Consider the following 230,686-nt stretch of genomic DNA (forward strand, 5'->3'; position numbering starts at 1 on the left):
GATAATGCCTGGGAACTGCATCAGAACTGGCCGAACAGTGAATTGCAGGTGATCCGTGACGCTGGCCATGCCGCTTCCGAGCCTGGCATTACCGATGCGCTGGTACGTGCCGCCGATCTGATGGCCCGACGCCTGCTCGATCTGGCGCCTGAAGAAGCATGAAGGCTCTGCTGCAGCGCGTGCGAGGCGCGCGAGTCGAGGTAGCGGGGGAGGTGGTTGGCGCAGTGGACCAGGGTTTGCTGGTACTGGTGGCCGTCGAGCCAGAGGATACTCGAACCAGTGCCGACAAACTTCTGCATAAGCTGCTTAACTATCGAGTATTCAGCGATGCCGAGGGCAAGATGAATCTGTCCCTGGCGGATGTCGACGGCGGGCTGCTGCTGGTCTCTCAGTTCACCCTGGCCGCCGATACCCGAAGCGGGTTGCGCCCGGGCTTTTCGACCGCTGCCCCCCCGGCCTTGGGAGAGGAGCTTTTCGACTATCTTTTAGACAAGGCAAAACAGGTGCATGGCACTGTGGCATCAGGTAGATTCGGCGCGGATATGCAGGTGCACCTGGTCAACGATGGCCCGGTCACCTTTCTGTTACAGACCTGAAAGCGCTTGAAACATGTTTTTGAGCTCTTTTCGACTGAAAGCAGGGGGTTTTCGCGAGAAATACTGGGTTGCCCCTGATGTGTTGTAACGCGGCATACTAGATAATCGCGCGTTACGGGGATCAGCGTTCGTTGGCCCATTTTGACTTAGGTAGAGACTTGTCCGGGACCTGTTGGGGAATCATTTAGCCCCAGAGGAGTCGGAACAATGCTCGCCAACTTGGCAAGAGTGGTTCGCAGGGTCGGTTTTTTACACCGCACACCGTGCTGGCGCTTTAACTGGCCGTTGGTTTTTTGATCTGTTTTCGGCGAGGGTTGCTCGTGATTGTTAGTCCCTGTAATGCTCCAAAATTGTCTGCCAAACGGTTACGAAGTGCTCTGGTAGCGGGCTCTGCACTGCTCTGCCTGCTCAGCGCCGGCCAGCTTTGGGCATTCAATCTGGATGATGTATCGGTCAAGGCGAAAGAGCTGGCCGGGCAGAAATACGAAGCCCCGCGCAGTAACCTGCCGAACGAATTCCGCGAAATGAAATTCGCGGACTATCAGAAAATTCGATTCCGCACCGAGAAAGCCGAGTGGGCCGAACAGAAAACTCCGTTCAAGCTGTCGTTCTATCACCAGGGCATGCACTTCGATACTCCGGTGAAAATCAACGAAATCACGGCTAACACCGTCGAAAAGATCAAATACGATCCTGAGCGGTTTGATTTTGGCGACGTCAAGTTCGACCCTAAAGCCACCGAACAACTGGGTTATGCCGGTTTCCGTGTGCTGTACCCGATCAACAAGGCCGACAAGCAAGACGAGATCATGACGATGCTCGGTGCGAGCTACTTCCGCGTGGTCGGCAAGGGGCACACCTATGGCTTGTCCGCCCGCGGCATGGCCATCGATACCGCGTTGCCGTCCGGCGAAGAGTTCCCGCGTTTCACTGAGTTCTGGATTCAGCAGCCAAGACCGGGTGACAAGCACCTGGTGATCTTCGCCCTGCTGGATTCGCCACGTGCCACCGGTGCGTACCGCCTGACCCTGCGTCCGGGCAGCGATACCGTGGTCGACGTCAAGGCCAAAATGTTCCTGCGTGACAAGGTCACCAAGCTTGGCGTTGCGCCTTTGACCAGCATGTTCCTGTTCGGCGCCAACCAGCCGTCGAAAGTGCTGAACTACCGTCGCGAGCTGCATGATTCCAGCGGCCTGTCGATCCATGCCGGCAACGGCGAGTGGATCTGGCGCCCACTGAACAACCCGAAACACCTGGCTGTCAGCAACTTCTCCATCGAGAACCCGCGTGGTTTCGGCCTGCTGCAACGTGGCCGTGACTTCAGCCACTATGAAGACCTCGACGACCGCTACGACAAGCGCCCGAGTGCCTGGATCGAACCGAAAGGCGATTGGGGCAAGGGCTCTGTAGACCTGGTCGAAATTCCTACCGCCGACGAAACCAACGACAACATCGTGGCTTTCTGGAGTCCGGAAAAACTGCCTGAACCTGGCCAGCCGCTCGACGTCGCCTACCGCATGCACTGGACCATCGACGAAGCCGCGCTGCATGCGCCGGACAGCGCCTGGGTACAGCAGACCCTGCGTTCCACCGGTGACGTGAAACAGTCCAACCTGATTCGTCAGCCGGATGGCAGCGTTGCCTACCTGGTGGACTTCGAAGGCCCGTCCCTTATGGCATTGCCGGCAGATACCGAGGTTCGCAGTCAGGTCAGCGTTGGCGAGAATGCCGAGCTGGTCGAGAACAGCGTGCGCTACAACCCTGAAACCAAGGGCTGGCGCCTGACCCTGCGCATGAAGATCAAGGACCCGAGCAAGGCGACGGAAATGCGTGCCGCACTGGTCAAGAACATCGTGACTGCCGACCTGGCCAAGGCCGTACCCGCCTCCAACTCTTCCGTTGCCAAGGCCGACAAGATCGCCGCCAGGCAGCAGGAGAAGCTGGACAAGGAAGCCAAGGACGCCAAGCAAGCTGAAGCCAAACAGGCCGAAGCCAAGCCTGTCGCAGATTCCAAGGATCAGGACAACAAAGACGCCAAGCAGCCTGCCGCTGCCGACGCGGCCCCAGCCACACCGGAATCGGCGCCGACTGAAGAAGTCCTGACCGAGACCTGGAGCTACCAGTTGCCTGCCGATGAGTAATTCTCAAGTACAGCCAGAGACGCTTGCCGAGTATCTGGCGCATCTACCGATGACCGATGAGCAGCGCGCGGAACTCGCGGGCTGTCAGTCCTTCAGCGAATTGCACGAACGCCTGTCGTCTTCGACGTTCGACGCACCGACCGAGGCTGCCCAAGCCTCGGTGGGTCGTCGCCTGACCCTGAACACCGCTGAAGAACTGGCGGACGCCGAAATGCTGATGCTCGACGCCAGCGGTCGGGTCTGCCTGCGGGCGACCCCGCCGATTCGTCGGACCAAAGTCGTGCCGGAGCCGTGGCGCACCAACATTCTGGTGCGTGGCTGGCGTCGCCTGACCGGCCGCACCAACCCGCCGAAGCCGCCGAAAGACGAAAACGTGCTGCCGGCGGCTCGCTGGCGCACCGTAGGTTCGATCCGGCGCTACATTCTGTTGGTACTGATGCTCGGTCAGACCATCGTCGCCGGCTGGTACATGAAAGGCATCATGCCGTACCAGGGCTGGTCGTTCGTCGACCTGGATGAAGTCCTGCACCAGCCGTTCCTGCAAACCGTCACGCAAGTGCTGCCGTATGCGCTGCAAACCAGCATCCTGATACTGTTCGGGATTCTGTTCTGCTGGGTGTCGGCCGGTTTCTGGACCGCATTGATGGGCTTCCTCGAGTTGCTCACCGGCCATGACAAATACCGGATTTCCGGTAAGAGCGCCGGTAACGAACCGATCCCCAAGGACGCGCGCACCGCACTGGTCATGCCGATCTGCAACGAAGACGTGCCGCGGGTATTCGCCGGTTTGCGAGCGACGTTCGAGTCGGTCGCAGCCACGGGTAACCTTGATCGCTTCGACTTCTTCGTGCTCAGCGACAGTAACGAAGCCGACATCTGCGTGGCCGAGCAGCAGGCCTGGCTGGATGTCTGTCGCGAAGCCAAGGGCTTTGGCAAGATCTTCTATCGCCGCCGTCGTCGTCGCGTAAAACGCAAGAGCGGCAACCTCGACGACTTCTGCCGTCGCTGGGGTGGTGACTACAAGTACATGGTCGTGCTCGACGCTGACTCGGTGATGAGCGGCGAATGCCTGACCAGTCTGGTGCGCTTGATGGAAGCCACGCCGGACGCCGGGATCATCCAGACCGCGCCGCGCGCGTCGGGCATGGATACGCTGTATGCGCGCATGCAGCAGTTCGCGACCCGTGTATACGGTCCATTGTTTACCGCCGGTCTGCACTTCTGGCAGCTGGGCGAATCCCATTACTGGGGTCACAACGCGATCATCCGCATGAAGCCGTTCATCGAGCACTGCGCCCTGGCGCCGTTGCCCGGTAAAGGTGCGTTCGCCGGTGCGATTCTGTCTCACGACTTCGTCGAAGCCGCGCTGATGCGCCGTGCCGGCTGGGGCGTGTGGATTGCCTATGACTTGCCGGGCAGCTACGAAGAGCTGCCGCCGAACCTGCTGGACGAACTCAAGCGTGACCGTCGCTGGTGCCACGGCAACCTGATGAACTTCCGCCTGTTCCTGGTCAAGGGTATGCACCCGGTGCACCGGGCGGTATTCCTGACCGGCGTGATGTCGTACCTGTCGGCGCCGTTGTGGTTCTTCTTCCTTGTATTGTCGACGGCGCTGCTGGCGGTCAACACGCTGATGGAGCCCCAATATTTCCTCGAACCTCGCCAGCTCTATCCGCTGTGGCCTCAATGGCACCCGGACAAGGCGATTGCGCTGTTTTCGACGACCATCGTGCTGCTGTTCCTGCCGAAGTTGCTGAGCATCATCCTGATCTGGGCCAAGGGCGCGAAAGAGTTCGGTGGCAAGTTCAAGGTGACGTTGTCGATGCTGCTGGAGATGTTGTTCTCCATGCTGCTGGCGCCGGTGCGGATGATTTTCCACACCCGTTTCGTACTCGCCGCGTTCCTCGGTTGGGCCGCGACCTGGAACTCGCCGCAACGTGACGATGACTCGACACCCTGGAGCGAGGCAGTAAAACGCCACGGTCCGCAAACCTTGCTGGGCTTCTTCTGGGCGCTGTTGGTGATCTGGCTGAACCCAAGCTTCCTCTGGTGGCTGGTGCCGATCGTCGGTTCGTTGATGCTGTCGATCCCGGTGTCGGTGATCTCCAGTCGTGTCGGTCTGGGCCTCAAGTCCCGTGACGAAAGCCTGTTCCTGATCCCTGAGGAATACAATCCGCCACAGGCGTTGCTGGCAACCGATCAGTACACCCACGAAAACCGTTGGCATGCGCTGAACGACGGCTTTGTCCGGGCCGTGGTCGATCCACAGCAGAATGCCTTGGCGTGCTCGCTGGCGACTTCGCGTCACCGTCAGGCCGAGCCGATCGAATGGCTGCGGATCGAACGGGTTCGCCATGCAATGAAAGTCGGCCCAGCCGGGCTAACCAACAAAGAGCGTGTGGAGTTGCTGAGTGACCCGGTGGCCTTGGGTCGCTTGCATGAGCAGATCTGGGACGAAAGTCACCCGCAATGGCTGCAAGCCTGGCGTCAATCGGTGAAGGCCGATCCCCACGCGCCGTTGCTGCCGCTCAAGCCGCTGAGCGCGCAGCCTCAGTTGGCGTGATGAAAAACCCCGCGAAAGCGGGGTTTTTTTTGCTGATGATCGTTCCCACGCTCTGCGTGGGAATGCCTCAACGGACGCTCTGCGTCCGCTCTTGGGACGCGGAGCGTGCCGGGCTGCATTCCCACGCGGAGCGTGGGAACGATCAAAATCCTGTGTAAAACCCTTGTGCAAACGGCCGAGTGCGTTAGCATCCGTCCCCGAATTGGTGCGCCCTGACAACTTCTGTCCGTATCTGCCGGTTTCTCACGGGAAACCCGCGGTTTGCGCGCCTCACAACGCAATGGTTTTGAGGACTTTATGATGAAGAAGTATCTCTCGATGCTGCTGGTAGGCGTCACGGCACTGGTTGCATTCAGCGCGGCGCAGGCCGGTGCCATCGACGACGCGGTCAAGCGCGGCACATTGAAAGTCGGCATGGACCCGACCTACATGCCGTTCGAAATGACCAACAAACGCGGCGAGATCATCGGTTTCGAAGTCGATATCCTCAAAGCCATGACCAAAGCCATGGGCGTCAAGCTGGAACTGGTGTCCACCGGCTACGACGGCATCATCCCGGCGTTGCTCACCGACAAGTTCGACATGATCGGCAGCGGCATGACCCTGACCCAGGAGCGCAACCTGCGCCTGAACTTCAGCGAACCCTTCATCGTGGTCGGCCAGACCCTGCTGATCCGCAAGGAGCTGGAAGGCACCATCAAGTCGTACAAAGACCTGAACACCGCCGACTACCGCATCACCTCCAAGCTTGGCACCACCGGCGAGATGGTCGCCCGCAAGCTGATCTCGAAAGCTCAATACCACGGCTACGATAACGAGCAGGAAGCCGTGCTCGACGTGGTCAACGGCAAGGCCGACGCCTTCATCTACGACGCGCCCTACAACGTTGTCGCGGTCAACAAGGTCGGCAACGGCAAGCTGGTGTTCCTCGACAAGCCATTCACCTACGAGCCGCTGGCCTTTGGGTTGAAGAAGGGTGACTACGACAGCATCAACTTCATCAACAACTTCCTGCACCAGATCCACGAAGACGGCACCTACGATCGCATCCATGACAAGTGGTTTAAAGACACCGCTTGGCTCAAGGACATGGAGTGAGGGCTCCCGCCGCGGTGTTTCAGTAACACTGCGTCGCTGCAATCGCGAGCAAGCTCGCTCCCACATTCGACCGCGTACGAGCTAACACCTCGGTCAATTGTGGGAGCGAGCTTGCTCGCGATGGGGCCCTATCTGGCGACACAAATTTCGGAATCTGCTTACAGATGAAACATAAAAAAGCCCAATGGCCCTGGCACGTATTGACCGTGCTGGTGCTCATCGGCCTGGCTGGCGCCTTGTACTACGCCACCTCGCTGATGTCCTACGAATGGCGCTGGAACCGCGTACCGCAATACTTCGCCTACCACGCCGAAGAATCCCAGCGCGCCGCCGACATCTCCACCGTCAGTGAACTGGTGCGCAAGGGCGACAAGGCTGAAGTCACCCTGCGCAACGATGCTGGCGACGAGCAACGCCTGATCGTCGACGACAACAGCCTGCAAGTCGCCCGGGGCGATGATGTAGCTGAAGGCGACGTGGTTGGTGTGACTCGACATTGGGCCGCAGGACCGCTGCTCTGGGGTCTTTGGACCACCTTGTGGTTGTCCGTGGTGTCCGGCGTGCTCGGCCTCCTGATCGGCCTCGCCACCGGCCTGTGCCGTCTGTCGAACAACCCGACCCTGCGCGACCTCTCGACCATTTACGTCGAACTGGTGCGAGGCACGCCGCTGCTGGTGCAGATCTTCATTTTCTACTTCTTCATCGGTACCGTGATGAACCTGTCCCGGGAATTCGCCGGGATCGCTGCACTGTCGCTGTTTACCGGCGCCTACGTGGCGGAGATCATCCGTTCCGGTGTGCAGTCGATCGCCCGTGGCCAGAACGAAGCGGCGCGCTCCCTGGGTCTGAGCGCTGGCCAGTCGATGCGTCATGTCGTGCTACCGCAAGCCTTCAAGCGGGTATTGCCACCGCTGGCCGGACAATTCATCAGTCTGGTCAAGGACACCTCGCTGGTGTCGGTGATCGCGATTACCGAGCTGCTGAAAAGCGGTCGCGAAGTCATCACCACCTCGTTCTCGCCGTTCGAAATCCTGTTCTGCGTGGCCGGGCTGTACCTGTTGATCAACCTGCCGCTGTCGAAAATCGCCAGCCGGCTTGAGCGGAGGCTCGCGCAAAGTGATTGAAGTCCGCGATCTGGTAAAAGTCTTCGACACCCGCGGCCAAGTGGTTCGCGCGGTGGATAACGTCTCGACGCAAGTGGCGAAAGGCGAAGTGCTGGTGGTGATCGGCCCGTCCGGTTCCGGCAAGTCGACCTTCCTGCGCTGCCTCAATGGCCTGGAAGAATTCGACTCGGGCTCGGTCAGCATCGACGGCCTGCAACTGGCCGACCCGAAAACCGACGTCAACGCCTACCGCCGCGAAGTCGGCATGGTGTTCCAGCACTTCAACCTGTTCCCGCACATGACCGTGCTGGAAAACCTCTGCCTGGCGCAGAAGGTCGTACGCAAGCGCGGCAAGAAAGAGCGTGAGGCCAAGGCGCTGGCGTTGCTGGAGAAGGTCGGCATTGCGCAAAAGGCCAACGAATTTCCATCGCGTCTTTCCGGCGGTCAGCAGCAGCGGGTGGCGATTGCTCGTGCGTTGGCGATGGATCCGAAGGTCATGCTGTTCGATGAACCGACTTCGGCGCTCGACCCGGAAATGGTCGGTGAGGTGTTGGACGTGATGAAAACCCTGGCTCTGGAAGGCATGACCATGGTCTGCGTGACCCACGAAATGGGCTTCGCGCGGGAAGTGGCGGATCGGGTGTTGTTCTTCGATCACGGGAAACTGCTGGAAGATGCCTCGCCGGCGGAATTCTTCGATGCGCCGAAGGATCCGCGGGCACAGGCCTTCTTGCGCCAGGTTCTCTAAGATTCAGCGCCCTCCCGGCCGCTATCGCGAGCAAGCTCGCTCCCACAGGATCTGTTGACGACATAAATCCCTGTGGGAGCGAGCTTGCTCGCGATGGCGTCACCTCGGTCCTGTGCGAACCGAGATTACTGCATCACCTCAAACCTTGAACCTGCCCACCAGCATCTGAAGATGCGTCCCCAGCCGCGCCAGCTCCACGCTGGAGGCCGCGGTCTCTTCACTGGCGGCCGAAGTCTGTTCGGACACATCGCGCACGTTCAGCACGCTACGATTGATCTCTTCAGCCACTGCGCTTTGCTGCTCGGCCGCAGCGGCAATTTGCTGGTTCATCGACTGGATCGCCGACACGGTGCGGGTGATGTTGGTCAGCGAGCCACCGGCGCGTCGGGTCAGTTCCACGCTGCTGTCGGTCAGGCTGCGGCTGTTATCCATGATGTTCGCCACTTGCTGGGTCCCGGCTTGCAGGCCGACGATCAGCTCTTCGATTTCTTCAGTGGATTTTTGTGTGCGCTGGGCAAGGCTGCGGACTTCGTCAGCGACGACTGCAAAACCGCGTCCGGCTTCACCCGCGCGGGCGGCTTCAATCGCCGCGTTGAGGGCCAGCAGGTTGGTCTGCTGGGCGACGGACTTGATCACGTCGAGCACGCTGCCGATCTTGTCGCTTTCGCGCTTGAGATGACCCATGGCTTCGGTTGAGTGACCTACTTCGATGGCCAGGCGCTCGATCTGGGCGATGGCTTCGCCGACCACTTTGTCACCTTCGCGGGCTTGCTGGTCGGCGGCGACGGCGGCTTCCGACGCTTCTTCAGCGTTGCGCGCGACCTCCTGAACCGTGGCGGTCATTTCGTTCATGGCGGTCGCAACCTGGTCGGTTTCGACCTTCTGGCTGTTGACCCCGGCGCTGGTCTGCTCAGTGACGGCCGACAACTCTTCGGCGGCGCTGGCGATTTGCGTGACGCCATCGCTGATGCCGCCGATCAACTCGCGCAGACCCAGCGTCATGCTCTGCATGGCGCGCTGCAATTGACCGAGTTCGTCCTGGCGCTGGGAAATGAGATTGTGCGTCAGGTCACCCGCGGCGATATGCTCGGCCACTTTGAGTGTCTGGTTGAGGGGAATCACGATCTGACGGGTGATGACCCAAGCCGCGAGCAAGCCAAAAGCCAAGGCCAGCAGGGCTGCCAGCATCAGCATGTTTTTGGCGTGCGCGGCATCGGTGTCGCGCACCACAGTCTGCGACGCTGTCAGCTTTTTGCTCAGGTCGATCAGGATGTCGCCTTGTACAGCCATATGTTTCAGGGCGGTGGCGTTCGCCACCTGCGAGTCACGGAACTGGCTGACGGCAGCGCGATACCCTTTCAGCGACTCGCTGGCTTGTTGCAGGTTGGCGAGGTGCTGTGCCGGCACCTTGGACGGCAGGTTCTCCAGGCTTTGCAGGGCCGTTTCGATAGCGTCCAATGCCGGTTGTTCAGCGTCGGCCTTGCCGCTATAGGTGTAGCCGCGAACCTGATAACGCGCTTGTTGGAGCAGCTTGCTCAGCTCAATCACGTTGCTGTAGTCGGCAACGCTTTCGCCTTGCAGCAGGGATTTTTCCACAGCGGCGACCTGGGCCATGGCGTTGTCGGCGGTCGCCCCGAGTTTGCTGCGGGCGTCTTCGCGAGTAACGGTGGCCTGGGTCATGTCGACGAAGGCACGCCTGTACTCAGCGACGGCAGCCAGTTGCTGGTCGACCATGGCTGCGTCGGCGGGTTGTTCGATCATCCTGCGGGCGGTCTTCAAGCCGGTATCGAGCTGGCCAAGCAGATCATTGACCGCGCCCGGGCCCTGTTCGCCGCGACGCATGTCGTAGTCGAGGCGGGCAATGCGCAGGTCTTTGGTCAGCTCATTGAGGCTGGAAATGTACCCGAGTTTGTCGCCACGGTTTGTCACCTCGCTCAGGCCGGTCCAGCCGGTGAAGGTGATCAACAATGTCAGCAGGAGCACCAGACCGAAGCCGACACCCAGTTTGCGATTGACGCTGACGTTTCCCAGTTTCTCGGCTAGCCATCGGTACATGCTGCAACTCCCTCGAACCATATATTGGTTTTATCAGGGGTATATCGGCTGGCGGGCGGGAATCTGTAGGCGTACAGGTTGGCCGGGATGATGAATTTTCCTGTGGGAGCGAGCTTGCTCGCGATGGCGGACTGCCAGTTAACGCATGTGTTGACTGATCCACCGCCATCGCGAGCAAGCTCGCTCCCACAGGTTTTGTGTCTAGAGTGGAGTGCAGTATTAGAACAGGCGAGCGAGCAGCGCGGTGACGGCGGTTTCGACCCGCAGGATGCGCTCTCCGAGCTGCACCGGTTGCAGGCCGGCCTTGCCCAGCAGGTCGATTTCGTAAGGGATCCAGCCACCTTCGGGGCCGATGGCCAGGGTCACCGGCTCGTCCAGACCCCGGGGGCAGGGCGGGTAGTTGCCGGGATGACCGACCAGGCCGAGGGTGCCTTCGGTCATCGCTGGCAGACGGTCTTCGACAAATGGCTTGAAGCGCTTTTCGATGACAATCTCCGGCAATACGCTGTCCCGTGCCTGCTCGAGGCCGAGGATCAACTGCTCGCGAATGGCTTCGGGCTCCAGAAAGGGTGTTTGCCAGAAGCTCTTCTCGACGCGGTAGCTGTTCACCAGCACGATGCGTGGCACACCCATGGCCGCCACTGTCTGGAACACCCTGCGCAGCATTTTCGGGCGTGGCAGGGCCAGTATCAGGGTCAATGGCAGCTTGGCTGGCGGGGGTAGGTCGAGAGTAACGCGCAACTCCGCTTCATCGGCGTCCAGGCGCAGCAATTCGGCCGAGCCCATCAACCCGCCGATACGCCCGACCCGCAGGCTGTCGCCCACGACCGAACGATGGACTTCCTGCATGTGAGTTAACCGGCGATCACGCAGGATCGCGCGGTCCGCCGCAATGAAGTCGGCCTCTTCGAGTAGCAGCAGGTTCACGGCTGGGTCGCTGGCGGCTGGTCGTTGTGATCGTCAACCGGTTGATTGTCCGGCTGATCGTCTGGATGGTCGCCGCGCTTGCTGATCAGGCTGCCGAAGATGATGCCGATCTCAAATAACAGCCACATCGGAACGGCCAATAGTGTCTGCGAGAAGATGTCTGGCGGTGTGAGGATCATGCCGACCACGAAGCAGCCAATAATCACGTACGGACGGATCTTCTTCAGGTAGGCGACGTTGACCACGCCGATCCACACCAGCAGCACTACGGCTACCGGGATTTCGAACGCCACGCCAAAGGCGAAGAACAGCGTCATGACAAAATCGAGGTAGCTGCTGATGTCGGTCATCATTTCCACGCCGGCCGGGGTGGCGGCGGCGAAGAATTTGAAGATCAGCGGGAACACCAGGTAATAGGCGAACGCCATGCCGGTGTAGAACAACATTATGCTCGATACCAGCAACGGCACCGCGATGCGCTTCTCATGCTTGTACAGCCCCGGCGCGATGAAGCCCCAGATCTGATGCAGGATCACCGGGATCGCCAGGAACAGCGACACCATCATGGTCAGCTTCAGCGGCGTCAGGAACGGCGAGGACACGTCAGTGGCGATCATCGTCGCGCCGACCGGCAGGTACTGGCGCAGCGGCGTGGAGACGAAGGTGTAGATCTGCTGGGTGAAGGCGAACAACCCGGCGAAGATGATGAAAATCGCCGCTACACAGCGCAGCAGGCGGGTACGCAACTCGGTGAGGTGCGAAACCAGCGGCATGTGCTGGTCGTTTTCAGGAAGATCGCTCATGGGGCTCGCGGCGGCAATGTGGGGTCATGAGGGGCCGGCGCAACAGGCGCAGCCGCAGGTGTAACGGGTTCAATCGCAGGTGCTGCAACCACGGGTGCAGGTTCGGCAGCCGCTACAACAGGTGCAGGTTCAGTAGCAGCTGGAGCATGAATCGGCTGCTCCGCCACCGGTTCAACCGGCTGAACCGGCGTCGGCTCCTGCTGCGTCGGCGTGAAAATCTTCCGCGCCTCCTGCTCAAGCGACAGAATGTGCTCGTTGTGCAGTTGTCGACGAATCTCGTCGGCACCGATTTCTCGTTCAACTTCCTGTTTGATCGCGTTGAAGCTGCGCTTCAGGCGCCCGACCCACAGGCCGGCGGTGCGCGCAGCACCCGGCAGACGCTCGGGGCCCAGCACCAACAGGGCCACGAGGCCGACGAGCAGCAGTTCAGAGAAGCTGATACCAAACATTAGTCAGTGCTCACACGTCTTTGCGGATCGGCTCTTCGACTTTTTGCGCCTGCACGTCGATGGTATGCGGCGGGTTCACGGACTGTGTGGTCTGTGGTTGAGCAGGTGGAACCGGTTGTTGCGGGGTCACCGTCGGGTCAGCCGGCTTGTCTTCATCGTTCATGGCTTTGCGAAAGCCCTTGATCGACTCGCCCACGTCAGTGCCGAGGTTTTTCAGTTTCTTGGTGCCGAACACCAGCACAACGACAACCAGGATGACGACCCAGTGTTTCCAGTCAAAAATGCCCATGGTGCTGCTCCTCTCAAATAGTTGTTCAGGCGGACGGGCGCGAGGCTTTCTCGGCGTGTCCGGACAGACCGAAGCGACGGTCCAGTTCATCGAGTACAGCCTGTGGATGTTGCCCCAGTTGGGCGAGCATGACCATGCTGTGGAACCACAAATCGGCGGTCTCGTAGATCACATCGCTGCAGTCACCGCTGATGGCGGCATCCTTGGCGGCAATGATGGTTTCGACCGACTCTTCGCCGACTTTTTCCAGAATCTTGTTCAAGCCCTTGTGGTACAGGCTGGCGACATACGAGCTGTCGGCGGCGGCGCCTTTGCGCTCTTCCAGTACCTGGGCCAGACGGGTCAACGTATCACTCATGGGTGTGTCCTGCGCTGTAGATGGCGTGCGGGTCTTTCAGGACCGGGTCGACGGTTTTCCAGTCGCCGTTCTCGAAGACACGATAGAAACAGCTCTGGCGTCCGGTATGGCAAGCGATGTCGCCGATCTGCTCGACCATCAGGATGATCACGTCGGCATCACAGTCCAGACGCATTTCATGCAGTGTTTGCACGTGCCCGGATTCTTCGCCCTTGCGCCACAACTTGCCACGGGAGCGTGACCAGTAAATGGCGCGGTTCTCGGCAGCGCTCAGTTCCAGCGCTTCCCGGTTCATCCAGGCCATCATCAGGACGCGTCCGGTCTTGTGATCCTGGGCAATTGCCGGCACCAGGCCATCGGCGTCCCACTTGATCTCGTCCAGCCAGTTTTTCATCATCGACTCCGACAGCGGGCCCGACACTTCATTAGTCGGGCACAGGCGTTGAAACAGTGTGCCAGCGTGCGGGGGCGCTGGCTATCGGCGAACGACCAGATACAAGCCGACGGCCACCATGATGCCGGCCGGCCAATGGCCCATTTCGTTCAATGGCCCACCCGCGGCGAGTATCGCGCCGCCGGCCAAATGCGCACAACCGAGCAGGCGCAAGAGCCAGTCGTCCTTGCGTCGATGCCACGGCGGTGGAGGATCATTGGCGTGGGGCTGGGACATGCGCTCGAGCAGATCGCGGGCCATGTTCGCCAGGTGCGGCAACTGTTCGAACTGGCTCTGCACATTGCCGAGCAAGGCTTTGGGGCTGACCCGCTCGCGCATCCAGCGTTCGAGGAACGGCTGGGCGGTGTTCCACAGATCAAGGTCAGGGTATAGCTGACGGCCCAGGCCTTCGATGTTCAGCAGGGTTTTCTGCAGCAGCACGAGCTGCGGCTGCACTTCCATGTTGAAGCGTCGAGCGGTCTCGAACAGGCGCATCAGCACCTGGCCGAAGGAAATATCTTTTAACGGTTTTTCGAAGATCGGCTCGCACACAGTGCGGATCGCCGCTTCGAATTCGTTGAGTTTGGTTTCCGCCGGCACCCAGCCCGAATCGATGTGCAATTGCGCCACGCGACGATAATCGCGCTTGAAGAACGCGAACAGGTTGCGCGCCAGATAGTCCTGATCTTCCGGGGTCAGGCTGCCGACGATGCCGCAGTCGATCGCAATGTATTGCGGGCTCCACGGATTGACCGTGCTGACGAAGATGTTGCCCGGGTGCATGTCGGCGTGGAAGAAGCTGTCACGGAACACCTGGGTGAAGAAAATCTCCACGCCGCGCTCGGCGAGCATTTTCATGTCGGTGCGCTGGTCGGCCAGGGTGGCGAGGTCAGTGACCTGGATCCCGTAGATGCGCTCCATCACCAGCACTTTCGGCCGGCACCAGTCCCAATAGACTTGCGGCACGTACAGCAGCGGCGAGCCGTCGAAGTTGCGCTTCAACTGGCTGGCGTTGGCCGCTTCGCGTAACAGGTCGAGTTCGTCGTAGATGGTTTTTTCGTAATCCAGAACCACGTCCACCGGGTGCAGCAGGCGCGCGTCGGCCGAGAGCTTTTCGGCGGCGCGGGCGAGGATGAACAGCCACGCCAGGTCCTGGGCAATGATCGGTTTCAGGCCCGGGCGGATCACTTTGACGACCACTTCTTCGCCGGTTTTCAGTTGCGCGGCATGCACCTGCGCCACCGAGGCCGAGGCCAGCGGTTCGACGTCGAAGCGGCTGAACACTTCACTGATCTTTTTGCCGAGCTGCTCTTCGATCAGATTGACCGACACTTGCGAGTCGAACGGCGGCACCCGGTCCTGCAGCTTCATCAGCTCATCGGCGATGTCTTCCGGCAGCAGGTCGCGGCGAGTGGAGAGAATCTGCCCGAACTTGATGAAAATCGGTCCCAGGTCCTGCAGCGCCAGACGCAATCGCGCGCCGCGGCTCAAGTCCAGGGTCTTGCGCGGGAACCAGCGCCACGGCAAGGCATAGCGCAGCGCCAGCAGAAACCAGGGCAGCGGCAGGGCGAACAGCAGGTCATCGAGGCGGTAGCGGATCACAACGCGCTGGATGCGCAACAAACGGCGGACGGCAAGCAGCTTCATGCGTTATCGCTTGGGTCGAGGGATCGGGAAAGGCGCTCGAAGCGCGCCTCGAGACGTTCCAGATCGAGTTTGATCTGGTCCAGTTCACTGAAGCGGGCTTCGGCTTCGCGCTGACCGACGAGGGTGCGCGATTCTTCGGCCAGGTATTCGCCCAGGTTCTGATTCAGGCTGGCGAACCCTTGCTGATACCAGCGTGCGCGGCTGCGCAGATGACCACCGACCAATTGCGTAGCGACCGGGCCCAGCACGCGTGCGAGTTCGTACTCCCAGTCCAGTTCCAGGTCCTGGAGGATTACCGCCAGTTCCAGCAGTACGCCGCTGTCGCCGTGGAGCTCGACTTCAGGACCATGCAGGACCGACGACTTGTCCTTGCTCATCGCCAGTTTCAACAGGCTCGAGGCCGGTGCACGCAAGGTGCAGTCGGCGCCGGTTTCCCACCGGGAAGCCAGCATCAGGCCTTCATCGCTGGGCAGGATGAACAGTTGCAGCGTCGGACTGCGGCAATCGACAGCGATCACCTTGCCACTCAAATGCGCCAGCCGCGGCAGCGCCGTGCTATCGAGCCGCAGCACCCGGTTCAGACCGAGTTCAACGCTGGCGAGCAGACCGGCCAGCAACATCAGGGTTTGATGCCACGGTGCAGGGCGACGATGCCTGCGGTCATGTTGTGGTAGGTCACGCGGTCGAAACCGGCCTCGACCATCATCGACTTCAGGGTTTCCTGATTCGGGTGCATGCGGATCGATTCGGCCAGGTAGCGATAGCTTTCCGAGTCGTTGGTGATCAGCTTGCCCATCAGCGGCATGAAGGCGAACGAGTAGGCGTCGTAGGCTTTGGACATCAGCGCGTTAGTAGGTTTGGAGAATTCCAGCACCAGCAGACGGCCGCCCGGTTTCAGCACGCGCAGCATCGAGCGCAGGGCGTCTTCCTTATGGGTGACGTTGCGCAGGCCGAAGGCAATGGTCACGCAGTCGAAATGGTTATCCGGGAACGGCAGCTTTTCGGCGTCGGCCTGGACGAATTCGACGTTGCCGGCCACACCCAGATCCAGCAGGCGGTCACGACCGACCTTGAGCATGGATTCGTTGATGTCGGCCAGCACGACCTGGCCGGTCGGGCCCACGAGGTGCGAAAATTTCTTGGTCAGGTCGCCGGTACCGCCGGCGATGTCCAGCACTCGGTTGCCGGTGCGAACGCCCGACAGTTCGATCGCAAAACGCTTCCACAAGCGGTGCATGCCGCCCGACAGGAGGTCGTTCATCAAGTCGTACTTGGCGGCTACCGAGTGGAAAACCTCAGCGACTTTTTCCGCTTTCTGGCTTTCCGGGACGTTTTTGAAGCCGAAGTGAGTGGTGGGTTCGGCATCGCTGCCTTTGCGCTGATCAGTCATATCGCTGTCACCAAAAGAGAATGCGGGACATTCTAATCCCGGTGGCCTGCTTTGTCTTGGCAAGGCTGAAGGTAAGATGGGCAACCGCCGGGACGTTTTGCCGCAGCAGCGGTCAAGATGCTTCAGGAAAGTATCCATAAAGCAGGAGTCATTCGATGGCCCGTATTAGTGTTGAGCGTGCCCACGGCCTGGGCAAGGAAGCGGCCCGCGAGAAGGCCGACAAGTTGGCGCAGAGGCTGTCCGAGCAATATGGCCTGGAGCCGCAGTGGTCCGGCGATACGCTGAACCTCAAACGTTCAGGTGTGAACGGGGTGGTGTATGTGGGCGAGAATTCGATCAAGGTCGATGTCGAGTTGGGCCTGCTGATGTCGGCCATGAGCGGCACGATCAAATCGGAAATCGAGAAGGCGCTCGATAAAGCGTTGGCTTGACCGGCAATAGATTTGCGAGTGCATTCCCTGTGGGAGCGAGCTTGCTCGCGATTGCGGTGTGTCAGACAACATGTATGTCGACTGACACTCCCTCATCGCGAGCAAGCTCGCTCCCACATTTGTTTGTGGAGTACCCAAGATTTGTGTCGGTTGTTAGGGTGCCGTTTCTAATTATTCTCACTACTTTGTGCCTGAGCCCGACGCTTTCGCGGGCAGTTCCTCAAACCTTCTGCGCGTGAGGTGCACCATGGCCAAAGTTATTTTGAAGAAAAAAATCGACGCTTCGACAACCGCTCTGAGCGACGTCAAATCCTATGCTCGCAAGATCTGGCTGGCAGGCCTGGGGGCTTACGCCAGGGTCGGCCAAGAGGGTAGCGAGTACTTTCAAGAGTTGATCGTAGCCGGTCAAGCTGTTGAAAAGAAAGGCAAAGAAGCCGTTGCCGAGAAGCTTGAAGCGGCTAATGCCGAGATCGATGAAGCCAAGACTGAAGTCAGCTCTTTCAAAGGCAAGGTCGAAGTTCAGCTCGACAAAGTAGAGAAGGCTTTTGACTCGCGTGTCGCAAGTACCTTGAATCGTATCGGCATTCCGTCTAAACATGACGTGGAGACACTCTCTGCCAAGCTCGATGAGCTGACGGCATTGCTCGAACGCGTCGCGCATAAATCTTAAGGAGAACGGGATGGCTGGTAAAAAGAACACCGATAAAGAAGGCAGCTCGTGGATCGGGAAAGTCGAAGACTACTCCCGCAAAATCTGGCTGGCTGGTTTGGGCGTGTACTCGAAGATCGACACTGACGGCAGCAAGCTCTTCGATGCATTGGTTAAAGATGGCGAGAAAGCCGAGAAGCTCACCAAGAGCGCTGTCGATAAGAAAGTCGATGCCGCCAAGGACTCCGCTTCGTCGGCCAAGTCGCGTATCAGCGGCGTGAAAGATCGTGCAATGGGCAAGTGGGATGAGCTGGAAGGGGCTTTTGACAAGCGTCTGAACAGCGCCATTTCGCGCCTGGGCGTACCAAGCCGCAATGAGGTCAAGGCACTGCACAGCAAGGTCGATACCCTGACCAAGCAAATCGAAAAACTCACGGGTGCCAAGGTTGCGCCTGTTGCGGCTAAAACCGCAGCAGCGAAACCGGCTGCCAAGCCGCTGGCCAAGGCTGCCGCTAAACCGGCCGCCAAGACAGCCGCCGCTAAACCTGCAGCAGCCAAACCGGCGGCCAAACCGGTCGCCGCCAAAGCTGCGGCTAAACCAGCAGCCAAAACCGCAGCAGCCAAACCGGCAACCAAGCCAGCGGCAAAACCTGCCGCCGCGAAGAAGCCGGCAGTGAAAAAACCGGCAGCGCCGAAAGCCGCTGCACCAAAACCGGCAGTGGCTGCCGCCACCCCGGCAACCCCGGTCAGCACATCGAACTCCGCTGCTGCACCGACCTCTGCTGCAACCCCGACTGCCGCGCCAGCTCCATCGACGCCAACCAGTCAGTCCTGATGATCGTTCCCACGCTCTGCGTGGGAATGCCTCACCGGACGCTCCGCGTCCATTGCGGCAGTGACGCGGAGCGTCACCGGCTGCATTCCCACGCGGAGCATGGGAACGATCACGCCCGGCCTGCAAAGGTCGGGCGTTTTGTTTTGACGATTGAGTCGTCAGTCAAAAGATCGCAGCCTTCGGCAGCTCCTACAGGGAATCGCGTACACCTGTAGGAGCTGCCGAAGGCTGCGATCTTTTGATCTTAATGCTCTTCCAGGTACTGCAACGCCATTTGCTCGGTTGCCACCTTGATCGGCGGCAACAGATGCGGCGCCACCAGCATCATGATCTGATACACCACCAGCCTCACCTCACCCCCACGATCAAGAATCCGTTGATAGTCCAGCGAGAACAGCAGTGTCATGGTGATCTGCTCCACCAGCTGTCCCAGTGCCTGGGTGTCGCTGACCAACTGCCCCTGAGCCTTCAACTGCGCCAGCAATGAAGCCAGCGTGCGCTTGAGCGCGTTGAGCAGGTTGCGGATGCCCTTGGCCAGCTTCGGCAGGCGCCCGGCCAGGTTCGACAGGTCCTGGAACAAAAAACGGTAGTGCGCCAGGCGCTCGACGATCAGGTGCAGGAACAGCCAGTAATCTTCGGGGGCCAGTTCGACATCGGCCGGCGGATCGAGCAGTGGCGCAAGCTCGTTCTGGAAGCGCTCGAACAAGCCGAGTATCAGCGGTTCCTTGCCGTGGAAGTGGTAGTAGAGATTACCCGGGCTAATGCCCATTTCATTGGCAACTTCCATGGTGGAGACGTTCGGTTCGCCCTTCTGATTGAACAACTGCAGGGCACATTCGAGGATCCGGTCGCGGGTTTTCATCCAGTCTTCTTATTGATCGAGTCATGCCACGGCCAACGCCGGCCGTGGCTCATTGAGCGTCAGCGCACGCGCACGTAGGTGCCGGGCGCTGCCTCCATCGGTGGATAGTTCTGGTTGCCCAGCGTCATCCGGGTTTCTTTCAGTGCACCGGAACGCTCCTGAATCCAGCCCAGCCACGGAGTCCACCAGCTGCCGTCGACTTGCTTGGCGTCGTAATACCAGGCCCGTGGGTCGCCGCTCAGCTTCGTGCTTTCGACGAAATTGGCTTTCGGGTTGGAGGGCGGGTTGAGAATGCTCTGCACATGCCCGCTGTTGGAGAGTATGAAGCGCCGCTCGCCACCCAGCAGCAGGGTGGAGCGATACACCGCATCCCAGGGGGTGATGTGGTCATTGATGCCGGCCACGCTGAAGCTGTCGACCGTGACTTTCTGCAAGTCGATCGGCGTACCGCACACTTCAAGGCCGCCCGGATGACTCAGCGGATTGTGCTTGAAGAAGTCCAGCAGGTCGCCATGGAGGGCCGCTGGCAGGCGCGTGCTGTCGTTGTTCCAGTAGAGAATGTCGAACGCCGGCGGTTCCTTGCCCAACAGGTAGTTGTTGACGAAGTAACTCCAGATCAAGTCGTTGGGACGCATCCAGGCAAAGACCTTGGCCATGTCTCGACCGTCCAGCACGCCTTTCTGATAGGACCGGCGCTTGGCCGCCTCGAGGGTTTGCTCATCGGCGAACAGGGTCGCGGGCGTGTCCATCTGACTGTCGAGCAGGCTCACCAGGTACGTCGCGCTGGATACCCTGCGCAGTTGTCGCTTGGCCTGCAAATGCCCTTGCAGGGCGGCGATGGTCAGGCCGCCGGCGCAGGCGCCCATCAGGTTGACCTCGCGGGCACCGGTGATCGCCCGGCAAACGTTCATCGCTTCTTCTACGGCTTCAACGTAGGTCGACAGTCCCCATTCGCGATGGCGCACATCAGGATTGCGCCAACTGATCATGAAGGTTTGCAGGCCGTTCTTCAGCGCAAACTGGACAAAGCTGTTGTGGGGGCTCAGGTCGAAAATGTAGTACTTGTTGATCTGCGGCGGCACCACCAGCAAGGGTTTGGAATACTGCTTTTCGCTCATCGGCTTGTACTGGATAAGCTCCAGCAACTCATTGCGAAACACCACAGAGCCGGTGGTGGTGGCGACCGTTTTGCCCACTTCGAAAGCTTGTTTGGTGACCTGCCTGGGCAGGCCGTCGTTGTGCAGGAAGTCGTCGACCAGGTGACTGATACCGCGCACCAGGCTGTTGCCGCCGGAGTTGAAGATCTCCTTGATCGCCAGCGGATTGAGCAGGCTATTGGACGGGGCCAGGGCGTCGTTGAGCAACGCGAACGCGAAGTGGGCGCGGGCGCGATCGTCCGGGCTCATGTTGCTGTCGTCGATCCAGTTTTTGACTTGCTTCTGCCAGCTCAGATAAGCCTGCAAGCTGCGGCGATAAAAAGGGTTGAGACTCCATGCGGGGTCGGCAAAGCGATTGTCCTGCGGATTGGTCGGGTGCAGGGTTTCGCCCAGCAGCACTCGACCCAACTGGCCGCCCAGCTTCAAGGCGTGTCGGGCGGTGTGCACCGGGTTGCGCAAACCATGGGCGGCAACGCTGCGCAGGGTCGAAAAGAGATCCCGACCACGCAGGCCGGTAATCGCACTCTGTGCGTTGATGAACGCGGCGGGAGTCGGTAAAAAATCCCTCGCTGGTTTGTCGCGCATGACTCAACACTCCTTGGTCTTCAGGCCTAAAACAAACACGTCGAACCAGAACACCATAGACGCTGTTACGGGTTGTTGCGCGCAGCGGCGTCCTGCCGACCGACAATGGGCCGGTTAACCGCCCAATGGCGCCGGATGCGGATGCATGACTGCGCGCTGTCTTTCTTCCTCAAGGAATTTCATGATGATCGGTGCCACTGCTTCGGCCCGGGTGATCAGGAACAGATGCCCGTCATCGATGATGTGCAGCTGAGCATTGGGAATCCGCCACGCCAGAACGCGCATGTTGATCAGCGGTATCAGTGGATCGTCGTCGCCGGCCAGCACCAGGGTTGGCTGATGGATCTTGTGCAGCCAGTGAATGCTGGTCCAGCCGAGGCCGGCGAACAACTGCCAGTAGTAACCGAGCTTGCCCGCGGAACGCACCTTGGCGGCGTGGCTGGCGGCGAGGGTTGGATCGCGCCGGAACGCACCGCCGTAAATCATCGGCGCAATACGGATCACATGAGACGGCTGGATGTAGCGCCGTGGGCTGGCCATCAGCCATAGCACTTTTGGCTTGCCCGGCACCATCACCGTGCCAGCCGCCGTGGCCGCCAGAACGAGTTTCTTGCACCGCTCGGGATAGTCGAAAGCGAACTGCTGGGCGAGGGCGCCACCCCAGGACACGCCGATCACGTTGACCTTTCCATAGTCGAGATAGTCGAGCATCCGCGCCGTGAGTTTCGCAAGGCCCGGAAAACGATACGGTCGGTTTGGCGTCGACGAGCCGCCGACACCCGGTACATCGAAGGCGATGACTTCCAGGTCCGGGTCCAGCGCCGCGATGAACGGAAACACCAGCTCCAGGTTGGCGCCGATGCCGTTGAAAATCAGCAAGGGCGTCAAGTGAGGCTTGCCGGGGCGTACCGCCGTGCGGAGGGTCTGGCCATCCAGGTCGACGGTACGAAAGATGAACTGTTGCGGCATGCTTCAGGCCCTGTAGAAGGATCGTTGTCCCTGGCTCTGTAGGAGCCGGCTTGCTGGCGATTGCATCACCGCGGTGAAGCTGGGAAACCGCGGTGCTCGCATCGCCAGCAAGCCGGCTCCTACAGGTATAGGGTCATCTAGCGTTCGTGTACGTAAGTGCCTGGTGCCGCCTCGCCTGCCGGATACGCCTTGTTGCCCAGTTTCGCCGGGGCCTTTTTCAGGTTGCCGGAACGCTCGGCCTGCCAGGCCTGCCAATGCAGCCACCAGGAGTCAGTGTGCTTGGTGGAGTTTTCTTGCCATTCCTCAGCCTTGACCGGCATCTCGGTGCTGGTCATGTAGCGCGATTTCGGATTGCCCGGTGGGTTCAGAATGCTCTGGATATGCCCGCTGCTGGACAGCACGAATTCCACCTTGCCGCCGAACAGTTGCGCCGACTTGTAGCAGGACTTCCACGGCGTAATGTGGTCGTTGGTCCCGGCCAGGGAAAAGATATCGACAGTGACCTGTTTCAGATCGATCGGCGTACCGCACACTTCCAGTGCATCGGCGCGGATCAACGGGTTGCTTTTGAACAATTCGATCAGGTCGCCGTGGAAGGCCGCAGGCAACCGTGTGGTGTCGTTGTTCCAGAACAGGATGTCGAACACGGGTGGCTCGTTGCCCAGCAGGTAGTTGTTGACCCAGTAGTTCCAGATCAGATCATTGGGGCGCATCCAGGCGAAGACTTTGGCCATGTCGCGGCCTTCCAGCACACCGGCCTGATAAGAGTGGCGCTTGGCGCTTTCGAGGGTTTGTTCATTGACGAATAGCGCTACGTCGCTGTCCAGGGTGGTATCCAGCACACTGACCAGCAAGGTGAGGGCGTTGACCTTTTTCTCGCCAATTGCCGCGTAGTGGCCCAGCAGAGCCGTGCAGGTGATGCCGCCGGAGCAGGCGCCGAGCATGTTCACGTCTTTGCTGCCAGTGATCGCGGTGACCACGTCGACCGCTTCCTTGAGCGCTTCGATGTAGGTCGACAGCCCCCACTCGCGCTGCTCCTTGGTCGGGTTGCGCCAGCTGACGATAAAGGTCTGCACGTTATTGCGCAGGCAGAACCGCGCCAGGCTCTTGTCCGGGCTCAGGTCGAACACATAGAACTTGTTGATCTGCGGCGGTACCACCAGCAAAGGACGCTCGTGCACCTGCTCGGTGGTCGGCCGGTACTGGATCAACTCCAGCACGTCGTTGCGGAAGACGACAGCGCCTTCGGTAACGCCCAGGCTTTTGCCGACTTCAAATGCGCCCATGTTGACCTGGCTCGGCATGCCGCCGTTGTGCACCAGATCCTTGGCCAGATGCGAGAGGCCGTCGAGCAGGCTTTTGCCGCCGGTTTCGAAGAAGCGTTTGACCGCCGCCGGGTTGGCCGCGCTGTTGGTCGGCGCCATGGCTTCGGTCATGAGGTTGATCACGAAATGCCCGCGACTGGCATCATTGGGCGACAGATTGCTGTGGTCGATCCAGTCGTGGAGCTCCTTGCGCCACGCCAGATAAGTTTGCAAATAACGTTTGTAGAGCGGGTTCTGGCTCCAGGCCGGATCCGCGAAGCGACGGTCATCGCTTGTCGGTTGCAACCCGGACTTGCCGAGCAGCACGTGCGTGAGTTCGCGACCGAAGTGGGCGACATGCTTGGCACTGTGAATCGGTTGTTTGATGGCTTGCCTGAGCACCATTCGAGCAGAGGCCAGCAGATCTTTTCCACGCAACCCAACGACAGGATTCAGCCCCAAGGTGTTTTCCGAGGCCTGATACTTCAAGTCATCGTTATTCTTGTTACTCATCTACGACGCTCCATTGTCCCGACGAATACCCGGGCCGGCTGCGCAGTCTCACAGCCAATGCCAGGTACTACTGCTCGGGTGACCGTTAATTCCGCATCGCTGCTTTTCAGTTCAGCGAGCACTGCAGGGACCTTGCCAGTTCCATTGGTTACCCGAGTTTAATTTTTTTCGCAAGCAGGCCAATCGTCGGCCTGTAAGCCGAGCATTCAAACAGATGAAATTAGAAAATGCCCTCTAAAGAGCAAGAGGCCCGACCTAGAGCATCAGCTTGACGATGGATTCGCTCGGGTCGCGGGTTTTTCCAGCCGCTTTGAGTTCGGCAAGATAGTCGTTCCAGAGATCTTCTTGGCGCATGCCCAGCTGGTACAGATATTCCCAGGTGAACAGGCCGCTGTCGTGGCCGTCGTCGAAGGTCAATTTCAGTGCGTACTGACCGGCGGGTTCGACCTTGGCCAGGCCTACGCCGATCTTGCCAAATTGCAGGATAGGTTTGCCGTGGCCCTGGACCTCGGCGGAGGGGGAGTGCACGCGAAGGAATTCGGCGGGCAGGTGAAATTCCTCGCCGGACGCGTATTTCAGCGACAGGGTTTTCGAGGCTTTGTGCAGTTTGATGTCGGTGGGAATTTGAGTGGTCATGGAGGAGGGCTTCTGGGCTTGAAGCTACAAGCTACAAGCTGCAAGACAGTGATGTCCAGCTTGCAGCTTGTAGCTAGAAGCTTGCCGCTCTACAGAATGTAGCGCGACAGGTCTTCGTTCTGCGCCAATTCGCCCAGATGGTTGTTGACGTAGTCGGCGTCGATCAGGATCGCCTTCTCATCGTGGGCGCTGGCCAGGTCGCCAGCGCTGAACGACACCTCTTCGAGCAGGCGCTCCAGCAGGGTGTGCAGGCGACGAGCGCCGATGTTCTCGGTCTTCTCGTTGACCTGCCAGGCGATCTCGGCGATGCGCTTGATGCCGTCCGGCTGGAATTCGATGACCAGTCCTTCGGTTTTCAGCAGGGCGCAATACTGCTCGGTGAGCGACGCGTGCGGCTCGCTGAGAATGCGTTCGAAGTCTTCAGGCGTCAGCGCCTTCAGCTCAACGCGAATCGGCAGGCGACCTTGCAGCTCCGGCACCAGATCGCTCGGCTTGCTCAGGTGGAACGCACCGGAGGCGATGAACAGGATGTGGTCGGTCTTGACCATGCCCAGTTTGGTGTTGACGGTGCAGCCTTCGATCAGTGGCAGCAAGTCGCGCTGCACGCCTTCACGGGACACGTCGACGCCACCGGAATTGCCGCGCTTGGCGACCTTGTCGATCTCGTCGATGAACACGATGCCGTGCTGCTCGACCGCTTCCAGGGCCTTGGCCTTCAACTCTTCTTCGTTGACCAGGCGACCGGCTTCTTCGTCACGCACCAGTTTCAGCGCTTCCTTGACCTTGATCTTGCGGCTCTTGCGCTTGCCCTTGCCCATGTTGGCGAACAGGCTTTGCAACTGGTTGGTCATTTCTTCCATGCCCGGCGGCGCGGAGATATCGACGCCGACTACTTCGGCGACTTCGATTTCGATCTCCTTGTCGTCCAGCTGACCTTCGCGCAGGCGCTTGCGGAACAGCTGGCGGGTATTGGAGTCGGCCGACGGTGCGGCGTCATCGTTGGTGAAACCCATGCGTGCCGGTGGCAACAGGGCGTCGAGAATGCGCTCTTCGGCGGCGTCTTCGGCGCGATGGCGAACCTTGGTTATTTCCTGTTCGCGCAGCAGTTTGATGGCCGCGTCAGCCAGGTCACGAATGATCGATTCTACGTCGCGACCGACATAACCGACTTCGGTGAACTTGGTCGCTTCGACTTTGATGAACGGCGCGTTGGCCAGTTTGGCCAGGCGACGGGCGATCTCGGTTTTACCGACGCCGGTCGGGCCGATCATCAGGATGTTCTTGGGGGTCACTTCAACGCGCAGCTCTTCAGGCAGCTGCATCCGGCGCCAGCGGTTACGCAGCGCAATGGCGACGGCGCGCTTGGCATCGTCCTGGCCGATGATATGGCGATTGAGTTCGTGGACGATTTCACGGGGAGTCATGGACATAGTATTTGGCGGACCTCAAGCAAGAATGAGCCGTGGCACAAAGGCCTGAACAGGCTTATTCGGCGCAGTCCTGCTCCTCAATGGTCTGGGTGTGGTTGGTGAATACACAGATGTCGCCGGCAATACCGAGTGCGGTTTCGACAATTTCCCGGGCCGACAGATCGGTTTTCTTCAGCAGCGCGCTGGCGGCGGCCTGGGCATAACCACCCCCGGAACCCATGGCGATCAGGCCTTCTTCGGGTTCGACCACGTCGCCGTTGCCGGTAATGATCAGGGACGCGTCTTTGTTGGCGACCGCGAGCATGGCTTCGAGGCGGCTGAGGGTGCGGTCGGTGCGCCACTCTTTGGCGAGTTCGACGGCGGCGCGAACCAGATGACCCTGGTGTTTCTCGAGCTGGCCTTCGAAACGCTCAAAAAGGGTGAAGGCGTCAGCAGTGGCGCCGGCAAAGCCGGCGATCACCTGGCCGTGGTACAGGCGGCGAACTTTCTTCGCGTTGCCTTTCATCACGGTATTGCCCAGAGAAACCTGGCCGTCGCCGCCCATGACGACTTTGCCGTGGCGGCGAACTGAAACGATGGTGGTCAAGGGAGAGTCTCCACGCAGTGGGGCGAAAATGCCTTATGCCAACTCATATGGGGGTGGTGACGCGTATTTCAACTGTAGGGAGGGAGAGGGGACGAGCGGTGTTCTGCGTGATCGTTCCCGCGCTCCGCGTGGGAATGCCTCTAGGGACGCTCCGCGTCCAGTGACGCGGAGCGTCACGGGCTGCACTCCCACGCGGAGCGTGGGAACGATCAGTGGAGGGTCAGCGGCTCTGGCGTTGCTGTAACAGCAAATTGCTGAAACCGCTGCCGGCCAGTTGTTTCTGGGCGGTGGTCAGTTGCTCGCGGTTGCTGAACGGTCCAACCAGCACCCGATACCAAGTCTCATCCTTCACCGTGCCGGATTCAACCGCCACGGCCTGGCCCAACAGAATGATCTGCGCCCGAACCTTGTCCGCGTCAGCCTCTTTGCGGAACGAACCGGCCTGCAGGAAGAACTTGGTCACCGGCGCCGCTTTGGAAACCGGCGGCGCTGGCGGCGGAGTAATCCCGGCCAGTGCGGCCTGAGCTCGCGCGGTGTCGATCTTGGCCGCTTGCTCTGGCGTCACCGGCGTAGTCGGAATGGCCGGCACTTGCGGCGTCGGCAGCGTTTTCTCCGGCACCGCATCCGGCGGCACGATCACTTCCGATTCCGGCAGCAAGGTATAGAAGTCGTACTTCGGCTTAACCGGTTGTGTCGGGCTCGGCGGGGTCTTGTTGGCCTCGGCGATCCTGGTGGCTTTTTGCTGCTCGATTTTCTCGCGCTTGACGCTCTCGCTGCCCTTGCCCGGTTCCAGCTTCATCAGGAACACGATAAACGCGCCGACCGTCAGGCCGATGGCCATCCACAGCCAACCCGGGATCGGTTGCTTTGCAGGTGCTTGGTAACGGCTGGCGCCACGCTTGGGTGCAGGTTTTTTCTTGGCAGCCAACTTACATACGCTCCAGAGTTTCCAGACCCAAGAGTTCCAGGCCTTGCTTGAGTGTGCGGCCGGTCAGCGCGGCGAGGCGCAGACGGCTCTGCATTTGTGCCGGGGTGTCGGCGCCGAGGATCGGGCAGTTCTCGTAGAAACTGGAGAACAGGCCGGCAACATCGTACAGGTAGGTGCACAGGATGTGCGGCGTGCCCTTGTCGGAAACGTTGTTCAACACTTCGCCGAACTGCGCCAGTTTCGCTGCCAGTTCGTGTTCATGTGCGGCTTCGAGGACGATCTGCCCTTCCACTTCGCTGAAGTCTTTGCCGAGCTTGCGGAACACTCCGGCCACGCGGGTGTAGGCGTACAGCAGATACGGTGCGGTGTTGCCTTCGAAGTTCAGCATCAGGTCGAAGTTGAAGCTGTAGTCGCTGGTGCGATGCTTGGACAGGTCGGCGTATTTCACTGCGCCGATACCCACGACCCTGGCAATGTTGCGCAACTCGACCTCGGCCAGCTCCGGGTTTTTGTCCTTCACCAGGGTGTAGGCGCGTTCCTGGGCTTCGGTCAGCAGGTCGATCAGTTTCACTGTGCCGCCGTCACGGGTCTTGAACGGACGGCCATCGGCGCCGTTCATGGTGCCGAAGCCCATGTGTTCCATCTCCATCGGATGGGTCACGAAACCGGCCTTGCGTGCCACGGCGAACACTTGCTGAAAGTGCAGGGCCTGACGCTGATCGACAAAATACAGTGCGCGATCGGCCTTGAGCTTGCCGCTGCGGTAACGCACCGCCGCCAGGTCGGTGGTGGCATACAGGTAGCCGCCGTCGGCCTTGACGATGATCACCGGCAGCGGGTCGCCGTCGGCGTTCTTGAATTCGTCGAGGAATACGCACTGGGCGCCGTTACTCTCGACCAGCATGCCGGCGGCCTTGAGGTCGTTCACCACGTTGATCAGGTCGTCGTTGTAGGCGCTTTCGCCCATCACGTCGGCCATGGTCAGTTTGACGTTCAGCAGTTCGTAGATTTTCTGGCAGTGCGACAGCGAGATGTCTTTGAACTTGGTCCACAGCGCCAGGCAGTCCGGGTCGCCGGCTTGCAGCTTGACCACCAGACCACGGGCGCGATCTGCGAACTCTTCGGATTCGTCGAAGCGTTGTTTGGCCGCGCGGTAGAAGTTTTCCAGGTCCGACAGCTCGTCGCTGGTGATCGGGTTTTCCTGAAGGTAAGCCATCAGCATGCCGAACTGGGTGCCCCAGTCGCCGACGTGGTTCTGACGGATCACTTCGTCGCCGAGGAACTCCAGCACCCGCGCCACGCCGTCGCCGATGATGGTCGAGCGCAAGTGGCCGACGTGCATCTCTTTGGCCAGGTTCGGTGCCGACAGATCAACCACGGTGCGCTGCACCGGGCCGGCCTTGCGCACGCCAATGTGATCGTCGGCCAGGGCGGCATCCAGGCGAGTGGCCAGGGCTTGGGTGTTCTGGAAGAAATTCAGGAAGCCCGGGCCGGCGATTTCGGCTTTGGAGACGTTTTCGTCAGCCGGCAGCGCGGCGATGATTTTCTCGGCCAGGTCGCGCGGCTTCATGCCGGCCGGTTTGGCCAGCATCATTGCGATGTTGCTGGCGAAATCGCCGTGAGTCTTGTCACGGGAGTTTTCCACCTGAATCGCCGGCGACAGGCCTTCAGGCAACACACCTTCGTTGACGAGTTGGGTGATGGCTTGTTGGATCAGCTGGCGAATGGTGTCTTTCATGGTCTTCTCTTTCGACCGCAAGCGCGGCGGCGCTTCGATGCGCTGGTGGAAAAACTGGGCATTATCCGTTGCGAAGGCGGGCTTGCCAACTATAGCGGGCAGGTTGTGGATATGTGGTGACTATTCGGGCCCCTTCGCTGCGGTGCGGCGGTCCGACAAGCCAGCTCCTACAATGATCTCGGTTGCTCACACATTATGTGCCCACCACAAACCCCTGTAGGAGCTGGCTTGCCGGCGAAGGCGATCTTTAGATCAATACAAATCCACCGGATCCACATCCAAAGACCAACGCACCGCCCGCCCACTCGGCATCTGCTCCAGCACCAGCAGCCAGCTGCTTAACAGTCGATGCAGCGGCGCCCGAGCCGTCGCCTGCAACAACAACTGCGCACGATAGCGCCCGGCCCGCCGTTCCATCGGTGCCGGCACCGGCCCCAGCAGTTCGATCCCGGTCAGGTGCTGCTCTGCCAGCAAGCGCTCGGCCTCGCTGCACGCCTCGTCGAGAAAACCTTCGGCCTGCCCGGGCTTGTGCGCTTCGGCGCGTAGTAATGCCAAATGCGCAAAGGGTGGCAATCCCGCCGAGCGACGTTCGCTCAAGGCCTGTTCGGCAAAAGCGAAATAACCCTGTTCGGTCAATTGCACCAGCAGCGGATGGTCTGCAAGGTGGGTTTGAATGATCACCTTGCCCGGCTCTTCAGCCCGGCCCGCGCGGCCTGCGACCTGGACAATCAGCTGCGCCATGCGTTCGCTGGCGCGAAAGTCGCCGGAGAACAGCCCGCCATCGGCATCGAGTATCGACACCAGGGTCACCCGTGGGAAGTGGTGCCCTTTGGCAAGCATCTGCGTGCCCACCAGAATGCATGGATGGCCTTTCTGGATAGTGGCGAACAGCTGATTCATCGCGTCCTTGCGTGAAGTGCTGTCGCGGTCGACCCGCAGCACCGGGACGTCGGGGAACAAAATCCCCAGCCGTTCCTCGGCGCGCTCAGTGCCGGCACCTACCGGGCGCAGGTCAACTTTCCCGCACTTGGGGCAATGCCGGGGCACGCGTTCGACGTAGCCGCAATGGTGGCAGCGCAGTTCGCCGGAGCGCTGGTGCACGGTCATCCGTGCATCACAGCGTTGGCACTCGGACATCCAGCCGCAGTCGTGACACAGCAGCGTCGGCGCAAAACCGCGGCGGTTGAGAAAAACCAACACCTGCTGACCCGCCGCCAGCGTCTGACCGATGGCCTGCTGCATCGGCCCGGAAATGCCGCTGTCCAGTGGGCGACTTTTCACGTCAAGGCGCAGAAAGCGCGGTTGCTTGGCGCCACCGGCGCGTTCATTCAGGCGTAGGAGTCCGTACCGACCGGTGTAGGCGTTGTGCAGGCTTTCCAGTGACGGCGTGGCGGAGCCGAGGACGATCGGAATGTTTTCCTGCCGTGCACGCACCAACGCCAGGTCGCGAGCGTGATAGCGCAGGCCCTCCTGCTGTTTATAGGAGCCGTCGTGCTCTTCATCAATGATGATCAGGCCGGGGTTCTTCATCGGGGTGAACAGTGCCGAACGGGTACCGATAATGATGTCGGCCTCGCCGTCCCGCGCGGCAAGCCAGGCGTCCAGGCGCTCACGATCATTGACCGCCGAGTGGATCAGTGCGATGCGTGCATTGAAACGCTGCTCGAAGCGCGCCAGGGTCTGCGGGCCGAGGTTGATCTCCGGGATCAGCACCAGTGCCTGCTTGCCCGCTTCGAGGGTTTCGCGAATAAGTTGCAAATACACTTCGGTCTTGCCGCTGCCGGTGACGCCGGCCAGCAAAAACGCGTGATAACTGTCGAAACCGGCGCGAATCGCTTCATAAGCCGCACGCTGCTCGGGATTGAGCGGCAGCTCCGGTTGCGCCAGCCAGTGTTCGTGGCGCGCGCCGGGGGCGTGCCTGCGGATTTCCACCTGTACCAGGTCTTTAGCCAGCAACAGGTCGAGGCTGTCCTTGCTCAACATCAGTTTGCTCAGCAACTGATGGGCGACGCCGTGGGGATGCTGGGCCAGGGTCGCCAGGGCCTCACGCTGACGCGGGGCGCGGGCGATGCGTGGGTCGTCAAGGCTGGCGCCCGGCGCTGCGGACCAGAAGCGCTCCTGACGCGCTTCGGCCAGTTCGCCCTGGCGCAGCAACACCGGTAGCGCCCAACTCAAGGTATCGCCGAGGCTGTGTTGATAATACTGGGAGGTCCACAGGCACAGCTTGAACAGCGCTGGCGGCAATGGCGGCGTCGCGTCGAGAAGGGCCAGGGCCGGCTTGAGCTTTTCCACCGGGACTTCGCTGGTGTCAGTGATCTCCACCAGAATCCCGATCATCTCCCGTCGGCCGAATGGCACCCGCAGGCGCATGCCCGGATGCAACTGGGCGCGCAGGACACCGGCCGGGGCACGGTAATCGAACAGGCGGCGCAGGGGCGAAGGCAGGGCGAGGCGCAGTATGGCGTCGGGCACGCGGAGGGATCTCGATCAACAGGCTATAAAAGCGGGGTCGTACATCCCTTGTGGGAGCGAGCTTGCTCGCGATGACGGCGTGTCAGTCAACATTTACATCGTCTGGCACACCGCTATCGAAAGCAAGCTCGCTCCCACAAGGGATCGCGTATTGGGTCGGGAGCCTAGCAGACGGTCGGTGTAAGCGACAGCTTGCGTGATTGGCATTGTCTGGTAGAATCCGCGGCCTAATTATGTGCGGTATTCAACAATAGTGTTGAGTGGCGGCACACTAGCCTGAGGAATACACCATGAAAGCCGATATCCATCCAGCATACGAAACCATCGAAGTAACTTGCAGCTGCGGCAACAAGTTCGAAACTCGTTCGAACCTGTGCAAGCCACTGGGTACTGACGTATGCAACGAGTGCCACCCGTTCTACACCGGTAAGCAGAAGACTCTGGATACTGGCGGCCGTGTACAGCGCTTCGCAGACCGTTTCGGTGCTTTCGGCAAGAAAGCTCCTGCTGCTGCAGAGTAAGGTTGCAAAGCCCCATGGGCTTTACCTTGCTGATAAAAAAGGCGTCCCTCGCGGGCGCCTTTTTTGTGTCTGCGATTTGGCTTTCCGGTGCCCAGGCTTTCTGCCCGGCGCCGAGCGGGCTGACATCCGTTGTGGTGCAACGGGTGGTGGACGGTGACACGCTGCGCCTGAGCGATGGCCGCAGCGTGCGCATGATCGGTTTGAATACGCCGGAACTGGGCAAGAAAGGCCGTACCGACGAGCCGTTCGCGGTGGCGGCACGCAATCGCCTGGAAGCTCTGGTTGCGGCCAGCGACGGACGGCTCGTTTTGCTGCCCGGCAAAGAAAGCAAGGATAACTACGGCCGTACCCTGGCTCATCTCTACAGCACGGATGGCGCCAATCTCGAAGCGCAAATGCTCGCTGAAGGCCTGGGGTTCCAAGTGGCCGTCGCGCCGAATGTCGATCTGGTCGCCTGCCAGCAAGCCGCGGAACGCAGTGCCCGTCAGGCCGGGCTTGGCGTGTGGCGACAATCACCTGTACTGAAAGCGGAGCAGATCAACACGTCCGGTTTTGCCGTGCTCAGCGGTCGTGTGAGCAAGGTTCAGCGCAATCGCGGCGGGGTTTGGATCGAGTTGCAGGATTCAGTTGTATTGCGCGTTGCACCCAATGTGCTTGGGCAGTTCGATGTCGCGGCGCTTGAGCGGCTCGAGGGCAAGCGGATCGAGGCGCGTGGCTGGGTGGTGGATCGTTCGCGCCGTGGTGGAGGCAAAGACGGGCAGGCACGCTGGTTATTGCCGTTGACCCACCCGGTGATGCTGCACGCGGTACCCTGATAAAAAATTGTAGACATTTTTCATGTCGATTGTGGACAGTCTATCCCTTGTGTTCCGTGGCTCTTGGCCCAAAGTCGTAGGGCAGGCCGCTTGACAGGGGTGACTGGTCAGTCTTGTGGGGACTTTGCGACACGAGTATCCTCGGCGATCCGTCTGTCCAACAGTAAAAGCGGAATGCCCACATGTCTGATCTGAAAACTGCCGCTCTCGAATATCACGCCCATCCTCGTCCAGGGAAGCTGAGTGTCGAGCTCACCAAGGCCACCGCTACCGCCCGCGACCTGTCGCTGGCCTACAGCCCCGGCGTAGCCGAACCAGTACGCGAAATCGCCCGCGATCCTGAACTGGCCTACAAATACACCGGCAAGGGCAACCTGGTTGCAGTCATTTCCGATGGCACCGCGATTCTCGGCCTGGGTAACCTTGGCCCATTGGCTTCCAAGCCAGTGATGGAAGGTAAAGGCGTGCTGTTCAAGCGCTTCGCCGGTATCGACGTTTTCGACATCGAAGTCGACTCCGAAAGCCCGCAAGCCTTCATCGACACCGTCAAGCGCATCTCCATCACCTTCGGTGGCATCAACCTGGAAGACATCAAGGCACCGGAGTGCTTTGAGATCGAGCGCGCCCTGATCGAACAGTGCGACATTCCGGTATTCCACGATGACCAGCACGGCACCGCGATCGTTACCGCGGCCGGCATGATCAACGCCCTGGAAATCGCTGGCAAAACCCTGGCTGATGCCAAGATCGTCTGCCTGGGCGCCGGTGCTGCCGCCATCTCCTGCATGAAATTGCTGGTGAGCATGGGCGCCAACATCGAAAACATCTACATGGTTGACCGCACTGGCGTGATCCATTCCGGCCGTGACGACCTGAACCAGTACAAGGCGGTCTTCGCTCACGCGACCGAGAAACGCACCCTGGCTGACGCGCTGGAAGGCGCTGACGTGTTCGTTGGTTTGTCCGGTCCGAACCTGCTGAGCGCAGAAGGCCTGAAATCCATGGCGGCCAACCCGATCGTGTTCGCCTGCTCGAACCCGGATCCGGAAATCTCCCCGGAACTGGCGCATGCCACCCGTGACGACGTGATCATGGCGACCGGCCGTTCGGACTACCCGAACCAGGTCAACAACGTACTGGGCTTCCCGTTCATCTTCCGCGGTGCCCTGGACGTTCGCGCCAAGCGCATCAACGAAGAAATGAAAGTGGCTGCGGCCAACGCCCTGCGTGAACTGGCCAAACTGCCAGTGCCTCAGGAAGTGTGCGACGCCTATGGCGGCATCAAGCTGGAATTCGGTCGTGAGTACATCATTCCGAAACCAATGGATGCTCGCCTGATCACCCTGATCTCCGATGCTGTGGCCAAGGCTGCGATCGAGACCGGTGTGGCGACCCTGCCGTATCCGAAGAACTACCCGCTCAAAAGCGTGGATGATGTGTTCAACGGCTAAGCCGTTGTAGCGCTTCAACCAAAGGCCCCGGCTCTTATTGAGTCGGGGCTTTTTTGTATCTGGGAGTTTTGCAGTGGTAGTAATGGCCTCATCGCGAGCAAGCTCGCTCCCACAGTTGGCCGGTGTAAACACTAAGCCTGAGTACACCCTGTATCCCTGTGGGAGCGAGCTTGCTCGCGATGAGGCAATCACTGGCGAGTAGTTTTCAGGCTGTACAGAAATTGCAGATACAAAAAAGCCCCGCGCTTCTCTCGAAGGCGGGGCTTCTTGATGGGGCTGTGCGATCAGAACAAATCGATCGGCGCCCCTTCATCCGCTGGCAGCGGGCTGCCCGGCGCATTGCCGTTGCCCAGCTCGTTGCCCGACGGTGGCGTGTCCTCGGCCTTGAACAGTTCGAAGTAGGCGCCTGGGGTGCCTGGGGTGGCTGCACGGCCACTGATCGGGTCGACTCGCAGGCTGAGGATGCCTTCCGGCTCTCGCTGCGTATGGGGCGGCTTGTCTTTGAGCGCGGCGCCCATGTAGCTCATCCAGATCGGCAGCGCGACAGTGCCGCCGAACTCCCGGCGACCAAGACTTTCAGGCTGGTCGAAGCCGGTCCAGACGGTAGTCACGTAGTCAGCGTTGTAGCCGGAGAACCAGGCGTCCTTTGATTCGTTGGTCGTGCCGGTCTTGCCCGCAATGTCACTGCGCCCCAATGCCAGGGCGCGGCGGCCGGTGCCGCGTTTGATCACGTCCTCAAGCATGCTATTGAGGATGAACGTGGTGCGGCCATCGACAATGCGTTCGGCCACGGCCGGTGTTGGTGGCACTGGCTGGGCAGTCAGGGTGTCGCCTGGCGTTGCGCTGACGGTGAAAGCGTCGGCAGCCGGGACCGGGGCCGCGATGCCGTCGCTGACCACGTCGCCTTTCGGAACGCTTGGCGGGTTGGCGACGAACAGCGTGTCGCCGTTGCGGCTTTCGATCTTGTCGATAATGTACGGGGTGATCTTGTAGCCGCCGTTGGCGAAGGTGCTCCAGCCGGTGGCGATTTCCATGGGCGTCAGGGTGGCGGTGCCCAGGGCCAGGGACAGGTTGCGCGGCAGGTCCTGTTTGTTGAAACCGAACTTGCTGATGTAGTCGATGGTGCGGTCCACGCCCAGCGCTTGCAGCAGACGGATCGACACCAGGTTGCGCGACTTGTAGAGCGCCTCACGCATGCGGATCGGACCGAGGAAGGTGTTGGTGTCGTTCTTTGGGCGCCAAACCTTATCCAGGTATTCGTCGACAAACACGATAGGGGCGTCGTTCACCAGGCTGGCGGCGGTGTAACCGTTATCCAGCGCGGCGCTATAGACGAACGGCTTGAAGCTCGAACCCGGTTGGCGCTTGGCCTGCAGCGCGCGGTTGTAGTTGCTCTGCTCGAACGCAAAGCCGCCGACCAGCGAGCGAATGGCGCCGTTCTGCGGGTCGAGGGACACCAGTGCGCCCTGGGCTTGCGGGATCTGGCTGAACTTCAGTGAGTTGTCTGGCTGGCGCTGGACGCGAACCAGATCGCCGACCTGAGCCACATCCGACGGCTGCTTCGGATTGGCGCCCATGCTGTTGGTGTTCAGGAACGGACGCGCCCATTTCATGGTGTCCCAGCTGACGTGTTCTTCTCCGGTGCGGGTCAGCACTTGCAGGCCGGTCTTGTCGACCTGAATGACGATGGCCGGCTCAAGGCTGCTGATGGTGCGCTGTTTGGTCAGTTCGGTCGCCCAGGCCTCGCGGGTCTTGCCCGGCAGGCGTGACTCGGGGCCACGATAGCCATGACGCTGATCGTAGGTCATCAAACCTTCGTGGACCGCGGTGTTGGCCATTTCCTGCAGGTTGCTCGGCACCGTGGTGGTGACGCGGAAGCCTTCGGTATAGGCATCGCTGCCATAGCGCCCGACCATTTCGGCGCGGGCCATTTCAGCGATGTACGGCGCATTCACTTCCGGAGTCGGTACGTGATAACTGGCGTTGAGCGGCTCGTTGATCGCCGTGGTGTACTCGGCTTCGGTGATTTTGCCCAGCTTGTACATGCGCCCCAGGATCCAGTCACGACGCTCCTTGCTGCGGGCGGGGTTGGCCAGCGGGTTGAAGCGCGACGGCGCCTTGGGCAGACCGGCGATCATCGCCATTTGTGCCAGGCTGACGTCTCGAATCGACTTGCCATAATAGACTTGCGCCGCCGCCTCGATGCCGTAGGCGCGGTTGCCCAGATAGATTTTGTTCACGTACAGCTCAAGGATTTCATCCTTGGTCAGTTGTCGTTCGATCTGCAGGGCCAGGAGGATTTCGGTGGTCTTGCGCGAGAAGCTGCGTTCGCTGGTGAGGAAAAAATTCTTCGCAACCTGCATAGTGATGGTGCTGCCGCCGGACTGGATGTGTCCGCTCTTGATCAGCTGAGTGGCGGCACGCATCAGGCTGCCGGGATCGACGCCATAGTGGTTGGCGAAATTGTCGTCTTCGGCGCTGAGCAAGGCATTGATGAAATTGGGGGGGATGTCGGCGAAACGGATCGGCGTGCGGCGCATTTCGCCAAATTCCGCGATCAGTTTGTCGTCGCTGCTATACACCCGCAATGGAATCTGCAACTGAATGCTTCTCAGTGCCTCCACGGATGGCAATCCGGGGCTAAGGTATAAAAACGCGCCGCTCAGACCAAGGAGCAGTCCGCAGAAGACGGCGACGATGGACCACCCGAAAAATTTCAGCAGACGAATCAAGGCTTTTGGATATCCAGGGTAAAGAATGAATTAGGCTCAGGGTTCAGGTAAACAGGGAACGACCCGCGCTTGAAGTAAATATGGAAAAAAACGCTGGGCATTATAAGCATTTTTCCGTCGAGGGCGTCATTTGCGCTGCTGTCAAGACGGGTGGTTTGAACGCAATGCGTATTATGGAGTCCGTAACTCACGGAAAGTCATAGGGAATTGGTAGTGCTAGGACTCTTCAATAAAAAGGCGAATACGCTGCTGGGGATCGACATCAGTTCCACGTCGGTAAAGCTTCTGGAACTAAGCCGCCAGGGCGATCGCTACCGGGTCGAGGCCTATGCGGTTGAACCGCTACCCTCCAGCGCGGTGGTCGAGAAAAATATCGCCGAGCTCGAAGGCGTGGGTCAGGCCCTCTCACGCGTGCTGCTCAAGGCCAAAACCAGCCTCAGGAACGTCGCCGTGGCCGTGGCCGGTTCGGCAGTGATCACCAAGACCATCGAGATGGATGCCGGTCTTTCCGACGACGAGATGGAAAACCAGCTGAAGATCGAGGCCGATCAATACATCCCTTATCCATTGGACGAAGTCGCTATCGACTTTGAAGTCCAGGGCGTGTCGGCGCGCAGCCCCGAGCGGGTCAATGTGCTGCTGGCGGCTTGTCGCAAGGAGAACGTCGAAGTCCGTGAAGCAGCCTTGGCTCTGGCTGGCCTGACAGCTCGGGTAGTCGACGTCGAGGCCTACGCGCTGGAGCGATCGTATGGCCTGCTGACGCGTCATCTGGCGGCCTCTCAGGAGGGGCTGACGGTGGCGGTGGTCGACATCGGCGCCACCATGACCACCCTGAGCGTGCTGCACAACGGGCGCATTATCTATACCCGCGAGCAATTGTTCGGCGGTCGTCAGCTGACGGAAGAAATCCAGCGGCGTTATGGGCTGACGCTCGAGCAGGCGGGGCTGGCGAAGAAACAGGGCGGTCTGCCGGACGATTACGTCAGTGAGGTCCTGCAGCCATTTCGCGAGGCGCTGGTGCAGCAGGTGTCCCGCTCACTGCAGTTTTTTTTCGCCTCCGGTCAGTACAACTCGGTCGATCACATTCTGCTGGCAGGCGGTACCGCTTCGGTTTCGGGGCTGGACCGGTTGATCGAGCAGCGACTGGGCACACCTACGCAAGTGGCCAACCCCTTCTCCGATATGAGCCTGAGCAGCAAGGTCAACGCCGGTGCCCTGGCCAGTGATGCCCCGGCATTGATGATTGCCTGCGGGCTGGCCCTCAGGAGTTTCGACTGATGGCGCGGATCAATCTTTTACCCTGGCGCGAGGAGCTGCGAGAAGCGCGTCGCAAGCGCTTTTTGCTGGCACTGGTCGGTGTGCTGGTGGGTTCGGTGGGGGCGGTGCTGATTGCGGACCAGGTCATCAAAGGCGCCATCGATCGACAAATCGCCCGTAACGACTACATCGGCAAGCAGATTGCCGTGGTCGATGAGCGGATCAAGCAGATCAGCGACCTCAAGGCCCGTCGCCAGCAACTGGTTGAGCGCATGCGCATCATCCAGGATCTGCAAGGCAATCGTCCCATCAGCGGGCGCATCTTCGATCAGCTGGCGCGTACCTTGCCGGATGGCGTTTACTTCACCGAAGTGAAAATGGCCGGCAAAACCCTGTCCATTGCAGGCGCGGCAGAATCCAACAATCGAGTTTCAGACCTGATGCGCAATCTGGATGCGTCCGACTGGTTCGATGCGCCCAACCTCACGGAAGTCAAAGCGACCACCGCCGGTCAGCTGGATCAGGCCAATGTTTTTCAATTGACTGTTCGTCAGACTCAGCCGGCCGTGGAGAGCGCCAAATGACGCTGTCCGAATGGTTCGAAGGCTTGCGCAAGGTCGATATCAACGACCTGGATACCAACAACATGGGCTCCTGGCCGCCGACGATCAAGGCATTGGTGGGTGTCCTGCTGATGGTATTGGTGCTGGCGCTGGGGTACAGCTTTTACATCAGCGATCAGGAGGATCACCTCGACCTCAAGCGCGAGGAAGAGTCGACCCTCAAGGAGCAATTCACCACCAAAGCCCACATGGCGGCGAATCTGGAGCTGTATACCCAGCAGATGAAGGAAATGGAGAGCTCTTTCGGCGTGCTGCTGCGGCAATTGCCCAGTGACACCGAAGTGCCCGGCTTGCTGGAGGACATCACGCGGACTGGCCTGGGCAGTGGCCTGGAGTTCGAAGAGATCAAGTTATTGCCGGAGGCCTCCCAGCAGTTCTACATCGAACTGCCGATCCAGATCACCGTCACCGGTGCCTACCATGACCTGGCCACCTTCGTCAGTGGCGTAGCGGGACTGCCACGCATTGTCACCCTGCATGACTTCGATATTGCGCCGGCCAACCCTGAGGGCGGACCGAGGTTGCGCATGAGCATCCTGGCCAAGACTTACCGCTACAACGACAAGGGGTTGCAAAAATGAACCCGATTCGTTGTGTATCGATGATGGTATTCATTGCCGGCCTGACCGGTTGTGGCAGCGGCAATGACGTCAGTGATCTCGATGCCTACATGAACGAAGTGCGCCTGCGACCGCCGGGCAAAATTGAACCAACCCCGAAATTCCGGTCTTACCCGACATTCACCTACAGCGCCGCCAACTTGAGAAGCCCGTTTTCCAGGCAGGTCAGAGTCGATCTGGCGGGTCAGAAACACGGCTCGCGCAACGTCAAGCCCGACCCGGGTCGGGTCAAGCAATACCTCGAAGGTTTCAACATCGAGCAGTTTGAAATGGTCGGCACCCTCTCCAATGCGACGGGTTCCTTTGCGCTGCTGCGCGGAGCGGGCGGCGTGCATCGGCTGAAAGTCGGCGATTACCTGGGACGTAACGATGGACGGATCGTCGCCATCAGCGGCTCGCAGGTCGATGTGGTCGAAATCGTTCCGGACGGCCAAGGCGCCTGGCTGGAGCGGCCGCGGACCATCCCTTTGAAAGAGCACTCATAGTGGAACTCGAACAATGAACAGGATTTTCTCCACCCTCGGTATTTCGCTATGGATAGCGCTGCTGTCGCCGATGGTACTAGCGGCCAACCTCAAGACGCTGGATGTCGCGGCGTTACCGGGAGATCGCGTCGAGTTGAAGTTGTCTTTCGATGGACCGCCCCCGACGCCCCGTGGCTACACGACCGAATCGCCGGCACGGATTGCGCTGGATCTGCCCGGGGTGGTCAGTCAACTGAAGAGCAAGAATCGTGAACTGGGGGGAGGCAATGCCCGCAGCGCCACGGTAGTCGAGGCCAAGGACCGCACGCGGCTGATCATCAATCTGACTCAGTTGACCCCGTATGATGCGCGGGTCGAAGGCAACACGCTGTTCGTGGTCGTCGGGCAAGGCGCCGCGAAGGCCGCGCCCCGGCCCGCCAATACGCCTCGCGCGGCCACTGCAACGCCAGCCCCGGCCAGGACCTATGCGCCGGTGGGCAAGGCCATCCGGGGCGTGGATTTCCAGCGCGGCACCCAAGGCGAAGGCAATGTGGTCATCGATCTGTCGGACCCCTCCATCGCCCCGGATATCCAGGAGCGTGACGGCAAGATCATTCTCGGTTTCGCCAGGACACAACTGCCCGAGCCATTGCGGGTGCGCCTGGACGTCAAGGACTTCGCCACGCCGGTACAGTTCGTCAATGCCAGCGCCACAGGCGATCGGGCCACCATCAGCATCGAGCCCACCGGTGCTTTTGACTATTCGACCTATCAGACCGACAACAAGCTCACGGTCAGCATCCGGCCGATGACCGTCGACGACCTGCAAAAACGCAACGCCGAGCGTTTCGCCTACACCGGTGAAAAGCTCTCGCTGAATTTCCAGGACATCGATGTGCGCTCGGTGCTGCAACTGATCGCCGATTTCACCAACCTCAACCTGGTGGCCAGCGACACCGTGCAGGGCGGCATCACCCTGCGTTTGCAGAACGTGCCGTGGGATCAGGCGCTGGACCTGGTGCTGAAAACCAAAGGCCTGGATAAACGCAAGATCGGCAACGTGCTGCTGGTAGCCCCCGCCGATGAGATTGCCGCGCGTGAACGCCAGGAACTCGAGTCGCAAAAGCAGATTGCCGAACTGGCGCCTTTGCGTCGCGAGCTGCTGCAGGTCAACTATGCCAAGGCTGCGGATATCGCCAAGCTGTTCCAGTCGGTGACCAGTGCCGAGGCAAAAATCGACGAACGGGGCTCGATCACGGTCGATGAGCGGACCAACAACATCATTGCCTACCAGACCCAGGACCGCCTTGACGAGCTTCGCCGTATCGTTGCGCAACTGGATATTCCGGTACGCCAGGTGATGATCGAGGCGCGAATCGTCGAAGCCAACGTCGATTACGACAAAAGCCTCGGCGTGCGCTGGGGCGGTTCGGTGCAGAAAGGTAACTGGAACGGCTCCGGGGTCAACGGCTCTTCGACCACCATTGGTACGCCGGGCAGCACCAGCACCAACTCGCCGTTTGTCGACATGGGCACCGCCGGCAATACCTCGGGGCTGGGCATCGCGTTCATCACCGACAATGTGTTGCTCGACCTTGAACTGACTGCGATGGAGAAGACCGGCAACGGCGAAATCGTCTCGCAGCCCAAGGTGGTCACGTCCGACAAGGAGACTGCGAAAATCCTCAAGGGCACTGAAATTCCCTATCAGGAAGCCAGTTCCAGCGGCGCCACGTCGGTGTCGTTCAAGGAGGCCTCGCTGTCGCTGGAAGTGACGCCGCAAATCACCCCGGACAACCGGATCATCATGGAGGTCAAGGTCACCAAGGATGAGCCGGATTACTTGAACAAGGTCCAGGATGTGCCGCCGATCAAGAAAAACGAGGTCAATGCCAAGGTGCTGGTCAATGACGGCGAGACCATCGTGATCGGCGGGGTTTTCTCAAATACTCAGAGCAAGGTTGTAGATAAGGTGCCATTTCTCGGCGATGTGCCGTATCTTGGCCGCCTTTTCCGGCGTGACGTGGTTTCGGAGAAAAAATCCGAGCTGCTGGTATTTCTCACTCCGCGTATCATGAACAATCAGGCGATTGCTGTGAGTCATTGATTCTGTGCGAAATTTGATTCTTGTTGGACCGATGGGGGCTGGAAAAAGCACCATCGGCCGTTTGCTGGCCAAAGAGCTGCGCCTGCCGTTCAAGGATTCCGATAAGGAAATTGAATTGCGCACGGGCGCCAATATCCCGTGGATTTTCGATAAGGAAGGCGAGCCGGGCTTTCGTGACCGCGAGCAGGCGATGATCGCCGAGCTGTGCGGCTGCGATGGCGTGGTGCTGGCGACCGGTGGCGGCGCGGTGATGCGCGAAGCCAATCGTCGGGCGCTGCATGCCGGTGGTCGGGTGGTTTATCTGCACGCGTCCGTCGAGCAGCAAGTCGGTCGCACCTCGCGTGACCGCAATCGACCCCTGCTGCGTACTGCCGATCCGGCCAAGACCCTTCGGGACCTGTTGGCGATTCGCGATCCGCTTTATAGGGAAATCGCCGATCTGGTGGTGGAAACCGATGAGCGACCACCGCGAATGGTGGTGCTTGATATTCTCGAGCGCTTGCAACAGCTGCCTCCCCGTTAAAGCGCAGCGCGAAATGCGCTATCCTCGGGCGCTGTCATGGCCGCTCAAGGTTGTGGCGGATGGCTACCGAACGGCGTCACACCAGCAGGCGCCGTAGACATTGGTTAACTCAAGGCAGGACGCCTGATTCCATCTTTACTGTGGGGACACATGCAGACACTCAAGGTCGATCTAGGCGAGCGCAGCTACCCGATTCATATTGGCGAAGGTTTGTTGGATCAGCCTGAGCTACTGGCCCCGCATATCCGCGGACGGCAAGTGGCAATCATCTCCAACGAGACCGTTGCGCCGCTCTATCTCGAGCGTCTGACCCGCAGCCTCGCGAAGTTCTCGGTGATTTCCGTGGTACTGCCCGACGGCGAAGCCTTCAAGACCTGGGAAACGCTGCAGCTTATATTCGACGGCCTGCTGACCGCGCGCCACGACCGTCGCACCACGGTGATTGCCCTCGGTGGCGGCGTCATTGGTGACATGGCAGGTTTTGCTGCCGCCTGCTACCAACGCGGCGTCGATTTCATCCAGGTCCCGACCACGTTGCTGTCGCAAGTCGACTCGTCGGTGGGCGGCAAGACCGGGATCAATCATCCGCTGGGCAAGAACATGGTCGGCGCCTTCTATCAGCCGAACGTGGTGCTGATCGATACCGCCACTCTCAATACCCTGCCGGCCCGCGAGCTGTCTGCCGGGCTTGCTGAAGTCATCAAGTACGGGCTGATCTGCGACGAGCCGTTCCTGACCTGGCTCGAAGAAAACGTCGATCGCCTGCGAACCCTGGATCAGGTCGCCCTGACCTACGCCATCGAGCGTTCCTGCGCGGCCAAGGCGGCGGTAGTCGGTGCCGATGAAAAGGAAACTGGCGTTCGTGCCACGTTGAACCTGGGCCACACCTTCGGCCACGCCATCGAAACCCATATGGGCTATGGTGTCTGGCTGCATGGTGAGGCGGTCGCTGCTGGCACCGTAATGGCTTTGCAGATGTCCGCACTGCTGGGCTGGATCAGCGAGCAGGAGCGCGATCGCGGCATCCGCCTGTTCCAGCGTGCCGGCTTGCCGGTCATCCCGCCTGAAGAGATGACTGAAGCCGATTTTCTCGAACACATGGCAATAGACAAGAAAGTGATCGACGGCCGTTTACGCCTGGTGCTGCTGCGCCACATGGGCGAAGCGGTGGTGACCGACGATTATCCGAAAGAGGTTTTACAGGCCACGCTGGGAGCGGATTACCGCGCCCTGGCTCAGCTTAAAGGTTAATAGATCCCGATGACTAGTTTGCATGCCGACGAGGCTTTCCTCGGCCATTACCAGTTGAGCCATGACCCTTTTGCTCCGCGGGTGCCTGGCTTCAAATTTTTCCCTGCGCAGCGCAAACCGGTGCTGGGGCAGCTGCATCACCTTGCACGTTATAGCCAGATGCTGCTGGTGGTCACCGGCCCGCAAGGCAGTGGCAAGACCTTGTTGCGTCAGGCCCTGGTGGCCAGTACCAACAAGCAGACGGTGCAGAGTGTGGTGGTTTCCGCCCGGGGTGCCGGTGATGCAACCGGCGTGCTGCAGCAGGTGGCTCAGGCGTTGAACGTTGCGCAGCCCGAGATCGGTGCGATTCTGGCTCAAGTGGTGCAATTGGCGCTCACAGGGCAGGAAGTCTACCTGCTGGTGGATGATGCCGAACAACTCGACGAGTCCGCGCTGGACGCCTTGATGGCCTTGGCGACGGGTGCGCCGGAAGGTCGTCCGCATGTGTTCCTGTTCGGCGAGTCCTCGCTGATTGCGCAGCTGGATGCGTTGAGCCTTGAGGAAGAGCGTTTCCACGTCATCGAGTTGCAGCCTTACAGCGAAGAGGAAACCCGGGAATATCTGGACCAGCGGCTCGAGGGCGCGGGTCGTGGTATCGAACTTTTCACCGCAAAACAGATCTCTGATATTCACGAAAGCTCCGACGGTTGGCCTGGCACCATCAACCAGGTTGCCCGCGATGCAATGATCGAAGCCATGATTGCCAGCCGCTCAGCGGTCAAGCGTCCAAGTATGGGGTTCAATATGCCGAAGAAACACGTATTGGCGATATCCGCCGTCGTCGTGGTCGCGGTAGCCGCCGCCTGGTTGATGCCGGGTCGCAGCAAAGCACCGACCACTGGCGCACCTGCCAACGAGCAGGCGCAACTGCCGCCGGGTCAGGGCGCGCCGCAACCTGACGGCAGCGGTGCTCCGGCCATGGAGTTCAACGGTAATTCGCAACCGATGCCGTTGCCGCTGGTCGGTAACTCGCAGCCGGTCATGCGCGGCCCCCTGGCCGAAGCGGCCGGCGGCATCACCGAAGGCGACGACGGCGTGCCGGTAGAGGGTTCCAGCGCTACGCCTCCGACCGTGACCACGACTGCGCCGCCTGCCGGCATCCAGCCAGGTCCGGCGCCGACAACGGCGGCCAAGCCCGCGCCTGCGCCGACTCAAGTTGCGACGGCCAAGCCTGCGCCGGCACCTGCTGCGAAACCGGCCCCAGCGCCCGCCAAGCCAGCTACTGCGCCCGCCAAGCCTGCCGACAAGCCAGTCACCGTGGCCAAAGCCGCCGGAGGCACCTGGTACGCCGGGCAAGCACCGACCAACTACGTGGTGCAGATCCTCGGCACCAGTTCGGAAGCGTCCGCGCAAAACTTCGTGAAAGAGCAGGGCGGCGAGTACCGTTATTTCAAGAAAGTGCTCAACGGCAAGCCGCTTTACGTCATCACCTATGGTAGCTTCGCCAATCGCGATGCAGCCCTTAGCGCCATCAAGGCCTTGCCAGCGAAGGTTCAGGCTGGTAAACCTTGGCCTCGCACTGTCGCCAGCGTCCAACAGGAACTGGCAGCAACTCGCTGAAGATTCGGCGGCCTTACCCAGGCCGCCACTCCAGGCACCTCAAAATTTCCGCAAGTGCGCGCTGCCCTCCAGGCCGCGTGCCTTGTGGTGTCTGCGTCACAGTAGTCTTTGAGTCGTAGCGGTCAAAATTAAAAAAGTTTTGACTAGCACAGTAGATAGCTTTAAACCTTTCACAAATGCGACATAGATTTGCGACATTTCGTCGTCAAATTTGTGAGCCTCTGTGTCGGTGTGTACAATGACCTCCCTTTTGCCCCCGCAAAGCTGGCGTACGTTCGGCGCGGATGGCAAGTGGTTGAATTGAAAAGAAATTTGCCCTGATAAGGGGCAGCCTGGTGAGAAAGTGTCTATGAAAGCAGGTCTGTACCAACCAGATGAATTCAAGGATAACTGCGGTTTCGGCCTGATAGCCCATATGCAGGGCGAGCCCAGTCATACCCTTTTGCAAACGGCCGTCGAGGCCCTGACCTGCATGACCCACCGCGGTGGGATCAACGCCGACGGCAAGACCGGTGACGGTTGCGGTCTGCTGATTCAAAAGCCGGACGTGTTCCTGCGAGCCATCGCCCAGGAAACCTTCGGCGTCGCACTGCCCAAGCAATATGCCGTGGGCATGGTCTTCTTCAACCAGGACCCGGTCAAAGCCGAAGCCGCTCGCGAGAACATGAACCGCGAGATCCTGGCCGAAGGTCTGACCCTGGTCGGCTGGCGCAAAGTGCCGATCGACACCAGCGTCCTCGGCCGCCTGGCCCTTGAGCGCCTGCCGCAGATCGAGCAGGTGTACATCGGCGGTGAAGGCCTGAGCGACCAGGACATGGCGATCAAGCTGTTCAGCGCCCGTCGTCGCTCGTCCGTGGCCAATGCCGCCGACGTCGATCACTACATCTGCAGCTTTTCCCACAAGACCATCATTTACAAAGGCCTGATGATGCCGGCGGATTTGACCGCCTTCTATCCAGACCTCAGCGACCAGCGCCTGCAAACTTCGATCTGCGTGTTCCACCAGCGCTTCTCCACCAACACCCTGCCGAAATGGCCGTTGGCCCAGCCGTTCCGCTTCCTCGCCCACAACGGCGAGATCAACACCATTACCGGCAACCGCAACTGGGCCGTGGCCCGGCGCACCAAGTTCACCAACGATCTGATGGATCTGGAAGAACTCGGCCCGCTGGTCAACCGTGTTGGTTCCGACTCCTCCAGCATGGACAACATGCTCGAGCTGATGGTCACCGGTGGCATCGACCTGTTCCGCGGCGTGCGGATGATCATTCCGCCTGCGTGGCAGAACGTCGAAACCATGGACCCGGACCTGCGTGCGTTCTACGAATACAACTCGATGCACATGGAACCGTGGGACGGCCCGGCCGGCGTGGTCATGACCGACGGTCGCTACGCGGTGTGCCTGCTCGACCGTAACGGTCTGCGCCCGGCGCGCTGGGTCACCACCAAGAACGGTTTCATCACCCTGGCCTCGGAAATCGGTGTCTGGAACTACCAGCCTGAAGACGTGATCGCCAAGGGGCGCGTCGGTCCGGGCCAGATCTTTGCCGTGGACACTGAAACCGGCCAGATCCTCGACACCGATGCCATCGACAACCGCTTGAAGTCGCGTCATCCGTACAAGCAATGGCTGCGCAAGAATGCCCTGCGCATCCAGGCGACCATGGAAGACAACGACCACGGTTCGGCGTTCTACGACGTCGATCAGCTCAAGCAGTACATGAAGATGTACCAGGTCACTTTCGAAGAACGCGACCAGGTGCTGCGTCCGCTCGGCGAGCAAGGCTATGAAGCCGTCGGCTCGATGGGCGACGATACGCCGATGGCCGTGCTGTCCCAGCGCGTGCGCACGCCGTACGACTATTTCCGTCAGCAGTTCGCGCAGGTGACCAACCCGCCGATCGACCCGCTGCGTGAAGCCATCGTCATGTCGCTGGAGATCTGCCTCGGTGCCGAGCGCAACATCTTCCAGGAGTCGCCGGAACACGCCTCGCGCGTGATCCTCAGCTCGCCGGTCATTTCCCCGGCCAAGTGGCGCTCGCTGATGAACCTCGATCGTCCGGGCTTCGAGCGCCAGGTCATCGACCTCAACTACGACGAGAGCGTCGGCCTCGAAGCCGCGGTGCGTAACGTCGCCGATCAGGCTGAAGAAGCCGTTCGCGCCGGCCGTACCCTGATCGTGCTGAGTGACCGTCACATCGCCCCTGGCAAGTTGCCGATCCACGCTTCCCTGGCCACCGGCGCGGTGCACCATCGCCTGACCGAAAAAGGCCTGCGTTGCGACTCCAACATCCTGGTGGAAACCGCCACCGCTCGCGATCCGCATCACTTCGCGGTGTTGATCGGTTTTGGCGCCTCGGCGGTCTATCCGTTCCTGGCCTACGAAGTGCTGGGCGACCTGATCCGCACCGGTGAAGTGCTGGGCGACCTTTATGAGGTGTTCAAGAACTACCGTAAAGGCATCACCAAAGGCCTGCTGAAGATCCTGTCGAAGATGGGTATTTCCACCATCGCCTCGTACCGTGGTGCTCAGCTGTTCGAAGCCATCGGCCTGTCCGAGGAAGTCTGCGACCTGAGCTTCCGTGGTGTGCCAAGCCGCATCAAGGGCGCGCGTTTCGTCGACATCGAAGCCGAGCAGAAAGCGCTGGCGGCCGAAGCCTGGAGTCCGCGCAAGCCGATCCAGCAAGGCGGCCTGCTGAAGTTCGTCCACGGTGGCGAATATCACGCTTACAACCCGGACGTGGTCAACACCCTGCAAGCTGCTGTGCAGCAGGGCGACTACGGCAAGTTCAAGGAATACACGGCGCTGGTGGATAACCGCCCGGTGTCGATGATCCGCGACCTGTTCAAGGTCAAAACCCTGGACACGCCGCTGGACATCAGCGATATCGAACCGCTGGAATCGGTGCTCAAGCGCTTCGACTCCGCCGGCATCTCGCTCGGTGCGCTATCGCCAGAAGCCCACGAAGCCCTGGCCGAAGCCATGAACCGCCTCGGTGCGCGTTCCAACTCCGGCGAAGGCGGCGAAGACCCGGCGCGCTACGGCACCATCAAGAGCTCGAAAATCAAGCAGGTGGCGACGGGCCGTTTCGGTGTGACTCCGGAATACCTGGTCAACGCTGAAGTGCTGCAGATCAAAGTCGCTCAGGGCGCCAAGCCCGGTGAAGGTGGTCAGTTGCCAGGCGGCAAGGTCAACGGTCTGATCGCCAAGCTGCGTTACGCAGTGCCGGGCGTGACCCTGATTTCGCCTCCGCCGCACCACGACATCTATTCGATTGAAGATTTGTCGCAGCTGATTTTCGACTTGAAACAAGTCAACCCGAAGGCGCTGGTCTCGGTGAAGCTGGTCGCAGAAGCGGGCGTCGGCACCATCGCCGCCGGTGTGGCCAAGGCCTACGCGGACTTGATCACCATCTCCGGCTACGACGGCGGCACCGGTGCGTCGCCACTGACGTCGATCAAATACGCGGGCGCTCCGTGGGAGCTCGGCCTGGCCGAAACCCACCAGACCCTGCGCGGCAACGACCTGCGCGGCAAAGTGCGGGTACAAACCGACGGCGGCCTGAAAACCGGCCTCGACGTGATCAAGGCGGCGATTCTCGGTGCTGAAAGCTTCGGCTTCGGCACCGCGCCGATGATCGCCCTGGGCTGCAAATACCTGCGCATCTGCCACCTGAACAACTGCGCTACCGGCGTCGCGACTCAGAACGAGAAGCTGCGTAAGGATCACTACATCGGTACCGTCGACATGGTGGTGAATTTCTTCACCTACGTCGCCGAAGAAACCCGTGAGTGGCTGGCGAAGTTGGGCGTGCGCTCCCTCGAAGAGCTGATCGGTCGTACCGATCTGCTGGACATCCTCGAAGGCCAGACCGCCAAGCAGAACCACCTGGACCTGACGCCATTGCTGGGCAGCGATCACATCCCGGCAGACAAGCCTCAGTTCTGCCAGGTCGACCGCAACCCGCCGTTCGACAAAGGCCTGCTGGCAGAGAAAATGGTCGACCTGGCCACTTCGGCCATCAACGACATGAGCGGCGCCGATTTTGCCCTGGATATCTGCAACTGCGACCGTTCCATCGGCGCGCGGATCTCCGGAGAAATCGCGCGCAAATACGGCAACCAAGGCATGGCAAGCGCGCCGATCACCTTCCGCTTCAAAGGGACGGCCGGTCAGAGCTTCGGTGTGTGGAACGCTGGCGGCTTGAACATGTACCTGGAAGGCGATGCCAACGACTACGTCGGCAAAGGCATGACCGGCGGCAAACTGGTCATCGTTCCGCCGAAGGGTAGCGTCTACAAGACTCAGGACAGTGCCATTATCGGCAACACCTGCCTGTACGGCGCCACCGGTGGCAAGCTGTTCGCCGCCGGGACCGCGGGCGAACGTTTCGCCGTGCGTAACTCCGGCGCTCACACTGTGGTAGAAGGCACGGGCGATCACTGCTGCGAGTACATGACCGGTGGTTTCGTCTGCGTGTTGGGCAAGACCGGTTACAACTTCGGCTCAGGCATGACCGGCGGTTTCGCCTACGTGCTCGACCAGGACAACAGCTTCGTTGACCGGGTCAACCACGAACTGGTGGAAATCCAGCGGATCAGCGGTGAGGCGATGGAAGCCTATCGCAGCCACCTGCAACGCGTGCTGAACGAATACGTCGAGGAAACCGACAGCGAGTGGGGTCGTAACCTCGCTGAAAACCTCGATGACTATTTGCGTCGTTTCTGGCTCGTCAAACCTAAGGCGGCGAGCTTGAAATCTTTGCTCTCCAGTACTCGTGCGAGTCCGCAGTAACGACGCAGCTGCAAGCGGCAAGCTTCAAGCCGCAAGTTAACAGCAGTGCGCGATGTGCCTGCCACCGTGATTGTCTTGCAGCTTGAGGCTTGTAGCTTCGAGCTGCTGTTGAGAGGTTTTAACAATGGCTGAACGTCTGAATAACGACTTCCAGTTCATCGATGTCGGGCGCAAAGATCCGAAGAAGAAACTGTTGCGTCAACGCAAGAAAGAGTTCGTGGAAATCTACGAACCCTTCAAACCCCAGCACTCGGCCGATCAGGCCCACCGCTGCCTGGGTTGCGGTAACCCGTATTGCGAATGGAAGTGCCCGGTGCACAACTTCATTCCGAACTGGCTGAAGCTGGTGGCCGAGGGCAACATCCTCCAGGCCGCCGAGCTGTCGCACCAGACCAACACCCTGCCGGAAGTCTGCGGCCGGGTGTGTCCGCAGGATCGTCTGTGCGAGGGTGCCTGCACCCTCAACGACGGTTTTGGCGCGGTGACCATCGGTTCGGTCGAGAAGTACATCACCGACACCGCGTTCGCCATGGGCTGGCGCCCGGACATGTCCAAGGTCATACCGACCGGCAAGCGTGTTGCCGTGATCGGCGCCGGCCCGGCAGGTTTGGGCTGTGCCGACGTGCTGGTCCGCGGCGGCGTGACCCCGGTGGTGTTCGACAAGAACCCGGAAATCGGTGGTCTGCTGACCTTCGGCATCCCTGAGTTCAAGTTGGAAAAGACCGTGCTGAGCAATCGCCGCGAAGTCTTCACCGGCATGGGCATCGAGTTCCGCCTGAACACCGAAGTGGGCAAGGACGTGACCGTCGAGCAATTGCTCGAAGAATACGATGCCGTGTTCATGGGCATGGGCACTTACACCTACATGAAGGGCGGCTTTGCCGGCGAGGACCTGCCGGGCGTGCATGACGCGCTGGACTTCCTGATCGCCAACGTCAATCGCAACCTGGGCTTTGAAAAGTCGCCGGAAGATTTCGTCGACATGAAAGGCAAGAAGGTGGTGGTGCTGGGTGGCGGCGACACGGCGATGGACTGCAACCGCACGTCGATTCGCCAGGGCGCCAAGTCGGTGACCTGTGCTTATCGTCGTGACGAAGCGAACATGCCGGGCTCGCGCAAAGAGGTGAAGAACGCCAAGGAAGAAGGCGTGAAATTCCTCTACAACCGCCAGCCGATCGCGATCGTCGGTGAAGACCGCGTCGAAGGTGTGAAAGTGGTCGAGACCCGTCTCGGCGAACCGGACGCTCGCGGTCGCCGCAGCCCTGAGCCGATCCCGGGTTCCGAAGAGATCATCCCGGCCGACGCCGTGGTCATCGCCTTCGGTTTCCGCCCAAGCCCGGCTTCGTGGTTTGAACAGCACAGCATCCAGACCGACAGCCAGGGCCGCGTCGTGGCGCCGGAGCAGGGTCAGTACAAGCACCAGACCAGCAACCCGAAAATCTTCGCCGGTGGCGACATGGTTCGTGGGTCTGACCTGGTGGTGACGGCGATCTTCGAAGGCCGCAATGCCGCCGAAGGGATCCTGGATTACCTGGGCGTCTGATCACTCTCCAAAACTGGAATGCGATCAAATGTGGGAGCGAGCTTGCTCGCGATAGCGGAGTATCAGTCGACAGAGATGTTGAATGTAACACCGCCATCGCGAGCAAGCTCGCTCCCACAGGTGTTTCTCAGTGTTGCTAAATACTAAGTTCCACCGCGACAAATTGACCCGATAGACAAAAGGTGCGGCGCTTGCCGTGCCTTTTACGTCGCGCTCTGAGAAAATGCCCGCACTTTTTTTCCGGATGCCGACATGACTGCCCTGAAGAACGACCGTTTCCTTCGCGCCCTGCTCAAGCAACCCGTAGACGTCACGCCTGTGTGGATGATGCGTCAGGCCGGTCGCTACCTGCCGGAATACCGCGCCAGCCGTGCCAAGGCCGGTGACTTCATGAGCCTGTGCATGAACCCGGAGTTCGCCTGCGAAGTCACGATGCAACCGCTCGACCGCTATCCGCAACTGGACGCGGCGATCCTGTTTTCCGACATCCTCACCATCCCGGACGCCATGGGCCAAGGCCTGTACTTCGAAACCGGTGAAGGTCCGCGCTTCAAGAAAGTCATCAGCACCCTGGCTGACATCGAAGCCCTGCCGATCCCTGATCCGCACAAAGACCTCGGCTACGTCATGGATGCGGTCAGCACCATTCGCCGTGAGCTGAACGGCCGCGTGCCACTGATCGGCTTTGCCGGCAGCCCATGGACCCTGGCCACCTACATGGTTGAAGGCGGCTCGTCGAAAGACTACCGCAAGACCAAAACCATGCTCTACGACAACCCGCAAGCCTTGCACCTGTTGCTGGACAAGCTCGCGCAGACGGTCACCAGTTACCTCAACGGCCAGATCATGGCTGGCGCGCAAGCGGTGCAGATCTTCGACAGCTGGGGTGGCAGCCTCTCGGCGGCGGCCTACCAGGAATTCTCCCTGGCCTACATGCGCAAAATCGTCAGCGGCCTGATCCGCGAACACGAGGGTCGCAAAGTGCCGGTGATCCTGTTCACCAAGAACGGCGGTCTGTGGCTGGAAAGCATCGCCGACGCTGGCGCTGATGCATTGGGCCTGGACTGGACCTGCGACATCGGCAGCGCCCGTTCTCGCGTTGGCGACAAAGTCGCCCTGCAAGGCAACATGGACCCGACGGTCCTGTACGCGAAACCAGAAGCCATTCGCACCGAAGTCGGCCGCATCCTCGCCAGCTACGGCAAAGGCAGTGGCCACGTGTTCAACCTCGGCCATGGCATCACCCCCGAAGTCGATCCGGAACACGCCGGTGCATTCTTGCGCGCGGTGCATGAGCTGTCGGCGCAATATCACGAGTGATCGTGACCCGATAGAAAACGCCCGGATTATGCCGGGCGTTTTTGTTTGGCGATATCGAGCCGGTCTCGCTTCCACAGGGTCCGCGTCAGGCTTTTACGCCGGTCAGCGGCGGCAACTTCGCCAGTTTCAACGCCACCAACAGCGCAATGACCAGCAATCCGCCAATAAACAGCCCAATCCCGTTCCACCCGCCCAAATGCCAGAACACCCCACCCGCCGTGCCGGCAATGCTCGACCCGGCGTAATAGCTGAACAGGTACAGCGACGACGCCTGCCCCTTGGCCTTGAGCGCGCGGCGGCCGATCCAGCTGCTGGCCACCGAATGGGCGCCGAAAAAGCCGAAGGTGAAAATCAGCATGCCGACGATCACCACCGGCAATGGCGTGAACAGGGTCAGGGCCAGGCCGGCGATCATCAGCACGATGGTGGCCCAGAGCATCTTGCGCCGGCCGAGTTTATCGGCCAGGGCGCCGACTTTCGCCGAGCTGTAGATGCCGGACAGGTACACCACCGAGAGCAGCCCGACAAAGGCCTGGTCCATGTGATACGGCTCGGCCAGCAAGCGGTAACCGATGTAGTTGAACAGGGTGACGAACGCGCCCATCAACACAAACGCTTCGAGGAACAACAGCGGCAGGCCGGCATCGCGAAAGTGCATGGTGAAGCCGTCCAGCAGGCTGCGCGGGTGCAATGAGCGAGGGCGGAAGTTGCGCGACTCGGGGAGAATCTTCCAGAACACTGCCGCCGCGATCAGGGCCAGGCCGCCGATCACCAGCATCGCCGTGTGCCAGCTGACGAAGTCGATCAACACCCCGGTAATCAAGCGTCCGCTCATCCCGCCGATGGCGTTGCCGCCGATGTACAGGCCCATGGCCAGGCCAATGTGCTGCGGGTGAATCTCTTCGCTCAGGTAAGTCATGGCCACCGCTGCCAGACCGCTCAACGACAATCCGATCAGCGCGCGCATCAGCAACACGCCATGCCAGCTTGGCATCATGGAGCTGGCGATGGTGCACAGCGCCGCCGCGAACAATGCCGCAACCATGACCGGTTTACGCCCTATGCGGTCAGAGAGGGGACCGGTGATTAACAAGCCGATGGCGAGCATGCCAGTGGCCACCGACAGAATCAGGCTGCTCTGGGCCGCGTTGATGGCGTACTCGTGGGACAGCAGCGGCATCATCGGTTGCACGCAGTAAAGCAGGGCGAAGGTCGCGAAGCCGCCGCAGAACAGCGCGAGCACCGTGCGCATGAACAGTGGCGTGCCTTTTTCGATGAAAATGTCCTGCACCTCGGCGACGACATCGTCCTTCAAGGCGGGCGGAATTTCATGGGCGAGTGGAGCGACAGCAGTTTTCACTTCGGACCTCGGAGGGCGCGGCCGGTCAGGCAATGGAAAAAGCATATAGCTAGCTAATGATTCAATCCAATATATTGTTCGACCTGTTTGAGAGGTTTTGCGACCTAATGAGGTTTTCATGGAATTGCGTCACCTGCGCTACTTCATCGCCGTTGCCGAAGAACTGCATTTCGGCCGCGCCGCCCAGGTGCTGGGCATTTCGCAACCGCCGCTGAGCCAGCAAATCCAGGCGCTGGAGGAGGAACTGGGGGCGCGGCTGTTCGAACGAACCAATCGTCGGGTCGAGCTGAGTGAGGCCGGTCGATTGTTTCTGGAAGAGGCGCGGTTGGTGTTGGCACAGGTGGATAAAGCCGCGGATGTTGCACGGCGGGCGCAGCTGGGTGAGTTGGGTGAACTGAAGATTGGCTTTACCTCGTCTGCGCCCTTCAACTCGACTATCCCTCAGGCCATCTTTTCTTTTCGCCAGCGGTTTGCGGCAGTGCACTTGAATCTGCGGGAAATGAGCAGCACCCAGGTGGCCGTCGCCCTGGTGGACGGATCGATCGAGGTTGGAATCATGCGGCCGCTGAGTTTGCCCGACTCACTCAGCATGGTGGAGCTGATGCGCGAGCCACTGGTGGCGGTCCTCAGCTCCAAGCATCCGTTGGTGGCCGGTAGCGAAAAAGGATTATTCCTCTCGGCCCTGGCCCTGGAACCCTTCGTATTTTTCCCGCGCAGCTACGGCAGCGGCCTGTACGCGCAATTACTCAGCCTGGCCCGCGATGCCGGCTTCAGCCCGCACTTCGCGCAAGAGGCGGGCGAGGCGATGACCATCATCGGTTTGGTCGCGGCGGGATTGGGGGTATCGGTACTGCCGGCGTCTTATCAGCAGATGCGCATTGAGGGTGTGGTGTATCGGCCGTTGCTGGATCCAGCGGCTGTGTCGGCGGTGTGGCTGGTGCAGCGCAAGGATCAGAAGTCGCCGATGGCCAAGGCGTTTGTAGAATTGCTGACGCGCAAGGTTGAGCCGCTGAAGCCGTGACTGCGGCGTCCGAATGCGGCCCGAGTCAATCGCGAGCAAGCCCGCCACAGTGTTCAGCGGAGTGAACACGAAATTCGCCACACAGCCGAACCCCTGTAGGAGCGGGCTTGCCCGCGAAAGCGCCCGCAAGAACACCAAAAAAGCGGCAGTTGTCAGAAGATATACCGCTTGCTGTGGGATGTTTCCGAAGTAACTTGGAAAGGCTACAGTACCTTGCGGCATTACCTACAACTACCCCAGAATCCGCCGGCTTGTGCGCCTTGGAGGCCGCCGGTAACTTGATTCGCGTCACTGATTTCCAGTGATCGGGTTTAGTAGCCTGTTGTTTTCCAGGGCGTATAGCGCATCAGACAGTCAGGTATCCCATCCCTGCACTTTATGGTGGCTGTGCGTAGGGCGCTCTCGGGCGCGCCGGCTTCCTGGATTCCCGGTCTACTAACCTGCGTACAGCTACCACCTCTTGTTTAGTAGCTCGATGATGGTCGCCCTGACATTGGTATCCAGGAATGCTCAATTCGACTACAAATCCGCCGGACACCGATCCGGCCGCTTTATCCGAATCAACCGATTCAGAACCGCGCGACGAAGCCGCCGACCGCGCGGCGACCCTCAACCAAACACAACGCGTACCCAGCCCGATCTTCCTCATTGCCCCCGGTATCGACAATCAAACCTTGCTGGAATATGCCTGCGAATCCCTGGCATCAGCGAATGTCATGGCGAGTGACTTCGCGAGGTATCTGGACGGATCGCAATGCAACACACTGTTGGGGATTCAGCAGTCGATCATGCTGGGTGAGCTGGCAGTGAATCGGGTGTTGGATAACCTTGATCCACGCGAATAGGCCATGACCGCTGCACAACTGATCGTTCCCACGCTCCCGCGTGGGAATGCCTCAACGGACGCTCCGTGTCCGCTCTGGATGGGACGCGGGGTGTCCCAGGCCTGCATTCCCACGCAGAGCGTGGGAGCGATCAAACATCAAACAAGCCAAGTTCATTGCAAAAACCTGGCAGGAGCAAAATCCATGACCGAACAACTCGCTCGCTGGGACTCTGCCGAGTACCTCAAGACCGAAGAGGACATGGCTAATTATCTGGACGCTTGTATGGAAGAGGCGGGAGATGATCCAGCATTCATCGCCAAAGCTCTCGGGACCATTGCACGTGCTCGCGGTATGACTCAGGTCGCGCGGGATGCGGGGCTCCTCGGGAAAGCCTATACCGTGCCTTGTCGGGAGAAGGAAATCCCGAATTCGGTACGATCCTTAAAGTCGTAAAGGCTTTAGGATTGAAGTTACACGCCAGTACCTGACTTGCCGAAACAAAAATGGCAAAGGGAGAGTTTGTGGAGGGGCGCCGAAGGCGCCCCTTTTCTTTTTACACCGAAGCCTGCTTCTGCAGTCGTCTACCGACGACGTCCATCAAATCACAGCCATCGCGCAATGAAGTCACCAGCACCCGCGCCAGGTCACTGTGGACCCCCTCTTCAAACGCGTAGTGTTCCAATAGTTGGGTCGCAGTGCGAATGCGATAAGCCGCCGTTTCGTGCAACACGTCCAATGGTGCTTCGGTGTCGATCACCAACGACGCGATGGTGCAGTCGATGCCGGTGATAGGCATATATCGATCCATGATAAAAAACCTCCATGTGGTGCAGAACGCAACTACTTCAAGGGTGATGGGGGAACGGAGCCTCAGGCAACCCTTCGGGAGGGTCCAGGTTGTCCAGCGCTCGATTGACCAACAACTCGCCCATTGCGGCCAGTTGCTGGATCGCTAACGCCACATTGCGACGAGAGCCCTCCAGTTCACAGGCGAGATCGGTGCTCATGACATTCAGGGAGGCCAGGGTTTCACAGGCATGACAGAGCAGGGATTCCGTGTCGACATTCGGGAGGATGGTAAAGACATGGCTGACAGGGTCGGGGCGGTTTGGATTGCGCAGGCGTGCACTGACGAGGGGCTCAGTGATCTCGGAGAGTTTGGATATATCGATAGTGTCGAAGGCCGATGTATCGGGCGCTTTCGAAGAGTTGTGGGTGGGTTTTGTCATGCTGGAGCTCCTTGCAAGGTTAATAAATGCCAATCCCATTCCGTTAATCAGGATTGGTTGGCGGTGACAGGCCAGCAGAATTACTACCAGAAAAGTCCATTTTTTTAATCAAATAAATGAACGTGTGTGTAATTAAATGATTCATGTGTGTCTGGGAGTTTTTTGCAAGAAGAAACTGTAAGAAAGTTCTGTGGGAAGTTTCATTAAGTGGGGTAGTCAATATCCGTTTAGCGATTGGTCGAGCTAAAACAGTGAAACATTATCTAACATTTGTTTGGTGTGATTGTAATATTGCTTTTGTGTCGGGCCTGGGTATATAGCATGCTGGCTTCACAGCGAGGCGCCTGTGCAGTACTCAAATGGGTGCGCAGTTTGTGAAAAATATGAGCAAATGGTAATTATTTGATGCATAAGAAAGACAAAACAGAAAAGCTAAAGAACAACATTAAGTACTTAATAAGAAGTCGCGGAGAAACACGATTGTCTTTGTGCAACTCTAGTGGTTTGACCAGGACGACCATCTACAATATCCTGGAGGGTAGGGTCATCAATGTACAGCAATCCACTATTCGTAAAATATCAGATTTTTTTGGAGTGTCTTATAAGGAAATAGAAACTATCGACTTTGAAGAAAAAGAAATAATAGAGAGTAGTGTCTCCCCGCAGGGAAATATGAATCCAGCGGCCGTGCCCGTAATTAAAGAGAGTTTGTTGATTCAGAATCTGGATAAGAGGATTGGTGAGCTGGCCGTAACTCATCCTCTGACCTATTACTTCGGCACAGCCTGCAACCTAATAGGTGTGCTTCTGGAGAACGAAATTTCTGGGGTCAACGAGCCAGGAGATCTCTTGATAGTGAAGAAGGGGGCGTCAAGTAGCAATGGAGAAAAATTGGTGTACGACAAAATAACTAAAAAACTATCAGTCACCAATGAGTCGTTTTTTGATTCTGATGTTGTTTGTGTTGTGGGGGAAGTGTTGGAAGAGAGGTTTAATGGTGGATAATAATGAGGTTGAAAATAGCAAATATAAATTATTAGGATTTGAAAAAAATAAAAATCTTGTTGTGGTGATGGTCATATCTACCGGAAAAATTATTAAAATAAAATTAAGCGAGGTGTTGAGAAGCGAAATAATAGATAATTTAAATAGAGCAGAGGTGAAGGATATATACAGGAAATATTACTCCAGAGGGGTTGCGGTAACTACCTACGACATTAATGATCGTAATGAGCGGTCTTGGATGATTTACGTTGTACTAAATTTGCTTTTGCTTGTGCTTTATATTTTCACAAATATTGCCGCAACAAGACTTGTTTATTTTGAAATGCTTGATCTTGTTGTTCCTCCTGCTGTCTTCCTTTATCCATTGACGTTTTTAGTAGTTGATTTGTTGAACGAAACTTACGGGCTTAGACTTGCGAGAAGAGCACTGTTGTTCGCTTTTGGAAGTAATGCCTTAATTGTTATGTTGCTAAATGCGGTCACTTATCTCCCCGGGATGCCTGACTGGAAATTAGATGCGCCATACGCCGAAGTTATGAGTCATGTGTCGTCGGTGTTGGTGGCGTCATCAGTTTCTTTTCTTTTTTCTGAATACGTCAATTCATATTTGCTTTGTAAAATAAAAGAGCTAACAAGTTCCAGGTTTCTATTTTTGAGAGTGTTTTTCAGTACTTTTTTTGCAGTGATAATAGATAGTTTCCTTTTTTGCTATATTGCGTTTTACGGCATTATGCCAAACAGCGATATACTGAATTTGATCTATGCTCAGATAGCTATAAAAATGTGTTTCGCTGTCTTCAACGTTTTGCCAGCCTACGGAGCAAGATCATTTTTTAAAAAATATATAGCAGGTGCCAAGACGGTGTAATGCTAGGGGCGTGCTAGCTGTTTGTCGCATGCCCGCCCCTCTTTTGAATATGCTATTTTTTATAATTTTAGTTTGGTTTTTAGACTTTTTATGATTTCCGTTCTGTTTTCAAGAAACTCATTCAGTCCTTTTGCGCGAAGATTGCAGGCGTCACAGTTTGAACACCCACTTCCCTTTATGCCGTTGTAACAAGAAAGGGTATGGTGGCGGATAAGGTCTAGTTGTTTGTGGTAATCGGCTAGCGCCCAGGTTTCCGCCTTGTTCAGCCACATAAGAGGTGTGTCAATGCGCAATGTATAGTCCATGCCCAATTCGATGGCTTTATTCAGTGTATTAACAAACACATCGCGACAATCAGGGTAGCCCGAGCATTCTGTTTCACAAACACCGGTGATGACAGTTTCAGCGCCCACTTGATAGGCATAAATAGAGGCCAAGGTTAAAAACAAAATATTTCGGCCAGGTACGAAGGTGCTTGGTAGACCGTCCCCGGAACTGCTCGTTATTTGGATGTTATCCCGCGTCAGGCTGCTGATGGCCAACTCATTTAACAGTGAGGTGTTTAGTACTTTATGAACCACCACGCCAAGCTCTTTGGAAAGCTGTTGTGCGACTTCAATTTCCGCTCGATGTCGCTGGCCATAATCAAAGGTGATGCAATGAACTTCATCGTATCTCGGCAAAGCATGGATCAGGCAGGTGGTTGAGTCTTGTCCGCCGCTGAAAACGATAACTGCTTTTGTGGTCATGTTTTTTCATCCTTGGGGTGGCCCCGCCATGTAGCTGGTGCATTGACCCTACCGGGAAGCTAAAACTCTCGCTGTGGGAAATTTCCGAAAAGACCTGCTCCGTTTTCCTTTTGTGTCAATTCCTTGCTGGGACTCTGCCGAGAACCTCCTTCATGAGGAGACACTCCAGGTAACGCATTCGACTTAGTGCTTTGCCTGATTCTTGGCAGAATCGATTTCTTTTGACGAGTGTCATGGATGCCACTTCTCTATCAACCCAAGGAAGGCAGCGTGCTGATCTGCGACTTCAGGGGCTATGAAGTCCCTGAAATGGTCAAGATCAGGCCCGTTGTCGTTATACGAAAACACAGGGCCAATAGCTTGCTGGTAACCGTTGTGCCGCTGAGTACCACCGCCCCGAATCATATGCTTGAGCACCATCTGGAACTTCAAAGTCATCTTCAAGGCGCCAGTCCGGTCTGTTGGGCAAAATGCGACATGGTTGCGACCGTGAGCCTGTCCCGACTCGACCGGATCAAACGCCGAGATCGCCAGGGAAAGCGTGTTTACGTCATTTTACAACTTGATACAGATGAGTTTTACGCAATCAAAATCGCGGTACGTAAGGCGCTGGGTCTGTGATGGGGCCAAATTCGGCACAGACAGGCGAGTTGCCATCTGTTGTCCATCACTCCATTCCAGGCAATACTATCCATGTTCCCGAAAGGGGCTTGTGAGACTCTGAGGATCCTGGGCAACCAGCCATCGCAGAGCCAGGCAGGTTAAGGGCGATGACAAGCCGACCTGTTTGTGAAGGGGCGCCGAAAGGCGCCCTTTGTCGTTCTGGTGTTACTGAAAACGTTGAACGACCCGGTTACGACCACCGCCGAAAAATCAGCGACGTATTCACCCCGCCAAACGCAAAGTTGTTGTTCATCACATACTGATTACTCATCTGCCGAAACTCGCCGCGCAGGTAATCGAGCTTGCCGCAGTTCGGGTCGACGTCGTCGAGGTTGAAGGTGTGGACGTACAGGTCGCGGTTGAGCATTTCGATGCTGAACCAGGACTCCAGCGCACCGCAGGCGCCCAGGGTGTGGCCGAGGAAGCTCTTTTGCGAGCTGATCGGCATGTGTTCGCCGAACAGACTGCTGGTCGCCAGTGTTTCAGCGATATCGCCTTGTTCGGTTGCCGTGCCGTGGCCGTTCACGTAGCCGATGTCCGAAGGCTGTAAACCGGCATCTTCCAGGGCCAGCTCCATGGCCCGGCGCATGGTGGACTGCTCTGGACGGGTGGCGTGCTGGCCATCGGCATTGCTGCCGAAACCGACCAGTTCGGCATGGATATGCGCGCCGCGAGCCAAGGCGTGTTCCAGTTCTTCGAGGACCAGCATCCCGGCGCCTTCACCGATCACCAAGCCATCGCGGGCGCTGTCGTATGGGCGTGGGGATGTCTGCGGGGCATCGTTTTTCAGGCTGGTGGCGTAGAGCGCGTCGAACACCATGGCCTCGGTGGGGCACAGCTCTTCGGCGCCGCCGGCGAGCATCAGCGGCAGGCGCCCGAACTTGACCGACTCGTAGGCGTAACCGATGCCCTGGCTGCCGCTGGTGCAGGCGCTGGAGGTCGGAATCAGGCGTCCGGTCAGGCCGAAAAAGATGCTGATGTTCGCTGCGGTGGTGTGCGGCATCATGCGCACGTAGGAGTTGGCGTTCAGGCCCTCGGCCACCGAGTTGAGCAGCATGTTGCCGAATGCCTTGATCTCGTCGGTGCTACCGGTGGACGAGCCACAGGCCACACCCATGCGCCCGTCCTTGATCAATGCGTTGCCCAGCAATCCGGCGTCGGCCAACGCTTGCTCGGCAGCACCCACAGCAAGCCGCGAGACGCGGCCCATGCTGCGCAGTTGCTTGCGGGTCCAGTGCCCTGGCACCTTGAAGTCATCGATGGGCCCGGCCAGGCGCGTGTTGAGTTCGGTGAAGCGATCCCACTCGTCCATCCGGCGGATGCCGCTGCGGTTGGCTGCGAAGTTGCCGGCGATGATCTCCCAATCGCTGCCCAGTGAAGTGATGCCGGCCATGCCGGTGACGACGACGCGCTTCATCAGCACAGGCCTCCATTGACGGCCAGTACCTGCCGGGTGATGTACGAGGCTTCCGCCGACATCAGGAAATTCACCGCGCCAGCCACTTCTTCAGGCGTGCCCATGCGCTGTGCGGGGATCATTTTCATCAGTTCTTCCACCGGCACGTTTTCGTCGAGCATCGCGGTGTCGATCAGGCCGGGTGCGACACAGTTGACGGTGATTTTGCGCTTGCCGAGTTCGATCGCCAATGCCTTCGCCGCGCCGATCAAACCGGCCTTGGAGGCGCTGTAGTTGACCTGGCCACGGTTACCGATCAAGCCGGACACCGAGGTAATACAGACAATGCGCCCGGCGGCGCGACGACGAATCATCGGCATCATTACCGGGTGCAGCACGTTGTAGAAACCGTCGAGATTGGTGCGCATCACCACATCCCAATCCTCCTCGCTCAGGGCCGGAAAAGCACCGTCGCGTGTCAGGCCGGCGTTCAACACCACGCCGTAATAGGCGCCGTGGGTTTCCACGTCGGCCTCAAGAATGGCTTTGCAATGGGCGCGGTCGGACACGTCGAATTGCAGGATGCGCGCAGTGCGCCCCAAGGCCTCCACCTCGGCTTTCACCGCGATGGCGTCCGCCAGGCCGTTGCGGCAATGCAGCACGATGTCATGCCCGGCCCGGGCCAGACGCAACGCGATGGCGCGGCCGATGCCACGGCTGGAACCAGTGACCAGTACGGATTCAGTCATGACTGGACTCCTTGGGATTCATGAAGATAGTGGGCGGCCTGTGGCGGGCGGAACACGTTCAGACGGGCGGTGGCGTGAATGCCGGGAGCATTGATGTGGCATTCGAACACGCCCATGCCGTTGTCGTCCTCCAGCGAACGCAACCCATGGATGGTCAGCTCGGTGCCGACGGGAAAGTGTTCGACGTTGCACTCGAATTTACGCGTGCCGAGCAGGAACCCCAGCGCTACCGCATCGCCGCGCTGGCGCGCATGGCAGCCGGCATAGGCGGCAACGCTCTGGGCCATCAATTCGATACCGACCCAGGCCGGCAGGCTGCCATCGGGACAGCTGAACAGGCCATCGGGCCTGACGGTGAGGCGAGTGTGAATCTGCTCGTCATCGAACGACAGGATATGTTCGATCAGGATCATGTCGCCAGCATGGGGCAGCAGTTCGGCGAGCGGCCAGTCAATCATGGGGCGTCTCCGATAATCAGGCTGACGTTATTGCCACCGAAGGCAAAGGAGTTGCTCATCAGGTAGCGAGGTGCAATGGACGTCAGGCGATCGGCCGGGGTCACCCACTTCAGGGCCGGCAGTTCGGGGTCAGGCTGGCCATCCCAGATATGGGGCGGCAGGGCGTGCTCGCGGTTGTCGGTGCTCAGGCTCAGCCAGCAGAACGCTGCTTCCAGGGCGCCGGCAGCGCCCAGGGTGTGGCCGGTCATCGGTTTGGTCGAGGAGCAGGGTACGCCATGGGGGAACAGCGCCGTCACCGCCAGGCTTTCCATGGCGTCGTTGTGTTGGGTGGCGGTGCCGTGCAGGTTCAGGTAAGCGATCTGCCCGGGTTGCAGGTTTGCGCGGCTCAAGGCCTTGCGCATGGCTTGCAAGGCACCACGGCCGGTCGGTTCCGGTGCGGAAATGTGGTGCGCATCGGAGCTGGCGCCGCTGCCCAGCAGGGCAATCGGCTGGCCGTCTCCGACACTTTTAGTCATCAGAAACAGCACCGCCGCTTCGCCGATGTTGATGCCGTTACGGTTGACCGAGAACGGATTGCAGCGTTGCCCGGATACCGCTTCCAGGGCCGAGAACCCGTTGAGGGTCAGTTTGCACAACGTGTCGACACCGCCGCACAACACGGCATCGCAAAGGCCCAGATCCAACAGGCGCTGGGCACTCATCAGCGCCCGGGCGCTGGAGGTGCAGGCGGTGGAAATCACATAGGCCGGACCGCTCAATTGCAGCCAGTCGGCGAGGAAGTTCGCGGGCGCGCCGAGTTCCTGCTGCTGATAGTCGTAATCGGCAGGGAATTCATGCTCACGAATGTAATGCGCCAGGCCTTGACTGGCTTCATCGATGCCCGACGTGCTGGTGCCCAGAACGATACCGATACGGTCGCGGCCGTAGGTCTGGATCGCTCGCTCGATGTCTTCGCGAATTTGTAGCGCGGCTTGCATCAGCAATTGATTATTGCGACTGCTTTGCTCGGACAGCTCAGGTGGAATCGGCGGCAACTCAGTGTGTACAGCCGCCACTGGCAGCGAGCGCTCCGCCACCCAGCCCGCCTCGTTGCGCATGCCGGAGCAGTCGCCGGCAAACAGGTTGCTGGCGACTTCGTGCTTGTCGCGGCCCAAGGCGCAAACTACCCCGAGGGCGTTCAGATAAGCCGTCATGGCGCGTCCCCGCTGAGGGGCGTGACTTGATAAATCGGGCCTTTGGGCAGGTTCAATTCAAAGCTCATCGGTTGTGAATAACGGACGTCCCAGCGCGAAGGCAGGGATCGTTGCGAACCATGTTGCCAGGCCGTGGGGTAGTTGCCTGAGAGTTCATCGTTGGGCGTCAGCGCAAACAGCAGCGCGGCGAACAGTTCTCGCGCTTGCGGATTGGGCGGCAGCAGACCATCGGACTGCCACTGGCCATCGACCAGTTTCTGGCGTGCTTGCGGAATGCCTAACAAGTCCATCATCGACCAGCGAATGCCAAGGTCTTCACGCTGGATCACCAGCACCCAGTCCTGGCGTTGGCCGGCCTCGAGTCGCTGGATGTGCAATTGCAGCGGCAGCGCCAGGTTCGGGGCTTGCTCGGGCAGGGGCGCCTGGCTGGCGCAGGCGCTCAGCAACAGGACACAACCCAGGAGCAAAAAACGAATCATCAGGCTTTACCTTCAAGGCGGTTGCGCCGCAAACAGGTGTTCAAGTCACTCATTTGACATCCCGTGCACAGAGTTCCGACAACATCCGCAGCCGGCGCTTGGGTTCGGCGACGAACGGATTGCGCTCGTCCCAGGCATAACCGGCGAGGATCGAGCTGATCATGCGGCGGATGTCCGGCGAGCCGCCCTCATGATAAATCACATCCTGGAAGGTTCCGGCGTACCAGCCTTCGACATAGCAACGGAATGTGTCGACGCCACGCTTGAGCGGAGCGGCGAACTCGGTTTGCCAGTCGACGCTTTCGCCTTGCAGCTGGCGGTGCAGAACCGCCGCGGCCATGCTTGCCGAGCGCATGGCGATGGTCACGCCGGAGGAAAACACCGGGTCGAGGAATTCCGCTGCATTGCCCAGTAGCGCAAAACCGGGTCCGTGGAGGGTTTTGACGTTGGCCGAATAGCCGCCAATGGTTCGCGCAGGCGTATCCCACACGGCGTTGGTCAACACACCGGACAAGCTTGGGGTTTGCGCGATGAACCCGCGCAGGCAGTCGTCGAGATGCTCGGTATGGCCTGCGAAATGTTCGGCGGCCGCCACCACGCCTACCGAGCAACGGCCATTGCTGAACGGAATGGTCCAGAACCAGATGTCGCGATGGATCGGATGGGTGGTGATGAGGATTTTTTCCCGCTCGAAAGCCGGGTTGTCGATATGGTCTTCGACATGGGTAAACACCGCCTGGCGCACAGGGAAATTCGACGGCGCCTCAAGGTCGAGCAAGCGTGGCAGCACGCGACCGTAGCCGCTGGCGTCGAGCACGAAATCCGCTTCGACGCGGTACTGGCTGCCGTCTTCGCGCTGCACATCCAGTTGCGGTTTCGCCAGGGTGAAATCGGCACTGACGATCGCTTCGCCATAGCGCACTTCCACGCCCTGGAGTGCCGCCTGATCGGCCAGCAACTTGTCGAAGTCGGCGCGCTGCACCTGAAAGGTGGTCGGCTTGCCGGCGCTGAAGGTGTCACCGAAATCGAAGGCGCTGTACCGCTCGCCCCAGGCGAATGCGGCACCGTTTTTCAGCTGGAACCCGGCGGCGTTCACCGCCTCGAGCATGCCGGCTTCCTCGACGAAATCCAGGCAGTGGGACAGCAGGCTTTCACCGATGGAAAACCGTGGGAAATGCTGGCGTTCGATCATCAGCACGTCGTGGCCTTTGCGCTTGAGCAGCGCGGCGGCGATGGCGCCCGAGGGCCCCGCGCCGATCACCACAACCTGGCGACGTTCCATTTCAACTGTTGGCACTGGAGCTCCTTGCCGGGACGGCGATGTTCAAGCGGGTTCGGTGCATGCCGGCGAGCGCCGGCAGCAGTGTGGCGATCAGGCCCATCACCATCAGCGCAAAATACAGCGCCGGGCTGATGAGCTGTTGTTGCAGCAGCAGGTTGAGAAAGACGATCTCACTCAAGCCACGAATATTGAGCAGGATACTTTCCCGCCAGCGACTGGCGCCTTCAAACGAGGCGTCGGCCCAGCCGAGGCCCAGCCAGTTGCCCAGCAGTTTGCTGATAATCGGCAACAGCAACAGCGCAGTCAGTTGTACCCAGCCGAGGCTGGTCATGGCCGCGTGGACGTTGATCTGCACGATGCCGAACGTGAGGATCAGCGGGATCGCGATATACGTCTGCAAGTGACTCAGCCAGATCACCGGCAACGGCAGCACCAGCGGCACCTTGAGCATGGCCATGCACAACAGATAGCCAATGCCGAAAATCAGTGCATTGAGCTTGAAGTGTTCCGCCACGACCAATAGCGCGAAGAAGCAGACGCTGTGCAACAACGGTTGGCGCAGACGCAGCAGGCGCAACAGTAACGGCAGGCAGGCACCGGCCAGTGGCAGCAGGAGGCTGCTCAGGTGCAGGCTGCCCTGGGCGATGGCGAACAGGGTCCAGCAGGTGAGGTCGATGAGGATGGCGGTCTGTACCAGGCGCCGGGTGGCGGCAGGTGGGTATTGGATGTGCCGCAGGTACAAATACAACACCGGAATGGCGGTGATGGCGAACAGCAGGCCGACCGCCAGGGAACTGATCCAGGGTTGCGGCGGTAACAGCCAGACCGCTGTCCCGAGCCCGCAGGTGAACGGAATGCAGAAGCTCGGCAGGGCGATTTTCAGGCTCTGGCGGTCGAGTCGCAGGTCGATCACGTCGCTGAGAATATGCCCCAGGAGCAAGGCAAAGCTAAGGCTGTAAAGATTTTTCAGCCAGGTCGGCGCAACCAGCGCGGCGCCGCTCAGTAGCCACTGGGGCTCAATCCAGAAGTACATCAGCAACGGCAGGCCGAAGGTTGCCAGCAGCAACTGGCTGACGATCGGGATCACGCCGAAGTGACGACCGACACGGGTGGCCGCGGCGAACAGTACCAGGGCCATGAGCCAGAACAGGACGACCATCATGCTGCCGGCTCCGTGACCGCGGGCGCATGGACGTGTCGTCCAGCCCAGGGTGCGAGGATGAAGCTGAAGGCCAGGCCGAGGCTCACCGACAGACCGAAGTTACTCACCGCCGGCGTACTGGACACCGCCAGCAGCCCGAACGACAGCCAGGTGGTCACCGCCGCCAGCAGGGTCCCCAACAGGCTCACGGCGACGCCGCCGACCTGTTCGCGCATCAGGATCGCGTAGTCGACGCTGATGGCCGTGACCAGCAGCAGGCCGAACAGACTGAACAGGGTCAACGGCTGCCCGAGCCAGCCGAGACTGGCCAGGCTGCACAGCGCCGCCAGCAGTGGCAGGGCGACGATGCGCAGCGCGCCACCCAGGCCGAACGGCAGGATCAGTACTAGCACGATCAACACACAGGAGGCGAGTTTCAGTTCAGCGGCACTGACCTGGGTATCGGCGAAGACCTCGTTCAATTCGCCGAGGCGATCCACCAGTTCCACGCCTGGCAAATCCATGGCCTGGACCCGCAACAAGGATGGGTTGTTCAGGCCTTGCAGGCTGACCAGCGCCGCTACGCCGTCATCGATCGGGCCCAGCCACAGGGCGCGATAAGGTTCGGCCAAAGGACCGACCAACGCTGCGTCGATGTCTTCGATCGGCAGCGCCTGCAACCTTGCCAGTTCGGCTTGCAGCGCGGCGGCTGGCACGCCGAGGTCGAGCAACGGTTGCCAGAACTGCGGCAGCTTGTTCAATGCCTCACGCACCCGCCGCTGTTCGCTCGGCTGGCTGACCAGTTGATTGAGTGACAGATAACCCTGGAGCTTTTCCAGATTGACCAACTGATCCAGCCGCTCGCTCAGCGCCGTCTGGCGTTCGAGCAATTGCTGTTGATTGGCCGCGCGCACCAGGAAGAACTGGCTGGTGGGTTGATAGCCGGTGATGCGCGCAATGGTCTGGGCTTCGTCAGTCAATTGCTGCGGTGCGCCAACCCACTGGCGAATATCGTTGCGGGTGTCGAGCTGCAACAGTCCGCCCACACAAAAGGCAATCAGCAGCGCCAGCAACACCGGAGTGCGCGCTATGTTCAGCAGCGCTTCACGGCGATCCAGCAAATATTCGGCAACGCGCAGCGGCCACTGCGCCGGACGCAGCTCGACGCCTTTGAGCAGCGCCGGCAACAGGCACACCGCGCACAGATAGGCGCCGAGCAGCCCGGCGGCGGAGAACACGGCAATCTGGGTCAGTGCCGGGAACGGCGTCCAGGCCAGGGCCAGGTAGCCGATGCAGCTGGTGATCAGGCTCAGCGTCAGTCCCGGCAGGGTCAGGCGCAACGCTGGCCAGCTGTGCCAGGGTTTCAGGCTCCAGCTCTTGGACAGGTAATGCAGCGGGTAATCGACTGCGACGCCGATCAGGCTGGAGCCGAGCACCAGGGTCATCACGTGCATGTGCCCGAACATCGCCACGCAGGCCACGGCACCGAACAGCATGCCCACCAGGACGGGCACAAACGCCAGCAACACCCGCCAGCGCCGGAAGGCCAGTAACAGCAGCAACAGAATGCCCGCCGTGGCGCCACCGCCGACCCAGGTCATTTCCCGGGTGGCTTGCCGTTGACCGCTGGCGGCATAGAGCAAGCCACTGGCGGCCAGCAATTGCACGTCAGCCCGGGCGGCTTGTTCCCGACCGTGCTGGAGCAGATCGGCCACCTGCAGCGGCAGGTTCATGTCGAAGGCGTTGCCGGTGGTCCGCGCCCGCAGCAGCACCCAACTCTTGCCGTCGGCATCGGCGACCAGCGCACCGCTGCCGAGGTCCAGTTGCACTGAGCCGTGTTGCGGCTGGCTGTTCTGGATGCGCCCGGTCAGGCCCAGCCAGTCATCCTCGCTTGGCACCAGACTGAAGCCGGTGAAGGGGTCGAACAGTGCCTGGACCCGTTGCTGGATAAACGCGTCGGGGTGCTCGATCAATTGTTGCCGATCCGTCGCCGAGAGCATCGCCAGGCGACCTTGCAGCAATTGCGTGCGCAACGCCGGCAAATCTGCCTGCAGGTTCCACTGGACCTTTTCGAACAAGCCGCTGGCCTGCCACTGCTCACCCAGTATCTGCGCCATGGCAATGGCTTGCGGGCGATCCTTGTGGCCGACCAGCACCAGCATTTCGCGGTTCAGCGGTTCTTGCATGCGTTGTTCGGCACGTAGTTCCAGCGCATCCGGCGCCGTGCCCGGCACCAGTTCCATCAGGTTGGCCGACAGCGGTGCGCCGTCACGCCATTGCCAACCGGCGAGCGCGAGCACCGCCAGCAGCAGGATCAGAAACAGCCGCGGCAGCCTCCGTTCACTCGGCAAAGTCATGTTGCTCCGCATCGCTCAACGGTTGGGTGCCGGTGCTGTCCTGCATGCGCAAAAGCGTGCTGTCACCCTGGGTTTCCAACAGCTGGATGCTGTGCACCAGTTCACCGCCGGTGATGTTGATCTGGTTGAACACCTGCTTGAGCAGCATCGAGCGCGGCACCAGGGTCAGTGTCCAGTTCTGTGCGTCGCCGCTCAGGGAAAGCTCGAAGTCCCGTTGCAGTCCGCTGCTGTCACCTTGGAGCACGGCGAGGAACAAGCGATTCTGCTCGGCGCCGGCACTCTTGCCCGGGAGCATTTGCCAACCGTTGGCGTCACGCCGGGCAATGCCCTTGGCGCTGATGCGGTAATCCTGTTGCAGCGGTGTTTTCAGCAGCCAGAGCAGGCCGTGATTTTTCGCCAGGACAAAGGTGCCCTTGCTGGTCAGTGGCTGGGGCAGGGCGCGCAGGTGTTTTTCCTGGATGAAGTTGCCATGGATCACCTCGGGTCTGGCCAGTTGATCGCTGAGCTGTTGCAGATCGAAGGCGTTGGCCATCGATGACAACCCGACCAGCACCAAGGCGCCGAGGCATTTGCAGAGCGCATTCATGCGAGCACCTTTGCAACGGCGTCGGTGAAGACCTTTGGCGAAGCCAATTGCATTTCACGACTGCCCATGTCGACGGCAACCTGCACGGAACTGGCACGGGTCAGGCGTTCGCCGGTGTGCAGATCGCTGATCAGGTAGCTGATCTTCAGACGGTTCTCCCACTCCACCAGATTGGCCCGCACATTCAGCTTCTGACCGAATACGGCACCACGCACATAGCGCAACTGCAAGTCGATCACCGGCCAGGCGTAACCCGAAGCAACCATGGCGTCGTAGTTGTGGCCGATCTTGTCCAGCAGCGCACAGCGGGCGACTTCCAGGTATTTGACGTAATGGCCGTGCCAGACGACGTTCATGGTGTCGACGTCAAAGAACGGCACCAGGACTTCCGTATCGGCATGAAGCACTCCTTTGCTACGCATGCAGCCTCCAGTGTTGTTCGGCAATACGCTTCAGGCACAGGCGCAATTCGCCCTCCAGGGCACGGTCTTCGATGAGCGGCGCAAAGTCCTTGGCCAGTTCCTCGTGCATGGCGGCCAGGGCGGGAGGCAAGGGACGCGCATCTTCAGCCATGCCGCGCAGCCAGACGCCCTGGTTGGCCGCAAGCAGCGTGGCGGCGGCGACCTGCTCGGTCAGCTCCAGCACGCGGATCGCGTCCCGGGCGGCAATGGTGCCCATGCTGACCTTGTCCTGGTTGTGGCATTCGGTGGAGCGCGAGAAGACGCTGGCCGGCATGGTATTTTTCAGCGCTTCGGCAGCCCAGGCGCTGGTGCCGATCTGCACCGCCTTGAATCCGTGGTTGAGCATCGCCCGGTCGGCTGTGGCGCCGGACAGGTTGCTCGGCAAGCCGTGGTTGTAACGCTCGTCCACCAGCAGGGCGAGTTGACGGTCGAGCAAGTCGGCGACGTTGGCCACCAGGTTTTTCAGGCTGTCCATGGCGAACGCGATATGGCCGCCATAGAAGTGCCCGCCGTGCAGCACGCGTTCGGCTTCGGCGTCGATGATCGGGTTGTCGTTGGCGCTATTGAGCTCGATCTCGATGAATGAGCGCAGCCAGTTCAGGCTGTCGGCCAATACGCCGAGGACGTGGGGCGCGCAACGCAGGGAATAACGGTCTTGCAGGCGATGCAACGGCGCGGTCGGCGCGTCGATCGCCAGATCCTTGCGCAGCCAGGCGGCGACTTGCATCTGCCCCGGATGCGGTTTGGCGGCGAACAGGCGCTCGTCGAAATGCTCCGGGTTGCCTTGCAGCGCGACCACGTTCAGCGCGGTGATGCGGGTCGCCAGTTGCAGCAGGTAATCGGCGCGGGCAAAGGCCAGGCACGCCAGGCCGGTCATGACCGCGGTGCCGTTCATCAGCGCCAGGGCTTCTTTCGGGCGCAGTACCAGCGGTTGCCAACCGAGTTCGCGGTGCACATCGGCGGCTTGTCGGCGTTCACCGCGGAACATCACTTCGCGTTCGCCGGACAAGGTCGCGGCAACATAGGACAGCGGCGTCAGATCACCGCTGGCGCCCACCGAGCCTTCTTCCGGGATCAGCGGCAGGATGTCGTGGTCGAGGAAGGCGTGCAGGCGGTCCAGCAGTTCCACGCGAACCCCGGAAACTCCCTGGCACAGTGACTGCAAACGCGCCGCCAGTACCGCGCGAGTGGCCTGGGCATCGAGCAGCTTGCCCAGCCCGCAACCGTGGAAAGTGTACAGATGACGGGGCAACGCCTCGACGTGATGCAGCGGCACCGCGACCACGCAAGAATCGCCGTAACCGGTGGTCACGCCATAGATCACCCCTTCCTTGTCCAACAGGGAATCGAGGAATCGCGCACCCTTGTCGATACGCTCGCGGTACGCGGGGTCGCTTTGTAACTGCGTCGGCACCTGACGATTGGCCAGGGCCAGCACGTCTTCGATGCGCAGAGGGAGTTCGCCGAAGGTTACCGGCTCAAGCGTTGACGTCGTCATCGGTCTTCCAGAAAGGGTAAAAGTTGAACCATTGTTGGGGCGCTTGCAGGCAATAGTGACTCAGGCGTTCGGCGTAGCGGGTCGCCCACTGATGAATGACCTGCTCGCGGTCGCTGCGCTTCCACACCACGGCTTCGGTAAACGGTTCGAGGGTCACCCGATATTGGCCCGACGGCTTCTTCAGGCACATCAGCAGATTGATCGGGCATTTGAGCAAACCGGCCAGCAACCACGGGCCCTGGGGGAGCGCGGCTTGATGGCCGAGAAACTCCACGGTCACGCTCCGTCCGCCGTGCAGCGGTACGCGGTCGCCGGCGATCGCCAGCCACTCGCCGCGCTCCAGACGCTCATGCAGTTGCAGCATGATTACCGGGTCTAGTTCGCTGACCTGGATCAGCCGCAGATTTGTCGCGCCGGCTTCGCCCAACAAGCGGTTGAACTGCTCGGCATGTTTGGTGTGCACCAGTACGTTCATGGTGACCTTCTCGCCGATCTCTGCCAGTGCGCGGCAGACCTCGAGGTTGCCCAGATGCGCACCCACCAGCATCTGCCCGCGTGTGCCGCGCAATTGATTGCGCAGCAGCGCCGGGTCGATGATTTCGATCTGCTCGATGCTCAGCTTGCCATTCCACACATCGAGCTTGTCGAGCATGGAATCGGCGAACGCCATGAACTGGCCAAACACCCGCCAATGGGTCGGGCGCAATTCAGTGCGACCGCTCCAGTCGGCGAGCCGTTGCTGGTATTGCCAGGCACTGTGGCGGGCGCTGCGACCGAACACAAAAAAGTACAGGACGATGCCGTACAACAGCGGGCTCAACAGTCGACGACCAAGCACCTTGGCGCCGAACGCCGTGAGCTTCATTAGCCAGAAACTGCCGCGCTCCTGGCGGTCGGCCCAGTGTTGCCGGTCTGCGCTCATGCTCGCCACCGCCGCCAGAGGATCACCGGGGCCCGCCATAACATGCCGAAGAACAGGCGGGTGTGCATGCTCGTTATCAGCACGTTGTCGCGGAACATGCGGAAATGCGAGACGCCGTCCAGCGGGTAATGAACCCTGGTTTGCAGCCACCGCATCGGCTGGTTGCGCCAGGCCAGGCGTACCAGAATGTCCGAGTCGAAGTCCATGCGCTTGCCAATCTTCGCGGTTTCAATCAGTGCCAGGGTCGATGGCAACGGATAGAGGCGAAAGCCGCACATGGAATCGCGAATCTGCAAGGACAAGGTGTTGATCCAGACCATGACGTGAGTCAGGTAGCGGGCGTACAAGCGACCTTTGGGTACGCTGGCATCGTACTTCGGATAACCACAGATCACCGCCTCGGGATGGATGCGCGATTGTTCGATGAAGGTCGCGATGTCCAGCAGGTCGTGCTGGCCGTCGGCATCTACCTGCAAGGCATGGCTGAAACCCAGGCGCGAAGCTTCGCGAAAACCGGTCATGACGGCGGCGCCTTTGCCCTGGTTGGAGGCTAGACGGATCAGGAACACCTTGTCGCGCCGGGCCAGTCGATCCAATACCGCGGCGCAGGCCTTATCGCTGGCATCGTCCACCAGTAGGCACGGCAAGCCGCTGGCGAGCACGGCATCGACCACCGTGGTGATGGCGGTTTCGTGGTTGTAGACCGGGATGACGGCGCAGGGGTTATGCATGCGCGACCTCCAGCAATATCCGCCCACTGGAGCAGGTAGCGGTCTCATTGCGATAGGCGAAATACAGCTTGCCGCGTGCCGGGTCAAAGCGCAGGTGCAGTTGGACTTCATCCCCCGGGCGCACCAATTGCTGGAATTTCAGCACCTCCATGCCGGCGAATTTTGCCGGCAGGTCCATCAATCGCTGGCCCAGCATAAGCGCCCACTCCACCTGCACCACGCCGGGCAATACCGGCGCCTGGGGGAAATGGCCACTGAAGTAGGCGAGGTCCGGTGGCACCGCCAGTTGCAGGCTCCACTCGCCATCCACTTCGAGCTGTTCCAGCACCTCTGGCGCCTTTGGACGCGGCGCCAGCAGCAGGGCTTCAACGTCGGCCTGAGGCAGTTTGCCTTGGGCGTTCAGCGGCAGTTGCCGCAGCAGGCGCCAGCGGCGTGGCAGGGCGAGGGCTTCGCAGTGCAGGCTCAGATGCTGACGCAATGCTTGCGTGAGGGTACGGCGGCCCTGACTGCGCAAGGCATGCAAGCCCTGTTCGCTCAGCACCAGCAGCACACCTAATGAGGCACGATTTTCCTGAACCACGCCAAGGCGCGCTTCGGCAACCCACTCGTGGTCCGTCAACGCCTTTTCCAGCATCGGCAGCGAGATGCGTTTTTCTTCCAGTTTGACGATCCGGTCCAGCCGCCCCAGCAATTCGAAGCGGCCATCGCTTGCGATTCGCGCGGCATCTGCGGTGTGTTCGATATGCCCGGGCGGCAAGTAGGGCGAAGCCACGAGCAGCGCACCGTCGCTGTCCTGGCTCAACTCGATGCCGGCAAAGGGCTGCCAGAGATCCTGTCCCTGCCGCCAGGCAATGCCACCGGTTTCCGAGCTGCCGAAGATTTCCGTCGGCCACTGGCTCAGGCGGTCGTGCAGGCTTTGAGCGGCCTCGGCCGGTAATGCGCCGCCGGAGGAAAATACCCGTCGAACCGCGCTCAAGGCCGGCCAGTCGAGATTGTCGCTCATGCGCTTGAGCAGCGCCGGGCTGGCGACCCAGGCGAACGCCGCGTGTTCGCGGCTGGCGCGCTGCAGATCTTCCGGAAACGCCAGTTGCTTGCGCACGAACGAGCGTCCGGCGCACAACGGCCACAACACCCGGAACAGCAGACCGTAGATGTGCTGGGTGGCAACGCTGCCGATGAGGCAGGCCTCACCCAGATCGGCGCCCCACAAACGCTCCAGCGCTTGGACTTCATTGGCCAGTTGGCGCAGGTTTTTGTCGATGCGCTTGGGTTCACCGCTGGAACCGGACGTGCACAAGCTCAGCTGGCAGCGATCCAGATCCAGCGTGGCGGCGTTCAGCGGCGAATGCCGATAATCGCTCAGGTGCGCGTCATCGGCCTGATCGGTCAGCCACAGATCGACTTCCATCGACCAGCGCTGGCGAGTCTGGGCTTGCAAGTCTGCAGGCAGCAGCACGCTGACCCCGGCACGCCAGGCGCCGAGCAGGGTAATCGCCAGGTCGGCAGCGTCTTCGAGGTGCACGGCAATGCGCTGCACGCCCTGGGCCTGCAGGCCGGCGGCCAGGCTCAATGCCTGCTCGCACAGTTGCGCGTGATTCAGCGCCGGCCCTGCCGTCACGGCACGTTCCGGCTCAGCCTTGAGCAACAGATGCTCAAGTTTTGTCCAATTCATGGCTGGCCTCGTACCCGTTGTCGCATGAGCCATTCAATGGCAAACAGCAGGCCCATCAATCCGTAGGAAATCAGACCGGTGTACAACATCCACCAACTCAGCGGCGCCCAGAGGGTCAGGGCGGCGGCCAGCAAACCGTTACAGAGGAAGAACACACTCCAGGCGATCGTCACCTGGCGGGTATAGACAATCGCCTTGGCCGGCAGTTGCGGTTCACGCATACGCGCCAGCCGTTCGACCATCGGCGGGCCGTATTTCAGGCTCAATCCAAACAGCCCGAGCATGAACGCGCTGATCAGTACCGGGTACCAGCGCAGCAACAGCGGGTTGTCCGACAGCGCCAGCAGCAGGCAAAAAGCGATCGCGCCGATCGCCATCCACCGACTGCCTGGCTTGCGCGCACCGAACAGGGCCCGGGCCAGCCACAGGCTGCCCAGCAGCAGACCGAACTGCCACGGGGCAAAATGCTCCATGCCGAAATACACCGCAAAGGGGTACAGCAGGCCCGCCAGCAGCAGGCCAAGGCCGATCAATCGTCTCATGCGGCCGGCTGAACCAGACGATAGACCGCCTCGACCACGTCGCTGACGGTACGCACCGATTTGAATTCTTCGGCGGCGATTTTCTTGCCGGTCTGGCGTTTGATGTGATCGATCAGGTCGACTGCGTCGATGCTGTCGATTTCCAGGTCCTGATACAGGTTGGATTCGAGGCTCACACGCTCGGGGTCCAACTCGAAGAGTTCGACCATGGCATCGCGCAGGGTGTTGAAAATGTCGTCACGAGTTTGCATGGTCCGGTCTCAAGCTGCCTGTTTTGCGGTGACGAACGCCGCAAGGCTCGCCACATTGCTGAAGTGATTGCGTGTGTCCTTGGCGTCGGCGTCGATCTTGATGCCGTACTTTTTCTGGATGGCCAGGCCGAGTTCCAGGGCGTCGACCGAGTCCAGGCCCAGGCCTTCGCCAAATAGCGTCTGGTCATCGCCGATGTCGTCGGCGCTGATGTCCTCGAGGCCCAGGGCGTCGATGATCAGTTCTTTGATTTCACGGTGTAGTTCGCTCATCTTCGGCGAGCTCCTTGATAAAGTAATGATGCAGATAATCGTTGAGCTTGCGCGACGCCTGAGGCGCAGGGCCCAGCGCAGCGAAGGCCTGAGGGTCTATATCGGCCCCGACACGGAAACTGAAGTGCACGCGACGTTTGGGGATCCGATACCAGGGCTCGGCCTTGGTCAATGTGGTGGGGCTGACCTTGATGATCACAGGGGTGAGGATTTTCGCACCGCGCAGTGCGATCGCCGCGGCACCCCGATGAAAGGCCGGCGCGTGGTCTGGCCGGGTGCGCGTGCCTTCGGGAAAGATGATCAGGGTCTGGCCACTTTTCAGTGCATCGGCAGCGGCATCGAGCATGTCCATACTGCCATCGTTGCTGATGTATTCAGTGCGGCGTAGCGGATCGCGGGTAAAGGGGTTCTCCCAGAGGCTTTGCTTGACCACGCAATTGGCATGGCGCACCAGGCCGATCAGGAACACGACGTCGATCAGCGACGGGTGATTGGCGATGATCATCTGCCCCGGTCGACCGAGCTTTTCAGCACCCTGAATGTCGTAGGTCAGCACACCGGTGCGGGCCATGAACCGGACGAAAAACCAGAAACATCTACTGACGGTTTTCCGCGCCCGTAGCCGATGGGTCTGGGCATCGCCGGGCAGGCAGCTTAGCAGTGGGAAAACCACCAGGCGCAGGCACACACCGCCCAACCCGAACAGGGTAAAGCTTGCGGCGGTAGCCATCAGACGCCAGTAATAGGCGTCGCGGTTTTTATCTGTTACAGGTTGCGTTGCCAGGTCCATACACGATTTTTCCAGGCATGTTGGCAGGTAGCCTGCTGGCCAAGCAGGGTACGCAAGAGATTCAGGGCATGGGGCCAGTGGGCTTTGGACAACTCATCCGGGTTGCTGTTCAGGGACAGCTGCCAGTCATTGCCCGGGGTGATCAGCAGGCCGACCGCGTAAGGGAACGGCACATCGTCGATCCAGGTGGAATAGGCTTGGGGTGGTTGCTCTTCGGTGACCACCAGCAGGACTGCCGACGCACCTTCGGCAAGCAACGCCGCAGCCTCTAGCATGCCGTGTTCAAGGCCGTCGCCGGCTGCCGCGAGGGCGGTCATCTCACTGGTTTCGCCACGCATGATCGACCACAGGCCGATCACCGCGTTGTGCACCGACAGGCTGAACTGGGTAGGGGACAGCGGTTGATCGGCCGCCAGTTCGCTGAGGATTTCAAAGGTGCGCGGGGTTTCGCCGTGGCGGGAAATAAAGACCAACGGTAAGTCCTGACGCCCCTCGGCCAATGGCCAGCCAACACTGAATGCCATCCGCGCCAGGCGGCTGAGTCGCCGGCGCTGCATGGCCGGTAGAAAAGAGACGTCGGGGGCGGCATCGCTGCCCGGGAGCACGACCGGTTGTCGGCACCAGGTCTGCCAATCGTCCACGCTTTCGAGCCCAGGGGCCCACGCGCGCCATTGGGCGATGTTGAAGTTAATCACAGACATTCATCCCGCCCCTGCGGGCTTCCTTGACGCGGTGAATCGCAAAAACAGCGACAGACGCTACCGTGGCGCATTGCGCCGAGTGGCGCGCATTATCCCGGTGCGGCGAGCCCGTAGCAAATGCTGGTTACATTTTGCTCAACAAACGTACCGGTTGGTGCGCATCGAGCTTTCATATGGCCATTATCCATAGTGCGCCTGCTATGTCTGTCGGCTCATTTTGCGATCAATGAATGACTTTGCGGCTTTTTCATCAAGAGATCGCACCTGACTGTGTAGTCCCTTTACCGGCGAGGTAGCTAAGCAGCGCCGTGGACTACTACACTCGGTCATTCTTTGATACACGGAGGTTTTGACATGCGGCGCGTGGTGTTCAATCAGAAAGGTGGCGTAGGCAAATCGAGCATTGCCTGCAATCTGGCGGCGGTCAGCGCCAGCGAGGGGTATCGCACCTTATTGGTGGATCTCGATGCCCAGGCCAACTCCACTCAGTACCTGACAGGGCTCACCGGCAATGACATCCCGATGGGCATTGCCGATTTCTTCAAGCAGACGCTGTCTTCCGGGCCGTTCTCGAAAAAAAGCCAGGTCGATATCTACGAAACCCCGTTCGATAACCTCCACGTCATCACCGCCACGGCCGAGTTGGCTGACTTGCAGCCCAAGCTTGAGGCCAAACACAAGATCAACAAGCTGCGTAAACTGCTCGAGGAGCTGGACGGCGAATACGACCGCATCTATCTCGATACGCCGCCAGCGTTGAATTTTTATGCGGTTTCGGCATTGATCGCCGCTGACCGTGTGCTGATCCCCTTCGATTGCGACAGTTTCTCGCGTCAGGCGCTATATGGCCTGCTGGCGGAGATCGAAGAATTGAAGGACGACCACAATGAAGGGTTGGAAGTCGAAGGCATAGTCGTCAACCAGTTCCAGGCCCGTGCCAGCCTGCCCCAGCAAATTCTCGACGAACTGATCGCCGAGGGTTTGCCGGTGCTGCCGGTGTATCTGGGTAGCTCGGTGCGCATGCGCGAGTCGCATCAGGCCAACACGCCGCTGATTCATCTTGATCCGCGGCACAAGCTGACGCAGCAGTTCGTCGATTTGCACAATCTTCTCGAAAACACCTGAGCTCTGCAAACAACACCGAACCACTGTGGGAGCGAGCTTGCTCGCGATGGCGGTAGATCAGTCAGCAGAGATGTTGAATGTGAGACCCTCATCGTCGGATCGCCGCCCGGAGCAAGCTCGCTCCCACATTGGATCCGCGTGATTTTGATATCGTCGTCAGATCCCCTGACTGCGCAACCAGCTCATCAACTGCGGTAACGGAAAAGCCCCGCTCTGGCGCGCCACTTCCCGACCGTTCTTGAACAGGATCAGACTCGGAATCGAGCGAATCCCCAGCTGCGCCGACAACTGCTGATTCGCCTCGCTGTCCAGCTTGGCCAGCCTGCACTTTCCGACCAATTGCCCCGCCGCCTGCTCGAACACCGGCGCAAACGACTTGCACGGCCCGCACCAGTCCGCCCACACATCCACCAGCAATGGCAGGTCACCCTTGATCTGACTGGCGTAATCGCCTTGTTTCAACTCGAAAGGTTTGTTCAGCAAGACCTCGGCCTTGCAGCGACCGCATTTTGGGCGGTCACTGAGGCGTTCCGCGGGGATGCGGTTGAGGCCGTTGCAGTGGGGGCAGGGGATAAGGAGTGGGTCAGACATGGTCGTCTCTTCGAAAATTGGCAGTGAATGCGATGGATCTGGAGACAAAAGTCTCGTTTATCAAGACAGATATATGTTCGCAGGGGCCTTGTCAGCCCTCACGACGAACAGCTGATCTCCAGATGCTTGCCCCACTCTGGCGGTCGCTCTGCATAACTCTCCATCCCAGCCTGCTCCTCGAATGGATTGCTCAGCACCGCATGCAGGCGACGAACCTCTGAATAGTCGCCACCTTCCGCTGCATCGATGGCTTTCTGCGCCAGGTAATTGCGCAGAATGTAGATTGGATTGACCGCGTGCATCCGTTTGCGGCGTTGCTCCTGATCAATCTCCCCGTCACGGGCAACCCGAGCGACATAGAGCTCGCCCCAGGCATCAAAGCCCTTGATGTCGACGAAGTCATCGCGCAAACGGGTGAGCGCCGGCTCAGGTGACTCATCCCCCAGGCGGCGGAAAAACAGACTGTAATCGACGCCGCTGTTCTGCATCAGTTGCAGCAGGTGTTCCAGCAATTTCTGGTCATCTTCCTCCGCGGTGGTGAAGCCGAGACGACGGCGCATCAGGTCCAGGTAGTGGGCCTGGTACAGCGGCAGGTACAGGCCGAGGGTTTCGCGCAGTGCCTCGACGCTGATGAATGGCGTCAGGGCCTGGGCCAGGGCGCTGAGGTTCCACTGGCCGATCGGCACCTGGTTGCTGAAGGAATATCGGCCCTGGTCATCGGAGTGGTTGCAGATGAAGTGGGCGTCGAAGTCGTCGAGGAAGGCGAACGGGCCATAGTCGAAGGTGATGCCCAGGATCGACATGTTGTCGGTGTTCATCACTCCGTGGCAGAAGCCATAGGCTTGCCACTTGGCGATCAGTTCGGCGTTGCGCTCGACGATTTCGCGGAACATCGCCAGGTACGGTTCGGGTTGTTCCAGGCATTGCGCGAAGTGCATGGCCAGCACGTAGTCGCCGAGTTCTTTCTGCTTCTCCGGGCGTTTGGTGTAATAGAAATACTCGAAATGCCCGAAACGCACATGGCTCGGTGCCAGGCGCAGGACCATGGCCGCGCGTTCCTGTTTCTCGCGCCAGACCGGGGTGTCGGAGCCGATCACGCACAGCGCGCGGGTGGTCGCAATGTTCAGGGCATGCAGCGCTTCGGAGGCGAGAAATTCGCGGATCGAGGAACGCAATACCGCGCGTCCATCGCCCATGCGCGAAAAGGGTGTCTGGCCAGCGCCCTTGAGGTGCAGGTCCCAATGCTCGCCGGCCTCGTTGTACACCTCACCCAGCAACAAGCCGCGACCGTCGCCCAACTGGGGGTTGTAGGAACCGAACTGATGACCGGAATAGACCATCGCCCTCGGAACCGCGTCGGCCCAGAGCTTGTGGCCGCTGAACAGCTCGGCGAACTCCGGGGTTTCGGCCTCGGCCGGGTCGAGGTCGAGCAGCGCCATGGCGGCGGGGCTGGCCACCACCAGGCGCGGATTGTCGATGGGCTCGGGCAGCACATGGGCGGAAAACGTATCGCCCAGGCGGGCGAAACGGTTATCGAAGGTCAGTTCGTCGAGGGCTTTCAAGGGCCATCTCCAGCAGAATGTCCGAGCATTCTGCTAGGGATAGGCCGGTTAGTCGAGCTTGGCGGCCGGCGGCGCTTGAGGCACTTGACCCTCCACCTTGGGCACAATGGTTTTGGCTTCCGGATCGACCGGCACCATCCTGTATTCCTGGCCCTGGATGTTCTTGAGGTAAACCTCCATCTGCCGGAACGAAATGTTGATGTGCTGCTTCTTGAACTCGCGATTGATGAAGCGGTTGACCTCGTCGAGCACCGGGTTACGGTCACCGAGGTCGCGCACATGCATGCGCAGCTCGTGGTCGAGGGTGCTTTCGCCGAAGTTCAGGAAATACACCTGGGGTTCAGGCTCTTTGAGGACCCGCGGGTTTTCCCGTGCAGCCTTCAGTAGCAGCTCTTTCACCAGGTCCAGGTCCGAGCCGTAGTCCACCCCGAGCTTGAGTGTCACCCGGGTGATGGTGTCGGTCAGGGACCAGTTGATCAATTGCCCGGTGATGAACGTCTTGTTCGGGACGATGATGTCCTTGCGGTCGAAGTCGGTGATGGTCGTGGCGCGGATCCGAATCTTGCTCACCGTGCCTGACAGGTTGCCGATGGTGATCGTGTCGCCGATCCGCACCGGGCGTTCGAACAGGATCATGATCCCGGAGATGAAGTTGGCGAAGATCTCCTGCATGCCGAAACCCAGGCCCACCGAGAGCGCCGCCACCAGCCATTGCAACTTGTCCCAGCTCACGCCGAGGGTCGACAGGGTCGAGACGAAACCGACACCGGCGATCACGTACGACAACAATGTCGTGGTTGCATAGGCACTGCCCTGAGCCAGGTTCAGCTTCGATAGCACAAACACTTCCAGCAAACCCGGCAGGTTGCGTGCAAGCGCAAAGGTGATGCCGATGATGATCAACGCGCCGAGCATGTCGCCGATGCTGATTGGCACCATGCTCATGTTGGCGCCGGTGCCGCTGGTGTATTCGTAGAGGGTGATGTTGTCCAGGTACGAGAACACCGAGATCAGGTCGGACCAGACCCAATACAGCGCCGCCATGAACCCGCCGAGCAGCGCCAGACGGATCAGGCGCAGGGACTGTTCGTTGACCTTCTCGATGTCCAGGGTCGGCTCTTCGATCACTGCTTCGCCGTCGCCCGCTTCCTTGGCGGCCTGGCGTTTGGCCAGGGCGCGCTGGTAGGCCAGGCGTCGGGCCGCAACGCTCAGACCGCGCACGAAGGTGGCTTCGATCACCAGCCAGAACATCAGCAGGTACAGGGTGTTGATCAACCGGTCGCTGAGTTTCAGCGCGGTATAGTAGTAGCCGAAGCACACCGCCACGAACAACGCGACCGGCAAGGCGGTGAACATGATGGCCACGGCCTTGCGGAACAGCGAGGCATTCTCGTGGGTCGGGCTGCTGACCAGCAGGCGACTGAGCAGCCAGGCCATCAACGCATAGCAGGTCAACACCACCGGCATGCCAAGTACGTCATCGGCCAGCGCCGCCGGTTGCAGCTCGGCCACGGCCACCACCGCAACCAGGGCCATTACCACCAGCCCGAGCCGGCGAATCCAGCCCTGGAGGAATTCGACCTGGGGCTTTTCCCAACGGAAATGCAATTCGGCCACGCCGCCCGGCGCGAGGATCCGGTAGGCGGTGTAGAACACCAGCCAGGCCTGGGCCATCTGCAGCAGCGCCGCGCCCATGTTGGCGTTCTGTCCGCGGGCGTCGATCTGCAAGGCCAGGCCGCACAAGGCCAGGCCCAGGGCGACCGGCATGGCCAGCAGAATATTGATCAGAATCGCCTGAGGGGTATGCCACTGGCTGTCACGCTTGAAGTGGCCGATGTCTTGGTGAACCTTGTTCAGACGGGCGTACAGGCTCGTGCGCCGCCACAGCAACGCTCCGATCAGCAACGCCAGCGGCAGGAACAGCAGAGGCCGCTGGGTCAGGCCGTCGGTCAGTTCGCTCAGGCTCGAGGCCCACGGCAGGGTGGTGACCTGGCGCTGCAGGCGTTCCGGCACGCCGTGCATCCACTCAAGGTCTAACGGCTTGTTGCTGGGAATCCAGAACATCTGCTCATCGAGGGTCGCCCGCAGACTTTGCGCGGTGCTGAGCAGTTGCTTCTGATTGAGTTGCAGGGTGATGGATTCGTTGAGTACCGCGCTCAGTTCGCGGTTCAGCCGTTCCAGCAGGTCAGAACGGGTGGTGGCCAGTTCCAGCAGGCTCTTGCGCAGTTGCGGGGTGACCTGCTCGGGCGGTTGGGCCGACAGCAGATTGTCGACGTATGTCGCCGGATTGCTCAGCAGTTCCCGCTGCTGGCTGACTTCGAACTGATACAGGCGGATGTCGGCGATCTGGTCGGCCAGGTCGCGGTCGACCTTGAGGTGCGGCAGGCCCTGTTTTTGCTTGTAGAGAATCTTGGAGAGCAGCAGGCTGCCCTTCAGCACGTTGATTTGCTCGTCCAGGGCTGAATCGCTCTGGGTCACGTTGTCCAGCTGCTGTTTGGTCTGCAGGTTCTGCTGGGTGACTTCGTTGAGACGGTCGGTGCTTTTGAGCAGGTAGTCCGAGAGTTTCAGGTTGGCCGCACTTTCGGTGGCCAGCAGCACGCTGCCCCCGGACTTCTGCGCTTCGATGGACTGTTGGGTCACCGTCTCCTGGGACTGTGCCAGGCGTTTCTGGCTGATCAGGTTTTGCAGTTCCTGGATTTCGCGTTCCAGACGGTCGGATTTTTCCGAGAGCAAGTCATGCTGGCTGTTGCCTAGATCCTGCAGCTGACTGTTGCCCGCCAGTTCCTGGCGACGCAGCGGGATCAGGGCATTGAGTGCTACGAGTTCGGCATTGAGCTGGTCGCGCTGTTCGCCGCTCAGGGTCTTGCCGTTGTCTTTGCCAGCCTTGAGGATGTTGTTGATCTGCTGGATGCGTGTCTGGCTGGCGGAAATTTCCGCCTGGGCGCGCTCGGGGCGGGTCTGGGCGGTAATGACCAGGCTGTTGGCGTCGGCCAGGGCTTTTTGCAGATCGCTTTGCTGGGTCGAGCGCTCGGTCAACAGTTGCTCTAGCTGCTGAATGGTCTCTTTGGCGTAGCGCTGCGCCACCGGCACCACGCTGGTGGCCTTGAGGCGAGTCAGTTCACGCTGATTGTCGATGTTCTGCTTTGGCGCGGTGGCCAGCTGTTGCTTGAGATCAACCAGCTTCTGCTCGTAATCACGCTTGCTGGTGAGCTGTGTCAGCGTGCTTTGCAGAATGCTCTGCAGGGCTTTTTGATCGGCTTCCGGCAGTTTGCGCTCGGCGATCTTGTCCAGGTTTGCCTGCACGGCTTCGCTGGACGGCGGCTCGGCCGCTTGCAACGTACCGACAGAAAGACTCAAGCCCAGCAGGGCCATGACGAAAAAGGTGCGCAGGGTTGGCATAGAGACCGATCGAAAACAAGACGAAGTTTGGAGTTTAGAGGAAGAGTCCCGGACCCGGGCGACTTCCTTCGGGGAATCTGACGCCCACTTTGCCGATCTTGTTCCCTTCCATGACCGCGACGGTCCAGATGGTGTTGTTCCACTCCACCTGGTCACCGACTACAGGCGCACCCCCCACTTTATGGGCAATGAAACTGGCCAGGGTCATGTCTGGATCGATGTCTTCGACTTTCAACCCATACAGGGCCGCAACCGCGGCCAGCTGGGCGTCTCCTTCAAGTACGAAGTCGCCGAAAAAGCGCAGATCGAGGCCCCGTTGCGGCGCTTGACTGAAGAGTTTTCCGAGGGCAGGAAGGTTGTGTTCATGGCCTATGACACACAACAAATCATCGACTTCGAGCACTGTACTACCCGACGGATGGAGCAGTTGCTGCCCCCGAAACAGTGCCGCGATCCGCGTACCTTCGGGCATTTTCAGTTCGCGAAGGGGCGAGCCGATGCACCATTTTTCGGCACCGAGGCGATAAACGAACAGTTCCCACTCGCTGGTGACGTGGACTTCCAGGGCTGATCGGGAAATCGGCAAGGGCTCAGGCGGGACGGTCACTTTCAAAAGTTTCGCCACCCAGGGCAGGCTGGTGCCTTGCACCAGCAGCGACACCAGTACGATAAAGAAGGCGAGATTGAAGTAAAGCTGGGCGTTCGGCAGGCCTGCCATCAGCGGGAACACCGCCAGAATGATCGGGACCGCGCCGCGCAAACCTACCCAGGAGATGAACGCTTTTTCGCGGCCATGGAACGCCTTGAACGGCAATAGACCGACCACGACCGACAATGGCCGGGCAAACAGAATCATCCACAGCGCCAGGCCCAGGGCGGGCAAGGCGATCGGCAACAAGTCGTGGGGCGTCACCAGCAGGCCCAGCACCAGGAACATCCCGATCTGGGCCAGCCAGGCCATGCCGTCGAGCATATGCAGGATGCCATGGCGGCTGCGCACCGGGCGATTGCCGATCATCAGGCCGCACAGGTACACCGCGAGGAAGCCGCTGCCGTGCAGGGCGTTGGTCAGGGCGAAAACAACCAGGCCGCCAGCAATCACCAGGATCGGATAGAGGCCGGCGGCCAGGTTGATGCGATTGACCAGTTGCAACATGACCCAGCCGCCGCCCAGCCCGATCACGCCCCCGATGCCGAACTCGCGCACCAGATGCCCGAGCAGGCTCCAGTGCAGCCCGGTCTCGCCGCTGGCGAGCATGTCGATCAGGGTTACGGTCAGGAACACGGCCATCGGGTCGTTGCTGCCGGATTCGATCTCGAGGCTGGCGGTCACCCGTTCGTTCAGGCCTTTGCCACCCAGCAGCGAGAACACCGCTGCAGCATCGGTGGAGCCGACGATGGCGCCGATCAGCAAGCCCTGAATCAGGTTCAGATCGAACAGCCAGGCGGCGGCCATGCCGGTCAGCCCCGTGGTGATCAACACCCCGACCGTGGCCAGGGATAGCGCGGGCCATAACGCAACGCGGAAACTGGATACCCGTGTGCGCAAACCGCCATCGAGCAGGATCACGGCCAACGCGAGGTTGCCCACCAGATACGCCGTTGGATAGTTATCGAAGATTATGCCGCCGCCATCGACGCCGGCCGCCATGCCCACTGCCAGAATAATCACCAGAATCGGGATGCCGAGGCGAGACGAAAGTGAGCTCACCAGAATGCTCGCACCTACCAGCAACGCGCCGATCAAGAACAGGCTGTTGATGGTGGTCGCATTCAAAGGCAGTACTCCAGAAAGCTGAAAGGCGGGCACAAACTGACCATGCAGTCTGCGTGCCAGCGATTCTAACCTGTTGAAATGTGATGCTGTCAAAAAGCTTTTGCGGCAGGAGAGGCTCAAGGCGTTCCCGCGTTTTTATCGTACGACCGTCCCGGCGACGAAGTGCAGGAACCAGATTGGACATTCAGAGTCTCTACAGTTCGCGAGGAAGGTCACCCGCCAGCAAAATCAAGGCCTTGCGCCCGGATAACCCTGGCATCCGTGGTGACTTTTCTTTATCGTACGCGCCCTTTGCAAATGCCTGGAATATCAAAATGTTGGAAGCATCCCTAAGCCAATTGGAACAACTGGTCAGCGATCTGGTGCAACAGAACCAGACCCTGCTTGCCACCAACCAGTCCCTGAGCACAGAACTGGCCCAGTCCAAGGACGAAAACGAAAGCCTGCAATTGAGCCTGATGGAACAGGAAGAGAAACAAGGCGCCACCACGGCCCGCATCCAGGCTTTGGTTGAGCGCGTCAGCGCCGGCCCTGTCAGCGCATGAATCACGGCGCCGCAGGGGTAAAAGTCGTCTCGATCCTGGGGGAGGACTATTCGATCAGGGCGCCGGCCGGGGAAGAGCAAACCCTGCTGGACGCCGCGCTGATGTTGAAGGCCGCTCTGGCCGACACTAAAAAGAAATACCCGACACTGATCGGTGACCGCTTGTTGGTACTGGCCGCAATGAATCTGTGCTCCCAGCAGATTGAAATGAAGAAACAACACCAGCAGGAACTCGACCGTTACCAAGAGCAAGTCAGCGCCACGGTTGAAGTGATCTCCAAGACGATCAATCAGGCCTGATCGGCTTTGCGCATAACCAAAGAATTGCTGTGAGGATTGTCAGACTTCACAGCGGTTGGCGGATGATCTGGCGCGGCAGATGGGTGGCTCAAACTGAGCTAATAAGTGTACCGCCTGTACTGACGCCTTCGCGGGCAAGCCCGCTCCCACAGGATATGTGTGTTGAGCACATTATCTGTGAACAACAGAGATCCCTGTGGGAGCGGGCTTGCCCGCGATTGGATTTCAGCTGCACCACAAGGCGCTAGTTAGAACCAAGCATCCTGCATCCCAAGACACACATCATCCCGCGCCTCGAGAATCGCCAGTTCATGGTGACAACCCGGTACTTCCCACGTCAGGAAATACCGCGCCGCCTGCAGCTTGCCTTTATAGAAGTTCACATCTGCCGCATTACCCTTGGCCAACCCTTCCTCAGCCCGAATCGCCTGTTCCAGCCAGCGCCAGCCAATCACCGTATGCCCGAACACTTTCAAGTACAGCGCCGAGTTCGCCAGGCTGCTGTTGACCTTGCCTTGCCCCAGATCCGTCAGCAGGCCAATGGTCACCGTTTGCAGGCGGGCCACCAGTTTCTCCAAGGGCTCACGCAGTGCAGTTAATGATTCGTATGTCTGGGCGCGCTCGGCAGTGTCGGCAATCAAACGGATCAATTGCTTGAGCCCCGCGCCACCGTTCTGCGCCAGTTTGCGCCCCAGCAAGTCCAGCGACTGAATGCCGTGCGTGCCCTCATGGATCGGATTCAGGCGGTTGTCGCGGTAATACTGCTCCACCGGATATTCACGGGTGTACCCGTGACCGCCAAGAATCTGGATCGCCAGTTCGTTGGCCTTCAAGCAAAACTCCGATGGCCAGGATTTGACGATGGGTGTCAGCAAATCCAAGAGCTCATGGGCCTGCTTGCGTTCGGCTTCGGTCTCAAGCGTTGTGGTGTCATCGAACAGCCGCGCCGCGTACAAACCAAGGTCAAACGAGCCTTCCACGTAGGCTTTCTGGGTCAGCAACATGCGCCTGACGTCGGCATGCTGAATGATCGCCACCGGCGCAGTGTTCGGGTCTTTGCTGTCCGGGACGCGACCTTGCGGCCGTTCGCGGGCGTATTCCAGCGAGTACAGATAACCGGCGTACCCGAGCATTACCGCGCCCATGCCGACGCCGATTCGTGCCTCGTTCATCATCTGGAACATGTAGCTCAGCCCATGGTGCGGCTTGCCCACCAGGTAGCCGACACACTCGCCGTTGTCGCCGAAATTCAGCGCGGTGGAGGTCGTGCCGCGCCAGCCCATCTTGTGGAACAGCCCCGCCAGTAGCACGTCGTTGCGCTTGCCCAGGCTCCCGTCATCGTTGACCAGAAACTTGGGCACGATAAACAGCGAGATTCCCTTCACGCCGGCCGGTGCATCCGGCAACTTGGCCAGGACCATGTGCACGATGTTTTCCGACAGCGGGTGATCGCCGCCGGAGATGAAGATCTTGTTGCCCTTGAGTCGATAGGTACCGTCGGCCGCCGGCTCGGCGCGGGTGCGAATATCCGACAACGACGAACCGGCATGCGGTTCGGTCAGGGCCATGGTGCCGAAGAAGCGGCCGTCGATCATCGGTTGCAGGAAGCGCTGCTTCTGTTCATCGGTGCCGAAACTTTCAATCAGGTTGGCCGCGCCCATGGTCAAAAACGGGTATGAGGTCGATGCCGCATTGGCCGATTGAAAGTGTGCGAAACAGGCCTGGGACAGCAGGGTAGGGAGCTGCATGCCGCCCGCGTCGAAACTGCGCGCCGCGTTGAGGAAGCCGGCTTCGAGGAAAGCGTCCACCGCGGGCTTCACTTCCGGAATCAGAATCGCCTGACCGTTTTCGTAGCGCGGTTCGTTCTCGTCGCCCTTGCGGTTGTGCGGAGCGAAGAACTTTTCGGCGATGTGGCGAGCGGTACCGATGGCGGCATCGAAGGTTTCGCGGTTGTGTTCGGCAAACCGCTCGCGCTGGGTCAAGCCCTCTGCATCGAGGACTTCGTACAGCTCGAAAGCCAGATTGCGGGAACTGAGCAGCGTCTCGGACATGGCAGCCTACCTTTTTTGGAATGGACCGAGTCTAGGCGTGGGGAGGGCGGGGTGAACAGGATGATTGATAAGCGTGATGGTGCAGCAGAGCGACGACTTAGCAGGCGCCACAAAACAACTGTGGGAGCGAGCTTGCTCGCGATGGCGGTGAATCAGTCACATCTATGTTGGATGTGCTGCCGTCATCGCGAGCAAGCTCGCTCCCACAGGGGATATTGCATGCCAGGCGTCCATTGCGGGCGCCTGGTTTTGCAGCGTTTTAGCCGATCGTCATCAAGCTCGCATTACCACCTGCCGCAGCCGTGTTAACGCTCAGCGCCCGCTCGATCACCAGGCGCTCCAGCGCAATGCCGGTCTCGCCTTGCGACAAACCATGAACTCCAACGATCGCGCCAGCACGCTTGGCCACTTGCTGGCACACCGCACGCAGCTGATCGGAATGGCCATGATGCAGAACCGCATCAAACACCACTTCATCCTTGTTCCAATCGGCAACCAGCTTGATCCGCGCCTGAACATCCTTTGGCAAACGTGCGAACAATGCCTTGGTCAATTCAGCTTCCGGCCACACCGCCGAGCCGCCCACCGCCAATACCGCTGCGAGTTGGGTCAGCAGGTCGCCTTCGACTTCCGCCAGGCACAGCACGTGTTCACGTGGCAGGATGGCGTAGCTGTTGCGTTCGCCGGTCGGGCCGGCCAGAACACGAGTGATCCCGCTTTGCGATTGTGCCGCGAACTGCACGCACAAGGTGCTCAGGTCAGCGAACTTGTGTTTATCGGCCCAGGCCTTCAGGGCCGTCAGCGGTTTGCTCATGGCATCGCGCAGACGAACATCCGGCGCAGCGATAGCGTCACCGCGAGCGAAGGATTGTTCGATTGCATCGGTAGGACGCGTCGACAGCAGACGGTACAGGTACAGCGGACCACCGGCTTTCGGGCCAGTCCCCGACAAACCTTCGCCGCCGAACGGTTGCACGCCGACCACGGCACCCACGATGTTGCGGTTCACATAGACGTTACCGGCGTTGACGTTGTCGATCACCTTGGCGATGGTCTCGTCGATGCGGGTGTGCACACCCAGCGTCAGGCCGTAGCCGGAAGCATTGATCTGAGCGATCAGCTGGTCGATGTCCTTGCGCTTGTAGCGAACCACGTGCAGCACCGGGCCGAAAATCTCCCGTTGCAGCTCGTCGAAGCTTTCCAGTTCGATCAAGGTTGGCATCACGAAGTTGCCGCGTTTGACTTCTTCGGTATTGGCGATGGCCACCTGGTACACGCTGCGACCTTTGTCGCGCATGCCCTGGATGTGCTTGTCGATGCCTGCCTTGGCTTCGGCGTCGATCACCGGGCCGATGTCCACGGACAAGCGCTCCGGGTTGCCGAGACGGCATTCAGCCATGGCGCCCTTGAGCATTTCGATGACGCGGTCAGCGGAATCTTCCTGCAGGCACAGGACCCGCAGCGCCGAACAGCGTTGACCGGCGCTGTCGAAGGCCGACGATACGACGTCGATCACCACCTGCTCGGTCAAGGCCGAAGAGTCGACGATCATCGCGTTCTGGCCGCCGGTTTCAGCGATTAGCGGAATTGGGCGACCCTGTGCATCCAGGCGACCGGCGACGTTGCGTTGCAGCAAGCGTGCGACTTCGGTAGAGCCTGTGAACATCACGCCTTTGACGCGATCGTCGCCAACCAGACGGGCACCGACGGTTTCGCCACGGCCGGGCAGCAGTTGCAGCACGCCTTCCGGAATCCCGGCTTCGAGCATCAAGCGCACGGCTTGAGCCGCCACCAGCGGCGTTTGTTCTGCAGGCTTGGCCAGCACCGGGTTACCGGCAGCCAATGCAGCAGCGACCTGGCCGCTGAAAATCGCCAGCGGGAAGTTCCACGGGCTGATGCAGACCACCGGACCCAATGGGCGGTGGGCGTCGTTGCTGAAATCATTGCGTGCCTGCACCGCGTAATAACGCAGGAAGTCCACGGCTTCGCGCACTTCGGCGATGGCGTTGGCGAAGGTCTTGCCGGCTTCACGCGCCAACAGGCCCATCAGCGGCTGGATCTCGCCTTCCATCAAATCGGCGGCACGTTCCAGGATCGCGGCGCGTTCGGCGGGCGGGGTGGCCTGCCAGATCGGCGCAGCATTCAGGGCGCACTGGATCGCATTGTCGACGTCGTCGACGGTGGCTTCCTGGACATGACCAACCACGTCGCGCAGATCGGACGGGTTCAAGACAGGCGCAGGCGTTTCAGTGCTGGAAGTGCAACCGAGCATCGGTGCGGCTTTCCAGTGGTTGTGAGCGGTGGCCAGCAGGGCGCAGGACAGCGAAGCCAGACGGTGTTCGTTGGCCATGTCGATGCCGCTGGAGTTGGCGCGCTCGGCACCATAAAGATCACGCGGCAGCGGGATACGCGGGTGCGGCAGGCCGAAGCCGCCTTCCAGCGTCGCCATCTGCTCGATGCTGGCCACTGGATCGGCCACCAGCTCCTGGATCGAAATAGATTGGTCGGCGATGCGGTTGACGAACGAGGTGTTCGCACCGTTTTCCAGCAAACGACGCACCAGGTACGCCAACAGCGTTTCGTGAGTACCGACCGGTGCGTACACGCGGCACGGACGATTCAACTTGCCTTCGGAAACTTTACCTACAACCTGTTCGTACAGCGGTTCGCCCATGCCGTGCAGGCATTGGAATTCGTACTGACCCGGGTAATAGTTCTGACCGGCAATGTGATAAATCGCCGACAGCGTGTGGGCGTTGTGCGTGGCGAACTGCGGGTAGATGACTTCCGGTACCGACAGCAGTTTGCGGGCGCAGGCGATGTAGGAAACGTCGGTGTACACCTTGCGGGTGTAGACCGGATAGCCTTCGAGGCCTTCGACCTGGGCGCGCTTGATTTCGCTGTCCCAGTACGCGCCTTTTACCAGGCGGATCATCAGTCGATGGCGGCTGCGGCGAGCCAGGTCGATCACGTAGTCGATCACATACGGGCAACGCTTCTGATAAGCCTGGATTACGAAACCGATGCCGTTCCAGCCGGTCAGTTGCGGCTCGAAGCACAGGCGCTCCAGCAGATCCAGCGACAGCTCGAGGCGGTCGGCTTCTTCGGCGTCGATGTTCAGGCCGATGTCGTATTGCTTGGCCAGCAGGGTCAGCGACAGCAGACGCGGGTACAACTCATCCATCACGCGCTCGTACTGGGCACGGCTGTAACGCGGGTGCAGGGCCGACAGCTTGATGGAAATGCCCGGGCCTTCATAAATCCCACGACCGTGGGACGCTTTGCCGATCGAGTGGATGGCTTGTTCGTACGAGGCCAGGTATTTCTGGGCGTCGTGCTCGGTGAGTGCGGCTTCACCCAGCATGTCGTAGGAATAGCGGAAGCCCTTGGCTTCGAACTTGCTGGCGTTGGCCAGGGCTTCGGCGATGGTTTCGCCGGTCACGAACTGCTCGCCCATCAGGCGCATGGCCATGTCGACGCCCTTGCGGATCATCGGCTCGCCGCTCTTGCCGATGATGCGGCTCAGGGACGATGTCAGGCCGGCTTCGTTGTGGGTGGCGACCAATTTGCCGGTCAGCAGCAAGCCCCAGGTGGCGGCGTTGACGAACAGCGAAGGGCTATTGCCCAGGTGCGGGTGCCAGTTGCCGGTGCTGATCTTGTCGCGAATCAGTGCGTCGCGGGTGCCTTTGTCCGGGATACGCAGCAGCGCTTCGGCCAGGCACATCAGCGCCACGCCTTCCTGGGACGACAGGGAAAACTCCTGCAACAAGCCCTGAACGATACCGGCACGGCCACCGGCGCTCTTCTGATTGCGCAGTTTCTCGGCAATCGAGGCGGCGAGTTTGTTGGTGGCTTCGGCCATCGCAGCCGGCAGGCGAGCCTGTTCGATCAGCATCGGCACCACTTCGGGTTCCGGGCGACGGTAGGCGGCGGTGATCGAAGCACGCAGCACCGATTGCGGCAGGATGCTTTCGGCAAATTCAAGGAAGCACTGGTGGGCGTGATCCAGCGGCACGTCGACGGCTTCGTCGGAATCCTTGGTCAAACCGTTCAGCTCGGTCAGGGTTGCACCACCCTCGAGTTTTTCCAGGTAATTGAAAATTGCCTGCTTGATCAGCCAGTGCGGCGTGCGATCAATCGAGGTCGCGGCGGCCTTGAGGCGCTCGCGGGTCGGGTCGTCTAGTTTGACCCCAAGGGTGGTGGTAGCCATATTTTTATCCTCATGTTTGCCACGACCGCGTGGCATCAGCTGGCGGCAAGATTAGCTGCGCAGCTGGCGAGGTGCAACCGGGTGCAACCCTTTTTTTGTCGGAATGTTACGCAGCTCGTCAGGAAATAAATTCCGCTACGTTCGTATCGTTCCTGCTGGGTGCTTTTACTTCTAGTAATGAGCTTTGACTGCCCTAAAAGGGCGCAAAAACAGGGTTATTGCAGATAAATCCGACTAGGTGCAACTTATTCTCGAGAAACTGGTTGCACCTTATTTGCTTTGTTGAATAGCATTCGCGCCCAAGGTGCAACCGGCCATAAAAGTCAGGTGTGCCGGCTGATGGCTTTCCTGGGGAAACATCAGTCATAAATGCGCGGATCCAGGATCGTCTGTCAAACGTCATCGTTTGCGCGCGGTTCACCAGCCGCCGCTACATAAAAACAAAGCCAGGGCATCACTTAATGAGCGTTAGCAATCCAACCCTGATCACGTTCGTGATCTATATCGCAGCAATGGTGCTGATCGGCTTCATGGCCTATCGCTCCACCAACAACCTTTCTGACTACATTCTGGGCGGTCGTAGCCTGGGCAGTGTCGTGACGGCATTGTCCGCCGGCGCCTCCGACATGAGCGGCTGGTTGTTGATGGGCCTGCCGGGCGCTATCTACATGTCCGGTCTTTCCGAAAGCTGGATCGCCATTGGCCTGATCGTCGGTGCTTACCTGAACTGGCTGTTCGTTGCGGGTCGTCTGCGTGTGCAGACCGAGCACAACGGCGACGCACTGACCCTGCCGGATTACTTCTCCAGCCGTTTCGAAGACAAAAGCGGCCTGCTGCGGATCATCTCCGCGGTCGTGATCCTGGTGTTCTTCACCATCTACTGCGCCTCCGGCATCGTGGCCGGTGCCCGTCTGTTCGAAAGCACCTTCGGCATGTCCTACGAGACGGCGCTGTGGGCCGGCGCTGCGGCGACGATTGCCTACACCTTTGTCGGTGGCTTCCTGGCTGTCAGCTGGACTGACACCGTACAAGCCACGCTGATGATCTTCGCCCTGTTGCTGACGCCGATCATCGTGCTGCTGGCCACCGGCGGCGTCGACACCACGTTCCTGGCGATCGAAGCGCAAGATGCCAGCAACTTCGACATGCTGAAAAACACCACCTTCATCGGCATTATCTCGCTGATGGGCTGGGGCCTGGGCTACTTCGGCCAGCCGCACATCCTCGCGCGCTTCATGGCGGCGGATTCGGTCAAGTCGATCGCCAACGCCCGTCGCATCTCCATGACCTGGATGATCCTGTGCCTGGGCGGCACCGTGGCGGTAGGCTTCTTTGGTATTGCTTACTTCTCGGCGAACCCTGACGCGGCCGGTCCTGTGACCGAAAACCACGAACGTGTGTTCATCGAACTGGCGAAAATCCTGTTCAACCCGTGGATCGCCGGTGTTCTGCTGTCGGCCATTCTGGCGGCGGTGATGAGTACCTTGAGCTGCCAGTTGCTGGTGTGCTCGAGCGCCCTGACCGAAGACTTCTACAAAACCTTCCTGCGTAAAACCGCTTCCCAGGTTGAACTGGTCTGGGTCGGTCGCGCCATGGTGCTGCTTGTTGCCCTGATCGCCATCGCAATGGCCGCCAACCCGGAAAACCGCGTACTGGGTCTGGTCAGCTACGCCTGGGCCGGTTTCGGTGCCGCGTTCGGCCCTGTCGTCCTGATCTCTGTGATCTGGAAAGACATGACCCGCAACGGCGCACTGGCCGGTATCCTGGTCGGCGCGATCACTGTGATCGTGTGGAAACACTTCGAGTTGCTGGGTCTGTACGAAATCATCCCAGGCTTCATCTTCGCCAGCCTGGCGATCTACATCGTCAGCAAACTGGGCGCGCCGACTGCCGGCATGCTGCATCGCTTTGCTGCGGCCGAGGCAGATTTCCGCCTGAACAAGTGATGGGAATGAGCTGAAGCTCAGACCTTTCGCCGAACATGAGAACGGCCCGCTTCCCTTTGGAGGCGGGCCGTTTTTTTGTTTTTTCAGTCTGCGAGCGATTTCCTTCGGCAGTTCCAACTGGGGGGATGTGCCCGCGGCCGCCGCGCAGAGTGCCCGCTCAGCCGCGAACCCCTGACGTCCAGCCCCGTACAAGGTAAACTTGCCGCCCTTCGCAGGAGCAGCCATGAATTATCGTCACGCCTTCCATGCCGGCAATCACGCCGACGTGTTCAAACACCTGACCTTGACCCGCCTCATCGCCCTGATGTCGCGCAAGGAGCAGCCGTTTGCCTATCTCGACACCCACGCCGGTATTGGCCTGTATGACCTGCAGGGCGATGAGGCGGGCCGTACCGGTGAATACCTGGAAGGCATTGCGCGTTTGTGGGATCAGCCGGATCTGCCGATCCTGACGGCTGATTACATGCAGGTCCTGCACGAGATGAACCCGGATGGCCAGTTGCGCTATTACCCGGGGTCGCCGGAGTTGGCGCGACGTCTGACCCGTCCGCAGGATCGGGTGTTGCTTAACGAGAAGCACCCGCAAGATGGTGTGTTGCTCAAGGACAACATGAAGGGCGATCGTCGGGTGAAGGTGCATCTGGGCGAAGGCTGGCATGTGCCGCGGGCAATGTTGCCGGTGCCGGAGAAGCGCGCGGTGATGTTGATTGATCCGCCGTTCGAGCAGCTCGATGAGATGCAGCGTTGCGCGGCGTCGTTGAAAGAGGCGATCGGCCGGATGCGCCAGACCGTGGCGGCAATCTGGTATCCGGTGAAGGACCAGCGCATGTTGCGGCGCTTTTATCAGGATCTGGCTGGCACGGGCGCGCCGAAGTTGTTACGGGTGGAGTTGTTGGTGCATCCGCTGGATACGCCGAACAGCCTCAATGGCTCGGGATTGGCGATTGCCAATCCGCCTTGGGGGCTGGAAGAGGAATTGCGTGAGTTGCTGCCGTGGTTGTCCAAGAAGCTTGGGCAGACCCAGGGTGGGTGGCAGATGGATTGGTTGATTGCTGAATAGGGTAAATCGACAAGCAAGATCAAAAGATCGCAGCCTCGTTTCACTCGACAGCTCCTACAAGGGAATGCTTAAACCCGTAGGAGCTGTCGAGTGAAACGAGGCTGCGATCTTTTGCTTTTTGGGGGTCAGATCGGGCAGGTCACACCGGTACCGCCAATCCCGCAATACCCTTCTGGATTCTTGGCCAGGTACTGCTGGTGATACGCCTCGGCGAAGTAGACCGTCGGGGCTTCGTCGATTTCGGTGGTGATGGTGCCTTTGCCGGCCTTGGTCAGTTCGGCCTGGAACACCTGCGCGCTGCGCTTGGCGGCTGCCAGTTGGTCTGGGTTGGTGGCGTAGATCACCGAGCGATACTGCGTGCCGATGTCGTTGCCCTGACGCATGCCCTGGGTCGGGTTGTGCAGTTCCCAGAACATCTTCAGCAGCTCGTCGTAGCTGACTTTTTCCGGCTCGTAGACCACGAGCACGACTTCGCTGTGCCCGGTCAGGCCCGAGCAGACTTCTTCATAGGTCGGGTTCGGCGTGAAACCACCGGCATACCCCACCACGGTGCTGACTACGCCTTCACGCTGCCAGAAGCGACGTTCCGCACCCCAAAAGCAACCCAGGCCGAAGATTGCAAAGTCGACATTGGTGGCGAACGGGCCCAGTAGCGGGGCGTCGTGGACGAAGTGTTTCTCCGGCACGGTCATTGGGCTTTCACGGCCAGGCAGAGCTTGTTCTTTGGTAGGAAGCACGTTTTTGTTTACCAGAATTTCCGAGCGCAGAACCATTATCAGTCCTCTCAGTCAGGTTGGAATGTTGATACGCAGACTGCCAGTGTGCCCAATGCCGTCCAGTTACGCACTACCCGTGTGCCCCTGGGGTGGCCACACGGATTGCGGTGTGCTGTCAGGCGATCGGACCACGCGGGTAGCGTTTGAGTTTTTCGATCAGCTCGCTGCCCGGAATCGGTCGGTCGAACAGGTAGCCCTGGCCGACGTCGCAACGGTGGCGGCGCAGGAAGGCCAGCTGCTCAGCCGTCTCGATGCCTTCAGCCACGACCTTGAGTTTCAGGTTGTGGGCCATGGCGATCACCGCGGAGGTGATTTCCATGTCGTCCTGGTTGTCGGGGATTTCGTGGATGAAGCTTCGATCGATCTTGATGATGTCGATCGGGAATTTTTTCAAGTAACTGAGCGACGAGTAACCGGTCCCGAAGTCGTCCATGGCCAAGGTCAGGCCCAGGCGCTTGAGTTGGTCGAGCTGCAAGTGGGTGTCTTCGGTGGCTTCCAGCAGCAGGCCCTCCGTCAACTCAAGCTCCAGCAGGTTCGCCGGCAATGCTTCTTCCTTGAGGATGCTGGCGATGGACGCCACCAGGTCCGGGTCGGAGAACTGTTTGGGTGACAGGTTGATCGCCACCTGAAGATTGCCCAGGCCAGAGGCCGTCAGGTCCTTGCTCATGCGGCAGGCCTGGCGGGCGATCCATTTGCCGATCGGGATTATCAGGCCGGTTTCTTCGGCGACGCTGATGAACTGGTCCGGGCGGATCATGCCTTTTTGCGGATGGTTCCAGCGCAGCAAGGCTTCCATCCCCAGCAGGCGACCGCTGCGCAGGCAGAGCTTGGGCTGATAAAACACGTCCAGTTCGTTCTGGGTCAGGGCGCGGCGCAGGTTGTTCTCGACGAACAGTTTGTAACTGGCTTCGGCGTTCAGCGTTTCGGTGAAGACCTGTACCTGATGTTTACCGTTGGCCTTGGCCTTGTGCAGCGCCAGCCCGGCGTTGCGCATCAGGGTCTGCGGGTCGCGCCCGTGCAGCGGCGCGCAGGCCAGGCCCACGGAACCGGTGACGCTGATCAATTGGTTGTCGACGAACATCGGCTTGTCGAGGGTCGCCAATATCTGGTTGGCGACTTGCTGGCCAACCGAGAGGTCGGTGTTGTCCAGCAGCACAGCGAATTCGTTACTGGCAAAGCGCGCCAGGCTGCCACTCGGGCTCAGGCTGTTGCGCAGTCGCCGGGCCAGGCTGATCAGCAACTTGTCACCGGTTTGGTGGCCAAGGCTGTCGTTGATCCGCTTGAAGTTGTCGATGTCCACCAGCAACAGGCTGATCGGCGTATCGCTGTCCCGGGCGAAGCGTTCATCGAGGTTGCGAATGAACGCCGGGCGGTTGCCGAGGTTGGTCAGGTTGTCGGTGTAGGCCAGGCGCTCGATACGCTGGTGGGCAAGCTTGGTCTGGGTGATGTCTTCATAGATGCCGATGTAATGGGTCAACTCGCGGTTGTCACCGAAGACTTTGGAAATCGACAACTGACCCCAGTAGGGTTCGAGGTTTTTGCGCCGGCTTTTGAACTCGCCCTGCCAGCTGTTGCTCATGGTCAGCGCCGAGGGTGCGTCAAACAGCAGTTCGCTGAGGTTTTCCAGCGCCGGCAGTTCCGACAGCCGCTGGCCGTGGACTTCATCGGTGGTGTACTGGGTGATCGCCGTGAAGCTTGGGTTGACGTACTCCACCACGCCGTCGCGATTGACGAGCAGGAAGGCGTTGGCGCTTTGTTCCACCGCACGCTGGAACAGGTGCACAGCGCTGGCGGCGGTGCGGCGATTGTGATTATTGATGACCTGGGCGCGCTGATTGAGTTCCAGGACGAATTGCAGGCGCGAGTTCTGGGTTGCCAGGTCCAGCGTCGGCAGCTGTTGTTCGTCCTCGAATAATCCGTCCACGACCATCAGGTAGCCGCGCAGCAGGTGTCGATTGTGTTGTCGGTAGGCCTCGCCCAGCTCGAGCAGGCTCAGGGAGCCTTTGGCGGTGTGCAGGTTGTAGCGGATCAGGTAATGCGGGCTGTCGCTGAGTTGCTGCTGAATCGCGTCGTGCAGTTGATAGCGCGCCTCGGGCTCCATCAGGCTGGCGTAGGGTGAGTCGACCAGGGCACAAAGCTCCGTGGCCGGCTGACCAAACTGTCGTTCGCAATTGGGATCGAGAAACAGTAGCGCCCAGCTCGGTTCATTCAGCCGTTCGAAACGCAGCATGCCCAGCCGCGAGGGCACAGGCAACTGCGTCACGACCTCGGCCACCATACGGCTGGCGGCATCGGGTTGGCTTTTCATGAAGGGAGACTCGCTTCGAAGGTGCTGGTCGCGCCGGGCTCGCGCCCTCTTTTCTGTTGCGTGACGCAAGGTTGCATCATTGCGACACCGACTGACAAGAGAGATGAAAGCCAAGTGCTATAAGAATATGTCGGCAGGGACCAGGAATGCTGCAGTGGCGGTACAAAAGTAGTGTTCCGGCCCGAAAGGATCGCAGCCCTGCAGGCTGCGATCCGGGAGTTTTCAGCGCAATGGAATTTCAATCCTCTGCAACAGGTTGCCCGTTCTGCCGTGATAACTGATGCAAATCTTTGCAGTATCAATCACCAGATGGGCAAAGTTGTCCTGGCTGACCATCTCGCCGGCCAGTTCATGCCGATACTCGCCCGATTCAGTTTTGGCCAATGGCTGATCGAGAATGAAGCTGGAAACCTTGGCATAGGGCAGCATTTTGCTGTTGCTCAGCGGCGATGACACCAGGGTGTGAATCTCGAATTCCGGGTCCTCGCTGTGGGTCATTCGGCTGACCAGCGAGCCATGCACGTCGCCGGAGACGATAAAGACGTTCCTGAGGCGATGCTTGCGGATGGTCTCCAGCAGGCGCAGTCGCTGCTCGGGAAACCCTTTCCAGCCATCATCACCGTCTTTGATCAGGTCGGGGTACAACATTACGCTGGTGACCACGAATTTGACCCGGGCCGTGCTGTTGATCAGCCACTCGCACAGTGCCAGCTCCTGCTCTTGATCAATCATGCGTCGGTCATTGGCTGCGAGGTTGCGCCGGGTGCGGCAATCAATGACGAACCATTCGATATCTCCTTCGCAAAACTGATACCAATATCGGTCCGATGCCGGATTGATCTGGCCGTTATCGAGCAGTGGGTGAGTCGGGCTGTGGCTGGCTTGATATAACTCGTAAGCGAGCATTGCATTGTTATACATATAGTCGTCATTGCGCGTTCTTTTGGCCGGCCAGTTATCCTCTATTTCATGATCATCAAGAATCATGTAAGTGGGAATAGTGGACATCAGCTGGCTGATATTGGGTTGGGAAAAAGCAGTGCGGTATCTAAGGAGCATTTGATTGAGCTCGCGGTCGGGAGCAATCGCGTTCAGGTCATCCAGATAGACCTGGTCGCCGGTCATCAATATCGCGCTGACAGGAGGATCACTCTGCTCTGCAAGCGTTATGATCGAGGCGAAAATCCGGTCGCTGAGGTGCGGCAATATCGGTACCCCGCCAGTCAACTGCAGGTATCGGCACGAGCCGAAGATATAAGCGCGTGGTTGGGTAGCTTCATCGGAAGGCGTACGAAAGCGGTAAATGTCCTGGGGCCATTGCAGTGGCAGCTCCGTGACTGTCTCCAGGGTATGCGCCGGGCTTGCAAGGCTGAGCCAGCCCGCCTGGTATTCGTATTCAGTGTTGGCAACGAGATCATTGAGGGCAATGACCTGGGACATGTCGCGTACGGATTCGAGTTTGGTAAAAACGCTATCCAGCCAACGTTGGTCCCCCCGTGGTCGATATCGGATACCGGCAAATGCCTGGGTGTTCATCTGGAACTTGCCACGCACGAAAATACGCGCGTGGTTGATTGTCGTGTGGCCAATAATCGGGCCGACCGTTGGTTTGAACATGCATGAGTCCATTCAGTAGTGCGCTTATCAATCAAGTATTGATGTCAGCGCGCATAGTTAGAGTCGTATCATCAAGACTATTGATTGGACCCTAAAAAATACTGGGCAGAAATGGACTGGAGTTGTGGGCGATATCAGCCACAACTGTAGGAAGGCTCGGATAAAACATCAGGCAAAAAAAAGCCCCGCCAAATGGGCGGGGTTGAGGTACGAGCGTGGCGCTCGGAAAACGTGGGACGCAACGGGCCCTCCAGTGAAGGAGGGCCAGTCGGTGTTACAGCAGGATGGTGCGGATGTCCGCCAGCAGGTCGCTCAGACGCTTGGTGAAGCGTGCAGCAGCGGCACCGTTGATCACACGGTGATCGTAGGACAACGACAGGGGCAGCATCAGTTTCGGCTGGAAGGCTTTGCCGTCCCAGACTGGCTGGATGGTTGCCTTGGAGACACCGAGGATCGCCACTTCCGGCGCGTTGACGATCGGCGTGAAGCCGGTGCCGCCAATGTGGCCGAGGCTGGAAATGGTGAAGCAGGCGCCTTGCATGTCGTCAGCGGTGAGCTTCTTGTCGCGGGCTTTGGCGGCCAGCACGGCGGCTTCGGCTGCCAGTTGCAACAGGCTCTTCTGATCGACGTTCTTGATGACCGGTACCAGCAGGCCTTCAGGGGTGTCGACTGCGAAGCCGATGTTCACGTACTTCTTGCGGATGATCGCTTTGCCGCTTGGTGCCAGCGAACTGTTGAAGTCCGGCAGTTCCTTGAGCAGGTGCGCGCAGGATTTGAGCAGCAGCGGCAGGATGGTCAGCTTGACGCCAGCCTTTTCTGCAACGGCTTTCTGAGCGACACGGAACGCTTCCAGGTCGGTGATATCAGCCGAATCGAACTGAGTCACGTGCGGAATGTTCAGCCAGCTGCGATGCAGGCTCGACGCGCCGATTTGCATCAGGCGGGTCATCGGTACTTCTTCGATTTCACCGAAGCGGCTGAAGTCGACGACCGGAATCGGCGGGATACCCGCGCCGCCGGTTGCGCCAGCAGCAGCGGCTGGTGCTTCCTTGGCCTTCTGCATCATGGCTTTGACGTAAACCTGCACGTCTTCTTTCAGGATGCGACCGTGCGGACCACTGGCGCCGACGGCGTTCAGCTCGACGCCGAATTCACGGGCCAGTTGGCGTACAGCCGGGCCAGCATGAACCTTGGCGCCCGGCTTGGCCGGTGCCGCAGCAGGTGCGGCCGGTGCCGGAGCAGCAGGCGCAGCGGCGGCTGGAGCTGGAGCGCCAGGAGCAGCAGCGGCCGGAGCCGGGGCAGCAGCAGGCGCAACGCCTTTGACTTTCAGCTTCAGAATCAGGTCGCCAGTACCGACTTCGTCATCCAGCTTGATGGAAACGCTTTCCACCACACCAGCGGCAGGCGATGGAATTTCCATGCTCGCCTTGTCGGATTCCAGGGTGATCAGCGACTGGTCGGCTTCAACGGTGTCGCCGGCCTTGACCAGGACTTCGATGATCTTGGCCTTGCCTGCCGAACCGATGTCCGGGACGTGAATGTCTTGGACAGTGTCCGCAACCGGTGCAGCCGGGGCTGCAGCGGCTGGCGCTGGAGCAGCGGCAGCAGGTGCCGCCGCCTGAGCTGGCGCGGCCGCAGCCGGTGCCGCGGCACCTGCCACTTTCAGGGCCAGAATCAGGTCGCCAGTGCCGACTTCGTCGTTGAGCTTGACGCTGATGCTTTCGACCACGCCAGCGACGGGCGAAGGGATTTCCATGCTGGCCTTGTCGGACTCCAGGGTGATCAGCGACTGATCAGCCTCGACGGTGTCGCCGACCTTGACCTGGATCTCGATGATCTGGGCCTTGCCCGACGAACCGATGTCCGGGACGTGCACTTGCTGGGTGGTTGCAGCAGCAGGCGCGGCAGCTGGAGCTGGAGCCGCGGCGGCAGGAGCAGCTTCAGCCTTGGCAGCCGGCGCAGCGGCAGCCGCAGGGGCCGCAGCAGCGGCACCTTCGACTTCCAGCTCCAGCAGTTCGTCGCCTTCTTTCAGGCGATCGCCCAGTTTCACTTTCAGGCTTTTGACGATGCCGGCCTTGGGAGCAGGAACTTCCATGCTCGCCTTGTCCGACTCAAGTGTCAGGATGCTCTGCTCGGCTTCGATACGGTCGCCGACCTTCACAAACAGTTCAATTACTTCACCTTCACCGCTGCCGATGTCAGGTACGCGAATGAGTTCGCTCACAGAGTGTCTCCTCAGCAGTCCAGTGGGTTGCGTTTTTCCGGGTTGATCCCGAACTTGGCGATGGCTTCAGACACCACCTTGGGTTCGATATCACCACGGTCAGCCAAGGCTTCCAGGGCTGCCAACACCACGAAATGACGGTCGACTTCGAAGAAGTGACGCAGCTTCTTACGGCTGTCACTGCGGCCGAAACCGTCGGTGCCCAGGACTTTGAATTCCTTGGACGGGACCCACTGACGAATTTGTTCAGCGAACAGCTTCATGTAGTCGGTGGAGGCGATGACCGGACCTTTACGGCCGTTCAGGCACTCTTCGACATAGCTCAGTTTAGGCTTCTGGCCCGGGTGCAGACGGTTGCTGCGCTCGACGGCCAGGCCATCGCGACGCAGTTCGTTGAAGCTGGTAACGCTCCAGACGTCAGCGCCGACATTGAACTGTTCACGCAGGATCTTCGCCGCTTCACGCACTTCACGCAGGATGGTGCCGGAGCCCATCAGCTGAACGTGGTGCGCCGCTTCGCGGGTGTCTTCTTCGAGCAGGTACATGCCCTTGATGATGCCTTCTTCGACACCGGCCGGCATGGCTGGCTGCTGGTAAGACTCGTTCATCACGGTGATGTAGTAGAAGACGTCCTGCTGCTGTTCGGTCATCTTCTTCATGCCGTCCTGGATGATCACCGCCAGCTCGTAGCCGTAGGTTGGATCAAAGGTGCGGCAGTTCGGGATGGTGGCAGCCAGGATGTGGCTGTGACCGTCTTCGTGTTGCAGGCCTTCGCCGTTCAGCGTGGTCCGGCCGGCGGTGCCGCCGATCAGGAAGCCACGGGTGCGGCTGTCGCCAGCGGCCCAGGCGAGGTCGCCGATACGCTGGAAGCCGAACATCGAATAGAAGATGTAGAACGGCAGCATTGGCTGGTTGTGGCTGGAGTACGAAGTACCGGCAGCGATGAAGGAGCTCATGGCGCCCGCTTCGTTGATGCCTTCTTCGAGGATCTGGCCCTTCTTGTCTTCCTTGTAGAACATCACCTGGTCTTTATCGACTGGTTCATAGAGCTGGCCGACGGAGGAGTAGATGCCCAACTGACGGAACATGCCTTCCATACCAAAGGTACGGGCTTCGTCCGGGATGATCGGGACAATGCGCGAGCCGATTTCCTTGTCCTTGACCAGTTGCGCGAGGATCCGCACGAAAGCCATGGTGGTGGAGATTTCACGGTCGCCCGAGCCGTCCAGGATAGCCTTGAGGGTATCGAGTGCCGGGGTCGGAATGTTGAAGCTTTTTGCACGACGCTGTGGCACGAAACCGCCCAGTGCAGTGCGGCGCTCGCTCAGGTAGCGGGCTTCGGCGCTGTTCGGCTCCGGCTTGAAGAACGGCAGGTTTTCCAGCTCTTCGTCTTTGACCGGAATGTCGAAGCGATCACGGAACAACTTCAGGCTGTCGACATCGACTTTCTTGGTGTTGTGCGCCGTGTTTTTCGCTTCGCCGGCACCAGTGCCATAACCTTTGATGGTCTTGGCCAGGATGACGGTCGGTTGTTCTTTGTGGTTGACCGCTTCGTGGTACGCCGCGTAGACCTTGTACGGGTCGTGACCACCACGGTTGAGCTTCCAGATCTCGTCGTCGGACAGATCAGCAACCATCGCCTTGAGTTCTGGCGAGTTGAAGAAGTGTTCACGCACGAACGCGCCGTCTTTGGCTTTGTAGTTCTGGTACTCGCCGTCGATGACTTCGTCCATGCGGCGTTGCAGGATACCGTCGACGTCTTTGGCCAACAGTGGGTCCCAGAAACGGCCCCAGATGACTTTGGTCACGTTCCACTGAGCACCGCGGAACACGCCTTCGAGTTCCTGGATGATCTTGCCGTTGCCGCGAACCGGACCATCAAGGCGCTGCAGGTTGCAGTTGATGACGAAGATCAGGTTGTCGAGCTTCTCGCGGCCAGCCAGCGAGATCGCGCCCAGGGATTCCGGCTCGTCGCACTCGCCGTCGCCCAGGAAGCACCAGACTTTTTGCTTGCCTTCAGGGATAAAGCCACGGGCTTCCAGGTACTTCATGAAGCGTGCCTGGTAGATCGCCTGGATCGGGCCCAGACCCATGGATACAGTCGGGAACTGCCAGAAGTCAGGCATCAGCCAAGGGTGCGGGTAGGACGACAGGCCCTGACCGTCCACTTCCTGGCGGAAGTTGTTCATCTGGTCTTCGGTGATGCGGCCTTCCATGAACGCACGGGCGTAGACGCCTGGCGAGGTGTGACCCTGGAAGTAGATCAGGTCGCCGCCGTGTTCGTCGGTCGGGGCCTGGAAGAAATAGTTGAAGCCGATGTCGTACAGGGTTGCGCTGGAGGCGAAGCTGGAGATGTGACCGCCCAGGTCAGAATCTTTCAGGTTCGTGCGCATCACCATGGCCATCGCGTTCCAGCGTACCAGCGAGCGAATGCGGCGTTCCATGAACAGGTCGCCAGGCATGCGTGCTTCGTGGGTAACGGGGATGGTGTTGCGGTACGGCGTGGTGATGGCGTAAGGCAACTGCGAACCGCTGCGGGTCGCGAGTTCACCCATACGGGTCATCAGATAGTGAGCACGGTCTTCGCCTTCTTTGTCGAGAACCGATTCCAGGGCGTCCAGCCATTCCTGGGTTTCGACGGGATCGAGGTCTTGCATGGCTTGCTCCAGGGCGGAAAGGCTTCCAGAATCGGTTGCCTGAGTTTGCGACTGGCCTTGTGGGCAGACGATATAAATTCTTGGATTGCCGAGAGGTTGTTCCGGCGGCGTGTAGTTTTACTACAAATCATCGGGCATTTCAGCCTTTCGAATGTATAGACGAGTAGTAAAACTACAGATGAGCGGCTTGTGGCCTCCAGCTGCGTTGTGAGAATAATCGTTAAGGTTGGTCTTTTGCCAACCGTAAAAGGTGAAAGCTTGATGCTGTCTGCCAAAAAGAAAGAAATTTCAGCTATTTCTAACCTTTGTTCGACAGTCGATCAGGTAGTGTATTTTCGCGAATCACTACATGCAGCCCTCTACACGCCGATCAAGGATAGACCATGAGCCTCCCTTCGCTTGCCGAACTGCCCGCCGTCCTGCTGCCGTTGGTCACCCGCGCCGAGCAGTCGTTCCGTACAGCCGCCGCCGGGCTGGATGACGACCGGGGGCTGTCCGGCTGGACGCCTGAACGCTGGGCACAATTCGCCCGGGTCACCGCTGCCAGCGACTTCGTGATCGAACAGAGTGCGCGCGACCCTTCCATGTTGCTGGAGCTGGTGCAGTCCGGCGAACTGGACCGCCATTTTGCGCCCGGTGAATTGTGCGGGCAGATTGCGGCAGCCGTGAGCGCGGTGGAAACCGACGATGAGCTCGGTCGCGCCCTGCGCCGCCAGCGTAATCGCCACCAGGTGCGAATCATCTGGCGCGACCTGACCCGTCAGGCCGATCTGGTCCAGACCTGCCGCGACCTCTCGGACATGGCCGATGCCAGCATCGATCAGGCCTATCAGTGGTTGTACTCGCGGCATTGCCAGCAATTCGGCGTGCCGACCGGCCGGCGCAGTGGCGAACCACAACAGATGGTCATCCTCGGCATGGGCAAACTCGGCGCGGTGGAACTCAATCTGTCGTCGGACATCGACCTGATCTTTGCCTACCCCGAGGGTGGCGAAACCGTCGGCGTGAAGCGTTCGCTGGACAACCAGGAATTTTTCATTCGTCTCGGCCAGCGTCTGATCAAGGCACTGGACCCGATGACGGTCGATGGCTTCGTGTTCCGTGTCGACATGCGCCTGCGGCCATACGGCTCGGCGGGTGCATTGGTGCTGAGCTTCAACGCACTGGAACAGTATTACCAGGACCAAGGCCGCGATTGGGAGCGCTATGCCATGATCAAGGCGCGGGTGGTGGCTGGCGATCAAGTGGCCGGCGCGCAGTTGCTCGACCTGTTGCGGCCGTTCGTTTACCGGCGTTATCTGGACTTTTCGGCCATTGAAGCGCTGCGGACCATGAAGCAGCTGATCCAGCAGGAAGTCCGGCGCAAGGGCATGGCCGACAATATCAAGCTCGGCTCTGGCGGGATCCGTGAAGTCGAGTTTATCGCCCAGGCCTTTCAGTTGATTCACGGTGGTCGCGACCTGAGCCTGCAGCAACGTCCGCTATTGAAAGTACTGAGCACGCTGGAAGGTCAGGGTTACCTGCCGCCGGCGGTGATCAGCGAACTGCGCGAAGGCTACGAATTCCTGCGCTACACCGAACACGCCATCCAGGCGATTGCCGACCGCCAGACCCAGATGCTGCCGGACGGCGCGCAAGACCAAGCGCGCATTGCCTTTATGCTGGGCTTCGCCGATTGGGCGGCTTTCCATGAGCAGCTCATGTATTGGCGCGGCCGGGTGGCATGGCACTTCGGTCAGGTGATCGCCGACCCCGATGAAGAGGAGGGCACCGAGAGCGAAGTGGTGGTAGGCGGTGAATGGCTGCCGTTGTGGGAGGAAGCCCAGAACGAAGAAGCGGCCTGTCGCCAGTTGGAAGAGGGCGGTTTCACCGATGCGGCCAAGGCCCTGAAAGCCTTGGCCGGCCTGCGCGGTAGCCCGCAGCTGCGCGCCATGCAGCGTCTGGGGCGTGAGCGCCTTGATGCCTTCATCCCGCGCTTGCTGGCCCAAGCCGTGGAACACGCTAATCCCGATCTGGTATTGGAGCGGGTGCTGCCGCTGGTTGAAGCCGTGGCGCGCCGTTCTGCGTACCTGGTGTTGCTGACCGAGAACCCCGGCGCGCTGCGACGCTTGCTGACCCTGTGCGCCGCGAGCCCGTGGATCGCCGAACAAATCACGCGCTTCCCGCTGCTGCTCGATGAGTTACTCAACGAAGGCCGGCTGTTCAAGCCGCCCTTGGCGCCGGAACTGGCCGCCGAGTTGCGTGAGCGCCTGACACGGATTCCCGAGGACGACCTCGAACAGCAGATGGAGGCCTTGCGGCATTTCAAGCTGGCGCACCGCTTGCGGGTGGCGGCTTCGGAAATCGCCGGCAGCCTGCCGTTGATGAAAGTCAGCGATTACCTGACCTGGCTCGCCGAAGCGATTCTCGAACAGGTATTGGCCCTGGCCTGGCGCCAGACTGTAACCAAGTACGGCACGCCACTGCGCACCGACGGCACGGTGTGCGATCCCGGCTTCATCATTGTCGGTTACGGGAAAGTCGGTGGGCTGGAATTGGGGCATGGTTCGGACCTGGACCTGGTGTTCATCCACGACGGCGATCCGCAGGCGGAAACCGACGGGCCCAAGCCTATCGATGGCGCCCAGTTCTTCACTCGGCTCGGGCAGCGGATCATTCACTTGCTGACGACCCAGACCAACTCCGGTCAGCTATACGAAGTGGATATGCGCCTGCGCCCGTCCGGTGCTTCGGGGTTGCTGGTGAGCTCCCTGGGGGCGTTTGCCCGTTATCAGGAAAACGAAGCCTGGACCTGGGAGCACCAGGCATTGGTGCGGGCGCGGGTACTGGTGGGCAGTGAGGATGTCGGCCGAGCGTTTGAAAAAGTTCGGGCCGCGGTGTTGGGCAAATCACGAGACCTGGCGACCTTGCGGCAGGAGGTCAGCGAGATGCGCGCCAAGATGCGCGATAACCTCGGCAGCAAGAGCACCGCGGCAGGCACCGGGGCAAATGCCTTCGAGGCCACGGCACCATTCGATCTCAAGCAGGACGCCGGAGGTATCGTCGATATTGAATTTATGGTGCAATACGCGGCTCTGGCGTGGTCGCAAACGCACCCGTCATTGCTGCGCTGGACCGATAACATCCGCATTCTGGAGGGGTTGGAGGAGGAAGGGTTGATGCCCGCCGAAGACGCCAGCCTGTTGCGGGAGGCCTATAAAGCCTACCGCTCCGCCGCCCACCGGCAGGCCTTGCAGAAGGACCCCGGCGTGATACCCGGCGACCAGTTCGCGGACGAACGACGGCAGGTACTGCGGATCTGGCGTGAGCTGGGGTTAAGCTGATTCTCGAACGGGGAGGCGTATGCCTCCCCGGTTCGTTTATGGAAACCACATGAAAATTCTGATCGTTGGGCCCAGTTGGGTCGGTGACATGGTGATGGCGCAGACACTTTTTCAGTGTCTCAAGCAACGCCACCCGCAATGCGAAATCGACGTGCTGGCCCCCGAGTGGAGCCGGCCGATTCTCGAGCGCATGCCCGAAGTGCGCCAGGCCTTGAGCTTTCCGCTCGGCCACGGAGTCCTGGAACTGGCGACCCGTCGGCGCATCGGCAAATCCCTGGCCGGCCAGTATGACCAGGCGATCCTGTTGCCCAATTCCCTGAAGTCGGCGCTGGTGCCTTTTTTTGCCGGCATCCCGAAACGCACCGGCTGGCGTGGCGAGTTCCGTTATGGCCTGCTCAATGACGTACGCACGCTGGACAAAGAACGTTACCCATTGATGATCGAGCGCTTCATGGCCCTGGCTTACGAGCCCGGCCTTGATCTGCCCAAGCCCTATCCGCGGCCGAGCCTGCAAATCGATCCGGTCACCCGCGAAGCGGCACTGGCCAAGTTCGGTCTGGCCCTCGACCGTCCGGTGTTGGCGCTGTGCCCCGGTGCCGAGTTCGGCGAATCCAAGCGCTGGCCTTCCGAGCACTACGCCAAGGTGGCGGAAACGAAAATTCGTGAGGGTTGGCAAGTCTGGCTGTTCGGTTCGAAAAACGATCATGCCGTCGGTGAAGACATCCGGTCGCGGCTGATTCCCGGCTTGCGTGAAGAGTCGGTGAACCTCAGCGGCGGCACGTCCCTGGCCGAAGCCATCGACCTGATGTCCTGTGCCGACTCGGTAGTCTCCAACGACTCCGGCCTGATGCATGTCGCCGCCGCGCTGAATCGCCCGCTGGTGGCGGTCTACGGCTCGACCTCACCGGGCTTCACGCCGCCATTGGCCGAACACGTCGAGATCGTGCGCCTGGGCATCGAATGCAGTCCGTGCTTCGATCGCACCTGCCGTTTCGGCCATTACAACTGCCTGCGCCAGCTGATGCCGCAAGCGGTGAACGAAGCCTTGCAGCGGTTGCAGGGCACTGTGGTCGAGGTCAAATAATTTGCGGGTTCTGTTGATCAAGACGTCTTCGCTGGGCGACGTGATTCACGCGTTGCCAGCGCTGACCGACGCGGCGCGAGCGATTCCCGGCATCCAGTTCGACTGGGTGGTGGAAGAGGGTTTTGCCGAAATTCCGACCTGGCACCCGGCCGTGGGCAAGGTGATTCCAGTGGCGATTCGTCGCTGGCGCAAGAATATCTGGCAGACCATCAAGAGTGGCGAGTGGAAGCGCTTCAAGCAAAGCGTTCGCGCCACACACTATGACTTGGTGATCGATGCCCAAGGCCTGCTGAAAAGCGCGTTGCTGACCCGTTACGTCAAAGCTCCGGTGGCTGGGCTGGACAAGGATTCGGCACGCGAGCCCATCGCCGCACGCTTTTATTCCCGGCGTCTGGCCGTGGCCCGTGGACAACACGCGGTGGAGCGGGTGCGTCAGCTGTTCGCTCTGGCTTTGGGTTATGACCTGCCCAAAGGGTTGGGCGACTACGGTCTGAATGTCGAACGACTGGTGGAATTGCCGCGCAAAAATCCTTACGTGCTGTTCCTGCATGGCACCACCTGGGACACCAAACACTGGCCTGAAGCCTACTGGCGGGAGCTGGCCGAGCGTGTCGGCTACCTCGGCGTGGCAGTGAAACTGCCTTGGGGCAATGCGCTGGAGAAGGCCCGGGCCGAGCGCATCGCCAAAGACATGAAACACGTCGAAGTGCTGCCTAGACTGAACCTGGCGGGTATCGGCAAGGTGCTGGCCGGCGCACAAGCCTGCGTAGCGGTGGACACCGGTCTCGGGCACCTCGCCGCAGCGCTGGATGTACCGACGCTTTCGTTGTTCGGTCCGACCAACCCGGGGCTGACCGGCGCCTATGGCAAGTCGCAGATTCACCTGGCCAGCGATTTCCCTTGCGCGCCGTGCCTGCAAAAGAAATGCACCTATCAACCGACGGCCGAAGATCTCCGTCGGTTCGACCTGAAACGCGAGTGGCCCCTGTGCTTCACGCGTCTGAACCCCGAGCGTGTCGCGAGCCGATTGAGCACGTTGTTACTGGCTGAGGAGTTGCGCTGATGCAATTGGCATTTGTCTTGTACAAGTACTTTCCCTTTGGTGGCTTGCAGCGTGATTTCATGCGCATCGCCCTGGAATGCCAGCAGCGAGGCCATCAGATTCGCGTCTATACGCTGATCTGGGAAGGCGACATTCCACCGGGCTTCGAAGTGCTGGTGGCGCCGGTCAAGGCGTTGTTCAACCATCGGCGCAATGAAAAGCTCAGTGAGTGGATGGAAGCGGATCTGGCCAAGCGCCCGGTAGACCGTTTGATCGGTTTCAACAAGATGCCGGGCCTGGACGTTTACTACGCCGCTGACGGTTGCTTCGAGGACAAGGCGCAGAATCTGCGCAACTCGCTGTACCGTCGTTGGGGTCGCTACCGGCACTTCGCCGAGTACGAGCGCGCTGTCTTCGCCAAGGAAGCCAAGACCGAAGTACTGATGATTTCCGAAGTCCAGCAGCCGCTGTTCATCAAGCATTACGACACGCCGCTGGAACGTTTCCATCTGCTGCCGCCAGGTATCTCTCAGGATCGTCGCGCGCCAGCCAATGCCACCGAGATTCGGGCCGATTTCCGTCGCGAATTCAACCTCAAGGACGATGAACTTTTGCTGGTGCAGATCGGTTCCGGGTTCAAGACCAAGGGTGTGGATCGTAGTCTCAAGGCGTTGGCCGCCTTGCCCGCCAATCTGAAGAAACGCACCCGGCTATTTGTAATTGGCCAGGACGACCCCAAATTATTCCAGATGCAGAGCGCCACATTGGGGCTCGGCGACAACGTGACGTTCCTCAAGGGCCGCAGTGATATTCCGCGTTTCCTGCTCGGTGCCGACCTGCTGATCCACCCGGCCTATAACGAAAACACCGGGACCGTGTTGCTCGAAGCCCTGGTGGCCGGATTGCCAGTGCTGGTGAGTGCGGTGTGTGGTTATGCCCATTACATCGCCGAAGCTGACGCCGGTCTGGTGCTGGACGAACCTTTCGATCAGGCGCAGTTGACGCAATACCTGACCGGTATGTTGAACGACGATCAAGCGCGGGCGGCCTGGAGTCGCAACGGTCTGGCCTTCGCCGAGACGGCCGACCTCTATAGCATGCCGCAGCACGCGGCCGATGTGATTCTGGCGGAGCACGCGCAATGAAGTTGATGCTGGCTGAACCGTTCAAGAGCCTCTGGGCCGGACGCGACCCATTCGCCGAAGTCGAGAAGCTTGAGGGCGAAGTGTATCGCGAGCTTGAAGCGCGCCGGACCCTGCGTACCGTCGTTGCTGGCAAAGGGTTTTTCGTGAAGATCCACCGCGGCATCGGCTGGGGCGAGATCTTCAAGAACCTGCTCACCGCCAAGCTGCCGGTGCTCGGTGCCGGCCAGGAGTGGAAGGCCATTGCGCGCCTGCAAGAAGTCGGTGTGCCGACAATGACCGCCGTCGCTTACGGGGAGAAAGGCAGCAACCCGGCGGATCAGCACTCGTTCATCGTCACCGAAGAACTGGCACCCACCGTCAGCCTCGAAGATTTCAGTATCAATTGGGTCAAGCAGCCACCCTTGCCGAAACTCAAGCGTGCGCTCATTGCCGAAGTCGCGCGCATGACCGGCATGATGCATCGCGCCGGCGTCAATCACCGCGACTGTTACATCTGCCACTTCCTGCTGCACACCGACAGACCGGTGACGGCTGAAGACTTGAAACTCTCGTTGATCGACCTGCACCGTGCCCATACCCGCCCGACGATTACCCAGCGCTGGCGCAACAAGGACCTGGCGGCGCTGTATTTTTCGGCGCTGGACATCGGCCTGACCCGTCGCGACAAACTGCGTTTCCTCAAGGGTTATTTCCAGAAACCCCTGCGCCAGATCCTCGGCGAAGAGGCTGGGTTGCTCAGCTGGCTCGAAGGCAAGGCCAACAAGCTCTATGAGCGTAAACAGCGATACGGGGACGCGCTCTGATGCCGGGTTGGAAACTGGAGCCTGCTTACAGCGATCTGGCAGAAGATTTCGGCAGCCTCGAGGCGGTGTTTGCGCTTGAGGGTGAGCGTTTGACCCGCGACCCGTTGTCCGAGGTCATTCGCGTCAAACGCAATGGCGTCAACTATTACGTCAAGCGCTATGTCGGTGCGGGTAAAGGTCTGCGTCGTTACCTGGGCAAACCCCGGGTCAAAGCCGAGTGGCAGAACCTCAAGCGCTTCGCCAAATGGGGCATTCCCACGGCCGAGGTGGTGGCCTGGGGCCTGGAGCGGCGTGGAGCGGCCTATGATCGCGGAGCGATGATCACCCGTGAACTGCCCAATACCGAAGATTTGTCCGCCCTGGCGGAACGGCATGATCCGAAGCTGGCGGACCGCGCCTGGGTCGACACCGTCAGTCGACAGTTGGCCTCCTACACCCGGACCATGCACGATCATCGTTTCACCCATAACGATTTGAAGTGGCGCAACCTGTTGATTGACGATCAGGCCCGGCTGTTTCTGATCGACTGCCCCAATGGCGATTTCTGGCGCGGCTTCTGGCTCAAGTACCGCATTACCAAGGATCTGGCCTGCCTGGACAAGGTGGCCAAGTATCAACTGTCGGCCACCCAGCGCCTGCGCTTTTACCTGCAATACCGCCAACGGCCCCGGCTCGATGCGGCCGACAAGAAACGAATCCGGCACGTGCTGAGATTTTTCGAGGGGCGCGAATGACTGATTTTCTCGCCGCTGAAGACCGTGCGCTGCTCGAGCGTCACGGCCTCGGCACCTTCGACGCACTCTGGGCCAGGCAACTCGACGCTGTGGATGAGCCCAACACCGCGCGCGGTGGCTGGAGCAGTGTGTTTCGGCTGGACCTGGAAGGGCATGGCTACTACCTCAAGCGCCAGAGCAACTATCAGATGCGTACCTTGCATGCACCTTTTGGCGAGCCGAGTTTTGCCCGTGAATTTCGCAACATCAGTCGCTATGAGCGCTTCGGGATTCCCGCATTGAAGGCGGCGTTCTTCGGTGAGCGCAAAGTCGACGGCGAGGTTCGGGCGATTCTGTTGACCCGTGCCCTCGATGGATGGGATGACCTGGATTCGTTGTTGCAGCGCTGGTCGGATTTGAGCGCGACGCAGCACTCGATGATTCTGCTGGCCTGTGGGCAATTGGCCCGGCGCCTTCACGGCGCGCGTCAGGTTCACGGCTGTTTCTACCCCAAGCATATTTTTCTCCAGGCCACCGGCGACGGTTATCAGGCCCAGCTGATCGACCTGGAAAAGACCCGACCGCTGCTGTTCGGTTCGCGTGACCGGGCCAAAGACCTGGAGCCGTTGCTGCGCCGGGCGCCAGAGTGGAACGAAGCGCAATTACGCGAGTTGCTGGCTGCCTATCTGGATCAATCCCGGGACAGCTCGCTGATCGATAGCTGGCTTACCCGCCTGCACGCACGACGCAGTCACAAGGAGACCCGCTGATGCGTTTGTCCGAGCTGAAAAATGCTGGCCGCAGCCCTGGCCTGCCGTTGAATATTTCACTGGCCGATGCCGCCGGCCCTGCCGAGTTGCAGTTGCTGAGCCTGTTGCGGGTCTTGCCCGGGCAGCGTTATGTCGGCGCCGGAGTCTGGCGCGGTCGGCCGGTATTGGCCAAATTATTGGTCGGCAGCAAGGCGGCGCGGCATTTTCAGCGTGAACTGGATGGCGTGCGTTTGCTCGCCGCCCAGGGCCTGACCACGCCGCAGCTGTTGGCCGACGGCCTGAAAGAGGGCGAGGGCGGTTGGCTGCTGTTTGATTTTCTTGAAGGCGCCCAGAGCCTGGGGCAGGCCTGGAAGCAGGTCGAGCAGTTGCCCGTATTGGCGGATGAGCAATCGGCGGTCCTGGCCGATGCGCTGGGCGCGATTGGTCAGCTGCACCGCAAAGGCCTGTGGCAGGAAGACCTGCATCTGGACAATCTGCTGCGCCAGAGCGGCCGGCTGTATTTGATCGATGGCGCGGGCATCCGTGTCGAGACGGCCGGCAAACCGCTGTCGCGCCAGAAAGTGTTGGAAAACCTCGGTGTGTTTTTTGCCCAGTTGCCCAAGTCGCTGGAGCCCTTCACCGAAGAATTGCTGGTGTATTACCTGCTGAGCAACGGCGAGCATGCGTTGCCCATGGAGGCCTTGCAGCAGCAGATCGACAAGGTTCGACGCTGGCGCCTCAAAGATTTTCTGACCAAGGTCGGCCGCGAATGCACGCTGTTCAGTGTCCAGCGCGGGGCGTTCGGTTTGCGGGCGATTCGCCGCGAGGAAGAAGCGGCGATGCTGCCGGTGCTGGAGCAGGCCGACGCCTTGCTCGATCAGGGCCATCTGTACAAGACCGGCGGTGCTGCGAGCGTCGGCAAGGTCGAGGTGGGCGGTCGTACGCTGGTGATCAAGCGCTACAACATCAAAGGGTTTGCCCACTGGCTCAAACGCTTCTGGCGTCCGAGCCGTGCCTGGCATTCCTGGCGCGAAGGCAATCGGCTGGCGTTTCTTGGCATTGCCACGCCCAAACCTCTGGCATTACTGGAAAAGCGCTTTCTCTGGTTACGCAGTCGCGCTTATCTGATCACCGAGCACTTGTCGGGACCGGACATCATTGAGCGCTTTGCGCCGTACGTTGAGAGCGGCGATGCGCCGGAGGCTGAACTGGCGGCGCTGGATCATTTGTTTGCAGAGTTGATTCGTGAACGGATCAGCCATGGGGACTTCAAGGGGCACAACCTATTCTGGCAGCAGGATCGCTGGGCGCTGATTGACCTGGATGCGATGTGTCAGCATGGCTCGCTCAGCAGTTTTGCCCCGGCGTATGCGCGGGATCGGGCGCGGTTCATGCGTAACTGGCCGGAGAGTAGTGCGCTTTATCAAGTCATCGATCAGCGTCTTCCCAGGGACATCTCCAGCGCTGCCTGAATCGCCTTCGCGAGCAGGCTCGCTCCCACAGTGGATCTCGGTCGTACTCGAATATGTACGCGACACAGTTCCAGTGTGGGAGCGAGCTTGCTCGCGAAGAGGCCGGCACATCCAGCGAAAATGCCGCGAGTGTCACCAGAGGACAAGCTCTTATGAAACGTCCTACATGATCTCCAGACCCCGTGAACTATGCCCTGAATAGCCACGATGCTAGCTTGCCTGATGTTCTTGGAGGGCAGGTCGTGACTATAAAAAAGGTTGTTGTAATCGGTGCTTTCTCACTGATTTTATCCGGCTGCGGGACCGCCGTTACGGTACTGCAGGATGACGCCGAAACGGCAAAGGATCTGCGGCAGAGGCAGACCTACTGTCAATCCATCCCTCGTGCCTACAGCGGTCTGGCCTACGACTTCTGCATACTCAACTCGCCGCCCAGTCATACGGCAGGTGCAGCACAAGTGGGCTTTATTCCACTGATCTTTTTCGACCTCGTCGCCTCCGGGGTCGTGGACACGGTCATCCTGCCTTACACGATTTATCGCCAGAGTGAGGACGGGAGCCTCTGGATCAAATGAAGGCAGCGCAATGCGATGCGTTCTGCCGCGACTGACCTGTGTAAACAACCGCAGGGTCATTCCCGCCATGTTTACGCTATAATCCCGCCCTTTAGCTGTCTCTCGCCCCTTGCGAGGGGCACATCAATTTTCGAGGCGCCTTGCGCCTGCATGCAGACTAAAGAGGCTAGACCCCTGTGGCATTGACGATTCTTGGCCTGTCCGGCGCCCTTAGCCATGATCCTTCCGCAGCCTTGTACATCGACGGCAAGCTGGTCGCGGCGGCTGAAGAAGAGCGCTTTGTACGCGATAAACATGCAAAGAACCGCATGCCCTACGAATCGGCGAAATTCTGTCTCGAGCAGGCCGGCATCAAGCCGTCCGATGTTGACGTGGTAGCGATTCCGTTCGCACCGATCAGCCTGTTCGGCAAGGCCCGCTGGCAGTACGCCAAGCGTTACTGGTACGCCCCGGACCGCGCTCTTGACGCCATCCTGATGGGCAACCGTCGCTACAAGCGCTATCGCAACAAGATTGTCTGGTGCCTTGAGCAGCTGGGCTTCGATCCGAAGAAGATCAAGATCGAGCCGGTCGAACACCACCTGGCCCACGCCTCCAGCGCTTACCACTGCTCCGGTTTCAAAGAGAAAACCGCGATCCTCGGGATCGACGGCAAGGGTGAGTACGCCACGACCTTCTTCGGTTACGGCGAAAACGGCAAGATCCACAAGATCAAGGAATTCTTCGATCCGGACTCCCTCGGCGGCCTGTATGGCGCGATCACCGAGTTCCTCGGTTTCGAGATGCTCGACGGCGAGTTCAAGGTCATGGGCATGGCGCCGTACGGCGATGCCAGCAAATACGATTTCTCGCGGCTGGCCTCGTTCGAGAACGGCGAGCTGGTGATCAACACCGAGTACGCCAACGTCATCGGCCTGCGTCGTTATAAAGAGAAGGGCAAGGGCTTCTATTTCTCGCCGAAGCTGATCGAGTGGCTGGGTCCCAAGCGCGAAGGCGACATCGCCGACGAGCCGTACATCCACTACGCTGCGAGCATGCAGGCGCTGTTCGAGAAGCTGGCGTTGCAGATGATCGACCATTACCTGGGCGATGTGCTCAAGGAAACCGGCAAGCTGGCCTACGCCGGCGGCTGTGCGTTGAACGTCAAGCTCAACCAGAAAATCATCGCTCGCGATGACGTCAAGGAACTGTTCGTCCAGCCTGCGTCCGGCGATGCCGGCACCGCGGTTGGCGCGGCGGCTTACGTGTCCCACGCCCGTGGGGTACCGGTCGAGAAGATGGAACACGTCTACCTCGGTCCGTCCTACAGCAACGAAGACGTGATCGCCGCCTGCGCCCGTCACCCGAGCAAGCCTGAATGGCGCAAGCTCGAAAACATGCCGGAAAACATCGCCAAAATCATGGTCGATGGCAACCCGGTAGCGTGGTTCCAGGGTCGCATGGAGTTCGGTCCGCGTGCCCTGGGCGGTCGCTCGATCATCGGCTGCCCGAGCGCTGTCGGCGTGGCTGACCGGATCAACCACCAGATCAAGTTCCGCGAGCGCTGGAGGCCTTTCTGCCCGTCGATGCTCGACACCGTCGCGCCACAGATGATCAAGATCGATCACCCGGCGCCCTTCATGACCTTCACCTTTGAAGTGGCGGAAGAGTGGAAGACCCGCGTGCCCGAAGTCGTCCACGAAGACGGCACCTCCCGGGCCCAGGTGCTCAAGCGCGAATACAACCCGCGCTACTACGACATGATGAAGGCGCTGGAAGTGCTGACCGGTAACGGCGTCTCGCTGAACACCTCGCTCAACCGTCGTGGTGAACCGATGATCTGCTCGCCGACCGATGCCCTGAACATGTTCTACGGTTCCGATCTACAGTACTTGATCATGGAAGACATCCTGGTGGTCAAAGAGGGCGCGAACGCATATGACACGCTCGGCTGAACGCCATGTGCTGCAGTTCTGTCACGGCTATGACGGGCCGTTCCTGGACTGCGCCCGGCAGTACGCCAGCCTGTTCGCGGGGACCGGTTATCGAGTGACCACGGTGTTTCTGACCGGGGTTGCCGATGCCGAAGTCGCCGCGGGCTGCGCTTCTGATGAAGTGTTGTTCATGGAATACAGCTCCAAGGCCATTCGTGGCCTGAAGCTGGGCGCCATCGGCGATTTGCGCAAGATCGCCGCCTCGCGCAATTTCAGTTTCTGTATTGCTCACCGTTTCAAGCCAATTTATATCGCCTTGCTGGGTACTTCGCTGCCGGTGATTGGCGTGCATCACGCCTTTGACGATTACAAGCGTGGCACCCGTAAACTCTTCGCGAATATTTTCCGCAAGCGACTGAGCCTGCTCGGAGTTTCCGATGCGGTGCGTGACGACATGCGCAGTTGCCTGCCGAAATGGCCGGCTGCGCGCATTCAAACGCTCTACAACCGAATCGATGTACCGGCCTTGCAAGAGAGCCAGGTGTCGGTTCGCGAAGCTCGGGAAGTCCTCGGTCTGTCGATGGATGCCTGGATCGTCGGCAACGTCGGGCGACTGCACCCGGACAAGGATCAGGACACGCTGTTGCAAGGTTTTGCCACCGCGTTGCCGGGTTTGCCGGTCAACAGCCAGCTGGTGATTCTCGGCGCCGGTCGACTGGAGCAGGACCTCAAGGCCCTGGCGCGTGAGCTGGGCATCGGCGACCGCGTGCTGTTCCTCGGCCAGGTGCCCGAGGCTCGGCGTTATTTCCGTGCCTTCGATGTATTTGCCCTGAGCTCCGATCACGAACCGTTCGGCATGGTGTTGCTGGAGGCCATGGCCGCCGGTGTGCCGTTGCTCGCCACAGCGTGTGGCGGCGCGAAGGAAGTGGTCGAAGGCGTAGGCATTCTGTTCCCGCTGGGCGATGCCGGGCGTTTGGCTCAAGGGCTGCAACATCTGGCCGCCATGGACGAACAGCAACGTCATCAGTGTGCCGAGCTGATGCTCGACCGCTTGCAAGAACGCTTCTCCGACCGCGCGGTGCGTGACGCCTTCTGGCGTTTGCCGCCGGTCACCGAACTGGCACCGAGGGGCTGATGCTCAACCGATTTCAAGGCTGGCGCGAACGTGGCTGGACGGCAGTCGACGCCTCGACCTACGCCGAGGCCTGGCAACGTTATGGCGGCAGCGTCGCCACTCATCCCATGGTGGTCGAACGGCTGGCGCAGTTGGCGGACATCCCGGTGCGTTACCTGGCCTGGGAGCAGCATGGCGAAGTCAAAGCCGCGATCCCGACCTGGGGTCGCGACCTGGCCTTATCCAAGGATGTGCTCAAGCGCCAAGGTAAAAAGGGCTTGTTCGACCTCGGCAATGCCGAATTCATTCTGCCGGCCGCTGCCGATGCCCAGGCCCCGCTGCGCCATCGCGGGCGCTATCTGTCGGCGTTGAATGAAGGCCGCTTTACCGGCATCAGGTTGCAGGCCGAACAACTGGCCATGGCCCGCACTCCCGAAGAACTGTCGAAGAAGTTCCGCTACAACCAGCGCCGCGAATTGCGTCTGCTGGAAGAGGCGGGCGGAGTGGTACGGCCGGTTTGCGAGTTTTCCAGCAGCGAGCTGGCGGCCATCTATTGCGACCTGTTCCAGCGCCGTTGGGGGTTCCCGGCGACGGGCGCCGAACGCATGGCCGAGGTCATCGAATTGCTGCGTGACTTGTTGATCGGCTCGGTGATTTTCCTCAACGATGCGCCGATAGCGATTCAACTGGTCTACCGTGTGGAGACACCGAACTGGATCAGCGTCGAATACATCAATGGCGGCGTCGATCCCGAAACCCGTGAATTCAGCCCTGGCAGCGTCTTGAGTTTTCTCAACACGCAAAGCGCCTGGGAGCATGCCCGGGCGCTGGACAAACCCCTGCGCTTTTCTTTCGGTCGCGCCGACCGTGAATACAAGGACCGCTGGTGCAATCCTGTGCCGGTGTTCACCGTATGAGCCAGCCCATGAATCGCAAACAGCAACTGCTCAAGCGCCATCGGCGCAACAAACGCATCGGCCTGTTGATTGCGCTGGTGCTGTTGATTGCCTGCGGCGTGCTGGTGGTCTGGTGGCTGCCGGTGGTGCTCGCGGTTCTGGGCTGGATTGCCCACGAGGCATGGTTTGCCGACCATCTGTTTTATTCGCCCACAGACGATTATCAGTACAGCTTCCCACCTTATACCCAGCAGCCCAAGGTGCACCTGGACGGGGACCGGTTGCGGCTGGACGAGGGCGTGATGCTGGTCGAAAACGCCACCCTGATATTGGCGCTGCGGATAAAAAGCACCTGGCTGGGACGCTTTATCGATCCCGTTGTCGAGCTGGCGGGTGGTGCTGATCCGGACCGCCAGGCCTTCGAGCGTGGCGTCGATGGTTTGCGTTACCTCAATCTTACGGGGCAGGCCTCTGTTCTCTCGCAAGGTGAGTTGCGTCTGCGCGGACGTTTCTGCCGATTGCTCGGCGAGCCAGTGCTCTCGGCGTTCGAACATCCGGATTACAGCCGTCAGCGGGTGATGGTGATCGCGCCACACGCCGACGACGCCGAGCTGGCCGCATTCGGCTTGTACAGCGGCGCCGAACAAAGCTGGATCGTGACCATCACCGCCGGTGAAATCGAGGCCGGGCACTACCGGCAGATGGGGCTGGATGGCGTCGAAGCGTCTCGGCTGAAGGGCTCGCTGCGCGCCTGGGACAGTGTCAGCGTGCCGTTGTGGGGCGGCGTGCCTCAGCAACGCTGTATTCAACTGGGCTACTTCTGCCTGCAGTTGCCTGCCATGCAGAGCGCACCGACCGAGACCGTAGCGTCCCGTGAGGCACAGTTGGGCGATACCCGATATTTCCGCCGATTCAATCCATTTGCCTTGGGCAGTGACGTTGATGGCCTGCCGTCCTGGAATAATCTACTGGCCGATTTGCGTGAGTTGATCGAACGCATCGAGCCTCAGATCATTGTCTTGCCGCACCCGCGCTTCGATCCCCATCCGGACCACCTGTGTTCCCAGCAGGCGGTGATGCAGGCATTGAGCGGTACGGCATGGCAGCCCGAAACCTTGTTGCACTACGCCAATCATCTGCACGACAACGATCGCTGGCCAATGGGCGACGCGGGCACGGGTGTGGCGCTGCCGCCACAGATCGGAGCACATGAATCGTTGCGTCCCTGGACGCTGTGTCTGTCGACCGACAGCCAGTGGCGCAAGGCGATGTCGCTGGGCATGATGCACGACCTTCAGCCCCGGCCTCCCTTCAAGCGCCTGCTGCGTCGAGCAATACAGCGTTGCCTGGCGGCTCGACGCTGGCCGGTGTTCGGCGAAAACGATTTCTTGCGTAAAACGGTACGACGCCACGAGTTGTTCTGGGTCCAAGAGTTGTCTGGAAAGAGAGAGTCCAATTGAAAGTCCTGTTTCTGGTGCAGAAAGAGCAGCGGGCGATTCTCGATCGACTGTATGACGGCATCGCCGAGCATTGCGAGTGCGACAAGCGCGAATTGACCAGTGAAGAGCAGGACGACTTGCGTGGGTATTTTCGCAAGCATGTCGATGTGACCCGCTATGACCGTATCGTGTTTTTTCTGCGCTTCAAAAAAGAAATCAGGCAGGTAAGGTTCATCCAGACTGTGCCCAACCTGGTCATTCTTGAGCACGATGCCTACCAGAATTACATTCCGTGCAAATACACCGGCAAGTTCAGCGCCCATTACCGCAAGTTGCCCTGGGCGCGGGTGATCAGCTCGGGTTTCATGGTGAGCGAGCGCTTGCGCGCAGAGGGCTTCGATGCGGTATTCGTGCCGAAGGGATACGACCAGACGTTGCTGCAGGACCAGGGTCGTGAACGGGATATCGAGCTGGCGTTTGTCGGCAGCACCAACAGCGTCGCCTACAGTGGCCGCAAGGCGCTGCTCGATGAGTTGGGACGAGTCGAATCGATGGTCGTCACTCGCACCAAGTCCGGTGAAGAGTACTGTGACACACTCAACCGCATTCGCTTCTTCGTCAGCGCCGATGTCGGTATGGGCGAGTTCATGATCAAGAACTTCGAGGCCATGGCGTGTGGCTGTGTGTTGCTGGCCTACGATCAGGGCGCGGCGGAAAGCAGCGCGCTGGGTCTGCAGGACATGCATAATGTGGTGCTCTATCAAGATGTCCCGCAGCTCCAGCAGAAGCTGGCCGTATTGCGGGCGGACCCGGAGCGTGCGCAGCGCATCGCCGCCAATGGTCGCGAACTGGCGGTCAGCCAGTTCAGTTTTGCGCGGATTGGCCAGCGTATCGTCGAAGCGCTCGAACCTGCACTGCGCCCTGGCGCACCGCTGGGGCTGCTGGAAAAAGTGCGTCTGAAACTGGGCGTTTGACAAGGGTTGGTCAGCCGTTGATAGGGCTGGCACTTTGACTTTTAATCGGGAATCAGGTGCACTTTTCTAAAGAAAGTAACATCACATTAGTGGTCACCAGCTGTGGCCGCCTGGACCTGCTCAAAATGACTCTCGAGAGTTTTGACCGGTTCAATACAGCCGCCATCCGCGAAGTCTTCATCACTGAAGATGCGGGCGATGATCAGGTGCACTCGGTCATTCCCGCCCATTGGAAAGATCACTGCACGGTGTTCGTCAATCGCCCGAAGCTCGGCCAGTTGGCGTCGATCGACCTGGCGTACGAACACGTCACTACGCCCTACATCTTTCATTGCGAGGATGACTGGGAGTTCTATCGCCCGGGGTTAGTGGAAGACTCCATGGCCATTCTCGAGTTGCGCCCGGAAATTCTCCAGGTGTGGTTGCGCAACTATATCTACGATCTGTGTGTTCACAGCCCCTACATTCACTTGGGCGCACGTGAAATTATCGGTGGGGTGCCGTGTTACCCGCTAATCTCCGATAAACCCGAGTGGCAGAGTTTTTCGCTGAATCCCGGGCTGCGTCGCATGAAGGAATATCGGCTCTGCGCCCCATTTGCCGAACACGGTGGGGAGAAGGCGTTGTCACAGCGTTACGCACAGCTCGATTTGACCGCCGTGACGCTGGAAGGGGATGCCGTTCGGCATACCGGATTTGGCCTCCATGTACAGACGTCGGTTGAACGTCGGCGCAAGGTGCGCCGCAGTCGACGTGACCACGTGAAGTCCGGATTGTTTATATTGCTGGGAGTCTGCATTGGCTGGTTCATCAACTAAGTGCACCGCTTGTCACCCGGGACCCTTGCATTGGCTTGTTGCTCTATGAATATCCTTAACGTCATGTGGTCCGGTGGCGCTCCATACGCATCGATTCACAAGGTTCATCAGCAAATTCTCTCGCAGGCTGACCCCACTGCATCAGTGAAGACCTGGTTGCTGCAAGGCAGCGTGTCCGAGTGTGGGCTGAGCGTTGGCGACGCTCGGGAATGGAAACTGTCCTCTGCCCGCTTGAAAGGGCGGCATTTCTGGCGGCTGACGAAGCCCTGGATGCAGGCCGGCTTTCAGAAGGCGCTCATGCAGAGTGAGGCGCACCTGCTACTGCTCGATGGTTTGGGCGTCGCGCGCACGCTGTTGCCGCTTCTCAAAACACTGCCACGTCTGCGCGCGGTGGTGATTTTTCATGGTTCTACGCGTCTGCGTGCTGCGGATCGAGAACTCTTTGAGCAGCTCAATGCGTCTTCCCGGCTGACCTTGGTTGCAGTGTCCAATACCTTGGCTACCCAGTTGAGCGGCGACCTCCAATTGCCCGTGATGACCCTGCGCAGTGCGTTCGACCCCGCCTCATTCCGTTCGGCAGTGCTCTCGCGAGAGCAGGCCCGTGCCCGGTTGGGATTGCCCCTGGATAATACGCCGGTGCTTGGTGCGGTCGGACGATTCGAGGACAAGAAGGGTTTTGCGTGTCTGTTCGAGGCCTTTACTTCGGCCTTGCAGCAACGACCCGATCTGCGCCTGGTGATCATCGGCGAAGGATCGACCCGGGCAGCGCTGCAAGCGCGCATCGACCACTTGGGATTGAATGCCCGTGTCTCGTTGCCAGGTCATCTCAACGAGGCTGCGCAGCTTTACAGCGCCTTCGACTGGGTCGCAATCCCTTCACTCAGCGAGGGGCTGGGGTTGATCATGCAAGAGGCCGTGATGGCGGGCGTGCCGGTCATGTCCAGCGAATTGGCGGTGTTCCGCGAGCAGCTGGCTCATACGGGCTGGTACGCCGCCGTCGATGATGTCAGTGCCTGGCGCGATGCCATCGTGCGCGCGTTCAGCGTCTGTGGGAAAAACGTCGCAGCGGAGCAATACCTGGAACTGGCGCCGGACCAGGCCTGGTCGGACTTCGGTCAGGTCGCCCGCCGATTGCTCTCATGACGGCAGAACGGCTTGCTCCAGCGCTTGCATTGGAAAGCTGCCGTTCAGGTTCTCTCGTGCAATATAGCGGGCGAAGTGTTGCAGGTTGCGCTTGATCAGATGCCTGGGCAGCGGTGCCCGCATAAAACGCATGTCCGCCACATCGATCAGGCCCATTCGATTGTCCGGTGTCACCACGATGTTTCCCAGGTGCAATGAGCGAAAGTAGATACCCGACGAATGAAGACTGCGTATCAGGACCGCCAGAGCAGGCAGGGTCTGCTGCCAGTTGAAGCCTTCCTTGTCGGCAATCTGGCGCAGGGTTTCTCCAGGCAGGGGCCGATAAAGCACAGCCGTCATGCCAGGGGCTTGCAGTCGGAAGAACTGCAGGACCTCAAAGGTGGGCACACCCAGTTTTTGCAGTTCGATGGCATTGTCGATGAAGCGTTTCGAATACGGACGAAACAGCGCGGAAGAAAAAATACGCTTGCGCCGGAACAGTTTGAGGATATTCCCGTCCTGCAACAGGTAGACTTTCGGGCCGAAGCTATCGGCCTCCAGTATTCTGGCGCCTTCAATCATTCGATTTAAAGCGTCTTGCGCAAGTCGGGAGCATTGCATCGTGGAAAGCCTTGTTGGAATAGCGGGGCACTGTGGCGGGCAATGATGCCGAAAAGTTTCAGTTTTAACCATGCCGGGTTAGGCGGGGCGAACCAATCAAGGAGCACATTGATGCAGGAAACACGCTGGGCGCAAGCATGGATGACGATCGGTCTGCTGTGGTTCCTGTTGGCCATCGCCGTTGCGCCTACCAATAAACTCTACCAGCAGGGCCTGGTCGTCATGCTCTGGCTGCCGGCCATGATGTTCGCCTGGTCAACACGGGCCAGGCTCGCAGAACTGCTTGATAAGCAGCGCTGGGTCTACCTGCCATTGCTCGGTCTGATGGTCTGGTCATTGATCAGTCTTACGTGGACCAACGTCGAGGACCCGGGTCGCGAAGCCAAGCGTTTGTTGTATATCAGTGTGTTTCTGCTGTTCTTCCCGGTCTTTGCCAATGCCCGACCCGAACGGGTCATACGCGTCATGCAATGGGGCGGCTTGGGGTTGGCGTTGACTGCGTTGGCGGCGATGGTCAAGTTTTACGTGATCAATGGCAACGTCTGGTATGCGCGCGTCGAGGGGTTGGGCGAGTTGGCTCATCCGATTCTGGGGGGGTACGTCATTGGGTTGGCGGCCGTGTGGCTTGTTCATTGGGTCCCACGCGATCGCTGGATGCAAGCAGTCTGGGCGTTCGCGCTGGGATTGCTTGGGGTGTTTGTAGTGCTTAGCCAGAGCCGTGGTGCTGCGTTGGCGTTGTTTCTGACGTTGCTCGCCATGCCCATCTGGTGCCGCGATCGTCGCAGCCGCATCATTGCCGTGTCGGCATTGACTGTAGCGATGCTGGCTTTCTGGTTTCTCGAACCCTTGGTATTGGCCCGCGGTGTTTCCTATCGTCCACAAATCCTGATGGCAAGCCTGCAAATGATCGCCGAACATCCTTGGCAGGGGTTGGGGCTGGGTGGCGCCTACAGGGTGTTCGCCGAGGGCGTTTACTTTGACCATGCCCATAACTTGTTCACCCATGTCGCTATCGAGCTGGGCCTGCCGGGCCTGTTATTGTGGTGCGCGGCATGGATTGCAATCCTGTATGAGGCCTGGAAGGCCCGGGAAACACTCTATGGCCAAGGTGTCATCGGCATCTGGCTATTTTCATCCCTGGCCATGCAATTCGACGCAGCCAGCCTGACCGGAACGCCAAGGGCGGAGTGGTTCATCAGTTGGCTGCCCGTAGGTCTGGCCGGTGTTTTGGTATGGGCGCGGGCCGATTCCGACGCTTGTGATAAAATTCCGCGTTCTTCCTAACCAGTGAGCTCTACGATGAGTGACGCACCGCCCAAAGCGGGACAGGATTCCAGCTTGAAAATCTATTTTCGGCTGTTGGGGTATGTAAAACCCTATACGGGCCTTTTCCTGCTGAGTATCGTGGGCTTCGTGATCTTTGCCTCCACTCAGCCCATGCTGGCGGGGATTCTCAAATATTTCGTCGATGGCCTGAGCAATCCTGAAGCGGTGCTCTTCCCCAACGTCCCCTACCTGAAAGACTTGCAATTGCTGATGGCCGTGCCGTTGCTGATCATCCTGATCGCCGCGTGGCAAGGCCTGGGGTCATTTCTGGGCAACTACTTCCTGGCGAAGGTTTCCCTCGGCCTGGTCCACGACCTGCGTGTCGAGTTGTTCAACAAGCTGCTGGTACTGCCCAACCGTTATTTTGATACCCACAACTCCGGGCATCTGATCTCGCGCATCACCTTCAACGTGACCATGGTGACCGGCGCAGCCACGGACGCCATCAAGGTGGTCATCCGTGAAGGCCTGACCGTGGTGTTCCTGTTTGCCTATCTGGTGTGGATGAACTGGAAACTGACGATCGTGATGCTGGCGATCCTGCCGGTCATCGCGTTCATGGTCGGCAATACCAGCAAGAAATTTCGCAAGCAGAGCAAGAAGATCCAGGTGGCAATGGGCGACGTGACTCACGTGGCCTCCGAGACCATCCAGGGGTATCGCGTGGTGCGCAGCTTCGGCGGCGAAAATTATGAAAAGCGTCGCTTTGCCGAGGCCAGCCAGGGTAACACCGACAAACAATTGCGCATGACCAAGACTGGTGCGGTGTACACACCCATGCTGCAGTTGGTGATCTATACCGCCATGGCGGTGTTGATGTTCCTGGTACTGTTTCTGCGCGGCGACGCCTCCGCCGGTGATCTGGTGGCCTACATCACCGCGGCGGGCCTGTTGCCCAAGCCGATTCGACAGCTGTCGGAAGTCAGTTCGACCATCCAGAAAGGCGTCGCCGGTGCCGAAAGCATTTTCGAACAGCTGGACGTCGAACCTGAGGTCGACAACGGCACCGTCGAACGTGATCGCGTGAGCGGCCACCTGGAGGTGCGCAACCTGAGTTTCACTTACCCGGGGACCGAGCGTGAAGTGCTGAAAAACATCAACTTCACCGCGGCACCGGGGCAAATGATCGCCCTGGTCGGTCGGTCGGGGAGCGGCAAGTCGACCCTGGCCAGCCTGATTCCGCGTTTCTATCATCACGACATCGGCGAAATCATGCTCGATGACGTGGAGATCGAAGACTATCGCCTGCGCAACCTGCGTCGGCATGTGGCGCAAGTCACGCAGCATGTGACCCTGTTCAACGACACCATTGCCAACAACATCGCCTACGGTGACCTGGCCGATGCGCCGCGTGCCGATATCGAGAAGGCCGCCACGGATGCCTACGCGATGGACTTCATCTCGGAAATGCCGCAGGGACTGGACACTCAGGTCGGGGAAAACGGCGTGTTGCTGTCCGGCGGACAGCGTCAACGTCTGGCGATTGCCCGTGCCCTGTTGAAGAATGCTCCGTTGCTGATTCTCGACGAAGCGACGTCGGCGCTCGATACCGAGTCCGAGCGGCATATTCAGGCGGCCCTGGATCATGTCATGAAAGGTCGCACTACCCTGGTGATCGCGCACCGCTTGTCGACTATCGAGAAAGCCGATCTGATCCTGGTCATGGACCATGGAGAAATCGTCGAGCGTGGCACCCACGCCCAGTTGCTGGCGCAAAACGGCTACTATTCGCGCCTGCATGCGATGGGGCTGGACGAGCCGGTATCGGCCGGCATCGCCTGAACCGGCGAGAGGGTGGGCCTGGCTCACCCTCTCGCACGCCCGACGTGCAATGCGTCCGGTGATCTGTGCTCAGCCATGAATAAAAACCCCAGCCGAATCATCCCGTTGCAGCCGTCACACAAGCCCACGCCAAGCCTGTGTTAATATCGCGCCCCTGTTCATTTTGTATGTGGGTTGCTCCATGAAGTTGTCCATGCCGCGATTCGATCAAGCCCCTGTCTTGGTGGTCGGCGATGTCATGCTCGACCGTTACTGGCATGGTGGTACCTCACGGATTTCCCCTGAGGCGCCGGTACCGGTAGTCAAGGTCGAGCAAATCGAGGACCGCCCGGGCGGTGCCGCCAACGTTGCGTTGAACATTGCCGCCCTCGGTGCCCCGGCGTCGCTGGTCGGCGTCACTGGCGACGATGAAGCCGCCGACAGCCTGGTCAATAGCCTCAAGGGCGCGGGCGTGCGGGCATTGTTCCAGCGCATCGCGCACCAGCCGACCATCGTCAAGCTGCGGGTCATGAGTCGTCACCAGCAACTGCTGCGTATCGACTTCGAAGAACCCTTCGCCACCGACGCCCTGGCGTTGGGCGAGCAGGTCGACGAACTGCTCGAAGGCATCAAGGTGCTGGTACTGTCGGACTATGGCAAAGGTGCGCTGAAAAACCATCAGGTGCTGATCCAGGCGGCCCGTGCCCGCGGCATACCGGTGCTGGCCGACCCCAAGGGCAAGGATTTCTCTATCTACCGTGGTGCGAGCCTGATCACGCCGAACCTCAGCGAATTTGAAACCATCGTCGGTGGCTGCGCCGATGAGCACGAGTTGGTGAGCAAGGGTGCGCAGCTGATGCACGACCTCGACCTCGGCGCCTTGCTGGTGACCCGCGGCGAGCACGGCATGACCCTGCTACGCCCGGATCATCCGGCGTTGCACCTGCCAGCCCGTGCCCGTGAAGTGTTCGACGTGACCGGTGCCGGCGACACGGTGATTTCCACCCTGGCGGCAGCGATTGCCGCCGGTGAAGAACTGCCCCACGCGGTGGCCCTGGCCAACCTGGCGGCGGGTATCGTGGTCGGCAAGCTCGGTACGGCGGCCATCAGCGCCCCGGAACTGCGGCGGGCCATCCAGCGTGAAGAAGGTTCCGAGCGCGGGGTGCTGGGTCTCGAGCAGCTGTTGCTGGCGGTCGACGATGCGCGTGCGCACAACGAGAGGATCGTCTTCACCAATGGTTGTTTCGACATTCTGCACGCTGGCCATGTGACCTACCTCGAACAGGCACGGGCCCAGGGCGATCGTCTGATCGTGGCGGTCAACGACGACGCGTCGGTCAGCCGGCTGAAAGGGCCGGGTCGTCCGATCAACAGCGTCGACCGTCGCATGGCCGTACTGGCAGGTCTGGGCGCCGTGGATTGGGTGATCAGCTTCGCTGAAGGCACTCCGGAAAACCTGCTGCGCGAAGTCAAGCCGGACGTGCTGGTCAAGGGCGGTGATTACGGGATCGAGCAGGTGGTCGGTGCGGATATCGTGACCACGTATGGTGGCATCGTGAAAGTGCTGGGGCTGGTTGAAAACAGCTCGACCACGGCGATTGTCGAGAAGATCCGCCAGTCCGAGTGACGCGTTGATCGTTCCCACGCTCTGCGTGGGAACGCCTCTATGGAAGCTCTGCGTCCGCTTTGAGACGCGGAGCGTCTCGGGCTGCATTCCCACGCAGAGCGTGGGAACGATCATCAGCTCCTACAGGCTGACTTTTTTACGCGGCACAATCTTCTTCAGCAGTTGTTTGGCCTTCCCACGCAACCGCGCCAGACCGGAATCCTTCCCCGGCGGGGTCAACCCCTGCTGTCGCACCCAATCCTTCCAGCGAATCCGTTCATCGCGTACCAGCCAGCCTTCCTGTCGGGCGAAACTTTCTGCCAGGTACAACCCGCGAGTACTCGCCGGGTACAACTGATCCTTTTTCAAGGTAAAGAGCTCGGCCATCGGCTGGCCGTCTTGCAGTGGCATCAAATAAAGGTCGGGACGCTTGCGGTCGAGCCGGGCCACCAGTTGATCGCCTTCCAGTCGCTCATCGACATGAAACAGGCTCAGGGATTTGGCTTCTTTGGGCACGTCCAGGCGCAGGTCATAGATCAGTTGCAACGAAGCCGTCGGCAAGTGCACGTAAGCCCGCGGACGTTCGATCAGCTGCAGGTTGGCGCAACGCACCGGTCGCGCCGCGCCTGACAACGGGGTCAGGCGAAAAGGCATGGCTTCACGGTAATGCAGGGCAGATGAGTAGGGCGCCGGCAACCAGGTGTCGTTGAAGCGTCCACCGAGCCAGCCTTCCGGCGTTTCCAGCAGGCACTCTTCGGCAATTTCCTGGATCGCGGTGTGAAGCGGCAGGTTCAGCTCGTGGGCCGGCACGTAACCGGAGATCAGTTTGAGCACCACATCGCCACGGTCTTGCCGTCGCTGACGCACCAACACCCAGTAATCGCGATTCTGCCAATGCAGGGTCAAGCGCACCGATACTCCGAGATTGGCCAGCTCCAGCGCGAAGCGTTCGGTGTCGGCTACGGTCACCGGGCGGCGACGTTGCAGGGTCTGGGAAAAATTGAGCGGCATCCCGACGCTCTGATAACTCAAGCCTTCGGGGGTCGCTTCGACGAATAACGGCAGGGTCTTGAAGTTGCTCGGGTTCTTTCTTATGAGCGTACGCGGCATGTCGGCTCCTGCTTAAGGCCGCGTCGGCGGCGTCAGTTTCTACGTAGGACCTGGGCAACGGTCGCGACGTTGTGGGCGAGGTGCAGCGGATTGATGGTCCCGACAATAGCACTGGCGACACCCGGATGTTCGAACAACAATTCGAAGCTGGCGCGCACCGGGTCCACGCCCGGGCTCAGGCAGGCGTGACCGCTGGCGAGGGCTTTTTTGACCAGGATGGCTTTGCCGTGGGCAGCAGCATAGTCAATCACCGGCTTCTCGTTCTGTTCGTTCAGATTGTAGGTGATCATGGCGCAATCACCCTGTTCCAGAGCCTTCAAACCGCCTTCGACAGTTTTTCCGGAAAAGCCGAAACCGCGAATCTTGCCTTGGCGCTTGAGCTCGGCAAGGGTCGCATAGACTTCGCTGTCATTGAGGATCGCCAGGTCGTTGCCATCGGAATGCACCAGCACCAGGTCGATAAAATCCGTTTCCAGACGTTGCAGACTGCGTTCCACCGAGAATCGGGTATGCGCGGCACTGAAATCGTGTCGGGACTGACCGTCGGCAAACTCTTCGCCGACCTTGCTGACGATCACCCAGTCCTGGCGCTGGCCACGCAATAACGGGCCAAGGCGTTCTTCGCTGCGGCCATAGGCCGGGGCTGTATCGATCAGGTTGATGCCCAGGTCGCGCGCGAGTTTGAGCAGCATGCGCGCTTCGTCATCGTCGGGGATCTGGAAACCGTTGGGGTACTTCACGCCTTGGTCGCGGCCGAGTTTTACCGTGCCCAGGCCCAGGGGCGAAACCAGCAGGCCGGTGCTGCCCAGAGGGCGATGCAGATCGTGCAGGGTGGGTTGGCTCATGGCAGCAGTTGCTCCCAGGCTGGAATGCCCATCGGCGGTTTTGGCAGCTCAGGCAGCGGTGCCGGATGGCCTGGCTGGATGCCGTCACGTTGCAAAGAACTGATGACGCGGTCGGCGAAGTCTGGCGCCAGTGCCAGTTTGGTGGGCCAACCGACCAGCAGCCGGCCCTCTTCGGCAAGAAACGCGTTGTCGGGGCGGGTCAATCCGGATTGTAGCGGCTCGGCGCGATCCACGCGCAAGGTCGCCCACTGCGCCGTGCTCAGGTCGATCCATGGCAGCAACTGGCCGAGTTCTTTGCGGGCCGTGGCGATTTGCGCGGCGGGGTCGCGGGCGACACCTTCGGCTTCGGCAATATCGCCACCCAGGTACCAGACCCATTGTCCGTCGGCGGCCGGGTGCGTGGTCACGGTGATACGCGGTTTGGTACCGCCGCCCAGGCAGTGGGCGTACAGCGGTTTGAGGCCCGGGCCTTTGGCGATGATCATGTGCAACGGCCGGCGTTGCATGGCGGGATGGGTCAGACCCAATGTTTCAAGCAAGCTCGCGGTGCCGGCGCCGGCGCTCAAGACGATGCGCTGGGCGCGGATCTCGCGCTCATCCACCTTCAGGCCGATCAGTTTCCCACCCTCCAGCAACGGTTCGATCTTCCGCCCGGCGAGCAAGCTGTCACCCGCCAGATCGGCCAGGCGCTGGATCAGGCTGGGTACGTCGATCACCAGTTCCGCCAGCCGATAGACCTTGCCTTTGAAGCGCTTGTCTTGCAGGGCCGGTGGCAATTGTTCACCGGTGACCTGATCGACGCGACCGCGCACAGCTTTGCTGGCGAAGAAGCTGGTGAGATTGCCGGCGAGGGTGCCGGGAGACCAGAGGTAATGCGCTTCGGACAGCAGACGCACGCCGGACAGGTCCAGCTCACCGTCCCCGGCCAGCGCTTCACGCCAGCGGCGCGGCATGTCGGCGATGGCTTCCGAGGCACCCGTCAGGGCGCCATGCAGTGCGTACTTGGCGCCGCCGTGGATGATCCCCTGGGATTTCACACTCTGCCCGCCACCGAGGCTGGCGCTTTCCACCAGCACGGTCGAAAAACCCTGGCGGCGCAGGCGCGCATTCAGCCAGAGCCCGGCGACACCAGCGCCGACAATCAGAACGTCGGTGGAAATAACGGATGGCATGCAGCGACCTCAGTGTTCAAGACGAGGGCGCAGTATACAGACTCGACGAAGAGGGGATTTGGTGGTGATCAATAGGGCGGATGCAAAACCTGTGGGAGCGAGCTTGCTCCGGGCGGCGTTCCGACGATAGCGATGGGTCAGTCAACATTGATGCTGAATGTTATGTCGCCATCGCGAGCAAGCTCGCTCCCACAATGATTGGGCTTCGGATCTTAATGACCGGCAGTCTTGGAGAACAGCTGAATCACTACGACGCCCAATACGATCAACGCCATCCCCAGCATCGCCGGCACATCCAGCTTCTGTCCGTAGATAAACAGTGCCGCGACGCTGACCATCACGATGCCCATGCCGGCCCAAACGGCGTAGGCCACGCCCACCGGAACGCTGCGCACCACCAGCGTCAGCATCCAGAACGCAATGCCATAACCGACGATGACCAGAATCAGTGGCAGCGGTGTGCTGAAACCCTTGACTGCTTTCATCGAGACAGTGGCGATCACTTCGGCGCAGATGGCAATGGCCAGGTAGTAGTAAGCGGTCATGGGTCAATCCTCGAATGAAGTGTTGCTTTGCGAGTTCGGCATTCTAGAGATTCTCCAGATGCGGTAAAGTCATTACCTATCTGTTTCAGCGATGGGTTTGGCCATGAACATGCAGTGGAATCTGGATCAACTGCGCTTGTTTGTCAGCGTGGCGGAGCAACGTTCGTTTTCTGCCGTGGCGCGGGAGCAGCGCAAGGCGCAGTCGGCGGTCAGCAGCTCGATTGCGCTGCTGGAAGAGGATTTGGGCGTCAGCCTGTTCGATCGCAGCAGTGGCCGCCAGCCGAAACTCACCGAGGCCGGCAATGCCTTGCTGGACGAGGCGCGGGAAGTGCTGCGTCAATGTGAGCGCCTCAACGGCCGGGCCCTGGCGATGATGCGCGGCCAGGAGGCTCGTCTGCGTGTGGCTCAGGATGAAGCCATGCCCTATCAACCGATCATCGAAAGCTTCGAAGCCCTGGCGGAAAAATTTCCCAGTCTTGAAGTGCAATTGACCAGCGCAGCCCAGGGCGATGTGGCGCGCAAACTGGTGGAGCGTCGGGCCGATCTGGGCTTGCTGTTTTATCACGATCAGATCCCCGAAGCTCTCGAGCGGCGGGTGTTGGGCAGTGTTGAAATGGTCACGGTGTGTGGCGTCGGGCATCCACTGGCGCAGCAGTCTCGGGTCGACTGCCAGCAACTGGCACAGCATCGGCAGTTGTTGATGTCCACCCAGTCCAGCGTTTATCCCGGCAGTGAGCCCGCCAGTCCGCAGGTCTGGCGGGCCGACAGCTTCTACGTGATGGCCGAATGGCTGGTGCGCGGCCTCGGCTGGGCCTGGCTACCGCGACACGTGGTGCAATATCCGGCTTATCAAGGGCTGATGGTCGAACTGGACAGCGAATGGACCCCGCCAGCGTTGATCGTGGAACTGGTCTGGCGCCGCGACGAGCCCCTCGGTCCGGCCGCCCGTTGGCTGGCGGAACGTTTTGCCGTGCACTTGCAGGCGATTGGCGAAAAAACCGATAAACTCCGCCGCCATGAATAGAACTCTCTACACCGCGCTGTTTTACCTGGGGCTGCCATTGGTAGCGATTCGTCTGTGGCTGCGGGCGCGCAAGGCGCCGGCATACGCCAAGCGCATTGGCGAACGTTTCTCCCTCGCACTGCCAGCGATGAAACCGGGCGGTATCTGGGTGCACGCGGTATCCGTGGGCGAAAGCATTGCCGCGGCGCCGATGATTCGCGCCTTGCTGCAACGTTATCCGACACTGCCGATTACCGTGACCTGCATGACCCCCACCGGTTCGGAACGCATCCAGGCACTGTTCGCCAATGAGCCGCGTATTCAGCACTGCTATCTGCCCTACGACTTGCCCTGCGCCGCGGCGCGATTTCTTGATCGGGTCCGGCCGACACTGGCAGTGATCATGGAAACCGAGCTCTGGCCGAACCATATTCATCAGTGCGCCAAGCGCGGGATTCCCGTGGCGCTGGCCAATGCGCGCCTGTCCGAACGTTCGGCCAAGGGATATGGGCGTTTCAGGAAATTGACCCGGCCGATGCTCACCGAGATGAGCCTGTTCGCGGTGCAGACCGAGGCCGAGGCTCAACGCTTCCGTGACTTGGGTGCGCGTCCGGAAACGGTCGAAGTGACCGGTTCGATCAAGTTCGACCTGACCATCGACCCGGCATTGCTCCAGCGTGCCGCCGCGTTGCGTGCGCAATGGCAGGCGCAAGAGCGTCCGGTATGGATCGCCGCCAGCACCCATGAAGGTGAAGACGAAGTGGTGCTGGCGGCTCATCGCCAGTTGCTCACCCGTCATCCCGATGCGTTGCTGATTCTGGTGCCGCGCCATCCGGAGCGTTTCAATGCGGTGTTCGAGTTGTGCCGGCAGCAGGGTTTCGCGACTGTGCGCCGTTCCACGGGCGAGCCGGTGACTGCGGGTACTTCGGTGTTGCTGGGCGACACCATGGGCGAATTGCTGTTTCTTTATGCCCTGGCCGACAGTGCCTTCGTTGGCGGCAGCCTGGTGCCAAACGGCGGGCATAACCTGCTGGAACCTGCTGCGTTGGCCAAGCCGGTGTTGAGCGGACCGCACCTGTTCAACTTCTTCGAAATCGCCGCGCAGTTGCGCAGTGCGGGGGCGTTGCAGGAAGTGGAGGACGCTGAGGGCTTGGCGGTGGCGGTGCAGCGGCTGTTCGAGTTGCCCAGGGACGCGCAGCGGATCGCAGAGGCAGGATTGAAAGTGATGCGCGGCAATCAGGGCGCGTTGCAGCGGTTACTGGATGGGTTGGGGCGGTTGATCGACCGTTAGACCGTGTTGCCGGAACCAAAAAGATCGCAGCCTGCGGCAGCTCCTACAGGGGAATGCATTCCAAGGTAGGAGCTGCCGAAGGCTGCGATCTTTTGCTTTTAAGGTCTGGCTTTCAACTGATCCGCCGCAGCCTTGGCCAGATCCGGCGGCAGGAAGTCCTTGTCCGGGTTGTAATCGGGCTTGAGATAGCGCTTGAGGTCCTGCAGATCCCCTGGATTCAACGTGCCGGCCGCTTGCTTGAGGCGCAGGTTGTCGAGGATGTAGTCGTAGCGGGTGTTGTTATAGTTGCGCACCGAGGTGTACAGCTGACGCTGGGCATCCAGCACGTCAACGATGTTGCGCGTACCCACCTGATAACCGATTTCGGTCGCTTCCACGGCGCTCTGGTTCGAGATGATCGACTGCTTGCGCGCCTGCACCTGCTCGACGTCGGTGTTCACCGCGCGGTGCAGGTTGCGGGTATTTTCCACCACTTGCCGACGCAGGCCTTCGCGCTGTTGTTCGGTCTGATCCAGGCGTGAGTAAGACTCGCGAACCTGTGAGGTGGTCAGGCCGCCACTGTAGATCGGGATACTCAATTGCAGGGCCAGCGTGCGCTGCTCGACGTTGCCTCCATAAGCCTGGGGGAAAGCGTTCGGGTTGCTGAAACCCAGGGCGTCGTTGTCGCCCTTCTCGTATTTCGCCACGGCATCCAGGGTCGGTGCGTGACCCGCCTTTCGCTGCTTGAGGGTTTCTTCGGCGGCGCTGACCGCGTAGTTGCTGGCCAGCAGATTCAGGTTCTGCCTGGCTGCGGTGTCGACCCAGGCCTTGGCATCGTTCGGTGCCGGCGGCAGGATCGGCAGCGTGTGGACGATACCCTGGATCGAGTTGTACTGCCGGTTGGTCAGGGTGATCAACGCTTCGAACGCGTCGTCCACCTGGCGTTGCGCAACGATCCGATTGGCCCGCGCCGTGTCGTAGCTGGCCTGGGATTGCAGCACATCGGTCTTGTCCGAGAGGCCGACGTCGAAGCGTTCGTTGGACTGATCGAGCTGGCGCTTGAAGGCGGCTTCTTCGGCCTTGGTCGAGGCCAGGTTGTCCTGGCTGCGCAACACGTTGAAGTAGCTTTCTGCCGTTTGCAGAATCAGGTTCTGCTCGGTCGCCGAGAGCTGCAGCGCAGCCTGTTCGTTGACGTCCTTGGCGGCCTGATACTGGAACCAGCGATCGGCGCGGAATAGTGGCTGGGCGAGGGTCGCCTGGTAGGAGTTGGCGCTGCGGTTGGCAATGGCCGCCGGCTGATCGATATCGGTACGCACGTTGGCGACCTGGGCGCCGCCGGAAATGTTTGGCAGCAAGCCGGCGCGGGCCTGGGGCACGACTTCTTTCTGGGCGCCGTACTGGGCCCGGGCGGCGGCCAGGTCGGCGTTGTTATCCACCGCTTCCTGATAGACGCTGACCAGGTCGGTGTTGGTCGATAAGGGCGCTTCTGCTGCCCAGGCCATTCCATTGGACGCACAAGACACGGCAAGGGCCAGTGAGAGTTTGCGCAGCATGAGGCCATCCCTAAAAAATTACGCTGATAATTTGAGCGCCAAGGCTACGGCGCGGCGCCCTGCAGCGTCAAGGCAGAGCGTCAAGGCGCGGTATGGCGTAGCGAGTGTAGTTGCGCACACGTTCGGCAACAATCCTGTAATTGCGCCATTCATCATGGTGTTTAAAGCGGGGTTGGCGTTCTTTGCCAGTTGTGTCTAGACTGGCCACGTTCTTGTCGGGGTGCCTTGCTATGAGGCTGAGATCGAATAATTTCGGATCCCGTTGAACCTGATCAGGTTAACGCCTGCGTAGGGAACAAGATTTCTCGTCACCCGGCGAGTCCTCTTGTGCTTCGTCCGGGATGTTGTTCGACAATCGAACAGCCCTCGTGCACTGAGCACAGCACAGCTGGTTTTTTCAGCGCCCGTGCGTCCATTCGTTTACAGGTTCGCTCCGACAAAAATCCACTGCCTGGATGTGTTCGGAGAGCCCGTGATGACGATAAAACTAAAAGACAATACGAACCTGAGTGACTCGGCCAAGGTCGATCAACAATCGGTTCAGCCGTTTACCCGCTCGCAAAAAATCTACGTTCAAGGCTCGCGCCCGGACATTCTCGTGCCGATGCGCGAAGTGAGCCTCGACGTGACCCCGACCGAATTCGGCGGCGAGATCAATGCGCCAGTGGTGGTGTATGACACCTCGGGCCCGTACACCGACCCCAACGTCATCATCGACGTACGCAAAGGCCTGGCCGATGTGCGCTCGCCGTGGATCGAAGCCCGTGGCGACACCGAGCGTCTGCCCGGCTTGAGCTCCAACTTTGGCCGCGAACGCCTCGCCGATGCGGAGCTGACCAAGCTGCGTTTCGCCCACGTGAACAACCCGCGCCGCGCCAAGGCCGGGGGCAACGTCACCCAGATGCACTACGCCCGCCAAGGCATCATCACGCCCGAGATGGAATACGTCGCCATCCGCGAAAACATGAAGCTCGAAGTGGCCCGCGCCGCCGGGCTGCTGGACCAGCAACACGCCGGTTACAGCTTCGGCGCCAGCGTGCCGAAAATCATCACCCCCGAATTTGTCCGTGAAGAGATCGCCCGCGGCCGCGCAATCATCCCGGCCAACATCAACCACACCGAACTGGAACCGATGATCATCGGCCGTAACTTCCTGGTGAAGATCAACGGCAACATTGGCAACAGTGCACTGGGTTCGTCCATCGAAGAAGAAGTGGCGAAACTGACCTGGGGCATTCGCTGGGGCGCGGACAACATCATGGACTTGTCCACCGGCAAGCATATTCACGAAACCCGCGAGTGGATCATCCGTAACTCGCCGGTGCCGATCGGTACCGTGCCGATCTATCAGGCCCTGGAAAAAGTCGGCGGCGCTGCCGAAGACCTGACCTGGGAGCTGTTCCGCGACACGCTGATCGAGCAGGCCGAGCAGGGCGTCGACTATTTCACCATCCACGCCGGCGTGCTGTTGCGTTACGTACCGCTGACCGCCAAGCGCGTGACCGGCATCGTCTCCCGGGGTGGTTCGATCATGGCCAAGTGGTGCCTGGCGCACCACAAAGAGAACTTCCTCTACACCCATTTCGAAGACATCTGCGAAATCATGAAGGCCTACGACGTCAGCTTCTCGCTGGGCGATGGCCTGCGTCCGGGTTCGATTGCCGATGCCAACGACGCGGCCCAATTCGGCGAGCTGGAAACCCTCGGCGAACTGACCAAGATCGCCTGGAAGCACGACGTACAAACCATGATCGAAGGCCCGGGCCACGTGCCGATGCAGTTGATCAAGGAGAACATGGACAAGCAGCTCGAGTGCTGCGACGAAGCGCCGTTCTACACCCTCGGCCCGCTGACCACCGACATCGCGCCCGGCTACGACCACATCACCTCCGGCATCGGTGCGGCGATGATCGGCTGGTTCGGCTGCGCCATGCTCTGCTATGTGACGCCGAAGGAACACTTGGGCCTGCCGAACAAGGATGACGTGAAGACCGGGATCATCACTTACAAGATCGCCGCGCATGCCGCCGATCTCGCGAAGGGGCATCCGGGCGCACAGATACGCGACAATGCCTTGAGCAAGGCGCGTTTCGAATTCCGTTGGGAGGACCAGTTCAACCTTGGCCTTGATCCGGACACCGCTCGTTCGTATCACGATGAGACGCTGCCGAAGGATTCGGCCAAGGTCGCGCACTTCTGCTCCATGTGCGGGCCGAAATTCTGCTCGATGAAAATCACTCAGGAAGTCCGTGAATACGCGGCCAACCAGCGGATCGAAACGATCGATGCCGAAGTCGCCCAGGGCTTGGCGGAACAGGCAGAGCGGTTCAAGCAGGAAGGCAGTCAGCTGTACAAGAAGGTTTGATCCCGTACTGATCGTTCCCACGCTCTGCGTGGGAATGCAGCCCGTGACGCTCCGCGTCACTGGACGCGGAGCGTCCCTAGAGGCATTCCCACGCGGAGCGTGGGAACGATCACAACAAATGTCCCTCTGAGATAACACCCTTGAGCATTCAACCCAGCACTTATTCCCCCGACATCGCGGTGCCGACCGACAAACGCGTCTTCGGCGGTCGCGATCTGTTTTCCCTGTGGTTTTCCCTCGGCATCGGCCTGATGGTGCTGCAGACCGGTGCCCTGCTCGCGCCCGGCCTGGGCCTGTCCGGCTCGCTGCTGGCGATTTTCCTTGGCACGCTGGTCGGCGTTCTGCTGCTGGCCGCCGTCGGCGTGATCGGCAGTGACACCGGCCTGTCGTCGATGGCCGCGCTGAAACTCAGCCTGGGCAAACGTGGCGCGAGCCTGCCGGCGGTGCTGAACCTGCTGCAACTGATCGGTTGGGGCTCGTTCGAAATCATCGTGATGCGTGATGCCGCCAGCCTGTTGGGCGCTCGTGCCTTCAGTGAAGGTAGCCTGCTGTCCAATCCGCTACTTTGGACGTTGTTCTTCGGTGGATTGGCGACCTTGCTGGCCGTCAGCGGTCCACTGACATTCGTGCGGCAGATCTTGCGCAAGTGGGGCATCTGGCTGCTGCTGGCCGCGTGCATCTGGCTGACCTGGAACCTGTTCGCCAAAGCCGATCTGGCGGCGTTGTGGGCGCAGGCCGGTGATGGTTCGATGCCGTTCGCCGTGGGCTTCGACATCGCCATCGCCATGCCCCTGTCCTGGCTGCCGCTGATCGCCGACTATTCGCGTTTCGGCAAACGGGCGAAAAATGTGTTCGGCGGTACCGCGATAGGCTTCTTTATCGGTAACTTCTGGCTGATGAGCCTGGGCGTGGCCTACACCCTGGCGTTCGCGCCGAGCGGTGAAGTCAATGCCTTGCTGTTGGCGCTGGCCGGTGCCGGCCTGGGGATTCCGCTGCTGCTGATTCTGTTGGACGAGTCGGAGAACGCCTTTGCCGATATTCACTCGGCGGCAGTGTCGAGCGGGATTCTGTTGCGCTTGAAAGTCGAGCATCTGGCGCTGGCCATCGGCGTGATCTGCACCTTGATCGCCTGCCTGGCACCCTTGGCCCAGTACCAGAATTTCCTGCTGTTGATCGGTTCGGTGTTTGCGCCGCTGTTCGGCGTAGTGCTGGTGGATCACTTCATCTTGCGCAAACGTTCTGCTCAAGTGATGGCAAGCGCATTGCGCTGGCCGGCGCTGCTCGCCTGGCTGGGCGGGGTGAGCACCTATCACTTGCTGGCCAATCTGTACCCGGATGTCGGCGCAACCCTGCCGGCGCTGGTGCTGGCAGGGCTGCTGCAGCTGGTACTGGGCCGGGCCTTCAGCTACGGCCGGGAAACAGCTCGGGCTTGAGAATGCCGTTCAGGCGAGGGTAGGGGATCTTCAATTCGACGTGGCCCAGTGCGTAAGGCGCAATGGTGCTCACTTCGTACTTGAGGATCACCCCGCCATACGTCAGTGCCACGTTCTGGGTTTTCACGAAGGGCCAGCTCTTCACGAACTCCGGTTCCTGATCGAGCTTGGTGCTGATCAGCCAGCTGTTGTGCGCTACTTGCGCGGCTTTCCAGAACGCTTCTTCCTGCCCCGGGACCAGCATGTCCGACAGGGTCAGCACCTTATGCTGCTGGCGCGAATAGTTGATGAAGCTACGGCCCGGCGTGCCATGGGCACCGCCGGTGTCCAGGTAGCTGGAAAACTCGACGATCACCAAGCCGTCATGCTGCTCACGTACCTTGGCTTGCAGGTAGCTGCTGTGACGCGGACCTGCACTGCTCAAAAATTGCTCGCGATACGCGGCCAGCGTCGGCGCCACCGGGGCGTCGGGCGAGGTGCGGGTCATTTGCAGCAAACGTTTTTCGATGATGCCATCCAGTGCCGGTTCGGCAGGGAAGCGCAGGGTGTCGATGTTCACCAACGGGCAGTCCTGGCTGGTGCAGCCCGGTTTCAGCTGTTCGGAGGCATCGCGGGTGGTTTCCAGCGGTGCCCGGTAGCTGGGCTGGAACAGACTCTGGCAGGCGCCCAGGGTCAGGGCGATTGCAGCCACGGAGGCGATTTTAAAAAGCGACATGGGCGTCCTTCATAAAACAGGGAAAGGCGAAAAGTTACCCGCTTCGACTCTCGGCGCAGGAATCAGTTCGCCACTAAGCTAATTAGAGTTGGTTTCGCCCTCACCGTCTATCCCGCTCGCTGGAAAGGGGCTGCATCAAAGGTCGCGGGCGCGTTAGGATGGCGCGAAGTCGAGGCTGGAGCCTCGGTGTAGAAACGAGGATTGTCATGACTGATATTGCCAACGCCATTCCGACCGCCGTTGAGATCGTTCGGCGCGAAAAGTGCTTCGAGGGCTTTTACAAGCTCGACCGCGTGCACTTGCGCCATGAATTGTTCGCTGGCGGCATGAGCCGCGAGATCAGCCGTGAAGTGTTTGTTCGCCACGATGCGGTGTGCGTGCTGCCTTACGATCCGCAGCGCGATGAAGTGGTGTTGATCGAGCAGTTTCGCGTCGGCGCCATGGGCAAGATCGACAATCCGTGGCTGGTCGAACTGGTCGCTGGTCTGATCGATAAGGATGAAGAACCGGAAGAAGTTGCTCACCGCGAAGCGCAGGAGGAAGCTGGGCTTGTATTCGGGGCGCTTTGGCCGATGACCAAATATTTTCCATCGCCGGGCGGCAGCAATGAATTCGTGCATTTGTACCTGGGGCGTTGCGACACTACCGGAGTCGGCGGCCTGCATGGGCTGGAGGAAGAAGCAGAAGATATCCGCGTCACGGTCTGGGCTTTCGAAGATGCCCTGCAGGCCGTACGCGACGGACGAATTGCCAACGCGGCCAGCATCATTGCCTTGCAATGGTTAGCTTTGAACCGCGCTGAAGTGAGGGGGTTATGGTCGTAAACAAGCTGCGCGATCGCTATCGGGTGGACCTCGTGGGGCTGCAAGCGTCCTGCGAGGCCAACTACGCGCGCCTCATGCGACTGTTGCCGGACATGCGCAACGAGCCCGCGGCGCGGCGCATTGCCGTGACCCATGGCGACCAGATGCTCGGCGTGCTGGCCCTGGAGGTGCTGCAGGTCTGTCCGTACACCACGACCCTGCAAGTGCGCCAGGAACACAGCCTGCCATGGCTGCCGGTGCCACAACTGGAAGTTCAGGTCTATCACGACGCGTGCATGGCCGAAGTGGTCAGCGCCGAACATGCACGACGCTTTCGCGGCATCTATCCTTACCCGAACGCCGCCATGCACCAGCCTGACGAAAAGGCCCAGCTGAATATGTTTCTGGGCGAGTGGCTGAGCCATTGCCTGGCCTGCGGACACGAGTATGCGGTTGTGCGCTGATGTGAACTGCGTCAGGTTTACAGTTTCCCCTTTTGGTCGTCCCCCAGCATAATTGCGGCACTCATCCATCCCCGTGATCTCGCCCCGGGAGAACGCCTTGCCACGCGTATCCACATTGACCATCGCCGATCCGGCGTTGCTGGTGCAACTCTCCGACAGTCATCTGTTTGCCGAGGCGGCTGGCACATTGCTGGGCATGAACACCCGTGACAGCCTGCAACACGTCATCGAGCTGGTACGGTTGCAACAGCCACGGATCGATCTGATCATTGCCAGTGGTGATCTTTCCCAGGACGGGACGCTGGAGTCCTATCAGCAGTTCCGCGACCTGACCCGCCAGCTCGATGCACCGACGCGCTGGATTCCCGGCAATCACGACGAGCCACGGATCATGGCTGAGGCGGCCGTGCAGAGTGCGTTGCTGGAGCCCGTGGTGGATGTCGGTAACTGGCGAGTCACGTTGCTGGATTCGGCAGTACCGGGCTCGGTGCCGGGGTATCTGGAAGACGAACAGTTGCAGTTGCTGGCGCGCTCGCTGAGCGAGGCGCCGGAGCGGCATCATTTGGTGTGCTTCCACCATCATCCGGTGTCGATTGGCTGTGCGTGGATGGAGCCGATAGGGTTGCGTAATCCAGAGGCGCTGTTTTCGGTACTGGATCGATTCCCGCAGGTGCGTGCTGTGTTGTGGGGGCATGTGCATCAAGAGATCGACCGGGAGCGTAATGGCGTGCGGCTGATTGCCTCGCCGTCGACCTGCATTCAGTTCGAACCGGGGAGTGAGGATTTCAAGGTGGGGGATCAGGCACCGGGGTATCGCTGGTTGCGGCTGTTGCCCGATGGCCAGCTGGAAACCGGTGTGGAGCGCGTCACTGGTTTCGATTTCCAGGTCGATTACGGTTCCAACGGCTACTGACACTTTTGGTAGGAGCTGTCGAGTGCAACGAGGCTGCGATCTTTTGATCTTGCTTTTGAAAAACAAAAACAAAAGATCGCAGCCTCGTTGCACTCGACAGCTCCTACAGGGATCGCATTCATCAGCACCCAACGCGCACGAGTCCCTGTAAACTGCGCCTCTTTACCCGACGCACAGGGAGCTCAAATGTCCGGTTCGATCCTTTATATCCATGGTTTCAACAGCGCGCCGGCGTCGAACAAGGCCACTCGGTTGATTCAGGTGATGGACCAACTGGGCTTGAGCGATCAGTTGCGCGTTCCATATTTGCATCACCATCCCCGTGAGGCCATCGGTCAGCTGCAGCAGGCGATTGAGGAGCTCGGGCGGCCATTGCTGGTCGGCAGCTCACTCGGCGGCTACTATGCGACTCACTTGGCCGAACGCCATGGCCTCAAGGCCCTGTTGATCAACCCTGCCGTCAGTCCGCACCGGATGTTCGACGGGTATCTGGGGGCGCAGAAAAACCTGTATACCGATGAGGCCTGGGAGTTGACCCACGACCACGTGACGGCTCTGGCCGAGCTGGAAGTGCCAGCGCCCCAGGATCCGCAGCGGTTTCAGGTATGGTTGCAAACCGGTGACGAAACGCTGGACTACCGCCTCGCCCAGCAGTATTACCGAGCCTGTGCCTTGCGCATCCAGGCCGGCGGCGACCATGGTTTCCAGGGTTTTGCCGAGCAACTTCCGGCAATGCTGAGTTTTGCCGGCATTGGCGCAGATTTGTATCAGGCGATTGATTTCACTGCACTGTGACGCCTTGCCCCCTTTTTACTGAGCACTTTTTTCACTGAAGGACGACGAGACCCCATGGCCACTCCCAGCGCTAGCTCCTATAACGCAGACGCCATCGAAGTCCTCTCGGGCCTCGACCCGGTGCGCAAACGCCCCGGCATGTACACCGATACCAGTCGGCCGAATCACCTCGCCCAGGAAGTCATCGACAACAGCGTCGATGAAGCCTTGGCCGGGCACGCGACCTCGGTGCAGGTCATCCTGCACGCCGATCACTCCCTGGAAGTCAGCGACGACGGCCGTGGCATGCCGGTGGACATTCACCCCGAAGAAGGTGTGTCGGGCGTTGAGTTGATCCTCACCAAGCTCCATGCCGGCGGCAAGTTTTCCAACAAGAACTACCAGTTCTCCGGCGGTCTGCACGGGGTGGGTATTTCGGTGGTCAACGCCTTGTCGAACGAAGTCCGGGTGCGCGTGAAGCGTGACGGCAACGAATACCAGATGACTTTCGCCGATGGTTACAAGAAAACCGAACTGGAAGTGATCGGCACCGTCGGCAAACGCAACACCGGCACCAGCGTGTTCTTCGCGCCGGACCCGAAGTACTTCGATTCCCCGAAATTCTCCATCAGCCGCCTCAAGCACGTGCTCAAGGCCAAGGCCGTACTGTGCCCGGGGCTGCTGGTCAGTTTTGAAGACAAGGCCACCGGCGAGAAAGTCGAATGGCATTACGAAGACGGCCTGCGATCCTACCTGGTGGACGCAGTCAGCGAATTCGAGCGCCTGCCCGACGAGCCGTTTTGCGGCAGCCTGGCCGGTAACAAAGAAGCGGTCGACTGGGCGTTGCTGTGGTTGCCGGAAGGCGGTGACAGCGTCCAGGAAAGCTACGTCAACCTGATCCCGACGGCGCAGGGCGGGACTCACGTCAACGGGCTGCGTCAGGGCTTGCTCGACGCCATGCGCGAGTTCTGTGAATTCCGCAGCCTGCTGCCGCGGGGCGTGAAGCTGGCGCCGGAAGATGTCTGGGAGCGCATCGCCTTCGTCCTGTCGATGAAAATGCAGGAGCCACAATTTTCCGGCCAGACCAAAGAGCGACTGTCATCCCGTGAAGCGGCCGCGTTCGTTTCCGGTGTGGTCAAGGACGCCTTCAGCCTGTGGCTCAACGCCCACCCCGAAACCGGCATGCTGCTGGCGGAACTGGCGATCAACAACGCCGGCCGCCGACTGAAGGCCAGCAAGAAAGTCGAGCGCAAGCGAATCACTCAAGGCCCGGCATTGCCGGGCAAGCTCGCCGACTGCGCCGGGCAGGACCCGATGCGTTCCGAGCTGTTTCTGGTGGAAGGTGATTCCGCCGGCGGTTCGGCCAAGCAGGCGCGGGATAAAGAGTTCCAGGCGATCCTGCCGTTGCGCGGCAAGATTCTGAACACCTGGGAAGTCGACGGCAGCGAAGTGCTGGCCAGCCAGGAAGTGCACAACATCGCCGTGGCCATCGGTGTCGATCCAGGCTCGGCGGATATCGCCCAGCTGCGTTATGGCAAGATCTGCATCCTCGCCGACGCCGACTCCGACGGTTTGCACATCGCCACTTTGCTGTGCGCGTTGTTCGTCCAGCATTTCCGCCCGTTGGTGGATGCCGGTCACGTCTATGTCGCGATGCCGCCGCTGTACCGAATCGACCTGGGCAAAGAGATCTACTACGCCCTGGACGAGGCCGAGCGCGATGGCATTCTCGATCGCCTGGTGGCCGAGAAGAAGCGCGGCAAGCCCCAGGTCACCCGATTCAAGGGTCTGGGCGAAATGAACCCGCCACAGCTGCGCGAAACCACCATGGACCCGAACACCCGGCGCCTGGTGCAGTTGACGCTGGACGATTTCGAGGCGACCTCGGAAATGATGGACATGTTGCTGGCGAAGAAACGCGCCGGTGATCGCAAGTCCTGGCTGGAGTCCAAAGGCAACCTGGCGGAGGTTTTGGGCTGATGCGCCGAGGCTTTGCCTTGGCGTGTGCGTTGCTACTGACCTCGATGACGGTTGCTGCACAGCCTGTGCCAGAGTTGCATATGGTGTCCGCGAATGCCGTCGACGGCATGCGTGGCGGTAATCTGTCCGGGCTGGCCCAGTGTGGCAAGGACCTGTGGGCGGTTTCCGATCGCGACGATGATCAGATTTACCGCCTCGACACCCATGATGCCGTCTGGAATGCGGAGGCCGTGGGCATCGGTGTACCGCCGGTGCCTGACAGTGGATTACCCTGGGGCATACGGTCGCGGACCTGGGCGGCCTCATTAGCCCGTGGCGGAGATCTGGATTTCGAAGGCATCACCTGCGACAGCGCCGGTAATCGCTACATCGTCAGCGAGGCCCATGCGGCCGTGCTGCAAGTGCCCGCCACGGGACCTGCATCCTGGCTGAAAATCTCGCCGACCCTGGTTCGCGAAGCACGGGCCAGCGGCATGTTGCTGCGCTTCAATGCATTGTTCGAAGGCCTGGCGATCAATCCCGAAGGTGACACAGTGTGGCTGGCCGCCGAGCGCGAAAGCCGCGGGTTGCTGTTGATCAAGCGCCAGCAATCCGTCTGGGACTGCGATGGCGGCTGTGTGTTGCTGAGCGAGGCCGGAAAAGAAATGCAACCAGCACAATTTCCCGGCGCCAGGGCGATGCCCCGGGACTTTGCCGATCTGTCATTGTTCGACGGCAAGCTGTTTACCCTTGAACGCAATGTCTTCGAGATCTGCCGCCGCGACGCGCAGACGGCCAAGGTCGAGCGCTGCTGGTCGTATGCCGCCGAGGCATTGCAGGAAAACCGGCGTTATCCACAAGCCTATGGCCTGGAAGAAGCATTAATCGTGGACGCCGACGGCGCCTGGATTGGCATCGACAACAACAACGGTATACGCGCCGATGGCGAGGTACGTCCGATCGTGATGCGTTTTGCCGCGCCTGAGGGTGGCTGGAGTGCCAAGTCATGAGTCAGCAACCACCGGGCAAGCGCATCGGCCGGGTATTGATGGTGTTGGCGTGGTGCGCCGCGCTGTTTCTGGCCACGCGGTTTTTCGGGCAGTGGGAGCAGCGCCAGCAGAATCCAAACGCCGTTGTCAGCACGGAGCAGGGCGAAGGTTTTATCGAAGTAAAGCTTGCCAGCAATAATCAGGGACATTTTGTTGCCAGCGGCCAGATCAACGGTCAGCCGGTGGAATTCATGCTGGATACCGGGGCAACCGATGTGGCAATCCCCGGCGGCATGGCCGAACGGCTGAAACTGGAAAAGGGCTTCCCGGTGACCTTGAGCACGGCCAGCGGTCGTGCCGAGGGCTACCGAACCCGTATCGAGCGCCTGCAACTGGGCGACATTGTGCTGCGTGATGTGCGCGCCCTCGTCGTGCCCGGCCTGGAAGGCAATCAAGTGCTGCTCGGGATGAGCGCGCTGAACAAACTTGAATTTACCCAGCGCGGTGGCACCATGCTGCTGCGCCAGACAACGAACCGATGAGGCCCGCATGAGCGACTCCCTTGATCTCAGCCTGGACGGTGTAGAACGCCGGTCACTGGCTGACTTCACCGAAAATGCCTACCTCAACTACTCCATGTACGTGATCATGGACCGTGCCTTGCCGCATATCGGCGACGGCCTGAAACCGGTACAGCGGCGCATCATCTACGCGATGAGCGAGTTGGGGCTGGACGCCGATTCCAAGCACAAGAAGTCGGCACGTACCGTCGGTGACGTGCTCGGCAAGTTCCACCCGCACGGCGACTCGGCCTGCTACGAAGCCATGGTCCTGATGGCCCAGCCGTTCAGCTACCGCTACACACTGGTCGACGGCCAGGGTAACTGGGGTGCGCCGGATGATCCCAAATCCTTCGCCGCCATGCGGTACACCGAAGCACGGCTGTCGCGTTATTCCGAAGTGCTGCTCAGTGAACTGGGCCAAGGTACCGCGGACTGGGGCCCGAACTTCGACGGTACCCTAGACGAGCCTTTGGTGTTGCCGGCGCGGTTGCCGAATATCCTGCTCAATGGCACCACCGGCATCGCCGTGGGCATGGCCACCGACGTCCCGCCGCACAACCTGCGCGAAGTCGCCACCGCCTGCGTGCGTTTGCTCGATGAGCCCAAAGCCACGGTCGAACAGCTCTGTGAACACATCCAGGGCCCGGATTACCCGACCGAAGCAGAAATCATCACGCCGCGTGCCGATCTACTGAAGATGTACGAAACCGGCAAGGGTTCGGTACGCATGCGTGCCGTGTACCAAATCGAAGACGGCGACATCATCGTCACCGCGCTGCCGCATCAGGTCTCGGGTGCCAAGGTGCTGGAGCAGATCGCAGGCATGATGCAGGCCAAGCCGTCCAAGGCGCCGCAGATTGCTGACCTGCGCGACGAATCCGACCACGAAAACCCGTGCCGGATCGTGATCATCCCGGGCGCCCGCAAGAACTTCGACCACGATGCATTGATGCAACACCTGTTCGCCAGCACCGAGCTGGAGTCGAGCTACCGGGTCAACATCAACATCATCGGCCTGGACGGCAAGCCGCAGCTGAAAAACCTGCGTGCGTTGCTGGTCGAGTGGCTGCAATTCCGGGTTCAGACCGTGCGTCGCCGCCTGCAATTCCGCCTGGACAAGGTCGAGCGTCGCCTGCACCTGTTGGACGGTTTGTTGATCGCCTACCTCAACCTGGATGAAGTGATTCACATCATCCGTACCGAGGAGCACCCGAAAGCGGCACTGATCGAGCGTTTCGCCCTGAGTGAAATCCAGGCCGACTACATTCTCGATACCCGCTTGCGTCAGTTGGCGCGTCTGGAAGAAATGAAGCTGCGTGCCGAGCAGGATGAACTGCTCAAGGAACAAGCCAAGCTGCAAGCCCTGCTGGGCAGCGAAGCCAAGCTGAAAAAACTGGTACGCACCGAGCTGATCAAGGACGCCGAAACCTACGGCGACGACCGTCGCTCGCCAATCGTCGAGCGCGCCGAGGCCAAGGCCTTGACCGAACACGATCTGTTGCCGAACGAGAAAGTGACCGTTGTGCTGTCGGAAAAAGGCTGGGTGCGTTCTGCCAAGGGCCACGAAATCGATGCCACCGGGCTTTCCTACAAGGCAGGGGATGGTTTCAAGGCCTTGGCGCCTGGGCGTTCCAACCAGTTTGCGGTGTTTATCGACTCCACTGGCCGCAGCTATTCGGTGGCCGCGCACACCTTGCCGTCGGCCCGTGGTCAGGGCGAGCCGTTGACCGGCCGTCTGACGCCGCCGCCAGGGGCGAGTTTCGAATGCGTGCTGATGCCCGAAGACGATTCGCTATATGTGATCGCCTCCGACGCCGGTTACGGTTTCGTGGTCAAGGGTGAAGACTTCCAGGCCAAGAACAAGGCTGGCAAGGCCCTGTTGAGCTTGCCTAACAATTCGAAAGTGATTCTGCCGCGCCCGGTAGCTGATCGTGAGAACAACTGGCTGGCCTCGGTGACCACCGAAGGTCGCCTGCTGATCTTCAAAATCAGCGATCTGCCACAATTAGGTAAGGGCAAAGGCAACAAGATCATCGGCATCTCCGGTGAGCGCGTAGCCAGTCGCGAAGAATATGTCACGGACATCGCGGTACTGCCGGAAGGTGCCACTTTGGTGCTCCAGGCCGGAAAACGTACCTTGTCACTGAAAGCGGATGACCTTGAACACTACAAAGGTGAGCGTGGACGTCGTGGTAACAAGTTGCCACGTGGCTTTCAGAGGGTGGATGCGCTGCTCGTCGAAAACCTCAATTAAGCGTCCTAGAGCGCTCGATCTACGATTTAACGCGTAGATCGACGCATTGGCGCTGGAGTCGGAACGCATATTCACGGATGATATGGCCTTTCAAGCGCCGGCGTGGTCGAGCGTTCTTCATATTTTTTGAGTATTTTCACTGTGGTTAGCCTTGTGGCAACCACCTGGATGAGACGATGACTGCTTCGCGCCTTCCGTTTATTTTGATGCTCGCCGGGGTTCTTGGCCTGGCGGGTTGCAGCGTTCACCAACCGGTGTCGCTGTATCAGCTGGACAGCGGAAGTCCGGCTCAGCCTGCGCAAAGCGCGGGCATGGCCGTTTTGCTGGGGCCGGTAACCGTGGCCGATTATCTGCAACGCGAAACCCTGTTGCAGCGTCAGCCGGATGGGAGCCTTCAGGCTGCCACTGATGGCCGATGGGCCGGTAGCCTTTCGTCCGATATCGATCAACTGTTGTTGCGTCAGGTAGCGGGGCATCTGGATAGCCAGCGCGTGGTGCTGGCGCCAGCGACAGTGGGCTTCACGCCGGATGTCCAGGTTCTGCTGACCATCACCCGCCTGGATTCGGGCGAGTCGCAGCCGGCGATCCTCGATGCACAATGGCGTCTGATCGACCGTCGTGGCCAGGTTCGGGATAACCGCATCATTCATCTGCAGGAACAACATGCCGGCGGTACGGCGGCGCAGGTTCAGGCTCAGGGTGTGTTGCTGCAGCGTCTGGCCGAGCAATTGTCGGTGGCGCTCAAGCCGCTGGCCAACCAGCCGCCGATTGCCGAAGCGCCACGCAAGCCTGCGGCCAAGGCTGCGGCACCGGCGGCGGAGCGGGATAAGCAGCCGAAGATCCCGATGGCTTCGCCGATCCGGACGGATATGGAAGTGTTCAGGTTCTAAGCCTGGATTGATTCAAAACAAAGCCCGCCATGTGCGGGCTTTGTTGTTTCAGCAGTTTAGATATCTCTGCTGTCTGTCCAGAGCAGGCAACAAAAAACCCGCAGACGATTACTCGTCTGCGGGCTTTTTCATAACGGGGCTATTTACGCCCGGCGCTCATGCATCCGCGCCAATTGTCGCTCGAGCATCGACGGATAAGGCTCCATCAGCCGCTCTACGCAACAAGCCCCCTCAGGGCTGGCAATCGGCCGGATCCGTGCACGCTGACGGATCAGCGCGTCGTCACTGATCTTGCGCTCCACCAGCAACAGGTTGCGGCTGTGTTGCGACAGGGCCAGGGCGTCCTGGGCCGTTTCGGTCAACAGCAGATCAATCTGGCTAAGGCCGAACAATTCGTCGCCCAGGGTCAGGCCCAACTGCAATTGCAGGGTGATACCGCTGTCCGCAACTTCGATCTGCAACTGATGGCCCAGAGCCCGCAGCAACTCACCGCAGCAAATGGCATTGGTCAGGTAATCGTCACCGCTGTCTTCGCTGTGGAACAGCATCAGCGTGCTGCCGTCGTTCAGGGTATGCAGCTCACTCTGGTAGAGCGACGCGGCCTGATCGAGGCAATCGCGATAGCGTTTGAGCAGTTCTTCCAGACGTGCCCGGGGCAGGCGGCGCAGCTGATCCTGGGCGCCCAGTTGTACGGCGAGCACGGCACTGTGTTGCGGCCCGTTCGATGGCTTTGGTTTTACCAGCGCTTTCGGCGCACTGTCCGCAGAGACATCACGCAGGTCGGCAAACGGGTCTTCGTCGTCATCGTCATCCTCGACGGTGCTCACAATGCGCCGCGGCGCAGGCTTCAAGGCGGCTACCGGGCGACTTTCGTCAAAGCTGGGATCGCGCAGGTTGCGCACTTCAAAGGCAGGATCGGTCTCGTCATCAGCGTCGTCGAACTCAGGCTCCGGCACAGGTTCCGGTTCAACCGGTTCCGGTGCGAAGTCCGCGTGCAACTGGCGAGCCAGGTCGCCGATCTCATCCTGACGCCCGGTGCCCGGCGTGTATTCGTCAATATTGCGCAGCCACACGCGCAATTGCATCAGCGGCGTGGAAAGGTTACGCCCCAGACGCAGACTCAGGGCCAGGGACAAGGCGAGCAGAATGGCGCTGAGAATACCCATACTTTGCAGGCTGATGGTCATCGGCTGCTGGAATTGATCCATGTCCAGGCTGATGCGCAGTTGCCCGGCGGTCACGTCCTGAAAGGTGATCTTACTCTGGTACATGCCCTCGGCTTCGCCCAGCAGGCTATGCTTTGGACGCTGACCGGCTTCGGCGAGGATGCGGTTGTCCACGCTGTAGATGGCGGCATGGGCCACCAGCTTGTTTTTGGTCAGGTTGTTGAGCAGCACGTTGAGGCTGAGGATGTCGTTGGACACCAACAGCTCCGTGGCCGACGTGGCGGTCTGGGTGGTGAGGCTTTCGCCCAGGGCATCCGCCTGCTCATGCATGGCCTGCTTGAACTGCAAACCCATCACGCAGGCGTAGATCACCAGGGCCAGAGCGACCAGGATCACGTTATGGCTGGCGATGCGCAATGCAATCGGTACACGGCGGTGGCGCAGTGCCCGGAAGATCAGCAGGAAGAAGTTATCGGTTTTTACTGGCGTGGGCCGGTTCACTTGAGCTCGGCTCTTTGTCCGTGAAGTTGACGCGCAGTATAGCGACAGGCCCTAGACCGGCAAAGCGCTGACGGTGCCCGATGGTCACTGAATGTGGGTAGAATGCGGTTTTTTTCCACCTGCGGGGGTGCGCCTTGCGCGAAATCGTCCTGATAAACATCACGGGAGTCGACCGTCCGGGTCTGACTGCGGCCATTACCGGCGTTCTGGCCCAGGGTGGTGTGAACATTCTCGACATCGGTCAGGCGGTGATCCACGACACCCTGTCGTTCGGCATCCTGGTTGAAATTCCTGACACCGAACAAGGCAAATCGGTGCTCAAGGACATCCTGTTCACGGCTTACAAGCTCGATCAACAAGTGCGTTTCACGCCGGTGTCCGAAGAGGATTACCAGCAATGGGTGGGCAATCAGGGCAAGAAACGCCACATCGTGACGCTATTGACCCGCAAAGTGACTGCCGAGCAATTGCAGCGAGTCAGTTCGATCACTGCCAAGTACGGCCTGAACATCGACCACATTGACCGACTGTCCGGGCGAATGCCGCTGGATACCCCGGCCGATAAAGGCAAGGGCTGCATCGAGTTTTCCGTACGGGGTGAAGCGGCTGATCCGCAAGCGTTGCGGGCGGAATTCTTGAGCGTCGCCCAGGAACTGAACGTCGACATCGCCTTCCAGGAAGATTCGCTGTTCCGCCGCAACCGGCGCCTGGCGGTGTTCGACATGGACTCGACGCTGATAGAAGCCGAAGTTATCGACGAACTGGCCAAGGCCGCCGGTGTAGGTGACCAGGTCTCCGCCATCACCGAGCGGGCGATGGCCGGCGAGCTGGATTTCCGCGCCAGCTTCAAAGAGCGCCTGGCCTTGCTGCAAGGCCTGGACGTTAGCGTACTGGACTCGATCGGCGCCTCTTTGCGCCTGACCGAAGGCGCGGAAACGCTCTTCGCCGAACTCAAGCGTTTGGGCTATAAGACGGCCATTCTGTCCGGCGGTTTCACCTACTTCGCCAAGCAATTGCAGACCAAACTGGGCATCGACTACGTGTTCGCCAACGAACTGGAAGTGGTCGATGGCAAGGTCACCGGCGTGGCGGTTGAACCGATCGTCGACGCACAGCGCAAGGCGGATCTGCTGAAGGAACTGGCACACAAGGAAGGTTTGCGTCTGGAGCAGACCATCGCAGTCGGCGACGGCGCCAATGATTTGCCGATGCTGGCGATTGCCGGTCTGGGCGTGGCGTTCCGTGCCAAGCCGCTGGTCAAGCAGTCGGCGAAGCAGGCGATTTCCACCCTTGGGCTGGATGGCGTGCTGTATCTGCTGGGCTTCCGGGATCGTGACGGGCAGCTCTGAAATATCGGCTGCCTGATCGGGCCCCATCGTCGGAACGCCGCCCGGAGCAAGCCCGCTCCCACAGGGATCTTCGGTGTGCACACTATCTGTCACATACAGAGATCACTGTGGGAGCGGGCTTGCTCCGGGCGGCGTTCCGACGATGGCGGCGCCGCGGTGTTAGGGATTCACCCTCAAAGCGTCTTCCACAACGAACTGAATTCCTGATCGATACCGACCGCACCGCTTCCCACGGCATCGACGTTTGCAGCTGTCTCCAGCAAACGATAGGCAAACTGATTGAAACTGTGGGTACTCGCCAGCCGCCTTTCCAGCCCGGCCCGACGTTCCTCGCCGTGGGTACTGATCACCACCTTGTGGCCTTCCTGAAAGGGCAGGCGCGGAGCGAGCAGCGTCGGCGGCAGGTCTATCGCACTGATGGCCGGCAATAACAAGCCGCGCAGGTATTGGCTGTGATCGTCATGGTCACGCAGCAGTTGCAGCCCGCAAGGTTCGGCGTAAGGCGCGACCTGCTCGATCCCCATTTGCGTGCCACCGCCACGCACCTGACGGATCCAGCGCACCACTGCGATGCTCCAGCCCTGACCTGCAGAATCCTCGATGCCAACCATTTCGCCCGCCTGTAGCTCGGTGGGCACTGCGCCTGGCCAGGCCAGGCAATAACCGCCAGGACTGTGATTGATCACCGGCAGGACATAAGTCGCAAAGTGTTGATTACGGTCGGATGCCTCATGGCTGTCGTCGTTCTGAAGCTGCGGGTATTCGATTTCTTCGTAGGGCAACAGATCGCCCACGTTGCCATGGTGCGCCACAGGGCTCCACAGGTCTTTTACGCGACCTGCAGGCGATATTGCCGAGAACTGCGCCTGTCGGGAGCCCGAGCGTTTAAGGATGTCGCTGAAGGAACGTTGCCCGCCCAGATAGAAGTGCAGTGCGCTCATGCCGATGCACAGGGTCAACGTGCCCTGGCCGACAGTGCGCTGGAAGCCGCGCTCGACCGTCTGGCCCCAGGCGGCATGCAGGTGTTGCAGCGTATCGAGGGTCAACCCTGCCGGCACTGGCAGGGGGGGCGAGCTGTCGGTTTTTTGCAAATGAGCTTCGATGGCTGCGACCAGCGGCAGCGGATCGATCCCGAGAACGCTTTCCTGCTGCTCTGGGCGAAACCGGGCGCTATAACGAGGCCCGGTGTCGCTGTCCGATGCGATGGCAAACAGTCCGTCGGACCGTTTACCGGGTTGCAGCTTGATCCATTTACTCCAGGGCTCCAGCACCTCGGCGACCCGGGCAATCTGGTTCTGCCGCAGTTGGTTGCAACGGGAGGCACCCAGCAGCAACGCGACGACGTAGGTCTGTTCGATGCTCAGCGTTTGCGTCTGGCTGGCCAACTCGTCGCGCAGGCTCAGGTGCTGCAACTGGTGCACACAGGCGATCCGATACAGCTGATGTAACTCCAGCCACAGCCCTTCCGGTACCGGACAATAAAGCTCGGTGGCACGGATCAACGGCCCGTTCAGGCAATGGATCGCACGTTGCAACGCCTGGGTCAGCAGCGGCGCACGGTCCTTGCTGAATCGTGGTGTGATGCGCACGACAATCTGTTTAAAGCCAATCGCCAAGTGATTTTGCAGCGCCTGGCAGAGGTTGGCGATCTTGCGCGAACGTTCGTCGAGGACAATCGACTGATGCAGGAAATGCCGCTCCAGGTGTTTGCAGACGTAATACACCTCGGGCCTTAGCAGCTCGAGCATTTGCAGGCGGTTATTGCTGGGCGTCAGGAGCTGATTGAGTTCACTCAAGCCTTGATAGAGCTGGCGAGCGGTTTCGCCGATGTTGGCTTTAGGCAGATTGGCAATCCAGCGCTTGAGGTCGCGCGGGGTGGCTTCACAGAACGTCAGGCGCAACTGCTTGGGGATGGGCGCGCGTAGCAAGAGGTGGGGAAGGGTTTCATTCATGCCGTGGACAAACTCCAACAGGGAAAATGGGCAGTGAATGACATGACTGTAGCATGCAGACGTACCCTCGACCCCGGGTAGGAGCTGCCGAAGGCTGCGATCTTTTGATCTTCAGCGTCATCACTACCGCCGAAAATCAAAAGATCGCAGCCTTCGGCAGCTCCTGCAAGGGGAATGTTCGCAGGCAGGGGATTACCGTTTGTCTGTCATTCTGGTGACCTTTGGGCGTACTACTAATCTGACAGTCGTGCGACTGGATACGCACAGTCGTACGGCCTGCCGCAGACGCAGGGCAGGTCTCTTCGTAACTTCAAGGAGATGAGGTTCATGTCTAGATACGTAGTGGCAAATCAATGGGGCGGTAGTTCGGCACCCTGGCATCCAGGTGGAGACTGGGTACTGGGTGCGCGGGACAACCAGAACGTTGTCGCGATCGAAATCAAATCGGGCGATGGCGGGAAGAGCTTCACCGGCACCATGACTTACGCCGGCGAAGGTCCCATTGGCTTCAAGGCTCAACGCACGGGCCAGAACCAGTACAGCGTTGAAAATCAGTGGGGCGGTAACGATGCCCCGTGGCATCCGGGTGGCAAATGGGTCATCGGAGGTCGGGATAATCAGAACGTTGTCGCGTTGAGCGTGACCTCCAAAGATGGAGGGAAAAACCTCAGTGGCACCAATACCTACGCCAATGAAGGGCCGATCGGCTTCCGTGGGCAGATAGAGTAGCGGCACTACCGAAATGTCCGGCCCCGCGAAGACGTTCGCGGGGCTCGGATCAGGCATCAGGCTGTTGGCAGGCCCATGCCCTGGCCCATCTGCACCGGCGAACCGGCCGCCAGTTCTTCGGCCCATTTCACCTGGTCCGGCCCGAACAGCACCACTGCTGTCGAACCCAGTTTGAAGCGACCCAGTTCCGCACCTTTTTCCAGATGGATCGGCGCACGGGCAGCTTCGTCGTAGCGGAAGGTTTTCAGCTCGCGCTTCGGTGGCGTGACCAACCCGGCCCAGACAGTTTCGATCGATGCCACAATCATGGCGCCCACCAGCACCACGGCCATTGGCCCGCGCTCAGTGTCGAAAATGCACGCCACGCGTTCGTTGCGGGCGAACAGTTCCGGCACGTTTTCGGCGGTGGTCTGGTTGACAGAGAAAATCCGCCCCGGAATGTAGATCATCTCGCGCAAAGTGCCAGCCAATGGCATGTGCACGCGGTGATAATCCTTCGGCGACAGGTAAATGGTGGCGAAATCGCCACCCATGAATGGCGCGGCATTGGCAGCGTCACCACCGAGCAACTCCAGCACGCTGAAGCTGTGGCCCTTGGCCTGGAATACGCGGCCGTGTTCGATCGGGCCGAGTTGGCTGACGGCGCCGTCGGCGGGGCTGAGGATTGCGCCCGGCGCCTGGTCCAGCGGACGAGCACCCTCTTTCAAGGTGCGCGTGAAGAACGCATTGAAGTGCTCGTAGGCGGTGAGGTCTTCGACCAGTGCCTGGGACATGTCCACCTGATAGCGCTTGGCGAACCACGCTGTAAGGGCGTTCTTGAACCAGCGCACGCGGCATTCGGCAATGCAGCCGGCCAGTCGCGACAGCAAATGGTGGGGCAGCAGGTATTGGCTGAGGATAAACAAACGCTTATTCATTGACGGTCCTTAGAAACCTTATTTCTCTACCGGGGTATCGGGATGGTTGCCCCATTCGCCCCATGAGCCGGCGTAGCCTTTGACCCGCGGATAACCGAGGGATTTGGCCACCAGATAGGTGAAGCCAGAGCGATGGTGGGTCTGGCAGTGGGTGATCACTTCTTTGTCTTTGCTGATCCCGAGTTGCTCCAGGATCTGCGGCATGTCCGTGCGAATGCGCAGGTGACGTGCCGGATCCATGCCCGCGGTCCATTCGAAATTGACCGCGCCGGGGATGTGTCCTGCCTTGGCCGCCAGGACTTTCTCGCCGCAATACTCCAGCGGTCCGCGGGCGTCCCAGATCGCCAGGTCGGCTGCGCCGAGACGGCTTTGCAGGTACTCGCGGGTAGCGATGGGTTCGTCGTGCAAGGTCAGGGGAACCGGGCCGCCGACCGCAGGCGGGATCTGGATCGACATTGGCAAACCTTCCGCCAGCCAGGCCTGCAGACCGCCGTCGACATAGTGGTAGTGGTTATGGCCGATAACGTCCAGAAGCCAGATAAAGCGTCCGGCCCAACCACCGCCTTCGTCGTCATAGACGACGTAGACTGCATCGGGGTTGTGTCCCAGTTCGCCGAACAATACTTCAAGCGCCCCCTGGGTCGGCAGCAGGCCTGGCGCAGGCGCCTGACCCAATTGCGTACGCTTTGGATCGACAAAGCGTGCGCCGGGAATATGCCCTTCGGCATAACGGGCGCTGCTGGTCAGGTCCACCAGGATAAGCTCGCGGGCTTCGAGACGGGCGAGCAGGTCGCTCGGCTCGATCACCAGGGTCAAGCCAGAGAAGTCAGACATGTGAGGTCTCCAGAGCACAAAGGGTTGGATTGTAGCGCAGCCTTCATTGACCGCGGTGGCTAAAGCTGTGCAGGGATTTTTCGATGCACTGCGCGGTTTTGCCGAAGGCTTGCACGGTGATCTCCGAGAACGGCCCGCCGCCCTGATCCGCCACCACAATCATGATCACCCGGCCGTTGCTGACCAGTGAGCGCAGTAACAGGTGTTCACCCGCGAATTGCGAGCGCAGATCGGCGGGCAGAAGGGCCGAGAGTCGCGCATGGTTGGCCGGGCTCAGGCGCAGTTGCGCCTGTTGCGAGAGCAGGCGTTGCAGCACGGTGCTTTGGCTGACAGGGAAATTCAGGGCGGCGGCTGCCTTTGGCAGGCCGAAGGCCTGGTGCACCCGCAAATGGGCGTGAGTGCGGTCGGCCATCAGCATCATCACCCGTCGCATGCCGCACGCGACCAAGGCGTCGCGAGCAGAGGTGGTCAAGTGCAGGGCATTGCTGAAGCGACTGGGCTGCATCAGCAATTCGGCGCATTGCCTGCGCCATTTCACCAGGTCTTCGGCGGTCGGCGCCGGGGCCGGCAGCCAACCCGCGTGAATGTGCTTCATGCCCCATGGCCAGATCAGCGAAACAGCCGGGTGCCACAGGTCTGGCATGGCGTGATGACGGGCGCTGGTGACGGCCTGTCGGTGCAACTGCTGCTGCACTTCGTCCATCGGCATTTGCAGGTAAAGGCAGGTCAAGTAGTGCCAGCGCTCAGTGTGCGGACTGTCCCAGGCCTGTTGCGCCGACAGCGCCAGGCCGTTGGCCAGCAACACCGTGTTGGCCGGTTGATTGAGCCAGCGGCGCAGGGTCGGATCGTCATCGAGGCGGTTCTGCTGGCGCAACGGGTGATCACTGTCGCGAGCGATGCGCAGGACCTTGACCAGTTCCCGTTGTTCGTTGAGCAGCAGCCGATAACCCTGCTGCACCCAGATCGGCAGGTGCCAGAGGTCCACCAGGGCCTGGCCTATTTGCAGCAGGCGTACGCCGAACAGCTGCTTCTCGACGTCACGCGCCGATTCGCCTTTATGAATGACCCGCCGCTCCCACTCTTCAAGCAACTGCGGATGGGTCAACGCCATCGGCCACAACGGCGAGAGAAACAGCAGGCTGCCCCAGTGGATGTCCTGCCACAGCCGCGCCAGGCGACTGGCGAAAAAACCGTTGGCCTGTTGGGTCGCGTGCTGGCTGATCAACTGCAGCTGGCGCAGGGCGACCGGGATCTGTGACAGCGGCTGGGCGGGCAGTCGGTCGAGCAGTTCTGCGGTGCGCTTCAACCCGAGGCGATTGAGCGCTACCTCAAGGTTTTCAGCGGGCGTGGCCAGGCTGCCGTGGGCATGCCGGTTGGCTTCGCGAATCACGCTCAAGGCCAGGGCAGGGCTGTCCTGCATCATTTCGGCGATATCGCGCAGCGAACTGCGGTTGTCGCGGATGGCCCTGCAAACCCGATCATGGCTGGCTTGCGGAACGGGCAGGCGCACGCCGTCGAGCAGCTTGACCCAGCCTTCGAGTGTGCTCGGTTCCGGCGTTGGAACGTTCGTTTCGTTAGCCATGTCTGGACGCGATCATCGTCTGCATTTACCTATGCACGGAGCGTATGCCCGAAGCGTATGCCCGGAGCGGGCCAAATTGGCTTTTCACCTGAACGGGCTATAGTCTGGCGCAGTTTTGCCGATAAGGAGAAGAAGAGATTTTTCAACTTCCGAATATGACCTTGAACCCGACTCAGTAAGTGCTCCCCACCCTATGGCTAAAATAATCGGCATCATCGTCGTATTCGCGAGCGTGCTCGGCGGATACGTGCTCTCCCACGGTAAAATTGCCGCCCTGATTCAGCCCTTCGAGGTGATGATTATCGGTGGAGCGGCCCTGGGTGCATTCCTGCAGGCCAACCCCGGTCACATGACGATGCGCGTGTTCAAGAAGTCCTTGGGCATGTTCAGCTCGCGCTTCACCCACATCTTCTACCTTGAGGTGCTGGGGCTGATCTACGAGATCCTCAACAAGAGCCGCCGCGAAGGCATGATGGCCATCGAAGGCGACATTGAAGATGCCGCCGCGAGCCCGATCTTCGCCAAGTACCCGGCGGTTCTGAAAGATGAACGCATGACGGCGTACATCTGTGATTACCTGCGCATCATGTCGTCCGGCAACATGGCGCCCCATGAGCTCGAAGGCCTGTTCGACATGGAACTGTACAGCCTCAAGGAAGACCTGGATCACCCCTCCCACGCCGTGAACGGCATCGCCGATGCCATGCCCGGCTTCGGTATCGTCGCGGCGGTATTGGGTATTGTGGTGACCATGGCGTCCCTGGGTGATGGCGATCAGCAATCCATCGGCTTGCACGTCGGTGCGGCACTGGTCGGTACCTTCTTCGGTATTCTTGCAGCCTATGGTTTCTTCGGCCCGCTGGCGCACTCCCTGGCCCACGATGCCAAGGAAGAACTGAACGTCTACGAGGCCATCAAGGCCTCGCTGGTCGCTTCCGCTTCCGGCATGCCGCCCTCGCTGGCGGTGGAGTTCGGCCGCAAGGTGCTGTACCCGGCGCACCGTCCCAGCTTCGCCGAGCTGGAACAAGCGGTTCGCGGTCGCTGAGTCATGGAGAATAACCAGCCGATCATCATCAAGCGCGTCAAGCGCTACGCCGCCGGGCATCATGGGGGCGCCTGGAAAATCGCCTTCGCCGACTTCGCGACGGCGATGATGGCGTTCTTCCTGGTGCTGTGGCTGTTGTCCAACGCAACGCCAGAGCAGAAGATCGCCATCGCCGGTTACTTCAAGGACCCGATCGGCTTTACCGAAAGTGGCACGCCCTACATCATCGACCTGGGTGGTACGCCGACCCTGGCACCGGATATCACGCTCAATCCCGAGGTCAAATCCCAACCTCAGCCGGACAAAGTGACCATCGGTAACGAACAGGCCGAAGGCATGGCCGAGCAGGTCGAGAAGGAACGGCTGGAACTGCTGATGCAAGAATTGCAGAGCAAGGTTGATGAAAATCCACAGTTGCAGAAATTCAAGGACCAGATCCAGTTCGAGATCATTGCCAATGGATTGCGCATCCAGATCATGGACGCGGAAAACCGGCCGATGTTTGACTCGGGCAGTGCTCGCCTGAAACCGTATTTCGAAGATATTTTGCTGGCCATGGCCGACACCATCAAAGCCGTGCCGAACAAGATCAGCATCAGCGGCCACACCGATGCCCAACCCTATTCGGGTACCGGTGATTTCGGTAACTGGGAACTGTCAGCCAACCGTGCCAACGCGGCCCGCCGTGCACTGGTAGCCGGCAGCTACCCGGAATCGCAAGTGGCGCGAGTCGTCGGATATGCCTCCTCGGCACTGTTTGATCGGGGTAACCCGTTCAACCCGGTCAATCGCCGTATCGACATCGTGGTGCTGACCAGGAAAGCCCAGCGTGCCATTGAAGGCGCGCAAGGTGCGGAGCCTGCGCCGGAGCCGACCCAAGGGCAGGGCGTCCCGGGTGAAGTGCCGGCCACGCCCGTTGACCCGAATGCGTTGCCTGCTGATAAAGAGCCATTGCCGGCGCATGAACTTCGCGAGCGCTTGAATCTGTTCGATGACCCGCCGCCGAAACCGGCGGAGCCACCGAAACAGTGACCCACAAAAAAGCCGACAGCGATGTCGGCTTTTTTGTTTCTGCTGCCCTCTGCTGATCATGTTCGTGGCGCCACGAACAGGATCAGGCTACTTAGTAGCTGCTCTCCGGCAAGCTGGCGATGATCGAGCGGTAGCTGTTCATCCGTTGCTGCTGCACGCGGCCTTCTTCCAGGGCCTTGAGCAGGGCGCAACCCGGTTCGCGGTCGTGCTTGCAGTCGCGGAAGCGGCAGGTGCCGATCAGGTCGTTGAACTCGATGAAGCCGGCTTCGACGTCGGCCCGGCTGACGTGACCCAGGCCGAACTCGCGGATACCCGGGGAGTCGATCAACTCGCCGCCACCGGGGAAGTGGAACAAGCGCGCGGTGGTGGTGGTGTGGGTGCCCTGGCCGGATAGCTCGGACAGCGGGCCGACGCGGGTTTCGACTTCCGGCAGCAGGCTGTTGACCAGCGACGACTTGCCGACGCCGGACTGGCCGACGAACACGCTGATGCGCCCGTCCAGTTGCTCCTGCAGTTGGTCCATGCCGTTGCCGTGGTGCGCCGACACTTCCAGCACCGGATAGCCCAGCGTGCGGTAAACCGCCAGCAAGGCATTCAGCGCCGGGGCGTTCTGTTCGTCGATCAGGTCGAATTTGTTGAGCAGCAGCAGTGGACGAATCCCCGCGTGCTCAGCCGCGACCAGATAGCGATCGATCAAGTTGGCGTGGGGCTCGGGCAGTGGCGCGAAGACGATGACGATCATGTCGACGTTGGCCGCCACCGGCTTGAGCTGGCCACGACTGTCCGGACGGCAGAGTTCGGTTTTACGCGGCAGTTGCGCCACGATCACGCCGATCCCCTGGTTGCCGGCACGCCAGACCACTTGATCGCCGGTCACCAGCGCCGGGAGGTTGGCGCGCAAGTGGCAGCGGAACACCTGGCCGGCCAGCTCGCCATCGAGCGCTTCGACTTCGACCTGCACACCGAAGTGCGCGATCACAAGGCCCGTCTGTTCCGGACCCAGGTCGCCACCCTCGAGTGCCTCGACAGCCGAGGACTCGCGTTTGGCGGCGCGGGCAGCGCGTTCGCCCTGAATCTTTTCGATGCGCCAGTTTTGACGACGATTGAGTTGGCGTTTGGCCATGGGTGTTCCGTATCAAGAATGCAGCGATTAGGTAAAACGGCCGCGAGTTTAGCACGCCCGGCCACTTCCCTAGGCTAAACTGCGCAGCATTGCCTAGGAGTCGACACATGCAAAACCCACAGAATCTGATCTGGATCGACCTGGAAATGACCGGTCTGAACCCCGATACCGACGTCATCATCGAGATGGCCACTATCGTCACCGACAGTGATCTGAACACCCTGGCCGAAGGTCCGGTGATCGCCATTCATCACAGCGATGAAATCCTTGCCGGCATGGACGAGTGGAACACCCGTCAACACGGCGGCTCGGGCTTGACCCAGCGGGTTCGCGACAGCCGCATCAGCATGGCCGAAGCCGAAGCCGAGACCATCGCCTTCCTGGAGAAATGGGTACCGAAGGGCAAGTCGCCGATCTGCGGCAACAGCATCTGCCAGGACCGTCGCTTTCTTTATACCCATATGAAATCCCTGGAAAGCTTCTTCCACTATCGCAACCTTGATGTGTCGACGCTTAAAGAGTTGGCCGCACGCTGGGCGCCGGACGTGCGCGACAGCTTCCAGAAGGGCAGCACTCACCTGGCCCTGGACGACATCCGTGAATCCATCGCCGAGCTGCAGCATTACCGCAAGAACTTCATCAAGTTCTGATTGGGGATGAGCGGGCTTTTGTGGCGAGGGAGCTTGCTCCCGCTCGGCTGCGCAGCAGTCGCAAACCGGCCGGCCGCGGTATGCCTGACAAAACACGGTGTCTGGTTTTGGGGCCGCTACGCGACCCAACGGGGGCAAGCCCCTCGCCACAGGTCTACGTGAATGCTTCGGCGCCCTCTTTTGGTGCTTCAGTGAAGTGAGTAGACTGCGCGCCTTCCTGCAAGGACCGCCCCCATGTTGCTGATGCTCTACCTGATCGCCATTACCGCCGAAGCCATGACCGGTGCCCTGTCTGCCGGTCGTCGCGGCATGGATTGGTTTGGTGTGGTGCTGATCGCGTGCGTGACGGCCCTGGGTGGCGGATCGGTGCGCGATGTGTTGCTCGGCCATTACCCGCTGACGTGGGTCAAACACCCGGAATACCTGGTGTTGACCTCGATCGCAGCGATGTTCACCGTGTTCGCCGCCCGCTGGATGCGCCACCTGCGTTCGCTGTTTCTGGTACTCGACGCCGTAGGACTGGTGGCCTTTACCCTGATCGGCTGCATGACTGCGCTGGAAATGGGCCATGGCATGCTGGTGGCTTCGGTCAGCGGGGTGATCACCGGGGTGTTCGGCGGCATTCTGCGGGATATCTTCTGTAACGACATCCCGCTGATCTTCCGCCGTGAACTCTATGCCAGTGTGTCGTTCGCTGCGGCCTGGTGCTACCTGCTGTGCATCTATCTCGAACTGCCCGGCGAACAGGCGATCCTGATTACCCTGTTCGGTGGCTTCCTGCTGCGGTTGCTGGCAATCCGTTTCCATTGGGAAATGCCGAAGTTCGTCTACAACGACGAGGCTTGATTTTCGCGGGGTGCACTGGTCGGATAAGTGTGTGCTTCGAAATATTCTGTCGAGGAAGTCGCTTAGGTTAATCAGTGAAAACAGGGTAAAAAGTTCATAAATAGGGTAATTTGTTATGGAGTTACCCTTTTTAGAATTGAATTACCCTATTTGGCAGGTAAAACCCATATGCGGTCACTCACTCCCGAATTTCTCGCAACGCTTCGCTACAACGGATTGCAGGTCGCGACATTGCGGGCTCTCGGTGAGTACCGTGGCAAGCAGCAATTGTTCGTTTCCCAGTCCCCGGAAATTCTCCAGGACTTGAAGCAGCTTGCCGTCATCGAGTCCACAGAGTCATCGAACCGATTGGAGGGAGTGATTGTTTCGCCAAGTCGGTTGAAGTCATTGATTATCAAAAATGCCGACCCGAAAAGTCGCTCCGAGCAAGAGGTTGCGGGTTACCGCGATGCGCTTTCTCTTATCCATGAAGCGGCAGAGGGTATGCCCTTCTCCGAGGGCGTCATTCGGCAGTTGCACGGCATGCTTTATCGCTATTTACCGCAGGATGGCGGGGAGTGGAAAGCTACGAACAATGACATCATCGAGCGTCATCCGGACGGTAGTTCACGTATCCGCTTTCAACCGGTCGCTGCACATCTGACACCCATTGCAATGGTCGATATGGTCATGCATTACCGCACAGCATTGGAGCAGAATCTGGCAGACCCGCTCGTATTGGTCCCGCTGAGTATTCTCGACTTTCTCTGCATTCACCCTTTCTCAGATGGCAATGGGCGCGTAGCTCGACTGCTTACCTTGTTATTGCTTTACCAGTTTGATTATCGCGTCGGCCGTTTTATCAGCCTTGAGCGGATCTTCGAGGACTCAAAGGAAAGTTACTACGAAACACTCGAGATCAGCTCTCAAGGTTGGCATGAAGGCAGGCACGATGTTCAGCCATGGCTCAACTACTTCTGGGGTGCGCTACTTCGCGCTTACAAGGAGTTCGAGGAGCGTGTCGGTAAGATCGATAAGCGCCATGGAGGCAAAAGCGATCGAGTTCGAGTTGAAGCGTTGAAGCGATCCCTACCGTTTTCGATTACTGAGCTTGAAGAGGCTTGCCCTGGCGTGAGTCGTGACACCGTGCGTATGGTTTTGCGTTCATTGAAAGCTGAAGGGCTAATTGAGTCGACAGGGAAGGGGCGCAGTGCCAAGTGGATAAACTTGCATCACTAAGGGCGAGTTCCGTGGTTGCCAGCGCGCTGCTCATGTTGCTTCAACGCCCACTCCACATGCTCTCGCACCAGGTCTGAGGGATAATCCCGTCGCGCCTTCAAGGCTTCCAGCACCGGAATGCTCGACGGCGCATTACCCAGGCCCACCGCGAGATTGCGCAGCCAGCGCTCATAACCGGCCCGACGTAGCGGCGAACCTTCGGTACTGCTCAGGAATTTGTCTTCGTCCCACATAAACAATTCGGCCAGTTCGGCATTGTCCAGATTGTGCCGCGGCTTGAAGTCGCTTTCGCCGGACGGGCGAGCAAAGCGGTTCCACGGACAGACGATCTGACAGTCATCGCAACCGAACACCCGATTGCCGATCAGCGGTCGCAGCTCTTCAGGGATCGCACTTTTCAGCTCGATGGTCAGGTAGGAAATGCAGCGCCGGGCGTCCAGTACATAGGGGCCGACGAAAGCATTGGTCGGGCAAATGTCCAGGCATGCGGTACAACGTCCGCAGTGTTCGGTAGCGTGGGGCGGGTCCACGGGCAGCGGCAGGTCGACAAACAGCTCGCTGAGAAAGAAATAACTGCCGGCCTTGCGGTTCAACACCAGGGTGTTTTTGCCGATCCAGCCCAGACCGGCTTTTTCGGCGATGGCCTTTTCCAGCACCGGTGCACTGTCGACGAACGCACGGTAGCCAAACGGACCGATGACCGCCTGGATTTTTTCTGCCAGTTGTTGCACGCGTTTACGGATCAATTTGTGGTAATCGCGGCCCAAGGCATAGCGCGAAACGTAGGCTTTTTCCGGTTGGGCCAGGCGTTGGGCCATTTCTGTGTCGCCGGGAAGGTAGTCCATGCGCAGGGTAACCACCCTTAACGTGCCCGGCACCAGTTCTTCCGGGTGCGAGCGTTTGCTGCCGTGGGCGCCCATGTACTCCATTTCGCCGTGGTAGCCGGCTTCGAGCCAGCGCTGCAGGTGCTGCTCATGCTCGGCCAGGTCCAGGCCGCTGATGCCGACTTGCTGAAAGCCCAGCTCGCGGCCCCAATCCTTGATGGATTGGGCGAGGGCGGGCAGGTCTGTAGTAATAGCGGGCATGAGACGAGAGAAACCGGAGCTGAGGTGCGTATAATTCTGCCAGACATCGGAGCCTGAAGACGCATGCCGCACACTAAAGATGATTTACCCGACGCGCTGTACAGCACCGCGCAAGTGCGAGGGCTCGATGCGAGCCTGATCGCGGCCGGCACATCGGGCTTCGAATTGATGCAGCGGGCGGCGCGCGCAACCTGGCGTGCGCTGGTCCGTCACTGGCCGACGGCGAACGAGCTGAGTGTGATGACCGGTCATGGAAATAACGCCGGTGATGGCTATTTGATAGCTGTTTTGGCCAGGCGTGCAGGCTGGCACGTGCGCGTCCTGGCAGTCGGTGATCCTCAGCGTTTGCAAGGCGATGCAGCCTTGGCCCACGCCGAGGCCGTGGCCGAAGGCATTGCCGTTCAAGCCTGGAACGCGCAGTCCGAGTTGCGTGGTGTCGTGGTGGACGCCTTGCTCGGCACCGGTTTGACGGGCGAAGTGCGAGAACCCTATGCCAGCGTTATCGCGGCGATCAATGCCAGTGGTTTGCCGGTTGCGGCAGTGGATATCCCTTCGGGTCTTAGCGCTGATACTGGACGTATGCTCGGCGCGAGCGTCCGGGCTGATCTGACCGTGACCTTTATCGGCTTGAAGTTGGGACTGTTCACTGGCGACGCGGCGGACGTGGTCGGCGCGTTGGTCTTCAATGATCTGCAAGCCTCCCCTGAGTCATTTAATGGCGTGGACATCAGTGCGCGTCGTCTGACGGCCGGTAATGTGCCGCGACTGGCCAGCCGCGCTCCCACTGCCCATAAAGGCACGTTCGGTCACGTGCTGTTGATCGGCGGAGATCGGGGTTTTGGCGGCGCGATCCTGCTGAGTGCCCAAGCTGCGCTTCGCAGTGGCGCGGGCATGGTGTCGGTATCGACGCGCAGTGAACACGTTCCCGCCGCACTGGCAAGAATTCCCGAAGCCATGGTGTTGGGCACTTCGTCGGCCAACCAACTGATGGGATTGCTTGAAAAAGTTTCCGTGCTGGTCGTCGGCCCAGGCCTGGGACAGGCGTCCTGGGGGCGCAGTCTTTTGTCGGCGGCGGCCAACGCACCGCTTGCGCAAGTCTGGGACGCCGATGCCTTGAATCTGTTAGCCGAAGAACAGGTGAGCTTGCCCCAGGATTGTGTGATCACGCCACATCCGGGCGAAGCGGCGCGGTTACTGGGCCTGTCGACTGCCGAGGTCCAGGCCGATCGTCCTGCCGCTGCTCATGCATTGAGCAAAAAATATACAGCGGTTGTGGTCCTGAAAGGCGCCGGCAGCCTGATCGCCAGTCCCGATGGACGTCTGGCGGTATGCGATCAGGGGCACCCGGCGATGGCTACCGCCGGATTGGGCGATGTGCTGGCTGGATTGTTGGGCGCCCTGCTGGCCCAGGGCATGAGCGCCTTTGACGCCGCTTGCCTCGCGGTCTGGCTGCACGCCAATGCCGGTGCGCAAGAAGGTAAATCGGGCCGTGGGCTGGCGGCCAGTGATCTGATTCCAGCCATTCGTCAGTTGTTGGAGGAGCAAGCACCGTGTCTGAAGTAACCCTGTACCTGGCTGATGAAGAGGCCATGACCGACTTTGGCGCGCGTATCGCCCATACAACCAAGGGCCATGGCCTGATCTTTCTTGAAGGCGACCTCGGTGCGGGGAAAACCACGCTGTCCCGAGGCATAATCCGGGGCTTGGGGCATGTGGGCGCGGTAAAAAGTCCGACCTTCACCCTGGTCGAACCTTACGAGATCGGCGACATCCGGGCCTTCCATTTCGACCTGTATCGGCTGGTCGATCCGGAAGAGCTGGAGTACCTCGGCATCCGTGATTACTTCGAAGACGATGCGCTGTGCCTGATCGAATGGCCCCGCAAGGGTGCAGGCTTTTTGCCAAAGCCCGACCTGACCATTACCATTAGCCCGCAAGACAGCGGGCGTTCGCTGAAAATTTTGTCCCAGGGCTCGCGTGGCGAGTCGTGGTGTGCCGCTTTGGCATTGGAATCCAATTAAATGATGGGGTCAGGTATGCGCTTTCGCGCGATGGTAGCTGCCGTAGGATTGTTGTTTCTGGCGGTGACCGTCGACGCTGTGGCCGAGACGAAGGTCAACAGCGTTCGCCTGTGGCGGGCTCCGGACAACACACGATTGGTGTTCGACCTGACGGGGCCTGTCCAGCACAGCGTGTTTACCCTGTCTGCTCCGGATCGACTGGTGATCGACATCAATGGTGCGAGCCTCGGGGCGCCATTGAACGTCAACAGCTCGAACACCCCGATCACCGCAATGCGCTCGGCCCAACGCACGCCGACCGACCTGCGGGTGGTCATCGACCTGAAAAAAGCCGTCACGCCGAAAAGCTTTACCCTGGCGCCGAACGCCCAGTACGGTAACCGACTGGTGGTCGATCTATTCGATAACCCTGCCGACGCCACGCCGATTGCGCCGCCGACCAACGTCGCGACAGTGGCCCCGGTGCCGGTCACTCCGGTCGATCCACCGGTCAAATTGCCGCCAGCCCCGGCCGGCAAGCGCGACATCGTCGTGGTTATCGATGCTGGCCACGGCGGCGAAGACCCGGGCGCTTCGGGTTCTCGCGGTCAGCGCGAGAAAGACGTGGTGCTGGCCATCGCTCGCGAACTGCAGCGCCAGGTCAATGGCATGAAAGGCTTCCGTGCCGAGCTGACCCGTACCGGCGACTACTTCATTCCCTTGCGCGGCCGTACCGAGATCGCCCGCAAGAAGGGCGCCGACCTGTTCGTCTCGATCCACGCCGATGCCGCACCTTCGGCCGCTGCCTTCGGTGCGTCGGTATTCGCCCTGTCTGATCGCGGCGCCACGTCCGAGACGGCGCGCTGGCTGGCCGACAGTGAAAACCGTTCCGACTTGATCGGCGGTGCCGGCAACGTCAGCCTCGACGACAAGGACCGCATGTTGGCGGGCGTACTGCTCGACCTGTCGATGACCGCCTCCCTGACGTCCAGCCTGAACGTCGGCCAGAAGGTCCTGAGCAACATCGGCCGGGTCACCCCGCTGCATAAACAACGGGTGGAACAGGCCGGGTTCATGGTGCTGAAATCGCCGGACATCCCGTCGATCCTGGTGGAAACCGGGTTCATCTCCAACGCCAACGAAGCTTCGAAGCTTGCTGCGGCGAACCACCAGCAAGCTCTGGCACGTTCGATCAGCAGTGGCGTGCGCCAGTTTTTCCAGCAGAATCCGCCACCGGGCACCTACATTGCCTGGCTGCGTGATTCCGGCAAGATCGCCCAAGGTCCGCGTGACCATCGGGTGAGCCCTGGCGAGACGCTGGCGATGATTGCCGTGCGATATCAGGTGTCTCCGGCCACGCTGCGCAGCGCCAACAACCTGTCGAGTGATGAGCTCAAGATCGGTCAGCACTTAACCATCCCTGGCACAGAATTGGCGGCCAAAGAATGAACCAGGTGCTGACCAACACGTCTCGCATCGAGCTGCTCAGCCCACGGCTGGCGAACCAGATCGCCGCCGGTGAAGTGGTTGAGCGCCCGGCCTCGGTGATCAAGGAACTGCTGGAAAACAGCCTCGACTCCGGCGCCAGGCGTATTGATGTCGACGTGGAGCAGGGCGGCGTCAAGCTGCTGCGGGTGCGCGACGATGGCAGCGGCATTTCTGCCGATGACTTGCCACTGGCCCTGGCCCGTCACGCCACCAGCAAGATCCGCAATCTGGAAGACCTCGAGCAGGTCATGAGTCTCGGGTTTCGTGGAGAGGCCCTGGCGTCGATCAGTTCCGTGGCACGGCTGACGCTGACGTCCCGTACCAAAGAGGCCGATCAGGCCTGGCAAGTCGAAACCGAAGGCCGGGACATGGCGCCGCGGGTGCAGCCGGCCGCTCACCCGGTCGGTACCTCGGTCGAAGTGCGCGACCTGTTCTTCAATACCCCGGCACGCCGCAAATTTCTCAAGACTGAAAAAACCGAGTTCGATCACCTGCAAGAAGTGATCAAGCGCCTGGCATTGGCGCGCTTCGACGTAGCATTCCATCTGCGCCATAACGGCAAGACCATCCTCAGCCTGCATGAAGCCCACGATGATGCGGCCCGTGCCCGGCGTGTAGCGGCCATCTGCGGCCCGGGCTTCCTGGAGCAGGCGCTGCCGATCGAAATCGAGCGCAATGGCCTGCATCTTTGGGGCTGGGTCGGCTTGCCGACGTTCAATCGCAGCCAGGCGGACTTGCAGTATTTCTTTGTGAATGGCCGTGCCGTGCGCGACAAACTGGTGGCCCACGCGGTCCGTCAGGCTTATCGCGATGTGCTGTTCAACGGTCGTCACCCGACCTTCGTGCTGTTTTTCGAAGTCGATCCGGCGGGCGTCGACGTCAACGTGCACCCGACCAAACACGAAGTGCGCTTCCGTGACGGGCGCATGGTCCACGACTTCCTCTATGGCACCTTGCACCGCGCCCTGGGCGATGTGCGTCCGGAAGATCAACTGGCGGCGCCTGTGGCGACAGCCATCGTTCGACCGACCGGGATCGAGGCCGGCGAGTTCGGCCCTCAGGGTGAAATGCGTCTGGCGGCCAATGCGTTGCTGGAGCAGCCCCAGGCTCAGCCGGCCTTCAATGCAACGGCTGGCTCGGGCGCCGGCGCCGGTTATCAATACACGCCACGGCCACAGTCCGGCGTTCCCGCCGCTGAAGCCCAGGCGGCCTACCGCGAGTTCTTCGCGCCGTTGCCCGAGGCCAACGCGGTCGCGCTGCCGGCCGGGCAGGATGATATTCCGCCACTGGGTTACGCGTTGGCGCAGCTCAAGGGCATCTATATTCTGTCGGAGAACGCCCAGGGCCTGGTGTTGGTGGACATGCATGCCGCCCATGAGCGGATCATGTACGAACGCCTGAAAATCGCCATGGCCAGCGAAGGCCTGAGTGGCCAACCGCTGTTGGTGCCCGAGTCCCTGGCGGTCAGCCAGCGTGAAGCCGATTGCGCCGAAGAGCATGTCGCCTGGTTCCAGCGCCTGGGCTTCGAGTTGCAGCGCCTTGGCCCGGAATCCCTGGCCATCCGGCAGATTCCGGCCCTGCTCAAGCAGGCTGAAGCCAATCGACTGGTCAGTGACGTATTGGCGGACCTGATGGAGTACGGCACCAGCGACCGGATCCAGGCGCACCTGAACGAGCTGCTCGGGACCATGGCCTGCCACGGCGCGATTCGTGCGAATCGGCGTCTGGCCCTGCCGGAAATGAACGGTCTGCTGCGCGACATGGAGAACACCGAGCGCAGCGGTCAATGCAACCATGGCCGACCGACCTGGACCCAGTTGGGACTGGACGATCTGGACAAACTGTTCTTGCGCGGTCGTTGATGAGCCAGCTCCCTCCTGCGATTTTCCTGATGGGGCCGACCGCCGCCGGCAAGACCGACCTGGCCATCGAACTCACCAAAGTCTTGCCCTGCGAGCTGATCAGCGTTGATTCGGCACTGGTCTATCGTGGCATGGACATCGGCACCGCCAAGCCGTCCAAAGCGCTGTTGGCCGAATTTCCCCATCGTCTGATCGATATTCTCGACCCGGCAGAAAGCTATTCGGCCGCGGATTTCCGACGTGATGCCCTTGAAGCCATGGCCGACATCACCGCGCGCGGAAAGATTCCGCTGCTGGTGGGCGGCACAATGCTCTATTACAAGGCTTTGGTCGAAGGTCTGGCGGATATGCCCGCTGCCGACCCCGACGTCCGCGCACAGATCGACGAAGAAGCTGTACGCCTTGGCTGGCAAGCCCTGCACGATCAATTGGCCGTAATTGACCCGGAGTCTGCAGCGCGCATTCATCCGAACGATCCCCAGCGACTCAGTCGAGCGCTGGAGGTTTATCGTGTCAGCGGTCAAAGCATGACTGCGCTGCGCTTGCGACAATCTGCGCAAAGTACTGAAGCAGCCGCTTCGGGACAGCAACAATTGCCCTATACTGTCGCGAACCTGGCCATTGCTCCGGCTAATCGCCAGATACTGCATGAGCGAATTAAACAAAGATTTACTTTAATGTTGGAACAGGGATTCATTGACGAGGTCGTAGCCCTGCGTAAGCGAAGTGACCTGCATGCCGGGTTGCCGTCTATACGTGCAGTAGGCTACCGACAAGTCTGGGACTACCTGGATGGCAAGCTGACGCAAGCCGAGATGCAGGAGCGTGGAATCATTGCCACGCGCCAGCTGGCGAAGCGCCAGTTCACCTGGCTGCGCAGTTGGGCTGATTTACACTGGCTGGACAGCCTGGATTGCGACAATCTGCCGCGCGCCTTGAAATACCTGGGGACCATCTCCATATTGAGCTGAGTCCTTGCAATTGCCGTCTATCCTTGGGGGTCTGACGGCCACAAGCCATCTGTTTACCTATTTTTTTATATTGAATCCTTAAAGGAGTGCGGCACATGTCAAAAGGGCATTCGCTACAAGACCCTTACTTGAATACTTTACGTAAAGAGAAAGTGGGGGTCTCCATCTACCTGGTCAACGGGATCAAGCTGCAAGGCACGATCGAGTCTTTCGACCAGTTCGTTATCCTGCTGAAAAACACCGTCAGCCAGATGGTTTATAAGCACGCTATCTCTACAGTGGTGCCGGTTCGTCCAATTCGTCTGCCAAGTGCCGCCGAAAGTGAACAGGGCGACGCTGAGCCTGCTCCTGGTAACGCCTGATAGGAGTCTCCTTTGTTCTTTGAGCGCCACGGTGGTGGTGAACGGGCAATTCTCGTTCACTTGGATGGTCAGGACCCTGAGGCGCGCGAAGATCCGCAGGAGTTTCAGGAATTGGCAATGTCGGCTGGCGCCGAGACCGTCGCGTTTTTCAACGTGCCGCGTCATCGGCCAACCGCCAAATACCTGATTGGCAGCGGCAAGGTCGAGGAATTGCGCGACCTGGTCAAAGCCGAACAGGTAGATCTGGTGATTTTCAATCACATCCTCACGCCCAGTCAGGAACGTAACCTCGAACGTGTTTTCGAGTGTCGCGTGATCGACCGCACGGGTCTGATTCTCGACATCTTCGCCCAACGCGCCCGCACCCATGAAGGCAAGCTCCAGGTCGAACTGGCCCAGCTTGAGCACATGAGTACGCGGCTGGTTCGTGGCTGGACTCACCTTGAGCGGCAGAAGGGTGGTATCGGTCTGCGCGGCCCGGGTGAAACCCAGCTGGAAACCGACCGGCGCCTGTTGCGGGTTCGCCTGCGTCAGATCAAGGGGCGCCTGGAAAAGGTCCGCAGCCAGCGCGAGCAATCACGACGCGGGCGCAAACGGGCTGACATTCCGACGGTTTCACTGGTGGGTTATACCAACGCCGGCAAATCGACGCTGTTCAACTCGGTGACCGATTCCGATGTGTTCGCCGCCGACCAGCTCTTCGCCACCCTCGACCCGACCCTGCGCCGACTCGAACTCGACGACCTCGGTCCGATCGTGCTGGCCGATACCGTGGGCTTCATTCGTCACCTGCCGCACAAACTGGTCGAGGCATTTCGGGCTACGCTCGAAGAGTCGAGCAACTCCGACCTGCTGCTGCACGTGATCGACGCCCATGAACCTGAGCGCATGGCCCAGATTGAACAGGTCATGGTGGTGCTCGGGGAGATCGGTGCTCAAGACTTGCCGATCCTCGAGGTTTACAACAAACTCGATTTGCTCGAGGGCGTGGAGCCGCAGATCCAGCGCGATGCCGATGGCAAGCCGCAGCGGGTCTGGTTGTCGGCCAAGGACGGTACAGGCCTGGATTTGCTCAAGCAGGCTGTGGCCGAACTGCTCGGCGACGATTTGTTTGTTGGCACCTTGCGCTTGCCGCAACGTTTTGCTCGACTGCGTGCGCAGTTTTTCGAAGCCGGTGCGGTACAGAAAGAAGAACACGACGAAGAAGGCATTTGCCTGCTGGCCGTTCGTTTGCCACGAATCGAGTTGAATCGACTGGTGAGCCGCGAAGGATTGCAGCCGATGGATTTCATCGAGCAACACACTTTGCAATAAAAGCCTGAGAAAGCGGTTGTGCCGTAGTCACAGGCATTCTGTAGCATTGGTCGGCGCGCCGTGGGTGCGTCTTTGCTTTATCAGATGGAGAGCGCTATGGCTTGGAATGAGCCGGGTGGCAACTCGAATAATCAGGATCCTTGGGGTGGCAAGCGCCGCAATAACGGCGACCGCAAGGGACCACCGGATCTCGACGAGGCCTTCCGAAAGCTGCAGGAAAGCCTGAACGGGTTGTTCGGTGGTGGTAAGAAACGCGGTGATGACGGCGGTGGTTCGGGCAGGAGTGGCGGCTTCGGCGGCATTCTTGGCATCGGCCTGGTCGTATTGGCGGCCGTATGGCTGTACAGCGCGGTCTACGTAGTCGACGAGCAGGAGCAAGCCGTGGTGCTGCGCTTCGGCAAGTACTACGAGACCGTCGGCCCGGGTCTGAACATCTATTTCCCGCCGATCGATCAAAAGTACCTGGAAAACGTCACGCGTGAGCGGGCCTATACCAAGCAGGGTCAAATGCTGACTGAAGACGAAAACATCGTCGAAGTGCCGCTGACCGTGCAGTACAAGATCAGCAACCTGCAGGATTTCGTGCTGAGCGTCGATCAGCCGGAAATCAGCCTGCAACACGCGACCGAAAGTGCCTTGCGCCATGTGGTGGGTTCCACCGCGATGGATCAGGTATTGACCGAAGGTCGTGAGTTGATGGCCAGCGAAATCAAGGAGCGCCTGCAACGCTTCATGGATACCTATCGCACCGGTATCACCGTCACTCAGGTCAACGTTCAGAGCGCAGCGGCACCGCGTGAAGTCCAGGAGGCCTTCGATGACGTGATCCGCGCCCGTGAAGACGAGCAGCGTTCGCGTAACCAGGCGGAAACCTATGCCAACGGCGTCGTGCCGGAAGCCCGTGGTCAGGCCCAGCGCATCATCGAAGATGCCAATGGTTACCGTGACGAAACCGTCTCGCGCGCCAAGGGTGAGGCCGATCGCTTCACCAAGCTGGTCAGCGAATATCGCAAGGCACCTGAAGTCACCCGCGAGCGTCTGTACCTGGACACCATGCAGGAAGTCTTCAGCAACACCAGCAAGGTTCTTGTCACCGGCAACAAGAATGGCCAGAGCAATCTGCTCTACTTGCCGCTGGACAAGATGGTCGAAAGTGGTCGCAACACCAGCACTCCGGTGACCGGCGCCGCAGCCACCAGCAATGAAGCGAATGCACGTGCCGCAGCTGATCTGCAGCAACAGCAGACACGTACCAGGGAGAGTCGCTGATGAGCAATAAATCGCTGATCGCCCTAATTGTCGTTGTCGTCGTGGCGATCGCCGCCTGGAACTGCTTCTACATCGTGGCTCAGACCGAGCGTGCGGTGTTGCTGCAGTTCGGACGCGTGGTCCAGGCTGATGTTCAGCCAGGCTTGCACGTGAAAGTGCCCTACGTGAACAAGGTGCGTAAATTCGATGCACGCCTGATGACGCTGGATGCACCGACACAGCGCTTCCTGACGCTGGAAAAGAAAGCCGTCATGGTGGATGCCTACGCCAAGTGGCGCGTGAAAGATGCCGAGCGCTACTACACCGCGACTTCCGGCCTCAAGCAGATTGCCGACGAGCGTCTTTCCCGTCGTCTGGAATCGGGCCTGCGTGACCAGTTTGGTAAGCGCACGTTGCACGAAGTGGTGTCCGGTGAGCGCGATGCGCTGATGACCGATATCACGGCTTCGCTGAACAAGATGGCGGAAAAAGAGCTGGGCATCGAAGTGGTCGATGTTCGGGTCAAGGCCATCGATCTGCCGAAAGAAGTGAACCGCAGCGTGTTCGAGCGCATGAGCTCCGAGCGTGAGCGTGAAGCTCGCGAGCACCGCGCCAAGGGTAACGAGCTGGCAGAAGGCATTCGTGCCGATGCCGATCGTCAACGCCGCGTGTTGCTGGCTGAAGCCTATCGTGAATCCGAAGAGGTTCGCGGTGACGGTGATGCCCAGGCGGCTGCGATCTACTCCAAGGCCTACGGCCAGGATCAGGAGTTCTACGGTTTCTACCGTAGTCTGCGCGCCTACCGTGAAAGCTTCGCGAACAAATCCGACGTCATGGTCCTGGACCCAAGCAGCGACTTCTTCCGTTACCTGGAAAAAGCCAAGCCTTGATACCTCGTTGACCTGAATCATCCCCCGCCTGGCGGCTACAGCCTCGGGCGGGGTGATCCTTTGGGAAAACGAGTGTATGATGCGGCAGCCGGGAAATTCCCGGCTTTTTTGCGTCTGCACGTTTGATTGCTGTTTTATGCAGGCACGACAGGTTTTTCGAGGAAAGTGGTTGGCGAAGCCGATTTCAGGCTTTTCGCCCCGTTGTTTATGCGCGTGGTTTGCACATGAGCCGATCATTTTCTGCTTCACTCAAGGCTCGCCCAACGGCTGGCCGCCCGGATCATAGGGGAATGGCGTAATGGCAACGGTAGACCGCTGGCTGCTGCCAGATGGCATCGAAGAAGTACTGCCACCAGAAGCGGCGCGCATTGAAGTCGCGCGTCGTCAGGTGTTGGATCTGTTCCAGAGCTGGGGTTACGAGTTTGTCGTGACTCCCCATATCGAGTACCTCGAATCCCTGCTGACCGGCGCGGGATCGGACCTCGATTTGCGTACCTTCAAGGTCATCGACCCGCAATCGGGCCGGCAGATGGGTTTCCGTGCCGACATCACGCCGCAAGTGGCGCGCATCGATGCGCACACCCTGCGTCGCGAAGGCCCGAGCCGTCTGTGCTATGCCGGTAGTGTGCTGCATGCTCAGCCGCGCGCCTTGTCGTCTTCGCGCAGCCCGATCCAGCTGGGCGCCGAGTTGTATGGCGATGGCAGCCCGAGCAGCGACGTGGAAGTCATCAGCCTGATGCTGGCCATGCTGCAACTGGCCGATGTGCCGGATGTGCACATGGACCTCGGTCATGTCGGCATCTACCGCGGCCTGGCCCGCGCCGCCGGCTTGTCCGGTGAAGTCGAGCAGCAGTTGTTCGATGCATTGCAACGTAAAGCCATCGACGAGGTCATTACCTTGACCGAAGGCTTGCCTGCCGATCTGTCGGGCATGCTGCGGGCGTTGGTCGATCTGTGTGGCGGACGTGAAGTATTGAGCGCTGCCCGCGAGCGTCTGGCGAATGCGCCGGCGCCAGTTTTGGCGGCGCTGGACGACTTGCTGGCGATTGCCGAGCGTCTGTCTGCGCGTTTCCCGCAATTACCGCTGTACTTCGACCTGGGCGAGTTGCGCGGCTACCACTACCACACCGGTGTGGTGTTCGCGGTGTTCGTACCGGGTGTTGGCCAGTCCATTGCCCAGGGCGGTCGTTACGACGACATCGGCGCCGACTTCGGTCGCGCCCGTCCGGCAACCGGCTTCTCTACCGATTTGAAAACCCTGGTGACCCTGGGGCGTGCTGATATCGAGTTACCGTCTGGCGGTATCTGGATGCCTGACAGTACGGATGCGGCACTCTGGCAGCAGGTTTGCCAGTTGCGCAGTGAGGGTCAGCGTGTCGTTCAGGCATTGCCTGGGCAACCTTTGGCCGCCGCCCGTGAAGCGGACTGCGACCGGCAATTGATTCAGCAGAACGGGCTTTGGCAAGTATCGCCACTGGCTTCTTGAGTTTTCCTGCCGGCCGCGGCCGGCACCAAGTTTGCGCGAATGAGGACAAGTGTTATGGGTAAGAATGTCGTAGTCCTGGGCACCCAATGGGGTGATGAGGGCAAAGGCAAGATCGTTGATCTGCTGACCGAACATGCTGCCGCCGTAGTGCGCTACCAGGGTGGCCACAACGCTGGTCACACCCTGGTGATCGACGGCGAAAAAACCGTCTTGCACCTGATCCCTTCGGGCGTGCTGCGCGAAGGCGTGCAGTGCCTGATCGGCAACGGCGTGGTGGTTGCACCTGATGCCCTGCTGCGCGAGATCACCAAGCTGGAAGAGAAAGGCGTACCGGTGCGCGAACGCCTGCGTATCAGCCCGTCTTGCCCGCTGATCCTGTCCTTCCACGTTGCGCTGGACCAGGCCCGTGAAAAGGCCCGTGGCGAGCTGAAGATCGGTACGACCGGTCGCGGCATCGGCCCGGCGTACGAAGACAAGGTTGCACGTCGTGGCCTGCGCATCGGTGACCTGTTCCACCGCGAGCGTTTCGCCGCCAAGCTGGGCGAGTTGCTGGATTACCACAACTTCGTGCTGGTCAATTACTACAAAGAGCCTGCGATCGACTTCCAGAAAACACTCGACGAGTGCATGGAATACGCCGAGCTGCTCAAGCCGATGATGCTCGACGTCACCGCTGAGCTGCACGAGCTGCGTCGCGCTGGCAAAGACATCATGTTCGAAGGCGCCCAAGGCTCCTTGCTGGACATCGACCACGGTACCTACCCGTACGTCACCAGCTCCAACACCACCGCGGGCGGCATTGCCACCGGTTCGGGTTTTGGCCCGATGTACCTGGATTACATCCTCGGCATCACCAAGGCCTACACCACTCGCGTCGGTTCGGGTCCGTTCCCGACTGAGCTGTTCGATGACATCGGCGCGTTCCTGGCCAAGCGTGGCCACGAGTTCGGCGCTACCACCGGCCGTGCCCGTCGTTGCGGCTGGTTCGATGCCGTCATCCTGCGTCGCGCTATCGACGTCAACAGCATTTCGGGCCTGTGCCTGACCAAGCTGGACGTGCTGGACGGCTTGGAAACCATCAACATCTGTGTGGGCTACAAAAACCAGGATGGTGCAGTGATCGACGCACCGACTGACGCCGACAGCTACATCGGCCTGGAGCCGGTGTACGAAGAGATGCCGGGCTGGACCGAGTCCACCGTCGGTGCCAAGACCCTGGAAGAGCTGCCACAGGCTGCACGCAACTACATCAAACGCGTCGAAGAGTTGGTCGGTGCGCCGATCGACATTATTTCGACGGGCCCGGACCGCAACGAAACCATCGTTCTGCGTCATCCGTTCGCTTAACAAGTCGTTGATGTAAAACACAAAGGGCCCTTGATTGGGCCCTTTGTCGTTTGTGCCTGTCGGACGGCATGACCTTTGCTGCGATCTTCATTAAGTGCATCTTTTCTGGTGTGCCATCAATTTAATGGCGTCAAAGCAGAAGGATTTCCTGTGTCGGCCGTTCTCTCTCTGTTACAAAGCCGTCTATTGCGGCCTGTATTCGTTACCTTGGGTATCGCTCTTCTGGTGCAAGTGCTGGTGGCTGTCGCCTTGACGCGGAGCACGGTGACCGCGCTGGAAGCCGATCTGGCCGCACGCCTGGGGGCCGACAGTCAAAAACTCTCCGGCGAACTGGAGCAGGCAGGGCGTGAAGTCACGTCGAGCCTCGACACCCTCTCGACCAACACGCGCCAGCGCCTTACGGCCGGCTTGTCCTCGCGATTGAAGGACGAGCAGGCGCAACTGCGTGCGACGCTGGAGAAGGATCTGAAGGACTCCGCCAATGATATGGCACAGCTACTGGCCTCGGTCGCACCTCGCGCCATGTGGGACAGCGACGTTCCAACCCTGTCCGAGTTCGCCCGCCGGGCCCAGCGCAATCCCAACGTGTTGTTCGTGGTCTACGACGACGCCACGGGCCAGCACCTGACGCGCTACCTCAACAGGGAAAACCCGATCAACAAGGCCTTGCTGGAAAAAGGCCAGGGCGAGCGGGCGTTGGACAAGGTGCTGGACGCGGCGAAGAACGATCCGTCGGTCTACTACCTCGAAGCCTCGATCAACCCCAATGGCGTGGAAATCGGCAAAGTCCTGATGGGTGTTTCGACTGCCTCGGTAGAAGCCGATGTGGCGGCGCTGGACAAGCGTTTCCTCGCGTTGATCGCCAGCAGCGATGAGCTGGTGGGTGACAGCCTGAAAGGCGCGGCGGCTGATAGCGCCACGGCGATGCGTGCGCGGTTGCAGTCAGCGCAGTCCACCGCGTCCGAGATGAAATCCAACACCACTGACACGGTGCAGGAAGCTGCGACAACGTTGCGCTGGCGCATTGGCATGGGTCTGGCTGTCGTAGGCTTCGCTGTGCTGTTGCTGCTCGCGGTGGTGCTGGGTCGTCGAGTCGTCAATCGCTTGAAAATGCTCATCGCCGCCATGGATGACCTGGCCGCGGGGGAGGGCGACCTGACCAAGCGCGTGCAGATCAACAGCAAGGACGAAATCGGCGACATGGCCTCGGCGGTCAATCGCTTTGTGGATAAGTTGCAGCCGATCGTGCGTGAGGCGGGTGATGTGGCCCAGCGCACCGGTGTGGAAATTGGCGCCATGACCTTGCGCAACGCCGGCGCCGATGCGGCAGCCGGCCTGCAGCGTGATGAAGTGGCCGAGAGCTTGCGCGCGTTGTCACAGATGGCGGATGACGCGCAGTCTGAAAGCCAGGCGATGCAGGCGGCCTTGCAGCAGGTGGTGGACATTCGTTCGGCCACCGATGAAAACACCCGGACCTCGGCGAAGGTCGGCAGTCTGATCGAAGCGTTGGCGGGGCAGGTCGATACCGGCGCAAAAGTCATCGAGCGGCTGGCGCAGCAGAGTCAGCAGATCGAAGTGGTGCTGACGGTGATTCATGGAATCGCCGAGCAAACCAACCTTCTGGCCCTGAACGCGGCTATCGAAGCGGCCCGTGCCGGCGAGACCGGTCGCGGTTTTGCGGTGGTGGCGGACGAAGTGCGGGCGCTGGCAAGCAAGACGCAGAGCTCCACGGGCGACATTCAGGCACATATCGTCGCGTTGCAGGAAGGCGCGCGTGAGGCGGTGGCCGCCATCGGTCAGGCCGGGCGCCAGGCCAGCGAAGGATTGCTGGTGTTGCGTGACAGTGCGCAGTTGCAGCAGTCGGTGCAGGCGTCGGTTGAGCAAGTGCATGCGGCGATTGGTCTGGCGACTCAGGCGGCGGCGCATCAGGCGCGAGGTGCGCAAGCGGTGCGGGGGCGGGTCGAGACCATCCATGCGCAGGCCGAGAAGGCGGCCCAGGCGGTGGTGGAAACCACGGCCAGTGGCAAGGTGCTGGATGGGTTGGCGGCGCAGTTGAAGGCGAGCCTGGGGCAGTTCAGGGCTTAAGTTTGTATTGACTGGGCTGACGCTATCGCGAGCAAGCTCGCTCCCACACTGATTTTTGGTGGACACAAAATGTGTGAACGCCTCAGATCGAAATGTGGGAGCGAGCTTGCTCGCGATGGCAATATCAGCGGCTCAAATACATCCGGGTTGTTAACAGGTAGACCGGCAACCCCGACACCAATATCAACAGCGCCGCATAAGGTGCCGCCGCCGCAAACTCCACATTCGCGGTATGCGCCCACACTTCAGTAGCCAGTGTATTAAGCCCGGTCGGACTCAACAGCAACGTCGCCGTCAGCTCCTTCATCGCATCCAGAAACACCAGTGCAAACGCCGCGCCCAGCGCCGGGAAGATGATCGGCAGGGTCACCCGGCAGAACGCGCTGAAAGACGATGCCCCCAGCGTACGAGCCGCTTCTTCCAGTTGCGGCGCAGCCTTGTTTAGCGCCGTACGAATCGGCGCCTGCGCCAGCGGTAGAAACAGCAACGCATAAGCGATCAGCAACAACGCCGAGGTCTGGTACAGCACCGGCACATAGTGCAGCGCGAAGTACACCAGTGTCAGGGCAATCACCAGTCCTGGTAATGCGTGCAGCAGATACGGCAGGCGCTCGGCCCAGATCGCCAGCCGACCCTTATGACGCACCACCAGCAATCCCACTGGAACGGCCAGCACCAGGCACAGCGCTGCGCCACCGAGGGACAGCGCCAGAGACGAGAGCAATGCCTCGCTGATCGCGGCTACCGGGAACGCCGCTGACGAACCCACCGCCAACCAGTACGCCAGCATTCCCAGCGGGATGCCGCTGCCGATGATCGCCAGCGTCAAGCAATAGAGCTGTGCGACAGTCGCCCAGGGTCCGAGGCGAACCTGTTCTGCCCGGCGTGCCGCGCCTTGCCCGGTGCGCACGTGTCGGCCTTTGCCGCGCACTCGCAACTCCAGCCACAGCAGTACCAGACACAGTCCCAGCAGCACCGCCGAAAGCATCGCCGCGTTGGCGTTGCTGAATTCCAGCTCGAACTGTTGGTAGATGGCTGTAGTGAAAGTCTGCAGGCCGATAATCGACAGCGCGCCGAACTCCACCAGCATGTGCAGCGCTATCAGTAGAGACCCGGCCAGCAGTGATGGCCAGAGCAGAGGCAGGGTGATCTTGAAAAAGACGCCCAGGCGATTCTGCCCCAGCGTCCGGGCGGACTCTTCCAGCGACGGGTCAAGATTGCGCAGCGTCGCCGCCACCGGCAGGAATATCAGCGGATACTTGGACAGTGTCATCACTAGAATTGCCCCGCCCAGGCCTTCGAAGTGCGCGCTCAGGGAGACCCAGGTGAAACTGCTGACGAACGCCGGCACGGCGAACGGCAAGCACAGGATTACACCCCACAAGCGCCGGCCCGGCAGATTGCTGCGTTCCAGCAGCCAGGCCAGCGACAGGCCGATCACGCCGCAAGCCAGCGTGACACCGACCATCAGCGACAAGGTGTTGCGCAGCAGGCCAAACACATATGGCCGCCACAGCAAGTGCAGCGCTTCGGCCCAGCCCGCTTGCCAGGTCTTGATCCCGACATAAGCCAGTGGCAGCAGGCTGAGCACAACCAACAGCAGAACCGGCAACAGCAACCAGATCGATGGCCGTTTGCGCCGTGGCACATAGCCCCCGCGAGAGGCGGGGGCGGATAACGATGGGTTCATCAGTTCAAGCCAACGTCACGTTCCAGATCCAGGGCTTCTTCGGCATTGCCGAGGTCGGCCGGAGTGACTTTCGGCGCTTGCAGTTCACTGAACGGCTTCAGGCCACGATCCGACTGCATGCCTTTGTGCAGCGGGTATTCCGCGGTGGTCTGGGTGATCACGCGCTGGCCTTCTTCGCTGGCCATGTAGGTGAGCAATTGCTGCGCTTCTTTTGGCTGCTTGCTGGATTTCAGCACAGCGGCGCTGGAAACGGTGATCAGCCCGCCGACGTCGCCGCCGGTGAAATAATGCAGTTTCGAATCGAGCTGGCCTTTTTCACGCTGCAAGGCGAACCAGTAGTAATTGTTCACCAGTACGGTGGCGACTTCGCCATTTTCCACGGCCTTCAGTGCAACCATGTTGTTGCTGTAAGTCTTGCCGAATGCACGCAGGCCGGTCAGCCACTCTTCGGCTGCGTCCATGCCGTGCACCTTGATGATCGCCACGGCCTGTTCCTGGAATGCGCCGCTGGTGGGCACGAAGCCGACCTTGCCTTGCCATTTCGGGTCGGAGAATTCCATCACCGACGTCGGCAGGTCTTTTTCGTCGATCAGTTTCGGATTGAAAGCGACGACTCGGACCCGCGCCGTGATGCCGATCCATGTGCCATTGCCGGCGACGTAGTCTTTTGGCAGAACGGCGAGGGTGGCGGCATCGGTCTGCGCCAGCAAGCCCTGTTCGCCGAGCTTGTTCAGCGGTGGTGATTCTTCGGTGTAGATCACGTCGGCGGGCGAGCGATCGCCTTCTTCGACGACCTGGCTGGCGAGCTGGTTGCTGCTGCCTTTGCGCACGTTGACGTGAATCCCGGTCTTGGCTTCGAAGGCTTTGGCGATGGCATCGCCGACTTCCTTGTGTTGACCGTTGTAGAGTGTCAGGGAGACTGGGTCGGCGGCCTGGGAGAGGGGGGTGGCCAGTGTCAGGCCAAGCAGGGTAATGGCCAGGCCACGGCGCAGGGTATTTCGAAACATCATTCGCAGGGTTCCTCACTGTCGCATTGCAAAATCTTGCAACAATGATAAACGATATTGTTTCTCATGTGCGCCTTGCGGGGCTGGCATGCGTCTGGTAACGGGGCACGTTACCTGTGGGAGCGAGCTTGCTCGCGATGGTCGTGAACGATAACGCTGTGAACCTGACACCCTGCGGCGATCTCAGGTTTATCGCGAGCAAGCTCGCTCCTACAGGGGGGGGCGTGTTGATATTTTGAAAGCCGGAAACGCAAAAACCCGCTTTCGCGGGTTTCTGTGAAATTCAAGATCGTGACCTTGAATTTGAATTGGTGCCCAGAAGAAGACTCGAACTTCCACGACCTTGCGGTCACCAGCACCTGAAGCTGGCGTGTCTACCAATTTCACCATCTGGGCATAATCTTCAGCGTTGCCGCTGTTGATGTGGCGCACTATACGGAGAGCTTTTTGATCTGTAAACCCCTGATTTGATTTTGATAAATCAAAAAGCCCCAAATGCAAAAAACCCGCTTTCGCGGGTTTTTGTGCGAGCCTTGAAATTGATCTAATCTCAAGCTCGGAATTGGTGCCCAGAAGAAGACTCGAACTTCCACGACCTTGCGGTCACCAGCACCTGAAGCTGGCGTGTCTACCAATTTCACCATCTGGGCAGTATCGATAACGCTAGTACGTCGTCGATGGCGCGCACTATACGGAGCGTCTTTTTAACTGTAAACCCCTGGCATCAAAAAAACCTGGAATTTTTTACCAGTGGCACTTAAATCAGCTTTACGGTGTCGATTGAGGGCTTTAGATGGGCTGTCATAGCCTGAAATTTCCCGTTTCATTACGCCTATGCCAAACTAACCCGCATATAGACAAGGTGAAAACTCTCTAATGGCCGATTGGCAGTCCCTCGATCCCGAGGCCGCTCGTGAAGCGGAAAAATATGAAAACCCTATTCCTAGCCGCGAACTGATCCTTCAGCACCTTGCTGATCGGGGTTCGCCTGCTAACCGCGAGCAGCTGGTCGAAGAGTTTGGTCTGACCACAGAAGACCAGATCGAAGCCCTGCGCCGCCGTCTTCGCGCCATGGAGCGCGACGCTCAACTCATTTATACCCGTCGCGGCACCTATGCGCCGGTGGACAAGCTCGACCTGATCCTGGGCCGCATCAGCGGTCACCGTGACGGCTTCGGCTTCCTGGTCCCGGACGACGGCAGTGACGACCTGTTCATGAGCCCGGCGCAAATGCGCCTGGTGTTCGACGGCGACCGTGCCCTGGCCCGCGTTTCCGGCCTCGACCGTCGCGGTCGCCGCGAAGGCATGATCGTCGAAGTGGTCTCCCGGGCTCACGAGACCATCGTCGGTCGCTACTTCGAAGAGGGTGGTATCGGTTTCGTGGTGGCGGACAATCCGAAGATCCAGCAGGAAGTGCTGGTGACACCGGGCCGCAATGCCAATGCCAAGATCGGTCAGTTCGTCGAAGTGAAGATCACTCACTGGCCGACGCCGCGCTTCCAGCCGCAAGGCGACGTGGTTGAAGTCGTGGGTAACTACATGGCGCCGGGCATGGAAATCGATGTCGCCCTGCGCACTTACGATATTCCTCACGTCTGGCCTGAAGCGGTCTTGAAAGAAGCCGCCAAGCTCAAGCCGGAAGTCGAAGAGAAGGACAAAGAGAAACGCATCGACCTGCGTCACCTGCCGTTCGTGACCATCGACGGTGAGGATGCTCGCGACTTCGATGACGCGGTCTACTGCGAAGCCAAGCCGGGCAAGCTGCGCCTGTTCTCCGGTGGCTGGAAGTTGTACGTGGCGATTGCCGACGTCTCCAGCTACGTGAAAATCGGTTCAGCCCTGGATAACGAATCCCAGGTTCGCGGCAACTCGGTGTACTTCCCCGAGCGCGTGATTCCGATGCTGCCTGAGCAGTTGTCCAACGGCTTGTGCTCGCTGAATCCGCACGTCGATCGCCTGGCCATGGTTTGCGAGATGACCATCTCCAAATCCGGTGAGATGACCGACTACTGCTTCTACGAGGCAGTGATTCACTCCCACGCTCGCCTGACCTACAACAAGGTCAGCGCCATGCTGGAAACGCCGAAACTCACCGAGGCGCGTCAACTGCGTGGCGAGTACAACGACGTTCTGCCGCACCTCAAGCAGCTTTACGCACTGTACAAAGTGCTGCTGGCCGCTCGTCACGTGCGTGGCGCGATCGATTTCGAAACCCAGGAAACCCGGATCATCTTCGGCACCGAGCGCAAGATTGCCGAAATCCGCCCGACCGTTCGCAACGACGCGCACAAGCTGATCGAGGAATGCATGCTGGCGGCCAACGTGGCCACCGCTGAGTTCCTGAAAAAGCACGAAATCCCGGCTCTGTATCGCGTCCACGATGGTCCGCCGCCGGAGCGTCTGGAAAAACTGCGCGCCTTCCTCGGTGAGCTCGGCCTGTCCCTGCACAAAGGCAAGGATGGCCCGTCGCCGAAGGATTACCAGGCGTTGCTGGCGAGCATCAAGGACCGTCCGGATTTCCACCTGATCCAGACCGTTATGCTGCGTTCGTTGAGCCAGGCGGTGTATAGCGCCGATAACCAGGGCCACTTCGGCCTGAATTACGAAGCCTATACCCACTTCACCTCGCCGATTCGCCGCTACCCGGACTTGCTCACGCACCGGGCGATTCGCAGCGTCATCCATTCGAAAATGGACACCCCGCACGTTCGCCGTGCCGGTGCGATGACCATTCCGAAAGCGCGTATCTATCCGTACGACGAAGCGATCCTGGAGCAGCTCGGCGAGCAGTGCTCGATGAGCGAGCGCCGCGCCGACGAAGCCACCCGCGACGTGGTGAACTGGCTCAAGTGCGAGTTCATGAAAGATCGCGTGGGCGAGTCGTTCCCGGGTGTGATCACCGCCGTGACCGGCTTCGGCCTGTTCGTCGAGTTGACCGATATCTACGTCGAAGGCCTGGTGCACGTCACCGCGCTGCCGGGCGATTACTACCACTTCGACCCTGTGCATCACCGCCTCGCCGGTGAGCGTACCGGTCGCAGCTTCCGCCTTGGCGACACCGTTGAAGTGCGCGTGATGCGCGTCGACCTCGACGAGCGCAAGATCGACTTCGAGATGGCTGAAAAAACCATCAGCGCGCCAATCGGCCGCAAGAAGCGCGGAACGGAAAAAACCGAGCCAGCCACCAAGACTGCTGCTAAAACCGCAGCGGAGCCGGCGCCGGCGAAAACCGGTCGTCGTCCAGCCAAGGAAAAGGCGGTCGAGGCCTATCGCCCGAGCGATGCCGCGGCGAAAAACGCCGAGCTGCGCAAAAGCCGTGAAATGAAGCAGGCCTTGCTGTCTGAAGCGAAAAGCGGCGGTAAAGCGGCGTCTGGGGGAAAGACCGGACGGTCGGCGCCTGACAAGGCTCCCGGCGGCAAGCCAGCCAAACCGAGCAAACACCGTAAAGGCCCGCCCAAAGCGGGTTCCGCTCCAGCTGCCAAAAGCGGCGGGGTACGTAAACCTAAGGCCAAGTCATGAGTCAGTTGGAAAAAATCTACGGCGTGCATGCGGTAGAAGCGTTGCTGCGTCATCATCCGAAGCGCGTCAAGCAGATCTGGCTGGCGGAAGGCCGCAGTGATCCGCGGGTTCAGACGCTGATCGAGCTGGCTGCAGAAAATCGCGTAGCTGTCGGCAACGCCGAGCGCCGCGAGCTGGACGCCTGGGTTGAGGGCGTGCACCAGGGCGTGGTGGCGGAAGTGAGTCCGAGCCAGGTCTGGGGCGAGGCGATGCTCGATGAGCTGCTCGACCGCACCGAAGGCGCACCGCTGTTGCTGGTGCTCGACGGCGTGACCGACCCGCACAACCTCGGCGCTTGCCTGCGTTCGGCCGATGCGGCGGGTGCGCTGGCGGTGATCGTGCCAAAGGACAAGTCGGCCACCCTGACCCCGACGGTACGTAAGGTCGCTTGCGGTGCGGCGGAAGTCATTCCGTTGGTGGCCGTGACCAACCTGGCGCGCACCCTGGAAAAACTCAAGCAGCGTGGCTTGTGGGTCGTCGGTACCGCGGGCGAGGCTGAGCAGAGCCTGTATCAGCAGGACATGACCGGCCCGACCATCCTGATCATGGGCGCGGAAGGCAGCGGCATGCGTCGCCTGACTCGTGATCTTTGCGACTACCTGGTACACCTGCCGATGGCTGGCAGCGTCAGCAGTCTCAACGTGTCCGTAGCGACTGGCGTCTGCCTGTTCGAGGCTAAGCGCCAGCGTAGCGTTAAAGCGACTGCCGGCGGCAAGAAGTCCTAAGCCTGTTGCAATTCCTGTGGGAGCGAGCTTGCTCGCGATAGCGGAGTAACATTCAGCATCAATGTTGAATGTTGCGCCCTCATCGTCGGAACGCCGCCCGGAGCAAGCTCGCTCCCACAGTGGTTTGTGGTGAGGCGAAAATGGGCGTGTGAACGAACTGTTCAAATAATCACCAATTGCCTTGCACCTCTTCCGTCCCTTCTCTACAATTGCGCCCCTTGCTGTGACGGCAGGCACGCATGTGTCTATCGCAAGCAAGTCCATAAGTGTCATTCACTCCTTGTCTGACCGCTTTTGAGCGGCAGGCTACAACCCGTAAGGAGCATTCATGCGTCATTACGAAATCATCTTTTTGGTCCACCCGGATCAAAGCGAGCAAGTCGGCGGCATGGTTGAGCGTTACACCAAGCTGATCGAAGAAGATGGCGGCAAAATCCACCGTCTGGAAGATTGGGGCCGTCGTCAACTGGCCTACGCAATCAACAATGTTCACAAGGCTCACTACGTGATGCTGAACGTTGAGTGCACTGGCAAGGCCCTGGCCGAGCTGGAAGACAACTTCCGCTACAACGATGCAGTGATCCGTAACCTGGTCATCCGTCGCGAAGAAGCCGTTACCGGCCAATCCGAGATGCTCAAGGCTGAAGAAAACCGCAGTGAGCGCCGTGAGCGTCGCGACCGTCCTGAGCACGAAGGCGCCGAAAGCGCTGATAGTGATGACAGCGACAACAGCGATAACGCTGACGAGTAATCCACGGACCTTTTGAGGAGCCTATTACATGGCACGTTTCTTCCGTCGTCGTAAATTCTGCCGCTTCACCGCTGAAGACGTGAAAGAGATCGATTACAAAGATCTCAACACCCTGAAAGCTTATGTATCCGAGACCGGCAAAATCGTTCCAAGCCGTATCACCGGTACCAAAGCACGTTATCAGCGTCAGCTGGCCACCGCTATCAAGCGCGCCCGCTTCCTGGCCCTGCTGGCCTACACCGACAGCCACGGCCGCTGAGACCGGGCAGTCGACACGTAGCAAAGGATTGAAAGCATGCGTGCCTTAGCTGAGTTCATCATGCGCGGCCGTATGCAGGCCATTCTTGTAGTGGCCGGATGCGCAACATTGCCGTTGTTGTATTGGTTGGGTGCTGCCGCTGGATGCCTTGTGCTCCTGCGGCGCGGATTGAAGGACGCCATTGGCGTTCTTGCTCTGGGACTGCTGCCGGCATTGATCTGGTGGCTGTACGCCGATGACCCACGGGCACTTCTGGTGCTGCTGGGGTCTTCGAGCCTTGCGTTGGTTTTGCGCGCAAGCGAGTCCTGGAACCGCGTGCTGCTGGTCAGCATAGCGATGGGAGTGGTGTTTGCAGTGGTGCTGGGGACAGTTTTTGCTCCCCAAATCGAGATGCTGGCGCAGGCCTTGATAAAGGTCATGCCGTCGCTACTCGGTGATGTCTACCAGAAGTTGTCGGTAGACGAGCAAGCGCATTTTGCGTCCCTGATTGCACCGGTCCTGACTGGCCTGATAGCGGCCTTGTTGCAAATCGTCAGTGTGCTGAGCCTGATTGTCGGGCGCTACTGGCAGGCGTTGTTGTACAACCCGGGTGGTTTTGGTCGCGAGTTTCGCGCCATCCGATTCCCGCTTTTGCCTGCGATGTTGCTGCTGGCGTGCATGCTTCTGGGACCGAACATCGGTCCGCAGATGGCCATGTTGACGCCGTTGTGCAGCGTACCGCTGGTATTCGCCGGGCTGGCCCTGATTCACGGGCTGGTGGCGCAAAAGCGACTGGCCAGGTTCTGGCTGGTGGGGTTGTACGTCACGCTGTTGCTGTTCATGCAGCTGATCTATCCGTTGCTGGTGGTCTTGGCCATCGTCGACAGCCTGATTGATTTTCGCGGTCGTTCGACGCCGAAAGACGTCGATAGCGCGAACGGTGAAGGTTAAAAGTTAAGAGGATTTTCACATGCAACTGATCCTTCTGGAAAAAGTCACCAACCTGGGCAACCTGGGTGACAAAGTGAACGTTAAGGCTGGTTACGGTCGTAACTACCTGCTGCCTTACGGCAAAGCTACCGCTGCGACCGCTGCCAACCTGGCTGCGTTCGAAGAGCGTCGCGCCGAGCTGGAAAAAGCCGCAGCAGACCGTAAAACTTCGGCTGAAAACCGCGCCGCCCAACTGGCTGAGCTGGAAGTGACTATCACTGCCACCGCCGGTGACGAAGGCAAGCTGTTCGGTTCGATCGGTACTCACGACATCGCTGATGCACTGACCGCCTCTGGCGTTGAAGTTGCAAAAAGCGAAGTTCGTCTGCCGAACGGCACCATCCGCAACGTAGGCGAATTCGACGTAGCCGTGCACCTGCACGCCGAAGTTGAAGCCACCGTACGCGTTGTCGTGGTAGCAGCTTAAGCAGCACTTGTCGGCTGGCACCCTCGGGTGCTTGCCGGTAACATCGGGCACGATCCTGTTTACAGGTCGTGCCCTTTGTCTTTCTGTAACCCCTGCTTTTCATAACCAAAAATTCAAGTGGCCATGAACGATATCTCCGCTCCCGAGCAATACGATCTGCAAACCGCTGCCCTGAAGGTGCCGCCGCATTCCATCGAGGCCGAACAGGCCGTGCTCGGTGGTTTGATGCTGGACAACAACGCCTGGGAGCGCGTGCTTGATCAGGTGTCGGACGGCGATTTCTATCGTCATGACCACCGTTTGATCTTCCGTGCGATCGCCAAACTGGCCGATCAGAACTCGCCGATCGACGTCGTGACCCTTGCCGAACAATTGGACAAGGAAGGTCAGACCTCGCAAGTCGGCGGCCTCGGTTATCTTGGTGAACTGGCGAAAAACACGCCGTCCGTCGCCAACATCAAGGCGTATGCGCAGATCGTCCGTGCACGGGCAACCTTGCGGCAATTGATCGGCATCGCCAGCGAAATCGCCGACAGCGCCTTCAACCCCGAAGGTCGCTCAGCTGAAGAGATCCTCGACGAAGCCGAAAGGCAGATCTTCCAGATCGCCGAAGCCCGGCCAAAAACCGGTGGCCCGGTGAGCGTGAATGACCTGCTGACCAAGGCCATCGACCGCATCGACACCTTGTTCAACACCGACAACGCCATTACCGGCCTGTCCACCGGTTACACCGATCTCGACGGCATGACCAGCGGCCTGCAGCCGTCCGACCTGATCATCGTCGCCGGCCGTCCGTCCATGGGTAAAACCACCTTTGCGATGAACCTGGTGGAAAACGCCGTATTGCGCAGCGACAAGTGCGTACTGGTCTACTCGCTGGAGATGCCAGGCGAATCGCTGATCATGCGTATGTTGTCGTCCCTCGGCCGGATCGATCAGACCAAGGTCCGGGCCGGTCGCCTGGACGACGACGATTGGCCACGCCTGACTTCTGCGGTCAACCTGCTCAACGACCGCAAGCTGTTCATCGACGATACAGCCGGTATCAGCCCCTCGGAAATGCGTGCGCGGACCCGACGACTGGTGCGTGAACACGGCGATGTGGCCCTGATCATGATCGACTACCTGCAATTGATGCAGATCCCGGGCTCCGGGGGCGACAACCGGACCAACGAAATTTCCGAAATCTCCCGTTCCTTGAAGGCCCTGGCCAAGGAATTCAACTGCCCGGTGGTGGCGCTCTCGCAGCTCAACCGCTCCCTGGAACAACGGCCGAACAAACGTCCGATCAACTCCGACTTGCGCGAGTCCGGAGCGATCGAGCAGGATGCTGACGTGATCATGTTCGTGTACCGGGATGAGGTGTATCACCCGGAAACCGAGCATAAAGGCATCGCCGAGATCATCATCGGCAAGCAGCGGAACGGTCCGATCGGCACGTCACGACTGGCGTTCATCGGCAAGTACACCCGCTTCGAAAACCTGGCGCCGGGCAGCTACAACTTCGACGACGAGTGACAGCTGGCCGTTTTTTCAGCCAGCTGCACCCTTGATCATTTTCGCGTTCAATCAAACTTGATCGTTACCTCCCAGGCAGTCAGGTCGCTGACGCGGAGGGGGCTTTGGATACCAGCTCGAAGATTCTCTGCGCCGTCCTGCCATCAATCGTTTCGCGCCAGATGGCGATGTGCGCTCTTCCGGCTTGTTCATCCTGGCGTTGGGAGGAAGCCCCCAATCCGCTCTGCTCAAGGGTTTTGAGATGGCCACCCTTTACCGTGAAGTTCAACGTAGGGCTGTCCTTCTTTTCATAGTGGAAATGGGCCTGCCATAGCGGCTCTCCGTCGCGTTTGTCGTTGAGTGAGTAAATGTCGAGAAAGTGCTTGCCCTTGCCCTTGCCGCGCTCCAGTCGGTTATGGGTTTTGACGACGCTGATCTGTTGCTGGCTGATCAAATACGCCAGTCGGTCGGCGCTCAGAAAGGCATTGTCCTTGTAGAGCCGGATGCGGATGTCTTCGCCTTCGTTGCGCAGGCGCTGACTGTCTTGCCTCAGGCGCTGGACAAGGGGACCGATGTTGTCCGCGGCCGGATTCGCCGTTCGTTCGAGCTGTCGGGCAATGTCGTCGAGCGCTTCGGCCTTGCCACCGAGAAATTCAACGATATTGGTGGCGTTGCGTTTTGCCTGTTCATCCTGCCGGGCACTGCTCAGGTGCGACTCGGACTGACCCAGCCGCTGGGTGGCTTGCGCCATCAGTTCGGGCAACGCTCTGTTTTGTGCGGGCTGCACCCGGCGCCATTCACCCTCTCTGCGTTCGTAGGTTCGCAAAACCTGCGCCGAATTGGTGGGGTCAATCACATCGATCACCTCTTCGCCCGTTACGGTGCGACGCGGTTGACCGACACTGATCTTGTAGACGCCGTGGTGTTTGGCGCGAAAGACTCGTCTGGGCATCGGTGCCGGCCCGGCTCTGTCTTGCGCAGGAACGAAGTCGAAATCAATGGGCTGATCCTGTGCCGAAAGCGCCAAGGTTTTTTCCAGGCCCTGGTGATAACGGGTCGCGAGGCTTTCCAGCGTGGTTTCGAAAGACTGGATGGCCTCGGTGATTTCGCGCCGGGAGTTGGTTTGAGGGGAGTCTGGCGGCAGCACAAGATCCTCGAACGATGCCCTGATGGCTGCGCTTTGATCGAGCAAACTGGTCAGTACCGCGATGCGGGCGACCTCCGGAACACTCTCGATCCCCCGGAAGGCCGACGCGACTTCGATAAAAGAGTGCGCCAGTTGCACCGCTTCGGAGTCGCTGTTGCCTGGGTCGTCCGTCAGCAGGCGGCTGCGGGCTTCTACCCAGCCGGAGACTACTTCATGAATCTCCTTTGGGTCGTAACCCAGTTCGGCCAGCTCAAGCTCTGAGGAGCGCGATCTTGTCTGGATGTCATTTACAACCTGCTGGCGCTTTTCCAGAATATTCCGTTTGTTCATCAGGTGTTCAGCGACAGCTTGATAGGCCGTTGCCGGGTCATTGATTAGTTGAATCTCCAGGGATTTGCGTGCATCGCTGGCAACAATGAGACGGTTGTAGGCTGCAACTGTAAATTCCCGAAGTTCGTGCAGTTCGTTTCTATAGACGCCGTTTGCTTTAACAAGAATCAACCAATCGTGTTCGTTCATGTACTTGGTGACCAGATCTTGCAGATGAACGAGTTCTCGGCGAATTTGTACTTCCAGGAGTACCAGAGACGTTCTTTCACCTTCGGTGCCGACTGCTCTCTCCCAGCGAGACGTTAGCTGAAGCCTTTTCTGTCTGGCAGCCTCAAGCATGGCGGATTCTGTACGCAATAACGCTATCCGGTCGGCGAACCGATCTTGCAAGGAGATGTTTCCTCGCGGCCGCATCCCCCCCGCACCGGCCACCCTGGTTCCCACCCAGCTGTTCTGCGCATCGAGAACAATCGGCTCTGACCTTCCCGGGCGCGTCGCGACATAAACGTTGTCGGCGTCCAGGGCGACGGGATCTTCTGTCCGGACAATGCGCATCACGGAGGCTTGCGGCGACGATGCCTCAAGATCATGCAGTACCTGATAGGCGTGGTGCTCGATGACAATGTAGAGCTTGTCATTGAATCGGTGCAGCCCGTCGTTGCCCGGTTCGACGCCAGTGAGGTCCGGGTTCGTGCGGAAGGCTTCCAGGCGGGTGGCGGTCAACGGGTAGGTCGCTGGCGCAATGTCATCCAGCGGATGCCAGAACTTGGCATCAGGATCGTGCACCAGCACCGGGCCTGAAGGTTGCAGTTCGTTTGGCAGTTTGGCCCGATACAGGCCGGTTTCCGGATCCGCAACGATGTGCACAATGCCGCCAGGCACATCGGCATACTGGCGTCCTTTGAACGTCCTGAAACCCTGGGCGTCGGCGTCCGGTAGCCGGGCCGCAGTGGTAATCCAGTAATGCTCCAGCGGGCGTTGCTCAGGCGTAAGTGCGGCGTCAGAGGCAGAAGATGTCTCGCTGACCGTGACGGGCGGCGCCAGTGTGATTGCATCAAGGTCAATGTCCCCCGGTACTCTGCCCGGCTCCGCGGGATTGCGCGGATGTGTCCCGATGGTTGGGCCGAAGTCGACACGGGGTGGTATGTCGGGGTGCGGTGTGGGCCCGTCCAATGGTGACGTGTATGGACATCGACTGTGGTGGTGCCTCTCGGAGGCGGTTTTGGTGACATGAATTTTCATCCTTGATCGGTTTCCGCATCAGCACCCACAAACGGGATGCTGAAGTGGCAGTTGGCTTCATTGCCATTTTTTCGCTTCACGGATCTGTAAAGCACCTGGTGTACGGTTCGATTCGGGTTATGCGGGACGTCGGATCAAAGAGAAACCGACCACTGTCGTCGGAATTGGTCAAATTTTGTGCTATATTCCGCGCCCGCGATTTTTCATCTCAACACCGGTCATCGACATGCAAGCAGCCAAGCCGTTATTTGACTATCCAAAATATTGGGCCGAATGTTTCGGGCCTGCGCCATTCCTGCCGATGAGCAGGGAGGAGATGGATCAGCTCGGCTGGGATTCATGCGACATCATCATCGTCACCGGTGATGCCTACGTCGATCACCCGTCGTTCGGCATGGCGATCATCGGCCGGCTGCTGGAGTCCCAGGGCTTCCGCGTCGGGATCATTGCCCAGCCGAACTGGCAGTCCAAAGACGACTTCATGAAGCTCGGCGAGCCGAACCTGTTCTTCGGTGTCGCGGCCGGCAACATGGACTCCATGATCAACCGCTACACCGCCGACAAGAAAATCCGTTCCGATGACGCCTACACCCCCGGTGGCCTGGCGGGCAAGCGTCCGGACCGCGCGAGCCTGGTCTACAGCCAACGCTGCAAGGAAGCCTACAAGAACGTGCCGATCGTGCTTGGCGGCATCGAAGCCTCCCTGCGCCGCATCGCCCATTACGATTACTGGCAGGACCGGGTTCGCAACTCGATCCTGATCGATGCCTGCGCCGACATCCTGCTCTACGGCAACGCCGAGCGGGCGATCGTCGAAGTCGCCCAGCGTCTGTCCTACGGCCACAAGATCGAAGACATCACCGATGTGCGCGGCACCGCGTTCATTCGCCGCGACACGCCGAAAGACTGGTACGAAGTCGATTCCACGCGTATCGACCGTCCGGGCAAGATCGACAAGATCATCAACCCGTACGTGAACACCCAGGACACCCAGGCCTGCGCCATCGAGCAGGAAAAGGGTCCGGTTGAAGATCCGAGCGAAGCCAAGGTCGTGCAGATTCTGGCCAGCCCGAAGATGACTCGCGACAAGACCGTGATTCGTCTGCCGTCGGTTGAGAAAGTCCGTGGCGACGCGGTGCTCTATGCCCACGCCAACCGCGTGCTGCACCTGGAAACCAACCCGGGCAACGCCCGTGCGCTGGTGCAGAAGCATGGCGAAGTCGATGTCTGGTTCAACCCGCCGCCGATTCCGATGACCACCGAAGAAATGGACTACGTGTTCGGCATGCCCTATGCGCGCATCCCGCACCCGGCGTACGGCAAGGAGAAGATCCCGGCCTACGACATGATCCGTTTCTCGGTGAACATCATGCGTGGCTGCTTCGGCGGCTGCACCTTCTGCTCGATCACCGAGCACGAAGGCCGGATCATCCAGAACCGTTCCGAAGAGTCGATCATTCGCGAAATCGAAGAGATCCGCGACAAGGTTCCAGGCTTCACCGGCGTCATCTCCGACCTCGGCGGCCCGACCGCGAACATGTATCGCATTGCCTGCAAGACCCCGGAAATCGAATCCGCGTGCCGCAAGCCGTCGTGCGTGTTCCCGGGCATTTGCCCGAATTTGAACACCGACCACTCGTCGCTGATCCAGCTGTATCGCAGCGCCCGTGCGTTGCCGGGAGTGAAGAAGATCCTGATCGCTTCCGGTCTGCGTTACGACCTCGCTGTCGAGTCGCCGGAGTACGTCAAGGAACTGGTGACCCATCACGTCGGTGGTTACCTGAAGATCGCCCCGGAACACACCGAGGAAGGTCCGCTCAACCAGATGATGAAACCGGGCATCGGCAGCTATGACAAGTTCAAGCGCATGTTCGAGAAGTACTCCAAGGAAGCCGGGAAAGAGCAGTACCTGATTCCGTACTTCATCGCTGCCCACCCGGGCACCACCGACGAAGACATGATGAACCTGGCCCTGTGGCTCAAGGGCAACGGCTTCCGTGCCGACCAGGTGCAGGCGTTCTACCCGTCGCCGATGGCCACCGCCACCGCGATGTACCACTCGGGCAAGAACCCGCTACGCAAGGTGACGTACAAGAGCGACGCCGTGACCATCGTCAAAAGCGAAGAGCAGCGTCGCCTGCACAAGGCCTTCTTGCGCTATCACGATCCGAAAGGCTGGCCGATGTTGCGTGAAGCGCTGACCCGCATGGGCCGCGCCGATCTGATCGGGCCAGGCAAGAACCAGTTGATCCCGCTGCATCAGCCGGCGACTGACAGCTATCAGAGTGCCCGTCGCAAAAACTCGACACCGGCCGGCAGCCATAAAGTGGCGGGTGAGAAGACCACCAAGATCCTGACCCAGCACACCGGGCTGCCACCGCGTGCCAGCGATGGTGGTAACCCGTGGGACAAGCGGGAACAGGCCAAGGCTGCGGCGTTCGCCCGCAACCAGCAGGCGGCCAAAGAGCGCAAAGATGCGGCTAAAGGCAAAGGGCCAAAGCCTGCGCGTAAGCCGGTAGTACCGCGCTAAACGTTGACCGCTGATAACAGAACGCCAACCTTCGGGTTGGCGTTTTGCTGATCATTCCCACGCTCTGCGTGGGAATGCCTCAAGGGACGCTCCGCGTCCAGTGACGCGGAGCGTCACGGGCTGCATTCCCACGCAGAGCGTGGGAACGATCGTAGGTGTCTCGCCACATTTGCGTGCAATCCCCTAAACCAATTTCTCGCATCGCCCGATTTTGGTGCTGTACTGCCTCAAGCAAACGGAGAAAGCGCCGGTGCCGCTGGATGGCATAAGTCTTGCGCCGCTTTCGATAACGTCCAGGCTCGCAGGAGGCACGCCGTGTCGATTCATGTCGCATTGCACCACGTCACGCATTACCGCTACGACCGCGCCGTCGAGCTCGGTCCACAAATCGTTCGCCTGCGCCCGGCCGCCCACAGTCGCACGCGGATACTGTCCTACGCGCTGAAAGTCTCGCCCGAGCAGCACTTCATCAACTGGCAACAGGACCCCCAGGGCAATTACCTGGCGCGGTTGGTGTTTCCGGAGAAAACCGATGAGCTGCGGATCGAGGTCGACCTGCTGGCGGAGATGGCGGTCTTCAATCCGTTCGACTTCTTCCTCGAGCCTTACGCCGAAAAGATCCCTTTCACCTATGCCGCGGACGAGCGCAAAGAGCTGGCGCCGTACCTGGAAACCTTGCCCCTGACGCCGAAGCTCAAGGCGTATCTGGAGGGTATTGACCGCACGCCGCTACCGAGTGTGGATTTCCTCGTCGCACTCAACCAGCGTCTCAGCGAAGACATCGGCTACCTGATTCGCATGGAGCCGGGCGTGCAGACCCCGGAACACACCCTCGAACAGGCCTCCGGTTCCTGCCGGGATTCGGCATGGCTGCTGGTGCAACTGCTGCGCAACCTCGGCCTGGCAGCGCGTTTCGTCTCGGGCTACCTGATCCAGCTCACCGCTGACGTCAAAAGCCTCGACGGCCCGTCGGGCACTGACGTGGACTTCACCGACCTGCACGCCTGGTGCGAGGTCTATCTGCCCGGTGCGGGCTGGATCGGCCTGGATGCGACCTCCGGGCTGTTCGCCGGCGAAGGACACATTCCGTTGGCCTGTAGTCCCGATCCGGGCTCTGCGGCACCGATCAGTGGCTTGGTGGAGCCGTGCGAGTGCGAATTCACCCACGAAATGTCCGTGGAGCGGATTTGGGAAGCACCGCGGGTAACAAAGCCCTACACCGAAGATCAGTGGCTGGCGATCCAGGCGCTGGGTCGGCAGATCGATACCGACCTGCTTGAAGGCGACGTACGCCTGACTATGGGCGGTGAGCCGACGTTTGTTTCCATCGATGACCCGGACGGCGCCGAGTGGAACACCGCAGCGCTCGGACCGGACAAGCGCCGCCTGTCCGCCGAGCTGTTCCAGCGCATGCGCAAGCACTACGCGCCAAAGGGGTTGGTGCATTTCGGTCAGGGCAAGTGGTACCCCGGCGAGCAACTGCCGCGCTGGTCGCTCAATTGCTACTGGCGCCGCGACGGTGTGCCGGTCTGGCACAACGCAACGTTGATCGCCGATGAGCAGGAAGACTACGGCGCCAATGGCGAACTGGCAGGTCGCTTTCTGGCGAGTGTTGCCGAGCGCCTGAAAATTCCGACACGCTTTGTATTTCCGGCCTACGAAGACAATTTCTATTACCTCTGGCGCGAAGGCACTTTGCCGCAGAACGTCAGCGCCGAAGATTCACGTCTGGAAGAACCTCTGGAGCGTGCGCGTCTGCGCAAAGTTTTCAGCCAGGGCCTGGACAAGGTGATCGGTCAGGTTCTGCCGCTGGCGCGCACCGCCAAGGGTGATCAATGGCAGAGCGGGCGTTGGTATCTGCGCGACGACCACTGCCGGCTGGTGCCGGGGGATTCGCCGTTGGGCTATCGCTTGCCACTCGGCTCGCAGCCTTGGGTGAAAGCGGCAGAGTATCCGTTCATCCATCCCAACGATCCGAACCAGGATTTTCCGCCATTGCCTCAAACCGCGCAGCTTCAGAGCCATGGTGACCCTGCCGTTGCAGATGAGCGCGCGCCCGGGATCGACGAATCCGCCGACTGGCTGACCCGTACGGCATTTTGTGCCGAGGCGAGGGAAGGCCGGCTGTACCTGTTCATGCCACCACTGGAGCGGGTCGAGGATTACCTGGAGCTGGTCAGCGCCATCGAAGCCACGGCTGAAGAATTGCAATGCCCGGTGTTGCTGGAGGGCTATGAGCCACCGAGCGATCCGCGCCTGAGCAACTTCCGGATTACTCCGGACCCAGGCGTGATCGAGGTTAACGTGCAGCCGTCCGCCACCTGGGATGAGCTGGTCGAACGCACCGAATTTCTTTACGAAGAGGCGCGCCAGACGCGACTGACCACTGAGAAATTCATGATCGACGGCCGGCACACCGGCACCGGTGGCGGTAATCATTTCGTACTGGGTGGCGCGACACCGGCTGACTCACCGTTTCTGCGCCGTCCCGATCTGCTGCGCAGCCTGATTAGTTACTGGCATAACCATCCGTCCTTGTCCTACCTGTTTTCCGGACTATTCATCGGCCCGACGTCCCAAGCGCCGCGAGTAGACGAAGCGCGTAACGACGCCTTGTACGAACTGGAAATCGCCTTTGCCCAAATGCCTGAACCGGGCGAGGAGTGCGCGCCGTGGCTGGTGGATCGGCTGCTGCGCAACCTGTTGATCGATGTCACCGGCAACACGCACCGCGCCGAATTCTGTATCGACAAACTTTATTCGCCGGACGGCGCCACAGGTCGTCTGGGATTGCTCGAGTTGCGCGCCTTTGAAATGCCGCCCCATGCACGCATGAGCCTGGTTCAGCAATTGTTGCTAAGGGCGCTGGTCGCGCGATTCTGGCGCGAGCCTTATGCACCACCGAAGCTGGCGCGCTGGGGCACTGAGCTGCATGACCGGTTCCTGTTGCCGCACTTTATCGAGCAGGATTTCGCCGACGTTATCGTCGACCTCAACGCCGCCGGGTATCCCGTACGGGCCGAGTGGTTTGCAGCCCATCTGGAGTTCCGTTTTCCCAAGGTCGGTGATTACGCGGTCAGCGGCATCGAGCTGGAAGTACGCCAGGCGCTTGAACCCTGGCATGTGCTGGGCGAGGAGGGTGCGGTCGGCGGCACGGTGCGCTACGTAGATTCGTCCCTGGAGCGTTTGCAGGTCAAACTCACCGGTTTGCCGCCGCAGCGTTATTTGCTGACCTGTAACGGCATTCCGGTGCCATTGCAGCCCACCGGGCGAATCGGCGAGTTCGTTGCCGGGGTGCGTTTTCGCGCCTGGCAACCGGCGAACTGCCTGCAACCGACGATTCCTGTGCATGCGCCGCTGGTGTTCGACCTGCTCGACACCTGGATGCAACGCTCCCTGGGTGGCTGTCAGTACCACGTCGCCCATCCGGGTGGGCGCAACTACGACAGCCTGCCGGTGAATGCCAATGAGGCCGAGAGCCGGCGGATGGCGCGATTCTTCCGCATCGGACACAGCCCTGGAAAACTGCCTGTACCGACTATGGAAATTAACGACGAGCTACCGATGACGCTCGATTTGCGACGCTTCTGAACCGTACGCGACGCTCGGATTTTTCGTATATCCGGGCGTCATGAGCCTGCGTTAGTCTGACCGTTCCTGCTGTCTGCCGAGCTTTCCATGCCTGATCTGCTTGACCGCTACCCGCTGACGGCGGGCACCTATCACGAACTGCTTGACGACAGCGGCGCGGTGCGCCCGCACTGGCGTCGGTTGTTCGACCAGTTGCAACGCAGCACGCCAGCTCAGTTGGTGCAGCGTCAGGCACTGTTGACCCGGCAAATCCAGGAAAATGGCGTGACCTATAACGTCTACGCCGACCCCAAGGGGGCTGACCGCCCGTGGGAACTGGACCTGCTGCCCCATGTTATGGCCGCTGATGAGTGGGAGCAGTTATCGGCCGGGATCGCCCAACGGGCTCGATTGCTCAATGCCGTGCTGGCGGACCTGTACGGTCCACAGCGGTTGATCGCTGAGGGCCTGTTGCCCGCCGAGTTGGTATTTGGCCACAACAACTTCCTCTGGCCCTGTCAGGGCATCACGCCGCCCGACGGGGCCTTTTTGCACCTGTACGCCGTGGATCTGGCGCGCTCCCCTGATGGTCGCTGGTGGGTGACGGCGGATCGGACTCAAGCGCCCTCTGGTGCCGGATATGCACTGGAAAACCGCACCATCGTGTCCCGTGCCTTCCCCGAGTTGTACCGCGATTTGAAGGTGCAGCATCTGGCCGGGTTCTTCCGCACGCTCCAGGAAACCCTCACCCGTCAGGCGCCTGGCGATGAGGAAGCGCCGTTGATCGTGTTACTTACGCCGGGGCGATTCAATGAAAGCTATTTCGAACATTTGTATCTGGCGCGCCAGCTGGGTTATCCGCTGGTAGAGGGCGGCGACCTGACCGTCCGAGATGCCACGGTCTATTTGAAAACCTTGAGCGGCCTGCGCCGGGTCCACGCGATCATGCGTCGGCTTGATGACGACTTCTGCGATCCGCTTGAGTTGCGTACCGACTCGGCGCTTGGCGTGCCGGGCTTGCTCGAAGCTGTGCGGCAAGGACGAGTGCTGGTGGCCAACGCCCTCGGCAGTGGCGTTCTGGAGTCGCCTGGACTACTGGGCTTCCTGCCGAAAATCAATCAATTGCTGTTCGGCGAAGACCTGATCCTGCCCTCCATCGCCACCTGGTGGTGCGGCGAAGCGCCAGTGCTGGCCCAGGCCCTGGAAAAATTGCCGGAACTGCTGATCAAACCAGCCTTCCCGTCCCAGAGCTTCGCTCCTGTTTTTGGCCGTGACTTGAGTGAAAAACAGCGCCAGGACCTGGCCGAGCGCATGCAGGCACGCCCTTACGCTTATGTGGCGCAAGAACTGGCGCAGCTTTCTCAGGCCCCGGTCTGGCAGCCTGAAGACGGTCAGCTGCAACCTCGTGCGATAGGCATGCGCGTCTATGCGGTGGCCAGCCGCAATGGTTATCGGGTGCTGCCCGGTGGCCTTACCCGGGTGGCCGCCGAAGCCGACGCCGAAGTGGTGTCAATGCAACGCGGTGGTGCGAGCAAGGACACTTGGGTGCTTGGGGATCGCCCACCGAGCGGCGAACAATGGAAAACCCGACGCAACATTGGCGTGCACGATCTGGTAAGGCGCGATCCGTATCTGCCTTCACGGGTGGTGGAAAATCTGTTCTGGTTCGGCCGTTACTGCGAGCGTTGCAATGACAGCGCACGGTTACTGCGGATCATGCTGGCGCGCTATGTCGACGGTGACGATCCCCAAGCCTTGCAGGCGGCAGTCGATCTCGGCGAGCGCCTGATTCTGTTGCCGGACGAGGGCGAGTTGCCGGAGCGCTTGTTGGCCGCGCTACTCGGCGATGACTGGCCATTCAGCCTGCGCTCCAACCTGCAGCGTTTGCAGTGGGCGGCCTCGCAGGTGCGCGGCAAGCTCTCGCGGGAGAACTGGCAGGCGCTGGTGGAGTTGCAGCGCGAGGCCATGGAGCTGGAAACCGAAGAGCCGGATTTTGGCGAGTTGCTGGATTTCCTCAACCGACTGGTGATGTCCCTGGCGGCGTTGTCCGGTTTTGCTCTGGACGACATGACCCGGGACGAAGGCTGGCGCTTCCTGATGATTGGCCGGCGGATCGAGCGGCTGCAATTTCTCAGCGCGAGCCTCGCAGCATTTCTGCGCGGTGCCGGCGCCTTCGACCAGGCTGGACTGGAATGGCTGCTGGAACTGGGGAACAGCAGCATCACCTACCGTTCGCGATACCTGGCGGTAGCACAATTGATCCCGGTACTTGACCTGTTGCTGCTCGACGAGCAGAACCCCCACGCCGTGCTGTTCCAGCTGAAGCTGGTGACCCGCACCCTCAACCGCTTGAGCGACGATTTTGCCGTGCCTCGCGAAGCGGGTTTGCCGCCGTTGGTGGAGCGACTGGCGCGATTCGATCTGGGCTGTCTGGAAAACCCGCTGTTCGGCGAGGCCAGTGTTCGCGCTGCCATCGAGGGTCTGGCCGACCTGCTGCAAGAGATCGCCGATGCCAGCGGGCAAGTGTCGGATCGCCTGGCTTTGCGCCATTTCGCCCATGTCGATGATGTCAGCCAGCGCACGGTGTCCGTCTGATGAGTGCCCATTACCAGATACTTCACGACACCCATTATCACTACGACAGCCCGGTGTCCCTGGCTCAGCAACTGGCACATTTGTGGCCGCGGGCCTGTGCCTGGCAACGCTGCACCGAGCAGCAATTGCAGATCAGTCCAGACCCGACCTCGCGCCGGGACGAACTGGATGTATTCGGCAATCCACTGACCCGGCTGGCATTCGAGCGGCCCCACGATGAGTTGCTGGTCAATGCCCGGCTTACTGTCGAAGTGTTGGCCCGGCCTGCGCTGGATTTCAATCGGTCGCCGGCCTGGGAAGAAACCCGCCACGCGCTGACCTATAGCAGTCAGCCGCTTTCAACTGAGTTGCTGGAGGCCTGCCGCTATCGGTTCGAATCGCCTTACGTGCATTTGAAGCGCAACTTTGTCGAGTTTTCGCAAAGTTGCTTTCCGGCGGGGCGACCGCTGCTCTTGGGTGTCCAGGCATTGATGGAAAAAATCTTCAGCGAATTCACCTTCGATGCCGAAGCGACCCAAGTGGCGACGCCATTGGTTGAAGTGCTGGAGCGTCGGCGCGGTGTTTGCCAGGATTTCGCGCACTTGATGCTCGCCTGCGTACGCTCCCGTGGACTGGCGGCGCGGTACATCAGCGGTTATTTGTTGACCCAGCCACCACCAGGTCAGCCACGACTGATCGGCGCCGATGCGTCCCATGCCTGGGTCTCGGTATTTTGCCCGGTGCTGGGCTGGGTCGATTTCGATCCGACCAACAATGTGCAACCGGCACTGGAACACATCACCCTGGCCTGGGGCCGGGACTTTTCCGATGTCTCTCCGTTGCGTGGGGTGATTCTGGGCGGCGGCAACCATGACCCGGAGGTTCGTGTCACCGTGATGCCACTGGAGTAATACCGAACCCCTGTGGGAGCGAGCTTGCTCGCGATGACATCGGCACATCCAACATCAATATGACTGGTAGGTTGCTATCGCGAGCAAGCTCGCTCCCACAGGGAGATGTGCAAGTGGTTTGTGAACTTGGATATTTCAGAGTGGCCTGTGAGGGTCAGCAGCGGCGCTGCTGACCCTGGACACAGATCCGGTGGGCCTGATCAGATCATCGGGCCCTGAGGGTCTCAGGCGTCGGGCGCCTGATCTTTCGGTGCTTCAGTTTCGTCTGTAGCCACTTCGCCTTCGGGATCCGGGTTCAGTGCTGCTGCTTCTTCTTCAGCGGTAGCTTTCTTGCGCTGAAGCTTTTCCTCTTTCTTCTGCTCCTTGGCCAAGTCTCTCTGACGTTTGGCGAAGGAATAATTGGGTTTAGCCATGGGCGATCCTCTGGGGTCGAAGGTGAGGTTGAGCGGCGCGTATTCTGCCTTGTATCGATGCCGAGCCGTTAGCTGGGTTTTTGCTCTGTCCACTTTGGCATCACTGTCGGCTGCCAGGCGTCCAGGGCATCGAGCAGGGTTTGCGGCGATTCGCTCACTTGCAGCATGTCACGGTGCGCCTCGCGAACGAAGCCTTCGCCGACGATATGATCAAGAAAACCGGTCAATTTGCTGTAGAAACCGTTCACTTCCAACAGCCCCAGCGGTTTGCCGTGGTAGCCGAGCTGGCCCCAGGTCCAGACTTCGAACAGTTCTTCCAGGGTGCCCAGCCCCCCAGGCAGAGCGATGAACGCATCGCTGAGCTCGGCCATCCGCGCCTTGCGCGCATGCATGCCGTCGACCACTTCCAGCCGGGTCAGGCCGCTGTGGCCGATTTCCTTGTCCTTGAGGCTTTGCGGGATGATCCCGATCACTTCACCACCTGCGGCCAGTGCGGCATCGGCGACGACTCCCATCAGCCCGACGGCGCCACCGCCATAGACCAGGGTCAGCTTGCGCTCGGCCAATGCTCGCCCGAGGGCGACAGCCGCTTCACGATAAGCCGGGTTGGTGCCGGTACTGGCACCGCAAAATACACAAACGGACGCTAAAGACATGCCTTACTCCATGGTCAGGATAGCCACAGAGTAAAGCCAGGCAAGCGGCGCTCCAAGGTCTAAACTTCGCATTCAGGTGTTTCACAGGTGCCGCTGGCGCCACAGGCATAAGCGGCGAGCAAACTGCACAACAGGCTATTGAGGGGCATGACAGACACTCCAGAGTGATGACGACCTGATGATAGGGCCGGTCTCGGCCTCTGGCTGGTAGATTGTCTTGATAGGTGTCATAGCTCGAAAGTTGTATACAATTTTTGATTCAGGTCATAGGAACTTGCGAAGTTTTCAGGCAGTCTTCTGTCCATTCGCACTGTTGTTAACCCTGCCTTGGAGATTCACCATGTTTGCCAAACTTGTTGCGGTATCCCTGCTGACACTGGCCAGCAGCCAATTGATGGCTGCCGAGTGCAAGGTCACTGTCGACTCCACTGATCAGATGTCCTTCAACACCAAGGCCATTGAAATCGACAAGAGCTGCAAGACGTTCACCGTTGAGCTGACTCATTCCGGCAGCTTGCCGAAAAACGTCATGGGCCATAACTGGGTGCTGAGCAAAGAGGCTGACATGCAGCCGATCGCCACCGACGGTCTGACGGCTGGCATCGACAAGGATTACCTGAAAGAAGGTGATGCCCGCATCATCGCCCACACCAAACTCATCGGCGCCAAGGAAAAAGACTCGGTGACCTTCGACGTGTCCAAGCTTGCTGCTGGCGAGAAGTACGGGTTCTTCTGCTCGTTCCCGGGTCATATCTCGATGATGAAAGGTACGGTTACCCTGAAGTAAGCGAATCGAGTCATAAAAAAAGCGTCCCTCGAAGGACGCTTTTTTATGCCTGACATTTGACCGAGTCATCGTTCTTCGCGAGCAGGCTCGCTCCCACAAGGACTGCACAGTACCTGTGGGAGCGAGCCTGCTTGCGAAGGCGTCCGTACGGACACCTATGAGATTAAGGCGCGAACGGCATCACGCGCTTGTGATGGGTTTTCCTGTACGTATCGCAGATGATCTTGAACGCTTCCTCACGCACCGGCTCGCCGTGCAGGAATGCATCAATCTCGGCATAGGTCACGCCATGGGATGCTTCGTCCGGTTTGCCCGGTGACAGGTCTTCAAGGTCGGCCGTGGGGATTTTTTCCACCAGCGACTCCGGCGCCCCGAAGCTGCGGGCGATGTCCCGGACCTGGTATTTTACCAGGCCACTCAGCGGCGCCAGGTCGCACGCGCCGTCACCGAATTTGGTGAAAAAGCCCATCACCGCTTCCGCCGCGTGGTCGGTGCCGATCACCAGCCCATGCGCTGCGCCGGCAATGGTGTATTGGGCGACCATGCGCATCCGCGCCTTGGTGTTGCCGAGCACGAAATCCACCGAAACCGCCTGCTTGCCTTCGAAGGCTGCGACTTCATTGGCCAGGGCTTTGACCGCCGGGCCGATGTTCACCGTATGGCGTTCGTCCGGAGCGATGAAATCCACCGAGGCCTGGGCGTCGTGTTCATCGAACTGGGTCTCGTAGGGCAGGCGCACGGCGATGAACTTGTAGCTGTCGTCACCTGTGCGTGTGCGCAGCTCGCGCATGGCGCGTTGGGCCAGCAGGCCGGCAGTCAGGGAGTCGACACCGCCGCTGATGCCGAGCACCAACGTCTTGAGCCCGGAATCGACCAGACAATCCTGGATGAAGGTAATCCGCCGGGCGACTTCTGCCTCGAGGGCGGCCTGGTCGGCGAACGGCGGTTGAACCTTGAGCTGCTCAGCAATCTCACGCTGTACGGCTTGCATGAATTCACTCCTTGCTTGAAATGCCTGATGGACTGGAAAGGGCGGCAGGTACTTGGAAAACGTGTCGCAAATAGGCGACGAAATTCGGGTCTTTGCAATGTGTCTTGCCCGGCTCGTCGGAGATCTTTGCTACCGGCTGGCCGTTGCAGGCGGCCATTTTAAGCACGATGCTCATCGGTTCGACACCCGGAATATCGCACGTCAGGTTGGTGCCGATACCGAAGCTGACATTGATCCGACCACGCAGCGCCCGGAAAATCTCAAGGGACTTGGGCAGCGTCAGGCTGTCGGAGAACACCAGCGTCTTGCTCATCGGGTCGATGCCAAGCTGGTGATAGTGAGCGATGGCTTTTTCCGCCCAGAGCACCGGATCACCGGAATCGTGGCGCAAGCCGTCGAAGAGTTTGGCGAAATACAGGTCGAAATCACTGAGGAAGGCATCGGTGGTGATGCAGTCGGTCAGGGCGATCCCGAGCAAGCCGCGATATTCGCGGACCCAGCAATCGAGGGCGGCGATCTGGCTGTCGATCAGTCGAGGGCCGAGTTGCTGGTGGGCCATGATCCACTCGTGGGCCATGGTGCCCAACGGCTTCATGTCCAGCTCACGCGCCAGGTTCACATTACTGGTGCCTACAAAGCGCCCGGGGAAATCGTGCTTGAGCACGTTGACCACTTCTTCCTGCACGCGGTACGAGAAGCGACGGCGAGTACCGAAATCGGCGACCTGCAATTCGGACAACTCGTCCGCGCTGGCGTTGGCGGTCAACCAGTCGAACTTGCGATAGAGCTGTTCGCGTGCCTGCTCCAGGACGATTTCCCGGTAGCGATAGCGGTTGCGCACTTCGCTGACAATCGCCAGCAGCGGCACTTCGAACAGAATCACATGCAGCCATGGCCCGCGCAGGCGAATGAACAGCTCGCCGTTTTCGATCCCGGTGTGAACGTAGCGCAAGTTGAAGCGAAACAAGCCGAGAAAGCGCAGGAAATCCGGTTTCATGAAGCTGATGCGCTCCATGAAACCCAACTGATCGGCACTCAGGCTCAACTCGGCCAGTCGCTCGATCTGGAAGCGGATCTCCGCCAGGTACGGGCGCAGATCCTCACTGTTTCGGCAACGGAACTCCCATTCGACTTCCACGTTCGGGTAGTTGTGCAGCACCGCCTGCATCATCGTCAGTTTGTAGAAGTCGGTGTCGAGCAGGTTCTGCACGATGCGATCGGCAAACACACTCTCGCTCATAACGGGGGTTCTCCAGGCTGGCCGCGGCCCGTGGCAGCGACGTTGCAGCTGTTTCAATGAATGGGGCTAGTGGCGCATATCAGTGGTGGGTAATGCCAGCGATTTTTGTATCGGCGAATCACCTACGGGGGGTTAATTGGTGGAGGTTGGGTTGTCTATTTGCTCCAACATCCACTTCACAAAATCCCGCACTTTCGGCACTTCCGCCGCATGCTCCGGATACGCCAGGTAATAGGCATCGGTGCTGGGCATCGCATGCTGCCAGGGTATGACCAGTTTGCCGTCGGCCAATTCCTCTTCCACCAGAAACTTCGGCAACAGCGCCACACCGCAGCCGACCTGGGCGGCGCGGATGCACATGTAGAAAGTTTCGAACCGCGGGCCGTGATAACTGTGCTCGGTGTGGTAGCCCTGGCTGTCGAACCAATCGTGCCAGGCTTGGGGGCGAGAGGCGTTTTGCAGCAGGACCAGGTCAGTGAGTTGTGTAGGGTCGGTGAAGGGCGTGTCCGGCAGGCTGCCCGGTGCGCAAACCGGCACCAGCTCTTCGCTGAACAGCTTCAGGCATTCGGTGCCGGGGCGTGAACCCTGGCCAAAATAGAAGGCCAGGTCGCTGCGACCTTGCAACAGATCGTCGGCTTCCTGTTCGCTGCACAGGTCCAGGTGGATCGATGGGTGGCGCAGGCGCCAGCCTTTCAAGCGTGGCACCAGCCAACGGGCGCCGAAGGTCGGAGGCGTGGAGACGCGCAAGACTTCGGTTTCACCGCCGTAGGAACGCAGGTAATGGGTCGACATCTCGACCTGTGTGAGAATTTTTCGCACCTCTACCAGGTACAAATCTCCGGCCGGGGTCATTTGCAGACGTCGGCGCACCCGACGGAACAACAGGTGCTGCAACAACTCTTCGAGTTGTGCGACTTGTTTGCTCACCGCGCTCTGGGTCAGGTTCAGCTCTTCAGCGGCCCGGGTGAAACTCAAATGCCGGGTCACAGCCTCGAAACACTGCAATGCGGTGATCGACGGCAGATAGCGTTTGTTCAGCATGGGCGGTCCTTTCTTCTTGTCTCTTTATTGCCAGCAATGCACAGCATGAATAAACGGAATGATATCTCTCTTAAAGGTCGTTTGTTGAGTAACCTCGGGGGCGCTAAAACTACAGGTCTGATCAGTCGTGATTTTCCGGCTGCCCACTTTCTGTTTTTTGCTTGAGGAGTGACCCATGGTTGCCGCATTGCTTGATCGTCTTGGTGTGAACCCGGCCCTGTATCAGAACGGCAAAGTGCCGGTGCATTCGCCAATCGATGGCAGCCGGATCGCCGCCGTGAACTGGGAAGGTGCCGCCGAAGTGGAACAGCACATCAGTCGCGCAGATCATGCGTTCGAACTGTGGCGTAAAGTCCCGGCGCCGCGCCGTGGCGAACTGGTGCGTCAGCTGGGCGATATCCTGCGTGAATACAAGGCCGACCTCGGCGAGCTGGTGTCCTGGGAAGCCGGCAAGATCACCCAGGAAGGCCTGGGTGAAGTTCAGGAAATGATCGACATTTGCGACTTCGCCGTGGGTCTGTCCCGGCAGCTGTATGGTTTGACCATCGCGTCCGAGCGCCCTGGCCACCATATGCGCGAAACCTGGCACCCGCTGGGCGTTGTCGGCGTGATCAGCGCGTTCAATTTCCCTGTCGCGGTCTGGGCCTGGAACACTACGCTGGCGCTGGTCTGTGGTAACCCGGTGATCTGGAAACCGTCGGAAAAAACCCCACTGACCGCCCTGGCCTGCCAGGCGCTGTTCGACCGTGTGCTGAAAAACTTCAGCGATGCGCCACCGCACCTGAGTCAAGTCATTATCGGCGGCCGCGATGCCGGTGAAGCCCTGGTCGATGACCCGCGTGTCGCGCTGATCAGCGCCACCGGCAGCACCCGCATGGGCCGCGAAGTGGCACCGAAGATCGCCGCACGCTTCGCCCGCAGTATTCTCGAACTGGGCGGCAACAACGCGATGATCCTTGGCCCAAGCGCCGATCTGGACATGGCCGTGCGCGCGATCCTGTTCAGCGCCGTTGGCACCGCGGGCCAGCGTTGCACCACGCTGCGTCGCCTGATTGCCCATGAATCGGTGAAGGAAGAAATCGTCACCCGCCTCAAGGCCGCTTACGCCAAAGTGCGCATCGGCAACCCGCTGGAAGGCAACCTGGTGGGTCCGCTGATCGATAAACACAGCTTCGAAAACATGCAGGATGCCCTGGAGCAAGCCTTGAGCGAGGGCGGCCGGGTGTTCGGCGGCGAGCGTCAACTGCAAGACAAATTCCCCAACGCTTACTACGTCTCGCCGGCCATCGTTGAAATGCCCGAGCAGAGCGATGTGGTGTGCAGCGAAACCTTCGCGCCGATTCTGTACGTGGTGGGCTACAAGGATTTCGACGAAGCATTGCGCCTGAACAACGCCGTGCCACAAGGCTTGTCATCGTGCATATTCACCACTGACGTGCGTGAAGCCGAACAGTTCATGTCGGCGGTGGGCAGCGACTGCGGTATCGCCAACGTCAACATCGGCCCGAGCGGCGCGGAAATCGGCGGCGCGTTTGGTGGCGAGAAAGAAACCGGCGGTGGTCGTGAATCGGGCTCCGATGCATGGCGCGGGTACATGCGCCGTCAGACTAACACCGTGAACTATTCGCTGGAGTTGCCATTGGCTCAAGGGATTACGTTCGACTGACGGGCCCTTTCGCTGGCAAGCCAGCTCCTACACGGTGTGTGTCGCGGTACATAACCTGTAGGAGCTGGCTTGCCAGCGAAGCTTTTTCTGTTTGTTAGGTTTCTGTTGGAGTCTGGCAATGCCGTTACGCGAAGAGTGTCTGTGGGAAAAACTGACGCCGCAAAGGCCGGACAATTCGGCGCTCAAGGGCGAGGTGACGGTAGATGTCTGTGTCATCGGCGCCGGTTTCACCGGTCTGTCGGCGGCGGTGCATTTGCTGGAACAAGGTAAAAGTGTCTGCGTGCTGGAAGCCCATCGTGCCGGTCATGGCGGTTCAGGGCGCAATGTCGGGCTGGTCAACGCCGGGCTGTGGATTCCACCGGACGAGATCGAAGCCGGGTTCGGCGAAGCAGTCGGCAGTCAGCTCAATCGCATGCTCGGTGCGGCACCGTCCCTGGTGTTCAGCCTGGTCGACAAATACAACATCGATTGCCAACTGCGCCGCGAAGGCACGTTGCACATGGCGCACAACGCCCGTGGCGAAGAGGATCTGCGCAGTCGTGAGCAACAATGGAAACGTCGCGGAGCGCCGGTCGAGCTGCTGACCGGTCAGGCGTGCGAACAAGCAACGGGCACGAAAAAGATTGCCGCCGCGCTGCTTGATCGACGTGCTGGCACGATCAATCCGATGGCTTATACGACAGGACTGGCCAAAGCGGCTATCAGCCTTGGCGGCCAGCTGTTCGATCATTCCCCGGTGACCCAACTCGAACGTCAGGGCCAGCGCTGGTCGGTACAGACTGCCCAGGGTTCGGTGCTTGCAGAGCAAGTGGTCATTGCCTCCAACGCTTACACCGAAGGCGACTGGACCGAGTTGCGGCGTAATTTCTTCCCCGGTTATTACTATCAGGTGGCTTCGGTCCCGCTGACTGACGATGCCGCGCAACACATTCTTCCCGGTGGCCAGGGCTCCTGGGATACCCGCCAGGTCCTCAGCAGTATTCGTCGGGACAAAGATGGACGCCTGTTGCTTGGCAGCCTGGGTAACGGCAGCAAGAAGCCGACCTGGTTCCTCAAGGCCTGGGCCGACCGGGTTCAGCAGCATTATTTCCCTTACCTGAAACCGGTGGAATGGGAGTGCACCTGGACCGGTTGCATCGCCTTCACCCCGGATCATTTGATGCGCCTGTTCGAACCGGCGCCCGGTCTGGTGGCCGTCACCGGCTACAACGGCCGGGGTGTGACCACGGGCACGGTGGTGGGTAAAGCTTTTGCCGACTATTTGTGTAACGGAAATCCTGACGCTTTGCCGATTCCATTCGCGCCAATGAAGCCATTGGTAGGGTTGGGATTGCGCAGCTGTCTATACGAGGCCGGTTTTTCGCTGTACCACGCCGGCCAGTGCCTGCGGATCGTTATTTGATTGTTGAAATATGTTGCTGAAAGCGGCGCTTTTACGCGCAGCGACTAGCCTGTAGTGGTGCGGGTTGTAGCAGTCCCGCACCAGCAGTGTGCACTTCGGTGACGCACGTTGTTACAGGCTGGTTGCACGTCGTTTGGCGCCGCGGTTGCAATGATGGCGCATGCGGGTTGCGCCTTTAAAAATAAATGGTTTTACCTTCCGCGGTTTAGACGGTTGCACGCCCAATGAAAATGGGCTCGAAACAGTCGAAAGAACAATAAGGTAGCGACTTTTCCCAGAATAAAAAACCGATGGCACGGCCCTTGCTCTGAGCATTCAGAGAAGTCGCAGTGCCAACTAAAAAAAACCATGGAGCACCACCTCATGTCCCAGACGTTTTACAAGAAAGGCTTTCTGGCCCTCGCAGTGGCAGCTGCGTTGGGTGTTTCTGCGTTTGCACAAGCTGACGTAAAAATTGGTGTGGCGGGTCCAATGACAGGTGCCAACGCGGCATTTGGCGAGCAGTACATGAAGGGTGCACAAGCGGCGGCCGATGCGGTCAACGCGGCGGGCGGCGTCAACGGGGAAAAAATCGTACTGGTCAAGGGCGATGACGCCTGCGAACCGAAACAGGCTGTGACGGTCGCCAAGGACCTGACCAACCAGAAAGTCGTTGGCGTGGTCGGTCACTTCTGCTCTTCGTCGACCATCCCGGCTTCCGAGATCTACGATGAAGCGGGCATCATTGCGATCACCCCCGGTTCCACCAACCCGGCGGTTACCGAGCGCGGCCTGAGTGCCATGTTCCGTATGTGCGGGCGTGACGACCAGCAAGGTATCGTGGCCGGCGACTACATTGTCGACGTGCTCAAGGGCAAGAAAGTCGTGGTCCTGCACGACAAGGATACTTACGGCCAAGGCCTGGCGGACGCTACCAAGGCCCAGCTGGAAAAACGCGGCGTGAAGCCGGTGTTGTATGAAGGCCTGACCCGTGGCGAGAAAGATTTCAGCACCATCGTCACCAAGATCCGCGGCGCTGGCGCCGACATCGTCTACTTCGGTGGTCTGCACCCGGAAGCTGGTCCCCTGGTGCGTCAACTGCGTGAGCAAGGTCTTAAAGACGTCAAATTCATGTCCGACGACGGCATCGTGACCGACGAACTGGTGACCACCGCTGGCGGTCCGCAATTCGTTGACGGCGTGCTGATGACCTTTGGTGCCGACCCACGCATGCTGCCAGAAAGCAAGACCGTAGTGGACGAGTTCCGCAAGAAAGGCACCGAGCCTGAAGGCTACACCCTGTACGCCTATGCTTCGGTCCAGACCCTGGCCGCAGCCTTCAATGGCTCCAAATCCAACAGTGGCGAGAAAGCCGCCGAGTGGCTGAAGAAAAATCCGGTCAAAACCGTGATGGGCGAGAAGACCTGGGACGCCAAGGGCGACCTGAAAGTCTCCGACTACGTGGTTTACCAGTGGGACAAGGACGGCAAATACCACCAGCTGGAAAAACAGAAGTGATATGACCTGCTGATTGCCCGGCGCCTTGTGCGCCGGGCAATCAAAGAACATGTCCGTGCAGTACCTGTCTTTTCTCGTAGAGCTGCACACAACCCTGTTGCATGGGTGGCTGAACCCCAGCCCGTCGTACCTGGCTTCTGTGCAGTCTCTCAAATGCGTGAGATTGCGTTATGGATGGTATTTTCCTGCAGCAACTGGTCAACGGCCTGACCCTCGGGTCGGTCTATGGCCTGATCGCCATCGGCTACACAATGGTCTATGGCATCATCGGCATGATCAACTTCGCCCACGGCGAGGTTTACATGATTTCCGCTTACCTCGCGGCAATCAGTCTGGCTCTGCTGGCATACTTCGGTATTGAATCCTTCCCCCTGCTGATGCTTGGCACACTGGTCTTCACCATCATCGTCACGGCGGTGTATGGCTGGGTCATCGAGCGCGTCGCCTACAAACCGCTGCGCAACTCCACCCGACTGGCACCGCTGATCAGCGCCATCGGTATTTCGCTGATCCTGCAAAACTATGCACAGATCGCCCAGGGCGCCCGTCAACAGGGTGTACCGACACTGCTGACCGGTGCATGGCGAGTTGAAGTCGGGACCGGCTTCGTCCAGCTCACCTACACCAAGATCTTCATCCTGGTCGCAGCGTTTGTCGGGATGGCCCTGCTGACCTACGTCATCAAGTACACCAAACTCGGCCGCATGTGCCGCGCCACCCAGCAAGACCGCAAAATGGCCTCGATCCTGGGGATCAACACCGATCGCGTGATTTCCTACGTGTTCATCATCGGCGCAGCAATGGCGGCCCTGGCGGGCGTGCTGATCACCATGAACTACGGCACATTCGACTTCTACGCGGGCTTCATCATCGGCATCAAGGCGTTCACTGCCGCGGTGCTTGGCGGGATCGGCTCGCTGCCCGGGGCGATGCTCGGCGGGATCATCCTCGGGATCTCCGAGTCGCTGTTCTCAGGGTTGGTCAACTCGGACTACAAAGACGTCTTCAGCTTCTCGCTGCTCGTTCTCGTTCTGGTCTTTCGGCCCCAAGGCCTGCTCGGCCGTCCTCTTGTGTCGAAGGTGTAAGCGATGTCTTCAACCACTAAAAAAACCATTGATCTCAAAAGAAGCCTGGTTGACGCGATTCTTGCCGGCCTTGTGGCCCTGATTGTGTTCGGCCCGATTGTCGGCGTGGTCCTCGACGGCTACGGCTTCAACCTGGAAACGACCCGGGTGGCATTGATTGTCGCCATCGTCATGGCGGGTCGCTTTGCCCTGAGCCTGTTCCTGCAAACCCCCAAGGGCCTGAAAATTCTCGAAGGCTTCGAAAGCACCGGCTCCGGGGTGCATGTACTGCCGCCTGACTACAAAAGCCGGTTGCGCTGGATCATTCCGGTGTTGATCGTCGTCGCCGTGGTGTTCCCGTTTTTCTCCAACTCCTACCTGCTGGGCGTGGTCATCCTCGGGCTGATCTACGTGCTGCTGGGCCTGGGGCTGAACATCGTGGTCGGCCTGGCCGGTCTGCTCGACCTGGGTTACGTGGCGTTCTATGCCATCGGCGCCTATGGCTTGGCGCTGGGTTATCAATACCTGGGGCTGGGTTTCTGGACGGTGCTGCCGCTGGCGGCGATCATTGCCGGCCTTGCCGGTTGCATCCTGGGTTTCCCGGTACTGCGGCTGCATGGGGACTACCTGGCGATCGTGACCCTGGGCTTTGGTGAAATCATCCGCTTGATCCTGAATAACTGGCTGTCCCTGACCGGCGGCCCGAACGGTATGGCAGCGCCGTTGCCGACCTTCTTCGGCCTTGAGTTCGGCAAAAGAGCGAAGGAGGGGGGTGTTCCGTTTCATGAGTTTTTCGGCATCGCCTATAACCCGGACGTGAAGTACTTTTTCATTTACGCGGTGTTGTTCCTGGTGGTACTGGCCGTGCTGTACGTCAAGCATCGCTTGACCCGCATGCCGGTCGGCCGCGCTTGGGAGGCCTTGCGCGAAGACGAAATCGCTTGCCGCTCCATGGGCCTGAACCACGTACTGGTCAAGCTTTCGGCGTTCACCATCGGCGCATCGACTGCTGGCCTGGCTGGCGTGTTCTTCGCCACTTATCAAGGCTTCGTCAACCCGACCTCGTTCACCTTCTTCGAATCGGCACTGATCCTCGCCATCGTGGTACTCGGCGGCATGGGCTCGACCATCGGTGTGGTCATCGCCGCATTCGTGCTGACCGTGGCCCCGGAACTGTTGCGCGGCTTTGCCGAATACCGGGTATTGCTGTTCGGCATCCTGATGGTGTTGATGATGATCTGGCGACCGCGCGGCCTGATTCGGATCAGCCGTACCGGTGTGGCCCCGCGTAAAGGAGTAGCGCCATGAGCGAAGTCGTACTCTCGGTCGAGAAGCTGATGATGCACTTCGGCGGCATCAAGGCGTTGAGCGATGTCAGCCTGAAGGTGCACCGCAACTCGATCTTCGCCCTGATCGGCCCCAACGGTGCCGGCAAGACCACCGTGTTCAATTGCCTGACCGGGTTCTACAAGGCCTCCGGCGGCAAGATCGAACTCAATACCCGTGGCGAGCGCACCAACGTGATCCAGCTGTTGGGCGAATCGTTCAAACCCACCGATTTCGTTTCACCGAAAAGCTTTATCAATCGGCTCCGCTACAAGATGTTCGGCGGTACCCACCTGGTTAACCGGGCCGGCCTGGCGCGCACGTTCCAGAATATTCGCCTGTTCAAGGAAATGTCGGTGCTGGAAAACCTGCTGGTTGCCCAGCACATGTGGGTCAACCGCAACCTGCTGGCCGGTATCCTCAACACCAAGGGCTACCGCAAGGCCGAAAGCGATGCGCTGGACCACGCGTTCTACTGGCTGGAAGTGGTGGACTTGGTGGACTGCGCCAACCGTCTGGCCGGCGAGCTGTCCTACGGGCAGCAACGCCGCCTGGAAATCGCCCGGGCCATGTGCACCCGGCCGCAGATCATCTGCCTCGACGAACCGGCCGCCGGCCTCAACCCTCAGGAAACCGAAGCGCTGAGCGCGATGATCCGGCTGCTGCGCGACGAGCACGATCTGACCGTGGTGCTGATCGAACACGACATGGGCATGGTAATGAGCATTTCCGATCACATCGTAGTGCTGGACCACGGCATCGTCATCGCCGAAGGCGGGCCTGAGGCCATTCGCCACGATCCAAAAGTGATTGCCGCCTACCTGGGCGCCGACGAAGAGGAGGTGGTATGACTCAACCCATCCTCGAGCTCAAGGAACTGGACGTGTTTTACGGGCCGATCCAGGCCCTGAAGAAAGTCTCGCTGCATATCAACGAAGGCGAAACCGTCAGCCTGATCGGTTCAAACGGCGCCGGCAAATCGACCCTGCTGATGTCGATTTTCGGTCAGCCGCGGGCGGCAGGCGGGGCGATCGTTTATCAAGGGGTGGACATCACCCACAAGTCGTCCCACTACATCGCCTCCCACGGCATTGCCCAGTCGCCGGAAGGTCGGCGGGTATTCCCCGACATGACAGTCGAGGAAAACCTGCTGATGGGCACCATCCCGATCGGTGACAAGTTCGCCACTGAAGACATGCAGCGTATGTTCGAGCTGTTTCCACGGCTCAAGGAGCGGCGCACCCAGCGGGCCATGACCATGTCTGGTGGCGAGCAGCAAATGCTGGCCATCGCCCGTGCGTTGATGAGCAGGCCGAAATTGTTGTTGCTCGATGAACCGAGCCTGGGGCTGGCGCCGATCGTGGTGAAGCAGATCTTCGCCACCCTTCGGGAGCTGGCGAAGACCGGCATGACCATCTTCCTGGTCGAGCAGAACGCCAACCACGCCCTCAAGCTGTCGGACCGGGCCTACGTGATGGTCAACGGCGAGATCCGCATCACGGGCACCGGCAAGGAGCTGCTGGTCAACGAGGAGGTGCGTAACGCTTATCTCGGCGGGCACTAAACCGTTGAGTAAACAAAAAACGCCCTGACGAACTCAGGGCGTTTTTTTATGCATTTTCGATGGCCCGGTGGATCTGTTGACCACTCTATTGACCCTGTTGTATGTGTAGGAAATCAAGGAAGTCACAAGGAAAAGCGAAATTGTGGAAAACAATATTCAAGACCTCTTAAGGCGCGACATAAAGCCGCTGCAAATAGTTGTTTTGTCACAGTTTTGACTTGTCCCCGTTTGCTGTGGAGCTGGCTGTGAATAACGTGGGAGTAGCTGGCTGAAAGCCTTTAAACACGTGGCCTGTAGCGTTGTGGTTGTTTTTTGATCAGGCGTTTTTTTCGGACCGGAGGCCGGCTTTGTCAACCTTTTTGTTAACGGCAAAAACGAGTTGAAATGCGCATGGGCAGCCTGTGGATAAGTCTGTGGTTAAACTCTGGAAAGACTCGGTTGGAGGCCGTAGTTACTGGCTTGGCGCCATCGTCCCTTTCCCCCCGAATCGTGCAAATTGCCTTGGGGCTGCACGGCAGGATGGCCAGGGTCAAGCAAAAAAATTTCAAAATGGCTCGCCAAGCCTTGTACATAGCGGGTTTCAGCTTTTTTAGTTGCCCCCGTAATGTGTGGATGGGGCTGTGGATAAGGTGCGTGCACATGGCTGTAAGCCACAGCGGGTAAGGCGTTCGTCGTGTTGATCATTTTTTGCACAGAATCGCGGTCGCTGTCGGAGCTGCCGAAGGCTGCGATCTTTTGATCTTGCCGTTAAAAAACAAGATCAAAAGATCGCAGCCTTCGGCAGCTCCTACACGTGGAATGGTTGCTGGTGAGAGCGGGGCGGGGCATGCTGCCAGCTGATTTCTATCCCAATGGCTGCCCGTCAGCCGAAGCAAGGAGAACACGATGTCCAACACCCTGTTTATTACCGGCGCGACCTCCGGTTTTGGTGAAGCTTGTGCCCGTCGTTTTGCCGATGCCGGCTGGAAACTGGTGCTGGCAGGCCGTCGTGAAGAGCGTCTCAATGCTTTGTGTGCCGAGTTGTCGAAACAGACCGAGGTTCATGGCCTGGTGCTCGACGTGCGTGATCGCAAGGCTATGGAGGAGGCGATAGCCAATCTGCCGCCTTCGTTCGCCAAGCTGCGCGGACTGATCAACAACGCCGGCCTGGCCTTGGGCGTTGACCCGGCGCCCAAGTGCGACCTCGACGATTGGGACACCATGGTCGACACCAACATCAAAGGCCTGATGTACAGCACGCGCCTGCTGTTGCCGCGGCTCATCGCCCATGGCCGCGGCGCCAGTATCGTCAACCTCGGCTCCGTCGCCGGCAACTACCCGTACCCGGGCAGCCATGTGTATGGCGCGAGCAAGGCGTTCGTCAAACAGTTCTCCCTGAACCTGCGCTGCGACTTGCAAGGCACCGGCGTGCGCGTCAGCAATATCGAGCCGGGTCTGTGCGAGAGCGAGTTCTCGCTGGTGCGTTTCGCTGGTAACCAGGAACGCTACAACGCGACCTACGCCGGTGCCGAGCCGATCCAGCCACAAGACATCGCCGATACGATCTTCTGGGTGCTCAACGCTCCGGCGCACATCAACATCAACAGCCTGGAGCTGATGCCGGTAAGCCAGACCTGGAGCGGGTTTGCCATTGAGCGTAATGCTGACAAGGCGTAAGACCGTGTAACGGCCAATCGCGGGCAAGCTCGCTCCCACAGTAGATTTCCGTTGACCACACTACTTGTGAGCAACAGAGATCAATGTGGGAGCGAGCCTGCTCGCGAAAGCGGCCGGACAGTCAGCCGAGATAATCGGCCAAGCCGCGATAGCAGGTCGCCAAGTGATACGGCGTGGTCGAAGGCATATCCTGACGACTCACTTCACCCTGCTCATCCCGACACTCATACCAGCCGTTTGCATGCAGATGGCGCTGCTGCAATGCCTGTAACTGCTGTAGCACCGCGTTCTCGCTGTTCGGGCGCAGGGTCAGGGCGCGCAGGTACTCAGCCTGAGCCCAGATGCGTTGGGTGGCATCCTTGGAAAGACCCTCCAGAGTGAGCATCGCCCGCACTGCGCCTGTCTGTTGATCGACGCCCAGTTGCTCGGTGAACGCGAAGGCGCGCTCCAGTGACGTGTGCAATGCCGAACCGCGCAGTAACGGCGAAGACTCCAGAAGGAAATACCACTCGAACTGATGCCCCGGTTCAAACCAGTTATCCACAGCCCCCAGCGGTTTTTCCATCAACACATCGTGTTGCGGATCGATAAAGCGCTCGTGCATGGCTGTACATAAATCGACGAGCGCGTCTTGCACGGCGTTGTCTTCGCGCACCGACAGCGTGGCGAGGAAGGCTTCGGCCAGGTGCATCAGAGGATTCTGCAGCGGTCCGGTGTCCAGCAATGACCAGTCACGATCAAGGCTGGCTTCGTACAGGCCGTCACCCGTGGCAAAACGCTGTGCAATCACTTGCAGTGCAGCCTTCAGCACCGCCTCCACCCGAGGATCACGAATCTTGTCCCAATAATGGGCGCAAGCGAAGAGGATGAAAGCGTGGGTGTAGAGGTCTTTGCGCTGATCCAGCGGTGCTCCGTGCGGGTCGATGCTGTAGAACCAGCCACCGTGTTCGGCATCGTGAAAATGCTGCTGCAAGGAATGGAACAGCGCCGCGGCGCGTTCTTCGGCGTCTGGCACCTGGCCGATCAGGCTGGAAAACAGATACAGCTGCCGCGCACATGCCATCGCCCGATAGCGTTGAGGAGGCAGCGGTTGATGACTGGCGTCCAGTGCCTCATACGGCAGCGCCATGTCGGGGTTCCAGCCGGGTCCTTGCCAGAGCGGCACGATCACGTCCAGAAAGTGCTGTTGCACCAGGGCGAACAGTGCGGTCAATTCAGGCTGGGAGGCGGAGCGGGGAACATGCGGCATTGGCTGGCGTCGTCACGGCAGGGTTGATTGCGCGACATGGTAGCAGGCCTGAGAGATGCGGTGTCTGTTAGACCGCCTTCGCGGGCAAGCCCGCTCCCACAGGTTATTCGTCGTCCGCATACCGCGATCCGACAAAATTCCGTGGGAGCGGGCTTGCCCGCGATGAGGCCGGTTCAGGCACTAGAGAATCAAACCGCCAGCAACCAGGCACCAGTCGCCGCCGAACCCGCACCCGCCAGCCGAATCAATGGTGCGGCCGCTTGAGGCAGCACTCGAACCACTGCATAACCCGCCGCATGCAACACTGCCGTTGCCGCCACAAAACCCGCCGCATACACCCAAGGACTCGACATGTCCGGCAACTCCAACCCATGTGCCACACCATGGAACAGCGCGAACAACGCGGTCGCGCCCACCGCCAGGCTCAACGGCGGCCGCACCGCCAAAGCCACCGCCAGGCCCAGCGCCAGAACCGATGCCGCAATCCCGCTTTCCAGCGCCGGCAGGTTCAGTCCTTCAAAGCCCAGCAGCCCACCCAGCAGCATGGTGCCGACGAAGGTGCACGGCAACGCCCACCGCGCGGCGCCTTTCTGCTGCGCAGCCCATAGCCCGACTGCAACCATCGCCAGCAAATGATCGAGACCTCCGATTGGATGGCTGATGCCAGCGATCAAACCGTTATCGCCATGACCCGGGTGGGCGAAGGCGACAGCCGGCGTCAGCAGCAGGGCCATGGCGCCCAGAATGCGTTTAAGTGTCATGGATAAGCTTCCTTGTGGATAACAGTTGAGCGAGGTCAGGCCGCGGTCAGCAGGCCCTGGCGTTCGATGAAGGCGATGATTTCCTCCAGTCCCAAGCCGGTTTTCTGGTTGCTGAACACAAACGGCTTGCCGTTACGCATGCGTTTGGTGTCGCTATCCATCAATTCCAGCGATGCTCCTACCAGCGGCGCGAGATCGATTTTATTGATCACCAGCAAGTCTGATTTGCAGATTCCCGGCCCGCCCTTGCGCGGTAACTTGTCGCCAGCCGACACGTCGATCACGTAAATGGTCAGGTCGGACAGTTCCGGGCTGAACGTCGCCGAAAGATTGTCGCCACCGGATTCCACGAGAATCAGGTCGAGCCCTGGAAAGCGGCGGTTCAATTGATCCACGGCCTCCAGGTTGATCGAAGCGTCTTCGCGGATCGCCGTATGCGGGCAGCCGCCGGTCTCCACACCGATGATCCGTTCTGGTGCGAGTGCTTCGTTGCGCACCAGAAAGTCGGCGTCTTCGCGGGTGTAGATGTCGTTGGTCACCACCGCCAGGTTGTAGCGGTCGCGCAGGGCCAGGCACAGGGCCAGGGTCAGCGCGGTTTTGCCGGAACCGACCGGGCCGCCGATGCCGACACGCAGAGGTTGTGTGTTCATGTGATTCTCCAAATTAAAAGGCCCTAGGAACGGAACAGACGGCTGTATTGGCGCTCATGGGCCATGCAGGCCAGCGACAAGCCGAAAGCGGCGCTGCCACAGTGTTCGGGGTTGATTCGGGTGGCGTTTTGCTGGGCCTGTTGCAGCAGTGGCAGCAGTTCGCTGGTCAGGCGTTGCGCGGCTTGCTGGCCCAGGGGCAGGGTTTTCATCAACACGGCCAGTTGGTTTTCCAGCCAGCTCCAGAGCCATGCCGCCAGCGCGTCTTGCGCACTGATGTGCCAGGCGCGAGCGGCCAGCGCCCAACCGAGGGCCAGGTGTGGTTCCGGGTGTTGTTCGAGGAAGGCGCGGGCCGAGGCATCCAGTTCCGGCAAGCCATTGAGCAGTTGCTGCAGGGAATAACCCATTTGCCGGCTTTCCTGGTGCAGCTCGCGGGTTTCCCGGCTCGCGCGATGCTCCTCACATCGCTGTAGCAGTTCGGCCCAGTTTTCCTCGGCCGCGGCCGTGCAATGGGCGAGCAGCAGCGGCGCTTCAAAGCGTGCCAGGTTCAGCAGCAGTTGATCGCTGATCCAGCGTCGTGCACTGTCGGGATCATTGACACGGCCGTTATCCACAGCCATTTCCAGGCCTTGGGAATAGCTGTAGCCACCAATCGGCAATTGCGGACTGGCCAGACGCAGCAGCGCCCAGGCTGGATTCATGAACGCACGCCGAACTGGTGCAGTTTCGGTGGGTAGTTGAAATCTTCGTCGCCGTGGCGTGAAGGGTGATGGCCACCGCCGTAGGCACCGTGTTCCGGCTGAAACGGCGCTTCGCTGTCCTCGACCCTGGCCCCCAGTTGTTCGAGCATGGCCTTGAGCACATAGTCATCGAGCAGACGCAGCCAGCCATCCCCGACTTGCAGGGCCACGTGGCGGTTTCCCAGGTGATAGGCGGCGCGGGTCAGTTCGAACGCATTGGCGCAGGTGACATGCAGCAATTGTTCGGCTCGGGCGCGGACACGGACGATGCGCCCGTCTTCGGCCTGCAGACATTCGCCGTCATAAAGCGGCGGTTGACCGCGCTCCAAAAACAATCCGACGTCTTCACCCTCGGCACTGAAACAGCGCAGACGGCTTTTGCTCCGGGCCTCGAAGGTCAGGTGCAATTCGGCGGCCCAGACGGGTTGAGGGTCGATTCTGCGATGAATCACCAGCATCGGAAGGCTTCCAGCAATGAACAATAGTCAGGCTAGAGCAAGGGGCTTGCCAATAGAGCGATGTGTAGGAAATAGGCGTCGAAGCCTGTAAGACGTTTGGGCGTGAAGCAGAAAACTGAATTAATTTGGTGCGAGGACGAGTGCGATGCACCAATTTGCGACGCACACAAAACTCGTCCATACACCGTCGGAGCTACTTGGTCGGAGCTATTCGGTACTTCCGAGCCCCTGCCAATGCTTTAACCCGATAAAGATGAAGCGCAGCTGCTGGGTAATCTTCGCCTGCGGCGTCAGATGTTCGGGCAGTGCCTGCGCCGGCGGGTCAATGATGTCTGGCAAGGTCGCAAACACGCTCTTGACGATCAGATCGGCCATCACGCTGAGAGCGGCGATATCGAGGTGTTGCAGTTTCGGCATCAGCGACAAATCAGCCGCCAGGTCCGAGCTGATGTCTTCGCGCAAACGACCGATGGCCAGGCGCACCGGCAGCGAGCCACCGTATTGCTCGCGGGCCAGAAACAGGAATTGCGAACGGTTGGCCGACACCACGTCGAGAAAGATTCGCACAGAAGCGTCGATGATGCCGCCCATGACGAACTCGTTGTGGCGCACCAGGCGGATGGTTTCGCGGAAGGTCTGACCGACTTCGCTGACCAGCACCAGGCCCAGTTCATCCATGTCGGCGAAATGCCGGTAGAAACCGGTAGGAACAATGCCGGCGGTCCTGGCCACTTCGCGCAGGCTCAGGCTGCCGAATCCTCGGCCGCATTCCATCAAGTGGCGGGCAGCGTCCATCAGGGCGTAGCGGGTCTGTTGTTTCTGTTCGGCGCGGGGCAGCATCGCAAGGGTGTTTTTCTGGAGAGGGACAGCGACGCACTCTAGCAAATAGGCTTTGCCGGCGTCGAACGTCTATCGGGGGATCTTGCGGGGAAGTACGGCGTGTATAAAGAGAAGCGCAATAAAGTCAAAAGCCCAATCCGTGGATTGGGCTTTTTTTCAGGGCCGCCATGGGCTTAGCTCAAGGCGCTGTTGCGTTCGATGACGCGGTCACCACCACCTTCAGCCAGGATTTGACCTTGTGGGGTGCGATCGGAACCGCCTTCAGCCAGGGTTTGACCTTGTGGCGTGCGATCGGAACCGTCAGCGGCCAGGGTTTGACCTTGTGGGGTGCGATCGGAACCGTCAGCGGCCAGGGTTTGACCTTGTGGGGTGCGATCGGAACCGTCAGCGGCCAGGGTTTGACCTTGTGGGGTGCGATCGGAACCGTCAGCGGCCAGGGTTTGACCTTGTGGCGTGCGATCGGAACCGTCAGCGGCCAGGGTTTGACCTTGTGGCGTGCGATCCGAGCCATCTTGAGTGATCAGGCCTTTTTCTTTCAGGCGATCATTGCCACCTTCGGCGACGGTTTGGCTGAATACCGAGTGGCTGAATTTCACTTGCGGAGTGGCCTGGTCAGCTGCCGGCAGGGCAAAAGCAGTGCTGGCCAGCATTGAGAGAGTAAGGCTAAGCAGTAATTGGCGTTTCATGATTGGATGCTCCGTAGGAGGGCGATAAAGTGGGTACGAGGGCAATGTTACTCTCGATAAGTCGATATAAAAGTTCATAAACGCAATGGTAATAATCAACGGAATTGATTGTTCGCTGAAAAGGCTCTAGAACGGGTGTTTTCGCAGGAAGGTTTTGCACAGATGTGGGTATTTTCGACTCACTCGCGTCACGCAAAAGTGCGGTTGCGGTAACGCTGAAGCGGGGGATAAGCCCGTGACCGAACGGCTATTTATGTGCGAATCAGTCTTTCCATTAAACCTGCGGCCGGTTTTTCAGTCCTAGATGTCATGGCAGGCCGGTTCTGGCCTAACGTTTCACACATGCGTCGCAGTCAGGGCGCTCAGTCGTATCAGGAGCTCTGTGCAATGACGCGCACTCGTAAAACTCTTCTCTGGACGGTTGCCAGCCTGGTTGTCTTGCTGGCCGTACTGGTTCTGGTCATCGCGTTCTTCGATTGGAACCGGATCAAACCTCCACTCAATGCCAAAGTGTCTGAAGAGCTGCACCGCCCGTTCGCCATCAATGGCAACCTGGCGGTCATGTGGCAGCGCGAACCCGACGAAGGTGGCTGGCGGGCCTGGGTGCCGTGGCCGCATGTAGTGGCCGAGAACCTGAGCCTGGGCAACCCGGACTGGTCGAAGCAGCCGCAGATGGTCACCCTCAAACGCGTCGAACTGCGCATTTCACCTTTGGCCTTGCTGGCCCAACGCGTGGTGATCCCGCGCATCGACCTCACCGAGCCCAATGCCGAGCTGCAGCGTCTGGCTGACGGCCGCGCCAACTGGACATTCAAGTTCGATCCCAAGGATCCTGACGCCGAGCCTTCGAACTGGGTGGTGGACATTGGCGCGATCGGCTTCGACAAGGGCCACGTCACCCTTGACGACCAGAGCCTGAAGACACAGCTTGACCTGATCATCGATCCGTTGGGCAAACCGATTCCATTCAGCGATATCGTCGGTGACAAAGCGGCGAAAACCGCGCAGGAGAAGGGCGCCGCCCCCCAGGATTACGCGTTCGCCCTGAAGGTCAAGGGCCACTACCACAACCAGGGACTGGCAGGCGAAGGCAAGATTGGCGGCCTGCTGGCCTTGCAGGATGCGACCAGGCCGTTTCCGCTCCAGGCCCAGGTCAAGATCGCCGACACCCGTGTCGAGCTGGCCGGCACCCTGACCGATCCGCTGAACCTCGGTGCGTTGGACTTACGGCTGAAACTGGCCGGTACCAGCCTCGGCAATCTCTACCCGTTGACCGGCGTGACCCTGCCGGATACGCCACCCTATGCCACCGACGGTCATTTGATCGCCAAGCTCCATGAGCCCGGTGGCGCTGTGTTCCGCTACGAAGCGTTCAACGGCAAGATCGGCGCGAGCGATATCCATGGCAGCCTGGCCTATGTCGCCAGCCAGCCACGGCCGAAACTCAGCGGCTCGCTGGTTTCCGATCAATTGCTGTTTGCCGACCTGGCGCCCTTGATCGGCGCCGACTCGAACGCCAAGCAAAAAGCCCGTGGCGGCGAAAGCAAGCAACCGGCGGACAAAGTATTGCCGGTCGAAGAGTTCAAGACCGAGCGCTGGCGCGATATGGATGCCGACGTCGAATTCACCGGCAAACGCATCGTCCACAGTGAAAAACTGCCGTTCAACGACCTTTATACCCATGTGGTGCTGACGGACGGCGTGCTCAGCCTGGAACCGCTGCGCTTTGGCGTGGCGGGTGGCAAGCTGGATGCGCAGATTCGCCTGAACGGTCACACCGAGCCATTGGAAGGCCGGGCGCAACTCACTGCTCGCGGATTCAAGCTCAAGCAGCTGTTCCCGACGTTCGAACCGATGAAAACCAGTTTCGGTGAGCTCAATGGCGACGCCGACATCACCGGGCGTGGTAACTCGGTGGCCAAATTGCTGGGCAGCGCCAACGGCAACCTGAAGATGCTGATCAACGACGGCGCCATCAGTCGCGAGTTGATGGAGCTGGCCGGGCTGAACGTCGGCAACTATGTGGTCGGCAAGATCTTTGGCGACAAGGAAGTGAAGATAAACTGCGCGGCCGCCAATTTCGACATCAAGACCGGTCTGGCAACCTCGCAGCTGTTTGTCTTCGACACCGAGAACGCGATTATCTATATCGATGGCACGGCGAACATGGCGACTGAGCAACTGGACCTGACCATTTCTCCGGAATCCAAGGGTTGGCGTTTGATCTCGTTGCGTTCGCCGCTGTACGTGCGGGGCAAGTTCATCAAGCCGGATGCCGGCGTGAAGGCGGTACCGCTGCTGTTGCGTGGTGCGGGGATGGTGGCATTGGGTGTGATTGCCGCGCCGGCGGCTGGATTGCTGGCCTTGGTGGCCCCTAGCGGAGGCGAGCCGAATCAGTGTGCGCCGCTGTTGGAGCAGATGAAGGCAGGCAAAGCGCCAAAGACGGTTAAAAACTGATTTGCATCAAAGTTGATGACTCCCGGTTTTTGCGTCCGGGAGCAATCACTGTCAGTCGTTGGGATATTTCTCGACGTCATGCGGATGTGCGTGGGATAGGTAGCAATCCTGTTTCAATTTGGCTACCCAGTTTTTTTACAATGGTATCTCTGATCAGGCTGTATTGACGCTCGTCGAGCGTACTGTGCAGCAAATAGATATTGGGTTTTCCATCATCAATGGGCAGCATCAGAGGTTGGCTCAGGATATCGATATCAATCGGGAGGGTTGTGTCGAACGCAATCTGCAGACTCAATACCGTCTTGTCGCTGAGAACGATGGTCAGTTCTGTATAAGTGCCGAAGGTAGCACCGGAACTATTAGCGTTCATTTTTTCGATCAATTTTTCGATTGCCGAGGAATCGCTTTTCAGCCGTTTTAGTTGCGAAAAAGCGTTAGCCAGAATTTTTTTGTCATGAGCGGGTAGGGCGCTTCCGGAGCTTTTCACTACGAGATC

Annotated in this window: 191 protein-coding genes, 2 tRNA genes, 2 pseudogenes and 1 riboswitch (2 of these 196 only partly in view); of the genes and pseudogenes, 107 read left to right on the forward strand and 88 right to left on the reverse strand. The window is 60.0% G+C overall.

The features are described 5' to 3' along the window. The 7 genes from pip to ACA067_RS01670 all read left to right on the forward strand — a co-directional run. Positions 1-162: the end of a prolyl aminopeptidase gene (pip, locus tag ACA067_RS01640; protein ID WP_497460335.1), read on the forward strand. 810 nt of this gene lie to the left of the window's left edge; the window shows 162 of its 972 coding nt (coding positions 811-972); the start codon falls outside the window, past its left edge; its stop codon occupies positions 160-162. Then, a complete protein-coding gene (dtd, locus tag ACA067_RS01645) occupies positions 159-596 on the forward strand; it encodes a D-aminoacyl-tRNA deacylase (RefSeq protein WP_497460336.1) in 438 nt (145 codons plus the stop codon). Before pip ends, dtd begins: the two co-directional genes overlap by 4 nt. Before the next feature lie 320 nt (positions 597-916). Then, on the forward strand, positions 917-2,737 hold the full coding sequence (locus ACA067_RS01650) for a glucan biosynthesis protein (RefSeq protein ID WP_497460337.1): 1,821 nt from the start codon (positions 917-919) through the stop codon (positions 2,735-2,737). Beyond that, positions 2,730-5,300: a glucans biosynthesis glucosyltransferase MdoH gene (gene mdoH / locus ACA067_RS01655; protein ID WP_497460338.1), complete on the forward strand. Its 2,571-nt coding sequence runs from the start codon at positions 2,730-2,732 to the stop codon at positions 5,298-5,300. The genes ACA067_RS01650 and mdoH overlap by 8 nt, the downstream gene beginning before the upstream one ends. Positions 5,301-5,600: 300 nt before the next feature. Continuing rightward, a complete protein-coding gene (locus ACA067_RS01660; RefSeq protein ID WP_497460339.1) occupies positions 5,601-6,398 on the forward strand; it encodes a transporter substrate-binding domain-containing protein in 798 nt (265 codons plus the stop codon). 164 nt (positions 6,399-6,562) lie between these two features. Then, entirely contained in the window at positions 6,563-7,522 is a 960-nt protein-coding gene (locus tag ACA067_RS01665) for an amino acid ABC transporter permease (protein ID WP_497460340.1), read from the forward strand. Beyond that, complete coding sequence (locus ACA067_RS01670; protein ID WP_497460341.1) at positions 7,515-8,249, forward strand: amino acid ABC transporter ATP-binding protein; 735 nt, start codon at positions 7,515-7,517, stop codon at positions 8,247-8,249. Before ACA067_RS01665 ends, ACA067_RS01670 begins: the two co-directional genes overlap by 8 nt. 138 nt (positions 8,250-8,387) lie before the next feature. Here the strand turns inward: ACA067_RS01670 and ACA067_RS01675 are convergent, their stop codons facing one another. From ACA067_RS01675 to ubiE, 11 genes and pseudogenes are all read right to left on the reverse strand, one after another. After that, entirely contained in the window at positions 8,388-9,260 is an 873-nt protein-coding gene (locus tag ACA067_RS01675; RefSeq protein ID WP_497462712.1) for a methyl-accepting chemotaxis protein, read from the reverse strand. Then, a pseudogene (locus tag ACA067_RS01680) lies at positions 9,246-10,325 on the reverse strand (methyl-accepting chemotaxis protein); the annotation flags it as partial. The gene ACA067_RS01675 and the pseudogene ACA067_RS01680, both read right to left, overlap by 15 nt. A gap of 198 nt (positions 10,326-10,523) precedes the next feature. Next, entirely contained in the window at positions 10,524-11,231 is a 708-nt protein-coding gene (locus ACA067_RS01685) for a 16S rRNA (uracil(1498)-N(3))-methyltransferase (RefSeq protein WP_497460342.1), read from the reverse strand. After that, the gene (gene tatC / locus ACA067_RS01690) at positions 11,228-12,034 is read right to left on the reverse strand and encodes a twin-arginine translocase subunit TatC (protein ID WP_497460343.1); all 807 of its coding nucleotides are present in this window, start codon (positions 12,032-12,034) and stop codon (positions 11,228-11,230) included. The genes ACA067_RS01685 and tatC overlap by 4 nt, the downstream gene beginning before the upstream one ends. Continuing rightward, positions 12,031-12,483, reverse strand: coding sequence for a Sec-independent protein translocase protein TatB (gene tatB, locus ACA067_RS01695; protein WP_497460344.1), 453 nt, complete (start codon positions 12,481-12,483; stop codon positions 12,031-12,033). Before tatB ends, tatC begins: the two co-directional genes overlap by 4 nt. Before the next feature lie 10 nt (positions 12,484-12,493). Beyond that, positions 12,494-12,772: a twin-arginine translocase TatA/TatE family subunit gene (locus ACA067_RS01700; protein ID WP_154853120.1), complete on the reverse strand. Its 279-nt coding sequence runs from the start codon at positions 12,770-12,772 to the stop codon at positions 12,494-12,496. Positions 12,773-12,797: 25 nt separating this feature from the next. Continuing rightward, positions 12,798-13,130, reverse strand: a complete 333-nt coding sequence (locus tag ACA067_RS01705; RefSeq protein WP_007899279.1) for a phosphoribosyl-ATP diphosphatase — start codon at positions 13,128-13,130, stop codon at positions 12,798-12,800. After that, positions 13,123-13,524 (reverse strand): phosphoribosyl-AMP cyclohydrolase, encoded by a 402-nt coding sequence (gene hisI / locus ACA067_RS01710; protein ID WP_054054645.1) that lies wholly within the window; start codon positions 13,522-13,524, stop codon positions 13,123-13,125. Before hisI ends, ACA067_RS01705 begins: the two co-directional genes overlap by 8 nt. 81 nt (positions 13,525-13,605) lie before the next feature. Further along, positions 13,606-15,210 (reverse strand): ubiquinone biosynthesis regulatory protein kinase UbiB, encoded by a 1,605-nt coding sequence (gene ubiB, locus ACA067_RS01715; protein ID WP_497460345.1) that lies wholly within the window; start codon positions 15,208-15,210, stop codon positions 13,606-13,608. After that, positions 15,207-15,830, reverse strand: a complete 624-nt coding sequence (locus tag ACA067_RS01720; protein ID WP_497460346.1) for a ubiquinone biosynthesis accessory factor UbiJ — start codon at positions 15,828-15,830, stop codon at positions 15,207-15,209. Before ACA067_RS01720 ends, ubiB begins: the two co-directional genes overlap by 4 nt. After that, complete coding sequence (gene ubiE, locus ACA067_RS01725) at positions 15,830-16,600, reverse strand: bifunctional demethylmenaquinone methyltransferase/2-methoxy-6-polyprenyl-1,4-benzoquinol methylase UbiE (protein ID WP_007948968.1); 771 nt, start codon at positions 16,598-16,600, stop codon at positions 15,830-15,832. The genes ACA067_RS01720 and ubiE overlap by 1 nt, the downstream gene beginning before the upstream one ends. A gap of 155 nt (positions 16,601-16,755) precedes the next feature. Between ubiE and ACA067_RS01730 the strand changes: the two genes are divergently transcribed. From ACA067_RS01730 to ACA067_RS01740, 3 genes are all read left to right on the forward strand, one after another. Then, positions 16,756-17,031 carry a polyhydroxyalkanoic acid system family protein gene (locus ACA067_RS01730; RefSeq protein WP_497460347.1) on the forward strand — a complete coding sequence of 92 codons (276 nt, stop codon included), beginning with the start codon at positions 16,756-16,758 and terminating at the stop codon, positions 17,029-17,031. A 247-nt stretch (positions 17,032-17,278) separates the two neighbouring features. Next, complete coding sequence (locus ACA067_RS01735) at positions 17,279-17,701, forward strand: phasin family protein (protein ID WP_128872206.1); 423 nt, start codon at positions 17,279-17,281, stop codon at positions 17,699-17,701. Positions 17,702-17,711: 10 nt separating this feature from the next. Beyond that, on the forward strand, positions 17,712-18,515 hold the full coding sequence (locus ACA067_RS01740) for a phasin family protein (RefSeq protein WP_497460348.1): 804 nt from the start codon (positions 17,712-17,714) through the stop codon (positions 18,513-18,515). 244 nt (positions 18,516-18,759) lie between these two features. On the opposite strand, the gene ACA067_RS01745 is transcribed toward ACA067_RS01740, so the two are convergent. The 10 genes from ACA067_RS01745 to ACA067_RS01790 all read right to left on the reverse strand — a co-directional run bounded on the left by ACA067_RS01745 (position 18,760) and on the right by ACA067_RS01790 (position 31,695). Next, a complete protein-coding gene (locus tag ACA067_RS01745) occupies positions 18,760-19,377 on the reverse strand; it encodes a TetR/AcrR family transcriptional regulator (protein WP_497460349.1) in 618 nt (205 codons plus the stop codon). A gap of 59 nt (positions 19,378-19,436) precedes the next feature. Next, positions 19,437-21,119, reverse strand: a complete 1,683-nt coding sequence (gene phaC / locus ACA067_RS01750; protein ID WP_497460350.1) for a class II poly(R)-hydroxyalkanoic acid synthase — start codon at positions 21,117-21,119, stop codon at positions 19,437-19,439. 114 nt (positions 21,120-21,233) lie between these two features. Beyond that, a complete protein-coding gene (phaZ, locus tag ACA067_RS01755) occupies positions 21,234-22,088 on the reverse strand; it encodes a poly(3-hydroxyalkanoate) depolymerase (protein WP_497460351.1) in 855 nt (284 codons plus the stop codon). A gap of 137 nt (positions 22,089-22,225) precedes the next feature. Next, positions 22,226-23,905, reverse strand: coding sequence for a class II poly(R)-hydroxyalkanoic acid synthase (gene phaC, locus ACA067_RS01760; RefSeq protein ID WP_497460352.1), 1,680 nt, complete (start codon positions 23,903-23,905; stop codon positions 22,226-22,228). 255 nt (positions 23,906-24,160) lie between these two features. Then, complete coding sequence (locus tag ACA067_RS01765; protein WP_497460353.1) at positions 24,161-24,541, reverse strand: gamma-butyrobetaine hydroxylase family protein; 381 nt, start codon at positions 24,539-24,541, stop codon at positions 24,161-24,163. An 89-nt stretch (positions 24,542-24,630) separates the two neighbouring features. Beyond that, on the reverse strand, positions 24,631-25,971 hold the full coding sequence (gene hslU / locus ACA067_RS01770) for an ATP-dependent protease ATPase subunit HslU (RefSeq protein WP_497460354.1): 1,341 nt from the start codon (positions 25,969-25,971) through the stop codon (positions 24,631-24,633). Between the two features lie 55 nt (positions 25,972-26,026). Next, positions 26,027-26,557, reverse strand: a complete 531-nt coding sequence (gene hslV / locus ACA067_RS01775; RefSeq protein ID WP_007948954.1) for an ATP-dependent protease subunit HslV — start codon at positions 26,555-26,557, stop codon at positions 26,027-26,029. A 220-nt stretch (positions 26,558-26,777) separates the two neighbouring features. Next, complete coding sequence (locus ACA067_RS01780) at positions 26,778-27,485, reverse strand: SPOR domain-containing protein (protein WP_128872197.1); 708 nt, start codon at positions 27,483-27,485, stop codon at positions 26,778-26,780. 1 nt (position 27,486) lies between these two features. Next, entirely contained in the window at positions 27,487-29,223 is a 1,737-nt protein-coding gene (argS, locus tag ACA067_RS01785) for an arginine--tRNA ligase (RefSeq protein ID WP_497460355.1), read from the reverse strand. 252 nt (positions 29,224-29,475) lie between these two features. Continuing rightward, positions 29,476-31,695, reverse strand: a complete 2,220-nt coding sequence (locus tag ACA067_RS01790; protein ID WP_497460356.1) for a primosomal protein N' — start codon at positions 31,693-31,695, stop codon at positions 29,476-29,478. A gap of 290 nt (positions 31,696-31,985) precedes the next feature. Here ACA067_RS01790 and rpmE point away from each other — a divergent pair, with 290 nt between their 5' ends. The 3 genes from rpmE to ACA067_RS01805 all read left to right on the forward strand — a co-directional run bounded on the left by rpmE (position 31,986) and on the right by ACA067_RS01805 (position 34,482). Further along, positions 31,986-32,216: a 50S ribosomal protein L31 gene (gene rpmE / locus ACA067_RS01795; RefSeq protein ID WP_008080648.1), complete on the forward strand. Its 231-nt coding sequence runs from the start codon at positions 31,986-31,988 to the stop codon at positions 32,214-32,216. A 14-nt stretch (positions 32,217-32,230) separates the two neighbouring features. Then, positions 32,231-33,031 (forward strand): thermonuclease family protein, encoded by an 801-nt coding sequence (locus ACA067_RS01800; protein WP_497460357.1) that lies wholly within the window; start codon positions 32,231-32,233, stop codon positions 33,029-33,031. 182 nt (positions 33,032-33,213) lie between these two features. Continuing rightward, on the forward strand, positions 33,214-34,482 hold the full coding sequence (locus tag ACA067_RS01805; protein WP_030129218.1) for a malic enzyme-like NAD(P)-binding protein: 1,269 nt from the start codon (positions 33,214-33,216) through the stop codon (positions 34,480-34,482). A gap of 284 nt (positions 34,483-34,766) precedes the next feature. On the opposite strand, the gene ACA067_RS01810 is transcribed toward ACA067_RS01805, so the two are convergent. After that, positions 34,767-37,211, reverse strand: a complete 2,445-nt coding sequence (locus ACA067_RS01810; RefSeq protein WP_497462713.1) for a penicillin-binding protein 1A — start codon at positions 37,209-37,211, stop codon at positions 34,767-34,769. A gap of 216 nt (positions 37,212-37,427) precedes the next feature. Between ACA067_RS01810 and ACA067_RS01815 the strand changes: the two genes are divergently transcribed. From ACA067_RS01815 to hemE, 11 genes are all read left to right on the forward strand, one after another. After that, a complete protein-coding gene (locus ACA067_RS01815; protein WP_497460358.1) occupies positions 37,428-38,492 on the forward strand; it encodes a pilus assembly protein PilM in 1,065 nt (354 codons plus the stop codon). Next, complete coding sequence (locus ACA067_RS01820; RefSeq protein WP_497460359.1) at positions 38,492-39,055, forward strand: PilN domain-containing protein; 564 nt, start codon at positions 38,492-38,494, stop codon at positions 39,053-39,055. The genes ACA067_RS01815 and ACA067_RS01820 overlap by 1 nt, the downstream gene beginning before the upstream one ends. Beyond that, positions 39,052-39,675 (forward strand): type 4a pilus biogenesis protein PilO, encoded by a 624-nt coding sequence (pilO, locus tag ACA067_RS01825; RefSeq protein WP_497460360.1) that lies wholly within the window; start codon positions 39,052-39,054, stop codon positions 39,673-39,675. Before ACA067_RS01820 ends, pilO begins: the two co-directional genes overlap by 4 nt. Then, the gene (locus ACA067_RS01830; RefSeq protein WP_497460361.1) at positions 39,672-40,199 is read left to right on the forward strand and encodes a pilus assembly protein PilP; all 528 of its coding nucleotides are present in this window, start codon (positions 39,672-39,674) and stop codon (positions 40,197-40,199) included. The genes pilO and ACA067_RS01830 overlap by 4 nt, the downstream gene beginning before the upstream one ends. 13 nt (positions 40,200-40,212) lie before the next feature. Continuing rightward, positions 40,213-42,285 (forward strand): type IV pilus secretin PilQ, encoded by a 2,073-nt coding sequence (locus ACA067_RS01835; protein ID WP_497460362.1) that lies wholly within the window; start codon positions 40,213-40,215, stop codon positions 42,283-42,285. 4 nt (positions 42,286-42,289) lie between these two features. Next, positions 42,290-42,808 (forward strand): shikimate kinase AroK, encoded by a 519-nt coding sequence (gene aroK / locus ACA067_RS01840; RefSeq protein WP_010464421.1) that lies wholly within the window; start codon positions 42,290-42,292, stop codon positions 42,806-42,808. A gap of 150 nt (positions 42,809-42,958) precedes the next feature. Beyond that, on the forward strand, positions 42,959-44,059 hold the full coding sequence (gene aroB / locus ACA067_RS01845; protein WP_497460363.1) for a 3-dehydroquinate synthase: 1,101 nt from the start codon (positions 42,959-42,961) through the stop codon (positions 44,057-44,059). A 9-nt stretch (positions 44,060-44,068) separates the two neighbouring features. Then, positions 44,069-45,658 carry an AAA family ATPase gene (locus ACA067_RS01850; RefSeq protein ID WP_497460364.1) on the forward strand — a complete coding sequence of 530 codons (1,590 nt, stop codon included), beginning with the start codon at positions 44,069-44,071 and terminating at the stop codon, positions 45,656-45,658. A 349-nt stretch (positions 45,659-46,007) separates the two neighbouring features. Continuing rightward, a complete protein-coding gene (gene gltB, locus ACA067_RS01855; protein WP_497460365.1) occupies positions 46,008-50,453 on the forward strand; it encodes a glutamate synthase large subunit in 4,446 nt (1,481 codons plus the stop codon). A gap of 124 nt (positions 50,454-50,577) precedes the next feature. Continuing rightward, positions 50,578-51,996 (forward strand): FAD-dependent oxidoreductase, encoded by a 1,419-nt coding sequence (locus tag ACA067_RS01860; protein ID WP_008149580.1) that lies wholly within the window; start codon positions 50,578-50,580, stop codon positions 51,994-51,996. Between the two features lie 252 nt (positions 51,997-52,248). After that, on the forward strand, positions 52,249-53,316 hold the full coding sequence (gene hemE / locus ACA067_RS01865; protein ID WP_497460366.1) for a uroporphyrinogen decarboxylase: 1,068 nt from the start codon (positions 52,249-52,251) through the stop codon (positions 53,314-53,316). Between the two features lie 85 nt (positions 53,317-53,401). On the opposite strand, the gene ACA067_RS01870 is transcribed toward hemE, so the two are convergent. Next, entirely contained in the window at positions 53,402-54,643 is a 1,242-nt protein-coding gene (locus ACA067_RS01870) for an MFS transporter (RefSeq protein WP_497462714.1), read from the reverse strand. Between the two features lie 151 nt (positions 54,644-54,794). Between ACA067_RS01870 and ACA067_RS01875 the strand changes: the two genes are divergently transcribed. The 3 genes and pseudogenes from ACA067_RS01875 (at position 54,795) to ACA067_RS01885 (ending at position 57,012) form a co-directional block, all read left to right on the forward strand. Continuing rightward, entirely contained in the window at positions 54,795-55,697 is a 903-nt protein-coding gene (locus tag ACA067_RS01875) for a LysR family transcriptional regulator (protein WP_497460367.1), read from the forward strand. Positions 55,698-56,203: 506 nt separating this feature from the next. Next, positions 56,204-56,542 (forward strand): DUF6124 family protein, encoded by a 339-nt coding sequence (locus ACA067_RS01880; RefSeq protein WP_497460368.1) that lies wholly within the window; start codon positions 56,204-56,206, stop codon positions 56,540-56,542. 183 nt (positions 56,543-56,725) lie between these two features. Next, positions 56,726-57,012, forward strand: a pseudogene (locus ACA067_RS01885) (addiction module antidote protein). A gap of 65 nt (positions 57,013-57,077) precedes the next feature. On the opposite strand, the gene ACA067_RS01890 reads toward ACA067_RS01885, so the two are convergent. After that, entirely contained in the window at positions 57,078-57,332 is a 255-nt protein-coding gene (locus ACA067_RS01890) for a hypothetical protein (protein ID WP_497460369.1), read from the reverse strand. A 37-nt stretch (positions 57,333-57,369) separates the two neighbouring features. Beyond that, positions 57,370-57,753, reverse strand: coding sequence for a DUF6124 family protein (locus ACA067_RS01895; RefSeq protein ID WP_497460370.1), 384 nt, complete (start codon positions 57,751-57,753; stop codon positions 57,370-57,372). 405 nt (positions 57,754-58,158) lie between these two features. Between ACA067_RS01895 and ACA067_RS01900 the strand changes: the two genes are divergently transcribed. Together ACA067_RS01900 and ACA067_RS01905 are read left to right on the forward strand one after the other, a co-directional pair. After that, on the forward strand, positions 58,159-58,758 hold the full coding sequence (locus tag ACA067_RS01900; protein WP_497460371.1) for a helix-turn-helix transcriptional regulator: 600 nt from the start codon (positions 58,159-58,161) through the stop codon (positions 58,756-58,758). Beyond that, complete coding sequence (locus ACA067_RS01905) at positions 58,748-59,626, forward strand: queuosine precursor transporter (protein ID WP_497460372.1); 879 nt, start codon at positions 58,748-58,750, stop codon at positions 59,624-59,626. Before ACA067_RS01900 ends, ACA067_RS01905 begins: the two co-directional genes overlap by 11 nt. A gap of 59 nt (positions 59,627-59,685) precedes the next feature. Here ACA067_RS01905 and queC read toward each other — a convergent pair whose 3' ends face one another. Next, a complete protein-coding gene (gene queC / locus ACA067_RS01910; protein ID WP_497460373.1) occupies positions 59,686-60,375 on the reverse strand; it encodes a 7-cyano-7-deazaguanine synthase QueC in 690 nt (229 codons plus the stop codon). A 237-nt stretch (positions 60,376-60,612) separates the two neighbouring features. Between queC and ACA067_RS01915 the strand changes: the two genes are divergently transcribed. Further along, complete coding sequence (locus ACA067_RS01915) at positions 60,613-60,996, forward strand: type II toxin-antitoxin system PemK/MazF family toxin (protein WP_497460374.1); 384 nt, start codon at positions 60,613-60,615, stop codon at positions 60,994-60,996. 232 nt (positions 60,997-61,228) lie between these two features. Here the strand turns inward: ACA067_RS01915 and ACA067_RS01920 are convergent, their stop codons facing one another. Genes ACA067_RS01920 through ACA067_RS02010 form a run of 19 tightly spaced genes read right to left on the reverse strand, consistent with a single transcriptional unit; the run spans position 61,229 to position 78,517 of the window. Further along, positions 61,229-62,455, reverse strand: coding sequence for a beta-ketoacyl-ACP synthase (locus tag ACA067_RS01920; protein WP_497460375.1), 1,227 nt, complete (start codon positions 62,453-62,455; stop codon positions 61,229-61,231). Then, positions 62,455-63,183: a 3-oxoacyl-ACP reductase FabG gene (fabG, locus tag ACA067_RS01925; RefSeq protein WP_497460376.1), complete on the reverse strand. Its 729-nt coding sequence runs from the start codon at positions 63,181-63,183 to the stop codon at positions 62,455-62,457. Before fabG ends, ACA067_RS01920 begins: the two co-directional genes overlap by 1 nt. After that, on the reverse strand, positions 63,180-63,641 hold the full coding sequence (locus ACA067_RS01930) for a hotdog family protein (RefSeq protein ID WP_497460377.1): 462 nt from the start codon (positions 63,639-63,641) through the stop codon (positions 63,180-63,182). Before ACA067_RS01930 ends, fabG begins: the two co-directional genes overlap by 4 nt. Further along, positions 63,638-64,834, reverse strand: a complete 1,197-nt coding sequence (locus tag ACA067_RS01935; protein WP_497460378.1) for a beta-ketoacyl-[acyl-carrier-protein] synthase family protein — start codon at positions 64,832-64,834, stop codon at positions 63,638-63,640. Before ACA067_RS01935 ends, ACA067_RS01930 begins: the two co-directional genes overlap by 4 nt. Next, positions 64,831-65,313, reverse strand: coding sequence for a hypothetical protein (locus tag ACA067_RS01940; RefSeq protein WP_497460379.1), 483 nt, complete (start codon positions 65,311-65,313; stop codon positions 64,831-64,833). The genes ACA067_RS01935 and ACA067_RS01940 overlap by 4 nt, the downstream gene beginning before the upstream one ends. A gap of 49 nt (positions 65,314-65,362) precedes the next feature. Continuing rightward, a complete protein-coding gene (locus ACA067_RS01945) occupies positions 65,363-66,610 on the reverse strand; it encodes an NAD(P)/FAD-dependent oxidoreductase (protein WP_497460380.1) in 1,248 nt (415 codons plus the stop codon). Further along, the gene (locus tag ACA067_RS01950) at positions 66,597-67,757 is read right to left on the reverse strand and encodes a sodium:proton antiporter (RefSeq protein WP_497460381.1); all 1,161 of its coding nucleotides are present in this window, start codon (positions 67,755-67,757) and stop codon (positions 66,597-66,599) included. Before ACA067_RS01950 ends, ACA067_RS01945 begins: the two co-directional genes overlap by 14 nt. Next, positions 67,754-70,093: an MMPL family transporter gene (locus ACA067_RS01955; protein WP_497460382.1), complete on the reverse strand. Its 2,340-nt coding sequence runs from the start codon at positions 70,091-70,093 to the stop codon at positions 67,754-67,756. Before ACA067_RS01955 ends, ACA067_RS01950 begins: the two co-directional genes overlap by 4 nt. Continuing rightward, complete coding sequence (locus ACA067_RS01960) at positions 70,077-70,679, reverse strand: outer membrane lipoprotein carrier protein LolA (RefSeq protein WP_497460383.1); 603 nt, start codon at positions 70,677-70,679, stop codon at positions 70,077-70,079. Before ACA067_RS01960 ends, ACA067_RS01955 begins: the two co-directional genes overlap by 17 nt. Next, positions 70,676-71,101, reverse strand: coding sequence for an acyl-CoA thioesterase (locus ACA067_RS01965; RefSeq protein WP_497460384.1), 426 nt, complete (start codon positions 71,099-71,101; stop codon positions 70,676-70,678). The genes ACA067_RS01960 and ACA067_RS01965 overlap by 4 nt, the downstream gene beginning before the upstream one ends. Then, positions 71,094-72,638 (reverse strand): HAL/PAL/TAL family ammonia-lyase, encoded by a 1,545-nt coding sequence (locus ACA067_RS01970; RefSeq protein ID WP_497460385.1) that lies wholly within the window; start codon positions 72,636-72,638, stop codon positions 71,094-71,096. Before ACA067_RS01970 ends, ACA067_RS01965 begins: the two co-directional genes overlap by 8 nt. Further along, positions 72,619-73,560 carry a lysophospholipid acyltransferase family protein gene (locus ACA067_RS01975; RefSeq protein WP_497460386.1) on the reverse strand — a complete coding sequence of 314 codons (942 nt, stop codon included), beginning with the start codon at positions 73,558-73,560 and terminating at the stop codon, positions 72,619-72,621. The genes ACA067_RS01970 and ACA067_RS01975 overlap by 20 nt, the downstream gene beginning before the upstream one ends. Further along, positions 73,557-74,291, reverse strand: a complete 735-nt coding sequence (locus ACA067_RS01980; RefSeq protein ID WP_497460387.1) for a glycosyltransferase family 2 protein — start codon at positions 74,289-74,291, stop codon at positions 73,557-73,559. The genes ACA067_RS01975 and ACA067_RS01980 overlap by 4 nt, the downstream gene beginning before the upstream one ends. Further along, on the reverse strand, positions 74,284-75,963 hold the full coding sequence (locus tag ACA067_RS01985) for an ApeI family dehydratase (RefSeq protein WP_497460388.1): 1,680 nt from the start codon (positions 75,961-75,963) through the stop codon (positions 74,284-74,286). The genes ACA067_RS01980 and ACA067_RS01985 overlap by 8 nt, the downstream gene beginning before the upstream one ends. Further along, positions 75,960-76,505, reverse strand: coding sequence for a COG4648 family protein (locus ACA067_RS01990; RefSeq protein ID WP_497460389.1), 546 nt, complete (start codon positions 76,503-76,505; stop codon positions 75,960-75,962). The genes ACA067_RS01985 and ACA067_RS01990 overlap by 4 nt, the downstream gene beginning before the upstream one ends. Further along, a complete protein-coding gene (locus ACA067_RS01995; protein ID WP_497460390.1) occupies positions 76,502-76,756 on the reverse strand; it encodes an acyl carrier protein in 255 nt (84 codons plus the stop codon). Before ACA067_RS01995 ends, ACA067_RS01990 begins: the two co-directional genes overlap by 4 nt. A gap of 9 nt (positions 76,757-76,765) precedes the next feature. Beyond that, a complete protein-coding gene (locus ACA067_RS02000; RefSeq protein ID WP_128872906.1) occupies positions 76,766-77,026 on the reverse strand; it encodes a phosphopantetheine-binding protein in 261 nt (86 codons plus the stop codon). Continuing rightward, positions 77,007-77,816, reverse strand: coding sequence for a lysophospholipid acyltransferase family protein (locus ACA067_RS02005; RefSeq protein WP_497460391.1), 810 nt, complete (start codon positions 77,814-77,816; stop codon positions 77,007-77,009). The genes ACA067_RS02000 and ACA067_RS02005 overlap by 20 nt, the downstream gene beginning before the upstream one ends. Continuing rightward, positions 77,792-78,517, reverse strand: a complete 726-nt coding sequence (locus tag ACA067_RS02010; RefSeq protein WP_497460392.1) for a beta-ketoacyl synthase chain length factor — start codon at positions 78,515-78,517, stop codon at positions 77,792-77,794. Before ACA067_RS02010 ends, ACA067_RS02005 begins: the two co-directional genes overlap by 25 nt. A 354-nt stretch (positions 78,518-78,871) precedes the next feature. Between ACA067_RS02010 and ACA067_RS02015 the strand changes: the two genes are divergently transcribed. Continuing rightward, positions 78,872-79,642 carry a ParA family protein gene (locus tag ACA067_RS02015; RefSeq protein WP_497460393.1) on the forward strand — a complete coding sequence of 257 codons (771 nt, stop codon included), beginning with the start codon at positions 78,872-78,874 and terminating at the stop codon, positions 79,640-79,642. A gap of 156 nt (positions 79,643-79,798) precedes the next feature. On the opposite strand, the gene trxC is transcribed toward ACA067_RS02015, so the two are convergent. The 4 genes from trxC to ACA067_RS02035 all read right to left on the reverse strand — a co-directional run bounded on the left by trxC (position 79,799) and on the right by ACA067_RS02035 (position 86,971). Next, complete coding sequence (trxC, locus tag ACA067_RS02020; protein ID WP_497460394.1) at positions 79,799-80,233, reverse strand: thioredoxin TrxC; 435 nt, start codon at positions 80,231-80,233, stop codon at positions 79,799-79,801. A 98-nt stretch (positions 80,234-80,331) separates the two neighbouring features. Then, positions 80,332-81,795: a protein adenylyltransferase SelO gene (gene selO / locus ACA067_RS02025; protein ID WP_497460395.1), complete on the reverse strand. Its 1,464-nt coding sequence runs from the start codon at positions 81,793-81,795 to the stop codon at positions 80,332-80,334. A 48-nt stretch (positions 81,796-81,843) separates the two neighbouring features. After that, a complete protein-coding gene (gene mscK / locus ACA067_RS02030) occupies positions 81,844-85,194 on the reverse strand; it encodes a mechanosensitive channel MscK (RefSeq protein ID WP_497460396.1) in 3,351 nt (1,116 codons plus the stop codon). A 34-nt stretch (positions 85,195-85,228) separates the two neighbouring features. Beyond that, a complete protein-coding gene (locus ACA067_RS02035) occupies positions 85,229-86,971 on the reverse strand; it encodes a potassium/proton antiporter (RefSeq protein ID WP_497460397.1) in 1,743 nt (580 codons plus the stop codon). A 314-nt stretch (positions 86,972-87,285) separates the two neighbouring features. Between ACA067_RS02035 and ACA067_RS02040 the strand changes: the two genes are divergently transcribed. After that, entirely contained in the window at positions 87,286-87,516 is a 231-nt protein-coding gene (locus ACA067_RS02040) for a hypothetical protein (protein WP_497460398.1), read from the forward strand. Beyond that, a complete protein-coding gene (locus ACA067_RS02045) occupies positions 87,513-87,815 on the forward strand; it encodes a cell division protein ZapA (protein WP_128872897.1) in 303 nt (100 codons plus the stop codon). The genes ACA067_RS02040 and ACA067_RS02045 overlap by 4 nt, the downstream gene beginning before the upstream one ends. A gap of 248 nt (positions 87,816-88,063) precedes the next feature. Here ACA067_RS02045 and ACA067_RS02050 read toward each other — a convergent pair whose 3' ends face one another. Both ACA067_RS02050 and putA read right to left on the reverse strand, forming a co-directional pair. Continuing rightward, positions 88,064-89,866, reverse strand: a complete 1,803-nt coding sequence (locus tag ACA067_RS02050) for an acyl-CoA dehydrogenase (protein WP_497460399.1) — start codon at positions 89,864-89,866, stop codon at positions 88,064-88,066. Between the two features lie 259 nt (positions 89,867-90,125). Next, positions 90,126-94,076: a trifunctional transcriptional regulator/proline dehydrogenase/L-glutamate gamma-semialdehyde dehydrogenase gene (gene putA, locus ACA067_RS02055; protein ID WP_497460400.1), complete on the reverse strand. Its 3,951-nt coding sequence runs from the start codon at positions 94,074-94,076 to the stop codon at positions 90,126-90,128. Between the two features lie 461 nt (positions 94,077-94,537). On the opposite strand from putA, the gene putP reads away from it, so the two are divergent. Both putP and ACA067_RS02065 read left to right on the forward strand, forming a co-directional pair. After that, positions 94,538-96,022, forward strand: a complete 1,485-nt coding sequence (gene putP, locus ACA067_RS02060; protein ID WP_497460401.1) for a sodium/proline symporter PutP — start codon at positions 94,538-94,540, stop codon at positions 96,020-96,022. A 223-nt stretch (positions 96,023-96,245) separates the two neighbouring features. Further along, positions 96,246-97,082, forward strand: a complete 837-nt coding sequence (locus ACA067_RS02065) for a 23S rRNA (adenine(2030)-N(6))-methyltransferase RlmJ (RefSeq protein ID WP_497460402.1) — start codon at positions 96,246-96,248, stop codon at positions 97,080-97,082. A gap of 125 nt (positions 97,083-97,207) precedes the next feature. Here ACA067_RS02065 and msrA read toward each other — a convergent pair whose 3' ends face one another. The 5 genes from msrA to aceE all read right to left on the reverse strand — a co-directional run bounded on the left by msrA (position 97,208) and on the right by aceE (position 106,664). Next, positions 97,208-97,855, reverse strand: coding sequence for a peptide-methionine (S)-S-oxide reductase MsrA (gene msrA / locus ACA067_RS02070; RefSeq protein WP_497460403.1), 648 nt, complete (start codon positions 97,853-97,855; stop codon positions 97,208-97,210). Between the two features lie 118 nt (positions 97,856-97,973). After that, positions 97,974-100,166 (reverse strand): putative bifunctional diguanylate cyclase/phosphodiesterase, encoded by a 2,193-nt coding sequence (locus ACA067_RS02075; RefSeq protein ID WP_497460404.1) that lies wholly within the window; start codon positions 100,164-100,166, stop codon positions 97,974-97,976. Between the two features lie 222 nt (positions 100,167-100,388). Beyond that, complete coding sequence (locus ACA067_RS02080; protein WP_497460405.1) at positions 100,389-101,783, reverse strand: alkaline phosphatase D family protein; 1,395 nt, start codon at positions 101,781-101,783, stop codon at positions 100,389-100,391. Between the two features lie 274 nt (positions 101,784-102,057). Then, the gene (gene aceF, locus ACA067_RS02085) at positions 102,058-104,007 is read right to left on the reverse strand and encodes a dihydrolipoyllysine-residue acetyltransferase (protein WP_497460406.1); all 1,950 of its coding nucleotides are present in this window, start codon (positions 104,005-104,007) and stop codon (positions 102,058-102,060) included. An 11-nt stretch (positions 104,008-104,018) separates the two neighbouring features. Further along, positions 104,019-106,664 (reverse strand): pyruvate dehydrogenase (acetyl-transferring), homodimeric type, encoded by a 2,646-nt coding sequence (gene aceE / locus ACA067_RS02090; protein ID WP_497455018.1) that lies wholly within the window; start codon positions 106,662-106,664, stop codon positions 104,019-104,021. Between the two features lie 383 nt (positions 106,665-107,047). Between aceE and glnE the strand changes: the two genes are divergently transcribed. The 16 genes from glnE (at position 107,048) to ACA067_RS02170 (ending at position 125,867) form a co-directional block, all read left to right on the forward strand. After that, entirely contained in the window at positions 107,048-109,987 is a 2,940-nt protein-coding gene (gene glnE / locus ACA067_RS02095; protein ID WP_497460407.1) for a bifunctional [glutamate--ammonia ligase]-adenylyl-L-tyrosine phosphorylase/[glutamate--ammonia-ligase] adenylyltransferase, read from the forward strand. Between the two features lie 49 nt (positions 109,988-110,036). Continuing rightward, on the forward strand, positions 110,037-111,071 hold the full coding sequence (waaF, locus tag ACA067_RS02100) for a lipopolysaccharide heptosyltransferase II (protein ID WP_497460408.1): 1,035 nt from the start codon (positions 110,037-110,039) through the stop codon (positions 111,069-111,071). A 1-nt stretch (position 111,072) separates the two neighbouring features. After that, positions 111,073-112,134, forward strand: a complete 1,062-nt coding sequence (waaC, locus tag ACA067_RS02105; RefSeq protein ID WP_497460409.1) for a lipopolysaccharide heptosyltransferase I — start codon at positions 111,073-111,075, stop codon at positions 112,132-112,134. Continuing rightward, a complete protein-coding gene (locus tag ACA067_RS02110) occupies positions 112,134-113,258 on the forward strand; it encodes a glycosyltransferase family 4 protein (RefSeq protein ID WP_497460410.1) in 1,125 nt (374 codons plus the stop codon). The genes waaC and ACA067_RS02110 overlap by 1 nt, the downstream gene beginning before the upstream one ends. Beyond that, entirely contained in the window at positions 113,255-114,061 is an 807-nt protein-coding gene (gene rfaP / locus ACA067_RS02115) for a lipopolysaccharide core heptose(I) kinase RfaP (RefSeq protein WP_497460411.1), read from the forward strand. Before ACA067_RS02110 ends, rfaP begins: the two co-directional genes overlap by 4 nt. Then, entirely contained in the window at positions 114,061-114,795 is a 735-nt protein-coding gene (locus ACA067_RS02120; protein ID WP_497460412.1) for a lipopolysaccharide kinase InaA family protein, read from the forward strand. Before rfaP ends, ACA067_RS02120 begins: the two co-directional genes overlap by 1 nt. After that, on the forward strand, positions 114,792-115,544 hold the full coding sequence (locus ACA067_RS02125) for a lipopolysaccharide kinase InaA family protein (protein WP_497460413.1): 753 nt from the start codon (positions 114,792-114,794) through the stop codon (positions 115,542-115,544). The genes ACA067_RS02120 and ACA067_RS02125 overlap by 4 nt, the downstream gene beginning before the upstream one ends. After that, complete coding sequence (locus tag ACA067_RS02130; RefSeq protein ID WP_497460414.1) at positions 115,544-116,995, forward strand: lipopolysaccharide kinase InaA family protein; 1,452 nt, start codon at positions 115,544-115,546, stop codon at positions 116,993-116,995. Before ACA067_RS02125 ends, ACA067_RS02130 begins: the two co-directional genes overlap by 1 nt. 242 nt (positions 116,996-117,237) lie before the next feature. Continuing rightward, complete coding sequence (locus ACA067_RS02135) at positions 117,238-117,570, forward strand: YceK/YidQ family lipoprotein (protein ID WP_497462715.1); 333 nt, start codon at positions 117,238-117,240, stop codon at positions 117,568-117,570. Between the two features lie 176 nt (positions 117,571-117,746). Next, positions 117,747-119,504 carry a carbamoyltransferase family protein gene (locus ACA067_RS02140; RefSeq protein ID WP_150763473.1) on the forward strand — a complete coding sequence of 586 codons (1,758 nt, stop codon included), beginning with the start codon at positions 117,747-117,749 and terminating at the stop codon, positions 119,502-119,504. Beyond that, a complete protein-coding gene (locus tag ACA067_RS02145; protein WP_497460415.1) occupies positions 119,488-120,618 on the forward strand; it encodes a glycosyltransferase in 1,131 nt (376 codons plus the stop codon). The genes ACA067_RS02140 and ACA067_RS02145 overlap by 17 nt, the downstream gene beginning before the upstream one ends. Next, on the forward strand, positions 120,618-121,514 hold the full coding sequence (locus tag ACA067_RS02150) for an antimicrobial resistance protein Mig-14 (protein WP_497460416.1): 897 nt from the start codon (positions 120,618-120,620) through the stop codon (positions 121,512-121,514). The genes ACA067_RS02145 and ACA067_RS02150 overlap by 1 nt, the downstream gene beginning before the upstream one ends. An 8-nt stretch (positions 121,515-121,522) precedes the next feature. Beyond that, on the forward strand, positions 121,523-122,953 hold the full coding sequence (locus ACA067_RS02155; RefSeq protein ID WP_497460417.1) for a PIG-L deacetylase family protein: 1,431 nt from the start codon (positions 121,523-121,525) through the stop codon (positions 122,951-122,953). Beyond that, complete coding sequence (locus tag ACA067_RS02160; protein ID WP_497460418.1) at positions 122,950-123,906, forward strand: glycosyltransferase; 957 nt, start codon at positions 122,950-122,952, stop codon at positions 123,904-123,906. Before ACA067_RS02155 ends, ACA067_RS02160 begins: the two co-directional genes overlap by 4 nt. 56 nt (positions 123,907-123,962) lie before the next feature. Then, complete coding sequence (locus ACA067_RS02165; protein ID WP_497460419.1) at positions 123,963-124,724, forward strand: glycosyltransferase family 2 protein; 762 nt, start codon at positions 123,963-123,965, stop codon at positions 124,722-124,724. A gap of 45 nt (positions 124,725-124,769) precedes the next feature. Then, positions 124,770-125,867 carry a glycosyltransferase gene (locus ACA067_RS02170; protein WP_497460420.1) on the forward strand — a complete coding sequence of 366 codons (1,098 nt, stop codon included), beginning with the start codon at positions 124,770-124,772 and terminating at the stop codon, positions 125,865-125,867. Here the strand turns inward: ACA067_RS02170 and ACA067_RS02175 are convergent. Then, a complete protein-coding gene (locus ACA067_RS02175) occupies positions 125,862-126,428 on the reverse strand; it encodes a BUD32 family EKC/KEOPS complex subunit (RefSeq protein ID WP_497460421.1) in 567 nt (188 codons plus the stop codon). The two genes, ACA067_RS02170 and ACA067_RS02175, sit on opposite strands and share 6 nt — an antisense overlap. Positions 126,429-126,578: 150 nt before the next feature. On the opposite strand from ACA067_RS02175, the gene ACA067_RS02180 reads away from it, so the two are divergent. From ACA067_RS02180 to hldE, 3 genes are all read left to right on the forward strand, one after another. Beyond that, complete coding sequence (locus tag ACA067_RS02180; RefSeq protein ID WP_497460422.1) at positions 126,579-127,751, forward strand: O-antigen ligase family protein; 1,173 nt, start codon at positions 126,579-126,581, stop codon at positions 127,749-127,751. Positions 127,752-127,766: 15 nt separating this feature from the next. Further along, positions 127,767-129,575, forward strand: a complete 1,809-nt coding sequence (gene msbA, locus ACA067_RS02185) for a lipid A export permease/ATP-binding protein MsbA (RefSeq protein ID WP_497460423.1) — start codon at positions 127,767-127,769, stop codon at positions 129,573-129,575. 181 nt (positions 129,576-129,756) lie between these two features. Beyond that, complete coding sequence (gene hldE / locus ACA067_RS02190) at positions 129,757-131,181, forward strand: bifunctional D-glycero-beta-D-manno-heptose-7-phosphate kinase/D-glycero-beta-D-manno-heptose 1-phosphate adenylyltransferase HldE (protein ID WP_497460424.1); 1,425 nt, start codon at positions 129,757-129,759, stop codon at positions 131,179-131,181. Between the two features lie 120 nt (positions 131,182-131,301). On the opposite strand, the gene ACA067_RS02195 is transcribed toward hldE, so the two are convergent. The 4 genes from ACA067_RS02195 to ACA067_RS02210 all read right to left on the reverse strand — a co-directional run bounded on the left by ACA067_RS02195 (position 131,302) and on the right by ACA067_RS02210 (position 134,832). After that, positions 131,302-132,270 carry a metal ABC transporter ATPase gene (locus ACA067_RS02195; protein ID WP_497460425.1) on the reverse strand — a complete coding sequence of 323 codons (969 nt, stop codon included), beginning with the start codon at positions 132,268-132,270 and terminating at the stop codon, positions 131,302-131,304. A 32-nt stretch (positions 132,271-132,302) separates the two neighbouring features. Beyond that, entirely contained in the window at positions 132,303-133,115 is an 813-nt protein-coding gene (locus ACA067_RS02200; RefSeq protein WP_497460426.1) for an aldo/keto reductase, read from the reverse strand. After that, positions 133,112-134,287: an NAD(P)/FAD-dependent oxidoreductase gene (locus tag ACA067_RS02205; protein WP_497460427.1), complete on the reverse strand. Its 1,176-nt coding sequence runs from the start codon at positions 134,285-134,287 to the stop codon at positions 133,112-133,114. Before ACA067_RS02205 ends, ACA067_RS02200 begins: the two co-directional genes overlap by 4 nt. A 212-nt stretch (positions 134,288-134,499) precedes the next feature. After that, the gene (locus tag ACA067_RS02210) at positions 134,500-134,832 is read right to left on the reverse strand and encodes a DMT family transporter (RefSeq protein ID WP_008027887.1); all 333 of its coding nucleotides are present in this window, start codon (positions 134,830-134,832) and stop codon (positions 134,500-134,502) included. Between the two features lie 103 nt (positions 134,833-134,935). Here ACA067_RS02210 and ACA067_RS02215 point away from each other — a divergent pair, with 103 nt between their 5' ends. Next, positions 134,936-135,856, forward strand: a complete 921-nt coding sequence (locus ACA067_RS02215) for a LysR family transcriptional regulator (protein ID WP_497460428.1) — start codon at positions 134,936-134,938, stop codon at positions 135,854-135,856. Then, positions 135,849-137,126: a lipid IV(A) 3-deoxy-D-manno-octulosonic acid transferase gene (gene waaA, locus ACA067_RS02220; protein ID WP_497460429.1), complete on the forward strand. Its 1,278-nt coding sequence runs from the start codon at positions 135,849-135,851 to the stop codon at positions 137,124-137,126. Before ACA067_RS02215 ends, waaA begins: the two co-directional genes overlap by 8 nt. Positions 137,127-137,224: 98 nt before the next feature. On the opposite strand, the gene ACA067_RS02225 is transcribed toward waaA, so the two are convergent. Then, positions 137,225-138,658, reverse strand: coding sequence for a TolC family outer membrane protein (locus tag ACA067_RS02225; protein ID WP_497460430.1), 1,434 nt, complete (start codon positions 138,656-138,658; stop codon positions 137,225-137,227). Between the two features lie 206 nt (positions 138,659-138,864). Continuing rightward, positions 138,865-138,970, forward strand: a riboswitch (TPP riboswitch). A gap of 163 nt (positions 138,971-139,133) precedes the next feature. Here ACA067_RS02225 and thiC point away from each other — a divergent pair. Together thiC and cytX are read left to right on the forward strand one after the other, a co-directional pair. Beyond that, on the forward strand, positions 139,134-141,023 hold the full coding sequence (thiC, locus tag ACA067_RS02230) for a phosphomethylpyrimidine synthase ThiC (protein ID WP_497460431.1): 1,890 nt from the start codon (positions 139,134-139,136) through the stop codon (positions 141,021-141,023). Positions 141,024-141,163: 140 nt separating this feature from the next. Continuing rightward, on the forward strand, positions 141,164-142,456 hold the full coding sequence (gene cytX, locus ACA067_RS02235; RefSeq protein WP_497460432.1) for a putative hydroxymethylpyrimidine transporter CytX: 1,293 nt from the start codon (positions 141,164-141,166) through the stop codon (positions 142,454-142,456). On the opposite strand, the gene ACA067_RS02240 is transcribed toward cytX, so the two are convergent. Beyond that, complete coding sequence (locus ACA067_RS02240; protein ID WP_307336593.1) at positions 142,425-143,171, reverse strand: RsiV family protein; 747 nt, start codon at positions 143,169-143,171, stop codon at positions 142,425-142,427. The two genes, cytX and ACA067_RS02240, sit on opposite strands and share 32 nt — an antisense overlap. Before the next feature lie 206 nt (positions 143,172-143,377). Between ACA067_RS02240 and ACA067_RS02245 the strand changes: the two genes are divergently transcribed. The 9 genes from ACA067_RS02245 to ACA067_RS02285 all read left to right on the forward strand — a co-directional run bounded on the left by ACA067_RS02245 (position 143,378) and on the right by ACA067_RS02285 (position 152,780). After that, the gene (locus ACA067_RS02245; RefSeq protein ID WP_497460433.1) at positions 143,378-143,995 is read left to right on the forward strand and encodes an NUDIX domain-containing protein; all 618 of its coding nucleotides are present in this window, start codon (positions 143,378-143,380) and stop codon (positions 143,993-143,995) included. Continuing rightward, the gene (locus ACA067_RS02250; protein ID WP_064675587.1) at positions 143,986-144,438 is read left to right on the forward strand and encodes a DUF1249 domain-containing protein; all 453 of its coding nucleotides are present in this window, start codon (positions 143,986-143,988) and stop codon (positions 144,436-144,438) included. The genes ACA067_RS02245 and ACA067_RS02250 overlap by 10 nt, the downstream gene beginning before the upstream one ends. 97 nt (positions 144,439-144,535) lie before the next feature. Further along, the gene (cpdA, locus tag ACA067_RS02255; protein ID WP_497460434.1) at positions 144,536-145,351 is read left to right on the forward strand and encodes a 3',5'-cyclic-AMP phosphodiesterase; all 816 of its coding nucleotides are present in this window, start codon (positions 144,536-144,538) and stop codon (positions 145,349-145,351) included. Between the two features lie 186 nt (positions 145,352-145,537). Beyond that, positions 145,538-146,146 carry a YqiA/YcfP family alpha/beta fold hydrolase gene (locus ACA067_RS02260; protein WP_497460435.1) on the forward strand — a complete coding sequence of 203 codons (609 nt, stop codon included), beginning with the start codon at positions 145,538-145,540 and terminating at the stop codon, positions 146,144-146,146. A gap of 54 nt (positions 146,147-146,200) precedes the next feature. Then, positions 146,201-148,105, forward strand: a complete 1,905-nt coding sequence (gene parE, locus ACA067_RS02265) for a DNA topoisomerase IV subunit B (RefSeq protein ID WP_497460436.1) — start codon at positions 146,201-146,203, stop codon at positions 148,103-148,105. After that, a complete protein-coding gene (locus ACA067_RS02270; RefSeq protein WP_497460437.1) occupies positions 148,105-149,094 on the forward strand; it encodes an esterase-like activity of phytase family protein in 990 nt (329 codons plus the stop codon). The genes parE and ACA067_RS02270 overlap by 1 nt, the downstream gene beginning before the upstream one ends. Further along, complete coding sequence (locus ACA067_RS02275) at positions 149,091-149,615, forward strand: retropepsin-like aspartic protease family protein (protein ID WP_497460438.1); 525 nt, start codon at positions 149,091-149,093, stop codon at positions 149,613-149,615. Before ACA067_RS02270 ends, ACA067_RS02275 begins: the two co-directional genes overlap by 4 nt. A gap of 7 nt (positions 149,616-149,622) precedes the next feature. Further along, complete coding sequence (gene parC / locus ACA067_RS02280) at positions 149,623-151,890, forward strand: DNA topoisomerase IV subunit A (RefSeq protein ID WP_497460439.1); 2,268 nt, start codon at positions 149,623-149,625, stop codon at positions 151,888-151,890. 176 nt (positions 151,891-152,066) lie between these two features. Next, positions 152,067-152,780 carry a PqiC family protein gene (locus tag ACA067_RS02285; protein WP_497460440.1) on the forward strand — a complete coding sequence of 238 codons (714 nt, stop codon included), beginning with the start codon at positions 152,067-152,069 and terminating at the stop codon, positions 152,778-152,780. 143 nt (positions 152,781-152,923) lie between these two features. On the opposite strand, the gene ACA067_RS02290 is transcribed toward ACA067_RS02285, so the two are convergent. After that, on the reverse strand, positions 152,924-154,447 hold the full coding sequence (locus tag ACA067_RS02290) for an AhpA/YtjB family protein (RefSeq protein WP_497460441.1): 1,524 nt from the start codon (positions 154,445-154,447) through the stop codon (positions 152,924-152,926). Between the two features lie 134 nt (positions 154,448-154,581). Here ACA067_RS02290 and serB point away from each other — a divergent pair, with 134 nt between their 5' ends. After that, on the forward strand, positions 154,582-155,796 hold the full coding sequence (gene serB, locus ACA067_RS02295; RefSeq protein ID WP_497460442.1) for a phosphoserine phosphatase SerB: 1,215 nt from the start codon (positions 154,582-154,584) through the stop codon (positions 155,794-155,796). A 173-nt stretch (positions 155,797-155,969) separates the two neighbouring features. On the opposite strand, the gene ACA067_RS02300 is transcribed toward serB, so the two are convergent. Continuing rightward, the gene (locus tag ACA067_RS02300) at positions 155,970-157,748 is read right to left on the reverse strand and encodes a cyclic-di-GMP receptor FimW-related protein (protein WP_497460443.1); all 1,779 of its coding nucleotides are present in this window, start codon (positions 157,746-157,748) and stop codon (positions 155,970-155,972) included. 327 nt (positions 157,749-158,075) lie between these two features. Between ACA067_RS02300 and ACA067_RS02305 the strand changes: the two genes are divergently transcribed. Further along, positions 158,076-158,477, forward strand: coding sequence for a lectin OAA family protein (locus ACA067_RS02305; protein ID WP_497460444.1), 402 nt, complete (start codon positions 158,076-158,078; stop codon positions 158,475-158,477). Between the two features lie 56 nt (positions 158,478-158,533). Here ACA067_RS02305 and asd read toward each other — a convergent pair whose 3' ends face one another. From asd to ACA067_RS02320, 3 genes are read right to left on the reverse strand one after another with little or no spacing between them, the layout of a single operon-like run. Further along, positions 158,534-159,394, reverse strand: coding sequence for an archaetidylserine decarboxylase (gene asd / locus ACA067_RS02310; RefSeq protein WP_497460445.1), 861 nt, complete (start codon positions 159,392-159,394; stop codon positions 158,534-158,536). Positions 159,395-159,412: 18 nt separating this feature from the next. Beyond that, on the reverse strand, positions 159,413-160,228 hold the full coding sequence (rhdA, locus tag ACA067_RS02315; RefSeq protein WP_497460446.1) for a thiosulfate sulfurtransferase: 816 nt from the start codon (positions 160,226-160,228) through the stop codon (positions 159,413-159,415). Positions 160,229-160,271: 43 nt separating this feature from the next. Continuing rightward, positions 160,272-161,810, reverse strand: a complete 1,539-nt coding sequence (locus ACA067_RS02320) for an HDOD domain-containing protein (RefSeq protein WP_497460447.1) — start codon at positions 161,808-161,810, stop codon at positions 160,272-160,274. A gap of 193 nt (positions 161,811-162,003) precedes the next feature. Between ACA067_RS02320 and motA the strand changes: the two genes are divergently transcribed. Both motA and motB read left to right on the forward strand, forming a co-directional pair. Continuing rightward, positions 162,004-162,855 (forward strand): flagellar motor stator protein MotA, encoded by an 852-nt coding sequence (gene motA, locus ACA067_RS02325; RefSeq protein WP_497460448.1) that lies wholly within the window; start codon positions 162,004-162,006, stop codon positions 162,853-162,855. A 3-nt stretch (positions 162,856-162,858) separates the two neighbouring features. Then, positions 162,859-163,887: a flagellar motor protein MotB gene (gene motB / locus ACA067_RS02330; RefSeq protein ID WP_497460449.1), complete on the forward strand. Its 1,029-nt coding sequence runs from the start codon at positions 162,859-162,861 to the stop codon at positions 163,885-163,887. 91 nt (positions 163,888-163,978) lie between these two features. Here the strand turns inward: motB and rsgA are convergent, their stop codons facing one another. Further along, a complete protein-coding gene (gene rsgA / locus ACA067_RS02335) occupies positions 163,979-165,010 on the reverse strand; it encodes a small ribosomal subunit biogenesis GTPase RsgA (RefSeq protein WP_497460450.1) in 1,032 nt (343 codons plus the stop codon). A gap of 107 nt (positions 165,011-165,117) precedes the next feature. On the opposite strand from rsgA, the gene orn reads away from it, so the two are divergent. From orn to ACA067_RS02350, 3 genes are all read left to right on the forward strand, one after another. Continuing rightward, entirely contained in the window at positions 165,118-165,660 is a 543-nt protein-coding gene (gene orn, locus ACA067_RS02340) for an oligoribonuclease (protein WP_150743909.1), read from the forward strand. Between the two features lie 234 nt (positions 165,661-165,894). Continuing rightward, positions 165,895-166,506, forward strand: a complete 612-nt coding sequence (locus ACA067_RS02345; RefSeq protein ID WP_064675606.1) for a trimeric intracellular cation channel family protein — start codon at positions 165,895-165,897, stop codon at positions 166,504-166,506. A 168-nt stretch (positions 166,507-166,674) separates the two neighbouring features. Continuing rightward, positions 166,675-167,724 (forward strand): Fic family protein, encoded by a 1,050-nt coding sequence (locus ACA067_RS02350; RefSeq protein ID WP_497460451.1) that lies wholly within the window; start codon positions 166,675-166,677, stop codon positions 167,722-167,724. Here the strand turns inward: ACA067_RS02350 and queG are convergent. After that, positions 167,721-168,809, reverse strand: coding sequence for a tRNA epoxyqueuosine(34) reductase QueG (queG, locus tag ACA067_RS02355; RefSeq protein WP_497460452.1), 1,089 nt, complete (start codon positions 168,807-168,809; stop codon positions 167,721-167,723). The genes ACA067_RS02350 and queG overlap by 4 nt on opposite strands. A 63-nt stretch (positions 168,810-168,872) precedes the next feature. Here queG and ACA067_RS02360 point away from each other — a divergent pair, with 63 nt between their 5' ends. From ACA067_RS02360 to ACA067_RS02415, 12 genes are all read left to right on the forward strand, one after another. Beyond that, positions 168,873-170,372 carry an NAD(P)H-hydrate dehydratase gene (locus ACA067_RS02360; RefSeq protein ID WP_497460453.1) on the forward strand — a complete coding sequence of 500 codons (1,500 nt, stop codon included), beginning with the start codon at positions 168,873-168,875 and terminating at the stop codon, positions 170,370-170,372. After that, positions 170,360-170,830, forward strand: coding sequence for a tRNA (adenosine(37)-N6)-threonylcarbamoyltransferase complex ATPase subunit type 1 TsaE (gene tsaE / locus ACA067_RS02365; RefSeq protein WP_497460454.1), 471 nt, complete (start codon positions 170,360-170,362; stop codon positions 170,828-170,830). Before ACA067_RS02360 ends, tsaE begins: the two co-directional genes overlap by 13 nt. Then, on the forward strand, positions 170,831-172,258 hold the full coding sequence (locus ACA067_RS02370; protein WP_497460455.1) for an N-acetylmuramoyl-L-alanine amidase: 1,428 nt from the start codon (positions 170,831-170,833) through the stop codon (positions 172,256-172,258). It abuts the gene before it with no gap. After that, entirely contained in the window at positions 172,255-174,159 is a 1,905-nt protein-coding gene (mutL, locus tag ACA067_RS02375; RefSeq protein ID WP_497460456.1) for a DNA mismatch repair endonuclease MutL, read from the forward strand. The genes ACA067_RS02370 and mutL overlap by 4 nt, the downstream gene beginning before the upstream one ends. Beyond that, on the forward strand, positions 174,159-175,130 hold the full coding sequence (gene miaA, locus ACA067_RS02380; protein WP_497462716.1) for a tRNA (adenosine(37)-N6)-dimethylallyltransferase MiaA: 972 nt from the start codon (positions 174,159-174,161) through the stop codon (positions 175,128-175,130). Before mutL ends, miaA begins: the two co-directional genes overlap by 1 nt. A gap of 95 nt (positions 175,131-175,225) precedes the next feature. Next, positions 175,226-175,492 (forward strand): RNA chaperone Hfq, encoded by a 267-nt coding sequence (gene hfq / locus ACA067_RS02385; RefSeq protein ID WP_064675613.1) that lies wholly within the window; start codon positions 175,226-175,228, stop codon positions 175,490-175,492. A gap of 12 nt (positions 175,493-175,504) precedes the next feature. Further along, positions 175,505-176,806, forward strand: a complete 1,302-nt coding sequence (hflX, locus tag ACA067_RS02390; RefSeq protein WP_064675614.1) for a ribosome rescue GTPase HflX — start codon at positions 175,505-175,507, stop codon at positions 176,804-176,806. Between the two features lie 96 nt (positions 176,807-176,902). Beyond that, positions 176,903-178,075 (forward strand): FtsH protease activity modulator HflK, encoded by a 1,173-nt coding sequence (gene hflK, locus ACA067_RS02395; RefSeq protein WP_497460457.1) that lies wholly within the window; start codon positions 176,903-176,905, stop codon positions 178,073-178,075. Continuing rightward, the gene (hflC, locus tag ACA067_RS02400) at positions 178,075-178,944 is read left to right on the forward strand and encodes a protease modulator HflC (protein WP_154847982.1); all 870 of its coding nucleotides are present in this window, start codon (positions 178,075-178,077) and stop codon (positions 178,942-178,944) included. Before hflK ends, hflC begins: the two co-directional genes overlap by 1 nt. Positions 178,945-179,242: 298 nt before the next feature. After that, positions 179,243-180,430, forward strand: a complete 1,188-nt coding sequence (locus tag ACA067_RS02405; protein ID WP_150743920.1) for an ATP phosphoribosyltransferase regulatory subunit — start codon at positions 179,243-179,245, stop codon at positions 180,428-180,430. A gap of 54 nt (positions 180,431-180,484) precedes the next feature. Next, entirely contained in the window at positions 180,485-181,777 is a 1,293-nt protein-coding gene (locus tag ACA067_RS02410) for an adenylosuccinate synthase (RefSeq protein WP_497460458.1), read from the forward strand. Between the two features lie 150 nt (positions 181,778-181,927). Then, positions 181,928-183,862 (forward strand): methyl-accepting chemotaxis protein, encoded by a 1,935-nt coding sequence (locus ACA067_RS02415; RefSeq protein WP_497460459.1) that lies wholly within the window; start codon positions 181,928-181,930, stop codon positions 183,860-183,862. Between the two features lie 124 nt (positions 183,863-183,986). Here the strand turns inward: ACA067_RS02415 and ACA067_RS02420 are convergent, their stop codons facing one another. The 4 genes from ACA067_RS02420 to ACA067_RS02435 all read right to left on the reverse strand — a co-directional run bounded on the left by ACA067_RS02420 (position 183,987) and on the right by ACA067_RS02435 (position 187,209). Further along, positions 183,987-185,552 (reverse strand): ABC transporter permease, encoded by a 1,566-nt coding sequence (locus ACA067_RS02420; RefSeq protein ID WP_497460460.1) that lies wholly within the window; start codon positions 185,550-185,552, stop codon positions 183,987-183,989. Then, on the reverse strand, positions 185,552-186,562 hold the full coding sequence (locus ACA067_RS02425) for an extracellular solute-binding protein (protein ID WP_497460461.1): 1,011 nt from the start codon (positions 186,560-186,562) through the stop codon (positions 185,552-185,554). Before ACA067_RS02425 ends, ACA067_RS02420 begins: the two co-directional genes overlap by 1 nt. A 306-nt stretch (positions 186,563-186,868) precedes the next feature. Then, a tRNA-Leu gene (locus ACA067_RS02430) sits at positions 186,869-186,955 on the reverse strand. Positions 186,956-187,122: 167 nt separating this feature from the next. Further along, positions 187,123-187,209: transfer RNA gene (locus ACA067_RS02435), tRNA-Leu, on the reverse strand. Positions 187,210-187,435: 226 nt separating this feature from the next. Here ACA067_RS02435 and rnr point away from each other — a divergent pair. From rnr to dnaB, 7 genes are all read left to right on the forward strand, one after another. Beyond that, positions 187,436-190,078, forward strand: coding sequence for a ribonuclease R (gene rnr, locus ACA067_RS02440; protein WP_497460462.1), 2,643 nt, complete (start codon positions 187,436-187,438; stop codon positions 190,076-190,078). Then, the gene (gene rlmB / locus ACA067_RS02445; RefSeq protein ID WP_497460463.1) at positions 190,075-190,842 is read left to right on the forward strand and encodes a 23S rRNA (guanosine(2251)-2'-O)-methyltransferase RlmB; all 768 of its coding nucleotides are present in this window, start codon (positions 190,075-190,077) and stop codon (positions 190,840-190,842) included. Before rnr ends, rlmB begins: the two co-directional genes overlap by 4 nt. 328 nt (positions 190,843-191,170) lie before the next feature. Further along, positions 191,171-191,593, forward strand: coding sequence for a 30S ribosomal protein S6 (rpsF, locus tag ACA067_RS02450; protein ID WP_003217491.1), 423 nt, complete (start codon positions 191,171-191,173; stop codon positions 191,591-191,593). A gap of 28 nt (positions 191,594-191,621) precedes the next feature. Beyond that, positions 191,622-191,852: a 30S ribosomal protein S18 gene (gene rpsR / locus ACA067_RS02455; protein ID WP_002551829.1), complete on the forward strand. Its 231-nt coding sequence runs from the start codon at positions 191,622-191,624 to the stop codon at positions 191,850-191,852. 36 nt (positions 191,853-191,888) lie between these two features. Then, complete coding sequence (locus ACA067_RS02460) at positions 191,889-192,782, forward strand: hypothetical protein (RefSeq protein ID WP_497460464.1); 894 nt, start codon at positions 191,889-191,891, stop codon at positions 192,780-192,782. A 19-nt stretch (positions 192,783-192,801) separates the two neighbouring features. Next, a complete protein-coding gene (rplI, locus tag ACA067_RS02465) occupies positions 192,802-193,248 on the forward strand; it encodes a 50S ribosomal protein L9 (protein WP_008157007.1) in 447 nt (148 codons plus the stop codon). A 123-nt stretch (positions 193,249-193,371) separates the two neighbouring features. Continuing rightward, complete coding sequence (gene dnaB, locus ACA067_RS02470) at positions 193,372-194,766, forward strand: replicative DNA helicase (protein ID WP_201115130.1); 1,395 nt, start codon at positions 193,372-193,374, stop codon at positions 194,764-194,766. Between the two features lie 79 nt (positions 194,767-194,845). Here dnaB and ACA067_RS02475 read toward each other — a convergent pair whose 3' ends face one another. Next, positions 194,846-197,464, reverse strand: coding sequence for a hypothetical protein (locus ACA067_RS02475; RefSeq protein ID WP_497460465.1), 2,619 nt, complete (start codon positions 197,462-197,464; stop codon positions 194,846-194,848). 226 nt (positions 197,465-197,690) lie between these two features. On the opposite strand from ACA067_RS02475, the gene ACA067_RS02480 reads away from it, so the two are divergent. From ACA067_RS02480 to ACA067_RS02495, 4 genes are all read left to right on the forward strand, one after another. Further along, on the forward strand, positions 197,691-199,994 hold the full coding sequence (locus tag ACA067_RS02480; RefSeq protein WP_497460466.1) for a YgiQ family radical SAM protein: 2,304 nt from the start codon (positions 197,691-197,693) through the stop codon (positions 199,992-199,994). Positions 199,995-200,309: 315 nt separating this feature from the next. Continuing rightward, on the forward strand, positions 200,310-203,585 hold the full coding sequence (locus ACA067_RS02485) for a transglutaminase family protein (RefSeq protein ID WP_497460467.1): 3,276 nt from the start codon (positions 200,310-200,312) through the stop codon (positions 203,583-203,585). A gap of 87 nt (positions 203,586-203,672) precedes the next feature. Then, the gene (locus tag ACA067_RS02490) at positions 203,673-206,159 is read left to right on the forward strand and encodes a circularly permuted type 2 ATP-grasp protein (RefSeq protein WP_497460468.1); all 2,487 of its coding nucleotides are present in this window, start codon (positions 203,673-203,675) and stop codon (positions 206,157-206,159) included. Continuing rightward, on the forward strand, positions 206,159-207,049 hold the full coding sequence (locus ACA067_RS02495; protein WP_497460469.1) for a transglutaminase family protein: 891 nt from the start codon (positions 206,159-206,161) through the stop codon (positions 207,047-207,049). The genes ACA067_RS02490 and ACA067_RS02495 overlap by 1 nt, the downstream gene beginning before the upstream one ends. Before the next feature lie 224 nt (positions 207,050-207,273). Here ACA067_RS02495 and ACA067_RS02500 read toward each other — a convergent pair whose 3' ends face one another. Together ACA067_RS02500 and ACA067_RS02505 are read right to left on the reverse strand one after the other, a co-directional pair. Further along, on the reverse strand, positions 207,274-207,462 hold the full coding sequence (locus tag ACA067_RS02500; protein WP_497460470.1) for a hypothetical protein: 189 nt from the start codon (positions 207,460-207,462) through the stop codon (positions 207,274-207,276). Positions 207,463-207,530: 68 nt separating this feature from the next. Further along, positions 207,531-208,118, reverse strand: coding sequence for a cytokinin riboside 5'-monophosphate phosphoribohydrolase (locus tag ACA067_RS02505; RefSeq protein ID WP_497460471.1), 588 nt, complete (start codon positions 208,116-208,118; stop codon positions 207,531-207,533). Between the two features lie 340 nt (positions 208,119-208,458). Here ACA067_RS02505 and azu point away from each other — a divergent pair, with 340 nt between their 5' ends. After that, complete coding sequence (azu, locus tag ACA067_RS02510) at positions 208,459-208,905, forward strand: azurin (RefSeq protein WP_497455084.1); 447 nt, start codon at positions 208,459-208,461, stop codon at positions 208,903-208,905. Between the two features lie 163 nt (positions 208,906-209,068). On the opposite strand, the gene nadE is transcribed toward azu, so the two are convergent. The 3 genes from nadE to ACA067_RS02525 all read right to left on the reverse strand — a co-directional run bounded on the left by nadE (position 209,069) and on the right by ACA067_RS02525 (position 212,177). Beyond that, positions 209,069-209,896: an NAD(+) synthase gene (gene nadE / locus ACA067_RS02515; protein WP_497460472.1), complete on the reverse strand. Its 828-nt coding sequence runs from the start codon at positions 209,894-209,896 to the stop codon at positions 209,069-209,071. 4 nt (positions 209,897-209,900) lie between these two features. Then, on the reverse strand, positions 209,901-211,136 hold the full coding sequence (gene pncB / locus ACA067_RS02520) for a nicotinate phosphoribosyltransferase (RefSeq protein ID WP_497460473.1): 1,236 nt from the start codon (positions 211,134-211,136) through the stop codon (positions 209,901-209,903). 132 nt (positions 211,137-211,268) lie between these two features. Continuing rightward, entirely contained in the window at positions 211,269-212,177 is a 909-nt protein-coding gene (locus ACA067_RS02525; RefSeq protein WP_497460474.1) for a LysR family transcriptional regulator, read from the reverse strand. 175 nt (positions 212,178-212,352) lie between these two features. Between ACA067_RS02525 and amaB the strand changes: the two genes are divergently transcribed. The 8 genes from amaB to ACA067_RS02565 all read left to right on the forward strand — a co-directional run bounded on the left by amaB (position 212,353) and on the right by ACA067_RS02565 (position 222,352). Then, positions 212,353-213,843: an L-piperidine-6-carboxylate dehydrogenase gene (amaB, locus tag ACA067_RS02530; RefSeq protein ID WP_497460475.1), complete on the forward strand. Its 1,491-nt coding sequence runs from the start codon at positions 212,353-212,355 to the stop codon at positions 213,841-213,843. A 118-nt stretch (positions 213,844-213,961) separates the two neighbouring features. Further along, complete coding sequence (gene amaA, locus ACA067_RS02535; RefSeq protein WP_497460476.1) at positions 213,962-215,245, forward strand: L-pipecolate oxidase; 1,284 nt, start codon at positions 213,962-213,964, stop codon at positions 215,243-215,245. A gap of 363 nt (positions 215,246-215,608) precedes the next feature. Next, a complete protein-coding gene (locus tag ACA067_RS02540) occupies positions 215,609-216,742 on the forward strand; it encodes a branched-chain amino acid ABC transporter substrate-binding protein (RefSeq protein WP_497460477.1) in 1,134 nt (377 codons plus the stop codon). Between the two features lie 170 nt (positions 216,743-216,912). After that, on the forward strand, positions 216,913-217,827 hold the full coding sequence (locus ACA067_RS02545; RefSeq protein WP_192345939.1) for an ABC transporter permease subunit: 915 nt from the start codon (positions 216,913-216,915) through the stop codon (positions 217,825-217,827). A 3-nt stretch (positions 217,828-217,830) separates the two neighbouring features. Further along, complete coding sequence (livM, locus tag ACA067_RS02550) at positions 217,831-219,114, forward strand: high-affinity branched-chain amino acid ABC transporter permease LivM (RefSeq protein ID WP_497460478.1); 1,284 nt, start codon at positions 217,831-217,833, stop codon at positions 219,112-219,114. After that, positions 219,111-219,983, forward strand: a complete 873-nt coding sequence (locus ACA067_RS02555) for an ABC transporter ATP-binding protein (protein ID WP_497460479.1) — start codon at positions 219,111-219,113, stop codon at positions 219,981-219,983. The genes livM and ACA067_RS02555 overlap by 4 nt, the downstream gene beginning before the upstream one ends. Continuing rightward, on the forward strand, positions 219,980-220,696 hold the full coding sequence (locus ACA067_RS02560; RefSeq protein ID WP_497460480.1) for an ABC transporter ATP-binding protein: 717 nt from the start codon (positions 219,980-219,982) through the stop codon (positions 220,694-220,696). The genes ACA067_RS02555 and ACA067_RS02560 overlap by 4 nt, the downstream gene beginning before the upstream one ends. A gap of 885 nt (positions 220,697-221,581) precedes the next feature. Then, positions 221,582-222,352 (forward strand): SDR family oxidoreductase, encoded by a 771-nt coding sequence (locus ACA067_RS02565; protein WP_497460481.1) that lies wholly within the window; start codon positions 221,582-221,584, stop codon positions 222,350-222,352. Positions 222,353-222,473: 121 nt separating this feature from the next. Here the strand turns inward: ACA067_RS02565 and ACA067_RS02570 are convergent, their stop codons facing one another. From ACA067_RS02570 to ACA067_RS02600, 7 genes are all read right to left on the reverse strand, one after another. Beyond that, on the reverse strand, positions 222,474-223,601 hold the full coding sequence (locus tag ACA067_RS02570; RefSeq protein ID WP_497460482.1) for an AGE family epimerase/isomerase: 1,128 nt from the start codon (positions 223,599-223,601) through the stop codon (positions 222,474-222,476). Between the two features lie 188 nt (positions 223,602-223,789). Beyond that, on the reverse strand, positions 223,790-224,362 hold the full coding sequence (locus ACA067_RS02575; protein ID WP_497460483.1) for a HupE/UreJ family protein: 573 nt from the start codon (positions 224,360-224,362) through the stop codon (positions 223,790-223,792). Between the two features lie 35 nt (positions 224,363-224,397). Then, entirely contained in the window at positions 224,398-225,012 is a 615-nt protein-coding gene (gene ureG / locus ACA067_RS02580; RefSeq protein ID WP_008157381.1) for an urease accessory protein UreG, read from the reverse strand. Positions 225,013-225,035: 23 nt separating this feature from the next. Beyond that, positions 225,036-225,710 (reverse strand): urease accessory protein UreF, encoded by a 675-nt coding sequence (locus ACA067_RS02585; RefSeq protein WP_497460484.1) that lies wholly within the window; start codon positions 225,708-225,710, stop codon positions 225,036-225,038. Then, positions 225,707-226,207, reverse strand: coding sequence for an urease accessory protein UreE (gene ureE / locus ACA067_RS02590; protein ID WP_497460485.1), 501 nt, complete (start codon positions 226,205-226,207; stop codon positions 225,707-225,709). The genes ACA067_RS02585 and ureE overlap by 4 nt, the downstream gene beginning before the upstream one ends. A 207-nt stretch (positions 226,208-226,414) precedes the next feature. Further along, on the reverse strand, positions 226,415-227,047 hold the full coding sequence (locus tag ACA067_RS02595; protein WP_497460486.1) for a TetR family transcriptional regulator: 633 nt from the start codon (positions 227,045-227,047) through the stop codon (positions 226,415-226,417). Between the two features lie 173 nt (positions 227,048-227,220). After that, entirely contained in the window at positions 227,221-227,733 is a 513-nt protein-coding gene (locus tag ACA067_RS02600) for a WD40 repeat domain-containing protein (protein ID WP_497460487.1), read from the reverse strand. A 387-nt stretch (positions 227,734-228,120) separates the two neighbouring features. On the opposite strand from ACA067_RS02600, the gene ACA067_RS02605 reads away from it, so the two are divergent. Then, the gene (locus ACA067_RS02605; RefSeq protein WP_497460488.1) at positions 228,121-230,190 is read left to right on the forward strand and encodes an AsmA family protein; all 2,070 of its coding nucleotides are present in this window, start codon (positions 228,121-228,123) and stop codon (positions 230,188-230,190) included. Positions 230,191-230,266: 76 nt separating this feature from the next. On the opposite strand, the gene ACA067_RS02610 is transcribed toward ACA067_RS02605, so the two are convergent. After that, a protein-coding gene (locus ACA067_RS02610; RefSeq protein WP_497460489.1) for a hypothetical protein crosses the window boundary here: on the reverse strand, positions 230,267-230,686 show its 3' portion. The gene runs 246 nt beyond the window's last position; 420 of the gene's 666 nt are visible here — the last part of the coding sequence; its start codon lies off the right edge, out of view — the gene reads right to left on this strand; the stop codon is at positions 230,267-230,269.

This window comes from Pseudomonas sp. LBUM1674 (assembly GCF_059695635.1).

Excerpts from the sequence above, each read along its gene's own strand:
- dtd (WP_497460336.1), top strand. The coding sequence starts at position 159 with ATGAAGGCTCTGCTGCAGCGCGTGCGAGGCGCGCGAGTCGAGGTAGCG.
- mdoH (WP_497460338.1), top strand. The coding sequence starts at position 2,730 with ATGAGTAATTCTCAAGTACAGCCAGAGACGCTTGCCGAGTATCTGGCG.
- ACA067_RS01660 (WP_497460339.1), top strand. The coding sequence starts at position 5,601 with ATGAAGAAGTATCTCTCGATGCTGCTGGTAGGCGTCACGGCACTGGTT.
- ACA067_RS01665 (WP_497460340.1), top strand. The coding sequence starts at position 6,563 with ATGAAACATAAAAAAGCCCAATGGCCCTGGCACGTATTGACCGTGCTG.
- ACA067_RS01675 (WP_497462712.1), bottom strand. The coding sequence starts at position 9,260 with ATGCAGAGCATGACGCTGGGTCTGCGCGAGTTGATCGGCGGCATCAGC.
- tatC (WP_497460343.1), bottom strand. The coding sequence starts at position 12,034 with ATGAGCGATCTTCCTGAAAACGACCAGCACATGCCGCTGGTTTCGCAC.
- tatB (WP_497460344.1), bottom strand. The coding sequence starts at position 12,483 with ATGTTTGGTATCAGCTTCTCTGAACTGCTGCTCGTCGGCCTCGTGGCC.
- ACA067_RS01700 (WP_154853120.1), bottom strand. The coding sequence starts at position 12,772 with ATGGGCATTTTTGACTGGAAACACTGGGTCGTCATCCTGGTTGTCGTT.
- ACA067_RS01705 (WP_007899279.1), bottom strand. The coding sequence starts at position 13,130 with ATGAGTGATACGTTGACCCGTCTGGCCCAGGTACTGGAAGAGCGCAAA.
- hisI (WP_054054645.1), bottom strand. The coding sequence starts at position 13,524 with ATGAAAAACTGGCTGGACGAGATCAAGTGGGACGCCGATGGCCTGGTG.
- ubiB (WP_497460345.1), bottom strand. The coding sequence starts at position 15,210 with ATGAAGCTGCTTGCCGTCCGCCGTTTGTTGCGCATCCAGCGCGTTGTG.
- ACA067_RS01720 (WP_497460346.1), bottom strand. The coding sequence starts at position 15,830 with ATGTTGCTGGCCGGTCTGCTCGCCAGCGTTGAACTCGGTCTGAACCGG.
- ubiE (WP_007948968.1), bottom strand. The coding sequence starts at position 16,600 with ATGACTGATCAGCGCAAAGGCAGCGATGCCGAACCCACCACTCACTTC.
- ACA067_RS01730 (WP_497460347.1), top strand. The coding sequence starts at position 16,756 with ATGGCCCGTATTAGTGTTGAGCGTGCCCACGGCCTGGGCAAGGAAGCG.
- ACA067_RS01735 (WP_128872206.1), top strand. The coding sequence starts at position 17,279 with ATGGCCAAAGTTATTTTGAAGAAAAAAATCGACGCTTCGACAACCGCT.
- ACA067_RS01740 (WP_497460348.1), top strand. The coding sequence starts at position 17,712 with ATGGCTGGTAAAAAGAACACCGATAAAGAAGGCAGCTCGTGGATCGGG.
- ACA067_RS01745 (WP_497460349.1), bottom strand. The coding sequence starts at position 19,377 with ATGAAAACCCGCGACCGGATCCTCGAATGTGCCCTGCAGTTGTTCAAT.
- phaC (WP_497460350.1), bottom strand. The coding sequence starts at position 21,119 with ATGCGCGACAAACCAGCGAGGGATTTTTTACCGACTCCCGCCGCGTTC.
- phaZ (WP_497460351.1), bottom strand. The coding sequence starts at position 22,088 with ATGCCGCAACAGTTCATCTTTCGTACCGTCGACCTGGATGGCCAGACC.
- phaC (WP_497460352.1), bottom strand. The coding sequence starts at position 23,905 with ATGAGTAACAAGAATAACGATGACTTGAAGTATCAGGCCTCGGAAAAC.
- ACA067_RS01765 (WP_497460353.1), bottom strand. The coding sequence starts at position 24,541 with ATGACCACTCAAATTCCCACCGACATCAAACTGCACAAAGCCTCGAAA.
- hslU (WP_497460354.1), bottom strand. The coding sequence starts at position 25,971 with ATGTCCATGACTCCCCGTGAAATCGTCCACGAACTCAATCGCCATATC.
- argS (WP_497460355.1), bottom strand. The coding sequence starts at position 29,223 with ATGAAAGACACCATTCGCCAGCTGATCCAACAAGCCATCACCCAACTC.
- rpmE (WP_008080648.1), top strand. The coding sequence starts at position 31,986 with ATGAAAGCCGATATCCATCCAGCATACGAAACCATCGAAGTAACTTGC.
- ACA067_RS01800 (WP_497460357.1), top strand. The coding sequence starts at position 32,231 with ATGGGCTTTACCTTGCTGATAAAAAAGGCGTCCCTCGCGGGCGCCTTT.
- ACA067_RS01805 (WP_030129218.1), top strand. The coding sequence starts at position 33,214 with ATGTCTGATCTGAAAACTGCCGCTCTCGAATATCACGCCCATCCTCGT.
- ACA067_RS01820 (WP_497460359.1), top strand. The coding sequence starts at position 38,492 with ATGGCGCGGATCAATCTTTTACCCTGGCGCGAGGAGCTGCGAGAAGCG.
- pilO (WP_497460360.1), top strand. The coding sequence starts at position 39,052 with ATGACGCTGTCCGAATGGTTCGAAGGCTTGCGCAAGGTCGATATCAAC.
- ACA067_RS01830 (WP_497460361.1), top strand. The coding sequence starts at position 39,672 with ATGAACCCGATTCGTTGTGTATCGATGATGGTATTCATTGCCGGCCTG.
- ACA067_RS01835 (WP_497460362.1), top strand. The coding sequence starts at position 40,213 with ATGAACAGGATTTTCTCCACCCTCGGTATTTCGCTATGGATAGCGCTG.
- aroB (WP_497460363.1), top strand. The coding sequence starts at position 42,959 with ATGCAGACACTCAAGGTCGATCTAGGCGAGCGCAGCTACCCGATTCAT.
- ACA067_RS01850 (WP_497460364.1), top strand. The coding sequence starts at position 44,069 with ATGACTAGTTTGCATGCCGACGAGGCTTTCCTCGGCCATTACCAGTTG.
- gltB (WP_497460365.1), top strand. The coding sequence starts at position 46,008 with ATGAAAGCAGGTCTGTACCAACCAGATGAATTCAAGGATAACTGCGGT.
- ACA067_RS01860 (WP_008149580.1), top strand. The coding sequence starts at position 50,578 with ATGGCTGAACGTCTGAATAACGACTTCCAGTTCATCGATGTCGGGCGC.
- hemE (WP_497460366.1), top strand. The coding sequence starts at position 52,249 with ATGACTGCCCTGAAGAACGACCGTTTCCTTCGCGCCCTGCTCAAGCAA.
- ACA067_RS01875 (WP_497460367.1), top strand. The coding sequence starts at position 54,795 with ATGGAATTGCGTCACCTGCGCTACTTCATCGCCGTTGCCGAAGAACTG.
- ACA067_RS01880 (WP_497460368.1), top strand. The coding sequence starts at position 56,204 with ATGCTCAATTCGACTACAAATCCGCCGGACACCGATCCGGCCGCTTTA.
- ACA067_RS01890 (WP_497460369.1), bottom strand. The coding sequence starts at position 57,332 with ATGGATCGATATATGCCTATCACCGGCATCGACTGCACCATCGCGTCG.
- ACA067_RS01895 (WP_497460370.1), bottom strand. The coding sequence starts at position 57,753 with ATGACAAAACCCACCCACAACTCTTCGAAAGCGCCCGATACATCGGCC.
- ACA067_RS01900 (WP_497460371.1), top strand. The coding sequence starts at position 58,159 with ATGCATAAGAAAGACAAAACAGAAAAGCTAAAGAACAACATTAAGTAC.
- ACA067_RS01905 (WP_497460372.1), top strand. The coding sequence starts at position 58,748 with ATGGTGGATAATAATGAGGTTGAAAATAGCAAATATAAATTATTAGGA.
- queC (WP_497460373.1), bottom strand. The coding sequence starts at position 60,375 with ATGACCACAAAAGCAGTTATCGTTTTCAGCGGCGGACAAGACTCAACC.
- ACA067_RS01915 (WP_497460374.1), top strand. The coding sequence starts at position 60,613 with ATGCCACTTCTCTATCAACCCAAGGAAGGCAGCGTGCTGATCTGCGAC.
- ACA067_RS01920 (WP_497460375.1), bottom strand. The coding sequence starts at position 62,455 with ATGAAGCGCGTCGTCGTCACCGGCATGGCCGGCATCACTTCACTGGGC.
- fabG (WP_497460376.1), bottom strand. The coding sequence starts at position 63,183 with ATGACTGAATCCGTACTGGTCACTGGTTCCAGCCGTGGCATCGGCCGC.
- ACA067_RS01930 (WP_497460377.1), bottom strand. The coding sequence starts at position 63,641 with ATGATTGACTGGCCGCTCGCCGAACTGCTGCCCCATGCTGGCGACATG.
- ACA067_RS01935 (WP_497460378.1), bottom strand. The coding sequence starts at position 64,834 with ATGACGGCTTATCTGAACGCCCTCGGGGTAGTTTGCGCCTTGGGCCGC.
- ACA067_RS01940 (WP_497460379.1), bottom strand. The coding sequence starts at position 65,313 with ATGATTCGTTTTTTGCTCCTGGGTTGTGTCCTGTTGCTGAGCGCCTGC.
- ACA067_RS01950 (WP_497460381.1), bottom strand. The coding sequence starts at position 67,757 with ATGATGGTCGTCCTGTTCTGGCTCATGGCCCTGGTACTGTTCGCCGCG.
- ACA067_RS01955 (WP_497460382.1), bottom strand. The coding sequence starts at position 70,093 with ATGACTTTGCCGAGTGAACGGAGGCTGCCGCGGCTGTTTCTGATCCTG.
- ACA067_RS01960 (WP_497460383.1), bottom strand. The coding sequence starts at position 70,679 with ATGAATGCGCTCTGCAAATGCCTCGGCGCCTTGGTGCTGGTCGGGTTG.
- ACA067_RS01965 (WP_497460384.1), bottom strand. The coding sequence starts at position 71,101 with ATGCGTAGCAAAGGAGTGCTTCATGCCGATACGGAAGTCCTGGTGCCG.
- ACA067_RS01970 (WP_497460385.1), bottom strand. The coding sequence starts at position 72,638 with ATGACGACGTCAACGCTTGAGCCGGTAACCTTCGGCGAACTCCCTCTG.
- ACA067_RS01975 (WP_497460386.1), bottom strand. The coding sequence starts at position 73,560 with ATGAGCGCAGACCGGCAACACTGGGCCGACCGCCAGGAGCGCGGCAGT.
- ACA067_RS01980 (WP_497460387.1), bottom strand. The coding sequence starts at position 74,291 with ATGCATAACCCCTGCGCCGTCATCCCGGTCTACAACCACGAAACCGCC.
- ACA067_RS01985 (WP_497460388.1), bottom strand. The coding sequence starts at position 75,963 with ATGAATTGGACAAAACTTGAGCATCTGTTGCTCAAGGCTGAGCCGGAA.
- ACA067_RS01990 (WP_497460389.1), bottom strand. The coding sequence starts at position 76,505 with ATGAGACGATTGATCGGCCTTGGCCTGCTGCTGGCGGGCCTGCTGTAC.
- ACA067_RS01995 (WP_497460390.1), bottom strand. The coding sequence starts at position 76,756 with ATGCAAACTCGTGACGACATTTTCAACACCCTGCGCGATGCCATGGTC.
- ACA067_RS02000 (WP_128872906.1), bottom strand. The coding sequence starts at position 77,026 with ATGAGCGAACTACACCGTGAAATCAAAGAACTGATCATCGACGCCCTG.
- ACA067_RS02005 (WP_497460391.1), bottom strand. The coding sequence starts at position 77,816 with ATGGACCTGGCAACGCAACCTGTAACAGATAAAAACCGCGACGCCTAT.
- ACA067_RS02010 (WP_497460392.1), bottom strand. The coding sequence starts at position 78,517 with ATGTCTGTGATTAACTTCAACATCGCCCAATGGCGCGCGTGGGCCCCT.
- ACA067_RS02015 (WP_497460393.1), top strand. The coding sequence starts at position 78,872 with ATGCGGCGCGTGGTGTTCAATCAGAAAGGTGGCGTAGGCAAATCGAGC.
- trxC (WP_497460394.1), bottom strand. The coding sequence starts at position 80,233 with ATGTCTGACCCACTCCTTATCCCCTGCCCCCACTGCAACGGCCTCAAC.
- mscK (WP_497460396.1), bottom strand. The coding sequence starts at position 85,194 with ATGCCAACCCTGCGCACCTTTTTCGTCATGGCCCTGCTGGGCTTGAGT.
- ACA067_RS02040 (WP_497460398.1), top strand. The coding sequence starts at position 87,286 with ATGTTGGAAGCATCCCTAAGCCAATTGGAACAACTGGTCAGCGATCTG.
- ACA067_RS02045 (WP_128872897.1), top strand. The coding sequence starts at position 87,513 with ATGAATCACGGCGCCGCAGGGGTAAAAGTCGTCTCGATCCTGGGGGAG.
- ACA067_RS02050 (WP_497460399.1), bottom strand. The coding sequence starts at position 89,866 with ATGTCCGAGACGCTGCTCAGTTCCCGCAATCTGGCTTTCGAGCTGTAC.
- putA (WP_497460400.1), bottom strand. The coding sequence starts at position 94,076 with ATGGCTACCACCACCCTTGGGGTCAAACTAGACGACCCGACCCGCGAG.
- putP (WP_497460401.1), top strand. The coding sequence starts at position 94,538 with ATGAGCGTTAGCAATCCAACCCTGATCACGTTCGTGATCTATATCGCA.
- ACA067_RS02065 (WP_497460402.1), top strand. The coding sequence starts at position 96,246 with ATGAATTATCGTCACGCCTTCCATGCCGGCAATCACGCCGACGTGTTC.
- msrA (WP_497460403.1), bottom strand. The coding sequence starts at position 97,855 with ATGGTTCTGCGCTCGGAAATTCTGGTAAACAAAAACGTGCTTCCTACC.
- ACA067_RS02075 (WP_497460404.1), bottom strand. The coding sequence starts at position 100,166 with ATGAAAAGCCAACCCGATGCCGCCAGCCGTATGGTGGCCGAGGTCGTG.
- ACA067_RS02080 (WP_497460405.1), bottom strand. The coding sequence starts at position 101,783 with ATGTTCAAACCAACGGTCGGCCCGATTATTGGCCACACGACAATCAAC.
- aceE (WP_497455018.1), bottom strand. The coding sequence starts at position 106,664 with ATGCAAGACCTCGATCCCGTCGAAACCCAGGAATGGCTGGACGCCCTG.
- glnE (WP_497460407.1), top strand. The coding sequence starts at position 107,048 with ATGAGCCTCCCTTCGCTTGCCGAACTGCCCGCCGTCCTGCTGCCGTTG.
- waaF (WP_497460408.1), top strand. The coding sequence starts at position 110,037 with ATGAAAATTCTGATCGTTGGGCCCAGTTGGGTCGGTGACATGGTGATG.
- ACA067_RS02110 (WP_497460410.1), top strand. The coding sequence starts at position 112,134 with ATGCAATTGGCATTTGTCTTGTACAAGTACTTTCCCTTTGGTGGCTTG.
- rfaP (WP_497460411.1), top strand. The coding sequence starts at position 113,255 with ATGAAGTTGATGCTGGCTGAACCGTTCAAGAGCCTCTGGGCCGGACGC.
- ACA067_RS02120 (WP_497460412.1), top strand. The coding sequence starts at position 114,061 with ATGCCGGGTTGGAAACTGGAGCCTGCTTACAGCGATCTGGCAGAAGAT.
- ACA067_RS02125 (WP_497460413.1), top strand. The coding sequence starts at position 114,792 with ATGACTGATTTTCTCGCCGCTGAAGACCGTGCGCTGCTCGAGCGTCAC.
- ACA067_RS02130 (WP_497460414.1), top strand. The coding sequence starts at position 115,544 with ATGCGTTTGTCCGAGCTGAAAAATGCTGGCCGCAGCCCTGGCCTGCCG.
- ACA067_RS02145 (WP_497460415.1), top strand. The coding sequence starts at position 119,488 with ATGACACGCTCGGCTGAACGCCATGTGCTGCAGTTCTGTCACGGCTAT.
- ACA067_RS02150 (WP_497460416.1), top strand. The coding sequence starts at position 120,618 with ATGCTCAACCGATTTCAAGGCTGGCGCGAACGTGGCTGGACGGCAGTC.
- ACA067_RS02155 (WP_497460417.1), top strand. The coding sequence starts at position 121,523 with ATGAATCGCAAACAGCAACTGCTCAAGCGCCATCGGCGCAACAAACGC.
- ACA067_RS02170 (WP_497460420.1), top strand. The coding sequence starts at position 124,770 with ATGAATATCCTTAACGTCATGTGGTCCGGTGGCGCTCCATACGCATCG.
- ACA067_RS02175 (WP_497460421.1), bottom strand. The coding sequence starts at position 126,428 with ATGATTGAAGGCGCCAGAATACTGGAGGCCGATAGCTTCGGCCCGAAA.
- ACA067_RS02180 (WP_497460422.1), top strand. The coding sequence starts at position 126,579 with ATGCAGGAAACACGCTGGGCGCAAGCATGGATGACGATCGGTCTGCTG.
- msbA (WP_497460423.1), top strand. The coding sequence starts at position 127,767 with ATGAGTGACGCACCGCCCAAAGCGGGACAGGATTCCAGCTTGAAAATC.
- hldE (WP_497460424.1), top strand. The coding sequence starts at position 129,757 with ATGAAGTTGTCCATGCCGCGATTCGATCAAGCCCCTGTCTTGGTGGTC.
- ACA067_RS02195 (WP_497460425.1), bottom strand. The coding sequence starts at position 132,270 with ATGCCGCGTACGCTCATAAGAAAGAACCCGAGCAACTTCAAGACCCTG.
- ACA067_RS02200 (WP_497460426.1), bottom strand. The coding sequence starts at position 133,115 with ATGAGCCAACCCACCCTGCACGATCTGCATCGCCCTCTGGGCAGCACC.
- ACA067_RS02205 (WP_497460427.1), bottom strand. The coding sequence starts at position 134,287 with ATGCCATCCGTTATTTCCACCGACGTTCTGATTGTCGGCGCTGGTGTC.
- ACA067_RS02210 (WP_008027887.1), bottom strand. The coding sequence starts at position 134,832 with ATGACCGCTTACTACTACCTGGCCATTGCCATCTGCGCCGAAGTGATC.
- ACA067_RS02215 (WP_497460428.1), top strand. The coding sequence starts at position 134,936 with ATGAACATGCAGTGGAATCTGGATCAACTGCGCTTGTTTGTCAGCGTG.
- waaA (WP_497460429.1), top strand. The coding sequence starts at position 135,849 with ATGAATAGAACTCTCTACACCGCGCTGTTTTACCTGGGGCTGCCATTG.
- ACA067_RS02225 (WP_497460430.1), bottom strand. The coding sequence starts at position 138,658 with ATGCTGCGCAAACTCTCACTGGCCCTTGCCGTGTCTTGTGCGTCCAAT.
- thiC (WP_497460431.1), top strand. The coding sequence starts at position 139,134 with ATGACGATAAAACTAAAAGACAATACGAACCTGAGTGACTCGGCCAAG.
- ACA067_RS02240 (WP_307336593.1), bottom strand. The coding sequence starts at position 143,171 with ATGTCGCTTTTTAAAATCGCCTCCGTGGCTGCAATCGCCCTGACCCTG.
- ACA067_RS02245 (WP_497460433.1), top strand. The coding sequence starts at position 143,378 with ATGACTGATATTGCCAACGCCATTCCGACCGCCGTTGAGATCGTTCGG.
- ACA067_RS02250 (WP_064675587.1), top strand. The coding sequence starts at position 143,986 with ATGGTCGTAAACAAGCTGCGCGATCGCTATCGGGTGGACCTCGTGGGG.
- ACA067_RS02260 (WP_497460435.1), top strand. The coding sequence starts at position 145,538 with ATGTCCGGTTCGATCCTTTATATCCATGGTTTCAACAGCGCGCCGGCG.
- parE (WP_497460436.1), top strand. The coding sequence starts at position 146,201 with ATGGCCACTCCCAGCGCTAGCTCCTATAACGCAGACGCCATCGAAGTC.
- ACA067_RS02270 (WP_497460437.1), top strand. The coding sequence starts at position 148,105 with ATGCGCCGAGGCTTTGCCTTGGCGTGTGCGTTGCTACTGACCTCGATG.
- ACA067_RS02275 (WP_497460438.1), top strand. The coding sequence starts at position 149,091 with ATGAGTCAGCAACCACCGGGCAAGCGCATCGGCCGGGTATTGATGGTG.
- parC (WP_497460439.1), top strand. The coding sequence starts at position 149,623 with ATGAGCGACTCCCTTGATCTCAGCCTGGACGGTGTAGAACGCCGGTCA.
- ACA067_RS02285 (WP_497460440.1), top strand. The coding sequence starts at position 152,067 with ATGACTGCTTCGCGCCTTCCGTTTATTTTGATGCTCGCCGGGGTTCTT.
- ACA067_RS02300 (WP_497460443.1), bottom strand. The coding sequence starts at position 157,748 with ATGAATGAAACCCTTCCCCACCTCTTGCTACGCGCGCCCATCCCCAAG.
- ACA067_RS02305 (WP_497460444.1), top strand. The coding sequence starts at position 158,076 with ATGTCTAGATACGTAGTGGCAAATCAATGGGGCGGTAGTTCGGCACCC.
- asd (WP_497460445.1), bottom strand. The coding sequence starts at position 159,394 with ATGAATAAGCGTTTGTTTATCCTCAGCCAATACCTGCTGCCCCACCAT.
- rhdA (WP_497460446.1), bottom strand. The coding sequence starts at position 160,228 with ATGTCTGACTTCTCTGGCTTGACCCTGGTGATCGAGCCGAGCGACCTG.
- ACA067_RS02320 (WP_497460447.1), bottom strand. The coding sequence starts at position 161,810 with ATGGCTAACGAAACGAACGTTCCAACGCCGGAACCGAGCACACTCGAA.
- motA (WP_497460448.1), top strand. The coding sequence starts at position 162,004 with ATGGCTAAAATAATCGGCATCATCGTCGTATTCGCGAGCGTGCTCGGC.
- motB (WP_497460449.1), top strand. The coding sequence starts at position 162,859 with ATGGAGAATAACCAGCCGATCATCATCAAGCGCGTCAAGCGCTACGCC.
- rsgA (WP_497460450.1), bottom strand. The coding sequence starts at position 165,010 with ATGGCCAAACGCCAACTCAATCGTCGTCAAAACTGGCGCATCGAAAAG.
- orn (WP_150743909.1), top strand. The coding sequence starts at position 165,118 with ATGCAAAACCCACAGAATCTGATCTGGATCGACCTGGAAATGACCGGT.
- ACA067_RS02345 (WP_064675606.1), top strand. The coding sequence starts at position 165,895 with ATGTTGCTGATGCTCTACCTGATCGCCATTACCGCCGAAGCCATGACC.
- ACA067_RS02350 (WP_497460451.1), top strand. The coding sequence starts at position 166,675 with ATGCGGTCACTCACTCCCGAATTTCTCGCAACGCTTCGCTACAACGGA.
- queG (WP_497460452.1), bottom strand. The coding sequence starts at position 168,809 with ATGCCCGCTATTACTACAGACCTGCCCGCCCTCGCCCAATCCATCAAG.
- ACA067_RS02360 (WP_497460453.1), top strand. The coding sequence starts at position 168,873 with ATGCCGCACACTAAAGATGATTTACCCGACGCGCTGTACAGCACCGCG.
- ACA067_RS02370 (WP_497460455.1), top strand. The coding sequence starts at position 170,831 with ATGATGGGGTCAGGTATGCGCTTTCGCGCGATGGTAGCTGCCGTAGGA.
- mutL (WP_497460456.1), top strand. The coding sequence starts at position 172,255 with ATGAACCAGGTGCTGACCAACACGTCTCGCATCGAGCTGCTCAGCCCA.
- miaA (WP_497462716.1), top strand. The coding sequence starts at position 174,159 with ATGAGCCAGCTCCCTCCTGCGATTTTCCTGATGGGGCCGACCGCCGCC.
- hfq (WP_064675613.1), top strand. The coding sequence starts at position 175,226 with ATGTCAAAAGGGCATTCGCTACAAGACCCTTACTTGAATACTTTACGT.
- hflK (WP_497460457.1), top strand. The coding sequence starts at position 176,903 with ATGGCTTGGAATGAGCCGGGTGGCAACTCGAATAATCAGGATCCTTGG.
- hflC (WP_154847982.1), top strand. The coding sequence starts at position 178,075 with ATGAGCAATAAATCGCTGATCGCCCTAATTGTCGTTGTCGTCGTGGCG.
- ACA067_RS02405 (WP_150743920.1), top strand. The coding sequence starts at position 179,243 with ATGGCAACGGTAGACCGCTGGCTGCTGCCAGATGGCATCGAAGAAGTA.
- ACA067_RS02410 (WP_497460458.1), top strand. The coding sequence starts at position 180,485 with ATGGGTAAGAATGTCGTAGTCCTGGGCACCCAATGGGGTGATGAGGGC.
- ACA067_RS02420 (WP_497460460.1), bottom strand. The coding sequence starts at position 185,552 with ATGAACCCATCGTTATCCGCCCCCGCCTCTCGCGGGGGCTATGTGCCA.
- ACA067_RS02425 (WP_497460461.1), bottom strand. The coding sequence starts at position 186,562 with ATGATGTTTCGAAATACCCTGCGCCGTGGCCTGGCCATTACCCTGCTT.
- rnr (WP_497460462.1), top strand. The coding sequence starts at position 187,436 with ATGGCCGATTGGCAGTCCCTCGATCCCGAGGCCGCTCGTGAAGCGGAA.
- rlmB (WP_497460463.1), top strand. The coding sequence starts at position 190,075 with ATGAGTCAGTTGGAAAAAATCTACGGCGTGCATGCGGTAGAAGCGTTG.
- rpsF (WP_003217491.1), top strand. The coding sequence starts at position 191,171 with ATGCGTCATTACGAAATCATCTTTTTGGTCCACCCGGATCAAAGCGAG.
- rpsR (WP_002551829.1), top strand. The coding sequence starts at position 191,622 with ATGGCACGTTTCTTCCGTCGTCGTAAATTCTGCCGCTTCACCGCTGAA.
- ACA067_RS02460 (WP_497460464.1), top strand. The coding sequence starts at position 191,889 with ATGCGTGCCTTAGCTGAGTTCATCATGCGCGGCCGTATGCAGGCCATT.
- rplI (WP_008157007.1), top strand. The coding sequence starts at position 192,802 with ATGCAACTGATCCTTCTGGAAAAAGTCACCAACCTGGGCAACCTGGGT.
- dnaB (WP_201115130.1), top strand. The coding sequence starts at position 193,372 with ATGAACGATATCTCCGCTCCCGAGCAATACGATCTGCAAACCGCTGCC.
- ACA067_RS02475 (WP_497460465.1), bottom strand. The coding sequence starts at position 197,464 with ATGAAAATTCATGTCACCAAAACCGCCTCCGAGAGGCACCACCACAGT.
- ACA067_RS02480 (WP_497460466.1), top strand. The coding sequence starts at position 197,691 with ATGCAAGCAGCCAAGCCGTTATTTGACTATCCAAAATATTGGGCCGAA.
- ACA067_RS02490 (WP_497460468.1), top strand. The coding sequence starts at position 203,673 with ATGCCTGATCTGCTTGACCGCTACCCGCTGACGGCGGGCACCTATCAC.
- ACA067_RS02495 (WP_497460469.1), top strand. The coding sequence starts at position 206,159 with ATGAGTGCCCATTACCAGATACTTCACGACACCCATTATCACTACGAC.
- ACA067_RS02500 (WP_497460470.1), bottom strand. The coding sequence starts at position 207,462 with ATGGCTAAACCCAATTATTCCTTCGCCAAACGTCAGAGAGACTTGGCC.
- ACA067_RS02505 (WP_497460471.1), bottom strand. The coding sequence starts at position 208,118 with ATGTCTTTAGCGTCCGTTTGTGTATTTTGCGGTGCCAGTACCGGCACC.
- azu (WP_497455084.1), top strand. The coding sequence starts at position 208,459 with ATGTTTGCCAAACTTGTTGCGGTATCCCTGCTGACACTGGCCAGCAGC.
- nadE (WP_497460472.1), bottom strand. The coding sequence starts at position 209,896 with ATGCAAGCCGTACAGCGTGAGATTGCTGAGCAGCTCAAGGTTCAACCG.
- pncB (WP_497460473.1), bottom strand. The coding sequence starts at position 211,136 with ATGAGCGAGAGTGTGTTTGCCGATCGCATCGTGCAGAACCTGCTCGAC.
- ACA067_RS02525 (WP_497460474.1), bottom strand. The coding sequence starts at position 212,177 with ATGCTGAACAAACGCTATCTGCCGTCGATCACCGCATTGCAGTGTTTC.
- amaB (WP_497460475.1), top strand. The coding sequence starts at position 212,353 with ATGGTTGCCGCATTGCTTGATCGTCTTGGTGTGAACCCGGCCCTGTAT.
- amaA (WP_497460476.1), top strand. The coding sequence starts at position 213,962 with ATGCCGTTACGCGAAGAGTGTCTGTGGGAAAAACTGACGCCGCAAAGG.
- ACA067_RS02540 (WP_497460477.1), top strand. The coding sequence starts at position 215,609 with ATGTCCCAGACGTTTTACAAGAAAGGCTTTCTGGCCCTCGCAGTGGCA.
- ACA067_RS02545 (WP_192345939.1), top strand. The coding sequence starts at position 216,913 with ATGGATGGTATTTTCCTGCAGCAACTGGTCAACGGCCTGACCCTCGGG.
- livM (WP_497460478.1), top strand. The coding sequence starts at position 217,831 with ATGTCTTCAACCACTAAAAAAACCATTGATCTCAAAAGAAGCCTGGTT.
- ACA067_RS02555 (WP_497460479.1), top strand. The coding sequence starts at position 219,111 with ATGAGCGAAGTCGTACTCTCGGTCGAGAAGCTGATGATGCACTTCGGC.
- ACA067_RS02560 (WP_497460480.1), top strand. The coding sequence starts at position 219,980 with ATGACTCAACCCATCCTCGAGCTCAAGGAACTGGACGTGTTTTACGGG.
- ACA067_RS02565 (WP_497460481.1), top strand. The coding sequence starts at position 221,582 with ATGTCCAACACCCTGTTTATTACCGGCGCGACCTCCGGTTTTGGTGAA.
- ACA067_RS02570 (WP_497460482.1), bottom strand. The coding sequence starts at position 223,601 with ATGCCGCATGTTCCCCGCTCCGCCTCCCAGCCTGAATTGACCGCACTG.
- ACA067_RS02575 (WP_497460483.1), bottom strand. The coding sequence starts at position 224,362 with ATGACACTTAAACGCATTCTGGGCGCCATGGCCCTGCTGCTGACGCCG.
- ureG (WP_008157381.1), bottom strand. The coding sequence starts at position 225,012 with ATGAACACACAACCTCTGCGTGTCGGCATCGGCGGCCCGGTCGGTTCC.
- ACA067_RS02585 (WP_497460484.1), bottom strand. The coding sequence starts at position 225,710 with ATGAATCCAGCCTGGGCGCTGCTGCGTCTGGCCAGTCCGCAATTGCCG.
- ureE (WP_497460485.1), bottom strand. The coding sequence starts at position 226,207 with ATGCTGGTGATTCATCGCAGAATCGACCCTCAACCCGTCTGGGCCGCC.
- ACA067_RS02595 (WP_497460486.1), bottom strand. The coding sequence starts at position 227,047 with ATGCTGCCCCGCGCCGAACAGAAACAACAGACCCGCTACGCCCTGATG.
- ACA067_RS02600 (WP_497460487.1), bottom strand. The coding sequence starts at position 227,733 with ATGAAACGCCAATTACTGCTTAGCCTTACTCTCTCAATGCTGGCCAGC.
- ACA067_RS02605 (WP_497460488.1), top strand. The coding sequence starts at position 228,121 with ATGACGCGCACTCGTAAAACTCTTCTCTGGACGGTTGCCAGCCTGGTT.